The following is a 229,290-nucleotide window of genomic DNA, read 5'->3' as shown; positions in this document are numbered from 1 at the left end:
TACATGGAAGATCAGATCGCGCTCGACGTGCGCGACGACGGAGTCGGCTTCTCCCCCGGCGACGCCGGCGGCAAGGCCGGCGACGGCGGGTTCGGGCTGACCGGGATGCGGCGCCGGGTACAACGCCTGGCCGGAACGCTCAGCATCGAGTCCGAACCCGGCGCAGGGACGGCCATCTCGGCCAGCCTGCCGGCGCTGGAGACGACCGCTCCGTCCCGCGTGCTGCGCACCCCGGGCGGCGCTGACGTGGAGACGAAGGAGAAGGCCGAGTGACCATCTCGTTGGTGATCGCCGACGACCACCCGATCGTCCGGGACGGACTGCGCGGCATGTTCACCCCGGACGCCGGGTTCGACGTGGTCGGCGAGGCGGCCAACGGCGCGGAAGCGGTGGCCGTCGCGGAACGCCTGCGGCCCGACGTGGTGCTGATGGACCTGCGCATGCCCGGCACCGACGGCGTGTGGGCGATCGCCGAGCTGGCCAGGCTGGGCAACCCCGCCCGGGTACTGGTGCTGACCACCTACGACACCGACTCCGACGTGCTCCCGGCCATCGAGGCGGGCGCCACCGGGTACCTGCTCAAGGACGCGCCACGGGACGAGTTGTACCGCGCGGTGCGGGCGGCCGCCCGTGGCGAGACGGTCCTCTCGCCTGCCGTCGCGAGCAAGCTGATCGGTCAGATGCGCCGACCGGAAGCCGAGCCGCTGTCGCAGCGCGAGCTCGAGGTGCTGCGGCTGGTCGCTCGCGGCGCCACCAACAAACAGGCGGCCGCCCAGCTGTTCATCAGCGAGGCGACGGTCAAGACCCATCTGCTGCACGCCTACTCCAAGTTGGGCGTCAACGACCGCGCGGCCGCGGTCGCGGTGGCCTTCCAGCGCGGACTGCTGCAGCCGGAGTGACCTGCCCCCCCACGCGGCCCGTTTCACCGTTCCGCGGCGTCGGCCGCGCGAGCCAGGCGAACACCGGCCCGCACGCGGCCGATTTCACCGTCCGGCGTCCCGCGCCGACGTCGCACCGTTGTGGACCGGCCCTCACGCGGCCGGTTTCACCCACACTCTGGCGGGCCGCCCGGGATCGGCGCTGGCGAAGTGGTCGTTGGCGGGCGGGAAACCCGCTTCGGCCAGCGGTCCGGCCAGCGCCTCGGCGTCCTCGGGGGTACGAGCCGTCACCAGCATGTCGATCACCGCCGACGCGGCATCCCCGCTCGACGAAGCGGGCACCGGGTCCACGCGTTCGGCGCGTTCACCCGCCACGAACCGCAGCCGGTCGGCCAGCCTGCGCGCCTGAAACGGCTCGTGCGGGCTGGTTCGCCGTGGCGGCGGTGCCTCCGCCGCCGGCCGGCGCAGGCGGACGTTCGCCTCGTACGGGACCAGGCGCTCGGCCCACAGCTCGTCCACCACGGCCAGCACCTCGTCCTCCTGGCCGCTGTTGTCCAGCCAGACGTCCGCCACCTCGCGCCGTTCCTCGTCGGTGGCCTGCGCTGCGATCCGCGCCCGCGCGTCCTCCTCCGTCATCCCGCGATTGCGCATGATGCGTTCCACGCGCGTGGGCACGTCCGCGTGCACCACGACCACCAGGTGATACATCGGCGCCATGCCGTTCTCCACCAGCAGCGGCACGTCGTGCACGATGATCGCGTCCGGCGGAGCCGCCTCGATCAGCTCCTTGGTGCGCTGCCCGATCAACGGGTGCAGGATGCCGTTGAGGCGGGCGCGGGCGTCCGGGTCGGCGAAAGCGACCGCGGCCAGTGCGGGGCGGTTCAGCGAGCCGTCCTCGGCCAGCACCTCGTCACCGAACTCCCGCACCACCGCGGCCAGGCCGGGCGTCCCCGGTTCCACCACCTCGCGCGCCAGCCGGTCCGCGTCGATGATCACCGCGCCGTGCTCGGCCAGCCGGGCAGCGACCGTCGACTTGCCGGCCCCGATGCCCCCGGTCAACCCCACTCGCAGCATGGCGATCATCCAATCATGCGGTCGGTGCGCCGGTCGACAGCGTGCTGCTTTCAGGATTCAGATCAAGATGCTGTGACTATTGGGACTGAAGTGGGTGACACGCCGCGCGTCCACCCCGTGGTCGCGCCTACCGGCCAGTAGTGTCCGCCGTGAGAGATCGCCCAGATGGAGGACTCATGCGGAGGCACTACGTCGGGAAACACCGGCTGGGCACGCCGGGGTTGGTGCACTGCGTCGAGATTCGATCTGTGGCCGATGCTCTCGCGGAGTACCGGCGCGGCTGGCTGGCCGCCCTGCTGACCCCCGCCAAGCACAGCCTGGCCGGCCTGCGTCGCCGCGCCAGGACCGGACGGCTGGCGACGGCTCCCGCGAGAGCGTAGTGGCCCAGGCCGCGTGACGACGGCAAGCAGTCATCAGGCAACCACGACAACGGGGCTGACAAACGAAACGGGCCGGCATCCGTCGAGGAGCCGGCCCGTTTCGTCTTGCCGTCGTCAGTTGCCGCCGCCGGACAGCTTCTCGCGCAGCGCCGCCAGCTGCTCGTCCGAGGCCAGGGTGCCGGTGCCGGAGTCCGAGCTGCTGCTGTAGCTGCCGGACTCGACGTCGTCGTCCCCGGCGCCCGCAGCGGCCGCGGCTTCCGCGTTGGCCCTGGCCGCCTCGGCGACCTGCCGCATGTGCGCCTGGTAGCGGGCGTGCGCCTCGGCGTAGGCACGCTCCCACGCCTCGCGCTGCTCCTCGTAGCCCTCCTGCCACTCCTGGGTCTCGGGGTCGAAGCCCTCCGGGTAGATGTAGTTGCCGTGCTCGTCGTACTCGGCAACCATGCCGTACTGCGTCGGGTCGAACTCCGCGTCCGGGCTGAAGCCCTCGTTGGCCTGCTTCAGCGACAGCGAGATCCGGCGCCGCTCCAGGTCGATGTCGATGACCTTGACCATCACCTCGGTGCCGACCTGCACCACCTGGTCCGGCAGGTCCACGTGCCGCTCGGCCAGCTCGGAGATGTGCACCAGGCCCTCGATGCCGTCCTCGACACGGACGAACGCACCGAACGGCACCAGCTTGGTGACCTTGCCGGGGACGATCTGCCCGATCGCGTGGGTGCGGGCGAACTGGCGCCACGGGTCCTCCTGGGTCGCCTTCAGCGACAGCGAGACCCGCTCGCGCTCCATGTCGACGTCCAGCACCTCGACGGTGACCTCGTCGCCGACCTGGACGACCTCGCTCGGGTGGTCGATGTGCTTCCAGGACAGCTCGGAGACGTGCACCAGGCCGTCCACGCCACCCAGGTCCACAAAGGCACCGAAATTGACGATCGAGGACACCACGCCCTTGCGGACCTGCCCCTTGGCCAGGTTGTTGAGGAACTCGCTGCGGACCTCGGACTGGGTCTGCTCCAGGTAGGCCCGGCGGGACAGCACCACGTTGTTGCGGTTCTTGTCCAGCTCGATGATCTTGGCTTCCAGTGTGCGGCCCACGTACGGCTGCAGGTCCCGCACGCGGCGCATCTCGACCAGCGACGCGGGCAGGAAGCCACGCAGGCCGATGTCCAGGATCAGGCCGCCTTTGACGACCTCGATGACGGTGCCGGAGACGGCCTCGTCGCGCTCCTTGAGCTGCTCGATGGTGCCCCAGGCGCGCTCGTACTGAGCACGCTTCTTCGACAGGATCAGCCGGCCTTCCTTGTCCTCCTTCTGGAGAACGAGGGCCTCGACCCGGTCGCCGACCTTGACCACTTCGCTCGGGTCGACATCGTGCTTGATGGACAGTTCACGGGAGGGGATGACGCCCTCGGTCTTGTACCCGATGTCGAGAAGGACCTCGTCGCGATCGACCTTGACGATGGTGCCTTCGACGATGTCGCCGTCGTTGAAGTACTTGATCGTCTTGTCGACAGCGGCGAGAAAGTCTTCCTCCGACCCGATGTCGTTCACGGCGACCTGGGAGGTCTGCTCTTGGTCAGTCGGGGCGGCGGTCGTGTCGGTGGCCATTAGGTGGGTTGCTCCGGTTATTGGATTGAGTAGTCGTTGTCGGGTTTACAGGTTGTTCAGCGCAGCGGCCGAGCGCGGTTGATACTACGCCCGCAATTGACATGACGGCTGGCGGACCACCGCAATTCGGTACGCGGACCCGAACCCGGCGATGCCGGGTGGCAAGGCAGCGCGAACCCACTGCGCCTGGCCCATCGTACTTGGCCCTGCTGCGCGGGCACAAACAGGGTGGGCCATCGATACGATCACGGCGTGAGCGATCCGGATCAGGCCGCCTCGAGCCACTTCACCGCCGAGCAGCTGCTCGGGACCGCGGGCGTGACGAGGCGCCCGGTCGGCCAGGCGGAGGCGGTGGCCGCCAGCCGGGCGTGGTGGGACGCCGACGCCGACGACTACCTGGCCGAGCACGGCGAGTTCCTGGGTGACGCGGACTTCGTCTGGTGCCCGGAGGGCCTGCGCGAGGAGGAACAGCGGCTGCTCGGCGACGTGGCCGGGCGGCGCGTGCTGGAGGTCGGTTGCGGCGCGGCGATGTGCGCCAGGTGGCTGACCGCCGCGGGTGCCGACGCGGTGGCGGTCGACCTGTCCGGCGGCATGCTGCGCCACGCCAGGGCGGCCAACGCCCGCACCGGGCTCCGGCCCGGGCTGATCCAGGCCGATGCGGCGCACCTGCCGTTCGGCACGGCCGTCTTCGACGTGGCCTGCTCGGCGTTCGGCGCGATTCCGTTCACGCCCGACCTGGACGCCGTCTTCGGCGAAGTGGCGCGCGTGCTGCGGCCGCGCGGCCGCTGGGTGTTCGCGGTGACGCACCCGATGCGCTGGATCTTCCCGGACGATCCCGGCCCGGAGGGCCTGAAGGTCATCCAGTCCTACTTCGACCGCAGGCCGTACGTGGAGATCGACGCCCGGGGCCAAGCCACCTACGTGGAATACCACCGGACCCTCGGCGACTACGTGCGGGCGCTGCGCCGCGCCGGGTTCGTGCTGCAGGACCTGATCGAGCCGGAGTGGCCGGAGGGACACGAGCGCGTGTGGGGCCAGTGGGGCCCCGAGCGAGGCGTGCTGTTCCCCGGCACCGCCATCTTCTGCTGCGAGCTGGCCGGATGAGCATCCCGCAGCACAGCGCGGACATCACCGCCACCCTGCCCGACGGGCGCGTGGTGCGTGGCCAGGTGTACCGCCAGTTACACGGCGCCGACGACCTGCTCAGTGTGTGGCACCCACGCGTGGTGTGGGACTTCGTGCCCTCGCTCGGCGACACCGGCGGGCAAGGCATGGACGCGCTGCTCCGCGCCCTCCGTGGCTGGCTGGATCGCGAGGTCCCCGCCGCGGAGCGAACCGACGACAGCGCGGTGCAGATCACCTGGCCGAGCCACGACGTCGCGGTTTCGCCCGCACTGCTCGGGCACGGCATGGTCCCGACCACGGTGCTGGCGACACGGCCGCGCGGCATCCCTGCCCCGCCCGGCAATTCCGACGTGCGGGTGCGGGTGGCCACCATGAGCGACGTCGACGAGGCAGCGAAGCTGGCCGCCGAAGAGGCGCGGTTCTCCGGGCTGGTGCTGGGGGCCGCCCCGCGGAGCAACGCCGACCAGCTGATGCGCGAGCACGTCGAGCGCTCGGTGTACTTCAGCGGGCGGGTCTATCTGGCCGAGCTGGACGGCATCGCGGTGGGCGTGGCCATCTGCGGCGTCACCGATCCGGCGCACAGCCCCACGCTGCGCCGCTGGCTGCCGCCCGGCCAGTGGGGCTACCTCGGCCAGGTGGCCGTGCTGCCGGACCTGCGCGGGCAGGGTGTGGGGGCGGCGCTCGTCGCGGGATCACTCCGGCTGCTCGAGCCCTCGGTGCAGCACGGGACGTTCCTCTACTACGACGTGGCCAACCCGCTCTCCTCGGTCTTCTGGCCGCGCCGGGGCTACCGGCCGGTGCAGACGCGCTGGCTCTGCCGGCCCGCGGCCTGCCTGCGGTGACCGGGGATCACCGCGCCGACCAGGCGCGTGCCTGTCCCACGTAGTGCTCGGTGGTCGGCGCCCCGCTCATCGCCCGTTCGACTGCCATGAGCACCCCGTCGACCACCTCGGAATGGGTCAGCCAGCGCAACCGGTCGCCGTCCCGGACGTAGCCGAGCACGACCTGTTGCATCGGGTGATCGGGCAGCGTGGCGATGACGTCGCCGGCGAACTTGTCCTCCGGCGGCGCGTCGAACACCTCCACCACCGGGGCCCCCGGGGCCAACAGCGGCTCCACGGCGAACAGCACGGACCTGCGGTACTCGTTGTGCACCCAGGCGACCAGCAGGTCGGCCTTGCCGCCGAGCGCGTTCGCCGTGTCGCGCGCCAGTCGCTCCGGCCGTTCCCAGCGTGCCTGCACCCACAGCGCCCGGCCGCTGCCCGGCTCGGCGTAGTCCGGCAGCGGGCTGTACCGCCTGCTCGGCAGGACGACGAGCCATCCGTCGTCGACCAGGCGGCTGGCGACTCCGGCCAGCATCCCGGTACCACCCAGCACGACCGCGCGTCTCGGCATCTCCTACCCCCGCATCCGTCGAGCGAACGACAACATCGGCAGCAGCACCGAGTGCGGTGCCACCCGGCTCGCGTTGGCCAGTGTCTTCGGCACCATGCCCGGCACGACGACCCGCTTGCCCTGCTCCATGGCCGCGACCGCTTCCTCGGCCACCCGCTCCACACCGACCTTGGCGGCCGGAAGCACCGCCGTCTCCACCCCGGCGATCGTTGCCCACTCGGTGTCCACCGGACCGGGGCAGAGCGTCGTGCACGACACCCCGCTGCCCCGCAGCTCCTGGTGGACGGCCTCGGAGAAGGTGAGCACGAAGGCCTTCGTCGCCGAGTAGGTGGCCATGCCGGGCATCGGCTGGAACCCGGCGAGGGAAGCCACGTTGAGCACCGCGCCGCGCCCGGCCGCCACCATGCCGGGCAGGAACGCGTGGGTCAGTTCGAGCAGGGCCACGACGTTGACTTCGACTTCCTCCCGCTCCCGGGCCAGCGGGAGTCGGGCGAACGACCCCGACGTGCCGAACCCTGCGCAGTTGCACACCCCGCCGATCACGCGCGACCTGGACCGGATGCGGTCGACCAGCGCGACCCGGTCCGCCCGCGCGGCAAGGTCGCAACCGATCACCTCCGCGGCGACGTCGTGCGTGGTACGCAGCTGGTCCGCGAGTTTCCGCATCCGGTCTTCCCGGCGCGCGACCAGCACCAGGTTGTGCCCGCGCCGGGCGAGCACGCGCGCCAGCTCGGCGCCGATTCCGCTGGAAGCTCCGGTGACGACGACGTCGACGTCCTCGGCAGGCGCGGGCAGGCTCATCCGATCACCTCCGTGATCACGTCGGCGTCGCTGCGCCCGGACCGTCCGGCGCGCGCGGCGGTGGAGTCCGCTTCGGACGGCGTGCCCGTGGCAGCGGCGTCCGGGCCGCGGGGTGCCGTGGCGCCCGCGGCACCACCATCGCGCCGATTCTCACCCGGTTGACCGGGTCGCCACCGGTATGTCCGATCTGCGCACTTCCCTGCCATGTTGGCATCCCCCGCCCGGATTCGCAGCCCCCGCCGGATGGCCGAGCATCCATTCGGTGGACACGATCGGCGGTGCGTACCAGCCGGCAGCCCGGTCCGTGACGGCATCCGGCCGCCGCGGCCGGCCCGGTCACAGCGCCGGCACGCGCACGTCGTCGGCCGGGGCGAGCGGAGCGATCTCCAACGCGGTGATGAGTCCGTCGGCGATGGCGAACGTGATCCTGGCCAGCGGACGGCCGCCCGGGGCGAGCACCGCGGCCGGGATGCCGTCGACCAGCATCGGGATGGTGGCGGCGACCCGGTCGGCGAACAGCCGCGCCTCGCCGGCCACCGCATGATGCCCGCGGATCGTCACGGCCCCGCCCTTCGGCAGCAGCTCGGCAGCGGCGGTGCGGACCACGTCCGGTGCCAGCACCCGGACGAGCCGGTCGATGTCGCCGTCCCGCGCGGCCGCGAGGAACGCCTCCACGACACGCCAGTCCGATGCCCGCGCCGCGTCGGCCACCGGCGCCCCGGAAAGCCTCTGCCGAGCGCGGCTGGCCAGCTTCTTCGCGTTCGCCGGCGTCGTGTCCAGCACGTCCGCGATGTCGTGGAACGGCACACCGAACAGGTCGTGCAGGACATAGGCCACGCGCTGGGTGGCGGTGAGCTGGTCGAGCAGCACCATCAGCGCCCGCGACACCTGTTCGCGCTGCAGGAACTCCTCGTCGACGGCGAGCTGCGGGTCGGCCAGCGCGTCGGTCAGCAGGGGCCGTTCGCCGCGCCGCTGGGCCGCCCGGAGCTGGTCGAGACAGATGCGCGCGGTCACCGTGGTGAGCCAGCCCGCGGGGTTCTCGATCTCCTCCTGCACGGCGTGTGCGCGCAGCCAGGCGTTCTGTACCGCGTCCTCGGCGTCTTCGAGCGAGCCGAGTATCCGGTGCGCCAGCGACAGCAGTCGAGAGCGCTCCGCCTGGAAAGTGTCGGTCACGTTCACCGCAGTGGTCACCTTTCGGTCCTGCCAGACGTCATGACGGGCGACCAACACGCAATGACCGGTCTTGGCAGAACGGAGGCCACCATGAGCGTACAGATCAGCGTGCCACGGATCAGCGGGCGACACGGAGGGCGGCGCTCATGACCGCGGTGCTGCTCGCGCTGACGATCGGGTGCATCGCGGCCAACGCGTTCGTCATGGTGGCGGACCTGGCCCGCGCCAAGTTCGTACTCGCCAACTCGGCCGAAGTCGGCGTGAAGCCCGGTCTGCTGCCGTACCTCGGCCTGCTGAAAGGAGCGGGGACAGCCGGCCTGGTCATCGGGCTTGCCGGCGTCCCGCCGTTGGGCGTCGCCGCCGCGGTGGGACTGGTGTTGTTCTACGTGTGCGCAGTCGGAGCCCACGTCCGCGCATCCGTCTACTACAACATCGCGTTCCCACTGCTCTATCTGGCGTTGGCGGTGTGCGCGCTGATGTACTTCGTCGCCGGCTGACCAATCGTGCACCGTGGCCGGCGGCCCACCTGCCGCGGGCCACGGTGCCGGGCAGGTTCAGTGCGCGGCATCGTTCCAGGAGCGGCCGAACCCGACCGACACCTCCAGCGGGACGGCCAGCTGGTACGCCGCGCCCATCTGCTGACGGACCAGCGCCTCGACCCGCTCCCGCTCCCCCGGCGCGACCTCCAGCACCAGCTCGTCATGCACCTGCAGCAGCATGCGGCTGTGCAGCCCGGCATCCGCCAGCGCACGGTGCACGTTCAGCATCGCCACCTTGATGATGTCCGCCGCGCTGCCCTGGATCGGTGCGTTCAGCGCCATGCGCTGCGCCATCTCCCTGCGCTGCCGGTTGTCGCTGTTCAGATCCGGCAGGTAGCGGCGGCGGCCGAAGATCGTCTCGGTGTACCCGGCCTTGCTCGCCGCCTGCACCACCGACTGCAGGTAGTCCCGCACCCCGCCGAAGCTTTCGAAGTACTCGTCCATCAGCGCCCGCGCCTCCTCGGTGGAGATGCGCAGCTGCTGCGACAGCCCGTACGCCGACAGCCCGTAGGCCAGGCCGTAGTTCATCGCCTTGATCTTCGCCCGCTGCTCCGGGGTGACCTCGTCCGGCGGCACGTCGAACACCCGCGCCGCGGTCGCCGCGTGGAAGTCGAACCCGGACTGGAACGCCTCGATCAGCTTGGCGTCCTCGGACAGGTGCGCCATGATCCGCATCTCGATCTGGCTGTAGTCGGCGGTCATCAGCGCCTCGTAGCCCTCGCCGACCACGAACGTCTCGCGGATCCGCCTGCCTTCCTCGGTGCGCACCGGGATGTTCTGCAGGTTCGGCTCGGTGGACGACAACCTGCCGGTCGCCGCGATGGTCTGCTGCAGCGTGGTGTGGATCCGCCCGTCGTCGGCCACCGACCGGAGCAGCCCCTCCACCGTCACCTTCAGCTTGGTGGCGTCCCGGTGTTCGAGCAGGTATTGCAGGAACGGGTGCTCGGTCTTCTCGTACAGCGTCTGCAACGAGTCGGCGTCCGTGGTGTAGCCGGTCTTGGTGCGCTTGGTCTTCGGCATGCCCAGCTCGTCGAACAGCACCACCTGCAGCTGCTTCGGCGAGGACAGGTTGATCTGCTTGCCGATCACCTGATAGGCCGCCTCAGCGGCGTTCTTCACCCGCTCGCCGTAATGCGCCTCCAGTGCGGTCAGCTGCTCGACGTCGACCGCGATACCCGCGCACTCCATGTCGTCGATCACCGCGAGCAGCGGCATCTCGATCTCGTGCAGCAACCGGCTGCCGCCCAGCGACGCCACCTGGGACTGCAGCGCCTCGGCCAGCTCGGCGACCGCACGTGCCCGGACCAGCTCCGCCTGCACCAGCTCGTTGTCGCCGCCCGGACCCTCCTCGTCACCGTCCAGCAGCGACAGCTGACCCTGCTCGGCCGTCTCCGTGCGCAGCTCCCGCTTCAGGTAGCGCAGCACCAGGTCGTCCAGCGCGAACGACCGCTGCCCGGGACGCACCAGGTACGCGGCGAGCTCGGTGTCGATCTCCAGCCCGCGCAGCACCCACCCGCGCGAGCGCACCGCGTGCAGCATCGTCTTGGCCGCGTGGCTGACCTTGCGCACCGACTCGTCCGCCAGCCATTTTGCGAGCGCCTGCTCGTCGGACTCGGTCAGCTCCGCCGGGTCGATGTACAGGCCCTCCCCGTCCGGGGCGGCCAGGGCCAGCGAGACCAGATCCGCGCTGATCGACGACCCCGTGGTGCGCGCGGCCAGCGCCACCGGCCCCTTCGCGGCGTGCGCGGCCAGCCACTCGGCCACCGCGCCGGGCTCGGCCTTGCCGCCGCGCACCTCGAAGCCCGCCTCGGCTTCCGGCTCCGCCGAGCTGAGCGACTCGAACAGCCTCTCCCGCAGCACCCGGAACTCCAGCTCGTCGAACAGCTGGTGCACCGCGTCCCGGTTCCACGGCCGCACCGCCAGCTCCCGCGGCCCGACCTCCAGCGGCACGTCCCGTACCAGCTCGGTGAGCTGCCTGTTCAGCAGCACCGTGGACAAGTGGTCGCGCAGCGCCTGGCCCGCCTTGCCCTTGACCTCGTCGACCCGGTCCACCAGCTCGGCCAGCGAACCGAACTCCTGCAGCCACTTGGCGATGGTCTTCTCCCCCACCCCGGGGATCTTCGGCAGGTTGTCCGACGGGTCACCGCGCAGCGCCGCGAAATCCGGGTACTGAGCGGGCGTGACGCCGTACTTCTCCTTGACCTTCGCCGGGTCCAGCCGCCACATCTCCGACACGCCCCGGCTCGGGTAGAGCAGCGTGACCTGGTCGTCGACCAGCTGGATGACGTCCCGGTCGCCGGAGCAGATGAGCACCCGGAAGCCCTCGGCGGTCGCCTGCGTGGTCAGCGTGGCGATCACGTCGTCGGCCTCGTAACCCTCCTTGGCGAAAAACGGCACCGACAACGCGGTGAGCACGTCCTCGATCAGGCTGATCTGGCCCTTGAACTCGTCCGGTGTCGCGCTGCGATTGGCCTTGTAGTCGCTGTACCGCTCGCTGCGGAACGTCTTGCGGGACACGTCGAAGGCAACCGCCAGGTGCGTCGGCTGCTCGTCGCGCAGCAGGTTGATCAGCATCGAGGTGAAGCCGAACACCGCGTTGGTGTGCTGACCGGTCTGTGTGGCGAAATTCTCCTTCGGCAGCGCGTAGAACGCGCGATACGCCATGGAATGGCCGTCGATCAGCAGTAGTTTGGGCACGGAGGTGTCACTGTTCGCGGTGGCATCTGCGCGGGGACTCACCTTGGCGAGTCTAGGGTGCAGTACCGACAACGGTCCGAGGTGTCTCGGCGAGCCGAGTGGGAGTCAAGCGTTGAACGATCCAGACACGATCCGAGCCCTGTTCCGCGACACGATCGCGCCCCAGTACGCCGAGCAGCAACTCGACGACAAGCTGGGCATCAGCTACGTCGAGGTCAAACCGGAGCGCGTAGTCGCCACCATGCCGGTGAAAGGCAACCTGCAGCCGTACGGACTGCTGCACGGCGGGGCGAACGCCGCGCTCGCCGAGTCGCTCGGCTCGCTGTGCGCGGCCCTGAACGCCCGCGACGGGCAGATCTCGCTGGGGCTCGAGCTGTCCTGCACCCACCACCGGGCCGTGCGCGAAGGCACCGTCACCGGGGTGGCCACGCCGGTGCACGTGGGACGCAGCACGGTGACCGTGGCCATCGAGCTGACCGACGAGCAGGGCCGCCGCACCTGCACCGCCCGGCTGACCTGCGTGCTGCGGGACGCCCCGCCGCAGCAGAAGTGAGCACGAGGGCAACCGACGGCACCCAGTGAACCGCCGGCGGCCCTGGCGGCCGCCGGCGGTTCAAGTGCGCGGAGGAAGTGGGCTAGCCGACGCCCAGGTAGGCCTCCTTCACCGCAGGGTCGGCCAGCAGTTCCTTGCCGGTTCCGGACTTCACGATCGAGCCGGTCTCCAGCACGTAGGCCCGGTGCGCCCGGGCCAGCGCCTGCTGGGCGTTCTGCTCGACCAGCAGCACCGTGGTGCCCTGCTGGTTGATCTCGGTGATGATCCGGAAGATCTGCTGGATGTACTGCGGCGCCAGGCCCATGGACGGCTCGTCCAGCAGCAGCAGCTTCGGCCGCGCCATCAGCGCGCGCCCGATGGCCAGCATCTGCTGCTCACCGCCGGACATGGTGCCGCCGTACTGATCCTTGCGCTCGGCAAGGCGCGGGAACAGCTCGAACACCCGCTCCATGTCCTCGGCGATGCCTGCCTTGTCCTTGCGGGCGTAGGCACCCATGTCGAGGTTCTCCAGCACCGTCATGCCGGGGAAGATCCGCCTGCCTTCCGGCGACTGGGCGATACCGAGCTCGACGCGCTTCTCACCCTTCATACGGGTGATGTCCTGGCCGTCGAACAGGATCCGTCCGGACGACACCGGGCGAATCCCCGAGATGGCGCGCATCGTCGTGGTCTTGCCGGCGCCGTTGGCACCGATCAGCGCCACGACCTCACCCTCCTCGACGGTCAACGACAGGTTGTGCACCGCCCGGATCCGGCCGTAGTGGACGGAGACGGAGTCCAGCTCAAGCAACGTCATCGTCAGGCACCCCCAAGTACGCGGCGATGACCGCTTTGTTGTTCCGGATCTCCTCGGGCTTGCCCTCGGCGATCTTCTTGCCGAACTCCAGCACCACGATCCGGTCGGTGACACCCATGACCAGCCGCATGTCGTGCTCGATGAGCAGCACGGTGAAGCCGTCGTCCCGGATCTTGCGGATGAGCTCCATCAGCTCGTCCTTTTCCGCCGGGTTGAATCCCGCGGCGGGCTCGTCCAGGCAGAGCAGCTTCGGCTCGGTGGCCAGCGCCCTGGCGATCTCCAGCCGTCGCTGGTAGCCGTACGGCAGGTTCTTCGCCTTGTCACCGGCACGGTCGGCAATGCCGACGAACTCCAGCAGCGCCATTGCCTTCTCCACCGCCGCCTTCTCCTCTTTGAAGTGGCGGGGCAGCCGCAGCAGGGCGCCGAGGACCGACGTCTTGTGCCTGGCGTCGGTGCCGACGACCACGTTCTCCAACGCGGTCATCTCCTCGAACAGCCGGATGTTCTGGAACGTGCGGGCGATGCCCTTTCGGGTGATGCGGTACTTGGCCGTCCTGCCGAGGGGTTTGCCCTCCAGCAGGACCCGGCCGGACGTCGGCCGATACACGCCGGTCATGGCGTTGAAGCAGGTCGTCTTCCCGGCCCCGTTCGGGCCGATCAAGCCGAGGATCTCGCCCCGCTTGATGTGGAAGGAGACACTGTCGAGCGCCACCAGGCCGCCGAAGCGCACGGTGACGTTGTCCATCTCGAGCAGCGTCTCGCCCTCGCCGACCGCGAACTCGCGGTCGGTCGCCACCACGTCGGCGACCTCGGCCTCGTGCTCCCGCCGTTCGGCCTCCGTCATCTGGGCGACTTCGGCGACGATGCCGCCCGAGATGTGTCGGTGTTGATCCTTCTGGCTCACTTCGGTGCCCCGTTTCCGCCGTTCATCAGGCTCTTGCCGCCTGCCATCGCGGTGTCGCTGCTGACCACCTCGCCGCGGCCGACCAGGCGCTGGTAGGCCTGTCTGCCGTAGGTGAGCAGGCGCTGACGCGCGCCGAGCAGGCCCTGCGGCCGGAAGATCATCAGGATGGTCAGCGCCACCCCGAAGATCATGAACTTCCATTCGGCGATGGACAGGAAGCGCAGCGGCACGTAGGCCACCACGAACGCGCCGAGCATGACGCCGACCTTGTTGCCGGACCCGCCGAGAATCACCGCGGCGAGGAACAGCACCGAGGTCAGCACGTCGAACCTCTGGTTGTTCATGAAGCCCTGCTGCCCGGCGTACAGCGCACCCGACAGGCCGCCGATGGCCGCACCGATGACGAACGCCCAGATCTTGAACCGGAACGTGGGCACGCCCATCAGCTCGGCGGCGTCCTCGTCGTCCCGGATGGCCACCCAGGCACGGCCGACCCGCGACCGCTCCAGGTTGCCCGCCAGGATGAGGATCACGATGATCACCGCGACGCACAGCACGTACCACGGCTTGCCGTCGAAGTTGGCGAACAGCGGCTCGCCGTTCTCCCTGGTGCCCGGCGGGGCGCCGATGTTGGAGAACCCGCGGTTGCCGCGCAGCGCGTCCACGTTGTCGGCGAACAGCCGGACCATTTCCCCGAAGCCCAGCGTCACGATGGCCAGATAGTCACCGCGCAACCGGAGCGTCGGACTGCCCAGGATCACGCCGAACACCATGGTGATCGCCATCGCCAGCGGGATCGCCGCCAGGTACGGGATCTTCCACAGTGTCGAGTCCGGGCTGGTGAACAGCGCCGCGACGTACGCGCCGATGGCGAAGAACCCGACGTAGCCCAGGTCGAGCAGGCCCGCCTGTCCGACCACCACGTTCAGCCCGATCGCGATCAGGCAGTACCGGGCGACGTCGAACATCGCGATGGAGAAGTCGTACCCGGGCTCGGTGGTGATGAGCGGCGGATTCAGCCACGGCAGGGCGAAGATCAACGCCACCAGCGGCAGCAGGATGATCCATTGCTGGAACCGGCTCAGGTTGTTCCACCACTCGGAGATACTCCTCCGCCGTGGTGGCTCAGCGGGAGCCTTGGCCGGTGCCGGAGTCTTGGTCGTGGTCATACTCGCGCCTTCCCGAGCGATTCACCGAGGATCCCAGTCGGCCGGAACATCAACACCAGCACCAACACGACGAACGCCACGACGTCGCGCCATTCGCCGCCGAACAGCGCCTGCCCGTGGTTCTCGATGATGCCGAGCAGCAGCCCGCCGAGCAGCGCGCCGCGCAGGTTGCCGATGCCGCCGAGCACCGCTGCCGCGAACGCCTTCAGGCCGAGCAGGAACCCGCCGTTGTACTGGGCGCCCTGCGGGATCTTCATCATGTAGAACACCGCGGCCGCGCCTGCCAACAGGCCGCCGACCACGAACGTCAGCATGATGATCCGCTCTTTGTTGACGCCCATCAGCATGGCCGTGTCCGGGTCCTGGGCGACCGCGCGGATACCGCGGCCGAACCGGGTGCGGTTGACGAAGGTGTCCGCCACGATCCACATCAGGACCGACGCGACCACGATGATGACGGTCAGGTTCTGCACCGAAGCGCTGCCGACGTTGAACAGGGTCTCCGGCCGCAGCAGCCGGATGGCCTGCTCGGGGTTGCTGCCCCGCCACAGGAACAGGATCTGCTGCAGGATCAGCGATGCGCCGATGGCGGTGATCAGGAACGCCAGGCGCGGGGCGCCACGGTTCCGCAACGGCCGGTAGGCGACCCGTTCCAGCACCAGCGCGGTGGTGCCGGAGACGAGCATGGCCACGATCACTGCCAACACCAGGTAGGCGATCAATTCACCGACCGGGAGTTCTGGCGTCGGGCCGGGCCGGAAGCCCAGCAGGAAGAACGTGAACCAGGTGGCGTACGCGCCGTAGATGAAGACCTCGGAGTGCGCGAAGTTCAGCAGCTTCAGCACGCCGTACACCAAGGTGTAGCCCAGCGCGACGAGTGCGTAGATGCTGCCGTACTCAAGGCCACCGATCGTGTTCGCCCAGAACAGGTTGATGAACGTGTCGGTGTTGATCCACGGTTCCGAATCTTGCGCGAGGTATTGCGCAGAACTAATCACGTGGTGCACTCAAGTACTCATTTCTCGAGCCGGCTGACGACCGGGGTAGCGGTCCGATGCCGGGGACTTCCTACCAGAAACGGTGAGTGGATAGGCAGCGAGGGGGAGACGGAAGCTGTGCGACCCCATCTCCCCCTCGCCGATGTCCTACTTGATCTCGACGTTCCGGACGATCTTGCCGTTCTCCACCTTGTAGGTCCACACGGTGGGCGTCTCGGCAAGTTCACCGTTCTCGTCCCAGCCCAGCTTGTTGCTCAGGCCCTGGGCGTCGTAGTTCTTGATCCACTCCAGCATCTTCTTGCGGTCGGTGTTGCCCGCGTCGATACCGGTCAGCAGGACGGTCGCCGCGTCGTAACCCTCGACCGAGTAGGTGCCGGGGTCCTTGTCGAACATCTTCCGGTACTCGCCGGCGAACTTGGTGAAGCCCTCACCAGGCACGCACGGGCAGGTGAAGAACGTCTCGGCGGCGGCGTCACCGGCGCCCTTGACGTACTCGTCGTCCTTCACGCCGTCCGGCCCGACCAGCTGGGTCTCCACGCCCGCGTCGTACAGCTGCTGGGCGAACGGCGCGGCCTCCTGGTAGTAGCCCGAGTAGTAGACGGCGTCCGGCTGCGCAGCCTTGATGTTCTGCACGACCGCGCTGAATTCCTTCTGCTTGGTCTTGACCTTCTCGTCGCAGACGACCTTGTCGCCGAGCGCCTTCTTGACCTCGCTGGCCAGGCCGATGCCGTACTCGGAGTCGTCCTGGACCACGCAGACCTTCTCGGCACCCAGGTTGTCGGTCAGGAACTTCGCGGCAGCGGGACCCTGCGCGTTGTCGTTGCCCAGGCCGCGGAAGAACGTCTTCCAGCCGTTCTGGCTCAGCGTCGGGTTGGTCGCCGACGGGCTGATCTGCGGCAGGCCACCCTTGTCGAAGATGTTGCCCGCCGCCTTGGACTCACCGGAGAACGGCAGGCCGACGACACCGACGATCTGCTCGTCGTTGACCATCTGGGTCACGATGCCGGGCGCGCGCTCCGGAACACCCTCGGTGTCGTACTCCTTCAGCTCGACCTGGCAGTCCGGGTTGGCGTCGTTGTGCTTCTTCACCGCCAGCTTCACGCCGTTGAGGATGTTCTGCCCCAGCGCGGCGTTCTCACCGTTGATGGTGCCCGCGTAGGCGATGGCGACATTGCTGCACTTGGCGTTACCGTCGCCCTCGGGCTTGTGAGCGTTCTCCGGCTCGGCTGGCGCGTCGGACTGCGGTTGGTTGGCCGCGTTGTTGCCTGCGTCTTCACGCGGCGCACAAGCGCCCAGCACCAGCGACGCAGCCGTCGCCGCCAGCGCCAGGGCTGCGGTAATCCGTGCTCTTGCCACTTCGTTCCTCCATGTCTTGCCGGGGGTCGTCTCGTGGGGTCGTCGCCACACCGCACGACCCACCCGCTGGGATTCGGACCCGGTGGGTGAACCTAGCTCCCGCCACGCTGCTTGCCCAGTCACTGAGCGCGCCTGTATCCACATCGTGACGGTTTGCGAAGGACGTTAGATCCGGGCCGCACTCCGTAGGGCCAACATTCAACAACAACCTTGACTCAGCGCGACGACAATCCCTCAGGAAAACGCCGGTTAGGGCAGTGAACTAGCCCAATTGGCCGCATACGTGATGCGAAGGTATCGGCAAGTGTACGACCGGCGTTTGCGCGCCACGCAGTGACTCAGGTTACAGATCGTGAAAACCTCCGCCCGGCAAGACCGTTTGCCGGGGCGGCGCGGAAAGCAAAGGCGGCGGCTAGACCTTGATGCTCTCGATCACCGCTTGCGCGACCGACTTCATGGTGACCCGCCGGTCCATCGCGGTGCGCTGAATCCACCGGAACGCCTCCGGCTCGGTCAGCCCCTGGCTGGTCATCAGCAGGCCCTTGGCCCGGTCGATGAGCTTGCGCGTCTCCAGTCGGTCGGCCAGGTCGGCCATCTCGGACTCGAGCGCCTGCAGCTCGGCGAACCGGCTGACCGCCAGCTCGACCGCGGGCACCAGGTCCCGCTTGGCGAACGGCTTGACCAGGTACGCCATGGTGCCCGCGTCCCTGGCGCGCTCCACCAGTTCGCGCTGGCTGAACGCGGTCAGGATGACCACCGGGGCGATCCGCTCGCCGGTGATCTTCGACGCGGCCTCGATGCCGTCCATCTTCGGCATCTTCACGTCCAGGATGACCAGATCCGGTTTCAGCTGCGCGGCCAGCTCCACCGCCTGCTCGCCGTCGGCGGCCTCACCGACCACCTCGTACCCTTCTTCGCGCAGCATTTCCGCCAGATCGAGCCGGATCAACGCCTCGTCCTCGGCGATCAGGACGCGACGCTTCTGCTCGGCCTTGCCCTGGACGGTGGCCGTGTCGGTCACCGAAGCCTCCTGGGTGCTCGCATGATCTTCGCTGGTTGCGCGCACTCAGATTACCGAGAACGCCGCCTGGCCTGCAGCGGGAGCCCGGCAAGCGGGACGTTCGTCACCACCGCCGACCCCGAAGGGCAGTGCCGGACGGACGCCTGCCGCATCCCCGGGCCGAGCACCGCGGCACCACGCCCATCCCTTAAGATCGGGGCGGAGCCTGCCCCCGTAGCCCAATTGGCAGAGGCAACGGATTCAAAACCCGTCCAGTGTGAGTTCGAGTCTCACCGGGGGCACCACCGTCGCCGTCACCCGTCGCTCCGGCGAGCACACCTCAGCCTGCGCCTGGCACCTCGCCGTGCCCGGCCGGGGCTGGAAATGTTCACCTGCGCCCCGCCACGCTGATTCGTCGTACGTCCTTGATCGTCCATGATCGTCGTGGTGGGCAAGTAACGGAGGCGAACTGCCCTGCCAGGCCGTCGCCGGAAGGGCGAATTGGGAAGTTCGGCATAACGCGCCGGAAAATTGCGTCCACTATTGGTGCGACCAAGCCCCGTTGCCCGACACGGTTCCGCTCGCGCGGCACACGGCAGAACCCGCCACGCGGCAATGCGCCGTGGCGGCCCGTGCCGGCCGGGTTCACAGATTTTGCGCGATCATCCACAGATGGCCCCACGGGTCGGCGAATCGTCCGGCCCGCTGCCCGTAATCCCGATCCCGTATCGGGAACACCACGCTGCCACCGGCCTCGGTCATGCGCGCGCCGACCGCGTCCGCGTCGGTGACCTCGAGCGCCATCACCACCGGGCATCCGCCCGGCGACGCCGGTGACGGGTCGTGGTCGTCCTCGTCCTTCACCGCGACCAGCACGTCCCCGATGCGCAGCATGGCGTGGACGATCTTGCCGTCCTGGCCGCCGGTGTCGGTGTGCCGTTCCAGTTCCACCGCGCCGAAGGCCTTCGCATAGAAATCGATCGCCGCCGCTGCATCACCGACGACCAGCCGCGGATAGACCGCCGTCACGACGCTGCCCGCCGTGGTGCGAGGGTCGTTGCCGGATTCGCTCATGGGGCCATCCTGCACCCGCGCGCCCCCGATGTCTTGGACAAATCGGCGGTCGGCAGCGTCCGTCTGACGTCAGCCGGCGCCGGAGCCGGGTGCCGGGACCACGCCGTCGGCCACCAGCCCGCGCATCACCGCCTCACCGACCGCCTGCACCGCCGACAACGGCCGGATCATCACCGTGAACGTACCGATGCGGCCCGCTTCGTCCAGCTGGATCAGATCGATGCCGTCGACCTGTTTGCCGTCGACCGTGGTGCGGAAATGCAGAATGTGCGACTCGGCCCGCGGACCGTCGTGCCCCAGCACGTCGGAGCCGGAGTATTCCCCGACGTAGCGGAAGTTCTCGAAGGTGCGGCCCAGCACCCGGAACAAGGCGGACACCTGGCCGATCCCGCGGAACGGGGTGAACTTCACCGGGCTGTGGAAGGTGATGTCGGGCGCGAACTCGCGCACGGCGGCGGCGAAGTCACCGGACTCGACCGCTTGCCGGAACCGCTGCACGGCGTCCATGGCTTCTCCTCGTGGTGTCAAATGGTGGCGGCCAGCCTCGTCCCCTGGTCGATGGCCCGCTTCGCGTCCAGTTCCGCGGCGACGTCGGCGCCGCCGATGACGTGCGTGACCACCCCCTTGGCGATCAGGTCGTCGGCCACGTCGCGCCGGGATTCCTGGCCTGCGCAGATCACCACCGTGTCCACGTTCAACACCCGGGTCCGGCGGTGATCCTTGCCGTAGACGATGTGCAGTCCGTCGTCGTCGATGCGCCGGTAGGCCACCCCGGTGATCTGCTCGACCCCCTTGGCCTGCAGCGCGGCGCGGTGCACCCAGCCCGTGGTCTTGCCCAGGTCCTTGCCGATCTTCGAGGTCTTGCGCTGCAACAGGTACACCTTCCGCGGCGGCCGCTCCGGCGCCGGCTCCCCCACGCCGCCGCGAACGTCCGGAAGGTCGGCCACCCCCCACTCACGCTGCCACATGGAGATGTCCAGCGACGGCGACCGGGTGTGGGTCAGGAACTCGGCGACGTCGACGCCGATGCCCCCGGCCCCGATCACGGCGACCTTGTCGCCGACCTCCTTGCCGTGTCGCAGCACGTCCACGTAGGACAGCACCGACGGGTGGTCGATCCCCTCGATCTGCGGAACGCGCGGGACGACCCCGGTCGCCACCACGACCTCGTCGAACTCGCCGTCCACCAGCCGCTGGGCGGTGACCAGCTCGCCGAGGTGCAGCTTCACGCCGGTCACCTCGATCCGCCGGGTGAAGTACCGAATCGTCTCGGCGAACTCCTCCTTGCCCGGAATGCGCTTGGCCATGGCGAACTGGCCGCCGATCTCGTCTTCCGCCTCGAACAGCTCCACGTGATGCCCGCGTTCGGCGAGCGTGGTGGCCGCCGCCAGCCCGGCGGGCCCCGCGCCGACCACGGCGATCCGCTTCACCCGGCGAGCAGGCAGCAACCGCAGCGTGGTCTCGTTGCCCGCCCGCGGATTGACCAGGCAGGTCGCGGGCTTCATGGCGAACGTGTGGTCGAGGCACGCCTGGTTGCACGCGATGCAGGTGTTGATCTCGTCGGCGCGGCCTTGCTGCGCCTTGCGCACCCACTGTGGATCGGCCAGGAACGGCCGGGCCAGCGACACCAGGTCGGCGTCCCCGCGCGCGAGCACCTCCTCGGCAACCTGCGGCATGTTGATCCGGTTGGACGTGATCAGCGGAATCGACACGTGCGCCTTGAGCCTGGCCGTGACGTGCGTGAACGCCGCGCGCGGCACCGAGGTCACGATGGTCGGCACGCGGGCCTCGTGCCAGCCGATGCCGGTGTTGATCATGGTGGCCCCGGCCGCCTCGACGTCCTTGGCCAGCGCGACGATCTCGTCCCACGTCTGGCCCTCCGGCACCAGGTCCAGCATCGACATCCGGTACACGACGATGAAGTCCGCGCCCACCCGCTCGCGGACCCGGCGCACGATCTCGACGGCGAACCGCCTGCGGTTCTCCGCCGAGCCGCCCCACCGGTCGGTTCGCCGGTTGGTGCGCGGCGCGAGGAACTGATTGATCAGGTAGCCCTCGGAGCCCATGATCTCGACGCCGTCGTAGTCCGCCTCGCGGGCGAGCTCCGCGGCGCAGGCGAAGTCGTCGATCGTCCTGCGGATCGCGCGGTCACTCATCGCCCGTGGCGTGAACGGATTGATGGGCGCCTTGACCGCGGATGCGGACACCGAGAACGGGTGGTAGGCGTACCGGCCGGCGTGCAGCAGCTGCAGCGCGATTTTTCCGCCCTCGTCGTGCACCGCGCGGGTGACGATCCGGTGCTTGCGGGCCTCGGCGCGCGTGCTCATTTTCGACGCGAACGGATACAGCCAGCCCGTCCGGTTCGGCGCGAAACCGCCGGTGACGATCAGAGCGGCCCCACCCCGGGCGCGTTCTGCGAAGTACTCCGCCCACGCCGGGAACCGGCTGGCCCGGTCCTCGAGCCCGACGTGCATCGACCCCATCACCACGCGGTTGGGCAGCGTGGTGAAGCCCAGGTCGAGCGGGCGCAGCAGGTTCGGGTACTCGCCCCCGCCCGAGTCGGCACCGTCCGGACGATCGCCATCGGCCGTCGTCTCGGTCATCCCCGGCTCCCTTCCTCGTCCCGCCGCATGGCTTCCAGCACTTCGTCGCACCACTCGACGGCGCATTGCTCCGACCGGATGCCTGCCCGCAACACCAGGTACTGGTGCAGGCGCTGCCCGGTCAGCCGGCCGGCATCCGGGAAGTCGCGCTGCTCGATCGCGCGATACTCGTCGAGCCGTTCGGCGTGCCGGTCTCGGTGCCTGGCGACCTGCTCCATCACGTCGCGCACGTCGCCCATCGACGCCCCGCGCACCTTCACCGCCAGATCGTTGCGGACGGCCGCGGGACCGTCCGGCTCGGCCAGCCACCGGCGCAGCTCGGCCCGGCCCGCGTCGGACACCCGGTAGACCTTCTTGTCCGGCCTGCCCTGCTGGACCACCGCCTGCACGTCGACCCAGCCGAGCTCGACCATGCGTTTGAGCGTGCGGTAGATCTGCTGATGGCTGGCCGCCCAGAAGTACCCGATCGACCGGTCGAACCGGCGGGCCAGCTCGTAACCACTGCCCGACTTCTCCTGTAACGCGACCAGAATCGCGTGCTCCAGCGCCACACGAGAACGGTAATATGCAACTCGTCGCAGTGCAACATGTTGCATACGGCCGCGCGAGGATCCCTCATGCCGCGGTGAGGGCGGCCAGTGGCGCGGGAACCGGCGAGCCGAAGCCGCACCCCGATGCGAGCCGACGCCGCACCCCCATGGACGATCGAAGAACGCGAAACGGTCAGCGGGACAGCACGCCCAGCAGCCTGGCTACTTCGGCCGCGACCGCGTCCCGCGCCGGCCCGATGTACTTGCGGGTGTCCACCAGCTCCGGTTTCTCCGCCAGGCGTTCCCGCACCGTCCTGGTGAAGACGGCGTTCAGATGGGTGGCGATGTTGATCTTCCGCATACCTGCCCGGACGGCCTTGGCCAGATCGTCGTCGGGGACTCCCGACGAGCCGTGCAGCACCAGCGGCACGTCCACCGCCGCGTGCAACTGGGCGATCAGGTCGAAATCCAGCTTGGCGTCGCGAGTCGTCATCGCATGGCTGGAGCCGACGGCCACGGCGAGCGCGTCCACTCCGGTGGCGGCGACGAACGCAGCGGCTTCGCCGGGGTCGGTGCGTGCCCCGGGGGCGTGGACTCCGTCCTTTCCGCCCACTTCGCCGAGCTCGGCCTCGACCCACACGCCCCGCTCGTGACACCAGCGCGTGATCTCCGCGGTGACCGCCACGTTCTCCTCGTAGGGCAAGGCCGACGCGTCGAACATCACCGACCCGAAGCCCAACTCGACGGCCTCACGCACCAGCTGTTCGTTGGTCACATGGTCGGCATGGACCGCGACCGGGACCTCCGCTGCCCGCGCGACGGCCAGCGTGGCCGCACCGATCGGCGCCAGGCCGCCGTGGTACCGCACGCAGTTCTCGCTGATCTGCAGGATGACCGGCCTGCCCGCCCGTTCGGCCCCCGCCACGATGGCCTGCGCGTGTTCGAGCTGGATGACGTTGAACGCCCCGGTCGCCGCTCCTGCGGCCGACTCGGCGGCCACGATCTCGCCGGTGAGTGTCAATGGCATGACGTCTCCTCGACCTTGCGCACCGACACGGCGGCGCGCAGCCGGTGATAGGTGTCCTTGTCCACGTCGCCCGCCAGGGGCGCGGCAACGGCGGCACCGCCCATGGCCGCCGCTTCGGCCAGCCGCTCCGGCCACGGCCGACCGGTCGCCAGCCCGACGGCGAGCGCAGCCACCACGGCGTCGCCGGCACCGGTCGGATTGCCCTGCACCGGCTCGGCGACCGCACGCCAGACGCCTTCGCCGGTCACCGCCAGCAGGCCATCCGCCCCGAGAGACACCACCACGTCGCCCGCCCCGGCTTCCCGCATCGCGGCGGCCGCCGTCCGGGGATCGCCGGAAGCCACGGTCGCCAGTTCCGCGCTGTTCGGCTTGACGACGGCAGGGCGTCCGCGCAGGCCGTGCCGCAACGCGTCGCCCGACGAGTCGAGGACGACCGGGACACCGGCGTCCGCGGCGAGCCGGCCGAGCTCGGCATACCCGTCGGGCGGCACCCCCGGCGGCAGCGACCCGCTGAGCACCACCACCGCGGCGTCGGCAAGGTGCCGCCGATATCCCGTGACCAGCGCGCTCCACTCCTCCGCCGTCACCGTCGGACCCGGCTCCAGCAGCACGGTCGCGTCGGAATCCACCACCGTGACCGTCTTGCGGGACTCCCCGGCAATGGGCGTCATCGCCTCGGGCAGGCCCGCCGACCGGAGTTCGGCGCGGATCTGCTCCCCCGTCACCCCGCCCACGAATCCGCACGCCAGCACGTCATGACCGGCCGCATGCAGCACTCTGGCGACGTTCACTCCCTTGCCACCGGCGCGCGCGTCGATCGACCGCACCCGCGCCGACGCGTGCCTGACCAGCTCGTCCACCCAGTACGTGACGTCCCACGCGGTGTTGGGAGTGACCGTCAGAATCACTGCCACCGGCCTCCGCGGGCGACACGGCGCACCTGCAAGTCGTCGTCGAGCACCACGAGGTCGGCACGCTGCCCGGCGGCGATCTCACCCCGGTCCACGAGCCCGATGGCTCGCGCCGGGGTCCCGGAGGCCGCGCGGGAGGCGTCGACGACGGACACCCCCGCCGCCACGGCCGCTCGCACCGCGGCATCCATGGTCAGCGTGCTCCCGGCGATGGACCCGGTCGCCGCGATGCGCGCGACGCCGTTTGCCACCCGGACGCGCTGCCCGCCGAGCTCGTACTCGCCGTCGCCGGCCCCGGCAGCGGACATCGCATCGGTCACCAGGGCGACCCGCTCGCTGCCGACCTGCGCGAAGACCCCGGCCACCACCGCGGGATGCAGATGGACCCCGTCGTTGATCAACTCCACCACGGCGGCCGGGTGATGCAGCGCCGCGCCGACGACCCCCGGCTTGCGGTGATGCAGCGGCGGCATTCCGTTGAACAAGTGGGTGGCGACGGTGGCCCCCGCGCGGAAAGCCTCGGCGGCCACGTCGAACGTCGCATCGGAATGCCCAACCGCCGCCACCAGGTCCGCCGCGGCCAACTTCTTGATCAGATCCATGCCACCCGGCCGCTCGGGAGCGACGGTGACCATCCGCACGGTGCCGCAGCCGGCGCGCAGCAGGTCGTCCAGCAGCTCGCCGTCCGGCTCGAGCAGCAGCTCGGGGTCGTGGGCGCCGCAGCGCGCCTCGGCCAGGAACGGCCCTTCCAGGTGCACGCCGGCCAGCGTTCCGTCGGCCACCAAGGGCACCAGTTCGCGCACCGCCGCCAGCAGCTGCTCCGGGGGCGCGGTGACCAGGCTCGCCAGCATCGTGGTGGTGCCGTGCCGCCGATGGAACGCCGCCGCCCGCCGCGCCTGCTCGGGATCGCCGGTGGTGAAGCTGGCTCCCCCGCCGCCGTGCACGTGCATGTCGACGAATCCGGGCAGCACCCAGCCGTCCAGCCGCTCGGCGGTTTCCGCGGGCGACCCCGCACCGACCTCGGTGATCCGGTCGCCGTCCACCCGGAACCACCCGGGCGCGAGCACCTCGTGCGGGGTCACCAACCGTTCGGCCGCGTAAATGGTCATCAGTTCCGCTCCCGTACCGGCACCGGCCGGCCAACACGTTGCCACGCGAACAAGCCCGCCCCGAGACAGCCGGCCCGCTCCCCCAGCTCGGCCGGGACCAGCCGGGGCCGCTTCTGGAAACTCAGCCGCTCGGCCAGCCGCGCGCGCAGCGGCTCGAGCAGCCGCGGGCCGGCTTCGGCCAGCCCGCCGCCGACGACGATCAGCTCCGGGGCGAGCAGCGAGCAGTACATGCACAGCGCACCGGCCAGCGCGTCGACCATCTCGGCCCACAGCTGGCGCGCGTGCTCGTCTCCGGCGTCCACCCGGGCGGCCACCTCCGCCGCGGTGACCTGCTCCCCGGTGCGCTCGGCGTAGTGCTGCGCCAGCGCCCGGGCGGAGACCACCGTCTCCAGGCAGTTGCGGCCGCCGCAGCCGCACGGGCCCGCGGACGGCGAGTCCACCTCGATGTGGCCGATCTCGCCGGCGAACCCGGTACCCCGGTACGGCTCGCCGCCGACCATGATCGCGCCGGCCACCCCGGTGCCGATGGCCAGGAACAGGTGGTCACCGGCCCCGCGCCCGGCGCCGAGCACGGCCTCCGCCAGGCCACCGGCGCGCACGTCGTGGCCGAACGCCACCGGCAGCGCTGTCTTCTCCTGCAACAGTGCCCGAAAGGGCACGTCGCGCCAGCCCATGTTGGCCGACAGCACCGCGATGCCCGCTTCGTCGTCGGTCAGTCCGAGAACCGCCACACCGACCGCGACCGGGGTGTGGCCGGCGCGCCGCGCGCCGGTCTCCAGCTCCTGGATGCACGCGACGACCTGGCCCACCACGCCATCGGCGCCCGCCGCCCGGTCGGTCGGCACGCTGCGCGGGGCGTGCAGCGTGCCGGTGGGGTCGACCAGGCCCGCCTTGATCGCCGTGCCGCCGACGTCGACGGCGATGACGCACTCGCTCACTTGTTCAGGATGATTGAGTACGCCAGGTTGCGCGGCTGGTCCGGGTCGATGGCGGCACGCTCGGCCAGTGCCACTGCGAGCCGCTGCGCCCGGATCAGCTCGACCATCGCGTCCCGGTCCGCCTCGACCCACCGGCCACCGGTCCGCCGCACGTCGTCGGCCAGGCCCTCCGGCGCCTCCCCCAGCATCCACACCAGGCTGCGCTCGTCGGTCACGCTGATCGGGCCGTGCCGGTACTCCATCGCAGGGTAGGACTCGGCCCAGGACAGCGACGCCTCGCGCAGCTTCAGGCCCGCCTCGTTGGCGATGCCCACGGTCCAGCCGCGGCCCAGGAAGGTGAACTGGGTCGCCTCGACCGCGCCGTCCGGCAACGGCTCGGCCACCGCGCGCTCGGCGTCGGCGATCAACGGCTCGAGATCCTGGCCCAGGTGGGCACGCAACACCGCGAGCGCGGTGGTGGCGAACCGGGTCTGCACCACCGACTGCTCGTCGGCGAAGTCCAGCACCACTGCCTCGTCGGCGGCCTCGACCACCGGCGTGCTCGCGTCGGCGGTGATCACCGTGGTGGGCACCGTCCCGCGCAGCCGGCGCAGCAGGTCCACCACCTCGGTGGTGGTGCCGGACCGGGACAGCGCTAGTACCCGGTCGTACCGCCGGGTCCCCGGGAACTCCGACGCGGGCAGCGCGTCGGTCTCCCCGCCCAGCTCGCCGCCGTGCCGTTCGCGCAGCGCGGCGATGGTCTGCGACATGAACAGCGACGTCCCGCAGCCGGTCACCGCCACCCGCTCGCCGGGCCGCGGCAACGCGGCGGCGTGCGTGGCGGCCAGCTCGGCGGCCTTCCGCCAGCAGTCCGGCTGGCTGGCGATCTCCACCTCGACGTGACTCACCGTCCCCGCCCCCGTTCGCGCGCCGGGACATTCCGCCTCGATGTGGACATCTCGGACCCCTCTCGGATGGGTTGTCGATCTCGACCCTCGCGCCACGCTGCGCAATATTGCATGATAGTTGCAGAAATGAACATGATCACGCAACAGCCGGCCCGGACATGAAGGAGGCTCGGCCATGCGCAAGTACGCCCGGCTGAACGCCCTGCTGGAGCTGCTCGCCGAGCGCGGCGAGCTGAACGTCGACGAGGCGGCCGCCGAGCTGTCGGTGTCCCCCGCGACGATCCGGCGCGACCTGGACACCCTGGCCGAGCAGCAGCTGCTCACCCGCACGCACGGCGGCGCGGTGCCCAACGCCACCGCCTACGACCTGCCGCTGCGCTACAAGTCGGTGCGCAAGGCCGAGGAGAAGCAACGGATCGGGCGGGCGGCCGCGGCGCTGGTCAGCCCGGGCGCGATCGTCGGCAGCAACGGCGGGACCACCACCACCGAGGTCGCCCGCGCCATCGCCACCCGCGCCGACCTGCAGGAAGGCGCGCACGACGGCACGGGCGGGCAGTCCATCACGTTCGTCACCAACGCGCTCAACATCGCCAACGAGCTGACCGTGCGGCCGCACATCAAGGTGGTGGTCACCGGCGGGGTGGCGCGCACCCAGTCCTACGAGCTGATCGGCCCGCTGGCCGAGCACATCCTGGACAACCTGAGCCTGGACATCGTGTTCCTCGGCGTGGACGGGCTGGACGTCTCGCACGGCGCGTCGGCCCACCACGAGGGCGAGTCCAGGATCAACACGCTGATGGCCTCGCGCGCGCGTCAGGTTGTCATCGTGGCCGATGCGTCTAAGCTCGGTCGGCACGCGTTCAGCCGCATCTGCCCGATCGAGGACGTGGACGTCCTGGTCACCGACCGATCGGCGCCGAAAGATCTGCTCGATCGTTTCACCGCGGCGGGACTCAAGGTCATACGTGCCTAACGAATGGTCTAGACCTGTTGATTTCTGCTTGATATTAGGTAACACTGCACAAATTCACGCAGTCCGAGACACGCGCTAAGCCCGAGAACAGCAGAAAGGGGCGCGTCAGGATGAGGTTTTCACGCAGAGCATCCCGCGCGGCCATGCGCGTGGTCGCGCTGGGCGCGACCGCAACGCTGGCCCTCACCGCGGCCGCAGCCTGCGGGTCCGACGAGGCGGACGGCGACGGCAAGACGATCACCTTCGTCGCCGCCGAGTACAGCGACAAGACCGAGCCCTACTGGCAGGACCTGGTCTCCCGGTTCGAGAAGGCCAACCCCGGCTTGAAGGTGGACCTGCAGGTGATCAGCTGGGACGACATCGACGGGCACGTGCAGAACCTCGTGCTCAACGACAAGGCGCCCGACCTGCTCAACCTGAACAAGTTCGCCGACTTCGCCGAGGACGGCCTGCTGTACAAGGCCGGCGACGTGCTGCCGAAGGAGGTCCTCGACGACTTCATCCCGAGCTTCGCGGAGAGTTCGAAGTTCGAGGGTGAGCAGTACGGCCTGCCGTTCATCGCCAGTGCCCGGCTGCTGTTCTACAACAAGGACCTGTTCGCCAAGGCCAAGATCAGCGAGCCGCCGAAGACCTGGGACGAGCTGAAGGAAGCGGCCAAGAAGATCAGCGACCTGCCCGGCGACGCCATCGGCTACGGCCTGCCGCTCGGACCGGAGGAGGCGCAGGGCGAGTTCCAGATCTGGATCAACTCCAACGGCGGGCACTGGGTCGACGACCAGGGCAACTGGACCATCGACAGCCCGGAGAACCTGGAGACGCTGCAGTTCCTCAAGAGCATGGTGGACGAGGGGCTGACCCAGCCGAACCCGGCCAAGACCGACCGCGCCGACGTGATCGAGGCGTTCGCCGCCGGCCGGATCGGCATGATCCGCGGCCTGCCGCAGACCCACAACAACATCGCCGACCAGGGCAACAAGTTCGAGTACGGCATCGCGCCCAACCCGGTGGCCGAGGAGGGCATGGAGCCCAGCACGCTCGGCGTGCAGGACTATCTGATGGCGTTCGACAACGGCAAGGGCGCGCAGGAGACGCTGCGGAAGTTCCTCACCTTCTTCTACCAGGAGGAGAACTACAGCAAGTTCATCACCACCGAGGGCTTCCTGCCCACCACGCAGTCGGCGAGCGAGGCGCTGTCCGACGACGAGAAGATGAAGCCGTTCGTCGAGGCGCTGCCGCAGGCCAAGTTCTACCCGGTGACCGACCCGAAGTGGACCGCGGTGGACGGTGCGGTCAAGCAGCAGATCGGCAAGGCCGTGCAGGGCACCGACCCGAAGAAGGTGCTGGAGCAGCTGCAGAAGACCGCCGAGGGCTGAGAGGCTGACCGGTCGTGACCGCGACATCGAAGACGGTTCCGGCGTCCGCCGCGACCGGTGTGGGGAAAGCGGGCGGCCCGCCCACCGGGAAACCCGGTGCGGGTCGCCCCTCCCCCGGCCGGGGCAAGCGTCCGGGAACCGACCATCCGCTGACCCCGCTGCTGTGGCTCGGCCCTGCCCTGCTGTTGATCGCCGGCGTCGTGCTGTGGCCGGTGGTCGAGATGGTGCTGACGTCGGTGCGGGAGGTGTCCCGCGCCGGGGTCATCCGCGGCTGGGCTGGGCTGGAGAACTTCGAGGCGCTGTTCGACGAGCCGGACCTGGTGCCGGTGCTGATCCGCACGCTGATCTGGGTCGTCGGCGTCGTCGGGGTCACCCTGCTGATCTCGCTGGGGCTCGCCCAGCTGCTCAACGCCCGGTTCCCCGGCCGCAAGCTGGTGCGCTGGGCGATGATCGTGCCGTGGGCGGCGTCGGTGGTGATGACCGCCATCGTGTGGCGCTGGATCCTCGACTTCTTCCACGGCATGGGCAACACGATCCTGCTGGATCTCGGCCTGATCGACGCGCCGCGTGATTGGCTCGGTGAACCGGGTCTGGCCTGGCTGTGGCTGATGTGGGTGGCGGTGTTCGTGTCGCTTCCGTTCACCACCTACGTGCTGCTCGCCGGCCTGCAGACCATCCCGGGCGACGTGTACGAGGCGGCGCAGGTGGACGGCGCCTCGCGCTGGCGGACCTACCGCACCATCACGTTGCCGCTGCTCAAACCCGCCGTGCTGGTCGCGACGGTGATCAACGTGATCAACGTGTTCAACTCGTTCCCGATCATCTGGGCGATGACCCGCGGCGGCCCGGGGCACGACACCGACACCACCACCACGTTCATGTTCAAGCTGCTCCGGCTGGACAAGGAGGTCGGCCAGTCCGCGGCGATGGCGGTGCTGAACTTCCTGATGATCGTGGTGATGGTGCTGTTCTACCTCAAGGCGGTGCGGTGGAAGGAGGTCGACTGATGCGGGCCCACCCGATCCGCACGGCGGTGATCGCCGCGCTGGCCTGGCTGGTCGCCTTCTTCGTGCTGGCGCCCTACCTGTACATGTTCGTCACCGCGCTGAAACCGCGGTCGGAGGTGTTCACGTTCCCGCAGGGCTACCTGCCCGAGACGTGGCAGTGGTCGAACTTCGTCGAGGTGTGGGATCGCATCCCGCTGTTCGAGTACCTGCGCAACACGCTGATCATCGCCGGGCTGTCGACCGTGCTGGCCGTGGCGGTGGCGTTGCCTGCCGCCTACTACACCGCGCGGCGCCGGTTCCGGGGCCGCCGGGCGTTCCTGCTGCTGGTCCTGGTCACCCAGATGTTTGCCCCAACGGCCCTGGTGATCGGGATCTTCCGGGAAATGAAGGTGCTCGGGCTGACCGACACCTACCTGGCGCTGATCCTCACCAACGCCGGCTTCAACCTGGCATTCTCCATCTGGATCCTGCACGCCTACTTCTCCTCCATCCCGGTGGAGCTGGAGGAGGCGGCGCTGCTGGACGGGTGCGGGCGGCTGGCCGCGTTGGCCAAGGTCACGCTGCCACTGGCGGTGCCGGGGGTGATCACCGCGGTGATCTTCACGTTCATCGCGGCGTGGAACGAGTTCATCGTGGCTCTGACGCTGACGACCGACGCGGACACCCAGCCGCTGACCGTCGGCATCACCAGTTTCATCGGGGAATACCAGGTGCAGTGGCAGTACCTGTTCGCGGCCTCCCTTGTCGCCGTCGTCCCGGTGGTCGTACTGTTCGCATTCATCGAGCGCTACCTGGTCAGCGGGCTGACCGCGGGCAGCATCAAGGGTTAAAGGGGAGAGACACACAATGGCAGCTGTGCGCTATGAAGCGGCCACCCGCCGCTACCCGGGCTCGGAGCGAGCCGCAGTCGACGCTCTCGACCTCGAGATCGAAGACGGCGAATTCCTCGTGCTCATCGGGCCGTCCGGGTGCGGGAAGTCGACGTCGCTGCGCATGCTCGCTGGGCTGGAACCGCTGGACGAAGGCGCCATCCGGATCGGCGACCGGGACGTGACCAACCTGCCGCCCAAGCAGCGGGACATCGCGATGGTGTTCCAGAACTACGCGCTGTACCCGCACATGACGGTGGCGGAGAACATGGGCTTCGCGCTCAAGATCGCAGGCAAGCCGAAGTCGGAGATCAAACAGCGGGTCGCCGAGGCCGCCAAGCTGCTCGACCTGGAGCCGTACCTGGACCGCAAGCCGAAGGCGCTGTCCGGTGGCCAGCGGCAGCGCGTGGCCATGGGCCGCGCCATCGTGCGCGAGCCGCAGGTGTTCCTGATGGACGAGCCGCTGTCCAACCTGGACGCCAAGCTGCGCGTGTCCACCCGGACCCAGATCGCCGCGCTGCAGCGCAGGCTGGGCACCACCACCGTCTACGTCACCCACGACCAGGTGGAAGCGATGACCATGGGTGACCGGGTGGCCTTGCTCAAGGACGGCGTGCTGCAGCAGTGCGACACCCCGCGCGCGCTGTACGACAAGCCCGCGAACACGTTCGTCGCCGGGTTCATCGGCTCGCCCGCGATGAACCTGCACACCGCCAAGATCACCGATGGCGGGGTGAGCATCGCCGGGGTCACCATCCCGGTTTCGCGCACCACGCTGGACGCCGCGGCCGCCGAAGGCGCGGACAGCATCGTGCTGGGCTTCCGTCCGGAGTCGCTGGAGATCGTCTCCGCCGACACGCAGCCGCCCGGCTTCCCCGCCACCGTGCAGGTGGTCGAGGAGCTGGGATCGGACGCCTTCTGCTACACGACCCTGCCCGGGCACGACGCCGCGGAGGGCGCCGGAGGCGTCGACGTCATCGCCCGGGTCGACCCGCGGACGCCGCCGCGCAAGGGTGAAACGCTCTACCTGCGGATCCGCCCGGAGGAGGCGCACGCCTTCTCCACCGTCACCGGCAACCGGCTGCCGAGCTGACGTCGCGCTGGCCCGCTGACTTGTGATCGCGGCCGCCCACGCCTGGCGTGGGCGGCCGTCGTCGTGCCGGAACACTCGTGGTTGTCGGCTCGGCGGGCAACAATGGCGGCGTGCGGATCGTCGTCGCGGAGGACTCGGACGCCGGAGTCGGCCGCCGCTACTCCGTCCGCGGCCTGGACGACGCCCTGCCCGAGAAGCGCGGCCTGTCCGCCGAGGAACTTGCCACGATCGTCCGCGACGTCGAAGGCACAGCGAACTCTCCGCCCACGTGGGTCTTTCCCGCCACCGACCGGATCTACCCGGTACTGCTGTCCGCCGGTGTCCGGGTACGTCGCTGCCACGACCTGCGGACGACCGAGGGCCTGCTGCTCGCCTACGAGGGCAGGCACGGCGAACCTCGCGGCCTGGCTGCCGCGTACGCCAGGGCGCGCGGTGAGCCGCCGCCCCCGGAGGACGACACGCCGGCCGACGAGCCGTCCGCGCAAGGCGTGCTGTTCGAGCCGTCCGGTCCTGCCCTGCCGCACGGGGTGACCGCCACCGAGGCGGCCGCGGTGGTGCTCGCCGAGCAGGAGCGGTGGCTGGACCGCCTGCCCACCTCGGAGCGGATGCGCCTGCTGGTGGCTGCGGAGTCCGCGTCCACGCTGGTCGCGGCGGAGATGACGGCGGACGGCCTGCCGTGGGACGCCGGCGTGCACCGGCAGCTGCTCACCGACCTGCTCGGCCCGCGGGTGGCGGGCGGCCGGCCGGCGAAGCTCGCCGAGCTGGCCGAGCGGATCGCGGCGGCGTTCGGCGAACCGGTCAACCCGGATCATCCGCCGAGCGTGGTGCGTGCTTTCGCCCGCGCCGGGATCGAGGTTCCGTCGACCCGGGCCGCGGCCCTGGTGGGCGTCGACCACCCGGCGGTGGAGCCGCTGCTGAAGTACAAGGAACTCGCCAGGCTGCACTCCGCGCACGGCTGGACCTGGCTCGCCGAGTGGGTGCACGACGGCCGGTTCCGCCCGCATTTCGTCGTCGGCGGCGTGGTGTCCGGGCGCTGGGCGAGCCGGGGCGGCGGGGCACTGCAGATCCCGAAGACGTTGCGCCGCTGCGTCCGGGCCGACCCCGGCTGGAAGCTGGTGGTGGCCGACGCCGCCCAGCTGGAGCCACGGGTGCTCGCCGCCATCTCCGGGGACCAGCGGCTCGCGGCGGTGTCCACCGCGGAGGATTTGTACACCGGCCTGGCGGCCGAGGCGTTCGGCGGCGACCGGGCGCGCGCCAAGGTCGCCATGCTGTCCGCCATGTACGGCGGGACCGCCGGTGAAGCCGGTGCGCTGCTGGCGGTGCTGCGGCAACGATTCCCGGTGGCCGTCGGCTACGTGGAGCAAGCCGCGCTGACCGGGGAGCGTGGCGAGCTGGTGCGCTCCCGCCTGGGACGCACTTCTCCCCCGCCGCCGGAGGCGTGGCGCTCCCTGACGGGCAGCGCCGACGACTCCCAGCAGGCCGCGGCCCGGCGCGCGGCCAAGGACTGGGGCCGGTTCACCCGCAACTTCGTCGTGCAGGCCAGCGCCGCCGACTGGACGGCGGTGCTGCTGGCCCTGGTGCGCAGCAAGCTGCGCGATCGGGCGCCGGAGGCCCAGCTGGTCTTCTTCCAGCACGACGAAGTGATCGTGCACTGTCCAGCGGCGGTGGCCGCGCTGGTGTGCGACGTGCTCGAGGAGTGTGCCGCGGAGGCGGGACGCCTGGTGTTCGGCGAGCGGTGCCCGGTGTGTTTCCCGCTGATCGGCGAGGTCGTCGACAGCTACGCCGACGCCACGTGAGCCTTCCACCACGGGGCCGGCGGGGGCGGTGTGGCGACGTCGATCCGCTGTCCCGGGTTCGGCACCGCGATCGGGACCCCCGCAGCCTCGGCGGCGGCGACAGCGCGCTCCGCCGGCTCCGCCCACGGATGCGGGGCGAGAGTGAAGGTGCCCCAGTGCACCGGGATCAGCAAGCCGCCACGCAGGTCCCGGTGCGCGCGCACCCCTTCCTCCGGCGTCATGTGCACGTCCGGCCAGCTCGCGGCGTAGGCACCGACCTGGATCAAGCTCGCGTCGAACGGGCCGTGCTCGGCACCGATGGCCGCGTAACCGTCGAAGTAGCCGGAATCGCCGCTGTAGAAGACCCTGGCGTCGGCTCCGGCGATGACCCACGACGCCCACAGCGTGGGGTTGCGCCGCAGGCCGCGCCCGGAGAAGTGCCAAGCCGGGGTCGCGGTCAGGCGGACCCCGGCGACGTCGGCCGACTCCGTCCAGTCCAGCTCCACGATGCGCTCGGCCGGCACCTGCCAGAACCGCAGATGGGCGCCGACGCCCAGGGGCACGACGAACGGAGCGTCGGTGTTGTCGCGCAGCCAATCGACGGTCGGCATGTCGAGGTGGTCGTAGTGGTCGTGCGAAAGCACCACGGCGTCCACTCGGCCGACGTCGGCGAGCCGGTGCGGCACGGGATGCAGGCGCCGCGGCCCGATCGGCACCGGCGACACGCGCGGGCCCCACACCGGGTCGAGCAGCAACCGGACGCCGGAGATCTCCACCAGCGACGAGGCATGGCCGTACCAGGTGACGTGCAGTCCGCCGGGGGCGGGCGGCTGGGCGGGCGTCAGCGGAACCGGAACCGCCGGCTTGCGGCTGCCCCGGTTGCGCCACATCTCGCGCAGCGTCGAGCGCACGTCCTCGGCCGGCGGGACCACCGTGGTCCGGCCGAGGTTGTGGAACGCCCCGTTGCGATACACCGAGTTCCTCGCCCGGCGCGCCATCTCCTCCGGATCGGGAAGCGCCCCCATTGCGCGCACCGCCGACACCCTCGTCACCATGGCATTCCCCTCCACCGGCGCCGCCCGGGCACCGGCTCTCGACACGACCTTCCCTGTCTCACCCCTGGCTGTCCACGGGTACTCCCCGACTTCCTCCACGGTAGGTGTGCCCGTCCCGGCGCGCACTGCCGCCGGCAAGCTAGGCTCGATCGTGATGAACCGTCCGTCGAATCAGCCCCGATGGCCAGAACTGCGGTCGCTGCGGCCGGGCGTCATCCCGCTCGGCCCGCTGACCATGACCGAGATCTTCCTCGGCGCGGTGGACGTGCTGCGCAAGCACGCCGCGCTGCTGTTCGGCACGTCCCTGGTGACCTTGGCGGTGACCCGTGCCGTCGTGCACCTGTTGACCGCGCCCATGCTGGCCGAGCTGCCCCGGCTGCCCGCCCGGCCGACCCAGACTCAGCTCAACGACTACGTCGCCCGGCTGATGCCGATCAGCGGCATCGACACCGCGCTGAGCACCGTGGCGCTGGTGCTGGTCACCGGGATCGCCACGGTCGCGGTGGGCCGTGCCGTGCTCGGCAAGCCGCTCACGCTGGCCGAGGCCGCGCGCGAGATCGCACCCCTGGCGCTGCCGCTGCTCGGGCTGACCGTGCTGGTCAGCCTGATGGTCGCGGCCGGGCTGCTGGCGTTCCTGGTGCCCGGGGTGTGGCTGGCCGTGGTCTTCGGCCTGGCCGCGCCCGCGCTGGTGCTGGAACGCACCACGATCATGCGGGCGTTGCGCCGGTCGCGGGACCTGGTCTACGGGCACTGGTGGCAGGTGTTCGGCGTCCTTGCCCTGGCGTTCGTGATCATCCTCGGGGTGAACGCGCTGGCGGCGACCATCACCGGTCCGCTCACCCCGGCCGACGACGTGTTCAGCCTGCCCATGCTCGGATCCGTGGTCGCGGGCGCACTCACCGCGCCGTTCTTCGCCGCCGTGACCGCGCTGGTCTACGTCGACCGCCGGTTCCACACCGACGATCTGGCGCTGGAGCTGGCCAGGGCGGCGGGACTGCGCTGAGTCAGCTCCGCCGGCCGGCCAGCAGGGACACGATCCGCTGGTAGCCGGAGGCCAGTACGCGCGGTAGGAGGTCGATGACGTAGGCGTCCGGACCGACGAGAATGCGGGCCTGATCGCGTTGGACACCGCGCAGGATGCGGCGTGCGGCGCTGCGCGGCGAGGTCAGGGCGATGCGGTCGAATCCCGCCGCCAGCGCCTCGCGGTCCAGCCCGGCGGCGGCACGCCCGTTGCGGGCGATTGCGGTCCTGATGCCGCCTGGGTGGACGCAGCTGACGCCGACCGGGTGCCCGGCGATCTTCATCTCCTGACGCAGCGCCTCGGTGAACCCGCGCACGGCGAACTTGGTCGCGGTGTAGGCGCTCTGGTTCGGCACCGCGACGAGCCCGAACACGCTGGACATGGTGACCACATGGCCGTCGCCGGAGGCGATCAGCTGCGGCAGGAACGCCTTCGTGCCGTGCACGACGCCCCAGAAGTTGATCCCGACGATCCACTCCAGGTCGTCCCAGCCGAGCCGTTCCACCGGCCCGGTGAGCGCGACACCGGCATTGTTGATCACCAGGTTCGCGCCGCCCAGCTCCCGGCGCACGTCGTCGGCGTGGTGATGCACCGCGGCACGGTCGGACACGTCGAGCTCGGCCTGCTTGACCGTCGCCCCGAGGCACTCGCAGCGCCTTGCCGTCTCGGCGAGCCCGTCCGTGTCGATGTCGGACAGCGCGAGGACGGCGCCGCGTTCGGCCAGTTCGACAGCGAGCGCACGACCGATACCCGACGCGGCACCGGTGACCACCGCGACCTTGCCGGCGAACGATCTCATGCCGGCGAGGGTAACTTACCGGCGGTAAGGTGCCGCGCCCTCGATCACTTCGGATCGCTGGGGCCGGGCACGTTGTCGCCCTCGCCGTCGGCCACCGCGGTCGCGCCCACCTCCCCCAGCGACCGCTCGCGCCGCGGCCTGCCGGTCAGGCCGACGTGCCCCTCGGTGTGCATCCGCTCGACCATGTGCGGGTAGTGCAGCTCGAACGCGGGCCGCTCGGACCGGATCCGCGGCAGCTCGGTGAAGTTGTGCCGCGGCGGCGGGCAGCTGGTGGCCCACTCCAGCGAGTTGCCGTAGCCCCACGGGTCGTCCACCGTCACCCGCTCGCCGAACCGATAGCTGCGCACCACGTTGTAGACGAACACCAGCATCGACACGCCGAGGATGAACGACCCGATCGTCGAGACGATGTTCAACGAGGTGAAGCCGTCGGACTCCAGGTAGTCGGCGTAGCGGCGGGGCATCCCCTCGTTGCCCAGCCAGTGCTGCACCAGGAACGTGGTGTGGAACCCGATGAAGGTCAGCCAGAAATGCCACTTGCCGAGCGGTTCGTCCATCATCCGCCCGGTGAACTTCGGGAACCAGAAGTAGATGCCCGAGAACGTGGCGAACACGATCGTGCCGAACAGCACGTAGTGGAAGTGCGCGACCACGAAGTACGAGTCGTGCACGTGGAAGTCGAGCACCGGAGCGGCCAGGATGATGCCGGTCAGGCCGCCGAGCAGGAACGTGGCCATGAACCCGACGGCCCACAGCATCGGGGTCTCGAACGTGATCTTGCCGCGCCACATGGTGCCGATCCAGTTGAAGAACTTGATGCCGGTGGGCACGGCGATCAGGAACGTCAGGAAGCTGAAGAACGGCAGCAGCACCGCACCGGTGGCGAACATGTGGTGCGCCCACACGGTGAACGACAGGCCGGTGATCCCCATGGTGGCGAAGACCATCAGCTTGTAGCCGAACAACGGCTTACGGCTGAACACCGGAACGACTTCGGTGATGATGCCGAAGAACGGCAGGGCCACGATGTAGACCTCGGGGTGGCCGAAGAACCAGAACAGGTGCTGGTAGAGGATCACCCCGCCGTTGGCCGGGTCGAACACGTGCGCCCCCAGGTGCCGGTCGGCTGCCAGCCCGAACAGCGCCGCGGTGAGGATCGGGAACACGCCGAGCACCAGCACCGCGGTGAACAGGATGTTCCAGGTGAAGACCGGGACCCGCCACATGGTCATGCCGGGCGCGCGCAGGCAGACCACGGTGGTGATCATGTTGACCGAGCCGAGAATGGTGCCCAGGCCGGACAGGATCAGCCCGAAGATCCACAGATCGGCGCCGACCCCTGGCGCGTGCGCGGTGTCGGACAGCGGCGGATAGGCGGTCCAGCCGAAGTCGGGCGCGCCACCGGGGGTGACGAAGCCGGACAGCACGATCAGCCCGCCGAACAGGAACAACCAGTACGAGAACGCGTTCAGCCGCGGGAAGGCGACGTCCGGTGAGCCGATCTGCAGCGGCAGGACGAGGTTGGCGAAGGCGAACACGATCGGCGTCGCGTACAGCAGCAGCATGACCGTGCCGTGCATGGTGAACAGCTGGTTGTACTGCTCAGACGACAAGAACTGCAGCCCGGGCACGGCCAGCTCGCCACGCATCAGCAGGGCCATCAGCCCGCCGATCATGAAGAAGGCCATGGACGTGACCAGGTAAAGGATCCCGATCGTCTTGTGATCGGTGGTCCGCAGGATGCGCGCCATCGCGCTGCCGCGCGGTGGGCGTTCTGGTGTGATGCTCACCGGTGGACGCGGCTCGGCCGGGCGCGTGGTACGGACTGGTTCTGTCTGTGTCATTCGCCACACCTCGCCTGCCAGTGTGCGTCAAGAACGGGCACAACACCAGTGGAGATCCGCCTCGCTTGCTCCGTTCGCGGCGAGGACGATGGAGGTGTGAGCATGCGCTTTCGCAACCGGATGTCGGCAGGCCGCCGGCTGGGCATCGAACTGGCCAAGCACGGGTGGACCAGCCCAGTCGTGCTGGCGCTGCCTCGCGGCGGGGTGCCGGTCGCGGCCGGTGTCGCGGAAGAGCTGAACGCGCCGCTGGACGTGGTGGTGGCGGGCAAGATCGGCGCACCGGCACAGCCCGAGCTGGCCGTCGGCGCGGTCACCGCGGACGGGGCAGTGTTCTACGACGACAAGACATTGGCGGCGCTCGGCCTGACCAGGGAGGACGTGGTACGGCGCAGCGAGGCCGCGGTGGCCGAGGCGCGGCGCAAACAGCAGCGTTACCAGGTGAGGGCGCTCGACGTCACCGGGCGCGACGTGCTGATCGTCGACGACGGGCTGGCCACGGGCCTTACCGCGCTGGCGGCGGTGAACGCCGTGCTCGCCCGCCGCCCGCTCTCGGTGAGCGTGGCGGTGCCGGTCGGGTCCTACGCGGCGATCCGCCGGGTGGAAGAGGTGGCCGACGCCGTGTACTGCTTGCGGCGCCCGCCGCATTTCCGTGCCGTCGGGCAGTGGTACCAGGATTTCACCCAGGTCACCGACGACGAGGTCGAACAGCTGCTGCAGGTCCACTCCCGCTAGCCGTCACCCCTGGTGCGCCTGCTCGACCACGGCCGGGGCCACCCGCCCGGTGACCTCGCCGAACCGGACGTGCTCCCCACCCGGGCCCGGAGCCGTCGCGGCGATCGTGACGACGTCCTCGTCGAGCAGATACGAACGCTCGGTGCCGTCGCCGAGCAGCACCGGGTCCGTGCCGTCCCAGGACAGTTCCAGCAGGCTGCCCCGCTGATTCGGTTCCGGGCCGGACACCGCACCGGAAGCGATCACGTCACCGGTGCGCAGGGCGCCTCCGGTGACGGTCAGCTGCGCCAGCTGTTGCGCCGGTGTCCAGTACAGCGCGGCGAACGGTGGCTGGGCCACCACGTGCCCGTTGATCCGCACTTCGAGCTGGACGTCCAGCCCCCAGTCGCGGCCACCACGAAGATACGGCGCGGGCTCCGGCTCCTGCGCCGGGGCGGGAACCCTGGCGTGTTCCAGCGCCTGCAACGGGACGACCCATGGTGATATCGACATCGTGAACGGCGTGCCCGGCGCGCCTGCGAGCAGCTTCATGTCGAAATGCTCGATGTCGCGCGCCGACCAGGCGTTGACCAGGCACGCTCCGAAGACGTGCTGGGCGAACGCCTCTGCAGACACCCGCTCTCCGGGTTCGCTCGGTGCACCGACCACGAAACCGACCTCGGCCTGGAAATCCAGCTTGCGGATCGGCGACTTCGAACGGGACGTGCAGCTCGACGGCATCCAGTGGCGCGAGATGCGCCAGGACCGCAGGCCGGTACTCGGGATCGGTCAACCACGCGACGATCCGCTCCCGGACGGCCTGCCAGATCGGCCGCCCCGCCGCCATGAGCGGGTTGAGCACCTCCGCCTCCAGCAGCGGTGCGAACTCCTCCCCCAGCACGCCGGCCACCGCGCCGATGTCCAGCACGCTGTCGCCCACGGCGACACCGATCCGCCGCCTGCCTGCCAAGCCCCGCCGGTCCGGCTGCGTGAACACCCCGTAAGGCAGTGTCAGCAGTCCGAACCGGCTCCCCTCCGGCGCCTCGAACCACATCCGCCCGGTCACGCAGACCAGCCTGCCACGGTTCTCGCCCGCCGACGATCACGCTGGGGAAGCCCCCACGCCACGAGCGCGTCGGGTGAACCCGCCACCTCCGGCAGCAGGCGCTCGTCGTCCACCCCATGCCATGAACCCTCGGCCGATACCCCGAAGGCTCGTGCCAGGCCATGCGCTCGAGGTCACCCGCTGACCGCCGCGCACGACCCGCATCCGGACATCACTGCAGGTCGCCGCTCGCCTGGTCCCCCGCAGTGGCTTCGCGAGCGCCCGGCCGATGGCCCGCCGGTCACACGACGAGGCCATGCGCTCGGCCGCGAGCGCGGCGCGCCCTGCCATCGGCGCTCACCCGCACGGTGACCGCTGGCCGTCCGGTGATGACATACGGAGCTTTGGGCCTGTCTGCTCCTTCGTCGACGACGCCTGGCCGCCACGCACGCTTCATGCATCCACGCACGCTCATGCATCGAGGACAGCCAGCCACGCGGCTGCCTCCTCACCTCGGCGCGGCGGCGCCCCGGCGTCGTCCCCCGGTCGGACCGCTCGCATGACTCATGCTCCCCGGCCCTGGTGGCCTCGTCGTGCTCGAACGGAGCAGCGGCCCGCGCCGCTCGGAGCATCCTCGGCCGTGGCGGCCGGCCACTGCGGCGATCCGCAGTCGCGCCGCCATCGCGTCCGGTCCGGCGGCCACCCGCAGCCACGACGGCCCGCCGTCTCATGTACGGGTGAAGCGCCGAATTCCCTTCCCCGGACGCCAGCTGCGGATCACCAGCAGATTCCCCTCCGGCTTGGTCAGCACCGCCTCGGTCAGGTCGAGCCGGAACAGGTGGTAGTCCATCGGCTCGCCGTCGGGGGACTGCATCGGCTCCTTGGCGGCGGGATCGTCGACCTCCGTCGCGATCCCGCTGATCTTCGCGTCCGGTTCGGCCATCGACCCGTCGCCGGAGTTGGCGTGGATCGCGCACCGGCCGTCGCGCCGCAAGTCCTGCGCCTTGCGCGCACCGAGCATCGATCCGAACTGCACGTGACCGTGCTGGAAATCGACCTCGGTGCCGCTGACGCGCGGCGATCCGTCCGCCCGCAGTGTCGCCAGCACATGGTGCCTGGCCGCCGTGAAACGCTTCCGTACTTCCGCGGCGAACTCCGGTTCTTCCTGCTCGAACTGCGCCCACTGGACCATGCCGCGGAGTATGGCAGTGACCACCGACATCGCTGCACGGGCGGCGAACGGCACGACGCCCGGCAAATTCACGAAACGTCCGTTATGCGCAGCTTGCCGAATACCGGCCATCGAGCCGGCGGCACAGTTTCCGGATACCGCCATTGTGGATCATCCGGATGACCTAGACTCGCTCGCGCAATCGTCTCCGGCGCGTCTTGGTCTGCCCATGCCGCAGGGTGCACCAGGCGGCGCCGCCCCAGCTTTGACGCAAGGAGTGCGCATGTCACAACCACCCGGCCCAGGGCCGTACCCGCAGCAGCCTGGGCAGCCGCCTGGAGGCGGGTTTCCTGGTCAGGGGCAGCCGCCCAGCGGAGGGTTCCCCCAGCAGCCCGGTTACGGTCCCCCGCAGGGCCAGCAGCCCGGTTACGGTCCCCCGCAGGGCCAGCAGGCCGGTTTCGGTCCGCCGCAGGGCCCGCCGCCCGGCTACCCGCCCACCGGTGGCTTCCCGGCGGGCGGACCGGGACCGCAGAAGAAGAGCCCGCTGCCGTGGATCCTCGGTGGTGTCGGAGCGCTCGTCGTCGTCGGTGGTGTCATCCTGCTGATCGTGCTGCTCGGCGGTGGCGGCACCGGTGACCCCGAGTCGGCGGCGAACACCGCGCTCGACTACCTGAAGGACGGCGACGCCGAGGGCCTCGCCTCGGTGTCCTGCGAGAACATGAGGAAGGCCCTGGAGAAGGTCAAGGACACCTCCAACTCCGGGATCCCGGACGGCGTCACCGCCGAAGTCGGTGAGGTCAAGGAGGTCAGCGACACCAAGGCCGAAGTCGCCATCAACATCACCAAGGACGGCAAGGAACGCACGGAGACGTTGATCTTCGTCAAGGAAGGCGACGACTGGAAGTTCTGCGGCACCAAGACCCTCGACGCGTCGAACATGCCCGAGCTTCCCTCGGGTGGCGACATTCCGAGCCCGGGTGACATCCCGAGCCCGGGAGACATCCCGAGCCCGGGAGACATTCCGAGCCCGGGTGACATTCCGAGCCCGGGCGGCATCCCGAATCCGGGCATGCCGAACTGACCCGGCACACGGGCCGAACGATCTGGCGAAAGGGGCCGGAACCACCTGGTTTCCGGCCCTTTCGTCATGTCGCGCACGCCGTTGTCATGCTGCGGGAGTATGGGGCGATATGTCGGATGACCGCTCATGCGCCCGATGACGGCATTGATACCGTTGCGCTCACGCATCAGGCCCCGTCGGTGATGTGATCGTCGAGGAGACACATGACCCAGCCGCCCGGCCCTCAGGGCCCTTTCCCGCAGTATCCGCACGGCCAGCCACCCGGCGGCGGCTTCCCCCAGCAGCCGGACGCCTGGCAGGCGCAGCCGCCCGGCTCATCGGGCGGCTGGCAGCAGCCCGACCAGTGGCAGGCCCAGCCACCCGGTGACTGGCAGGGTCAGCAGACCGATGCCTGGCAGGGCCAGCAGCCCGGTGGCTGGCAGGGACAACAGCCCGGGTTCGGGCAGCCGGGGCAGCCGGCAGGCCAGGACCCGTTTTCCGACGACGAGGACGGCAGGAAGAGCAAGTGGCCGCGGATCCTCGGCGGGGTGGGCGCCCTCGTCGTCATCGGCGGTGTCGTGCTGCTGATCGTCCTGCTCGGCACCGGGCCGAGCAAGGGTGCGACAGCGCAGGAGACCGCGGACGCGTTCGCGTCGGCGTTCAACGACCGCGACGTCGACGGCGTGAAGGCGCTGCTGTGCGAGGCCAACCTCAAGGGCGAGATCGGCAAGGCCCTGGACAACGGTGACGTGTTCGCCGACCAGCCGGAGAACCTCACCATCGAGGTCGCCAAGGTCGAGCAGGCCGGTTCGGATTCCGCCACGGCGCACTACCGGCAGGTCGACGACGGCAAGCCGACCGAGGGCACCATTCCCGTGCCGCTGAAGAAGAACGGCGACGTGTGGGAGATCTGCGTCCAGCAGCCGGTCACCACGGGCGAGCCCGCCGGTTAGCCAGTCCGACGACGCGGGACCGATCGTGCGCAGGGCCCCTCACCGGCGCGGTGAGGGGCCCTGCCTTGTCGTCCCGGCCGGTCAGACGTTGCGCCGGTACTGGCCGCCGACCTCGAAGAACGCTTCGGTGATCTGTCCGAGCGTGCACACCCGCGCGGCGTCCATCAGGACGTCGAAGACGTTCTCGCCGTTGCGGGCCGCCTCCTGCAGGCGCCGCAAGGCGGCCGGCGCCTCGTCCCGGTGCCTGCGCTTGAAGTCGGCCACCCGCTGCAGCTGCGACTGCTTCTCCTCCTCGGTCGCCCGCGCCAGCTCCACGGTGACCTCGTCGTCCTGCGGATTCGGGTTGCGGAACGTGTTCACCCCGATGATCGGCAGCTCGCCGGTGTGCTTGAGCCGCTCGTACAGCATCGACTCGTCCTGGATACGGCCGCGCTGGTAGCCGGTCTCCATCGCGCCGAGCACCCCGCCGCGGGCCGAGATCTTCTCGAACTCGGCCAACACGGCCTCCTCCACCAGGTCGGTCAGCTCGTCCACGATGAACGAGCCCTGCAGCGGGTTCTCGTTCTTCGACAGGCCCCACTCCTGGTTGATGATCTTCTGGATTGCCATGGCGCGGCGCACCGACGCCTCGGTCGGCGTGGTGATGGCCTCGTCGTAGGCGTTGGTGTGCAGCGAATTGGCGTTGTCGTAGAGCGCGCACAGCGCTTGCAGCGTGGTGCGGATGTCGTTGAACGCCATCTCCTGGGCATGCAGCGACCGGCCGGAAGTCTGGATGTGGTACTTCAGCTTCTGCGACCGTTCGTTGGCGCCGTACCGCTCCTTCATGGCGATGGCCCAGATCCGCCTGGCCACCCGGCCGAGCACGGTGTACTCGGCGTCCATGCCGTTGGAGAAGAAGAACGACAGGTTGGGCGCGAAATCGTTCACGTCCATGCCGCGGGCCAGGTAGGCCTCGACGTAGGTGAACCCGTTGGCGAGGGTGAACGCCAGCTGGGAGATCGGGTTCGCACCCGCCTCGGCGATGTGGTAGCCAGAGATCGACACCGAGTAGAAGTTGCGCACGCCATGCTCGATGAACCACTCCTGGATGTCGGACATCATGCGCAGCGAGAACTCGGTGGAGAAGATGCAGGTGTTCTGCCCCTGGTCCTCCTTGAGGATGTCGGCCTGCACCGTGCCGCGGACGTTACGCAGCACCCACTCGCGCAGCTCGGCCGCTTCCTGCTCGGTCGGCTCCCTGCCGTGCTCGGCCCGGAACGCGTCGAGCTTCTGGTCGATGGCGGTGTTGAGGAAGAACGCCAGGATCGTCGGCGCAGGGCCGTTGATGGTCATCGACACCGACGTGTTCGGCGAGGTCAGGTCGAACCCGGCGTACAGCTCCTTCATGTCGTCGAGCGTGGCGACCGAGACACCGGAGGTGCCGATCTTGCCGTAGATGTCCGGCCTGGTGTCCGGGTCGTGCCCGTACAGCGTCACCGAGTCGAACGCGGTGGACAACCGCTTGGCCTTGGAGTCGGCGGACAGGTACTTGAACCGCCGGTTGGTGCGGAACGGGTCGCCCTCGCCTGCGAACATCCGGCCCGGCTCCTCTTCCTCCCGCTTGAACGGGAAGACCCCCGCGGTGAACGGGAAGTAGCCGGGCAGGTTCTCCCGCCGCAGGAACGACAACAGCTCACCGCGGTCGACGTAGCGCGGCAGCGCCACCCGCGGGATGCGGCTGCCCGACAGCGTGTCCCGCCACAGCCGGGTGTGCAGCTCCTTGTCGCGGACCCGCACCACGAGCTCTTCCCCGCGGTAGGCCTCGGCCCGCTTGGCGTGCTCGGCGAGCAGCTGCTTGGACTCGTCGGAGACCTCCGCGTCAGCGGCCTGGATCAGCTCCTCCACCGCGGAGGTGTCCTTGCCGGCCGCGGCCAGCGCGTCCCGGGCAGCGGTGAGCTGGTCGAGCTTGCGCACCGCCTCGGCCTGCTGCTCGGTCCGCCGGTGGTACGCGCGCACCGTCTCGGCGATCTCGGCGAGATACGACGCGCGGGTCGGCGGGATGATCGTGCTCGCCCCGGTGGACACCTTGGTGCTCACCCGCGGCAGCACCCCGGTGGAGACGGTCAGGCCACGCTCGGCCAGCAGGTCGCGCAGGAAGTGGTAGAGCGCGGTGACCCCGTCGTCGTTGAACTTCGCCGCGCTGGTGCCGAAGACCGGCATGTCCTCCGGCGACTTGCCGAACTCCTCCCGGTTGCGCAGCATCTGCCGGGACACGTCACGCCGCGCGTCCTCGGCGCCCCTGCGCTCGAACTTGTTGATGGCCACCGCGTCGGCGAAGTCGAGCATGTCGATCTTCTCCAGCTGCGACGCGGCGCCGAACTCCGGCGTCATCACGTACAGCGAGGCGTCCACGTGCTCGACGATGCCCGCGTCGCCCTGGCCGATGCCGGGGGTCTCGACGATGATCAAGTCGAAACCGGCCGCCTTGCAGGCCGTCACCGCGCCGTCCAGCGCCTCCGGGATCTCACCGGTGTGGGTGCGGGTGGCCATGGACCGGAACATGATCGGGCTGCCGCCCTGGTGGCCGCTGCCCGGCCACTCGCCGAGGCAGTTCATCCGGATGCGGTCGCCGAGCAGTGCCCCACCGCCCTTCCGGCGGGTCGGATCGATCGCCAGGACGGCGATGCGCAGCTTGTCCTCCTGGTCGACGCGGAACCGGCGGACCAGCTCGTCGGTCAGCGACGACTTCCCGGAGCCGCCGGTGCCGGTGATGCCCAGCACCGGGACGCTGCGCTGCGCCGCGGCCTCCGCGAGGGCCGACATCCAGTCGTCCGGCAGCACACCCGCCTCCAGCTGGGTGATCACCCGCGCCAGCGCCGCGGTGTCCCCTGCCAGCACCTGTTCGACCGATTCGGGTCCCCGTGCGGCCAGGTCGAAGTCGCATTCGCGGATCATCACGTTGACCATGCCGGGCAGGCCGAGCCGCTGGCCGTCCTCCGGGGAGAAGATGCGTGCCACGCCGCGGGAATGCAGCAGCTCGATCTCGTCCGGCACGATCACGCCGCCGCCACCGCCGTAGACCCGGATGTGGCTCGCCCCGCGCTCGGCGAGCAGCTCGACCAGGTAGGTGAAGTACTCCACGTGCCCGCCCTGGTAGGCCGACACCGCCACGCCCTGCACGTCCTCGGTGATGGCCGCGGTGACGACCTCGTCGACCGAGCGGTTGTGGCCGAGGTGGATCACTTCCGCGCCCTGCGACTGCAGGATGCGCCGCATGATGTTGATCGACGCGTCGTGGCCGTCGAACAGGCTCGACGCGGTGACGAACCGTACGGGATGCTTCGGCTGGTGCAGATCGGTTGTGCCGGTCATCGCTCGCCTTTCGGTGGCCGGGTCCTGCTGCCAGAATACTAGGACGTCCTACTGTTTTATCACCACAGTTCGGGCGTGGTGATGCGCACATCCCCTGCGCAGGGCCCGGCCACGTGGGCGCGCCGAGTCAGTGGAAAGGCACGAACGCGACCCGGCCGAGATCGTTCAGCGCGTTGGCCTGCGCACCGGCTTCGGACACCGTCCACAACGTCTCGCCGATGACCGCCGACCGCAGAACCTGGGCCTCGACCGGGGTGCCCGCCGAGTGCCGAACGGTGCCGACCCGCTCGATGTCGTCGTCGCTGACACGCAGCGCCAACGCGCCACCGCGGGCGCCGAGGCCGAGATCGATCGGCACGACGACCAGGTCGCGCGCCGGCCAGTAGAGGAAGGCATGGGCGTCGTTCTCCGCCGCCGAGTACGCACCGTCGATGTGCAAGTGCGCCACTCGCTGTGGATCGGCGCCGGAGGTGTCGAACAGGGACACCTGCGTGCCGGTCACCTGGCCTCGCGCGGTGGCACCCTGCCCGATGCCCAGCAGGCGCGCGGCACCCACCGGGTGCAGGTACGACGAGTACCCGGGGATCTTGAGTTCTCCGTCCAGTTCCGGGGCGGCCGGATCGCTGAGGTCGATGCGATACAGCGGGTCGACCTGCCGGAACGTCACCACGTATGCGGTACTGCCGAGGAACCGCACCGCGTAGATGCGCTCCCCCTTCCCCAGCCCGGTGATCGTGCCGACCTGCTTGAGCTGCTGTCCTTCCTTCCGCAAGACGGTCACTGCGCTTTCCGTGCGCCATCGGCCGGCCGGCCCGTCCGCGGTCTGGCTCTCCGTCGTCGTGGCCACCCGCAGGTATCCGTCGTGCTCGGACACCGAGTACTGGTTCAGCAACGCACCGTCGACCGTTCCGGAGGCCACGAACCGCGGGGGCCGGGAGCCGGAGACGTCGAACTGGTAGATCTTCGTGCGCCTGTCCTGAGACACCGGGGCGATGCGCTCGGCCGCGGGCATCGGGCCGAATCCGCTCCGCAGGCCGTCGATCACGTACAGGTTCTTGCCGGTGCCGTAGACCGTCGAACCGTTGCCCGCCACCGACACCGGGTCGCCCCGGCCCAGCTCACCGTCGATGTCCACGGTCAGCACGGTGAGCAGTTGCACTCCCGTGACCGGCTTCGGGTGATGCACTCGATGGCAGTCCACCAGGCGTCCGGACGATTCCGTGCCGTGGGACCGGATCGTGTAGCGCGGAAGCCAGTCGTCGATGGCCGACTCGCGGACGATCCGCTTCATGTGTCGTTCGTACGACGCCGGGGAGTCCGGTGACGACGGCGAGTGCGGGCGGTGCGGACTGCGCCAGTCCAGGCGCGGCCCGGAGCTGACCACCAGGCGGGCGATGCCGTCGGTGGCCCTGGCGTCGACGAAGTATCCGTCGACGGTCAGTTCGCCGGTCACCTTCCCGTAGGTGAGGTCGACCTGCACGAACCTGGTCGCCGGACCCTCACTGCCCTTGATCGCGACGTGGGCCAGCACCACCAGCGCACGGTCGCCGTCGATGAACAGACCGCTGGGGTAGCCCCCCTTCAGCGTCACGGAGACGGTCTGCTTCCGGGTGGCGACGTCGATCACGCGTAGTTTGTGGTCCACCACGGTGACCAGACGCTTGCCGTCGGTCTTGACGATGTCCGGCTCGTCCGCGGCCGATTCGTGCGTATTGGTCGGCGAGAACTGCTCGCCGCGTTCGGCAGCCGCGGCTGTGCCCGCCACGTCGAGTTCCCGACGGTACATGCCGAACCACTGCCAGCCCACCGCTTCGAGCTCCCGTGTCACCGCCTGCTGGAACGCCTTCAGGGCGGACGCGCAGGAATCGTGGGCGACCAGCTGCGCGCCCGCTGCGCCGATCGGCCTGCTGTCCGCGACGGGCCGCAGAGTCTCGGGCTCGGACTCGCATCCGGCGACGAACACCATGACCGCCGCCACCGCGGCCTCTCCCCAACGCTGTTTCATGCGCCAAGGACGGACATCACGCCCGGAGCGGTTGCATCGGCTGGGCGGTGGTCACGAGACGACATGGCACGCAGGGAGCACTGCCGACGTGGTCGTCGTGCTGCTGCTCGGGCGTGGAGACGACGTGACACGCAGGGAGCGCTGGCAGGCAACACGAGCCGGCCCTGCCCACCGGGGAGACGACGTGGCACGCAGGGAGCACTGCGCCTGCCGGCCTGGAGGGCCTGCTGCGGCGGAGAGACGACGTGGCACGCAGGGAGCACTGGCTGATCAGGCGAGCGCGGAAACCCGAACTGTCGCCGGACGACGTCACGCCGAGCCGTTGCGGGGGCTGGTCTCACCCCAGACCGGTGTGGCGAATTCCGTGCCCATGTGAGCACGACGTCCAATCGAGCCGGCACCGCACCATGTCGCTCCCCACAAGACCCGTGGAACACGCCCGAACCCGCTACCGAGACGTCGCACCTGGATCCGGTCACAGCGGCGCTGACACCCGAGACCGATTTGCGACCCCCGCCCACGTGGCAAGCCCGACTGGCAATCGAGCCGGCGCCATGACAAGCGGCACTCCACGCGACCCGCATGCCACAGACCACTGGCCCGACACCCAGACGCCTCACCGGGACCCCGCCACAACGGCTCTCACACCCTCGAGACCCGCACTGCGAGCCCGAGCCGCAATCAACCGATGCCACTACAAGCCGCACCCACGCGACCCACACGCTCGACCGAACCCGGCACCAGGCTCAACGACCCCGCCACAGCGGCTCTCACCCACTCGAACCCGCCCGGCGAGCCGTCACAACGGCTCGCTCGAGACCGGTCCGCCCCGCCCACGTGGCAAGCCCGACCGACCCGCAACCGGGCCCACGCCGTAACGGGAACCGCACCCATACGTCCCGCACCGAATCCGATGGCAGATGTCGTGCCGGGACTCCGTCCCAGGCGACCCCGGGGCTCGGGGCCACTGTCGTGATCCCACAGATCGCGGCTGGGGAGCCGCGCGCCTCAAGGTCGCCCTCCAGGCCGGCCGCTGTGTGCCGCCCATGCCGTGGTGGGGCGCGGCGCCCCCCCCCCGAGGTCGACCGCCGACGACTGACCTCACGCAGACGCGCCGAACGGTCTGGACGCCCGTAGTCACTCGGATCGAGAGCTCGGTTCAGCGCACCGAGACGGCGCGCCGCGCGATCCACTGCTGCATCGCGTACTCGACCAAGGTGATCAGCGTGTGCTTCACCGACTCGCGCTCGCGCGCGTCGCACAGCACCACCGGCACCTGCGGATCGACGTCCAACGCCTCACGAACGTCCTCCACCCGGTGCGGGTGGCGGCCGTTGAAGCCGTTGAGGCCGACCACGTACGGCAGACCGCGGTCCTCGAAGAAGTCGATCGGCGCGAACGAATCGGCCAGCCTGCGCGTGTCGGCCAGCACCACCGCTCCGATGGCGCCGCGGACCAGGTCGTCCCACATGAACCAGAACCGCTGCTGACCGGGCGTGCCGAACAGGTACAGCACCAGGTCGTCGTCCAGCGACACCCGGCCGAAGTCCATCGCCACCGTGGTGGTCGCCTTCAACGGCGTGGCGGCCAGGTCGTCGATGCCGATCGAGGCGTCGGTCATCATCGCTTCGGTGGTCAGCGGGACGATCTCCGAGACCGACCCGACGAACGTCGTCTTGCCCGCACCGAAGCCCCCGGAGACCACGATCTTCGCCGACGTCATGGTCTGCGCGCCGGAGCCCACCGCGGCCTCCGCTTCAGTCTTAAAGCCGACGGAGTCCACTCAGCACCCTTTCCATCAACAACAAGTGAGCCTCGGCGCCGTCCTCACCGGACAGCGTCTTGTGCACGTTGACCAGACCGGCGTCCGCGGCGTCGCTGACCAGCACCCGCGCCACGCCGAGCGGCATGCGCAGGGTAGCCGCCAGCTCGGCCACCGAGCGAGGCTGGGGCAGTGCCTCGACGAGGGTGCGCTGCTCCAGCTCCACCGGCTTGTCGTCGGTCAGCGCTCCTTCCTTGGCGGAGACCAGCGTCTCCAGTTCCAGCTGATAGCGCGCCTTCGTCCTGCCTTTGGTGCGTATGTACGGCCGCACCAGGGCCGTGCCGTCGTCCGATCTCACAACGCACTCCTCACCGTGGGTCCGTCACGCCGGGGCGAGCAAAGAACCCCCGGAACCTTGCAGCTGCGCGCGCAGCTCCGGCGTCAGAATCTGGCCGACCCGGTCGACCAGCAACGTCATCTCGTAGGCGACCTGCCCGATGTCGCAGTTCGGCGAGGCGAGCACGGCCAGGCACGACCCGTCGCTGATCGACATCAGGATCATCACGCCGAGCTCCATCTCCACGACGGTCTCGGTGACCGCACCGGCCTCGAAGCAGTGCGCAGCACCCTGGGTCAGGCTGACCAGGCCGCTGGCGACCGCGGCCAGCTGATCGGCGCGGTCCAGGGGCAGCCGGGCCGACGCGGTGAGCAGCAGCCCGTCGGCCGACACCACGACCGCGTGCGCCACACCGGGGACTCGCTCGGCGAAGTCGTTCACCAGCCAACCGAACTGGTTCTGCTGGGGACCAGAGGCGGTCATTCATCCTCCATGTTCTTGTCGTGCTTCGTCTGGCGCGCCGGCTGCGCTGCCGCCGCACTCACCGGCTCACCGCCGTTGCGTTCGCTGCGTGCCACCAGGCCCTGGTCCGCCGCCGCGGGTGCCGATCCCGCCGGTGCGGAAGCGGGCCCCGCCGGCGCGGGCGCCGATCCCGCCGCCGCGGTTCCGGCCCTGCCCCGGCGCACGCCGCGCTGGAAACTGTTCAGCCTGCCCCGCACCGTCGCCGGGTCACGTTCCGGCTGCGGCGTCTTCGCCACCGGCTTGCTCAGCGCGCTCGCCGAGCCGGGCAGCAGCTGCTCCCCACGCCGCCTGCGCGGCAACCCCGCCTGCGTGAACGACGAGGACGGCTTCGGCGTGGCCACCGCCGCCGCGTCCCGCCACGCGCCGTCCGTGGGGAACTCCCATTCGCTCCGCGACGGCGCGCCCTCGGGCCTCTCCCCCGCTCCGGTTGCCGCGGCCTGCCGCGCACCGGCGTGCTTCGCCGGCTTGTCCGCGCCGGTGCCGGTGCCCGCCGGAGCGGCGCCGCCCGCCGGTGAGCTCGCACCGTTCTGCGTCTCGGCCGGGTTCTCCGCCGGCGGCGTCATCGCCTGCTGCTCGGCCGCACGACGAGCCTGATACCGCCCGCGTTGCACGCCGCGCTGGAAGCCGCTGAGCCTGCTGCGCACCTTCGCGGCGTCGAGCTTGCGGTCCGCCGCGCCGAGCGCCGAGCGGCTCGGCGTCACCGGCTCCTGTGCCGGGGTGGCGCTGCCCGGCAGCAAATGCTCGCCGCGCTGCCGCTTGGGCAGCCCCGCCTTGGTGAGCGCGGACGGCTCGGATTTGCTGGCCGCCGCCTTGACCGCCTGCAGGTTCTCGTCGGCGGCGAACTCCCATGCCCGCTCGGCCGGGTCCTTCTCGCTGCGCTCTCCGGCGTCCGCCTGCTCCGCCGCCGGGCTCGAGCCGGACCGAAACCAGGCCGACAGCATCTCGTCGTAGATCGGGGTGGTCTCGGTCCTCGCCGCGCCGTCCTGATGCGCCGCGTCCTCGCCTGCCTCCTCCTTGGCGCCCTCCGGCGCCTTCGTCTCCTCAGCCGCCGTGGTGGCGTTCCACCAGTCGGACAACGGCGACGTGCCCGGTTTGAACAGCGCCTTGCCGGCGGGAAGTTCGGACGATCCGGCTCGGTGCCCGTTGGTGGCAGCCGCAGCGACCGGCACGCCGTTGGCCACCGTGGCGCCGTCCGGCGAATCGTTCCGCGATCCGGCAGCCGTTGTCACCGGACCCTCGTCGGTGATCACCGGCAGCTCGGAGGTCAGCGGTCCGCCGTCGGTGCCGAGCACCAGCTCGTCGGGAACGACGACCGTGGCGCGCACCCCCTGCACGTCGTTGCCGCCGTGCAACGTGACACCGATGCCGTGCTTGGCCGCCAGCCTGCCCACCACGAACAGGCCCATCCGGCGGGACGTCACCATGGCCAGCGACGACGCCTCGGCCATCCGCGCATTCGCCTCGGCCAGCTCGGCGTCCTTCATGCCGATGCCCTTGTCGACGATGTCGATCACCATCGAGCCGTTCGGCCCGAGATTGCTGGACACCGTCACCTGCGTCTCCGGCGGGGAGAACGCCGTGGCGTTGTCCAGCAGCTCGGCCAGCAGCCGCATCACGTCGCTGGCCGCGTGACCGACGATCTTGGTGGTCGGCGGGGTCTGCACCACCACCCGCTGGTACTGCTCGATCTCGCTGACCGCCGCGCGCAGCACGTCGGCCGTGCTCACTGGCCGGCCGGAGCGGCGGCCGATCTCCGCACCGGAGAGCATCATCAGGTTCTCGTTGTTGCGCCGCATCCGGGTGGCCAGGTGGTCCAGCTGGAACAACATCGCCAGCCGGTCGGCGTCCTCCTCGTCGCGCTCCAGCCGCTCGATCAGCTGCAGCTGCCGCTGCACCAGGCTCTGGCTGCGCCGCGACAGGTTCACGAACACCCCGGAGTACGCGCTGTGCATCTCCGCCTGCTCGGCGGCCAGCTTCAGCGCCTGGCTGTGCACCGCGTCGAACGCGCGCGCCACCTCACCGACTTCGTCCCTGGTCAGCACGGGCACCGGCTCGACCCGCCGGTCGGCTCCCTTGCCCTGCTGGATCGCGGCCACCGCCTCGGGCAGCCGCTCCTCGGCGACCGTCATGGCGCTGTTGCGCAGCTGCTTGAGCGACCGCAGCAGCTGCCGGGTGATGGCGAACACGGCGGCGGCGGCGACCAGCAGCGCGACGCCGAGCAGCCCGGCGATGATCAGCACACTGGTGCGCGCGTCGTCGGCGAGCTGACCGGACTTCCGCTGCACGTCGGCCGCAATCGCCTCCACCACGCGACCGACCTGGTCGAACACCCGGCCGGAGGCGTTCTGCCACTCGCGCTCGGACAGCTTGCCGATGGCCTCGTCGGGCGAGACGCCCAGCTCACCGAGCACCGACCTGGCCATCCGGGCACGCTCGTCGGCGCTCGACTCGCTGACGCTGGTCTCCAGCAGCGCGCGCTGGTCGGGGGTGGCCATGGCGAAGAAGTTGTTCAGCCGGTCCTCGATCCGGACCTCGGCCGTGCGCACCTCGGACAGCTCGGCGGGCGCCAGCGATCCGCGCGCGGCACCGAAAGCCACGAACGCGTGCTGCAGCGCGATCTCCTCCTTCGCCGCCAGCAGCTCACGCAGCGCCTGCGGCGTGGCACCGATCTCCGGGTCGCTCACCCGCGCGGTGGCCGCACCGTCCAGGGTCAGCAACGCCTTGGCGATCGCGGTGTACTCCTCGATCGCGGGGACCACGTCCAGCCGTCCGCGGGCCACGTCGGCACGCAGCGCGTCCAGCCTGCCCACCATCCGGCCGGCATTCGTCCCCGCGTTCCGCAGGCCGGGGTCGAGCTCCACGGCGTCCTCGATCGCCTCGGTCAGCGGCGCGATCCGCGCGTCCACCGCTTGCCGGGCCGCCCGCAACGAAGGCGACGTGCCCACGCCCTTGGTGAGCTGGGCGGCGGTCTCGGTGCGTTCCCGCTGCACGGCGTCCAGCAGGCTCCCGGACGCCGCGCTGAGCCGGATCAGCGCGTCGATCCGCCGGTAGCTGGCCGAGCTCTCGCTGGTGCTGGTCAGCACGGACACGCCGAGTGCGATCGCCAGCACGATCGGGACCAGCGTCACGGCCGCCAGCTTCACCGGCAGCTTCCAGTCCCGCCACGCCAGCACCGCGCCCACCCGGCGCCGCCACGACCGCTGCCGGTGCGGCTCGTGCCCGATCAGCTCCTCGACCGGCACCTGCCTGGCGACCTCTCGCCGTCCTTCTGCCGTCACGCTATGTGACTCCCTGTCCAACCACGACGTACCCCAGCTGCACCGTCACCGCCGGCGAGCAGCAGCAGGCCGCACTACCCGGCACTCCGCATCGAGCTCGCCGGCGCGCGGCGAGGTCCGGCGTCCTGTCCCGTCCCCAGCCGCGCTGCGCGTGCCCGCGATCGCCGGCCGGGCCCGGGATCCCGCGACCGCCTGCGCCCCCGGAACCCGGCCGAGACGGCCACAGTCGGCCACAGCGAGCCGAACCTCCTGACAACTCTGGCACGCGATAACAACTTTGTGACGAATCAGCGTAGAGCCTACACCTATCGAGTGATCCCGCGCGTGCTCCGAAAAATGACACCTGACCTGGGATTTTGCGCCCGAGAGCGGGTGTCGGCGTGATCGCAGCGCTTGTTGATCGTTACCTGAATCCGCACGGTGACCGCCACTCGCGACAGCCCGACGACGATCTTCGCCCATTCGGCCTAACCGAGCCGTGATGGGACCGATCTGACGACACGCAAAGTACTTGTGTCCACACTCGGTCCGGAAATGTTTCCCCGATGATGTGGTCTGCCCGCCCGCCCCTCAAGTCAGCCCGACGGCGAGCCGACTATAGGGCGGCGCACCGTAACCAGTTCACCCGAAGAGGGGTCGACCGGTGAGGAAATGTCCGTCAGATCGAGCGACCGGCCATGGTGCGGTGCGTGACCTTGCGCTCGGCGACGAAGGACACGAACGGCACGCACCCGGCGAGCAGCACCAGCAGGACCCCGGTGACCGACCAGCGGGCTTTGATGCCCAGATCGACCGCAAGGACCAGGTAGATCATGTAGAGCGCGCCGTGAATGGGCGACCAGATCTGCGACGGCGTCGGGTTGTCCCAGACGTACCGGACGAGCATCACGGTCACCAGGACGAGCAGGCCGAACCCCGTGACCACGGCGGCCACCCGGAAACGCTTCAGTGCGCTGAGGACTCTCGGCTCGACCGGCTCCTGCGCGGCGGCGTCCGTGGATGTGGCGCTACCAGGCGTCCGAGACGACGTCATGCCGGGCCCTCCTAGCGTGCCTGCTGATCGCGTGCGTGTAGTTCAGCAAGGTACCGGTTGTACGCCGCGAGCTCGTCGTCGGCTTCGCCGGATGCAGGCTGGGTCACCTCGGCGGGACGCTCGCGACGTGCCGCCGGCTCCTCCTCCCGGTCCGCAGGCGACGCCGGTGGGGCCGGTTGCGTCCGCACCTGCGCGCGCTCCTCCACCGCCTCGGCCTGCTCGGCGAGCTCGGCCTGCTGCCGCAGCCTCCGCATCCGCCAGAAGGCGAACGCCGGGAACAGCCCGAACAGCGGCCACTGCAGCACGTACCCGAGGTTCTGCCAGGTGCCGGAGACCGACTCGTACCGCTGCCACTGCCACCAAGCCAGGGCAAGGCACACCGCCAGGCTCATCACGGACACAGCGACCGCGGCCAGCCGTCGCGCCAGCTTGGATTCCACACCTCGACGCTACCGCAGCCGCACCGCACCGCGGTCCTCCACCTGCGGGTTCCGCGGCTCGATCACACCGGACGACCACCGGACCGGGTGCGCAGACCGCAGCCTGCGCACCCGGTCGCTCACTGCTTCACAGCGCGGGCGTAGCCGTCGGCGATGGCGAAGACCTTCTGGGCGTACTCGACGGACCGGTTGTACGACCACAGGCCTTCCCACCAGCCCTTCGCGCTGGCCATGTCCCGCCCGCCCGCGCACAGGTACCTGGCGGCGGCCAGCGCCGCGTCGTCGATCTGCTGCGGGTCGGCGCGACCGTCACCGTTGCCGTCCGACGCCCAGCGCTGCCACGTGCTGGGGATGAACTGCATCGGGCCGACCGCCCGGTCGACCTCGGTGTCGCCGTCGTACCGGCCGCCGTCGGTGTCCTTGATCGCGCGCACCCCGCCCGAACCGTTCAGCGGCACGCCGATGATGAGCTTGGACGGCCACCCGGCCTCGGTCAGCACCGCGCCGCCGAACTGCCCGTGGTTGGACTCGACACGGCCGATGCCCGCCAGCGTCGCCCACGACAACCGGCATCCCGGTTGCGCTTCGCGGATGGCGATCTCGGCCCGCCCGTAGGCCAGCAGTGCCCGCGGCGGAACACCGATGATCTTGCCGGTGCGTTCGGCCCATGCCCGCAAACCGCCGGCGCCGCCGTCGTTCGTCCTGGCCTTGTCGGCGCTCTTCGCGCTCGTCGCGCTCTTGGCGCCCGGACGCGGCTTGTCCTTGACCGAGATGCTCACCGGGGCGACCGTGCCGGGCTCGACGTCGGCGGCTTGCACCGACAGCGCCGGGATCTCCATGGTGGTCGGGCCGGGCTCGGGCTCGGACACCCGCGTCAGCCCCCAGACCCCGCCGCCGAGTGCCGCCAGCACGGCCAGCGCGACCCCCGACCGCAGCGCTATCCCGCGGACGTGGCACTTGCCGCCATCGCGGTCACTGGGCGTGGCGTCATCTGGCGACTCACGTACCAAAGATCGTCTCCGGAATCCCTCGGCTGCACAGGTACAACGCGTGAGAACGTGTCGGCGTTACTGCCGGTATACCAGGCAGCGGATGAAGATCCGGTCAGATCGACGAAAATTACGCGTCGCTACGACGCGACGTCCTTGCGCGCGCAGGACGTGGAGTCCTTCCGCACGCGGGAGAGCCTGGCGACGCACCACGCGGCCGCGCTCCCCCTGCGCAGGTGCTCGAGCACCGTGTACGGCCCGAGGTGCACGCTCAGGTCGGCGGGGGTCAGGCCGGCCGCCCGATACTCCAGGGCACGCTGGTCCAGCGGGCTGATCCCCGCGTCCCACCACTCCTCGGCCTCCGCCAGGCCGCCGACCATCTGCCACCAGCGTGCGGCCGCGGCCAACAGTTCGTCCGGCACCCCGGGCAGGCGCTTGCGCATCGCCTGCATGTAGTCGTAGTCGGCGGACTCGACGATCGCCCACTCCGCCGTGCCAGTGCTGGTGCGCTGGCCTGGGATTCCTGGCTCGTGGCTGGAGGCCTCGGCGAGCCACTCGGACTTGATGCGCGCTATCTCGGCGTCTTCCTCGGACTCGTCGCGCTCCTGTGACCACTGTCTGATCAATGCCTCGACGCCAGGATCGTGGGTCATATCCCTCTCCTCATGGATATGGCGGCTCGTCGTGCGAGCTCGCACCCTCACTGGTCCCTTTTCCGGTGCTCGCCGCGTGGAATGTGTCCACTGACCGTACAGAGCCAACCGGCTACGTACTGTGAGCACGGTAGGGGCAGACCACCGAATTCCGCCAGAGACAAATCGGAATGATCATCGTGACCTGGGCCGATGCGGTGACATTCCACCCGGACGGCGCAATGGGTGCCCGGAATGTGGGACAACGCACATGCGCATGCACGTGCAGATGCCCGTGAGCAGGCCCTTTGGCCCTCCGAAATTGCCCAGGGCGACGAGCCACCCGGGCCGAACTCGGTCACAAAACGCGCATGACAACGACCGGGACGTGACCTCGCCCCGGTCCACGGCTTGGCACAAATGAGTGGTTACCGCCGGCTCACCGCGTCAGTTGAAAAGTTCTTTGAAGAACGTGATGATGGCCTCCGCACCGTCCTGGAGCCATCCCAAGAATTCCTTGACGGCATCGGCGGACTGGTGGGGCTGCGAGATCAGGAAGAACAACACGAGCGCAACCACGCCGACGATGAGGACCTTTTTGGCCTTGGGCGACATAGCTCCATCCGATCGTGTCTTGCGGCAGGCATCCGCCCTGCCTGTGACCGCCGTCCGTATCCGGCTATGAGCTTACGGTAATCAGGCACCCCTGACGACCCCATGACGCGCGCGTCACCGTGTGGGTGGCCCCGCGCGGGGCCTGAACGAAGATTACGCGATCGCTCCCGCGGCCCGCAGACGCTCGATGTCGGCCTGGCTCATGCCCAGCTCTGCCAGCACGTCCTCGGTGTCCGCACCGGCCTCGTGCGGCGGGGACGGGTCCGCCGTCGGCGTCCGGTCGAATCGCGGGGCGGGCGCAGGGAGGATCGTCTCCCCCACCGGGACGAACGTGCGCCGCGCGGCGTTGTGCGGGTGGGTCGGCGCCTCCTCGGGCGTCAGCACCGGAGTCAGGCAAGCGTCCGTCTCTTCGGCCATGGCGGACAGCTCGTCCCTGGTGTACTTGCCGATCTCCTCGGCCAGGATCTTGCGCAGTTCGGGCCAATTACGCTTGTCGAACCGCGGCGGCAGCTCACGGTCGGTGAGCTTCAGGACGCGGAGCAGGTCTTGCCAGAAGCGTTCCTCGAGCGCCCCGACGGCCACGTACTTGCCGTCCGCCGTCTCGTAAGTGTCGTAGAACGGCGCGCCGCCGTCGAGCAGGTTCTCGCCGCGCTTGTCCGACAACACGCCCGTGGCACGCAGGCCGAAGAGGCTGGTGGCCAGCAACGCCGAGCCGTCCACCATCGCCGCGTCGACCACCTGACCCTTGCCCGACTTCTCCCGCTCGACCAGCGCCGCGAGGATGCCCACGGCAAGCAGCATGCCCCCGCCGCCGAAGTCGGCGACCAGGTTCAGCGGCGGCACCGGCCGCTCACCCGCCCGGCCGATCGGTTCCAGCGCCCCGGCCAGCCCGAGGTAGTTGATGTCGTGACCGGCCCGCTGGGCCAGCGGCCCGTCCTGCCCCCACCCGGTGATCCGGCCGTAGATCAGCCGTGGGTTGCGGGCGAGGCAGTCGGCGGGGCCGAGGCCCATGCGCTCGGTCACCCCGGGGCGGAAGCCCTCCACGAGCACGTCGGACCGTTCGACCAGGGACAGCACCACCTCCACCCCCTCCGGGGTCTTGGTGTTGATCCCGATGGAGCGGCGGCTGCGGCGCAGCGGGTCGTTGTCGAAGCTGAGCACATCCGCGCCCGGCGTCGCCCGGTCGACCCGGATGACGTCGGCCCCCAGATCCGCCAACACCGTACAAGCGAACGGCCCCGGAGCCAGCCCGGCCAGCTCCACCACGCGCACCCCGGCCAGGGGTCCGGCCATCGTCACTGCCCTCCTCGTCGGTTCCGTGTCGTCGCACGCCGCCCGTGCTCACAAGGCGCGGGAGATGATGTCCTTCATGATCTCGTTGGTGCCGCCGAAGATCCGGGACACGCGCATGTCGGCCCACGCGCGCGAGATCGGGTACTCGGTCATGTAGCCGTAGCCGCCGAACAGCTGCAGGCACTCGTCGAGCACCCGGTTCACCCGGTCGGTGGTCCAGTACTTCACCATGGCGGCGGACTGCACGTCCAGCTCACCCGCCAGGTGCCGCTCGATGCACTGGTCCAGGAACGCCCTGGCCACAGCGGCCTCCGTGGCGCACTCGGCCAGCGTGAACTTGGTGTTCTGGAACGCGAAGATCGGCCTGCCGAACGCCTCGCGCTCCTTGGTGTACTCCAGCGTCATGTTCACCGCGGCCTCCATGGCGGCCACCGCGGTCACCGCGATGATCAGCCGCTCCTGCGGCAGCTGCTGCATGAGCTGGATGAAGCCCTGGCCCTCGGCCTCGCCGAGCAGGTTCTCTGCAGGAACCCGCACGTCGTCGAAGAACAGCTCGGCGGTGTCCTGTCCCTTGAGGCCGATCTTGTCCAGCACCCGGTTGCGCCGGAATCCCGGCCGGTCGGTTTCCACCACGATCAGCGACACGCCCCTGGCCCCGGCGGACGGGTCGGTCTTGACCGCGACCACCACCAGGTCGGCGTGGTAGCCGTTGGTGATGAACGTCTTGGCGCCGTTGATGACGTACTCGTCGCCGTCCCGCACCGCCCTGGTCTTGATGTTCTGCAGGTCGGACCCGGTGCCGGGCTCGGTCATCGCGATCGCACCGACCCACTCCCCGCTGGCCAGCTTCGGCAGCCACTCCTTCTTCTTCGACTCCGAGGCGTAGGCGAGCAGGTAGTGCGCCACGATCCCGCTGTGCACGCTGACTCCCCACGCGCTGTCGCCGGCGCGCGCCTGCTCCTCGTACAGCACTGCTTCGTGCGCGAAGGTTCCCCCGCCCCCGCCGTACTCCTCGGGAACGGACACGCACAGCAGGCCGACCTCGCCCGCCTTGGTCCACAAGTCGCGGTCGACATGCTTCTGCTCGGCCCATCGTTGCTGGTGCGGGACGAGCTCGCGCTGGCAGAAGTCGCGAGCGAGCTCGCGGAAGTCCTGCAGGTCGGCACTCCACTTGCTGGGCGGCAGCTGCAACGGCATCGGTGCTCCTTCGGACTCGGCCCCCGTCAGCCCCGCCGGTCCGCCCGGCGAGCTGGAAAACATTCCAATCAGAATGTAAGTTCTGTTCGGAATGTAGCGGGTGGCGCCGAGCCGAAGCAAGGAGGCACGGGTGAGGACACTCAACCACCACACCGCCGGACGCAGCGTGCCGCGCGGCCATCGCACCCAGGCGGAACGCAGCGAGCAGACCCGCACCGCGCTGCTGGACGCCACCGTGGAGTGCCTGGTCGAGCTCGGCTATTCCCGTACCTCGGTGCAGGAGATCTGCGCACGGGCGGGCGTGTCCAAGGGCGCACAACAGCACCACTTCAGCACCAAGGCCGAACTGATGGCCTCCGCGGTGGAACACCTGACCCACCGCATCGCCACCGAACTGGTCGTCTCCACCGACGCGCTGCGCCGCGACGATCCGGTGGACGCGGCCGTCGAGGTCATCCGCCGCGGGTTCTCCGGCCGGCTGGCCGCGGCGTTCATCGAGCTGTGGGTCGCCTCCCGCACCGACAAGGAACTGGCGGAGGCCATGCTGCCGGTCGACCGGGCCCTCGGCCGGGCCACCCTGGAGACGTTCCGCGAGCTGATCGGCCGTGACGACTCGCCGTTGGTGGACAACCTGTACTGGATGACGGTCAACCTGATCCGCGGTCTGGCAGTGGACGAGTCGCTCGGCGGGGATCCGGCCCGCCGCGAACGTCTGGTCGGCCAATGGAAGCAGATGGTGCGGGCAGCGCTGGCGGACTCCCCCGGGGCAGACCGCGACGGTGACCCGGCTCGGCCGTGATGCTGACCCCGCCGCGCATACGGCTCACCCGTCGCCGGTGCGGGAAATCTCCTGCTCACCGGCCGGACGGTTGGCCACGGTGTCGTGCGTGAGTAGTGTCGAGGCGAGAGCTACTGCCCAGTAACCGGAGGGCCCGATGACGAGTACGGCGAAGGGCGTCGCCGACGGTGCGGCGCCGAGCCCCGCAGGGGTGGAGCAGGATCCGGCACGGCCGATCGGCGGCGTGCCGGGTGCCCCGTCGATCGCCCGGGCGCGCACGCTGGCGGCCAGAGCCACCGGCGGCAACCACCCCGATTCCCCGCCGGTGACCATGACAGCGCCGTTCACCGGCCAGCCGATCGTCTCGTTGCCGCAGGCCACGGACGCCGAGGCCAGGGTCGCGTTCGACGTGGCGCGGAAGGCACAACGGGACTGGGCGGCCACGCCGGTCGCGGAACGGCAACGGTTCCTGGCCCGGCTGATGCGGTTGATCCTGGATCGGCAGGACGAAGCACTCGACCTCATCCAGGTCGAGTCGGGCAAGAGCCGGGTGGATGCCTACGACGAGGTGGCCGGGTCCGCGCTGGCCGCTTCGTACTATGGGCGCACCGCGGCCAAGCACCTGGGCGCGAAACGCCGGGCCGGGGTGTTCCCGCTGCTGACCAGGACGACCGAACGGCGCCATCCTCGCGGGGTCGTCGGGATCATCACGCCGTGGAACTACCCGCTGGTGCTGACCGCCATGGACGTCCTGCCCGCGCTGGCGGCGGGTAACGCGGTCGTGCACAAGCCGGACAATCAGACCGCACTGTCGGCGCTGTGGCTGCACGAGCTCGCCGAACAAGCAGGCCTCCCGGACGGGCTGTGGCAGGTGGTGCTCGGCCGGGGTTCGGTCATCGGCCAGGCGCTGATCGACGAATCGGACTACTTCGCGTTCACCGGCTCCACCGCGACCGGCAAGCAGCTGGCCGGCCAGGTGGCCCGGCGGCTGCGCGGGTTCTCCATGGAGCTCGGCGGCAAGAACCCGATGATCGTGCTGCCGGACGCGAAGGTCGACGCCGCGGCTGCCGGTGCGGTGACCGCGTGCTTCGCCAACGCGGGCCAGATCTGCGTCGGGGTGGAGCGGATCTACGTCCACGAGTCGATCCACGACGACTTCGTCCGAGCCTTCGTGGCCAAGACCGCGGCACTGCGGCTGGGCGCGTCGTTGGACTACGCCGCCGACGTCGGCTCGCTGACCTCGGCCGCCCAGCTGGCCACCACCAGCGACCACGTCGAGGACGCGCGCAGGAAAGGCGCCGAGGTGCTGACCGGTGGCAGGCCGCGGCCGGACATCGGCCCGTTGTTCTACGAGCCGACCATCCTGGCCAACGTCACCCCCGGCATGAAGGTGTTCGCCGAGGAGACGTTCGGGCCGGTCGTCTCGGTCTACTCGTATTCCGACCTGGACGATGCGATCGCGCGCGCGAACGACACCGAGTACGGCCTCAATGCCAGCGTCTGGACCGGCAACCCCCGGCTCGGCCGCGAGGTCGCCGCGCGCATCCAGGCGGGAACGGTGAACGTCAACGAGGGCTTCGCCGCCAGCTTCGGTTCGATCGACGCGCCGATGGGCGGGTTCGGCGACTCCGGCGTCGGCCGACGCAACGGCGCGGAAGGCATCCGGCGGTTCACCGAGGTGCAGACGATCGCCGTCCAGCGCGGGTTGAGGCTCCGGCCGGTTCGTGGCAAGGCTGTGCGATGGTGGGCAGCGTTGCTCAACCGCGGTGTCAAGGTGCTGCACCGGCTGCCTCGATAGCCGGCATGTGCCGCCGTCTGTGCGGAGGCGTGCGCACCGCGGGCTGACCGCCGCGAGCCGGTTCGGCCGCCCAGCCCGCGCGCCGACGACGGCTCCGCGACCAAGGCGGCTGCCGACATACCCGCGCTGCCAACGACACCACCACGGCAGAAGCAGCGGCACACCCGGCACGCCGCCAACGACACCACCCGCCACCGCGGAGAGGGCCAGATCGCTCGGCGCGTCACCGCCAGCATCGTCGACCGACCGAGACGCGGCACGCCCCGCACGTCGCCGGCACACCGTCGCAGCCGAGGCGGCTGGCACCCCGAACGTCGTTCACGGCCGAAACCAGCCCCCCGGCCCTCGGCCGGGCGGGCCCGGCCTACTGGGGCGCGCCGTGCCGCGGCCGCTGGAGCAGGCCACGCTCGTAAGCCAGCCTGACCGCCTCCGTCCGGCGACGGGCGCCCAGCTTGGCCATCGCACGGGACAGGTGCACGCTGACCGTCTTCTCGCTGATGAACAGCGCCTCGCCGATCTGCTTGTTGGTGCGTCCGAGAGCGACCTGCTCGAGCACGGCACGCTCGCGCGCGGTCAGCGGATCCTCGGGCACGCGAGCCGGCGCCTGCGCGACCGCCTCGCCGTCCAGCGACACGCGCGCCCGCCGGGCAAGTCCCTCGATCGCCTCCAGCAGCGGCCGCGCCTTCAACGTGCGGGCCGTCTCGTGCGCCTGGCGCAGCTCCTTCTCCGCCTGCCGGGCATCGCCGCCGGTCAGCAGCGCCTCCGCCAGCCGCCAGCGGCAGCTGGCCTGCTGATACACCGCGCCGTAGCCGAACGCCTCGACCGCCTTGGCCCACAGCTTCGGGTCCGTCCTGCCGAGCAGCCTGCTGCGCTCGGCCTCCGCGCGGGCCAGCCACGCCACCGCTTCCGGACCGAGCGTGTTGCCGCGCGGGACCCCGTTCTGTGCCGCCTCGGCCACCCGCTTGAACATCTCCTCGCCCTCGGCGACCGCCGCTGCGACCGTGTCGGCGTCGGAGATCAGGCGAGCCGCCTCGGCACGATCCGCCGCCGCGGCCAGGCCGAGCGCGCCGATCCTGATCCCGGCGAGCACCAGCAGCGGCAGCTGCCTGATCCACTCGAAGGCTTCCCGCACGCGCTCCAGCGCCTTCTCCGGCTCGCCCTTCCACATGGCCAGCGCGGCGCCGGCGGCCGCGGCCGCCACCGCCAGCTGGCCGTCGACCTGCCACTGGGCCCGCAGGTCCTCCACCTGCCGCTCCGCCTCGGCGAAATCGCCCTTGGCCACCGCGACCAGCGCCGTGGTGGCCCGCATTCGTGCCGCGCCGATCGACGGCGGACCGGAGAACCGGGCCACCTCGGCGGCCACTTCGTCCCACCGGCCGAGCGTGTACATCACCTGCAGGCGGTGCGCATGCAGTTCGAGCCCGGAATCGCTCCAGGTCAGGCCGGTTTCGGTGGCGCGGGCCGCCCCCGCGGTGTACTCGGCCAGCGCCTCGTCCAGCTCGCCCTTGTCGTAGTAGCTGAGCGCCAGGTAGAACCGTGCGCGCAGCTCCACCCCGAGCGCCCCGGCCCGCTCGGCGATGCGCAGCGCTTCCCGCAGGCGCTCGCGCGAACCCGCGGTGTCGCCTTTGCCTTCGATCAACACGGCCAAGGCGACCAGCGCATCCGCTTCGGCGGCCACCGCACCGACGGCCTTCGCATCGGCGATCGCGTTGCGCGCGCTGGCCAACGCCAGCTCCTTGTCGCCCAGCGAGCGCTGGATCGCCGACCGCGTCACCTGCACCCATGCCTTGGTTTCGCTCGGCTCGTCGTCGGCCACCAGCCGCCACGCCTTCTCGATGACGTCCGGGGCCTCCCAGACGGTGCCGTCGTTGCTGTACAGCGCCTGCGCCAGGCGCCGGTAGATGCGCGCCCGCCGCCGGTGGTCGGACACCTCGATGCGCCCGGACTCCAGCGCCCGCACCATCGACCGCGCGTAGGAGATCGCCCGCTCCACCTCACCGGACCGGCCGGCCAACACCGCCGCCATGTCCAGCAGCCGCAGCTCGTCGACGCCGTCCGGCCGCTTGTCCGGCGGAACCGAGTCCCACAGCCGCAGGGCCAGCTCGACACTGCGCAACGCCGACGCCGGCGCGCCACGGGCCTCGGCCTCGTCGGCGGCCGCCACGGACGCGGACAGCGCCGTCGGCAGGTCGTTGCTTTCCAGGCTGTGGTACGCCAGCAGCCGGTACTTCGCCGGATTCCCCTGCTGCACCTTCTGCACCAACCGCTGCGCATAAGCGGCATGCGTCCGGATGCGCTCGCCCGGGAGCAGGTCCTCGTACACCGCTTCGCGCAGCAGGGCATGCCGGAATGCGTAGTGGTTGTCGTCGTCGACCACGAGGATGTTGTGCTGCACCGCTTCCCGCAGGGCCGCGTCGAGCTCGTCGTCGCTCAGACCGGTCACCTCGGCCAACGCCTGGTGACGCGCGCCGCGCTCGGCGACGGACAGGATTCGCACCACCTGCTGGGCCCGCTGCGACAACCGCTCGACACGGGACAGGAGCACATCGGCCAGCGCCGCCGGAACCCCCTCGCATTCCAGGCACGACGCGGTCAGCTCCTCCATGAAGAACGGGTTGCCTTCGGCCCGCTCCACGATGCCCGCCGCCACCTCGTCGGTCAGCGGCTGCTCGGCCAGCTGGTGCACGAACTGCAGGGCGTCCGCGTCCTCCAACGGGGCCAGATCGACGCGCTGCACCGCGGGCAGCCGGGCGAACTCGGCGGTCAGCCGCCGCAGCGGATGCCTGCGGTGCACGTCGTCGGCGCGATAGCTGGCCACGATCAGCAGCCGCTGCTCGCGCAGCCGGGGCAGCAAGAACGACAGCAGGTCCCTGGTCGAGCTGTCCGCCCAGTGCAAGTCCTCGATCACCAGCACCACGGGGCGTTCCCTGGACAGCTCGCCCAGCGCGCCGAGCACGGCCTCGAACAGTTGCAACTGGCCGAGGTCTTGCGCGGAGAACAGGCCACGCCGCATCTCGTGCTCGACCGCACCCTTGCCGCCGTCGTCCTGCTGGGGCAGCAACCGGCGCAGCGCCGGATACGCCTGCACCACCGCGCGCACCGCCGGATCGTCGGACCTCGCCAACGGCAGAAGGGCGTCTGCGAACGGCAGGTACGGCAGGCTGTCCTCGGCGATGTCGATACACCCGCCGGACAGCACCAGCGCACCGCGCTGCTCGGCGTGCTCCCGCAGTTCCCCGATCAACCGGGTCTTGCCGACTCCGGCGTCCCCGGCCAGCAGCACGCAGCCCGCCGCACCACTGTCGGCGCGATCGAGCGCAGCACGCAGCAACGCAAGCTCTGCACGGCGGCCGACGAGCGGCACGCCTGGTCCCAATCGCGGCATCGTCCTCCTCGTCACCGCCGGTCTCGTCCACATTGTCCCCGATGCCACCGACAATCCACGGCCCTTTTTCCTGCCGCCACCGTCACCGCCCGCTCGAGGCGGCACCTGGGCTGTGCCGCCCTCCCGGCGGCGATCCCCGCACCACGGCCCCTGCCGAAGTGGTCACGAATCGCCGGAGAGTGTCGAAGCACGGGGATGCACCCACCATTCGTGTACACTCTCCGCAGTCACCTGGACACAGAGTGGTACCGTGCGTGCTGCTCGGTTTCGTCACGACGGCGTCCCTCCCCAGCTCCCCCACCGTCGTGGCCCAGGTGGCGGCGAAGTCCGGGGCCGCCCCCGACCGGCCTCGGACTTCGCTCCCGCCCGTGGCCGCTGGCGGACCCCGTCCCGGCTGCCATGCATCCGGACGCAGGGCAACCGTCCTTGCCCGGGTGTTTCCGCGCCCGAAGAGGCGCCCTCAGCGCAGCACGCGCACCAGGCCTTCCTGCACCACCGTGGCGATCAGCCGGCCGTCGTGGGAGAAGAACCGGCCGGTGGCCAGCCCACGCGCACCGGACGCGGTGGGCGACTCGGTGTCGTAGAGGAACCACTCGTCGGCACGGAACGGCCGGTGGAACCACAGCGCGTGGTCCAGGCTGGCGCCCAGCACGCGGTCCATCCCCCAGTACACCCCGTGCTTGGCAAGCACCGAGTCCAGCAACGTCATGTCCGAGGCGTAGGTCAGCACGCAGACATGCAGCAGCTGATCGTCCGGCAGCGTGCCGTCGGCGCGCATCCACACCTGGTTGCGGTGGGGGTGCGCGCCGCTGGACCGGGTCACCCACGGCGGGTCGTGCACGTAGCGCAGGTCCAACGGCCTGCGGCGGGCGAACCAACCCAGCTCGTCGGAGTAGTCGGCCAGCCGCTCGGGCAGCGTCGGCAGCGATTCCGGGTCGGGCACGTCCGGCATCGGCGTGGTGTGCTCCACGCCGTCCTCGACGATCTGGAACGACGCGGACAGCGCGAAGATCGCTTTGCCGTGCTGCACGGCGACGACCCGGCGAGTGGTGAACGAGCGGCCGTCCCGGATGCGATCCACCTGGTAGATGATCGGGGCCTTGCTGTCGCCTGCCCGGATGAAGTACGCGTGCAGCGAATGCACGAACCGATCCGCGGGCACGGTCCGCCCGGCGGCGACCAGCGCCTGTCCCGCGACCTGCCCGCCGAACACGCGGAGATTCTGCGGCTGCGGCGGGGAGAACCCGCGGAAGATGTTGTCGTCGATGCGCTCCAGGTCGAGCAGGGTGACGAGCTCGTCCAGGACCGATCGCCCGTCCGGTGCTTGCGCGGTCATGCCGAACCTTAACCCGTGACACGGGCCGCCGACGGCGGGCGGCGCGCCGGCGCCCCGGTCACTGTCGTCCCGTCAGGAGAGATCGTCTTCCTCGCCCAGCCGGTGCACCCGGATGAGGTTGGTCGACCCGACCGTGCCCGGAGGCGAGCCCGCGACCACCACGACCAGGTCGCCGCGCTGGTAGCGGTCCATCTGCAGCATCGCGGTGTCCACCTGGCGGACCATGGCGTCGGTCGAGTTCACCGCGGGCACCAGATGGGCCGTGGTGCCCCAGGTGAGCGCCAGCTGACGCCGCACGCTGTCCACCGGGGTGAACGCCAGCAGCGGCAACCGGGTGTGCAGCCTGGCAAGGCGCCGCACCGTGTCACCGGACTGAGTGAAGGCCACCAGCGCCTTGGCGTTGAGCCGCTCACCGATGTCGCGGGCCGCGTAGGAAATGACCCCCCGCTTGGTGCGCGGCACGTGGCTCAGCGGCGGCACGGCCGTCGACTGCGACTCGACCGCGGTGATGATGCGGCTCATCGTCTGCACCGCCTCGACCGGGTACCGGCCCACCGACGTCTCCCCGGACAACATCACCGCGTCCGCCCCGTCCAGCACCGCGTTGGCGACGTCGGAGGCCTCGGCGCGGGTCGGCCGGGAGTTGTTGATCATCGAGTCGAGCATCTGGGTCGCCACGATGACCGGCTTGGCGTTCTCCCTGGCGATCTGGATGGCCCGCTTCTGCACCAGCGGCACTTCCTCCAGCGGCAGCTCCACGCCCAGGTCGCCGCGGGCGACCATGATGCCGTCGAAGGCCAGCACGATCGCCTCGAGGTTGGCCACCGCCTCCGGCTTCTCCAGCTTGGCGATCACCGGGATGCGGTCCAGCCCGGTGCGGTCCATCACCTGGTGCACCAGGTCGATGTCGGCGGGCGAGCGCACGAACGACAGCGCGATGAAGTCGACGCCCAGCCGCATCGCGAACTCGAGGTCCTCGACGTCCTTCTCGGACAACGCGGGCACCGACACGTCCATGTTCGGCAGCGAGACGCCCTTGTTGTTGCTGACCTCGCCGCCTTCGATCACCTCGCAGACCACGTCCGGCCCGTCGACCTCGCGCACCACGAGCGAGACCTTGCCGTCGTCGACCAGCAGCCGGTCGCCCGGCTTGGCGTCGTCGGCGAGCCCCTTGTAGGTGGTGGACACCCTGTCGTGGGTGCCGGGAACGTCCTCGACGGTGATGCGGACCACGTCGTGCTTACGCCACTGCACCGGCCCTGCGGCGAACGTGCCGAGACGGATCTTCGGCCCCTGCAGGTCGGCCAGGATGCCCACGGGACGGCCGATCTCGTCCGCGGCCGCCCGGATCATGTCGTAAGTCTGCTTGTGGTCGCTGTGCGTTCCGTGACTGAAGTTCAGCCTCGCCACGTTCATGCCCGCGGCGAGCAGGTCACGCACCTTCTCCGGGCTCGCGGTGGCCGGTCCCATGGTGCACACGATCTTCGCGCGTCGACTCACAGGGAGTCAGCCTAGCCTGCCCGGGCCCTGCACTGAACCGATACCGATGAACCCTGCCTGGAAGTAACGCACTCGATACCCGTTTGCCCGGATCGATTCATCACCCGGACACCAGCTGGCACCGGCAGCAACGGGACCTGCTCAACCACGTCCCACGGTCGTCACCCGGACACCAGCGGGCACAGGTGCAGCCCTGCTTCGTTGCCGTGGCGGGCGCTGACCGTTCCGGCAGGCCGGACGATCGATCCACGCGTGGCCACCCGGCCTAGCCCTGGGCAGCGGCCGGGCGGTCCGCCGGTGCTCCGCCCGGCGGCCGGCGCCCGGCGACAGCTGACGCCGCGCCGCGGTCAGTCCACCACCAACGGCACGACCGGCGCTTCCCGCTCGCTGAGCGGAATCTGGTACCGCTGCGTCAGGTACGACGCGATGTCGTGGAACAGCGGTGCCGCCGAAGCCCCCTGCGGCAACGTGGTGTCCGGCGCGTCCAGCATGATGCCCACGACGAAGCGCGGCTCGTCGGCCGGGACGATGCCGGCGAACGTGATGTTGTACTTCGACTGCGAATAGGCGCCGGTGGCCGGGTCGACCTGCTGGCCCGTCCCGGTCTTGCCGGAGATCTGGTAACCGGCCAGCGCCGCCTGGGGCGCGGTCCCCGTGTTCTGCCCCTCGCCCTTCTGCGTCGTCGCCCGCAGCATGCGCAGCACGGTGTCCGCCGTCCGCTTGCTCACCACGCGGACCTTGCCCGGCGGCGGCTCGGGAACGCGGGTGCCGTCCGGCCTGATCGTGGCCCGCACGATCCGCGGCTCGACCCGCACCCCGCCGTTGGCGATGGCCTGGTACATCCCGGCCATCTGCACCACGGTCACCGACAGCCCCTGGCCGATCGGCAGGTTGCCGAACGTGGAGCCGGACCACTGGCTGCGCGGTGGCACCCTGCCCGGGCTCTCCCCCGGCAGCCCGATTCCGGTGCGCTTGCCGAGGCCGAACCGCCTGGCGATCTCCAGCCAGCGTTCCTCCCCCACCTGCCGAGCCAGCATCAGCGTGCCCACGTTGGACGACTTCGCGAAGATGCCGGTGGTGGTGAACCCCTGCGTCGGGTGCGGCCACGCGTCGCGCACCACGCGGTCGGCGACCTGGATCTGCCCGGGCACCTGGTGCACGGACTTCGGGGTGGTGATGCCGTACTCGATGGCGGCCGCCGCGGTGACCACCTTGTTGACCGAGCCCGGCTCGAACGGCGTGGTCACCGCCCGGTTGTTCAGTTCCTCCTCGGTCGCGGCGCTGAGGTTGTCCGGGTCGAAGGTCTTGTCGTTGGCCAGCGCGTAGACCTCGCCGGTCCTGGCGTCCATGATCACCGCGGAGCCGCCCTTGGCCCTGCTCTGCTCGACGTAGTCCCGCAGGCGCCGCTGCAGGTCGTACTGCAGGTCGCTGTCCAGCGTCAGCTCCAGGTCCGACCCGGGGACGGCAGGCTGGATGTCGCGCTCGGTGCCCGGGATGACGACGTTGTCACCCTCTCCGGTGTCCACCAGCCTGCGCCCCGGCTTCCCCGCCAGGTCGTTGTCCCGCGCGCTCTCCAGCCCGATCAGCCCGTGCAGGTTGTGCTTGGACACGTCGGGGTCGTCCATGCGCCAGTTGGCGTAGCCGACGACGTTCGACGCCAGCTCGCCACCCGGGTACTCGCGCAAGGCACGTTCCTCGGCGGCGATCTCCGGGTAGCGCGACGTGATCTGCTCCGCCACCGACGGCTCGACGTTGTCCACCAGGAACGTGAACGGCGCGTCCTTGTGGAAGCGCTTGAGCAGCTCCTGCTTGGTGGTCTTGCCGGGCAGCATGGCCGCCATGTACTCGGCGATCTCGTCCACTCGGTCGGCGTAAGTCTGCTCGTTCTTCGTCCTGCCTGCGACCTCGGCCCAGGTCTTGCGCATCTGCCGCAGATTGACCTGGAGCGTGTAGGTCTTGACGCTGAACGCCAGCTCGGTGCCGTTGCGGTCCAGGATCGCGCCGCGCTGCGCCGGGATCTCGATCACCGTGGCACGCTGCCGCTCGGCCCGCGCGGACAACGCCTCGGCCTGGAACGCCTGCACGTAGATCAGCTTCACCGAGGCGACGAACAAGACCAGCACCAGCACCACGCACGCGCTGCCGTACCGGTTGCCGGGCAGCGCACGCAGCATGTTGCCCGCGCGCGTGCGCAAGCTCGCCTTGGTGCGCTTCTTCCGCCGGGACGCACTGCCCCTCCGGCTCGATGCCTGCCGACCGTCGACCACGCTCAGCCTCCCGCCGATCGGGTGGAGGTGCGGCGGTCGCCGTCTTCCGCGGTGCGCTGGTCGCTCTCCGACCGTTGCGTGCGGCTGCGATCACCGCCCCCGCGCCTGCCGGAATCGTCGTCGCTCCGGCTTCTCGTGCGCTGCGTCCGCGTGTCGTCGCCCTGATCGGACCGCGCGTTCTGCCGGCTGTCGCCACGCCGCTCGTCCCGCGTTCCGCCCGACGACCGCTCGCGCTCGTCCGCGCGGTCACCGCCACTGCTGGACTGGGTGCGCGCGGGCGGCTTCTGCGGCTGGGCCGGCGTCGGCTCGCCGATCAGCTTCTTCCGCCCCATCGGCGTGACCAGGATGCGTGCCGGGTCGCCGGAGGGGACCATGCCGAGCTCGCGGGCCTTGCGATCCAGCGCCGCCACCGTCTGCTCACGGGACACCTCGCGCTGCAGCCGCTCCGCCTTCTCCGACAGCGCCGCCGTCTCCGCCCGCACCCGGTCCAGCCGGTAGGAATCGGCGATGGCCTGCGTGGTCAGCCACAGCGTCAGCCCGACACCCGCCGCCAGCAGCGACATCATCAGCAGCACGAACGAGGCGCGCGACTTGGGCAGCCGCAGCCGCACCGGGCTGAGCAGGCCGGCGGGGGCTTGCGCCTGCCCACCGGCGTGCTCGATCGAGGCCGTGCGCTGCGCGCGCCGCGCGTAGGCCTTCTCGGCGGCCGTCGTGCGGCCGCTCCGGTTGCGCCGAGCAGGCAGCTCTCGTGTGCGGGACGCGCTCCGGCGCGTGGTCCGCGCGGACTTCGTGCTCCGGCGCTTCGTTCCGGTCGTCACCATCGTCATGCCGCGTTCCCCCCGTTCGCAATCCGCTCGGCGGCGCGCAACTTCACGGACTTCGCCCGCGGATTGCGCCGCGCCTCCTGCTCCGATGCCTGTTCCGCTCCCCTGGTGAGCAGCCGCAGTTCGGGGCCGTGCCCGGCCAGTTCCACCGGCAGCCCCTGCGGCGTGCGCGACCTGGCCCGCTCGGCCAGCGCCCGTTTCACCATCCGGTCCTCCAGCGAGTGGTACGACTCCACGACGATCCGGCCGCCCACCGCCAGCGCGTCCAGCGCCGCGGGCAGCGCCGCGCGGAGCGCGTCCAGCTCACCGTTGACCTCGATGCGCAAGGCCTGGAAGGTCCGCTTCGCGGGATGACCGCCGGTGCGCCTGGCCGCTGCCGGGACGGCGTCGTAGATCACCTCGACCAGACGTGCGCTGGTGCGGAACGGTTCACGTTCCCGTTCAGCAACCACCGCTCGGGCGATCCGATGCGCGAACCGTTCCTCTCCGTAGTCACGCAGCACCCGGGTCAGTTCACCGACCGAGTAGGTGTTGACCACTTCCGCGGCCGTGACCGGCGAACCGGGGTCCATGCGCATGTCCAGCGGCACGTCGGCGGAATAGGCGAAGCCGCGCTCGGGCACGTCCAGCTGCATCGAGGACACCCCGAGGTCGAACAGCACCCCGTCGACCCTCGGTACTCCCAGATCGGCGAGCACGTCGGGAAGCCGGTCGTAGACGGCATGCACCAGGTGCACCCGGCCGCCGTGCGGGGCCAGCCGTTCGCGCGAGCGGGCCAGCGCCTCGGGGTCGCGGTCCAGCCCGATCAACCGCAGCGCCGGGTGCCTGCGCAGCAACGCGTCGGCGTGCCCGCCGAGGCCGACCGTGGCGTCGACCAGCACCGCCTCCCGGTCGTCGAGTGCGGGAGCGAACAGCTCCAGGACCCGGTCCAGCATCACCGGTTCGTGCATCCCGCGCCCCCTGTGTCCCCCGTGCGACTGTCCCCCGTGTGCCGGGATGCGGTCAGGTCTCCGCCCGCTGCCCGCGACCTGATGCCGGGGAAGGTGCACCAGGGCACGTGCGGACAGAGGCCTGACCACATCCCGTTCCTGCCTTTCGCTCACCGTGTGCCGCTCGGGTGGGCCGGCACAGCACGGCTAGAAGACCCCCGGCAAGACCTCCTCCTGTGCCTTCGCGTAGCTGTCCTCGTGTTCCTCCAGGTAGTCGTGCCACGCCTGGGCGTCCCAGATCTCCAGCCGGGTGATCGCCCCGATCACCACACACTCCTTGGTCAGCCCGGCGTACCGGCGCAGTTCCGGGGCGATGGCGATGCGCCCCTGGGCGTCCGGGCGCTGCTCGTCGGTCCCGGCGAACAAGTACCGCTGGTAGGCCCGTACCGCCTCGTTGGTGAACGGCGCTTCGGCCACCTTGCGCGCCAGCTTCTCGAATTCCGCGCGAGGGAAGACGTAGAGGCAGTGGTCTTGCCCCTTCGTCACCATCAGCCCTCCAGCCAGCGCGTCCCGGTACTTCTTGGGCAGGGTCAACCGCCCCTTGTCGTCGAGCTTCGGTGTGTGGGTGCCCAGAAACATGGCTCCCACCTCCCGAGGAGGGCCCGCTGCCTCCCTACGGACCCGACCACGGAGCTCCCTTTCGCCCCACTTGCCACCACCGTACCCCACTTCTCCCCACAGTCAACGCGGTTTGACCGGATTCGTTGCCGGGTGTCGCGCCGTTTGCGCAGGTCAACAGGGAGATCGCGGTGGTGGGGCGTGGTGGGGGAACTTCGCCGCGCCCCTCCGCCCTCCCCCCAGCGGGTCACGTGCTTCGCCTCCCGGACGCGGCACCTGTGGCGGCTGCCGGGGCCGATACCGGCACGGAGTGGGGAGAAGTGGGGAACGGCGGGTTCGGCGCGCGCCGGTGCACAGAACTTTCACACCGTTGCTGAGAACATGTGATTCGGCTTCGGCCGCAGCCACCGTGTGGTGCTCGCGCACGCGCTATCGTGGAAAAACCTGCTATCCGGGAGGCCGAGTGACGTCCAGGATCCACCACACGTCGGCGGTCGGTGGACACGATCTGTCCTATCCGACGACGGACACGGATTTTTCCGCGAACGGCGCGCGTGGCGCGCATTCCGACCACCCGGGCTCGGCGGCACTGTCCGAACTGCACGCCACCATGTCGGCGATCGCGGCGAACATCGAGCGGGTGCTGGTGGGCAAGCCGGAGGTCGTCCGGGTGGCGCTGGTGACGCTGCTGGCCGAGGGACACTTGCTGGTCGAGGACGTTCCCGGCGTCGGCAAGACGTCGCTGGCCAAGGCACTCGCCCGCAGCATCGACTGCTCGGTCAGCCGGATCCAGTTCACCCCGGACCTGCTGCCCAGCGACATCACCGGGGTGTCCATCTACAACCGGCAGAACGGCGGTTTCGAGTTCCGGCCGGGGCCGGTGTTCGCCAACATCGTGGTCGGCGACGAAATCAACCGCGCGTCGCCGAAAACGCAGTCGGCGCTGCTGGAGTGCATGGAGGAGCGCCAGGTCACCGTGGACCGCACCACCTACCAGCTGGAGCGGCCGTTCATGGTGATCGCCACCCAGAACCCGATCGAGATGGAGGGCACCTACGCGCTGCCGGAGGCGCAGCGCGACCGGTTCACCGCCCGGGTCTCCATCGGCTACCCCGACCCGGCGGCCGAGCTGGCCATGGTCGACGAGCACGCCGGCCACGATCCGCTGGCCGAGCTGCAACCGGTGTCCGATGCCGAGACGGTCCGGCGGATGATCGAGCTGGTGCGCTCCGTGCACCTGTCCCGTGAACTGCGCAAGTACGCGGTCGACCTGGTGACCGCGACCAGGTCGTCGAACGAGGTACGGCTCGGCGCCTCGCCCCGCGCCACGCTGCAGCTGATCCGCACGGCGCGTGCCCAGGCGGCACTGTCCGGCCGCGAATACGTGATTCCGGACGACGTGCACGCGGTGGCCATCCCGGTCCTGACGCACCGGCTGGTGCTGACCACGGAGGCGCATGCCGCGCGCCGGTCCGCTGCGGACATCGTGCGCATGGTGTTGCAGCGAGTCCCGGTGCCGCGTGCCCTGCAGCACTAGGAGGGCGTCGTGCTGTCCGGCCTGACGACCCGCGGCAGATGCTTGCTGGCCGCCGGGATCGCGGCCGCACTCTGCGCCTGGGTGCTCAACGAACGCGACCTGCTGCGGGTCGCCGTGTTCGTCATCGCCCTGCCCTTGCTGGTGGTCGTCTTCCTCTCGGCCTCGCGGGTGCGTATCGGCGCGACGCGGACGTTGACCCCGCACCGGGTGCCTGCCGGCGACGAGGTCGACGTGCGGCTCGACCTGTGGCGGACCGGTGTGCTGCCGGCCGGCGAAGTGCTGCTGGAGGACCGGGTGGCCTACTCGCTCGGTACCCGGCCACGGTTCATCGTGGAGCGGCTGCCGCAGCACCACCGCGTCCCGCTGCACTACACCATGCGGCCGGCGCTTCGTGGTTTCCATCAGATCGGCCCGCTGCGCGCCAAGGTGACCGACCCGTTCGGCATCTGCGAGTTCGAGCGCGAGCTGGTCAAGCCGTCCCGGCTGATGGTGGTACCGCGCACCGAGCCGCTCACCGGGATGCTGTCCGGGTCCGGGGTCGGCGCCGGCGACGAGGGTGCCGCACGCCGGGGTACCGGGCCGGGCGAACCGGACGCGGTGGTGCGGCAGTACCGGCAGGGTGACGACCTGCGCATGGTGCACTGGCCCTCCACGGCGCGCCGGGACGAGCTGATGGTGCGGCTGGAGCAGCAGCCGGGGCACGGCGGGACCACGGTGTTGCTCGACCGCCGCGCCGCGGCGCACCACGGCACCGGACCGGGCGCGAGCATCGAGTGGGCGATCTCGTTCGCCGCCAGCGTGTGCCTTCACCTGCGCCGTGCGGGCCATCGAGTGCGGCTGGTCACCGAGCACGGACAGCTGCTGGCGGACATCCCTGCCGACAGTGGCGCCGCCTACGACGACCTGGCCCTGGAGGCGCTGGCGATGGTGCAACCGGGACACCAGCGGGACATCACCCTGGGCGGGGACCCGGCGGCCGGGCAGGAACTGGTCGCGGTGCTCGGCAGCGTCAGCAACCAGGCCATCAACGAGCTCAGCCGGTTCCGCCCGCGCGGCATCCGCAGCATGGCGGTATTGCTGGACACCGCGGCGTGGTCGGCTGGGGTGTCCGCCTCCGCCGAACGAGCCGGGGCGGCGCGCGAGTCGGCGCGGCTGCTGGAGGCCGCCGGCTGGGGCGTGGTCGTCGCCGACCCGGCGGCCTCCTGGCAGCAGGTGTGGTCCCGGTTGTGCCGGGCCAGCATGCGCCGGCCGACGGAAGCGGGGTACGGATCGCGATGACCACCTACGCTCCCCCGCCGGCCAGGCCGTCCGGCCCGCCGCCCCCACGCGACACCCGCCCGCCGTCGCGCGAGCCGACGCACGGCCTGCCCGGGCACGCGGCGTGGACCGGCTCGATCGTCGCCCCGGTGGCCGCCGGGGCGGCCACGTTGTGCGCGGCCACCGCGCTGACCGGGGTGATCCGTGGCGCGGAGTGGTTCGGCCACGCGATGGTGGCGGTGGTGCTGGTCGGCTGCACCGGCTTGGCCATGCGCTCGATCCGCGCGCCGGCGCTCGCGGTGTCCTTCGCCCAGCTGGTGGCGCTGCTGTTGCTGATCACCGGGCTGTACACCAGCCACGGCATCCTGGGCATCATCCCCGGCCGCAGCGCCTTCGCCGACCTCAACCGGGTGCTCACCGACGCCGGCGAGCTGATCAGGGAAAGCGCGCCGCCGGTGCACGGGACGGTCGGCATCCTGTGTCTGGTCACCATCGGCATCGGGCTGGTGGCCGTGGTGGTGGAGGCGCTCGCGGTGTCGCTGGCCGCTCCCGCGGCCGCGGGCCTGGTGCTGCTGTGCCTGTACGCGGTGCCGGCGTCGCTGGCCGACGAGATGCTGCCCTGGTGGTCGTTCGTGCTGGGCGCGGCCGCCTTCGCGGTGCTCATCGCGGTGGAAGGCAACCATCGGCACCGGCAGTGGCGGGGCCGCGGCACCACCCAGCAGCGATCCGCGGCCAGGTCGGCGCTGCCCGCCGCCGTGGTCGCGGCGGCGCTCTCGCTCGGACTGCTCGCCGGCGCCACCCTGACCGGGATCGGCACCGTCGGACAGCTGCCGTTCATGCACGGCGGCGGGTCCAGCTCCTACTCCGGCGGGCTCGGCCTGCGCCCGATGACCGAGCTGCAGGGCCTGCTCACCGACCAGGGCAGCACGGAGATCTTCCGGGTGGAGGGCCTGGGTGACGACGAACGCCTGATGCGCGCGTTCACGCTGGATACCTACGAGCCGAACCTCGGCTGGAAACTGCACGACGGCGAGATGCCGCACGGCGTGCCCGCCAACGCACCACTGCCCAGGGCGCCCGGTGATTCCGCCAAGACACTCCGCACGGTGCACATCAACCCGGTGAACTGGCGCGACGTGTGGCTGCCGATCATCGGGCATCCGCGCCGGATCACCGGAATCGGCGACCAATGGATCTACGACGAGATCAGCGGCGCGGTCTACGCCGAGCGGGCGCAGCGCCCCAAGCCGTACGTGCTGATGACGTCGCTGCATCAACCGACGGCCGAGGAGCTGCGGACCGCGCAGCTGGCAGCGGACGAGGTCGCACCGATCTACACCGAGCTGCCCGAGCTGGACCCGCGGGTGCGGGATCTGACCAGGCGGCTGGTGGCGGGCAAGTACCGGCCGTTCGACAAGGCCAAGGCGATCTGGAGCTACTTCATCGAGTCCGGTGAGTTCACCTACGACGTGCAGACCGACGACGCCACCGGATCCGATGCGCTGACGCATTTCCTGCTGGTCGGCAAGCGGGGCTTCTGCGCCCAGTTCGCCTCCGCGATGGCGGTGATGGTGCGCAGCGAAGGCATCCCGGCACGGGTGGCGGTCGGCTTCACCCCCGGCACCAAGCAGGGGTCCTACCGCTCGATCACCACGCGGGACGCGCACGCCTGGGTCGAGGTGTACCTGGGCAAGGAGTTCGGCTGGGTGGTGTTCGACCCGACCCCGCTGGCGGGCGGCCGGGGCATCACGCCGGAATACCTGCAGCAGCAGACGTCGTCCAGCAGCTCGAACGTCGATCCGACCACCGAGCCGTCGCCGGAGCCGAGCGCCGCGCCGACGTCCGCCCCGCTGCCGGAGGACGAACAGCCCGACCAGCCGGACACCGTGCAGGACCAGCAGGTCGGCCTGGCCACGGCTCCGGGCTGGGCCCGCTGGTCGACCGTGGTCGTGGTGCTGCTGGCCGCGGCGGCGACCGGGCTGGGAGTGATGGTGGCGCGGCGGACGAGCCAGCTGCGCAAGGAGATCACCCGGCGGGAGCTGGACGAGGCGGACCAGCGGTTGTCCGCAGTGGGCCGCTGGCTGCCGCTGGCCGCGGCCGGGGGCTGGCTGGTGTCGCTGGGCTTGCTCGGCTGGATCGTGTCGTGGTGGCTGGCGCTGCTGCTGATGCTGGTGGCCGGGGTGGCGAGCGCACCGCTGGTGTGGCGGACGGTGAGCCGCAACCACAGGCTGCACGAGCTCACGGTGAACCGTGCGCAGGCGCCGCATGCCGCCTGGCGCGAACTGCTGGACGAGTGCGCCGACCGGGGATACCCGGTCGGCCGTGCCGAGACGGTGCGGGAGACGGCTCGGAAGCTGGCGGACCGGTTCAACCTCGACACCGAGGGGCGGGCTCACCTCCGCGTGGTGGTCAGCACGCTGGAGCGCTCGTGGTACGGCCCGCAACCGGAGGTGGATGCCGAGTTCGTGGCGGCATTCGAAGGCTTGCGGGAAGCGATTCACCGGAATGCGCCGTTGGCGCTGAAGGACCGGATCATGCCCGGCTCGGTGGTCAAACGCTGACCTGCTCGCGATGCTCGACGACGGCGAGCCGCGGCAGGTCGTCCACCGTCGACGGCCGCCGGAAGGCGCACCACGACGCCGACTTCGAGCCGAAGGGGCCGAACCCGAACGGGTGGGGCTGCGCCGGTCGCGTGCGCTCGGGAAAGCGGACAGCGAGAGCGGTTCCGCACCGGCCGGGGCACGTCGTCACCCGCCTGCCCACGGGGCGAACGTGGTATCGACCGCAGTCGACCGCCGAGACGTCGTCCCCTCCGCCCGACCACTGACGACCGCCCGTCGGGACCGCCCAGCCGCCACTCACCGCAGCGCCGACCGTCCGTGCGCTCACCGGATCAAGCGCCGTGGCACCTGGACACCGGGTGCTGACGACCGCCCTCCGCGCGCTCACGGGATCAAGACCGATGCACGACGGAGCTTGCAACACTCGCCGCGCTCAGCGGCCGTCCTCTTCGAACCGCTGGCGGAAGCGCTCCTCCATCCGCTGGGCGAAGCTGCTGCGCTTGGTCTTGGCCGGGCCCTTGCCCGCCTTGCCGCCGACCGCGTCGCCGTCGGGCTCGCCGCGGAAGGACACCACGACCAGCAGCGCCCCGAAGAACATCAGCAGGAACCCCAGCACGCTGACGATCGGAATCTCGGCCAGCCGGACCGGCATCATCACACCCAGCGGCAACAGCGCCATTCCGACCAGGAACAGCAGGGCGCCCTGCAGCTTGCGAGCGCGCGAGGGCCTGCCCAGCCGCGTGCCCCGCACGCTGGACGCGAACTTCGGGTCCTCCGCGTACAGAGCCTGCTCGATCTCATCCAGCAGCCGCTGCTCATGCTCGGAGAGTGGCATCGGTCCTCCTCTCGCAGCATGTCGGCGGCTCAGCGCACGACCTGTTCCACACCATCATCGCCCCGGCGTCTTGCGGTCTCCTGGTTCCAGGATACGAGCACGGGCACTTCAGGACTACCCGATCCACCACTTCTTCGCACATCTTCTCGGTCACGTCCCCGCCCCGCTGTCCCCGGGCCTTCCTGCGGCCTTGCCGCCGGGTGATCGTGCACGTGAACGGCCATGCGGAGCCAGCAACGAGGCCGGCCGGACGGCGGTTTCGCCGAACTTGCCGCGGGCCGCGTCCGCGGCCACTTCGACGTCCCGCCACCGCACTCCGTCGTCGCCCAACCGGAGCTGCTCGGCTACCGCCGATTCGGTCAATCCCTCCACCCGCACGCCCACCAGCCGGACCGCGTCCGAGGCGGGCACGTTGTCCCGCAGCAGGCCGGACGCCGCAGCGTGGATCTCCCGCGCCACGTCGGTGGGTGCGGGCAACGTCCTGGCCCTGGTGATCGTGGTGAAGTCGGCGAACCGGAGCTTGATCGACACCGTCCGACCCTTCAGCCCCTTCGCCCGCATGCCTGCCGCCACCCGCTCGGCCAGCCTGAGCAGCTCCCGCACCACCACCTCGACGTCGTCCTGGTCGACGTCGAACGTGTGCTCGGCACCCAGCGACTTGTCGGGAGAGCCCACCTCCACCCGACGCGGATCCCTACCGTGTGCCAGCTCGTGCAGGTGCTCGCCGAGCGCGGATCCGACCGCCTTCTTCAGCCTGGCGACGGGCGCGTCGGCGACATCAGCGACGGTGTGCAGCCCGGCGCGCTCCAGCGCTCGCGCCGTCTTGTCCCCCACGCCCCACAGTGCCGTCACCGGGAGCGGGCGCAAGAACGACACCACCTCGGCGGCCGGAACCACGACCATGCCGTCGGGCTTGGCCATCCCGGAGGCGAGCTTGGCCACGAACTTCACCGGGGCGACACCGACGGAGCAGGTGATGCCGTGGTCGGCGGCCACCCGCGCCCGGATCTGCGCACCGATCCTGGCCGGCGTGGTGCGCAGCCGCCGCAGCGCCCCGCTGACGTCCAGGAACGCCTCGTCCACGCTGACCTGCTCCACCAGCGGCGTGAACTCGTGGAACAGCGCCATCACGGCACGGGAGATCTCCCGGTACGCCTCCCGCGACGGCGGAAGATACACCGCGTGCGGGCACAGCCTGCGTGCCTGCGCCACCGGCATGGCCGACCGCACCCCGAATTTGCGCGCCGGATAGTTGGCGGACAACACCACCGACCGGGCCCCGCTGCCTGCCACGATCACCGGCCTGCCGGCCAGCTCGGGCCTGCTGCGCAGCTCCACCGCGGCGAAGAACGCGTCCATGTCGATGTGCAGCACGCCGCAGCCGGTGTCGTCCGGCCAGTCCGCCGGGTCGGTTCCGGCCGCCACCCGGAAGCGGGCGCGGTCGGCGGGAAGATCGGTGTTACGCCCCATGCTTGCGCGCGAGCACGTGCAGCCGCGCCGCGATCTCCCGCAGCGGGGACCGCCCGGCCGCGGCCTGTTCGAATGCCGTCAGCTCACCGTCACCGGCGTCGGCCACCGCGTCGGACACCACACCGTGGCCCTGCAGCACCTCGATCCGCAGCCCGGCCGCCTCGATCAGCCGGGTCAGGCCGCCGACGTCGAACCGCCGCAGCAGCTCCCCGCCCGGCTCGGCGCTGGGCACCACCCCGTCGGCCGACTCGAGCAGTTCCCGCGCCTCCGTCAGGCGCCCGGCCATGGCTCGGCTGAGCACCGCCGCATACCGGTTGGCCACCAGCACCGACACCGCGCCGCCGTCGGCCGCCACGGCCGCGATCGCGGCCAGCGCCGCCGCCGGATCGTCGACCACTTCCAGCAGCCCGTGCGCCAGCACCAGGTCGGCGGACCGTTCCGCGATCGCCGACGGCAACGCCTCGACGTCCTCGGCGACGACCGTGATCCGGGACGCCACACCCTCGTCCGCAGCGCGCCGATGCAGCGTGGCGACCGCGTTCGGATTCGGCTCCACCACGGTGACCGCGCATCCGGCCCTGGCCAGCGGCACGGCCCAGCCGCCGCTGCCACCGCCGACGTCGACCACCACGGGCTGCCCGCGGCCGCGCTGCCGCGCGGCCGTCAGCTCGGCGTCCAGCACTCGGTGGACCACGTCAGCCCCGCGCACACCGCTCGCGCTCTCCAACCGCATGGGCAAAGCCTAGGCCGGTCGGGGGTTGCCTCGCTCGTCTGGGCGGTTAGTCTCGTGCCGTGCAAACCGTCGCCGTGCTGAGCCTCAAGGGTGGTGTCGGCAAGACGACCGTGACCCTCGGTCTCGCGTCCGCCGCCCTCCGCCGTGGCATCAAGACCTTGGTGATCGACCTCGATCCGCAAGGCAACGCCACCGCCACGCTCGACCCTCAGCCGGCCCAGTTCGGCCTGGCCGAGGTGCTCACCACCCCGCGCCCGCCGGTGCTCAGCCAGGCCGTGTCTCGCTCGGCGTGGGACGAGCAGGTGCATGTGCTGACCGGCAACCACGCGCTGGAAGAGCTCAACGAGGGTCCGGACGAGGGCACGCTGCCCAATCTGGCCAGGGCCATCGCGTGGTACGCCGACCCGGCCAACGGGCCGCGCTACGAGCTGATCCTGCTGGACTGCCCGCCGTCGCTGGGCCGCCTGACCCGCTCCGCGCTGCTCGCCGCCACCGGCGCCCTGGTGGTGACCGAGCCGACCATGTACGCGGTGTCCGGCGCCCAGCGGGCGTTCGCCGCCATCGAGCGCACCCGCAAGGAGCACAACCCGCGCCTGCGCGCGCTCGGCGTGGTGGTGAACAAGTTCCGCAGCCGGTCGCACGAGCACATGTACCGGATCGCGGAACTGCGGGAGAGCTTCGGGCAGCTGGTCATGCCGGTGGCGCTGCCGGACCGGCTGGCCGTGCAGCAGGCCGCCGGTTCGTGCACGCCGATCCACGAATGGTCGACCCCGGGGGGCCGGGAGATCGCGCTGGCGTTCAACCTGGTCCTGGCGCGCATGCTGCGCTCGTCCCGGCGCGGCAGGCACCACCTGGAGCCGCCCGAGGCGGACGAGGAGGAGACCTCGGGCGACGCCGAGCGGAACGGCTCGGCCAACGGCTCCGCGCTGCAGGCGCCGGTGCGCAGGCCACCCGCGAACGCGCCACGGCGCCCGGACGAACCGCAGCCGGCCAAGCGCTGACATGGCGGGACAGCTGTTCGAACGCGTCGTCCGCCCGGCGCTGTACCGGGTGGGCCGGGGCGACCCCGAGCTGGTGCACGAGCGGACGATGGCGGCGCTCCGCCGGGTCGCCAAGCGGCCCTTGCTGCTGTCCGCGCTGCGCCGCCGGTACGCGGTGCACGCTCCCGTGACGGTGTTCGGGGTGCGGTTCCCCAACCGGGTCGGGCTCGCCGCGGGGATGGACAAGGACGGGCTGGCACTGCCGGTGTGGCCCGCGCTCGGTTTCGGGTTCGTCGAGGTCGGGACGGTGACCAGGTACGCCCAGCCGGGCAATCCGCGGCCACGGCTGTTCGCGCTGCCGCGCAGCCGGGCGCTGGTCAACCGGATGGGGTTCAACAACGCGGGGGCCGACGTGCTCGCCCAGCGGCTGGCGGCCACCGGCCCGTTGCCCGTCCCGCTCGGGGTGAGCATCGGCAAGTCCAAGGTCACCGAGCTGGCCGACGCGGTCTCCGACTATCAGCACTCACTGCACGCGCTGTATCCGTACGCGGACTACTTCGCGATCAACGTCAGCTCCCCGAACACGCCCGGCCTGCGCAGGCTGCAGGACCGGGCGGCGCTCAACGACCTGCTCGCCGCGCTGCAGCACCTGTCCGGTGAGCTGGCCGGTGCCCGGCCCAGGACACCGTTGCTGGTCAAGGTGGCCCCCGATCTCACCGAGGACGCGCTGGCCGAGCTGCTGGAGGTGGCCGCCGAGCACGACGTCGCCGGGATCATCGCCACCAACACCACGCTCGCCCGCGACGGCCTGCACCCGGACGAACAGCACATCGGCAGGCAGAGCGGCGGGCTGTCCGGCAAGCCGTTGACCGAACGCGCGCTGCACGTGGTGCGGTTCGTCGCCAAGCAGACCGGCGGAACGGTGCCGATCATCGGCGTCGGCGGCATCAGCGGCCCGGACGACGCGCTGCGCATGCTGGACGCCGGAGCCAGCCTGGTGCAGCTGTACACCGCGTTCATCTACTCAGGGCCGGCGCTGGTGCGGCAGATCGCCCGCACACTGCCGCGGGCCTGAGGCCGGCGCTGCGGTGGGCGGACCGGGCCTCAGGTGCCGTTGAGCTCGCGCAGCGCCGAGGCCATTCCGGCGAGCCGGTCGGTGGCGTCGGTCAACGCCGCCTGGGCACCGGCCACGCCGCTGTCCCTGGCCGCCACCGCCTTGCCGGCCGCGGCGATCAACCCGCCGTAGGATTCGATCCCTTCGTCCAGCTGGGCGCGCAGCTGCCGGATGGCTTCGGTCAGCTCCTGCCGCTGGCCTGCCGGAGCGGCATCACGCGCCCGCTCGACCGCCACGATGCGCTGACCGAGCTGGTGCAGCGCGGAAGCCGCCTGTGCCGCCGTTTGCCTGGCCTGCGCCACCGACACCTCGTCGACGGTCACCCCGCTGCCCCGGGCGGACAGCTGCTCGAGCAAGTCGTGCAACGACGCTTCGGCACGCTGCAAGCGGTGCAACGGCTCCCGCGCCACGGACGTCTTGGCGGGGAGCAGGCGGCGCGGCGGGGGCGGCGTCATGGCATTCAGCCTGCGCAGCTTCACCGCCGAACGCACCGCCAGGGCACCCGTGACCAGCAAAGCGGTGAGGAAGACCCAGTTGCCGTAGGCGATGGCCACCGTGCTCAGCACGGCCAGCACCGACCAGACGAACACCCCGCGCCTGGCGCGCTCCGTGCGCCGCCGGTGACGCGCCGCGGGATCGGTGAAATCCAGCCACTGCCGCGCCGCTTCCGCGGCGATCGCCCGCAGATCCGGACGCCGGACCAGGTCCATCGGCCCGCTCACGCCTTGTTCTGCTCAGCCTGCACGCGCTTGGCGATCTCGGCCTGGATCTCCGCGCTCGGCGTGGGCTTGTCGGCCACGGCGCCGGCGGCGCCCGCCTTGGCGGTGCCCTCGCTCCCGTCGGTCACCTGGGCCACCGACTCACCCTTCAGCGAGGCGCGGATCTGCTCCAGGCGGTTGTGCCCGGCCAACTGCGTGGTGGAGTACTGCACCTCGAGCATGCGGCCCTGCACCGAGTTCTGTGCCAGCTCCGCCGACCCGACCGCGGTGGCGTACCGCCGCTCGATCTTCTCCCGCACCTCTTCCAGCGACGGGGTGTTCTTCGGCGCCGCCAGCTCGGTCATCTGGGTCAGCGACTTGGCGATCTGCTCCTGCATCCTGGCCTGTTCCAGCTGCGACAGCAGCTTGGTCCGCTCGGCCAGCTTGGCCTGCAGCATCTGCGAGTTGCGTTCCACCGCCCGCTTGGCCTGCTCGGCCGCCTGCAATGCCTGGTCGTGCAGCGTCTTGAGGTCCTCGACGCTCTGCTCGGCCGTCACCAGCTGGGCGGCGAAACCCTCGGCCGCCACCTCGTACTCGGCCGCCTTCTTCTCGTCGCCTTTGGCCCGCGCTTCCTCCGCCAGCACCAGCGCCTGCCGCGCCGACGCCTGCAGCTTCTCCACCTCACCGAGCTGCCGGTTCAGCTTCATCTCCAGCTGCCGCTGGTTGCCGATCACCTGAGCGGCCTGCTGCGACAGCTCCTGGTGGTTGCGCTGCGCCTCCTCGATGGCCTGCTGGATCTGCACCTTCGGGTCGGCGTGCTCGTCGATCTTGCTGGAGAACGCCGCCATCAGGTACTTCCAGAACTTCACGAACGGATTGGGCTTGGCCATCGTCTCTGCCTGCCTTCTCGCTTCCCGGTTGTCTGTGCTCGCACTCCGCGCCGATCACCGCAGTCGGCGGAACGGCCGTTCTTCCCCTCCGGTGTGCGGCTGGTTCCATCGTGTCAGGTTCCCACCGCACCGACCAGGTGACCCACGGAAAATCAGGGATCCCCCGGAAGGGACCCCGGGCGGACCCGTCGACGCCGTCGCGTCCTCGTGCCGAGGTAACCGACGGTGACCGCGCATGCGTGGTCGACGTCCACGCTACCTGCACGTTCGCGGGCGCGTGGCATTCTTCGGCAGATGAGGCGGATGCGCTCGGCAGAAGCCGCCGCCTTGTCCGCATTCGTCCGCGCTCACGGGCGCGGCGAACCGCACGGACTGCGGAAACTCCGGCGTCGATCAGGCGACGAAGACCTGCATACCGGGCGAACTGATCGTGGTGCGCAGCGCCACGTTCTCCCCGGACTTGACGACCTCGCCCTTGTTCTCCGGCTGCCGCGAGCCTTCCTGGGACTCCAGCTCCATGGCGTCCATCGCGGCCACGTCGCTGGCCACGTTGTACAGCAGCTCGGACAACGGCAGCTCGAGCGCTTCGCAGATCGCGGCGAGGAGTTCGCTGGAGGCTTCCTTCTGCCCTCGTTCGACCTCGGAGAGGTAGCCCAGGCTCACCCGCGCCGACCGGGACACTTCCCGCAGCGTGCGCCGCTTGTTGGTGCGGGCATGACGTAGCCGGTCACCGATCGCCTCGCGCAACAGCACGGCCATCGCGAGCCTCCTCTCCGCTCGGTCCGGGTGGTTCCACACTACCCAGGGAGATCACCGGACCGCAGATTCGCGTGTGAACTTTCCGCCGAGGGCGAACGTCACGCGCCGGTGGGTGACGTCATCGTCATCAACGCCCCTAGCGAGAGAGATGTTCCCCGAGCAGGCGCAACGCATGCTCGATGGTGGCACGCCGCACAGCGGCCCGGTCCCCGGACAACTGCAGCCGCCACGACGAGCTGGTTTCGGCGTCGGCGATGCCCACGTACACCGTCCCCGCGGGAACACCGTCGGCGGGCCCCGGCCCGGCCACGCCGGTCAACCCGATCCCCCAGTCCGCGTGGCATCGTGCCCTGGCTCCCGCGGCCAGGTAGGCCGCCACGTCGGCGTCCACCGCGCCTGCGCGGGTGAGCAGATCGCGCGGAACGCCGGCAAGTTCGATCTTCAGCTGGTCGGTGTAGACGATGAGCCCACCACGGACCACGTCGCTGGCCCCGGGGACGGCGGTCAACTCGGCGCACAGGCCACCGCCGGTGAGCGACTCGGCGGTGGCCACCGTCTCACCACGCGCGCGCAGCCGCGCGACGATCCCCTCGGCCAGCTCGCTCACCGTTCTCCCCTACTGGGCAACTCGCCTCCCCACCGCACGCAGCCGCAGGGCACGGATCACGTAGTCGATCCCGGTGACCACGGTGAGGATCACCGCCAGCCCCATCAGCACCCAGCGCACCGGGTCGACCGCGTCCGGCAACGGCAGCAGGTACACCCCGATGGCCACGATCTGGGCCATGGTCTTGGCCTTGCCGCCCCGGCTGGCCGGGATGACGCCGTACCGGATGACCCAGAACCGCAGCAGGGTCACGCCGATCTCCCTGGCGGCAATGGTCAGCGTCACCCACCACGGCAGCTCGCCGAGCAGGCTCAAGCCCACCAGCGCGGACCCGGTCAGCGCCTTGTCCGCGATCGGGTCGGCGATCTTGCCGAAGTCGGTGATCAGGCCGTACTTGCGGGCCACCCACCCGTCAACCTGGTCGGTCAGCGAGGCGACCGCGAACAGCACGGCCGCTGCCAGTCGCCATCCGAGGTGGTACTCGCCGTCCGGCTCGCTGCCGAGGAACAGCGCGACCAGGAACACCGGAACCATCACCAGGCGGGAGACGGTCAGCAGGTTGGCCACGTTCAGCAGCGGCACCCGCGCCGGCTTCGCCTGCGGCTGCTCCTGGGGTGTCGCCGCGGTGGCCGACCCCGCCGTGTCCTTGCGCTCCGGTCGTTCTGCTCGCGGTGCCTCGCCGGCCTTGCTCACCCGTCGCTCACGACCTCTCGGCTGGTGGTTGCGGTCCGATCACCCTGACCCGCAGGTCGACCCCCTCGGCCTCGAAGACCTCGCCGAGCACCAGCGCTCCCGGCCGGATGTCGGCGAGCTCCGGCCCGCCGTGCAGCAGGCACTCCCCGTCCTCGGGTCCCTGGTGGGCCGCACGGCCCACCGGGATCCCGTCCTCGATCCGGTCGACGAGCACCTCGACGGTGCCGCCCACGCGCTCTTCCGCACGCTCCGCGGTGAGGTGCTCGACCAGGTCCAGGATGCGCTGCACCCGCTCGTCGATCACGTGCCGCTCGAGTTTGCCGTCGAAGCGCTCCGCCTCCGTACCGTCCTCGTCGGAGTAGCCGAACACGCCGACCACGTCCAGGCGCGCCTCGCTGAGGAACCGCTCCAGCTCGTCCACGTCCTCCTCGGTCTCCCCGGGGAAACCGACGATCACGTTCGTCCGGATGCCTGCCTCCGGCTCGTAGGCGCGGATCTGCTCGATGAGCGCCAGGAACGTCTCGGTCGAACCGAACCGGCGCATCCGCCGCAGGATCGCCGGGCTGGCGTGCTGGAAGGACAGGTCGAAGTACGGCGCCACGCCCGCGGTGGACGCGATCACCTTCACCAGGTCGGGCCTGGTCTCGGCGGGCTGCAGGTACGACACCCGCACCCGGCGGATCCCGTCGATGCCGGCCAGCCTGGGCAGCAGCTCCTCCAGCGCCCGGCCGGCGCCCTGCCCGAGGTCCTTGCCGTAGGACGTGGAGTTCTCGCTGACCAGATACAGCTCCCGCGCCCCTTGCTCGGCCAGCCAGGTGGCTTCCGCGACCAGCTCGTCCGGATGCCGGGAGACGAACGAGCCGCGGAACGACGGGATGGCGCAGAACGAGCAGCGCCGGTCGCAGCCCGAGGCGATCTTCAGCGCCGCCGTCGGCGACGACGTCAGCCGCTTGCGCGCGGTTGGCACCCACCCGTGCCCGGGGAGGGCCACCGACGTGCTCGCCTGCGGGCGCGCCACCGGCGACAGCGGCAGCAGCTTCCGCCGGTCGGACGGCGTGTGCGCGGGAATCGCGCGCCCAGCCAGCACGTCCGCGAGCCGTTCGGACAACCGCGGGTAGTGATCGAAGCCGAGGACCGCGTGCGCCTCCGGCAGGCTCTCGGCCAGCTCGGCCCCGTACCGCTCCGCCATGCAGCCGACCGCGACGACCTTCTTGCCGGTGTCCGCGGCGGCCAGCAGCGTGTCGATCGAGTCCTTCTTCGCCGACTCCACGAAACCGCAGGTGTTCACCACCACCACGTCGGCTTGCTCGGCGTCGTCGGACAGCTCCCAGCCGTCGGCACGCAGCCGCCCGGCCAGCTCCTCGGAGTCGACCTCGTTGCGCGCGCACCCCAGGGTCACGAGCGTGACGCGGCGCGGCCGGGCGCGGTCGGCTGGTGTGGTGGGATTCGACACAGGCTTCAGGGTAGCCGGGCGCTAGATTGGGCGCGTGCAGGATTCCTCCCCAGCCAATCCATCCTCGGATTCCCCGGCGAAACAGCAGCCGGAAGTCGTGGTGGTGCGCAAGGCCCGCATCGCGGACGTCCCCCAGATCAAGGCGCTGATCGACTCCTATGCGGGCCGCGTGCTGCTGGAGCGCGAGCTGGTCACGTTGTACGAGGACGTCCAGGAGTTCCACGTGGCCGAGCAGGCCTCCGACGGCAGACTGCTCGGCTGCGGGGCGCTGCACGTGTTGTGGGAAGACTTGGCCGAGATCCGCTCGGTCGCGGTGCACCGGTCCGCGCGCGGCCGCGGCATCGGGGACGCGCTGGTCACCGAGCTGATCAAGACGGCACGGGAGCTCGGGCTGCGGCGGATCTTCGTGCTGACCTTCGAGACGCGCTTCTTCGGCAAGCACGGCTTCAAGGTGATCGAGGGAACGCCGGTCTCACCCGAGGTCTACGAGGAGATGCGTCGCTCCCCCGACCCCGGTGTGGCCGAGTTCCTCGACCTGCCGTACGTCAAGCCCAACACGTTGGGCAACACCCGCATGCTGCTGGAGCTGTAGCGGCGCGAGCTGCTGGAGCTGTCGTGGCGAGGTGGCGGAGCTGCCGGTGCCCGCGGAGGCAAAGCGACCGGCACCGGCACCCACCCGGCGCTAGGTCGGCCCGGTCGCCGACGATCGTGCACACTGCCCGTATCCACCGGCGACGGCGCGACACTGCCCTTGCTCCGACGCTGCGCAGGGGCCAGGCCAACAATTCCTCCGGCTATTCCTCCGGCGGGGCGTCGCCGCGGATCAACGCCAGGGCCTGCTGCAGATCCTCCGGCTTCACCAGCACCTCGCGCGCCTTCGACCCCTCCGACGGGCCGACGATGTTGCGGGACTCCAGCAGGTCCATCAGCCTGCCCGCCTTGGCGAAGCCGACCCGCAGTTTGCGCTGCAGCATCGACGTCGACCCGAACTGCGAGGTGATGACCAGCTCGGCCGCCTGCAGCAGCAGGTCGAGGTCGTCGCCGATGTCGGCGTCCACCTCGCGCTTCTCCGCCGCCTTGGCCTGGGTGACCCCCTCGGTGTAGTTCGGCTCGGCCTGCTCCTTGGTGAAGTTGACGACCGCGGCGATCTCGTCGTCGTCGACGTAGGCGCCCTGCAGCCGGATCGGTTTGCTGGCGCCCATGGGCAGGTACAGCGCGTCGCCCATGCCGATCAGCTTCTCGGCGCCGGGCTGGTCGAGGATGACCCGCGAGTCGGTCAGCGACGACGTGGCGAACGCCAGCCGGGACGGCACGTTCGTCTTGATCAGCCCGGTGACCACGTCGACCGACGGCCGCTGGGTGGCCAGCACCAGGTGGATGCCCGCGGCCCGCGCCTTCTGGGTGATCCGCACGATCGCGTCCTCGACGTCGCGCGGCGCCGTCATCATCAGGTCCGCCAACTCGTCGACAATGGCCAGGATGTACGGGTACGGCCGGTACTCGCGCTCGCTGCCCGGCGGCGCGGTGATCTCGCCCGCCTTCACCTTCCGGTTGAAGTCGTCGATGTGCCGGACCCGGGACGCCTGCATGTCTTGGTAGCGCTGCTCCATCTCCTCCACCAGCCAGGCCAGCGCGGCCGCGGCCTTCTTTGGCTGGGTGATGATCGGCGTGATCAGGTGCGGGATGCCCTCGTACGGGGTCAGCTCGACCATCTTCGGGTCGATCAGGATCATTCGCACCTCGTCCGGTGTGGCCCTGGTCAGCAGCGAGACCAGCAGCGAGTTGACGAAGCTGGACTTGCCCGAGCCGGTGGAGCCGGCCACCAGCAGGTGCGGCATCTTGGTCAGGTTGGCCGTCACCATGTGGCCTTCGATGTCCTTGCCCAGCCCCATCACCATCGGGTGCGGGTCCTTGGCGGCGATCGGCGACCGGAGCACGTCGCCCAGCCGTACCAGCTCGCGGTCGGCGTTGGGCACCTCGATGCCCACCGCGGACTTGCCCGGGATCGGCGCGAGCAACCGCACGTTCTCGGTGGCCGCCGCGTACGCAATGTTCTTGGTCAGCGCGGTGATCTTCTCCACCTTCACGCCAGGACCGAGCTCCACCTCGTAGCGGGTCACCGTCGGTCCCCTGGTGAACCCGGTGACCTGGGCGTCCACCGCGAACTGCTCCAGCACCCCGGAGATCGCCTCGATCATCGCGTCGTTGGCCCTGCTGCGTGCCTTCGGCGGGTCCCCGACCCGCAGCAGCGTGGGCGGCGGCAGCTGGTAGTCGCCCTCGACCGTGCGGATGACCGACAGCAGCGGTTCCTGCTTGGCGGGCTTGCGCTCGCGCGGTTGCCGGCGCGCGGCCCGCGCCGGTGCCTGCTGGACATCGGGCTGCTCGTCGTCGGCGCCGGCCTCCGCCTGGGCGGCTTGCCGCCGGCGCGCAGGCCTGCGCAGCCGCACGTCGCCCTGCGCGACCGCCTCCCCGTCGCGCTCGCCGGCGGCCTGCTCGGCCCGCTGCCGTTCGGCGAACTGCCGCTCTTCCTCGGTCATTCCCCAGGTGCGCAACCGCTCGGGGATCTGCCGCACCGACGTGCCGGTGAACACCAGCAGGCCCCAGATGCCCGCGATCATCAGCAGCGGCACGGCCACCCACGACGTGACGCCCCTGGCCAGCAGGTCGCCGGAGAACCAGCCCAGCCACCCGCCCGCGTACTGCACGTCCTCCATCTGCTGCGGGCGGCCGGTGAAGATGTGCAGCAGCCCGAGCAGCGCCAGCGCCATCATGAGCGTGCCGATGACCATCCGGGGGCGGGTCTCCGGCCGCGGCTCGCTGCGCATCAGCGCGATCCCGGTGACGATCAGCGCCAGCGGGACGAGCACCGCGCCTGCGCCGACGACGGTGCGGAAGCCGTACTCCACCCACGTGCCGACCGGCCCGGCGGCCCGCGCCCACACGCCGACCGCGGCGACCAGGGCGATCGCGATCAGACCGAGCGCCAGCCCGTCACGGCGGTGCTCGGGATCCAGGTCGCGGCTCCGCCCGACCGCGCGCGCGGCCGCGCCCACGGTGCGCGCGATGACCATCCAGGTGCCCCTGACGAGCGCGCCGAACGCACCGGACGACTGCTTGCGGGCCGGTGCCCGGCGGCCGGACGACGAGCGCGCGGCGGGTCTGCGGCCGGCACTCCGTGTGCGTGCCGCCGTGTTCCGCCCGGTCCTGCGGCCTTTGGTCGGCGTGGCCATACCCCCACCGTAGCCCGAACGGCACTTCAGCCCCAGGCGCCACTCGCGTACCAGGCCGCAGTTTTCTCAGACCGCGCGTCGACCTCGCGGATGCCCCGTGTCATGCTTTGCGCCCATGGTGGGTACTCGCAGAGTCGGCATCGGACGCGGACGCAGGTCGTGGGCGTACCAGGACACTCCGCACCTGTGGCAGAGCCTGCTCACCGCGTCCATCCCCGCGGTGGGGCTGATGGGAAGGCTCCAGGTCACCGGGAACGTCCCGGCCCAGCTGCGCGGCCGGTCGCTGTTGCTGGCCGCCAACCACATCGGCGTCTTCGACGCGATCGTGCTCATGGCCGCATGCCGGCGGATCGGGATCGCGCCGAGGTTCATGCTGGCAGGCGGCCTGCTGGACGCCCCGGTTCTCGGCCCGGTGCTACGCGCGACCGGCCATCTGCGCGTCGACCGCAAGGACAGCATGAGCGCCATCGAGCAGTTCGCAATCGCCGCCAAGCAGCTGCGCGAGTCCGACGTGCCGCTGCTCGTCTACCCCGAGGGCCGGATCAGCCACGACCCGGGCCTGTGGCCGGAACGCGGCAAGACCGGGGCGGCCAGGCTGGCGCTCTCCGCCGGTGTTCCGGTGGTGCCGATCAGCCAGTGGGGCGCGCACGAGGCGGTCTACTGGGGCACCGAGACCGTCAGCGGCGTGGCGGACGTCGTGCCGCTGCTGCGCTCCGGCATCACCTCGCCGTTCCGCCGCCCGACGTTCAAGGTGCACTTCGGCGAGCCGATCGACCTCGGCGACCTGGACCCGGCCAAACCGGGTTCCGGACGCAAGGCGCACGAGCGCATCATGCGCGCCATCACGCAGAACCTGATCCCGTTGCGGGCGGACGAGCCGGTGCGGCCGCGGTTCCACGATCCCACGCGTCCGACCGACAGCGTCAGCCCCTGGAAGCCGGACTTCGCGCGCTGAGCGGTCGCCGGCCGGCAGCCGCGACCCGACGGCCCGCGCGACGGCGGCTCGGCCGGTGACCTCGACCAGCCGAGCCGCCGCGCGTCATCGTCAGGAGTGTGCCGTCACGTCCGCCGCGACCGCCTGAGCACCACCAGCCCGAGCACGACGGCCAGCACCGCCAGGACCGGGGCGAGCCGCTTGAGCATCGGCCCGCCCGCGACCTGCAGCAGGTTGATGGCCTCCGGCTCGGCCTGCGACGGCTGGGACCGCCCGGACGATCCGGCACTCGGCTCGTCCGCCGACGGCGCTTGCGCCTGACCGCTGGCGGCCGTGCCGCTTTCCGGCGTCCGCTGCCCGGCCGCCTGCGTCGCGGAGGCCGTGTCACCGTCCTGGCCGCCGGCGTGCCCGGAGTTCCCGGACAGCTCCTGGCCCAGGTTCTTGGCGAACTCGCCGAGCAGCCGTCCGCCGACCTCGGCGATCAGCCCCCGCCCGAACTGGGCAGGACGGCCGGTGACCTTGAGCTCGCTGACCACCTCGCCGTGCGTGGCACCGCCTGCGTCGGTCAGCGTCACGGTGGCCGACCCGGACGCCGTCCCGGCACCCCGCACGTCCTTGCCGGAGGCCTTGATCACCAGCCGCTTGGCCTGCTCGTCCTTGTCGACGTAGGCGCCCTTGCCCTTGTACTTGAGGTTGACCGGGCCCAGCTTGACCTGGACGGTCGCGGCGAACTCGTCGCCGTTCACCTCGTCCAGGGTGGCGCCGGGCATGCACGGCGCCACCCGGTGCGGGTCGAGCAGGGCCTGCCACACCTCGTCCAGCGGGGCGTCGACGGTGAACTCGTGGTTCAGCTGCATGCCGCGGTCACCGCACGTTCGGTCAGGACCTTCGCCAGGTGCTCCCGGTACTCGGCGTCCGCGTTGCCGTCCGCGGTCGGCAGGGTGCCGTCCACGGCCCGGGCGGCCGCGGCCTTGATCACCTCCGGGCTGGCCTGCTGGCCGACCAGCGCCTCCTCCACGCCCCGGGCCCGGACCGGGACCGACGACATGTTGGTCAGCCCGACCCGTGCCTCGGCGATGGTGCCGTTGTCCACCCGCACCGCGGCGGCCACACCGCAGATCGACCACGCCTGGGCGACGCGGTTGAACTTCTCGTAGTGCGCCCGCCAGCCGGTGTACTTCGGCACCCGGACCTCGAGCAGCAGCTCTCCGGGCCGCAGCGCGGTGGTGAAGTAGTCGACGAAGAACTCGCTCGCCGGTACCTCGTGCCTGCCGTCCATGCCCGCCACCACGAACGTGCAGTCCAGCGCCAGCGCCGGGGCGAGCAGGTCACCGGCCGGGTCGGCGTGCGCCAGCGCGCCGCCGAAGGTGCCGAGGTGACGCACCTGCGGGTCGGCCACCGTCTCGGTGGCCAGCGCCAGCAGCAGCGCGTGCTCGCGGACCAGCTGGTTGTGCTGCACTTCGTGGTGCGGCGTGGTGGCGCCGATGACGATGTGGTCGCCGGCGTCCCGGACACCACGGAGTTCCGTGATCCGGCCGATGTCGACGATCTTCGACGGTGCGGCCAGCCGCATGCGCAGTACCGGCAGCAGGCTCTGCCCGCCCGCCAGCACCTTGGCTTCGTCGCCCGCGTCGTGCAGCTCGCGGACCGCGTCGTCCACCGTGGCCGGAACCACGTAGTCGAATGCCGCGGGGATCACTGGGCACCTCCAGACGCATCGATCGAACCGAGGCCGCCGCCTGCTTCGCCGCCGGGGCCGCCTTCGGCACGGGTTCCGCTGTGCACGGCCCGCCACACCCGCATCGGGGTGCAGGGCATCTCGATGTCGTCGACGCCCAGGTGGCGCACCGCGTCGACGATGGCGTTCACCACCGCGGGCGTGGCGGCGATGGTGCCCGCTTCCCCGACGCCCTTGGCACCCAGCGGGTTGGTGGTCGCCGGTGTCTCGGTACGGTCGGTGACGAACGACGGCAGGTCCGCCGCCGACGGCAGCAGGTAGTCGGCGAACGTGCCGGTGGTCAACGTGCCGGACTCGTCGTGCACCGCGTCCTCGAACAGCGCCTGCGCGATGCCCTGCGCCACGCCGCCGTGCACCTGGCCCTCCACGATCAGCGGGTTGACCACGGTGCCGACGTCGTCGACGCAGACGTAGGACCGGATCTTCACCTGCCCCGTCTCGGTGTCGACCTCCACCGCACACAGATGCGTGCCGTGCGGGTAGGAGAAGTTCTCCGGGTCGAACGTCGCCTCGGAGTCCAGGCTCGCCTCCATGCCCTCCGGCAGGTCGTGCGCCACGTGCGCGTGCAGCGCGACCGACTGGATGTCGGTGGCCTTGTCGGTGCCGCGCACCGTGAGCTTGCCGCCGGAGAACTCGATGTCGTCCTCGCTGCACTCCAGCATGTGCGCGGCCAGCTTCTTGGCCTTCTCGATCACCCGGTCCGCGGCCATGACCAGCGCGGTGCCGCCGACCGCCAGCGAACGGGAGCCGTAGGAGTCCATGCCCTTGTGCGACGCCGCGGTGTCCCCGTGCAGGACCTCCACGTCCTCGAACGGCACCCCGAGCCGGTCGGCCACGATCTGGCTCCACGCCGTCTCGTGCCCCTGGCCGTGCGGCGACGTCCCGGTGATCACCTCGACCTTGCCGGTGGGCAGCATCCGGATCGACGCGTGCTCCCACCCGCCTGCGGCGTACCGCAGCGCACCGAGCACTCGCGACGGCGCCAGGCCGCACATCTCCGTGTAGGTGGACACCCCGATGCCCAGCTGGACGGTGTCGCCACGCTCGCGCCGCTCCCGCTGCTCCTGGCGCAGCGCGTCGTAGCCGAACAGCTCCAGCGCCTTGGCGGTGGCCGCCTCGTAGTTGCCCGAGTCGTAGGTCAGGCCCGCCACCGTGGTGAACGGGAACTCCTCGTGCTTGATCCAGTTCTGCCTGCGCAGGTCGATCGGATCGCGGCCGAGTTCGGCGGCCAGCTCGTCCATCATCCGCTCGATGGCGAACGTGGCCTCGGGACGCCCGGCACCCCGGTAGGCGTCGGTCGGGGTCTTGTTGGTGAACACGTTGGTGCACTCGAACCGGTAGGCGTCCATCTTGTAGATGGCGTTGAACATGAACGCCCCGAGGATCGGCACACCGGGCGTGACCAGCCGCAGGTAGGCGCCCATGTCCGCGAGCAGCTCGACCTTCAGGCCCTTGAGCGTGCCGTCGGACGCCGCCGCCAGGGTGATCTTCTGGATCTGGTCGCGGCCGTGGTGGGCCGACTGCATCGACTCCGAGCGCGTCTCGGTCCACTTCACCGGACGTCCCAGCCTGCGCGCCATGAGGAACGTGATGATCTCCTCCGGCGTCACCTGCAGCTTGCCGCCGAATCCGCCGCCGACGTCCGGCGCGATGACCCGCACCTTGGTCTCCGGCACCCCGGTGACCGCGGAAATCATCCACTTCAGGATGTGCGGGATCTGGGTGGCCGACCACACCGTGATCTGCTCACCGGTCGGGTCGACCAGCACCGACCGCGGCTCCATGAACGACGGGATCAGCCGCTGCTGCCGGAACGTGCGCTCCAGCACCACGTCCGCCTGGGCGATCGCGTCGTCGATCGCGCCGCCGCTGCCCGCTTCCGCCGAGTCGAACACCCAGGTGGCGCACTTGTTGGTGCCCAGCTCCGGGTGCACCAGGTCGGCACCCTCGGCGAGCGCCTCGTTCATGTCCAGCACGACGGGCAGCTCGTCGTACTCCACGTCGATGGCCTCCAGCGCGTCGACCGCTTCCGCCGCCGACCGCGCGACCACCGCGGCCACCGCCTCGCCGGCGAAGTTCACCTCGTCGACCGCCAGTGAGGGCGCGTTGGGGATCTTGATGTCCTCGGTGATCGGCCAGGCGCACGGCAGGCTGCCCTGTTCCTCGGCCACGTCGGCACCGGTCACCACGGCGATCACGCCGGGCTTCTGCTTGGCCGCGCTGGTGTCGATCTTGCTGATCCTGGCGTGGGCCACCGGGCTGCGCAAGAACGCCAGGTGCAGCATGCCCGGCAGGGACAGGTTGTCCGTCCACCTGGTCCGCCCGGTGATCAGCCGCGCGTCTTCCTTGCGCAGGCGGGCGCGACCCACCTCCGGTTCGGCAACAGCGGTCATGACTGCGCCACCTCCGAAGGCATGCTCGCGCCGACCGGTTCACGCGACGTCTCGGCTTCCGGCGCCGCGGACGGCTGCATCTTGTCGGCCGCCGCCCGGACCGCCCGGACGATGTTCTGGTAACCGGTGCACCGGCACAGGTTGCCCTCCAGCCCGGCGCGGATCTCCTCCTCGTCCGGGTCCGGGTTCTCCTTCAGCAGGTCGACCGCCTGCATGATCATTCCGGGCGTGCAGAAGCCGCACTGCAACGCGTGGCTGTCGTGGAACGCCTGCTGCACCGGATGCAGCTGCCCGTCCGCGGACAGGCCTTCGATCGTGGTGATCTCGCGGCCGTCGGCCTGGACCGCCAGCACGGAGCAGGACTTCACGCTCTGCCCGTCCATGTGCACCGTGCAGGCGCCGCAGTTGCTGGTGTCGCAGCCGACGACGGTGCCGACCTTGCCCAGCTTCTCGCGCAGGTACTGCACGAGCAGCATGCGTGGTTCGACATCGTCGGTGTAGGAGGTTCCGTCGACTGTGGTGGTGATGCGCATGGGGCCTCCAGCTCGGTCGTGGATGCACCCGGCGGGACTCGATCGTCGGGAGCCGACGACGGTTCACCCGTGCCCGGTGATCGCCGTCACACAACTGAGGATGGCCGCTCAGCGGGTTCACCGCAAGGTCACATTTCGGTTACCGCAGCGCGTCGCCGTGGATGGGCCCGGACACCTCGGTGAGCCGCCGGCCGTCGCCTCCCCAGCGCAAAGCGATGATCTCCGCGGCGATCGAGACCGCGGTCTCCTCCGGGGTGCGGGCACCGAGATTCAGCCCGATCGGTGATGCCAGATTGCTCAGCTCGTCGTCGGTCATCCCGGCCTCGCGCAGCCGCTGCAGGCGGTCCTCGTGGGTGCGCCGCGACCCCATCGCACCGACGTAGCCGAGCTTGGCGCGCAGTGCCACCTGCAGCACCGGCACGTCGAACTTGGGATCGTGGGTCAGCACGGTGACCGCGGTGCGCTCGTCCACCCGCCCGGCGTCCACCTCGGCCTGCAGGTACCGGTGCGGCCACTCGACGATCACTTCGTCCGCGTCCGGGAAGCGCGCCTTGGTGGCGAACACCGGGCGCGCGTCGCACACCGTCACCCGATAGCCGAGCAGCGCGCCCACCTGCACCATCGCCCGCGCGAAGTCGATCGCACCGAACACCAACAGCCGCGGCGGCGGCTCGAACGCGTTGACGAACACCGACAGGCCTTCGCCCCGCCGCTGCCCGTCCGGGCCGTAGTGCAGCGTGTCGCTGCGCCCGGCGGCGAGCAGGCCGCGTGCGTCGTCGGTGACCGCGTCGTTGACCCGGTCGCTGCCCAGGTCGCCGACCGCGCGATCGGGCCAGATCACCCGCCGGGCACCCACCCGCTGCGGATCCGGGTGCTCGATGACGGTGGCGATGGCGACCGGATGCTGTGCCCGCACCGACTCGACGACCTCGCCCAGCTCCGGGAAGTCCTCCCTGGAGTACCGGTCGACGTAGACGTCGATGATGCCGCCGCAGGTCAGGCCGACCGCGAACGCGTCGTCGTCGGAAACCCCGTACCGCTGCAGCACCGGCGTGCCGTCGGTGATCACCTGCTGGGCCAGGTCGTAGACGGCTCCTTCCACGCAGCCGCCCGAGACGCTGCCCGCCACGGTGCCGTCCTCGGCGACCAGCATCGCCGCGCCCGGCGGGCGAGGTGCGGACGAGAACGTCGCCACGACCGTGCCGACCCCGACCTTCTCACCTCGCTGCCAGCGCTGGAAGAGATCATCCAAAACGTCGCGCATCGCGCATCACCTGCATCAGTCGTTCCAACGTGGCCAGGCTGTGCCCGGCCAGAAGCTTGTCCACGTGCGGCAATGCGGCCGCGATGCCGGATTGCACCGGTACGTAGCCGTCTTTCCCCGCATGGGGATTCACCCAGAATACGGCGAATGCGAGCCTTTTCAGCCTGGCGACTTGTTCGCCCAGCAGGCCGGGATCGCCGCGCTCCCAGCCGTCGGAGAAGACCACCACGATCGCCGACCGCGCCGTGCCGCGCTGCCCCCAGCGGTCGAGGAACGCCTGCAGCGTCTCGCCCAGCCGGGTCCCGCCCGCGAAGTCCGGGACGGCCTTCGCCGCGGCAGCCAGGGCGTGCTCGGGGTCGCGCAGCCGCAGCTGGCGGGTGATGCGGGTGAGCCGGGTGCCGATGGTGAACACCTCCACCCCGCCGGGAATCCGGCAGCACAGCGCATGGGCGAACCTGATGAGCGCGTCGGCGTACGGCTCCATCGATCCGGAGACGTCCACGAGCAGGACCACCCGGCGCGGTTTGACACTGCGCGACCGGTGCAACAGCACCGTCGGCTCACCGCCAGCCGCCAGCATGGCCCGCACGGTCCGCCGCGTGTCCAGTCCCCCGCGGCGCGCCGGTCGTTGCCGGATGGCGCGGCGCAACGGCGGCCGAGGCCGCAGCAGCGCGATCAGCTCACGCAGGTGAGCCCGTTCCTCGGCGGTCAGCTCGCCGAGGTCGCGATGTCGCAACCGCTCGGCCTCACTGGCCCCGACCCGGTGCAGGTCGCCCGGCGAGCCTTCGTCGCCGCCGTCCCCGGCCGGTTGCGGGGTCAGGCTCGCGATGGTCGGTTGCCTGGGCCGGACCCCGCCGGGCCGCTCCGGCTGCTGGTGCAGAAACCACTGGCGGAAGACACCGTCGTACAGCGCGATGTCGTCCGGGTCGCCGCACAGCGTGAGCCTGCCTGCCCAGTACAGCGCGTCCGGCTGGGCGAGATCGACCGACCGCACCGCTTCCAGGTAGGCGGTGACCCGGTCCATGCTCACCGGCAGCCCGGCGGCCGACAGTGCCCTGGTGAAGGCGACCAATCCGGACAGGACGTCCGGCCGGCCGGACCGGGTGCTCGGCGTGCCGACGGTCGTCATGATCACTCCGCCAGCAGCTCGGCCAGACCGGCCGCGCGGGCCCGCTCGATGTCCTCCCGGAACTTCAGCACCGCGCCCAGCGTGCGGTCGGCGGTCTCGGCGTCCAGCGTTTCCCCGTCCAGGCACAGCAACGCCCGCGCCCAGTCCAGCGACTCGGCCACCCCGGGCGGCTTGAGCAGCTCCAGGTCGCGCAGCCGCCGTACCGCCGTGGCCACCTGCTCGGCCAGCCGTTCCGAGATGCCCGGCAGCCTGCTGCGCAGGATGGCGACCTCGCGCTCCACGCTCGGGTGCCCGAGCCAGTGGTACAGGCAGCGGCGTTTCAGCGCGTCGTGCAGCTCGCGGGTGCGGTTGGAGGTCAGCACCACGATCGGGGGCTGCTCGGCACGGACTTCGCCGAGCTCGGGGATGCTCACCGCGCTCTCGTCGAGCAGCTGCAGCAGGAAAGCCTCGAACTCGTCGTCGGCCCGGTCGATCTCGTCCACCAGCAGCACGCAGCGCTCCTGCAGGGCACGCAGCAACGGGCGGGCGAGCAGGAACCTCGGCGTGTACAGCGAACGCTCGGCTTCCTCCGCGTCGAGCGCACCGTCGGAAGCGGCCTCCAGGGCGCGCAGATGCAACAACTGGCGCGGAAAATCCCATTCGTACAGCGCCTGTGCCGCGTCGATGCCTTCGTGGCACTGCAGTCGCACCAGCGGCAGGCCAAGCGCTTGCGCCAGCGCCACCGCCAGCGACGTCTTCCCGGCGCCCGGCTCGCCCTCGCACAGCAGCGGGCGGCGCATGCGAATGGCCAGGAAAGCAGCCGTCGCCACGCCGTCGTCGGCCAGGTAGCCGGTGGTCGCCAGGCGCTCGGCCACCGCCTGGGGGCTGGTCAGGTCGGCAACATCGGCTGGGTGAGCGGCGTCGGTCACACCTCGAGGCTACCGCCTGGCCGCCGCGGGACAGTCGATCGAACGGGTCACGCTTCCATCGGCCGGGTGGGCACCGCGCACCCGGTCTTGACCGGGTCCAGCACGAACAGCGTGGTCAGCTTGCGGACGTTCTCGTCGGCTTCGAACAGCCGCTCGGCCAGCTCACGCACCTCCGGCAGGCCGTGCGCCGCCAGGATCACCACGTAGTCCCACACCCCGGAGACGTCGTACACCTGCTGCACCTGGGGCGTGCGCTTGAGCAGATCGCAGAACGCGCGGCGGTGTTCGGGGGTCTGGCGCTCGACCGTCACCAGGCACACGGCGAGCACCAGGTCGGGCACCTGGCTGGTGTCCAGCACGGCGACCTTCCGTTCCAGCAGCCCGCCCGCCTTGTAGCCCTCCACCCGGCGCAGCACGGCACTGGGCGACAGCCCGACCAGCTCGCCGAGATCGCGCAACGTCCGGTCGGCATCGGCCTGCAGTTCGGCCAGCAGCCGGTGATCGATGTCGTCCAGCGCCAACGGCTTCCCGGGCATGCAATAATTTTGCGCTCGCAGCACACATCTTTCAATCGGGGACGCACGGCGTTGCCCTAAGCTCGAACGCGATACCGACAAATCGCGCGCAAGGAGGTCAAACCGGGCATGGCAGCTCCGTCCGCCGAGCAGCATGTCGTCCGGCCCGCAGGCGCCGGTGCCCGTCCGTTCACCCCGCACCCGGGACGCGGCTTGCTGTTCGTGTTGCTGTCCGCGGTGTCGTTCAGCAGTTCCGGTGTGCTCGCCAAGCCCGTGATGCTCGCCGGCATGACCCCGCAGCAGGTGGCGGCGGCACGCATCGGCCTGGCGGCGGCCATCCTCCTCGCCGGAGTCGCCCTGGTCCGGCCGTCGCTGCTCAAGGTCCGGCGGGGTGACTGGCCGCTGCTCGTCGGATTCGGCCTGCTGGGGGTGGCGGGCGCGCAACTGATGTACTTCGTCGCAGCCTCCCGCATCCCGGTGGGGGTGGCGATCTTGCTGGAGTTCACCTCGCCGGTGCTGGTGGCGCTGTGGGTGCGGTTCGTCCGCCGCGTGCACATGCCACGCGCGCTCTACGGCGGCGTCGCGCTGGCCATGCTCGGGCTCGCGCTCGTCGCCCAGGTCTGGCAGGGCCTCCGGCTCGACCTGCTCGGCATGGGAGCGGGCCTGCTCGCGGCGGTGTGCGCCTCGGCGTACTTCCTGCTCGGCGAGCGGGGCATGACCGCGCAGCACCCGCTCGGCATGGTGACGTGGGGGCTGACCTTCGGCGCGCTCACCGTCTGCGCTGCCGCGCCGCCGTGGACCTGGCCCGCCGAGAAGCTGACCATGACGGTGCCGTTCGGCCCGTGGACGCCACCGGCGTGGCTGCTGCTCGTCGCGGTGGCCGTGGTCTCCACCGTGCTGGCCTATCTGACCGGGCTGTTCGCCCTGCGTCACCTGCCCGCCGCGGTGGCCAGCGCGCTCGGGCTGGTCGAACCGCTGGCGGCCACCGCGCTCGCCTGGGTGCTGATCGACGAAGCGCTCACCCTCGTGCAGCTGGTGGGTGCGGTCGCGGTGCTGGCAGGGGCCACCATCGTGCAGCTCAACTCCCCCGGCAAGACGCAGCCGGGCACACCGGCCGAACCGCTGCCGGATCCCGATCATTGCCGGGAACCGGACGGCCTGCCCGGCCGGTAGCCGGCTCGGACCGCGGGCCCGCCACAGCAGGCCGCCGGCAGGCTGCCGCCGGGCCGGCGGAAGCTCAGACCGACAGCACGGTCGGCACGATCATCGGCCGCCGCCGGTAGGTCTGCGCCACCCACCGGCCCACCACTCGTCGCACGGCCTGGGCCACGCGATGCGTGTCGGTGATGCCCTCCGCCTCCGTCCGGGACAACTCCATCTCCACCAGCGGCACCACGGCGTCGAGCGCCTTCGGGTCGTCGGAGAAGCCGCGGCCGGAGATGGTCGGCGGGGAGACGGCCCGGCCGGTGTTGTGGTCGATGGCCACGGTGATCGCGATGAATCCGCCTTCGCCGAGGATCAGCCGGTCCGACAGCGTCGACTCGCCCACGTCACCGACCGACAGGCCGTCGACGTAGACGTGACCGACCTCGACCCGGCCGGTGCGCTGGGCCTTGCCGTCCACCAGGTCCACCACGACACCGTTCTCGGCGATGACCACGTTCTCCGGCGCCACCCCGGTCTTGACCGCGAGCTCGCCGTTGGCCACCAGGTGCTTCCACTCGCCGTGCACCGGCATGACGTTGGACGGGCGCAGTGCGTTGTACAAAAACAGCAGCTCACCGGCCGAGGCGTGCCCGGAGACGTGCACCTTCGCGTTGCCCTGGTGCACGACGTTGGCGCCCAGCCGGGTCAGCGCGTTGATCACGCTGAAGATGGCCGTCTCGTTGCCCGGGACCAGGCTGCTGGCCAGCACGACCGTGTCGCCGGGCCGCAGCGTGATGCTCCGGTGGTCACCGCGGGCCATCCTGGACAGCGCCGACAGCGGCTCGCCCTGCGATCCGGTGGACACGAACACCACCTCGGTGGGCGGCAGGTCGATCGCCTCGTCGACGTCGATCAGCAGCCCGTCCGGCACGGACAAAAAGCCCAGCTCGGCGGCGATGCCCATGTTGCGCACCATGGACCGGCCGACGAACGCCACCCGGCGGCCGTGCTTGGCGGCGGCGTCGATCACCTGCTGCACGCGATGCACGTGCGAGGCGAAGCAGGCCACGATGACCCGCTGCTGCACCTCGGCGAGCACCCGTTCGATCACCGGCCCGATCTCCCGCTCCGGCGTGACGAAGCCGGGCACCTCGGCGTTGGTGGAGTCGATGCACAGCAGGTCGACGCCTTCCTCGCCGAGCCGGGAGAACCCGGCCAGGTCGGTCAGCCTGCCGTCCAGCGGCAGCTGGTCCAGCTTCACGTCGCCGGTGTGCAGCACCAAGCCCGCCGGGGTGCGGATGGCGACCGCCAACGCGTCCGGGATCGAGTGGTTGACCGCGAAGAACTCGCACTCGAACGGTCCGATGGTGCGCCTGCCGCCCTCGGCGACCTGGATCAGCGTCGGCCGCTGCTTGTGCTCGCGGCACTTGGCCTCGACCAGGGCCAGGGTGAACCGCGAGCCGTACACCGGCAGGTCCGGCCGCTGGCGCAGCAGGAACGGGACCGCGCCGATGTGGTCCTCGTGCCCGTGGGTCAGCACCAGCCCGTCGACGTCGCCGAGCCGGTCCTCGATCGCGCGGAAGTCGGGCAGGATCAGGTCGACGCCCGGCTGCTCGTCCTCCGGGAACAGCACCCCGCAGTCGACGATCAGCAGCCTGCCGTCGAACTCGAACACCGTCATGTTCCGGCCGACCTCGCCGATGCCCCCGAGGGCGACGACGCGCAACGCGCCGTCCGGCAAGGGCGGCGGAGGATTGTCGGGCCCAGGCCCGGTTACCAGCGCTTGGGTCACTCCGGAAGCGTACCGAGAGACGTGTGCGTGGTCGGTGCGACATACGCGGCCGCCGAGTCGGCCTGGGCCGCGCGGGAGGCGTGGAAGTCCGCCGGGCCTTCCTCCAGCGGCACTCCTGCCTGGGCGAGATCGGACGCGATCGCCTGCACCTGCTCGTCGGTGGCCGGCACCAGCGGCAGCCGCGGGTCGCCGACGTTCATGCCGCGCAGCCGCAGCGCGGTCTTGGCGAACACCACGCCGCCGACCCGGGCGAACGCCCGCAGCACCGGCAGCATGCCGCGGTGGTTGGTGCGCGCCGTCGACGTGTCGCCTGCCTCGTAGGCGTCGATCATCGCGCGGATCCGACCGGCCACCACGTGCCCGATGACGCTGACGCAGCCGACCGCGCCCACCGACAGCCACGGCAGGTTCAGCGCGTCGTCGCCCGAGTAGTACGCCAGGTGCGTGTTGGCGATGACCTCCGAGCCCGCCAGCAGATCGCCCTTGGCGTCCTTGACCGCCAGGATCCGCGGGTGCTCGGCGAGCCTGCGCAGCGTGTCCACCTCGATCGGCACGATCGAGCGCGGCGGGATGTCGTAGAGCATCACCGGCAGGTCGGTGGCGTCGGCCACCGCGGTGAAGTGCGCGTGCAGGCCGGCCTGCGACGGCCGCGAGTAGTACGGGGTGACCACCAGCAGGCCGTGCGCGCCCGCCTTCTCGGCGGCCTGGGCCAGGGCGATGCTGTGCTTGGTGTCGTAGGTGCCCGCGCCCGCGATCACGGTCGCGCGGTCCCCCACCGCCTCGACCACCGCGCGCACCAGGTCGGCCTTCTCGGCGTCGGTGGTCGTCGGGCTCTCCCCCGTGGTGCCGTTGATCACCAGGCCGTCGTTGCCCAGCTCCAGCAGGTGGGCCGCGAGTTCCTGCGCCTTGTCGTAGTCCACCGCACCGTCGGCGGTGAACGGGGTAACCATCGCTGTCAGTACACGGCCGAACGGCCGTCCCGGGGCGGCAGTCGGGCCAACGGTCATGGAGGGCATGCTCAGACGGTACTACTGTTCCGCCAGCACGGTCTCCCTCAGCTGCTTGCCTTCCGCGTCATATGCGACACAGTGCACGGTGCGGTCGTGGTTGCCGTTGTCGTCGGTGGCCTCCCATTGCTCCGCCGACGGCACCAGGGCGCGGAACCGCAGCTGCTCCCGCCGCTCGGCGTCGATCAGCTCGGACTGGAAGCTCAGCGCGCAGCGCGCCCGTGCCCAGTCGATCAGCGCCTGGCCGGGATAGCGGTAGTCGGGATCGTCGCCGAAGCCCGGCGAGAACGCCGACGCGGCTGCGAAGACCTGCAGATCGTGAACCTCGGAGCAGTCCACGGTGGTGGTCACCGACCGGTTCTCGGCCAGTGGCCCCCCGCTGGCGCATTTGCCTTCGCCGATGGTGAACTCGGGGATCTGGCCGCCCTTGCCCCACGTCCACGTCTCGTCCTGCGCGCCGGGATCGGGCGTGGCGACCCACTGGCCGAGCAGGAATCCGCCGATCAGCGCCGCCACCACCAGCACGCCGCCGGCGATCAGCATTCCGCGGCCGATCCGCCGCGGGGCGGCCGGCTCCGCGGCGAGCGCGGTCGGCGGGTTGTGCGGCCCACCCGCATACCGCGCCGTCTGTCCCTGGGCCGTGGGCTGATCGGCCTGCCCCGGCACGGTGGGCCCGCCGGACGCCTGTCTGGCCATGCCCAGCAGCGCCCTGGCCTGCTCGGCGGTCGCGCGCGCCTCCGGCGCGGTGACCAGCAGGGCCATGATCGCCGACGCCAGTGCGCCGTGCGTGCGGGTCAACGGCGGGACCTCGGTCATGATCGCGTGCAGCGTCGCCGCCGTGCTGCCCCGGTCGAAGGCCACCGTGCCCTCGGCCGCGTAGTACAACGTCGCGCCCAGCGACCACAGGTCCGACGCGGGCGTGGCGTCCTGGCCGGAGATCCGCTCCGGCGCCATGAACGCCGGGGAGCCGACCAAGAAGCCGCTCGCGGTCAGCCGGGGGTCGTCGACGGCCTGGGCGATGCCGAAGTCGGTGAGCTTCACCCGGCCGTCGGCACCCACCATGATGTTGCTCGGCTTGACGTCCCGGTGGACGATCCCCGCGCGGTGCGCGACGGTCAGCGCGGACAGCACCTGCTCACCGATGGCGGCCACCGCGCCCGGGCTGAGCGGCCCGCGCTCGGCCACCAGATCGGCCAGGGTCGGCGCCTCCACCAGCTCCATGACGATGTAGGTCGCGCCGCCGTCGGTGATCACGTCGTAGACGGTGACGATAGCCGGGTCGTTGAGCCTGCCACTGGTGCGGACCTCCCGCAGGACCCGCTCGGCGAAGACGGTGGTGTCCTGCCCCTCTCCGGAGGGCAGCCGGACCTCCTTGATGGCGACGTGCCTGCCGATGACGGTGTCCTCGGCACGCCACACCACGCCCATGCCGCCCCGGCCCAGCTCGCCGAGCAGCCGGTAGCGGCCGGCCAGGACACGCCCGGATGCCGGCTGGGTGGCGGTCACCGTGTCGGCCGCCGGGTGCCCGGCGGACGGGGTGTTCGGCGGGACGGGCGGAGTGGGCGGGTTGGGGGCTGCCACGATCCTCCTCGTTGCACGATTCTGGGTGCACCATATCGTGTGCCGATCGGCCGCACGCCCGGATTGTCCACTTCGACATCCGGCCGCACGGCTCGGGACGGCGCTCAGCCGAATTCGGTGTGCACCTCGTGACCGGAAGCACGCAACGCCTGCACGGCACGTTCCAGATCCGTCTGCTTCACCAGCAGGTGATCGGTGTCGTAGGTGGACAGCGCGAACAGGCCGACCCCCGCCGCGGCCAGCTCGCTGGACAGCACGGCCAGGATGCCGGTGAGGGTGAACTCCAGCGGCCCGCGCACCGACAGCAACCTCCAGCCGTGCTCGGCGCGCCCGTCCTCGCGCGACCACAGCCCGCTCGGGCACACCACCGACAGCTCGGTACCGGTACGGGTGATCGACACCAGGGCATCGCCGGCACTCAGCAGGTCCACGGGTGGCTCGGCCTCCGGTGACAGCCGGGCGACGGTGTACTCGCCCGGCCGCACGTCCAGGGTGAGCCGCCGCACGTCAGCCCTCGGTGACCAGCGGGCTGGAGGCCACCTCGGTGCCGTCGGGCAGCGTGGAGATGGTGAAGTCGGCGAACACGTTGGGCGCGGCCTTCTGCAGCTGGCGCAGGCACTCCACGGCCAGCGCCCGGATCTCGACGTCGGCGTGCTCGGTGGCGCGCATGGCGATGAAGTGCCGCCACGCCCGGTAGTTGCCGGTCACCACGATGCGCGTCTCGGTCGCGTTCGGCAGCACCGCGCGTGCCGCCTGCCTGGCCTGCTTGCGCCGCAGCGTCTTGCTGGGCGCGTCGGCGAACTTGTCCTCCAGGCCGGCCAGCAGCTCGTTGTAGGCATCCTGGCTGGCCTGCACGGCCTTGAGGAACTTCTCGTGCAGCTCGGGGTCGTTGGCGATGACGTCCGGCTCGACGAACGCCGCGTCCCGCTCCGGGACGTACCGCTGGGACAGCTGCGAGTAGGAGAAGTGCCGGTGCCGGATCAGCTCGTGCGTCAGCGACCGGGAGATGCCGGTGATGTAGAAGCTGACCGTGCCGTGCTCGAGCACCGACAGGTGACCGACCTCGATGATGTGCCGGAGGTAACCGGCGTTGGTGGCCGTCTTCGGGTTCGGCTTGTGCCACGACTGGTAGCAGGCGCGGCCGGCGAACTCGGCCAGCGCCTCTCCCCCGTCGGCGTCGGTCGACCACGGGACGTCCTCCGGCGGGAAGAACTCCGTCTTGGCGATGAGCTGAACCTTCGGCGAGACCGTCTCTGCCACCTGCACGCACCCCTAACCGGCAACCGCTGACTCCTCTTGCCGAAGCCTAACCGCCGGCACCGCCGATCTCGTGCGGACCCGCGGGCCGGAAGCCACATCGCCGCGGACACCGATCCGCGACATCACCCATGATGTCATCTGACGTTGAAGTGATGTCAGAATGGTGGCACCATGACACCATGGATCTGTCACCGTACTTGACCAGCCTGCGCGAGGACCTCAATGCCGCGGCCTCCGCCGGCGACGAGAACACGAAACGGGCCGCCGCGGTCCTGTCGGCGGCGCTCGAGCCCGCGGCCCGGCTCGCCATCATGAACGCGTTGTCCGACCTGGCCGACGAGATCACCGCCCAGCTGGACGACACCGTGGTCGACGTGCGTCTCGCCGGGCGGGACGTCCGGGTGGTCGTGGACACCAGGGCATCCCGCGAGCAGGACGACGCTCAGCAGGCGCCACCGCCGCCACCGCCGCCGTCCGGCGGCAGCGAGAACATCACCCGGATGACGTTGCGCCTGTTCGAGGAGCTGAAGAGCAAGGCCGAGCAGGCGGCGGCCGAGCAAGGTGTCTCGCTCAACACGTTCGTCCAGCAGGCCCTGCAGGGCGCACTGCAGGGCAAGCACGGCTGGACCGGCCCGTGGGGCGGCCAGCGACGAGACGATCGCGACGACGAAGGCAACGAGATGCACGGGTGGGTGCAGTCATGACCGCTCCGGAAGACGCCATCCGGACGACCGCCTTCACCACCGAAGGGCCGGTCCGGATCGAAGTACAGCTCTCCGCAGGCAGCGTCGACGTGGAACTTGCCGACAGCGGCAGCACCGGCGGCGAGGACGGGGTGCAGGTCGACGTGCGGCACGCCCCGGAGGAGGGCATGCCGTGGGCGCAGATGATGGCCAGCGCACTGACCTGGGTGAACGAACAGTTCGGTGAGCACATCACCGCCGACGTGATGGGCACCGCGACCGCCGCGGTGGACCAGACCAGGGTGGAGCTGGTGGGCGACCGGCTGATCGTGCAGTCGCCGAAGACGCTGCCCATGCGGCACCAGCCGCTGGCCGTGACGGTGCGCGCACCAGCCGGATCCGAGCTGGACATCCGTACCTCGTCGGCCTCGGTCACGGTGACCGGGACCGCCGCGAGCGCGGTGGTCACCACCTCCTCGGGGGACATCTCGGTGGACCGGGTCAGCGGGTCGGCGAACATCCGCACCGCGTCGGGAACGGCGACCGTGGGCGCCGTGAGCGGCACCTCGTCGATCGTCACCGGCTCCGGTTCGGTTCACGTGGGCGAACTCGACGATGCGTCCGGGAAACTCACCCTGCGCAGCGGAAGCGGCGACCTCACCGTCTCCGGCGCAGCGGCGGGCGCGCTCACCGCGAAGACCGGCTCGGGTGACGTCCGCCTGGAGCTCGCCGACGGAGTGCTGGCCGAGATCCACCTGTCCTCCGGCAGCGGCCGGGTGAGCTCCGAGCTGGACGTGCAGCACGACCCACCCGAGCAGACCGCCCCGTTGCGGATCAACGCACGCAGCGGGCACGGCTCGGTGACGGTGGCCGGGCCGCGCAAGTAGACCGCCATGGTGGCCGCGTCGGCGGCGCGTTCGGTCTCTCGCCCCGGGTACGACGCGTGCGGGTTCGCCCGCCGGCGCGGCCCGGCGGCCCCGGCTATTCCACGCTCGCGGCCACGGCCGCGCGCAGGGCAGCCGCCAGGTCGCCGCGCTCGCCGACCACGACGCCTGCCAGGCCGAGCCATCCGGCCATGGACCACAGCTCCCCGGCCAGCTCGTGGGCGACCCTGGCCTGCGGCACTCCCGGCTCGGCGAAGACACCCTGGGCCCGCAGCACGCCCGCGGCCCGGTCCGCCTTCAGGTCCACCCTGGCGACCAGTTCGCCGTCGAGCAGGAACGGGAACACGTAGTAGCCGTAGACGCGCTTGGGCGCAGGCACGTAGATCTCGATGCGGTAGTGGAAGCCGAACAGCCGGTGGGTCCGGGAACGCTCCCAGATCAGCGGGTCGAACGGGCACAGCAGCGCCCGGCCGGTGACCTTTCTGGGCGCTCGCGCCTCCGGATGCAGGTACGCGGTCTGCCGCCAGCCGCGCACCCGGACGGGCTCGAGCCGCCCGTCCTCCACCAGCTCCCCGATCGCCCGCCGGGCAGGCGCGGGCTTGATTCGGTAGTAGTCCCGTAGATCGGTCTCGGTGGCCACGCCCAGCGCCTCGGCGGCACGGGCGATCAACTCACGGATCGCGTCGGTGTGCGGGATCTCCGGCGCGTTCAGCACCTCCGGCGGCAGCACCCGCTCCGGCAGGTCGTAGTGCCGCTCGAATCCCCTGCGGGTGCCGGTGGTCAGCTCGCCGACCGCGAACAGGTATTCGCAGGCGACCTTGGCGGCCGACCGGTTCCACCAGCCGCCCTTGGCCGCACTCTGCAGACCGAGCGCCTTCTCCACCCCGCCTGCGCTGATCGGCCCCTGTTCCTTGACCACGGCGAGCACGTCGGAGATCAGCCCCGGCTGGGCATGCGCCACTTTCCAGTACCGGCCGCGCAGCGATTCGTAGTGGCGCATCCGCCAGCGCAGCAACGGCCAATCGGCCAGCGGCAGCAGGCACGCCTCGTGCGCCCAGTACTCGGCCAGCAAACGCGGCTTCCGCGCGCTGTGCGACCAAGCGGCGGTGTCCACCAGCTCGGCCGGGTACGGCCCGAGCCGGGAGAACAGCGGCATGTAGTGCGCCCGCACCGCCACATTGACCGAATCCAGCTGCAACAGCTTGGTACGCCGCAGTGTGCGGAGCAGGTGCCGCCTGCCTGCCTGCCCGGCCGGACGAGGGTCGGTGAAACCCTGGGCAGCGAGAGCCATCCGCCGTGCGACGGCGTCGGAGATCGACCGCATGCGCGCATGCTGCCATGCCCGGCCGACAGCGACCGGTCCGCCAGGTAGGTTCGCAAGCATGGCCGTAGCTGACGTTCGCCTGGCTCGCACAGCCGACGCCGCGGAAATCGCCCGGATCCAGCACATCACGTGGCAAACCGCGTTCGGCGAACTGCTCGACGAAGCGTCGCTGGCCGCGCTGACCGGGCAGGAGGCCCAGCAGCGGTGGACGGAGGCCATCGCCTACCCGGACACCGACGTGTTCGTGGCCACCGAGGGCGACTACACCGTCGGCTTCTGCGTGTCCGGCCCCGCGCCTCGGGAGGAGATCGAAGGCCCGGACGGCACCGTGCCCCCGGACGCCGCGCACACCGGGCTGATCGCCACGCTGCTGGTCGAGCCGCGCTGGGGGCGGCGCGGGCACGGTGGACGGCTGCTGGCCGCTGCGGCGCGGGCGTTGCGTTCCCGCGGTGCCCACCGCGCGGTCGCCTGGGTCAACGAGTCCGACTCCGCGACACTGAACTTCTACCGGACGGTGGGCTGGGAAGCCACCCGCCTGGTGCGCACGCTGGACACCGGGCGACGGCATGTCCGGCAACTGTGCGTCACCGGCGGGCTGGACCTGCAGCTGGTCGAGTAACGCCGGGCGGGCTCCGGTGCGACCATCAGGGGCCTGGGCCCGGCCTTGCCCAACTCGCACCAACGGCCGGATCGCACCAGGTACCGTGTGCGTGATCTTCACTTTTTCTGTCCGAGGGGGGTGCTCGCCGGTGACCTGGCTGCTGCTGAGCTTCGGCATCGCCGTCAGCTCGGCATTGCTGCCACTGGTGAGCATCGAAGTGTTCGTGGTGACGGTCGCCTCCAGCCAGCCCGGCCTGCATTGGGCCGCGCTGGCCGCGGTGGTGGCCGTCGGCCAGGTGCTCGGCAAGGTGCCGTACTTCCTGGCCGCGCGCGGGTCCATCCACCTGCCCGCATTCCTGCATCGCGACCAGAAGGAACGGCCGCCGTCCGCGCGGCGGGAACGGTGGCGGCTACGGACCAAGCGCCTGCACGACGCCCTGGACGCGGTCCGCGACCGATGCCACAAGCACCGCCGGTGGATGATCGGCACCTACGGCGTCAGCTCGGTCATGGGCATGCCGCCGTACATGGCGCTGGTGGTGCTGAGCGGGTTGGCCAAGATGCGCATGTCGCTGTTCATCGGCATGGGCCTTGCCGGCCGGTTCGTCCGTTTCGCGCTGCTGGCATCCGCGCCCGCGGCGTTCATCGGGTGGTTCGGGCACTGACCACGGTCCCCTGCCGCCCGGTGAGCGATCGGACGGCCTCGACGAAGTACGGCCCGATGGCGGTGAGCCTGCCGGGATACTCGTCGACCAACCCGTCGGTGTGGTTGCCGCCCTCGACACGCCAGTAGGTGTGCAGCGCACCCCGGCCGGCCTTGCGCACCATGTCCGCGTACACGTCCGAGTCCACGCCGATCGGCAACAGCGTGTCCAGGGTGCCGTGCAGGGTGATCAGCGGTTTGCCGATGCGCCCGGTCAAGGCAATCCGGCGCACGGCCCGTTGCGCCTGCGGCCGGCTGGCGTAGTCGTAGTCGGCGTCGCACGCGGGCGTGCCGCTGCGGCAGAACGGCACACCGGCGTCCAGCGGACCGTCGTACGACGGGTCGAGGGCTTCACGGTAGATACGCTGGGTCAGGTCCCAGTAGACCCGGTAGTGGTAGTCCCACAGGAACTCCGAGCCGGGGGCGAATCCGGCGTCGAGCATCCTCTGCCGCGCGGCCTCCGCCTCTTCGCCACCCTCGGCGTAGGCGGGGTAGTTCCGCAACGCGACCGGCAGGAAGGTGAACAGGTTCGGGCCGTTCGTGGTCCACAGCGTGCCTTCCCAGTCCACACCGCCGTCGTACAGTGACGGCCGGTTCTCCAGCTGCCAGCGGACCAGGTAGCCACCGTTGGAGATGCCCGCGGCGAGCGTGGTGGACGGCGGCCTGCCGTAACGCTGCCGGACCACGTGCTTGGCCGCGACGGTGAGCTCGGTCAATCGTTGGTGCCACTCGGCGATGGCTTCGCCCGGGTAGCGCTGCCCGTGATAAAAGGCCACGCCGGTGTTGCCCTTGTCGGTGGCCGCGAACGCGTATCCCATGGCCAGCACCTGGTCGGCGATCGCCCGGTCGTTGGCGTACTGCCTGCGATTGCCCGGGGTGCCGGAGACGACCAGTCCGCCGTTCCACCTGTCCGGCAGGCGCAGCACGAACTGGGCGTCGTGGTTCCAGCCGTGGTTGGTGTTCGACCGCGAATCGTCCGGGAAGTAGCCGTCGATCTGGATGCCGGGAACACCGGCCGGGCGCGGCATGTCCGCGGCCGTCAGGCCCACGTAGTCCTCGGGGTTGGTGTGCCCGGACTTCTCCGTCGAGACGGTGGTGAGACCCGCCAGGCAGGACACCTTCTGGTGTGCCGCGCCGGGAACGCGGAGTTGCCCGATCCGGGCGCAGTGCCCGGACACGACCGGCTCAGCGGAATGCGCGACGGCTTCCACTGGCGGCAGCGCGATGCCAAGGACGACCGCGGCCGACAGTACCCAAATGCGACGAGACATGAGGTGCGGCATGCACGTCACCGTGCCCTGTCGCCTGTCGTAGCGCGATGGCGACGAGAGCCACATTCGTGGCGACCTTGTGGGGACCCACCACATCCGGCACTGCGACCAGGTGCCTTCCGGCCCACCTACCTTCCGGCCCGCTCCTCCGCTTCCAGGGCCACAGCGCGTTTCATGGCCTCCCGGGCACGGCGCCGGTCGCCGGCCAGGTCGTAGGCATGCGCCACCCGGTACCACGCCCGCCAGTCCCGCGGCGAGGCTTCCACCTCCGCTTTGCGCTCGGCGAAGTAGGCGTCGGCCGCATCGGGTTCGACCCGCCCGCTCGGCCGCCGAGGAAGGTCCGAGACGTCGGGCAAGCCGCCCTCGGCGGCCAGCCGCTGCGTCAACCGGGCGACTCGGATGCCGGACAGCCACGTGCTGACCACCATCCATGCGCCGAGCACCGGCAGGATCAGCACGCCTGCCCCGAGCGCCACGCCCACCGGCTCGCCGCTGCGCAGCAACGCCACGGCCCGTCCGGCCAGCAGCACCAGATGCAGCGCGACACCCGCGGTCAGGACGGCCGCGAGCACAAGCGTCTTCCGCGCGGAGGATTGCACCGTCGTCACAGCTGCATGTACTTGTCGAGCCCCACGGTCAGCCCGGGATGCTGCCGCACCTTGCGCACACCCAGCAGCACACCCGGCATGAACGACGACCGGTTCAACGAGTCGTGCCGGATCGTCAACGTCTCGCCGTCGCCGCCGAACAGGACCTCCTGGTGGGCCACCAGCCCGGCCAGCCGCACGGAGTGCACCGTGATGCCGTCCACCTTCGCGCCGCGCGCCCCGTCCAGCTCCGACGTGGTCGCATCGGGCACGTCACCGAGGCCCGCGCCGGCACGCGCGGCCGCCACCAGCCGCGCGGTGTGCGCCGCGGTCCCGGACGGCGCGTCCGCCTTGCGGTTGTGGTGCAGCTCGACGATCTCGACCGTGTCGTAGTACCGCGCGGCCATTTCGGCGAACCGCATCAGCAGCACCGCACCCAGCGCGAAGTTCGGCGCGATCAGCACCCCCACCTCTTCGCGCCCGGCCAGCATCTCGCGCACCGCCGCCAGCTTGGCCTCGTCGAACCCACTGGTGCCGACGACGACGCTGATCCCGGCCTCGATGCAGAACCGAAGGTTGTCCAGCACCGCGTCCGGGTGCGTGAAGTCCACGGCCACCTGGGCGCCCGCGTCGGTCAGCGTGGTCAACGGATCGTCGACGTCGACGCGCGCGACCAGCTCCATGTCGGCCGCGCCCTCGACGGCCTCGCACACCGTCGCTCCCATGCGGCCGGCCGCACCGAGAACGCCGACCTTCGTCACGTCGTCCGTCGCCGAGCTCACAGCACCTCCAGCAGCTCACCGGGAAGATCGTCCAGGTGAGCATACGGGCCGACCACGGCGGCCGCGCGCACCCGTCGCAGGTAGCGACCGGCCACCGCGGCCACCTCCTCCGGGGTGACCGCGGCGATGCGGGCCAACGTCTCGTCGATGGTGAACGCCCTGCCGTAGTGCAGCTCGTTCTTGCCGATCCGGCTCATCCGCGAACCGGTGTCCTCCAGGCTCAGCACCAGCTCGCCGCGCAACTGCCCTTGGGCCCGCACCACCTCTTCCGGGGTCAGCCCGTCGGCGGCGACCTCCCCGATGACGTCCCGCAGCACGCGCACGAGCTCACCCAGCCGCTCCGGCTGGCAGCCCGCTTCGATCGCCAGGTTGCCGGTGTCGGAGTAGAAGACCGGCGACGAGCACACCTGGTAGGCCAGCCCACGCCGCTCCCGCACCTCCTGGAACAGCCGCGAGCTGGTGCCCCCGCCCAGTGCCGCGTTCAGCACCGACAGCGCGAACCTGTCCTCGTCGTGCCTGCTCATCACCGGCATGCCGAGCATCACCTTGGCCTGCTCGACGGTGTCGGACCGCAGCAGCACCTCGTCGGCCGAGGTGAACTCGGCGCGCCCGCCGCGCGGCGGCTCGGGTTCCGCCCGGCCGTCGCTGACCCGGGGATAACGGGCCGTCGCCTCCTCGACCAGCCGCAGCACGTCCTCGTGCCGCACATTGCCCGCGACGGCGAACACCATGCGCTGCGGCAGGTAGCGGGTCCGGTGGAACTCCCGCAGCAATCCCGCCGTCATGCCGGTGATCGACTTCTCCGTGCCGAGGATGGGGCGGGCCAGCGGATGATCGCCCATCAACGCCACGGAGAACAGCTCGTGCAGCCAGTCGTCCGGGTCGTCGTCCCGCATCGCGATCTCGTCCAGGACGACGGTGCGCTCGATCTCGGTGTCGGCCTCCGAGCACCGGCCGTCGAACACCACGTCGGCGACCAGGTCGACCGCCAGCGGCACGTCCGTGTCGAGCACGTGCGCGTAGAAGCAGGTGCTCTCCCGGGTGGTGAACGCGTTCAGCTCCCCGCCGACCGCGTCGATCTCTTCGGCGATCTGCCGCGCCGTCCGGCGCGTGGTGCCCTTGAACAGCAGATGCTCGAGGAAGTGCGCGGCGCCGGCTTCCTCCGGCTGCTCGTCCCGCGTGCCGACCGCCACCCAGATTCCCACCGAAGCCGACCGCACCCCCGGCATGGTCTCGGTGACCACTCGCAGCCCGTTGGGCAACACGGTGCACGCGAAATCCGTCATCACGTCCTCAGCTCATCACGGCTTGTCCGAACGCGCCAGAGCGGCCGCGCCAACCGGCGCGGCCGCTCCGACGTCGGTCTCACGATCACCGGCTGCGGCTTCTGCTCCTGCTCCTGCCCGCCGGCGCGTCCTTCTTGGCGTTGCCCGCACCGGCGTCCTTGGCGTCGTCCTTGTCGTCCCGGACGATCTCCAGGCTGATCTTGCCGCGCTGGTCGATGTCGGCGATCTCCACGCGGATCTTGTCGCCGACGTTCAGCACGTCCTCGACCTTGTCGATGCGCTTGCCGTTGCCCAGCTTGGAGATGTGCAGCAGGCCGTCCTTGCCCGGCAGCAGCGACACGAACGCACCGAACGCGGCCGTCTTGACCACCGTGCCCAGGTACCGCTCGCCCACCTTGGGCAGCTGCGGGTTGGCGATCGCGTTGATCTTGTCGATCGCCGCCTGGGCGGCGGCACCGTCGTTGGCGCCGACGTAGATGGTGCCGTCGTCCTCGATGGTGATCTCCGCGCCGGTCTCCTCGGTGATCGAGTTGATCATCTTGCCCTTCGGGCCGATGACCTCGCCGATCTTGTCCACCGGGATCTTCATCGTGGTGATGCGCGGCGCGTACGGGGACATCTCGTCCGGGCCGTCGATCGCCTCGGCCATCACGTCCAGGATGGTCAACCGCGCGTCCCTGGCCTGCTTCAGCGCCGCGGCCAGCACGTCCGACGGCAGGCCGTCCAGCTTGGTGTCCAGCTGCAGCGCGGTGATGAAGTCCCTGGTGCCCGCGACCTTGAAGTCCATGTCGCCGAACGCGTCCTCGGCACCCAGGATGTCGGTCAGCGCGACGTACTCGGTCCTGCCGTCCACCTCGCCGGAGACCAGGCCCATGGCGATACCGGCGACCGGGGCCTTCAGCGGGACGCCCGCGTTGAGCAGGCCCATGGTGGACGCGCACACCGACCCCATCGAGGTCGAGCCGTTGGAGCCCAGCGCCTCCGACACCTGCCGGATGGCGTACGGGAACTCGTCCCGCTTCGGCAACACCGGCACCAGCGCGCGCTCGGCCAGCATGCCGTGCCCGATCTCGCGCCGCTTCGGCGCACCGACCCGGCCGGTCTCTCCGGTGGAGAACGGCGGGAAGTTGTAGTGGTGCAGGTACCGCTTGGTGGTCTCCGGGGACAGCGAGTCGATCTGCTGCTCCAGGCTGAGCATGTTCAGCGTGGTGATGCCCAGGATCTGGGTCTCGCCGCGCTCGAACAGCGCCGAGCCGTGCGCCCGCGGCACCACGCCGACCTCGGCCGACAGCGACCGGATGTCGGTCGGGCCGCGGCCGTCGATGCGCACCTTGTCCCGCAGGATGCGCTCCCGGACCAGCTTCTTGGTCACCGCGCGGAACGCCGCGCCGACCTCCTTGTCGCGGCCCTCGAAGCGCTCGCCCTCACCGACGCCGATCTTCTCCAGCACCGCGGCCTTGATCTCGTCGATGGTGTTGTCGCGCTCCTGCTTGCCCGCGATGGTCAGCGCCCTGGCCAGATCCTCGGCGGCCAGCTCCTCCACCGCCTGGTAGACGTCGTCCTGGTAGGCCGGGTACAGCGGGAACTCGCTGGTCGGCTTGGCGGCCACGGCGGCGAGCGCCTGCTGCGCCTCGCACAGCACCCGGATGAACGGCTTGGCCGCGTCCAGGCCCTGCGCCACCACCTGCTCGGTCGGCGCGGTGGCGCCTTCGGCGATCAGGTCCAGCGTGTTGTCGGTGGCCTCGGCCTCGACCATCATGATCGCGACGTCCTCCGGCCCGTCACCGACGATGCGGCCGGCGACGACCATGTTGAACGTCGCCCGCTCCAGCTGGCTCCAGGTCGGGAAGGCCACCCACTGGTTGTCGATCAGCGCGACCCGGACGCCGCCGATCGGGCCGGAGAACGGCAGGCCTGCGATCTGGGTGGACGCCGACGCGGCGTTGATGGCCAGCACGTCGTACGGGTCGTCCGGGTGCAGGCTGGTCACCGTGACGATGATCTGGATCTCGTTGCGCAGCCCGTCGGCGAACGACGGGCGCAGCGGCCGGTCGATCAGCCGGCAGGTCAGGATCGCGTCGGTGGACGGCCTGCCCTCGCGGCGGAAGAACGCGCCGGGGATGCGGCCGACCGAGTACATCCGCTCCTCGACGTCGACGGTGAGCGGGAAGAAGTCGAAGTGTTCCTTGGGTTGCTTGGATGCCGTCGTCGCCGACAGCACCATGGTCTCGTCGTCCAGGTAGGCGACGACGGAACCGCCCGCCTGCTTGGCCAGCCGGCCGGTCTCGAACCGCACGCGGCGGGTTCCGAAAGAGCCGTTGTCGATGACGGCTTCCGTCTCGTGTACGACGGATTCGCTCATGGGGTTTGTCTCCTTGTCGATGTTCACGGCGGAGCCCGGGTGGGAATGCCGCCGCCGGGGTCCGCGCCGTCCACCTCCCACGGCGGTCCGCGCGCTCGAGTGACCCCTTCCGACAAGGCCGGTCTTCGATCGAAGTTCCCGGGCGTCTCCCGGCAACCACTACCGAGGACCGGCGACCGACGAGTCCTCGAACGCTGTGCGCTTCTCCCTTGTTGTGTGCTGAAGGGGAGCTCCGGGCTCCTCCGGCGCTCCCCTTCAGTGTCTCATCGGCGCAGGCCGAGACGTTGGATCAACGTCCGGTAGCGCTCGATGTCAACTCTCTTGAGGTAGTCAAGCAGCCGACGGCGGCGGCCGACCAGCAGCAGCAGGCCGCGCCGTGAGTGGTGGTCGTGCTTGTGCTCCTTCAGGTGCTCCGTGAGGTCGGTGATGCGCTTGGTCAGCAGCGCCACCTGTGCCTCCGGGGAGCCGGTGTCCTTCTCGTGCAGGCCGTACTCGGCCAGGATGGTCTTCTTCTCCTCGGTGGTCAGCGCCACGCGTCTTCTCCTCTGATGACGTACCGTGCCTGAATCTGCTGTCAGCGGGCGCAGTGCCCGCCGGTTCAGCCACCACGGACCGCAGCCAAACCAGCCATCAGCGTATCAGGCACCGCTGCCGACCACGCTGGGTAGCCCCGAATTGTCCTCGTGTTTCCGGTCACCGGCCGCTCGGGCGGTTTCCGTCACGGCTCACCCGCCGCTCTCCGATCACGCCCCGTCGACCAGCCTCCGGTACAGCCGCTCCAGCTCGCCGTCGCCGAAGCCGTGCCGGGCGAGCCAGCCGGCGGCGCCGCCGTAGTGCCGGTCGAGATGGTCGAGGAACGCTTCCATGGTCTCGCCGCGCGGCGTGTGCGCATCCACCGGCAGCCGGTCGATGTCGTGCGCGTACGTCGGGGTGGTACGCAGCCGGTCCAGCACCAGCTCGATGCGCTCGGCGGTCCGGGCGTAGTCCTGCACCACCGCCTCGGGCTCCACGCCCACCGCGGACAGGGTCAGCGCCACGACCGTGCCCGTGCGGTCCTTGCCCGCGGCGCAGTGCACCAGGGCGGCCCCGTCGGTATAGGCGATCTCCCGCACCGCCTGCACCACGTTCTCCGCCCGGTCCTCCAGGTAGCCCAGGTAGAGCCCGGTCATGAAGTTCGCGGGGTAGCGCGCGCGATTGCGTTCCCGGCGTCGCGCGGCCAGCGCCTCGGCGGCGACGTCGGTGTTGTCGCCCGCTTCCAGCAGCACGGACAGGTCCGCGTGGCGTACGCGGCCGTCGGCACGCAGCGGACCCGGCCCTTCCGAGGCGCGCTCGAAGTCGGTGCGCAGGTCCACCACCGTCCGCAGACCGTGCGTACCGACCAGCACCTTGATGTCGTTCTCGGTCAGGTCCTGCAGGTTGTCCGAGCGCAAGAGCCGGCGATACGCCACCTTCCGGCCGTCCGTGGTGGGCAAGCCGCCGACGTCTCGCGCGTTCACCGCGCCTTCCAGTTCGATCCACGTCACAGCATCCATTCTGCCGATCGCCGCCGAGAACAGCCGAGCGGCGTCGATCAGTCGATCGGCGGGCGGGAACTGGTCAGCGGACAGCGCGCCTGTGCGGTGTACCGGGCCCCGGCCGGGTGCAGTTCGCTGTTCAGCAGGACGACCTCCTCGGCCACCCATTCCGGGCCGCGATAGTCCGCCAATCCGTCCACCACCCGGCTCACCACACGCGGCAACCGGGATGCGCGCCAACGCGCCAGCGTCAAGTGCGGATGCCAGCGCCGCGCCTCCTTCACCACGCGTTCGTCCTCGGCTCCGGCTGCCCGGGCGATGGCGTGCAAGGCGTCCGCATCGCCGTCGACACCTGCCCACAGCACTCCGCGGAACCGGCCGGCACCGGCGAGCCGCAGCCGCACCGGGCCGTGCCCCCGCAGCCGCTCACGCAGCCACGCGCCGCGTTCCTCGGCTTGCGCCTCGGTGCAGGACCCGTAGAACGCCAGGGTGAGATGCCACGACTCGACACGCGTCCATCGCAGGGACGTGTCGCCCGACCGGTAGCGGTCGAGCGCCGCGGCAAGATGCTCCGCCACCCGCGGCGGCGGCACCACGGCGGCGAACAGCCTCACGCCGCCTGGCCACCGTCGTACTGTCCGGCGCGGCGCAGCAGATCGGCGATGGCCGGGAAGTCCTTCTCCAGCAGCTCGGCGGCCTTGACCAGGTTCTCGTCCTCGGCCACGTCCCGGATCGCGGCCAGCAGCGACGTGTCGTCCACCTCACCGGCGTAGACCGGCAGGTTGTCCCTGCCCACCGTCGGGTTGGAGTCGCGCACGTCGCGCATCGCTTCCTCGATCGCCTTCCGATCCCCGGAGGCGACACCCGGGGTGAGCACCTTCCGCTCCAGCATGATCATTCTGGCCAGCACCGCCGGATTGCCGATCTTGGCCCGGCGGCCGCTCATCACCTGGCTCAGCATCGGTGCGCTGATCCCCAGCACCTCGGCCAGATACGCCTGTGACACGTCGAAGGCGACGACCAGCCTGCGCAACCGGTCCCCCAGCGGCTCGCCGTACCACTTGCGCTGCCACTCGACGTTGCGCTGGATGATCTTCTGTTCGTCCATTACCCCTGTCCGCTCCCCTCGTTCGCGGCTGCAGGCACCGGATCGCGGCCACCGTGTTGCATCTTGCCGCATCCGCGGCGGCCGTGCGGCGTGTGCGGCCAGGTCACCCCCCATGCCGTCAGGCGCGACGGAGCACATCGCGAGTCCGCTCGACGTCGGCAGCCATCTGCGCCCGCAACGCGTCGATCGTGTCGAAGCGTTCCATGTCCCGCAGCCGGGCGACGAAGTCGAGCGACACGTGTTGTCCGTAGAAGTCCTCGTCGACGTCCAGCACGTAGGCCTCGACCCGGCGTTCCCTCCCGGAGAACGTCGGGTTGCTTCCCACGGACACGGCCGCGGGCAGCACCCTGTCCGGCCGCGACGTGGTGGTGAACCAGCACGAGTACACGCCGTCCGCGGGCACCGCGGCGTACCGCGGCGTCGACAGGTTCGCGGTCGGATACCCCAGCTCCCGGCCGCGGCCGTCGCCACGTACGACGATGCCGTCGATCCGGTGCGGGCGGCCCAGCGCCACCGCCGCGGCTTCGACGTCGCCGGCGTCGATGCAGGAACGCACGTAGGTCGACGAGAACGTGATCTCCCCGGTGACGTCCTTGCCGTCGGACTCGCCCAGCGATGCCCCCTGCAGCTCGGCGCTCTGCACCACGTAACCGAAGCGTTTGCCGAGCTGACGGAGCAGATCCACGTCACCTGCCGCCTTGGCGCCGAACCGGAAGTTCTCCCCCACCAGCACGACGGCGACGTGCAGCCGGTCCACCAGCACCTCGTGCACGAAGTCGGCGGCGGGCATGCGGGACAGCTCGAGCGTGAACGGCAGGACGCAGAACACGTCCACGCCCAGCTGCTCCATCAACTCCGCCTTGCGGCGCAGGGTGGTCAGCTGGGCCGGATGGCTGCCCGGCCGCAGGACCTCGGACGGATGCGGGTCGAACGTCAGCACCACCGACGGCAACCCGCGCTTGTGCGCCACGTCGACCGTGCGCCGGATCAGTTCCTGGTGGCCGCGGTGCACGCCGTCGAACACGCCGATGGTGACCACGCAGCGGCCCCAGTTGCCTGGCAGATCGTCCAGTCCTCGCCAACGCAGCACGAGTGCAGGTTAGCCGACGACCGCACGAGCGGTCCGGCGCTCCCCGCCTGCCTATGCCGGAGCCAGCACCACCAGGTACTTGGCGTGCCTGCCCCGATCCACGGCCAGCGCCAGCGCACGCCCCTGCTGGTCGACGATGCCGTAGGTGCCCTCGACTCCGGCGGCCGGGATCCGCTGGCCGTAGCGGACGGCCTTGGCCGCTGCGGCGCCGGCCTGCCGGATCGGGAACGCCGCGCGAACCGCCGCGTCCAGCGACAACGACAGCGTCGGGTGCTCCTCGAGCTCTTCCAGGGTGCGCGCGGCCGCCAGCCCGAACGGCCCGGCCTTGGTGCGCCGCAGCGCGGTCAGATGACCGCCCACGCCGAGCGCGGCACCGAGGTCGCGGGCCAGCGCACGCACGTAGGTGCCCGCTGAGCAGTCGACCTCGACATCGAGCTCCAGTCCGGTGCGCGAGCCGGGGCGGCGGGTACGGAGCAGGTCGAACCGGTGCACGGTGACCGGGCGGGCAGGCAGCTCGACCTGTTCGCCCGCACGTACCCGGGCGTAGGCGCGCTTGCCGTCCACCTTGACCGCGCTGACCGCCGACGGGACCTGCATGATCTCGCCGGTCAGGGCGGCGATGCCTGCGCCGATCTGCTCGTCGGTGATCTTGCGCACCGCGGCGGGATCCGCGGCCGAGACGATCTCCCCCTCGGCGTCCTCGGTGGTCGTGGCCGCCCCGAGCGCGATGGTCGCGCGGTAGGTCTTGCGGTCCAGCGACAAATGGCCGAGCAGCTTGGTCGCCCGCTCGATGCCGACGACCAGCACGCCGGTCGCCATCGGGTCCAGCGTCCCGGCGTGCCCGACTTTCCGGGTGCCGAAAATGCGCCGCATCCTGGCCACGACGTCGTGCGACGTCATGCCGGCGGGTTTGTCGACGATCACCAGGCCGGGGTCCATGACGCCGACTCTAGCCACGGGCGCCTGCCCGTGGCGCGGCAGCCGCCTACCGCAGCCCCGTCATCGAGCTCACGGCACGGAACCGCGCCTGCGCGCCGTGCGTGATCATCGTCAGCGACGGATCCTCGTCGCGCCGGGGCTTGATGCGCCGGGTGACGTCGTCCACGCGCCGGGTGATCGCCTCGTCGAGCTGCTCCCGCGGCAGCTCCACCGTGGCCAGCTCGCTGCCCACCGGGCGCAGCGAGCGCGCCGCCATCTGCCGGGCAGGCCGCACGGGCTCGCGCACCGGCGGGCGGTCGTGACGGGCGGGAAACTCGTGGCGGGCCGGTTCGCGGACGGGCCGGGCGGGCAGTTCCCGGCGCTGCGGCCGGCGCGCGGCCGGGGAGGGCTCGCGCCGACGCGACGGCCCGCTGGCCCTCTCGCCGGTGCCGACAGTGGCAGGAGCGGAAACCTTCCCGGACATGGCGGGCTTGCGGGTAGCCCCGGACGTAGCGGGCTTGCGGGCGGCAACCTGCTTCCGGCCGGGCTTGCCTGCCTCGGCAACCTTCCGGTCGGCCTTGCCGACCTTGACCGTCTTCCGGCCGGCCTTGCCGGCCTCGACCGGCCTCAGGTCGGCCCTGCTGGCCTCGCAGGCCTGCAGGTAGCTGGTCATCTTGGCGCGCGCCGCCGCCTTGCGCCGTTCTTCCTGCCTACTGCGCTGCCACCACCACACGCATGCGGCGATGGGCGCCAGCGCCATCACCATGACCAGCGGCACGAGCCAGTTCATGACCTCTCACCAGTGTTTGCCACGATCCCCCAGCGTTACCCTTTCGAGACCGAAAAGCTATGCGATCGCACCCGCCTGGTCAATGCCCGCGAGCGGCCGATCCGGCCGAAAAGCCTCCTCCGTTACCCCGAAGCACGCAACCTCCGAGCGTAGGCCGCCGGAGTCATGCCCTTCCAGCGGCGGAACGCGGCGATGAAGCTGGTCGCTTCGGCGTATCCCAGCCGGATCGCCACGTCGGAGACCGACAGCGCCCCGGTGGCCAGCAGCTCCTCGGCCAATGCCTCACGGACCTCGTCGCGTAGCTCACGATAGCTGGTGCCGTCCTCGGCGAGGCGCCGGCGCAGGGTACGCACGCTGATGTGCAGGTCGCGGGCCACCGCTTCCATGCCCGCGTCGATTCCCGCCTCGAGCGCGCCGAGCCGCAGCAGACGGGCCCGCACCTGCTGGGACAACCCGGTGCGGGCACGCTTGCGCGCGACCAGCTCGCGGCACACCGCCTCGCACTCGGCGACGGTCCGTGGGTCTGCCTTCGGCAGCGGACGGTCCAGCAGCGCGCCGTCCAGGTAGCCGACGTTGTCCCTGGCGCCGAACTCCGGCCGCACCCCGAGCACGTCGCGATACGCCGCCAGCTCCCCCTCCGGTGGCGCCGGGAACCGGAAGCGCTGACTGAGCAGGCCGACCGGTTCGGTCAGCAGTTCGCGCAGCACCGTGAAGATGGCCGCGATGTCCCGTTCCACGGCGAAGCGCCGGACGTCCTCCGGCACGTCGTCGTCACGCAGCTCCAGGCGCAGCCGCCCGTCGGTGATCTCCACGACCGGGATGGCGAAGGCGAAGCTCAAGTCCCAGTAGCGCAGCGCGAAGCTGATCACGTCGCGCAGGGTCTGGCTGCTCAGGCAGGCGAATCCGAAGATGCCGAACGTGCTCAGCCGGTACCGCCTGCCCACCTCGATGCCCAGCGCCTGCCGGTGGCCGAGCCGGCGCACCAGGTTGCGCACCACGGCCAGCTCCTGGTGGGCGTCGATCTGGGTGCCCGGGTCGGTCGCCGCGGCAGGGGTGATGCCGCTGCCGTGCAGCACGTCCTCCATCGGCACGCCGTGCTCGGCGGCGAACCGCGCCATCAGCGCGACGCTCGCCGCCCCGCGCGGGAAGGTCCACGCGGTCACGGCAGGCCTGGTCGCGACACCGGGCGTCAGGCCGGCATCCGGCTGAGTGACCATGGCCGGAATTATGGATCGGTTCGCCGGGCGGCGACATACCGTGCTGCCATGACCACACCCGGGGTGACGAGCACAACACCCGATCCGCGTACCGGCCCGGGCCACCACGAACGCACCACGGTGGCCATCGTGGGCACCGGGTTCGGAGGATTGGCGATGGCGCTGGAACTGCAGCGGCACGGATTCACCGACTTCCTGCTGCTGGAGAAGGGCGACGACGTCGGTGGCGTGTGGCGCGAGAACACCTACCCGGGGGCGGCCTGCGACATCCCCTCCCCCTACTACTCGCTGTCGTACGAGCCGAACCCGGAATGGTCGTCCCGGTTCTCCCCGCAGGCGGAAATCCAGCAGTACATGCGGCGCCTGGTGGACAAGTACCGGCTGTGGCCGAAAATCCGCTTCGGCTGCGAGGTCACCAGCGCCTCGTTCGACGAGTCCAGTGGCACCTGGCGAATCGAGGCCGGCGACCGGACGGTCGTGGCGAACGTTTTCGTGCCCGCCACCGGCCAGCTGTCCCGGCCGAAACTGCCGGACATCCCCGGCCTGACCGACTTCGCCGGTACCTGGTTCCACTCCGCGCAGTGGAACCACGACGCCGACCTGACCGGCAAGCGCGTGGCCGTGGTGGGCACGGGTGCGAGCGCGGTCCAGTTCGTGCCCGCCATCCAGCCGAAGGTCGCGCACCTGACGGTGTTCCAGCGTTCGGCGCCGTGGATCCTGCCCCGGCCGGAGGTGCAGTACCGGCGGTGGCACCACAAGCTGTTCAAGCGGGTGCCGCCGATCCGGCTGGCCGAACGGTTCGGATTCTGGCTGCTGTGCGAGGTGATCTCCCTCGGCCTGGTGGACGCACCGTGGATGCGCCCGCTGATCAGCCAGATTTCGCTGCACAAGCTGCGCAAGGAGGTCCCGGATCCGCATCTGCGGGCCAAGCTCACCCCGGACTACGCGGTGGGCTGCAAACGCGGCCTGTTCTCCAACGACTACCTGCCCACGTTCAGCAAGCCGAACGTCGACCTGGTCACCACCCGGATCGAGCGGGTGGAGCCGAACGGCGTGCGCACGTCCGACGGCCGGCTGCACGAAGCGGACGTGATCATCTACGGCACCGGGTTCCGCGCGTCGGAGTTCCTCGGCCCGATGTCCGTGCGGGGCGTGGCAGGCCGTGATCTCGCCGAGGTCTGGCGCGACGGCGCCTTCGCGTACAAGGGCATGACCGTGCCCGGCTTTCCGAACATGTTCCTGATGTACGGCCCGAACACCAACCTCGGCTGCGGCTCGATCATCTACATGCTGGAGACCCAGGCCCGCTACATCGCCCAGGCGATCCGGGAGGTGGCCAGGCAGCCGGGCGTCGCCTTCGACGTGCGCGAGGACGTCTGCGACGAGTACAACCGCGCGCTGCAGCGCAGGCTGGACCGCTCGGTGTGGACGCTGTGTTCCAGCTGGTACCGCAACGCCTCCGGGCGTGTCACCAACAACTGGCCGGGCACGGTGAGCGCCTACCGGCTGACCGCTCGCCGCTGGCATCCCGAGGACTACCGCACGTTGCTGCCCACTCGATCCACAGAAGGGGTGACGGTATGACGTTCGACTACGACGTGCTGGTCATCGGCTCAGGCTTCGGCGGCAGCGTGGCGGCGTTGCGGCTGACCGAGAAGGGCTACCGGGTCGGCGTGCTCGAGGCGGGCAAGCGCTGGGAACCGGAGGACCTGCCGAAGTCGAACTGGAACCTGCGCAAGTCGATCTGGGCGCCGAAGCTGGGCCTGTTCGGCCCGCAGCGCATCAGCATTCTGGGCAAGTGCCTGGTGTTCAGCGGCGCGGGCGTCGGCGGCGGCTCGCTGATCTACGGCAACACACTCTACGAGCCGCTGGAACCGTTCTTCCGGGACAAGCAGTGGGCGCACATCACCGACTGGCGCGCCGAGCTCAAGCCGTACTACGACCAGGCCAAGCGCATGCTGGGGGTGACCACCAACCCGAAGCTGACCCCCGCCGACGAGGTCGTGCGCGAAGTGGCCGAGGACATCGGCGTGGGCGACACGTTCCACCCCACCGACGTCGGTGTGTTCTTCAACGAGGACAAGCCCGGCGTGGAGGTCGACGACCCCTATTTCGGCGGGGCAGGCCCGCGCCGCGCCGGGTGCATCCACTGCGCGCGGTGCCTGACCGGCTGCCCGCACAACGCCAAGAACACCCTCACCCGGAACTACCTCTACCTCGCCGAGGCCAATGGGGCGGTGGTCCATCCGCTCACCACCGCGACCGCGGTCCGGCCGCTGCCCGGCGGGGGATACGAGGTACACACCAGAAGATCCAACGGCAAGCTGCGCAAGGGCAAGCGGGTGTTCACCGCCGAGCAGGTGGTGTTCGCCGCCGCCGCGCTCGGCACCCAGCAGCTGCTGCTGCAGATGAAGAGCAACGGCATGCTGCCCAACCTCTCCCCGCGGCTGGGGCACCTGACGCGCAGCAACTCCGAGGCGATCATCAACGTGGCGTCCCGTAAGCGGCACGACTTCGCCGAGGGCATCGCGATCACCTCGTCGATCCACCCGGAACCGAACACGCACCTGGAGGTGTGCCACTACGGCAAGGGGCAGAATGCGCTGTTCCCGATGACCGTGCCGATGGTCGACGGCGGGGCGTTCCGGTTCCTGCGGTTCCTGCTCGCGATCGTCCGCAAACCGGGCGCGTTCCTGCGCAGCCTGAACGCCCGGCGGGCGTCCGAGCGGTCGGTGATCCTGCTGTTCATGCAGTCGCTGGACAACTCGCTGCAGGCCTACCTCAAGCGCGGGCGGCTGCGCACCCGGCAGGGCACTGGCGAGCCGAACCCGACGTGGATCCCGCTGGCCCACGACATCGCCCGGCGCTTCGCGGAGAAGGTGGACGGTGATCCGCAGGGGTTGTTCACCGACGTGGTCAACATCCCGGCGACGGCGCACTACATCGGCGGCTGCCCGATCGGCGCCACCCCGGAGGAAGGCGTGGTCGACCCCTACCAGCGCGTCTTCGGCCATCCCGGCTTGCACGTGGTGGACGGGTCGGCGATCTCCGCCAACCTCGGGGTCAATCCGTCGCTGACCATCACCGCGCAGGCCGAGCGGGCGATGGCGTTCTGGCCGAACAAGGGCGAGCAGGATCCTCGGCCGCCCCTGGGTGCCGGGTACCGGAAGATCGAGCCGGTGGCCCCGAAGAACCCGGTGGTGCCGGAGGAAGCCCCGGGCGCCTTGCGGCTGCCGCTGCAGAAGGCGTGAGCGGCCCGGTCGCGGCGCCGGGCCCGTTCAGCGCTCGGCGCCGACGACCGCCCAACGCCCGGACCGCCAGCGCGCCGTCACCGCGATCAGCCGCAGCAGCATGAACGCCGCCAGCCCGGTCCAGATGCCTGCCAGCCCCCAGCCGAAGCGCAGCGACAGCCAGATCAGTGGCAGGAACCCGAGCAGCGCGCTGCCCAGCGTGGCGTTCCGCAGGAACTTCGCGTCACCGGCGCCGAGCAGTACCCCGTCCAGCGCGAACACCACCCCGGCGACCGGTTGCAGCAGCACGAAGAACCACCATGCCCCTGGCACCTCGGCCAGCACCCCGGCGTCGGATGTGAACACCTTCGGCAGGACGCCGTGCACGGACGCGAACACCACCAGCAGGACGCACCCGAACACCAGGCCGTAGCCGGTGATCTGCCTGGACAGCTGGCGCGCCCGGTCGGCGGCGTGCGCACCGAGCGCGGCCCCGACGAGCGACTGGGCGGCGATGGCCAGCGAGTCGAGCACCAGCCCCAGGAACGTCCACAGCTGCAGGACGATCTGGTGCGCACCCACTGCTTCGGCGGACGCTCGCGCCGCGACCGCCGCGGCCGACAGGAAGCACGCCTGGAACGACAAGCTGCGCAGCACCAGGTCACGGCCGAGCACCAGCTGCGCTCGCATGACCTTCGGCTGCGGCCGAAGCGGCACGCGTTCCCTGATCAGCGCGCGCAGGAACAACCCGGCACTGATGATCTGGGCGATCACGTTCGCCACCGCCGAGCCCTCCAGGCCCCAGCCCACGCCGTACACCAGCACCGGGCAGAGCACGGCGGAGATCCCGTTGCCCGCGAGCACGTAGTACAGGGGGCGTTTGGCGTCCTGCACGCCGCGCATCCAGCCGTTGCCCGCCATGGTCACCAAGATCAGCGGAGCGCCGAACAGCGCGATGCGCAGCCAGGACACCGCGTTGCGGGCGATGTCGTCGTCACCGGCCAGCGCGTGCGCGATGGGTTCGGCGAGCAGCTGGCCCAGGACGAGAACCACGGCGCCGACGGCAAGCGCCAGCCACGTCGCCTGGACGCCTTCGGCCACCGCGTCGGCCCGGCGGCCGGCACCGTGCAGCCGCGCGGTCCGGGCCGTCGTCCCGTACGACAGGAACGTCAGCTGTGCGGACACCTGGGCCAGCACCACTCCGCCGACCGCCAGTCCGGCCAGCGGGAGCGCGCCCAGGTGCCCCACCACCGCGGTGTCGACCAGCACGTAAAGCGGCTCGGCGGTCAGGACGCCAAAGGCGGGGACGGCGAGCCGGAAGACTTCGCGCGCGCTCACCGGCTCTCCAACAGCGGAGCGTCGGACAGCGCGGCCAGCAGCGTCTCGATGCATTGCTCCGGCTCACCCTCCAGCCGGCAGCCCGCGGCCAGGTGATGGCCTCCCCCGCCGAGCGTGCGCGCCACGGCCGCGACGTTCACCGCACGCTTCGCTCGCAGCGACACCGACCACTGCCGCACACCGGCATGCGGCCGCCGCTCCTTGAGGACGAACGCGACCTCGGCCTCCGACGTCGACCGGAGAACGTCGATGACGCTTTCCACCTCCTCCACACGCACATCGCGTGCCACATCCAGGTCTACGACCGCATGCACGACGCCGAGGCCGCGTGCCGCCGCGGCCTCCAGCCGGGCGCCAGCCAGTACCCGGGACAGCATCGGCAGCCATGCGAACGGGCGGTCGTCCAGCAGGACACGGCCCTGTTCGTCCGGGTCGGCCCCGGCCGCGACCAGCCGCGCCGCGATGCGGTGGGTCTGCGGCGTCGCCCGCCGGAACGACGACGTGTCGGTCAGCAAGCCCGCGTACAAGCCGCGCGCCACCGGCTCGGTCAGCGGAAGATTCATGGCGTCGAGCACGCGCAGCGCGACGACCGCGCTCGCCTCGGCACCGGGGTCCACCACGTTGTGCGTGCCGTAGAACATATTGGAAGCGTGGTGGTCGATCACCACGACGGCTCCTCCCGAGGAGGCGGTGCGCTCCACCCGGGCGCCCAGCCAGCCGAGCCTGGCGATGCTCGGGGTGTCGACCGCGACCAGCACACGATCGGTCGGCGGCAGATCGTCCGGCCGGACCAGCAACCCGGCGACATCCAGCCCGCGCAACGTCTCCGGCACGTCGTCCGGCTCCGCGAAGCTGACCCGCACCGACACCCCGGCATCATGCAGCGCATGGCCGAGCGCCAGCGCCGTGCCCAACGCATCGGCATCCGGGTCGATGTGGCCGAGCAGAGTCACCTCGCCCGACGGCACTTGCTCCGCCAGCACCCGCGCGGCCGCGGCAACACTCCGGTCGTGTGCGGCCGATTCCGCCTCCGGTGGCTCCCCTTCACTGTTGCTGGAGTGACTGAGGTTCACACGAGCAAGCTACGTGGTCGCCCCGACGATCAGCGCGGGCACTACCATCGAACAGTGCCGTCGGACTCACCCGCATCGTCTGATCATCGCCGGCAACCCATGTCCACCGACCCGTCTGCTGAGTCGACCGTGTCCGAGTACTTGATCTTGCAGCTGCCATCGGCGAACCGCGTCTACGCCGACGACGCGCCACGGTTGATGCGCGCCGAGCTCGCGGTCTTCGGCGAAGCCGTGGGCGGGATCGCGGACACCGACGAAGTGGAGCTCGCCGGGCTGCACTACGTGCGGTTCACCGCGCCCGAGCTGACCGGCGACCGGCTGGCCTTGCTGTCCAACGCCTCGTCGCTGTACGCGCTGTTCCAGCGGGTGGACGAGGACCTGCTGCGCCCGGTGCCGATCCGGCCGCTCGACCGGTTCGACTCCGACCTGCTGACCATCCAGAAGTACGCGGGCAAGACCAACGAGCAGTTCACCCGGCTGCTGCTCAACGTGACGTGCCTGGCCATGGCCGAGCCGCTGGCCATGCTGCGCCGCCCGTTGCGCGTCCTGGACCCGCTGTGCGGCCGGGGCACCACGCTCAACCAGGCGATGATGTACGGCTTCGACGCGGCAGGGGTGGAGCTGGCCGACCGTGACTTCGAGGCGTACGAGCGGTTCATCAAGACGTGGCTGCGCACCAAGAAGTTCAAGCACACCGCGGAGTCCGGCCCGCTGCGGTGGCAGCGGCGCCGGTTGGGGCGGCGGCTGGACATCACCTACGCGCCCACCAAGGAGGAGTTCAAGGCGGGCAGGACCCGGACGCTGTCGTTCCGCGCGACCGACACGCTGCACACCGCCAAGATCTTCGGGCGCAACGCGTTCGACGCGATCGTCACCGACGCGCCGTACGGCGTGCAGCACGGCAGCAGGCAGGCCGGCGAGCTGCAGCGCAGCCCGCGGGACCTGCTGTCGGCTGCCGTGCCCGTCTGGGTCACGGCGCTCAAGCCGGGCGGAGCGATCGGGATCTCCTTCAACGACCTGACGCTGCCCCGCGGTGAGCTGCTGGACCTGCTGACCCGGGCCGGGCTGAAGCCGCGTGAGGGCGCGCACTACGAGCAGTTCGCCCACCGAGTGGACAACGCGATCGTGCGTGACCTGGTGGTGGCGACGAAACCCTAGCCGCGAGCGGCTCCGTAGCGGGACGTCTGCGGGCTGTGCCGGTTCGTGGCATGCCCCGGCACTCGGCTGGAGCGGGGCCGGCCCGGAAGGCGAGACGACAGGCAAGGGCCGGCGCAGCCGACCTGGCGCCGCGGGTCCCGCTGGCCGCACGAACGTCAGCGCCCTTGCGGGCCTCGAGTACGAGACACCGAGGTCCGCGGCAGGCATGGACCACCTTCGTGGGCCACGACCGGGATCATGACGCACCACCGCAATCCACAGCGGGGCACGGACCACCTGGCGTCGTGACAGCGAGCCGGACAGCCCGAAGGCCCCCAGCGGGCGGTGCCGCGGCTCCAACGGGGCAGGCTGCCGGGCCAGGCAGCCCGGCCTACCGTGCGTCGGCCTCGTCCGTCTCGTCGGCGTCGATCGGCTTGCGATACGGATCCGGGTCGCCCGCAGGCTTGGCGTTGGTGGCCCGCCGCGCCAGCTCGGCGTCCGCTGCGCGCGCCTTGGCCAGCAGCTCGTCGATGTGCCGCGCGGACTCCGGCACATGGTCGGGGACGAACGTCAGCGTCGGCGTGAACCGCACCCCGGTCCCCGCACCGACCTTGCTGCGCAGCAACCCGCGGGCGGACTCCAGCGCGGCCGCGGCCGCGGCCATGTCCGGCTCGGCGTCCACGGTCTCACCCAGCACCGTGTAGTACACCGTCGCGTCGCGCAGGTCGCCGGTCAACCGGGTCTCGGTGATCGTGACGTTCTTCAGCCGCGGATCCTTGATCTCGTGCTCGATGGCCGAGGCCACGATCTGCCCGATCCGCTTGGCCAGCCTGCGCGCCCGGGCGTGATCCACCACCGCGCACCCCTCCTTGACTCGCTGTGCCTAGTCCCCGGGACCGAGCCAACGTCGGCGGGCCGACACCAGCTCCAGCTCCGGGCGCCCCGCGACCTGCCGTTCGCAGGCGTCGAGGACCTCGCCGACGTGACCGGCGTCCACCGACAGCGCGGCGACGCCGATCAACGTGCGGCGATACAGGTCCAGGTGGCCGGCCTCGGCGACCGCCACGTCGAACCGCTTGCGCAGCTCGGCGATCACCGGCCGGACCACGGACCGCTTCTCCTTCAAGGAGCGGACATCGCCCAGGACGATGTCCAGCTCCAGGACACCGACGTACACCTCACCTACTCACGGGGCTTTTCCCGCTGCTCGTAGGTCTCCACGACGTCGCCCACCTTGATGTCGCTGAACTTGCCCAAGGTGAGACCGCACTCGAAGCCCTCGCGGACTTCGGTGGCGTCGTCCTTGAACCGGCGCAGCGAGGCGATCTGCAGGTCGTCGGCGACCACCACGTTGTCCCGCAGCAGCCGCGCCTTGGCGTTGCGACGGATCAGGCCCGAGGTGACCAGGCAACCGGCGATGGTGCCGACCTTGGACGACTTGAACACCTCGCGGACCTCGGCCCGGCCCAGTTCGACTTCCTCGAACTCGGGCTTGAGCATGCCCTTGAGCGCGTTCTCGATCTCCTCGATCGCCTGGTAGATCACCGTGTAGTAGCGCACGTCCACGCCTTCCCGGGTGGCGATCTCGGTCGCCTTCCCCTCGGCACGGACGTTGAAGCCGAGCACGATGACGTTGTCGGCGATCGCCAGGTTGATGTCGCCCTCGGTGATCGCACCGACGCCGCGGTGGATGACCCGCAGCTCCACCTCGTCGCCGACGTCCAGCTTCATCAGGGCGTCTTCCAGTGCCTCGACGGTACCGGCGTTGTCGCCCTTGATGATCAGGTTCAGCTGCTTGGTCTCCTTCAGCGCCGAGTCCAGGTCCTCCAGGCTGATGCGCTTGCGCTTCTGCGCGTTCTGCGCCGCCCTCGCCCTGGCCTGGCGCCGCTCGGCGATCTGGCGAGCCGTGCGGTCCTCGTCCACCACCAGGAACGTGTCACCCGCGCCCGGCACCGACGTGAAGCCGATGACCTGCACCGGCCGCGACGGCAGCGCCTCGGTGACGTCCTCGTTGTGCTCGTCGACCATGCGCCGGACACGCCCGTAGGCCTCGCCCGCCACGATCGAGTCGCCGACCCGCAGCGTGCCGCGCTGCACCAGCACGGTGGCCACCGGGCCACGGCCGCGGTCCAGGTGCGCCTCGATGGCCACCCCCTGCGCGGGCATGTTCGGGTTGGCCCGCAGGTCCAGCGTGGCGTCCGCGGTCAGCAGGATCGCCTCCAGCAGCTGGTCGATGTTGGTGCCCTGCTTGGCCGAGATGTCGACGAACATCGTGTCGCCGCCGTACTCCTCGGCCACCAGTCCGTACTCGGTCAGCTGCTGGCGCACCTTGGCCGGGTTGGCGTCCGGCTTGTCGATCTTGTTGACCGCCACCACGATCGGCGCCTTGGCCGCCTGGGCGTGGTTGATCGCCTCGACCGTCTGCGGCATCACGCCGTCGTCGGCCGCCACCACGATCACCGCGATGTCGGTCGCGCTGGCACCACGGGCACGCATGGCGGTGAACGCCTCGTGACCCGGGGTGTCGATGAAGGTGATCAGCCGCTGCTCGCCGTCCAGCTCGGTGGACACCTGGTAGGCGCCGATGTGCTGGGTGATGCCACCGGCCTCGTGCTCCCGCACCGACGTCTTGCGGATGGTGTCCAGCAGGCGCGTCTTCCCGTGGTCGACGTGGCCCATCACGGTCACCACCGGCGGCCGGTACTCGAGGTCCTCCTCGTCGCCGATGTCCTCGCCGTAGGTGATGTCGAACGACTCCAGCAGCTCGCGGTCCTCTTCCTCCGGCGAGACGACCTGGACCTTGTAGTTCATCTCCGAGCCGAGCAGCTCGAGGATGTCGTCGGAGACCGACTGGGTCGCGGTCACCATCTCGCCGAGGTGGAACAGCACCTGCACCAGCGAGGCCGGGTTCGCGTCGATCTTCTCGGCGAAGTCGGTCAGCGAAGCGCCCCTGGGCAGCCGGATGGTCTCGCCGTTGCCCTTCGGCAGGCGCACGCCGCCGACGGTCGGCGCCTGCATGTTCTCCATGTACTCCTGGCGCTTCTGGCGCTTCGACTTGCGCCCCTTGCGGCTCGGGCCGCCGGGCCTGCCGAACGCGCCTGCCGCGCCGCCACGCCCCCGACCGCGGAAACCACCGCCGGGAGGCGCCGAGGGGCCGGAGCGGAAGCCACCGCCACCACCGCCGCGGAAACCGCCGCCGCCACCGCCGCGCGGGCCACCCGGCCCGCCACGGCCACGGCCACCGGGACCCCCGGGGCCCCCGCGGCCACCGGTACCCGCCGCGGGACGCTGCGGGCGCGGCGGCATCATGCCCGGGTTCGGCCTGGGCGGCATGTTGCCGGGGCTGGGCCTGCCACCGGCCGCCGGACGCTGTCCCGGACGCGGCCGCTCACCACCGGGACCCGGCCGAGGCGGCGCGGGACGCGGCGCGGAACCGGCGCCGACGCCGAACGGGTTGTTGCCGACCCGCGGCGGCCGCGGCCCCGGCTTCGGGCCCGGCTTGGGGCCCTGGGGGCGTGGCGGGATGACGCTCGGCGTGGGGGCCGGACCCGGCTTCGGTCCCGGCTTGATGTCGCCGGGCTTGGGCACCGGCGGCTTGGCCTGCTGCGGCTGGGCAGCGGGCTGCTCGGTGGTGCCGCCGGGCTTGGGCGGCACAGGCTTGGGCGCCGCATCGGACGTGGCCGCCCCCGACTTGGCCTGTCCCGCCGACGACTTGGCGGACGCGCCCTTCTTGTCGTCCTTCTTCTCGTCGGCCTTCTTGCCCCCGCCGAACGCATCGCGCAACCGCCGGGCGACCGGCGCCTCGACCGTCGACGATGCCGACTTCACAAACTCGCCTTGTTCCTTCAGCTTGGCGAGTACTTCCTTGCTCGTTACGCCGAGCTCTTTCGCGAGCTCGTGTACGCGGGCTCTGCCTGCCACTGCTCTCCTCATCTGCAGAGGCCGGCGGCGCTACCCGCTGACCTCGTCCTTACTGTCGCGCGTTCATGGCTTCAGCTTCACGGCTGACTCATGACGGGTCGACCTGCTTTCGTTACCTCGGCGTGGCACGGGCCTGCCGTACCCCTCCTCGTCCTGCGTGCCGGAGACAAGTCCGCTCGCGAAGCTGTCTTCCAGCTCGCCGGTGTCCAGCTGCCCAGAGACCCGTAACGCCCTGGGCAGAGCCTTCCGCCGGATCGCCTGCGTCAGGCACCGCTGATCGGGGTGCAGCCAGGCACCCCGGCCAGGCAACCGCCGACGGTGATCGACGACGGCGCGCCCACGCAGCGCGACAACTCGCACCAGCTCGCTACGCAACCCCCGCTTCCGACATCCCACACACGTGCGAACCGGTTGGTGACCGGATGCACCGTGCGAGGAGGTCGTCAGCTGGTGTTGCGCCACAGTCGAGTCTATCGTTCCGGTCCACTCCGTACCGAAGGTGGTTACTGCTCCGGTGTGCCGCCCGCCGCCGAGGCCGCTTGCGGGCCCGCGGGCGCGGGCTCCGGCTGCCCGGCGGTCTCCGCATCGCTGCGGATGTCGATCCGCCATCCGGTCAGCCGCGCGGCCAGCCGAGCGTTCTGCCCTTCCTTGCCGATGGCCAGCGACAGCTGGAAGTCCGGCACGATCACCCGCGCCGTCCTCGTGCGCTCGTCGACCACCTGGACCGAGACCACCTTCGCAGGCGACAGCGCGTTCCCGACGAACGTGGCCGGGTCGTCGGAGTGATCGATGATGTCGATCTTCTCCCCGCCCAGCTCGCTCATCACGTTCCGCACCCGGGCGCCGACCGGGCCGATGCACGCACCCTTGGCGTTCACCCCGGGCACCGTCGACCGCACGGCGATCTTGGTGCGGTGGCCCGCCTCCCTGGCCACCGACGTGATCTCCACGGTTCCGTCGGCGATCTCCGGCACCTCGAGCTCGAACAGCTTGCGCACCAGGTTCGGGTGGGTGCGCGACAGCGTGATCTGCGGCCCGCGCACCGTGCGCGCCACGCCGCACACGTAGGCCCGCAACCGGGTGCCGTGCTCGTACCGCTCCCCCGGCACCTGTTCGGCGGCCGGGATGACGCCCTCGGTCTCCCCGAACGCGACCACGACCATGCCGCGCGCGTTGGCCCGCGCGTCTCGCTGGACGACACCGGCGATGACCTGGCCTTCTTTGGCGGCGAACTCGCCGTAGGTCTTCTCGTGCTCGGCGTCTCGCAGCCGCTGCACGATGACCTGGCGCGCGGTGGTCGCGGCGATCCTGCCGAATCCCTCCGGAGTGTCGTCCCACTCCTCGACCGGCTCGCCGCGCTCGTTCAGCCGGTACGCGATCACCCGCACGTACCCGGTCTTGCGGTCGATGTCGATCTTGGCGTGCGGCTGGTGCCCCTCGGTGTGCTTGTACGCGGTCAGCAGAGCCGACTCGATGGCCTCCAGCACCGTCTCGAACGGGATGTCCTTGTCCCGCTCGATCGCCCGCAGCGCGGCAATGTCCACGTTCATCGGGCGTCATCCTCCTTGGTCGCCGAGCACCGGGAGGCAGGCTTGCCGGTGCCTGCTGCTTTCCTCCCAGTGTGCCGCCCGGAGCCGGGGTCAGGCGAATCGGCGCCGTGCAGGGCGGCCTGTTCCGCCTCGTCCTCCTCGATCATCCGCAGTTCGTCGGCCGGCGGCTGCTTGAACTCCACCTCCACCACCGCGGTGGCGACGTCGGCGTAGGCGACGTCGACGAACTGCTTGCCGACCAGGACCCGCACCGACTTCTCGCCCGCATACCCCACCCGGCCGACGAACGGCTCCCCCTCGGCCGGTGTGATCTTCACCAACCGGTAGCGGGCCCGGCGCCAGTGGCGGCGCTGCGTCAGCGGCCGGTTCAGGCCCGGTGAGGTGACCTCGAGGGTGTAGGCGCCCGCGATCAGGTGATCGTGCTCGTCGAGTTTGCGGGACAGTGCACGGCTGGTATCGGCGATTTCGTCGAGACCGATCCCGTCGTCGGCGTCGACCACGACCTTCACCAGCTTCTTCCGGCCCGCTTGCTGGACCTCCAGCGAGTCCAGGTCGAACCCGAGCCCGTCGACCACGTCGACCACGATGGGCTCCAACCGCTTGGCGAGATCGTTGGTCATGGGCATCTCCCCTATTCGGCTGGGCTGGCGGTTGTGGGTGTCGGTCCAGCTTAAGGTACGCACCTGGCAGGATGCTGGGTGTGCAGGTGGGTCGTCGTGATGTGCTCCGGTGGAGTGGTACAGCCCTGCTGACCATGCCGTTCGCCCTGTCCGCGGTGTCGGCGTGCTCGGGTGGATACGACGACTCACCCGACCCGCTGGCGCCCGTGGCCGCCGCGGCGCGCGCCGACGCGGAGGCCGCACGCGAGATGGGCGGCAAGCTGGCCGAGCAGATCGCCGAGCTGCGCGCCGCACAGGCCGATGCGGTCCAGCGGGAGGTCGACCGGGCCAACCGGCCGCCCGCCCCGGCCGGTGACCGTCCGCCTGCGACGTCGCCGAAAGCGCTCGGCAAGCGGCTGCGCTCGGCCGCCGAACAGGCGGTGGGGCTCATCCCGCGGGAGAGCAGGCCGCGGGCCGGCCTGCTGGCCTCGGTCGCCGCTGGCTGCAGTGCCGGGCTCGCGCTCGACGGCAGCTTGGGATCGCCACCCGCACCGCGGTTCGCGGCCCCGGACCCGGGCGACCAGCTCGACGAGGCGGCCGTCCAGACGCTGCAGGACGCGCTCGCCGCCGAGCACGCGACGCTGTGGGTCTTCGGGCTGGTCACCGCGTTCCTGCCGGGCAGCTACGACAAAGGCCTCCGCGCGGCCACCGTCGAACACCGGCAGCGGCGAGACGCGGCGCAAGCAGCGTTGATCTCTGCGGGAGCCACGCCTGTGCTGGCGGAGACCGCGTACGCCACACCCAAGCCAGTGAAGGACGACAAGTCGGCTCGCGCGGCGGTCGTCGCGGCGGAAACGGATGCCGTGGCTGCCTGGCGTGTGGTGATCGAACACTGCGACGTTGCCCAGGTGCGCTCGCTGGCGGTGGCCGCGATGCAGGCATCCGCCGCCCGCCTGACCCGATGGCGGCTGGAGGCGGGGATGCGGCCGGCGGCACTCGCCATGCCAGGAGCCAGGTCCTGATCGTCCGGCGGAAGGTTCACCACCGAAGCCGGAGGGCCGGCATCGCCACGGCCAGGCCTGCGACGACAACGGAGCGACCCGGCCCGGTCATCGCCGGGCGCGCATCTTCGGTTCGAGCCGCAACGCCTGAGTGGTGATCTGGTCCAGTAGTGCGGCATTGCGGGTGTCGCCGAAGAAGGCAGCCTCCACGATCGTCAGCCTGGGCCCGCTGGTCTTCGACGCGTACTTGCCGCCGGCCACCTGGGGCAGCCCTGGCCGCGAGACGGTGCCGTCCCTGATCAGATCGGAGACGTTGCCGGTGCCGTCGGTGTCGGTCAGCTTCTTCAGTGCGCGCGCCTGCGACCGGCTCGGCATCGTCACCACCGACACCGCGACCGCCGCCCTGGCGCCGTCCGCGCGGACGTCGAACAGCCCACGGATCACTTCGCGGCAGGGACGCTCGGCGAACCACTCGCGCACCTTGCCGTAGGAGACGTCGTCGCAGCGCTGCCGGACGTCCAGCGGCGCCAGTGCCCGGTAGGTGAACCGGCCCGCGCGCAGGACCGGCGGGCGGCCGGGGCCGCCGCCGCTGTCGTCGGCAGCGCCGCCGGAAGAGGAGGGCCGGTCGGCGGAGGAGAAGCGCGTCTCGTCCGGGTCGCTGCGGATCGACCACCACACCAAGCTGGACAGCGCGGCCACGATCACCAGGCCGAGCACGAAGAGCACCCGCGCGGTGCGTACTCGGCCGGGTGAGGCGGATGCCACGGGCCTGTCCGGCGCCATGGGGTATCTCGGCGTCGCGGTCATGACCCCGCCACCGTAGCGGCTCGCGGTGGCTCGGACGAAGCCCCGAACGAGACGGACTGCACCTTGTGCACCGGACGTCGGCCCGATGCCGAACCGGGTACGCGTGGCAAAGGCCGCGAACCAAGAGAACGCCGCGGCGACTTCGTGATGTGCGTCACCGACGACGAGAAGCGCGGAGGGACCGCACCGGAGTACTGCCGCGCGGCGGCACCCGACCTTGCCGGGAATTCGCCCGGAAACCCCGTCCACCTGGCGTGCCGCGCCGGCAGGCTTTCGCCGGCCAGACTCGGTCACCGCCCGAACCTCAGTGGTCGTCCGAACCGCGAATCGGGTCGTCCTCCGGACCGCCCGCCCGGTCGGCGTTGTCCGCAGGCACGTCACGCACCCGCGGCAGCTCCTCGACACGGCCCTGAAGGACCTCGTCGTCGCCGAGACGGCCCGCGTCGGCGATGTCGTCCGGCCCGATGTCGGGTCGCTCCTGTCGCAACCGCTCGTCCAGCGGCTCGCCTTCGGCCTGCTCGGCCTGGGTCATGCCGTAGCGGTCCGCGCCTGCCCAGCCTTCCGGCAGTTCGGCGCCCCCTTCCAGCGGGTCGGCCTGAAGGTCGTCCTGGTCGAGCTGCTCGCTCGGCGACAACGGCGCCTGCTCGTCCGATGCCTCGGTCATCCGTCCTCACCTCGTCCGCGAGTACCCGGCTGGCAGCGCGGCGAATCGCGCCGCCCGACGGCGCCTCCGGCCCGCGCCGAAGCGGCACCGGAAGCGGACCCGGTCAGAAGTAGTGCCGCCTGCCGAGCACCGGCCGGTTGAGCGAGCCGAGCAGGAACAGCACCGCGCCCACCACCAGGAGCACCACGCCGATGGTCCACAGCACGCCGACGTCCAGCACCAACCCCAGCACCAGCAGGATCAAGCCCAAGATGATCATCAGTTGCTCCTCGTCGATTCCGCGTTGCTCGCCCCACCGGTCGCGGGACACCGGCGGTTGCCCCCGATCGGGTTAGCGCAAACGCGTCAGTCGGGCCGACGGCCGCATTGGCGGCACAAATGGGCCGGATGGACCTGAAGGCGCACCGTCGCTTGGCGCAACCCGCCCCGGAAGGACCCGGAAGCACGATGCGACCCGTCGGCCGGAGATCCGCCCGGTGGCCTGCTCCACGCGCGTTCCGGGTTGCCCGTTCGACCGGCACGGACGACTCTTCGGTCAAAGTTCGTCGCCCAGTTGGAGCACCGTGACAACACCGCGCGGCACGTTGATCACTACGCGTACCAGCGTTCGCTCCGAACGGCACACCCGATCTGGTGGCGTTCGCCGGGATCTCCGGCGCGATGCCGACCGATCGTGGTGACCTGCTGCTTCCCGCCGTACCGGGCATCGAGGATGCCGCGCACGGCGCGTACCGGCCGACCACGCGGTTCCCGCAGCGATGCGCCGCGCCGTTCCCCGGCCGCCGCATCGGCCGGTGGAGGGAGCGGAAGCGGGCGACCGGCGCTCAGCGCGCCGAATCGGACGGCGGGGGCGCGGTCGTCTCCCGCTGGATCACCTTCGGGTGCAGCAGATGCCGCACCGGTTCGGTCCTGCCGTCGCGGACCCGCTCCAGAACGGCCTGCGCGGCCAGCCTGCCCATCACTTCTCGAGGCTGGTCGACGGTGCTGAGGCCGACGTGCGCCAGCGTGGACAGCGACGTGTTGTCGTAGCCGATCACGGACACGTCGTCCGGAACCCGCAGCCCGGCCTCCTCCAGGGCGGAGATCGCCCCGATGGCGTTCACGTCGTTCGCCGCGACGATCGCCGTCGGCAACGGTTCGTCCTGCTCGAGCAGCGTTCGCACGGCTTTGGCGCCGGCCACGTCGGTGTACTCGCTGCGGATGACCGACGGCTGGAGGCCGTGCTTCTTCATGCCGTCGACGTACCCGCGGCGGCGCAGCGCCGACTGGGATCCGCGCCCGCCGTCGAAGTGCACGATCCGGCGATGGCCCAGGCCGACCAGGTGATCCACGGCCAGCTCGGAGCCCGCCCTGCCGTCGTCGTTGACCGTGTCGGCCGAGCGCAGGCGAGTCGACCTGGCCACCAGCACCACCGGGACCTGCTCGGCCGCCGCCTTGATCTCCGCGGTCTCCACCGCGGGCCCGAGCAGCACCATTCCCGCCGGACGGAACGACAGCAGGCTGCGCACCGCCTGCCGCTCGCCGGCTGGCGTGCGCCTGCCGGTGTTGATGATCAGCTCGAAGCCCGCCTTGCGGGTGACCGCCTCCAGCCCGTCCACCACTTCCGCGAAGAACGGGTTGTGCAGGTCGGACACCATGACGCCGAGCACCGTCGACGTGCGGGACGCCAGCGACCGGGCCATCACGTGCGGCGAGTAGCCGAGCTCTCGAGCGGCCTTGAAGACCGCGTCCCGGCGGGCTTGGCTGACGTTCGGCGCCCCCCGCATGACCAGGGACACCAACGCGCGCGACACCCCCGCCCGCGCAGCCACGTCCTCCATCGTCGGCCGGCTTGCCACCGCGCACCTCCATCCGCTTTGTTACCGCCGGGTGTCGCCGCGTTGACACCAGGGTTGACACTCCGCGCGAAACGCTACAACATGAGAGCCCCATCACTATTAGAGCGCTCTAATCGGACTCCGGAAGTCACCCGAAAGGTTTTGCGAGGACACATGGACATTGGAGTCGCCGGAGTCGGCCGCATCGGCGAGATGCACGCCACGCATCTCGCCGAGCTGGACGGGCGAGAAGCGCCGGACAAGATCCTGCTGTTCGACCCCGTGCCAGAACGCGCCGAGGCGGTTGCCGATTCGTTGCCGGAGCACGTCACCGCGGTGGCGTCGTTCGACGAGCTGCTGGCCGCGGACGGCGTGGTGATCGCGACGCCCACGGACACCCATGCCGATCTGGTGCGACGTGCGGTGCAGGCCAAGACGCCGGTGCTGTGCGAGAAACCGCTGGGGCCGGACATGCCCACCATGACGGACCTGGTCAAGGAGATCGACGCGTCCGGCGTGGAGGTCGTGGTGGGGTTCCAGCGCCGCTTCGACCCGGCCACGGTCGCGGTTCGCCGCAGGCTGCGGTCCGGCGAAGCGGGCTCGGTCTACCTGGTCCGGGCCGCGATCATCGACCACGTCCCGCCGCCGAAGGAGTACATCCCGACCTCGGGCGGGCTGTTCAAGGACTGCCTGATCCACGACCTGGACATGGTTCCGTGGCTGATCGGCGAGCCGGTCGTGGAGGTGTGGGCGTCCGGGTCGGTGCTGGTCGACCAGGCATTCGCCGACGCCGGTGACGTGGACAACGCCGTGGTCACGTTGCGCTTCGCCTCCGGGGCGCACGCGCAGCTGACCGCGGGCCGCCACCAGCCGGTCGGCTACGACTGCCGGCTGGAGGTCTACGCCAGCAAGCAGACGCTGGCGGTCGGCTGGGACGAGCACGCCCCGCTGGTGCGGGTCGAGCCGGACCCGATCGAACCGAAGCAGCCCTGGGACTCGTTCATGCAGCGGTACAAGAACGCCTACCTGAACGAGCTGCGCGTGTTCGCGGACGTCATCGCCGGCCGGGCGGAGAATCCGTCGCCTGCACGCGAGAGCTTGAACAGCTTGCGGCTGGCCGAAGCGTGCGAGGAGTCGATGCGCAACGGCAGGCCGGTCCGACTGGAGGCGCAGTGATGACCCAGACGTTCGCGGATCCGGCTGCGTCGATCCGCCTGGCCGCGGCGCCCATCTCCTGGGGCGTGTGCGAGGTGCCCGGCTGGGGCCGGGTGCTCGAGCCGCCGAAGGTGCTCGGCGAGATGGCCGAACTTGGCCTGTCGGCGACCGAACTCGGCCCGCCGGGGTACCTGCCGGACGACCCGTCGGCGCTGCTGCGCCAGTTCGGCCTGTCCCTGGTCGGCGGCTTCCTGGCGACCCCGCTGCACGTGTCGGTCGACGAGGCGGTTGCGGCGGCCGAGCGCTCCGCCAAGCAACTGTCCGCCGGTGGCGCGGAAGTGCTCGTGCTGGCCGCCGCCACCGGGCTGACCGGCTACGACGAGCGACCCGAACTGACCGACGAGCAGTGGAACACGTTGATCCGGTCCGCGGACGCCGTCGCCGAGGTGGCCGCGGGCTACGGCCTGCGCACGGTGCTGCACCCGCACGTGGGCACCTACGTGGAGACCGAACCCGAGGTGGAACGGTTCCTGCGCGACTCGTCGCTGCCACTGTGCGTGGACTCCGGTCACCTGATGATCGGCGGCACCGACCCGGTCCGGCTGGTGCAGCAGCACGCCGACCGCGTCGGTCACGTGCACCTGAAGGACGTGCGCGCCGCCGTGGCCGAGCGGGTGCGGGCAGGCGAACTGACCTACACCGCGGCGATTTCGCAAGGCTTGTACGCGCCCTTGGGCGACGGTGACGTCGACATCGCGGAGATGATCCGCGTGCTGTGCTCGGCGGACTACCGGGGCTGGTACGTCCTGGAGCAGGACACCGCATTGCCCGAGGACGAAACGGGCGACGTCGACCGCCCGAAGGTGGACACGGAACGGTCCATGCGCTACCTCAAGTCGATCATCGGTACGTCCCACCGATGACTTACACCGTGGAGGTTGACAATGAGGTCGAAGCACTCATCCCGCCGTCGGCGGCTGTTCTCCGGACTTGCTGTCGCAGCGAGTGCAGCGCTGCTGGTGGCGTGCACGCCACCGAGCGGGTCCAGCGGCGGCACCAACGACACCGGCGGCGGTGGTGGCGGCGACGGTGACCTGAACTTCGCGGTCATCACCCACGGCACCCCGGGTGACGCGTTCTGGAACGTGGTCAAGAACGGCGCAGAGCAAGCCGGTGAGGACCTCGGCGTCGGGGTCGAGTACACCTCGGACGGCGACGCGGGTGCCCAAGCCAGGTTGATCGACAACGCCGTGACGCAGAAGGTCGACGGCATCGTGGTGTCGATGGCCAACCCGGACGCGCTCAAGGGTGCGATCGAGAACGCGGTCAAGGCAGGCATCCCGGTCATCACCATCAACTCCGGCTCGGCCAAGAGCAGGGAGTTCGGCGCCATCGCCCACGTCGGACAAGAGGAGGACATCGCAGGCGAGGAAGCCGGCAAGCGGCTGAAGGAAGACGGCAAGAAGAAGCTGCTGTGCGTGATCCACGAAGCGGGCAACATCGGCTTGAACCAGCGGTGCGACGGCGCCAAGCGCGGGTTCGGCGGTGAGGTCAAGAACCTGCAGGTGGACATCAACAACCCCACCGACATCGAGTCGCGTATCCGCGGCGCGCTGCAGGCCGACAAGTCGGTCGACGCGGTGCTGACGCTCAACCCGCAGGTGGCGGTGAACGCCACCGCGGCGGCCAAGGGCGCCAGCTCCTCCCCCACGATCGCCACGTTCGACCTGAACGCCGACGTGGTGGAGAAGATCAAGTCCGGTGAGATCGAGTTCGCCGTGGACCAGCAGCAGTATCAGCAGGGTTACCTGCCGATCGTGATGCTCAAGCTTTACGTGGAGAACGCCAACACGCTCGGTGGCGGGCAGCCGGTGCTCACCGGCCCCGGCTTCGTCGACGAGTCGAACATCGACGACGTCGCCAAGTACGCCGAGCGCGGCACGCGGTAGGGAGGAGCATGTCCGTAACAACCTCGACGTCGGGGTCGGGCCAGGAAGCCGACAAAGGCACCGTCCGATCGTCGACGCAAGACGAACGGCTGGCCCAGGTCGGGCTGGCCCAGCGGCTGATCGTGCGCCCCGAGATCGGGGCGGCGCTCGGCGCGCTGGTGGTGTTCGTGTTCTTCTCGGTGATCACCGAGCAGTTCCTCACCCTCGGCGGCGTGGCGACGTGGCTCGACGACGCCTCGACACTGGGCATCATGGCCATCGCCGTCGCCCTGCTGATGATCGGCGGCGAGTTCGACCTGTCGGCGGGGGTGATGACCGCCTCCACCGCGCTGGTCACGGCGCTGCTGGCCACTCAGGCCGGTCTCAACGTGTGGCTGGCCCTGCTGGTGTCGCTGATCTTCGCCTTGGGCGTGGGAGCGTTCAACGGCTGGCTGGTCATGCGCACCGGGCTGCCCAGCTTCATCGTGACGCTGGGTACGTTCCTGGCGCTGCAGGGCCTGAACCTGGGTGTCACCAGGCTGGCCACCGGCACCGTGCAGGTGTCCGGCATGCGTGCCACCGAAGGCTACGAGTCGGCGGGCCTGTTCTTCGCCTCCACCATCGACATCTTCGGGCAGCCGTTCCGGATCTCGGTGGTGTGGTGGATCCTGCTCACCGCGCTTGCCGCCTTCGTGCTGGTCCGTACCCGGTTCGGCAACTGGATCTTCGCGGTCGGCGGTGCGCCCACCAGCGCACGCGCCGTCGGTGTGCCGCTGGTCCGCACCAAGATCCTGTTGTTCATGACCACGGCGTTCGCCGGGTGGCTGGTCGGATCGATCAACATCCTGCGGTTCGCCAGCGTCCAGGCCAACCAGGGCATCGGGTTGGAGCTGCAGTTCATCATCGCCGCGGTGGTCGGCGGCTGCCTGCTGACCGGTGGTTTCGGTTCCGCGGTCGGTGCCGCGATCGGCGCGCTGATCTTCGGCATGGCCCGGCAGGGAATCATCTACGCCCAGTGGGACAGCGACTGGTTCATGCTCTTCCTGGGTGTGCTGCTGCTGGCCGCGGTGCTGGTGAACAACTCGTTGCGGCGGCGCGCGGAAAGGGTCAGACGATGAGCACCCCATTGATCGAGGTTCGCAACGTCGGCAAGACCTACGGCAACGTCATCGCGCTGCGGGACGTCTCCACCGAGGTCAGGGCGGGTGAGGTCACCTGCGTGCTGGGTGACAACGGCGCCGGCAAGTCCACGCTGATCAAGATCTTCGCCGGCGTGCACCAGCACGACCGGGGCGAGTTCCTCTTCGAGGGCAAGCCGGTGAAGTTCAACTCGCCGCGGGAAGCGCTGGACATGGGAATCGCCACCGTGTACCAGGACCTGGCGGTGGTGCCCCTGATGAGCGTGTGGCGCAACTTCTTCCTGGGTGCCGAGCCCAGGAAGTACGGCTTCGTGCTCGACCGGCGCAAGGCCCAGCAGACCACCAAGCGCGCGCTCGCCGAGATGGGCATCGACCTGCGCGACGTGGAGCAGCCGGTGGGCACGCTCTCCGGTGGTGAGCGGCAGTGCGTGGCGATCGCCCGCGCGGTGCACTTCGGCGCCAAGGTGCTCATTCTCGACGAGCCGACCGCGGCGCTGGGCGTCAAGCAGACCGGTGTCGTGCTGAGGTTCGTCGCCCAGGCCCGTGACCGCGGGCTGGGCGTGGTGCTGATCACCCACAATCCGCACCATGCGTACCCGGTCGGCGACCGGTTCCTGTTGCTCAAGCGCGGCGCGCCGCTCGGCAACTACACCAAGTCGGAGATCACCCTGGCCGAGCTGACCCAGCAGATGGCCGGTGGTGCCGAGCTGGAGGCACTGGAACACGAACTACGCGGAGTCAAAGCCTCGTGACCGTCGAAGTGCTGACAGTTGGCAGGGTCGGCGTCGACCTCTACCCGGAGCAGAGCCGGGTGGGCTTGGCGGACGTGCAGACGTTCGCCAAGTCCCTGGGAGGTACGGCGACGAACGTGGCGGTCGCTGCGGCCCGGCTGGGCCGCAGCGCCGCCGTCCTCACCAAGGTCGGCCCGGACCCGTTCGGCGACTACGTCCGCAAGGCGCTGCGGTCCTTCGGGGTGTCGCCGGACTACGTGGGCACCGCGCCCGACCTGCAGACCCCGGTGGTGTTCTGCGCGCTCGACCCGCCGGAGGATCCCCCGCTGCTGTTCTACCGGCTGCCTACCGCCCCGGACCTGACGCTGACCACCGACGACGTGCCGTGGGAGGTGGTCGAGCAGGTCCCGTTGCTGTGGGTGACCGGCACCGGGGTGAGCGCCGAGCCGGCCAGGAGCACGCAGCGCGAGCTGCTGCAACGGCGCCGGCGGCGGCAGCACACCGTGCTCGACCTCGACTACCGGCCGATGTTCTGGCCGGACGTCGACACCGCCCGCCGGGAGATCGGCTGGATGCTGCAGCACGTCACCGTGGCGGTGGGCAACCGGACCGAGGTCGAGGTGGCCACCGGGACGGCGGATCCGGACGAGGCGGCCAAGCGGATGTTCGACCAGGGCGTGGAGCTGGCGATCATCAAGCTCGGCGGCGACGGCGTCCGGCTGTACACCCAGGACGGCTCGTGGACGGTGCCGCCGCAGCGGGTCGAGGTGGTGTGCGGCCTCGGCGCCGGTGACGCGTTCGGCGGCGCGCTGGTGCACGGCCTGCTGTCCGGGTGGGAGCCGGAGCGGATCGGCCGGTACGCCAACGCGGCGGGTGCGCTGGTGGCCGCCAGGCTCGCGTGCGCCGACGCGATGCCGACCATCGCCGAGATCGAGGAGTTGTTGTGCGACTGACCGATGCTCAGTGGGCCGAGCTGCTGCGGGTGCGGGCGACCGACCCCGCGGCGATCGCCCACGCCTACGCCACCAGGCGGCGTCGGCCGTTGCTGCGGCCCGGGCAGCACACGTTGTTCCTGGTCGCCGCCGACCATCCGGCGCGTGGCGCGCTGGCGGTCGGCGGTGACCCCACCGCGATGGCCAACCGCCGTTCGCTGCTGGAGCGGCTGCTGACCGCTCTGGAGAACCCCGACGTGGACGGCGTGCTGGCCTCGCCGGACGTGGTGGAAGAACTGCTGTTGCTGGACGCGCTGCACGACAAGGTCGTCATCGGCTCGATGAACCGGGGCGGCCTGGCGGGCGCCACCTGGGAGATCGACGACCGGTTCACCGGCTACGACGCCGAGTCGATCGCCCGGCTCCGGCTGGACGGCGGCAAGCTGCTGCTGCGGCTGGTGGACGACGACCCGGGGACGATCCCCACGCTGGAGGCCTCCGCGAAGGCCGTCACCGCGCTGGCCGCCAACGGCCTGATGGCGATGGTGGAACCGCTCCCCTACCGGCGTGTTCCGCCTGCCGACGGCGCATCCGGCCCCGGCAGGCTGGAGCTGCTGAAGGACCCGGCATCGCTGGCGCGGGCCATCACCGTGGCGTCGGCGCTGGGCACCACCTCGGCCTACACGTGGCTGAAACTGCCCGCTCCCGCCTCGCCGGAGCCGCTGGACGCGACCACCCTGCCGGTGCTGGTGCTCGGCGGGGTGCCGTCGAAGGACCCGGCGCAGGACCTGGCGTCGTGGGGCAAGGCGCTGCGCCACCCGGTGGTGCGCGGCCTGGTGGTCGGCCGTGCCCTGCTGTACCCGCCCGATGGAGATGTCGCGGCCGCCGTGGCTGCTGCCGCGAAGACGTTGCAGTCGGTGGAGGCTGACGAAGATGTCTGATCTGTTGCGCCCGCACGGCAGTCTGGCCGACGGCGACGACCCGGTCCGGCTCACCCCGGAGTCGGCGGGGTGGACCTACACGGGTCTGCGCGTGCTGCGGCTGCAACCAGGGGTGGAGCGGGTCGTCCGGACCGGCGGGTACGAGGCGTTCGTGCTGCCGCTGTCCGGCGGCTGCACCGTGTCGGTCGACGGGGAGACGTTCACGCTGGAGGGCCGGGAGTCGGTGTTCACCAAGGTGACCGACTTCGCCTACGTCCCGCGGGACGCCGAAGTGGCGCTGCGCGCCCCGGCGGAGCAGAGCGAGCCGACCGAGGTCGCGCTGCCCATGGCGCGGTGCGAGCGGCGGCTGGAGCCGCGCTACGGCCCGGCCGAGGACGTTCCGGTGGAAGTGCGCGGGGCGGGCAACGCCACGCGCCAGGTGAACAACTTCGGCGTGCCCGGGGTGTGGGACCACGCCGACAAGCTGAACGCCTGCGAACTACTCACCCCGGACGGCAACTGGTCGTCGTACCCGCCGCACAAGCACGACGAGGCGACCGAGTGCGAAGTCGTCAACGAGGAGATCTACTACTTCCGCATCGCCGGCCGGGACGGGCGCAAGCCGAGCAGGGAAGGGTTCGGCATGCACCGCACCTACACCCACGACGGGGCGATCAACGCGTCCGTCACGGTGCGGGACGGTGACGTGTTCCTGATCCCGCGCGGCTACCACGGTCCGTGCATCGCCGCACCCGGCTACACCATGTACTACCTGAACGTGCTGGCCGGGCCGGCGGAGGAACGTTCGATGGCCTTCTGCGACGACCCGGCCCATGCCTGGGTCCGCGATTCGTGGGGTGACCAGAAGCCCGATCCACGCTGTCCGATGACCGACGCCCGAGGACTGGTGCGATGACCACGCTGAAGCTGACAACCTCGCAGGCGCTCGTCCGCTGGCTGGTGGCCCAGCAGGTCGAGCTGCCGGACAACTCGACTGGGCCGCTGTTCGGCGGCGTGTTCGCGATCTTCGGCCACGGCAACGTGCTGGGGCTGGGAGCGGCGCTGGAAGAGTACAAGGACCAGCTGCCGGTGTGGCGCGGGCACCACGAAGGCGGCATGGCGCTGGCCGCCGCCGGGTTCGCCAGGGCGACGCAGCGGCGGCAGGTCGCCGTGGCCACGTCGTCGATCGGCCCCGGCGCGCTGAACATGGTCACCGCCGCCGGTGTCGCGCACGCCAACCGGCTGCCGCTGCTGCTGCTGCCCGGCGACACGTTCGTCGGGCGGGCGCCGGACCCGGTGCTGCAGCAGGTGGAGCACTTCGGCGAGCCGACCGTGACGGTCAACGACGCGTTCCGCGCGGTGTCCCGCTACTTCGACCGGATCACCCGGCCGGAGCAGCTCATCGCGACGCTGCCGCAGGTGGCCAGGACGCTGACCGACCCGGAGACGGCGGGCCCGGTGACGATCGCGCTGCCGCAGGACGTGCAGGCCGAGGCGTTCGACTTCCCGGAGTCGCTGTTCGAGCCGGTGGTGCACCGCATCCCGCGGCCGCGGCCGGACACCCGCGAGGTGGCCGAGGCGGCCGAGGTGCTGCGCCGGGCCGAGCGGCCGCTGATGATCCTCGGCGGCGGCGTGCGCTACTCGCTGGCGGGCAAGCAGGCCGCCGAGTTCGCCACCAAGCACGGCATCCCGCTGGCGGAGACCACCGCGGGACGCACGCTGGTGCCGCACGATCACCCGAACCACGCGGGCCCGATCGGCATCACCGGGTCGTCGTCGGCCAACACGCTGGCCGCGGAGGCGGACGTGGTGCTGGCCGTCGGTACCCGGCTGCAGGACTTCACCACGGCGTCGTGGACCGTGTTCGCGCCCGAGATGCGCATGGTGTCGATCAACGTGGCGCGGTTCGACGCGGTCAAGCACGGCGCGGTGGCCGTGGTGGGCGACGCCGCCGAGACGCTGACCGAGCTGACCGCGGCGCTCGGCGACTGGCGCGCGCCCGAGGCCTGGACCGGCCGGGCCGCCGAGGAGCGGGCCAAGTGGGACGCGCACGTCGACAAGCTGCGCAACCCGGTCGACGGCGTGGCCACCTACGCCCAGGTGGTCGGCGAGGTGAACGAGGCAAGCGGCCCGGACGACTACGTGCTGACCGCTTCCGGCGGGCTGCCCGGGGAGCTGATCGGTGGCTGGCGCACCGTGCCGGACGCCACCGAGCCGACCATGGACGTCGAGTACGGCTTCTCCTGCATGGGCTACGAGCTGTGCGGCGCGTGGGGTGCCGCCATCGCCCGCATGGACCGGCTGGAGCGCGGCGGCCTGGTGACCGCGCTGGTCGGGGACGGCTCGTACCTGATGCTGAACTCCGAGCTGTACTCCGCGGCGTTCGCCGGCCATCCGTTCGTCGCGGTGGTGTGCGACAACGGCGGTTACGCCGTCATCGACCGGTTGCAGCGCGGTCAGGGGAACGCGGCGTTCAACAACATGTACTCCGACTGCCGCACGTCGCACGACACTCCCCCGCAGACCGATTTCGCCGCACACGCGGCGTCGCTCGGCTGCTCGGTGCTGTCGGTGGACGAGCCCGGCGAGTTCGCCGACGCCTACGCGGAGGCCAGGAAGCTGGCCATCAGCGAGCGGCGGCCCGCGGTGGTGGTGCTGCGGACCCATCCCACGACGTGGACCGAGTCGGGTGCCTGGTGGGAAGTCGGCGTCCCCGAGACGTCGTCCCGCTCGGCGGTCCAGGCGGCCAGGGCCGACTTCGAGGCCGCCAAATCCCGGCAACTGCGGTATCTCGCCCGGTGATCGGCCGTGGCCGCGGGGCCTACCCGGCGCCGCGGCCACGGCGCCCCCACACCGCGATCGCTTCGGCGATCGCGGTTTCCATTGTGACGACCGCGATCGCTGCTTTCGGCAAGCGAAGTGGCCGCCGTCATGCCCGATGACTGAGCCTCGGCCCCGTGGCGTGCGTGCCGGCGGTCGCGGCGCCCGTGGCCAATCCCACACCTCGCGTGGCCGCCTCCGCAGGCGCATCGATTGTTAGCATCGGTAAGTAATTTCTTTGCGCACTGGGAAAGTTTTGCGGAGGACCACCACATGAGTGCTGAGCCACGCCTGCTCGACGCGGTACGCGGACAACCCAAGCAGGTGTGGATCACCGCGTTCGCCGCGGTGATCGCGTTCATGGGCATCGGACTGGTCGACCCGATCCTGCTGTCCATCGCCGAAGGGCTGCACGCCACGCCCTCCGAGGTCACCGCCCTGTTCTCCGCCTATCTCGGCGTCCAGGTGGTGGCCATGCTGCTCACCGGCATCGCCACCGCGCGCTTCGGCGCCAAGCGCACCGTGGTGATCGGCCTGACCCTGATCGTGATCACCACCGCACTGTGCGCGGCGGCCGGGTCGATCCAGCAACTCATCGCGCTGCGCGCCGGCTGGGGCCTGGGCAACGCGCTGTTCATCGCGACCGCGCTGTCGGTGATCGTCGGCGCAGCCTCCGGCGGCCAGCGCGGCGCCATCCTGCTGTACGAGGCCGCGCTCGGCCTGGGGTTGTCGGTGGGCCCGCTGCTGGGTGCCGCGCTCGGCCACCTGTCGTGGCGCGGCCCGTTCCTCGGCACGTCCGTGCTGATGGCCGTGGCGCTGGTGCTCAGCATCTTCCTGCTGCAGTCCGACGCCGGCCTGCCACGACAGCACATCCGGTTGCTCGATCCGCTGCGCGCCCTGCGCCATCGGGCATTGCTGCGCACCTCGGTGGCCTCCGCCCTCTACACGGCCGCCTTCTTCACCGTGCTCGCCTGGTCGCCCTTCGTGCTGCAGTGGGACGCCATCGAGGTCGGCCTGGTGTTCTTCGGCTGGGGCGTGAGCGTGGCGGTGGCCGGTGTGGTGCTGGCGCCCCGGCTGGCCGCACGCATCGGCGACGAGCTCGCCACCGTGCTGTCCATCTGCGGCTACGCCGTCCTCATGGTCGTGCTGGCGCTCGGCGACAAGACGCTGGTGGCCGTGGGGGTGATCGTCAGCGGGCTGATCTCCGGGCTGCTGAACACCCTGCTGACCGGGGCCGCCATGAGCGTCAGCGACGCGCCGCGGCCGGTGGCCAGCGCCGGTTACAACGTGCTGCGCTGGGCGGGCGGCGCACTGGCCGCCACTTTCGTCGGACCGATCGCCGAGTGGTTCGGCGCCGCGCACGCCCCGTTCGTGGTGGCGATCGTGCTGTGCGTGCTGGCCGCCGGCGTGCTCGGCATCGGCTTGGTCCGCATGCGCACCCCGCGGACCGCGCTGGCCGCTACCGACTAACGGGCGTCCGCACGGGCCAACCGGCGTTCACCGTCCCGCATCGGCTCCCTGGGCTCGGGGATCTGCACGTCCCATGCCCGCCTGCGCAGCTGGACCGGGACGTCCTCGCCACGAGCCTGCGCCTGGAACACCGCGGCGCGAGCCCGGCGCCACCAGACGGCCACCCGCCAGCTGCCGAGCACCAACAGCGCCACGACGCCGAGCAGGGCGATGCGGAAGCTGTCCCCGGTGAGTTCGAGCAGCACGCCGACCAGCCACATCGACACGGCGATCGCGGTGAAGCCGCCGACGTTGACCACGCCGGTGGCCGTGCCCACCCTGGACAGCGGGTTGTAGTCCCTGGCCAGGGCGAAGGCGATCATCGACGCGGGCCCGCCGAGCGACACCCACACCAGCGCGGGCACCAGCACCAGCAGCGGAAGCCTGCCGGGCCAGCCGAGCAGCAACCCCCACCACACCGCGGAGCCTGCCAGGTAGGTGATCACCAGCGGCATCCGCATCTCCGGGCGCCTGCCGATGTAGGCGCCCACCGCCGGACCGCCGAGCATCGAGCCGAACACCAGCACCATGAGCAGCCCGCTGGCCTGCGTCTCGGTGTAGCCCTGACTGCGCACCAGGTAGGGCATGCCCCACATCAGGCTCAGCACGCTCGGGCTGAACGACGTGGTGAAGTGCACCCAGAAGCCCAGCCGGGTGCCGGGCACCCGCCACGCCTCGGTGACCTGACGGCCCAGCTGCCGGACGGCCACCTGCTTCGGCCGACCGGCCGCTTCGTGCGGCGCTTCCCGCACGGCGAACTGCACGACCAGCACGTACGAGACCGTGGCCAGTCCGACCGTCAGGAACGTGGGCAGCCAGCCGAATCCGGCCAGCGCCAGGGTCAACGGCATCGTCGCCGCCAGGTTGCCGACGAAGCCGAGGGCTCCGGTCAGTGCGGCCACCAGCGTGTACCGGCGGGCCGGGAAGTGGCTGGCCGCGATGCGCAGCACCGCGATGAAGGTGAGGGAGTCACCGACGCCGAGCACGCCGCGGGCGAGCAGTCCCTGCCAGTACTGGTCGGCGACCGCGATCAGCATCTGGCCGCTGCCGAGGAAGATCAGCGCGGCGGTGAGGACGGCCCGCGGACCGAACCGGTCGACCAGCACCCCGGTGGGGATCTGCATCGCGGCGTAGACGGCGATCTGCAGCACGGTGAACGTGCTCAGCGCGGCCGCTCCCACCCCGAAGCGTTCCGCGGCTTCCAGACCGGCGACGCCGAACGTCGTGCGATGAAACACCGCCAGCACGTACACCATGACGGCGGCGGACCAGATCAACCAGGTACGGGCACTGACTCGGTCGGAGCTGGTGAGCGACAAAGATCAAGATCCTCCGGGTTCTCCAGATGGCACTCCGCTGACACCAGGTCCATCGCTTAGCGCGGCTAAATACTTACCGGTGGAACGGGTGCGATCGACCACATCGGGCCGGCCCGCGCCGACGTGCCGTACGGTGGGGGGAGGTGTCCAGCAACGTGGTGCTTCCTTCGTCCGCCACGGCAAGGAGTTCCACGTATGCCGTCAGCAGGCCTCCGTGTTCGCATCACGGAGCTTTCCCCCACCATCCTCCTGATCACGTTCGTCGGCGATCTCGGTGCCGCGTCCGCCGCGGTGATCCGGCAGGTCCTGTCCGATTACGGCCGGCCCGGACGGCATCTGCTCGTCGACGTCTCCCACGCCGAGCGACCGGAGCGCACCGCACCCGTCCTCCCGGCGGCGGAGGGCGACTGTGTGGTGATCACCGGCGGGCGACCGCTGACCAGCCCGGTCCCCACCGTGGCCACGGTGGCCGAAGCGCGCGCCATGCTGGCCACCGAAGGCCTCGAGCCGCCGTCCGCGACCACCGACCGGCCCACCACCGAGCTCGACCTCCGCGCGCTGCGGAACCGAGCGCTCGTCGCCGAGGCCATCGACGTCGTGCGGCACCGCTACGACCTGCCCGGGCCCGAATCGGCTTTCACGGCACTCGCCCGGGCCTCGCAACAGCACAACGTGCCGGTGCGCATCCTGGCCGCCGCGGTGCTCCGGGCACCCGCGCCGACCGGGCCGACGTGGTTTCCCGGCCGCCGCAAGACCCCGCAGCCGCCGCTGAGCTTCCCCGCGGGCCCGCAAGCGGCCCACACCGTCCGGAGCGTGCTGCGCTCGCTGCTGGCTGTGGTGATACGTGCTACCGACGCGGCAGGCGGCAGTGCGCAAAGCATCGCTCCGCTGGACGACGGCCTGGCGCTGGAATGCCAGCACGGCATGCCGGAAACACCGGTCCGCGACTTCGCCTGGATCGCACTGACCGATCCCACGCCGTGCGCACGCGCCCATCGGGCCCGGGTCAGGGTCGATGCGGACTTGTCGACCGGAACCGAGATCAGTCCCGTCGTCCAGCATGCCCTGCTGGCCCACGGCGTCCGCCGCATCTGCAGCACGCCGTTGTGCGCGTCGTCCGGACGGTCTCTCGGTGTGGTGTCGACGCATCATGCCGACACCGCCGATCTCGACGACGACGTCGTCCGCATGGTGGACGGGTTGGCGGGCGAAACCGGGCACTGGCTGGACTGGCATCGCAGGACCGTGGTCTTCGATGCGCTCGAACGGCTGCATCAGCTGGCCGGGGCGCCGGCAGGCGCTTGATCACCGTCGCGCCCGATGGTGACTACTGTAGGGGCGTGCCGGCTTCCGGGCGGGTGCTCGATCCGGCCACGGTGACCGAGGGAAGGAGCGCCGGTGACGATCAAGGTGGGATACAAGGCGTCCGCGGAGCAGTTCGCGCCCCGTGAGCTGGTGGAATACGCGGTCCGGGCCGAGGAGCTCGGGCTGGACACGGTGATGATCTCCGATCACTTCCTGCCGTGGCGGAACAACGGCGGGCACGCCCCGTTCGCGCTGGTGTGGCTCGGCGCGGTGGCCGAGCGCACCAGCCGGATCACCATCGGCACCAGCGTGCTGACCCCGACCTTCCGCTACAACCCCGCGGTCGTCGCCCAGGCCTTCGCCACGCTGTCGCTGCTGTCCGAGGGCCGGGTGATCCTCGGGGTCGGCACGGGCGAAGCGCTCAACGAGATCGCCGTGTCCGGCCGCACGTGGCCGGAGTTCAAGGAGCGGTTCGCCCGGCTGCGGGAGGCCGTGCGGCTCATTCGGGCGCTGTGGACCAGCGACGACGTCACCTTCGACGGCGAGTACTACAAGCTGGTCGACGCCAAGATCTACGACCGGCCGGAGCAGCCGGTGCCGATCTACGTCGCCGCGGGCGGCCCGGTGGTGGCCAAGTACGCCGGGCGGGCCGGTGACGGCTTCATCTGCACGTCGGGCAAGGGCATGGAGCTGTACACCGAGAAGCTGCTGCCCGCGGTCGCCGACGGCGCTGCCGCCGCGGAGCGCGACCCGGCGGACATCGACCGGATGATCGAGATCAAGCTCTCCTACGACCGTGACCCGGAGCGCGCCCTGGAGAACACCCGCTTCTGGGCCCCGTTGTCGCTGACACCGGAGCAGAAGCACAGCGTGGCCTCGGCGGAGGAGATGGAGCGGCTGGCCGACGAGCTCCCGATCGAGCAGGTGGCCCGCCGGTGGATCGTCGCCTCCCACCCGGACGAGGCGATGGCGCAGCTCAAGCCGTATCTCGACGCCGGCTTCAACCACCTGGTCTTCCACGGTCCGGGCCACGACCAGGAGCGGTTCCTCAGCCAGCTGACCGAGGACATCGTGCCGCTGCTGCGGCAGTCGTGACAGCCGGGCCCGGGTGCGGCGCCCCCGATCACCGGGACCCGGGGCGCCGCACCACTGCCGCGCCACCTCAGCCGGCCTGATCGGAGTCCAGTCGTTGCCCGGTGCCCGCCCAGTAGTTGCAGATGGTGGGCGCCATCACTTCCGCCGGGCTGCCCCAGCCCGCGCACTGGTAGTTCGAGTGGCCGTACCAGTCGTGACCGAATTCGTGCGCAGCCAGCAGCGCGACGTCGTTCACACCGCCGGGATAGAGCGCGATGCGCTCGCCCATGCCCCAGTTGCAACCGACGACGTTGCTGCCGCCCCCGCAGTCGGTGATGTAGTTGTTGCGGCACTCCACCGGGGTGCCTCCGCCCTCGGTCAGGCCTTCCCAGGCCGCCGCACCCTGCCGGATGGCCGATGCATACGGCGCGCACGACGAAGTGATGTGGTAGCTGCGCGGTTCGGGCACCGGCCAGCCGGCCACCGTCGTGGCGCCGGGCTGCTGCGCGGCCTCGGCCAGCTGCTCGAACTCCTCCGCGGTGATGGGATGCGCTTGGTGCGCGCCGGGCGGGGCGTCGGCCACGGCGGCAGCGGCATCGGTACCGGACACCGGCGCGGCGGCGAACGCCAGCGCGGCCGCTGCGCCCGCCAAACCGGTGATCCAGGTGAATTTCCTCGACATGGAATCGCCTTTCGTAGCAGGGGGTTCCGACGTGTCGGCGAGCACGCCGGAACGCGAAGATAGAAAGTTCTTCATGTCTTGAGTACCGACTTTCGTCGGATGTCCCGCGAATTCACGGACAAACCCGGATCGGACGGCTGGAAATTTGCCCAGATGCGCCCAGGATGACTGTTTGCTCCCGCAGGCGTGCTGGTCAGCGGCGGCAAGCCAGCGCTAGGGCCGCTGAAAATACTGGTAAGAAGTGAACGCCGCTAACTGTGGAAAATCCGTTCCGGGATGCCCCCGAACGGACCTAGGGACATACCGTGCGCGATTCTATTCTGCCCAGTGGAGCGCGTTCTTTTCGAGCCGACCACACTCCAGGCAATTCACCGTGCCCGGCATCGAAAAGGACGTGATCCGGATCGTTCATGGTGATTGCAGACGGTGGTGGTGACTCGGCGAACGCCGCTCATCCCGCCGTAGCGAGGGACGGAGAGATCACATGCGGACACATCTTCTGCGCGCGTTCGTCGTGGGTGCCGCCGCCGCGAGCACGGTGGCGTTCACCGGTGCCGTCGCGCACGCGACCGAAGCGGATACGGCATCCAGCGGCGCGGGCCAGCCGACCGCCCAGGTGACCAAGCTCAGCCACGCCGAGGCCACCAAGATGCTGCGCGCGGCGGGCATCACGTGGTCGTCCAGCGGCAACTGCAGCGACCGCAACAAGCCGAACTGCACGTCGTTCGAGCAGGTCAACCTGACCACGATCCAAGGGATCCAGACGCTCAAACGGGCCAGCGGGTGCGCGATCAACATCACCGGAGGCACCGAGACCGGGCACGCCAGCGGCACCTACAGCCACTGGAACGGTTACAAGCTCGACACCAGCCTGAGCACGTGTCTGAACAACTACATCCAGCGCTCGTTCACGTCGATCGGCGGCAACAAGTGGCGGTCCGCCTCCGGCAACATCTACTACAAGGAAGGCAACCACTGGGACATCACCTACTACAACTGCGGCGGATGCTGATCACCGGCCTCCGGTGATGACGTCGTCCGGCGGCTGACGCATCCGCTCGCGGCAACCGAACAAGCACCACCCCAGCGGCCCACGCCGACCTCCCGGCGTGGGCCGCTGGTCACCACTGAGCCCACCAACCTCCCGACGTGAGCCACCAGTCACCACCGAGCCCACCAACCTCCCGACGTGAGCCACCAGTCACCACCGAGCCCACCAACCTCCCGACGTGAGCCACCAGTCACCACCGAGCCCAGCGACCCCGCCACCGTCTCCGGCGTTGGGTAACGTCGGGCGCCATGGAGGCTGGTCAGTGGTCGGAGGAACAACGCAAGCAGTGGCGCCGCCCACCACCCGACCGGCGCCAGCAGCGGCGCGACGTGATCACCGGCCTGGTGGTGCTTGCCGGGTCGCTGCTGGCCACCGTGCTGGTCAACAGCGCGGGCATGCTGGCGCTCGGCGAACCACCCGGCCTGCCGGAACAGTTCCTGTGGAACACCGCCCTGTCGCTGCCGTTGGTGCTCCGCACCCGCTTCCCGGTGACCGTCCTCCTTGTCGTGGGCGCGGTGTTCATCGCCGCCCAGTTCCGTCAGGTCCCGGAGACGATCGCGCCGTCGATCGCACTGTTCCTGGCGATCTACACCGTGGGTGCGTGGGCACCGGACCGGACCGTGGCGCGCCTGTCCCGCATCGGCGTGATCGTCGCTATGTTCGTGTGGCTGGGCTACTCGATGATCGTCGCGGCCACCACGTCGGACAACACGTTCGACCACGCCGCGGGCCCGATGGACCCGCTCATCGCCGCGTTGCTCTACAACATCCTGTTCAACGTGGTGTTCTTCGCCGCGGCCTACCACTTCGGCAATGTGGCCTGGCTGTCCGCGCGCAGACAGGCCGAGCTGGTCGACCGCGCCGAGCAGCTCCGGTTGTCCCAGCAGCGCAACATCCGCGGTGCCGTCGTCGACGAGCGGGTGCGCATCGCGCGTGACCTGCACGACGTGGTCGCGCACCACGTGGCGGTGATGGGCGTGCAGGCCGCGGCCGCCCGCCGCGTGCTGGACCGTGACCCTTCGGTGGCAAGCGAAGCGCTGCGCGCGGTGGAGGAAACGGCGCGCAGCGCGGTCGGTGAGCTGCGCGGCTTGCTGTGGGTGCTGCGGTCGGACACTCCGGACGACGACAGGATCACCGCCGCGGCCGAAACGACGCCGGACGGCGCCTCGGACGAGGCCCGCCGGTCCGCCCCGGGCATGGCCGAGCTCCCGGAGTTGATCGCCTCCGCCCGTAACGCGGGCTTGGAGGTGACCCATGGTGTCTACGGGGACGAACAACCGGTCCCGGACGGTGTCGCGGTGTCGGCCTACCGCGTGGTGCAGGAGGCGCTGACCAACGTGATCAAGCATGCCGGGCCGTGCCGGGTGGACGTGCGGGTGCGCTACCGGGCAACGTCACTGGAGATCGAGGTGACCGACGACGGGACCGGCACCACCACCGGCGGCAGGCAAGGGTTCGGCCTGCTCGGCATGCGCGAGCGCGTCGCGGTGCACGACGGCGAGCTGGAAGCGGGCCCACGACCGGGCGGCGGATTCCGGGTCCGCGCCACCTTCCCCCTCACCACAGTCGCAGCCCCTGGCGGAGGATCGTCGTGACCGAGCATGTCCGTGTCGTCCTCGCGGACGACCAAGAACTGGTGCGCGCCGGCTTCCGGGTCATCCTCGGGACGGAGCCCGGCATCGAGGTGGTCGGCGAAGCCGCCGACGGTGCCGAGGCCGTCCGGCAGGTACGGCAGCTGCGGCCCGACATCGTGTTGATGGACGTGCAGATGCCCGGCACCGACGGGATCGCGGCCACCCGGCAGATCCTCGCCGACCCGACGTGCCCGACCAAGCTCATCATCCTGACCACGTTCGACCGCGACGACTACCTGTTCGCGGCGCTGCGCGCCGGGGCGAGCGGCTTCCTGCTGAAGAACGCCTCGCCGGAGGACCTGATCAGCGCGGTCCGGGTGGTGGCCAGGGGTGACGCGCTGCTCTCCCCCGAGGTCACCCGCCGCGTGCTGGCCGAGTTCACCCGGGAACAGCAGCGGCAGCCGGACGACGAGCGGCCCGCCGTGCGGCCCCCGGAACTGACCGACCGGGAGTACGAAGTCCTGGTGGAGCTGGCGCGCGGGGCGAGCAACGCCGAGATCGCCGAGCGACTGGTGCTCGGGGAGACCACGGTGAAGACGCACGTGTCGCGCATCCTGGCCAAGCTGGGGCTGCGCGACCGCACCCATGCCGTCGTCTACGCCTACGAGCACGGGATCGTCTCCCCTCGGCGCTGACGGCATCGGGCCAGGTCGCGATGTGCGACCCGGGATCGGCCGGTGCGGCCCGCCGCTTGAGGCCGAGCGGCCCCGCACTGGCCGCTCACCTGCGTATCCTTCGCGCGAACGACCCGCAAAGTGGATCTCCAGCAGGACGCGCCCGGCCACCCGTCCGCCCTAGTGTCGGGGCATGCTGACCGTGAGGGGAATCAACCGGAGCTTCGGCGAGCGCCGGGCGCTGCAGGACGTGTCGTTCGACGTGCGCCCCGGCCGCTTGACCGGCTTCCTCGGCGCCAACGGCGCTGGCAAGACCACCACCATGCGCATCATCCTGGGCGTGCTGGCCGCGCACGGCGGTGAAGTCAGCTGGAACGGCAAGCCGCTCACCGCGCAGCGGCGCCGCCGGTTCGGCTACATGCCGGAGGAACGCGGCCTGTACCCGAAGATGAAGGTCGCCGAGCAGATCGAGTGGCTGGGCAGGCTGCACGGACTGTCCCGGCAGCGCGCCAGGGACAACACCGCGGAGCTGCTGGACGCGCTGGGGCTGACCGAGCGCGCCGACGACACGGTCGAACAGCTGTCGCTGGGCAACCAGCAGCGCGTGCAGGTCGCCGCCGCCCTGGTGCACGAGCCGGAGATGCTGATCCTGGACGAGCCGTTCTCCGGCCTGGACCCGCTCGCCGTCGAGGTGGTGCTCGGCGTGCTGCGCAAGCGGGCGCGGTCCGGCGTCCCGGTGCTGTTCTCCAGCCACCAGCTGGCGCTGGTCGAGCAGCTGTGCGACGACCTGGTGATCATCGCGGGCGGCCGCATCGCCGCCACGGGCAGCCGCGACGAGCTGCGCGAGCGCTACGGCCCGAACCGCTTCGAGCTGGTGGTCGATCAGGACGCAGGCTGGCTGCGCGACCACCCCGGCGTGCGGGTGGTGGACGTCGACGGCCCGCGCGCCGTGTTCGACCTGGATCGCAAGGGCACCGAGATCGAGCAGGAGGTCCTGCGTGCGGCGATGAGCCGCGGTGCGGTGCGCTCGTTCCGCCCGATCGTGCCCTCCCTCGACACGATCTTCAAGGAGGTCGTCCGATGACCACCACCACCGAGATCGCCGAGCAGGCAGGCACGGACGCACCCGGACCCGCAGCCGTGTCCGGATGGACGGCCACCAGGCTGGTCGCCGAGCGCGAGATCCGCACCTACGTACGGATGAAGGGCTTCTGGATCGGGCTGGTCCTCGTCCTGATCGGCATTTTCGCCGCGGCGATCCTCCCCGGGGTGATCGGCGGCGGCCCCACCTCGATCGCCGTGGTGGGCCAGGCCGCCGACGCGCTGCAGGAGCAGGCCGGATTCGAGGTGCGGACGGTCGCCGACGCGGACGCCGCGCGCGAGCTGGTCCGCAACGAGGAGGTCGAGGCCGCGGTCGTGCCCGACGCGCAAGGCAACCCGGCGGGGGTCCGCATCATCGCGTTGTCCGAACCACCGATGGACGTCATCGCGGCGCTGACCACCGCTCCCCCGGTCGACCTGCTGGAGCAGGGCGACGTCAGTGCCGGGCAGCGCCAGCTGGTGATCATGGTGTTCGCGCTGGTCTTCCTGATGTTCGGCATGGGCGGCCTGGCCATCGCGCAGTCGACCGTGACGGAGAAGCAGACCAGGATCGTGGAGATCTTGGTGGCCGCGGTTCCGGTGCGCTCCCTGCTGGCGGGCAAGCTGCTCGGTCACACCGTGCTGGCGCTCGGCCAGGTCGTGCTGTTCGCCGCCGCCGCGCCGATCGCGTTGCGCCTCGGCGAGCTGGACGGGCTGCTCACCGCGATCACGCCTGCGCTCGGCTGGTTCGTGCCGTTCCTCGTGGCCGGGTTCGTCCTGCTCGGGTCGCTGTGGGCGATCGCGGGGGCGCTGGTCAGCCGCCAGGAGGACCTCGGCTCGACCACCGGATCGGTCACCATGCTGGTGATGCTGCCCTACTTCCTGGTGATGTTCTTCTCCGACGATCCGCTGGTGATGACGGTGCTGTCCTACGTGCCGTTCTCCGCGTCGGTGGCCATGCCGGTCCGGCTGTTCACCGGTGAGGCCGCGGCGTGGGAGGCGCTGCTGGCGTTGGCCGTCGTCGCCGCCACGGCAGCCGCGGTCCTGCTGCTGGCCAGCAGGATCTACGCCGGATCCTTGCTGCAGACTCGGGGCAGGGTCGGGTTGGCCCAGGCCTGGGCAGGCCGGAACTGAGCGCGGCCGTCGGCGACTCCGGCACCGGTTCGCCCGCTACGGCGAGCCGGTGCCGGCGTGTGCCGGACGAGTCGATCAGCCGGCGACGTTCGCCTGGAAGCCGCGCAGCTTGTCCGCCAGCTCGCGCAGCTTGGGCGCGTAGATCGCCCACGACGGCGGTGTCTCCAGGTTCCACGGCACCAGCTGCTTGGCCTTGACCGCGGGCAGATTCGCCAACGTGGGGTACTTGTCCAGGTTCTCGGTGAAGAACTGGGCGTTGCGCGAGTCGTAGAGCAGAACGTCCGCGTCGTACCTGGCGACCTGTTCCCACGACACGGCGTCCCAGTGCGGGTCCTGCTCGTCTGACACGTCCGGCTGCACCAGGTTGATGCCCGCGTCGCGGAGCAACAGCGCATCCGAGAACACGTCCGGGTTGGCCCAGTAGAAGAACTCCTCGGCCGCCGACACGAACGCGACCTTGAGATCTTTGCGTTCCTCCGCCACCGCGCGCAGCTCGTCGACCGCTGCGGTGAAGGCCTTGCGCGCATCGGCGATGGCGGGCCCGTCCAGGTCGGCCCCGAGCGAGGCGGCGAGGTCGGCGTACCGCTGGATGACCTTGTCCACGGGGGTCGAGAGCTGCTTGATGCCGACCGTCGGGCACCGCTTGGCCACCTTGTCGGCCATCTCCTCCGGCACGTACCACAGCTGGTCGGGCGTGTTCATCGGGGCGACGAGCAGGTGCGGGCGCAGGTCGAGGAACTTCTCCATGTCGAACTCGCCCCACGACTTGCCGACCCACGTCACCGCATCCAGGTCGACGTTGCCGTACAGGTCGTCCGGGCCGTTGGCCTCACCGAACACGCCGACCGGCTTGATGCCCAGGTCCCACAGCGCGGCGGCGGCGCTGATCTGGGCCACGATGTTCGTCGGCGTGCTTTTCGCGGTGGCCTCGCGCTTGCGGTCGTCGACGAAGGACCACGGACCGCCTGTGCCGGAGTCCTGCCGGTCCTCCACCTTGCCGCACGCGCCGACCGCGAACAACGCGGCGAGCCCGGCACCGCCGAGCAAGATCCCGCGCCTGTTCACCGCCAAGTCGCCACGCTGCGCCCCAGCCCGCCGTGTGCTCATGCGCACTGCTCCTTACCTCCGCAATTAAGTAAGGCTAAGCTAACCCCTGATAGTGGGACGGTCTAGCCGGGAGTGACGCGTGATACGCACGGCTGCGACGGCGAGGAGAGAGCGTGACGGCTGACCTGCTCACTGCTCCGGCGAGCCGCGCACGGCCGGCCCGGCGATCACGCCGCTTCCGTCTCGCGACGGGGCTGGTCCTTGCCTGCGCAGGCCTGCTGTGCGCCGTCGTCCTCTCGGTCTTCCTGGGCGCGCGGCCGATCGACCTCGGTGTCGTCCTGGATGCGTTGCGCCACTACGACCCGGCCGTCGACGATCACATCGTGGTGCGCGACCTGCGCATTCCGCGCACGCTGACCGGCCTGGCCGCGGGCGCGGCACTCGGGCTCGCCGGCGCGCTGACCCAGGCCCTCGCCCGCAACCCGCTCGCCGACCCCGGCCTGCTCGGCATCAACCAGGGGGCGGCGCTCGGTCTCGTGGTGGCCGTCGCGGTGGCCGGGACGACGCATCCGTTGTCGGTGGTGTGGTTCGCCTTCGTCAGTGCGTCCGCGGCTGCGCTGCTGGTGTTCGGCATCGTGGTGCGCGGCAGGGGCGGCGCCGACCCGGTGCGACTGATCCTTGCCGGGATGGCCGTCACCTATGTGCTCAGCGGGATCGTCTACGCGATCGTCCTGCAGGACTACCAGACGTATCAGTCGTACCGAAGCTGGGTCATCGGATCGTTGGCCAGCCCCGATCCCGACCAGCTCGCCGCGATGACGCCGTTCCTGGCACTCGGCACCGCGCTGGCCGTGCTGCTGGCTCGGCCGCTGAACGTGCTGGCGCTCGGGGACGAAACCGGGCACGCGCTCGGGGTACGGCGGGCGCGCGTGCGCGGGCTCGCCGGGGTGGTGATGGTCATGCTGTGCGGGGCGGCCACTGTGCTCGCCGGGCCGATCGTGTTCGTCGGCCTGGTCGTGCCGTACCTGGCGCGCATGATCACCGGCCCCGACTACCGCTGGCTGCTCCCCTACTCGACGGTGCTGGCGGCGACGCTGCTGCTGGTCGCCGACGTCGTCGGCCGGGTGATCGTGCGGCCGAGCGAAGTCGCCGTCGGCGTGACCATGGCTTTCGTCGGCGCCCCGGTGCTGATCGCGATGATCCGCCGGCGCGGGAGGCTGCCGCGGCTATGACGGTCACCCACTCCCCCGCCCCCGGCGCGGTCTGGCGCCGCGGCCGCTGGTCGCTGCTGGTGCACCGGCGCAGTGTCGCCGTCGGCCTGACCCTGTTCGGGCTGGTGGTCGCGGTGGGGCTGATCTCGCTCGCCGTCGGCGACTACCCGATCTCCGTCCCGGACACGGTGCGGACCCTGCTCGGCAACGGCAGCGTCGACACCGACTACGTGATCTTCGAGGAGCGCCTGCCCCGCCTGCTCACCGCGCTGGCCGCCGGGGCCGCGTTCGGCGCCAGTGGGGCGCTGTTCCAGAGCCTGACGCGCAATCCGCTGGGCAGTCCGGACATCATCGGGTTCACCGCGGGCGCCAGCACCGGCGCCCTGGCCGCGTTCCTGCTGGTCGGAACGACCCTGCAATTCGTCGCCACGGGCGCGATCATCGGCGGGCTGGCCAGCGCCGTCGTCGTCTACGGTCTGGCCTACCGCCGGGGAACGACCAGCTACCGGCTGGTGCTGATCGGGGTCGCGGTCCAGCTGCTGCTGCTGTCGACCAATACGTTTCTGCTGATGCGCGCCGACGTGCTGGACGCGCAGTCGGCGTCGTGGTGGCTGGTCGGCAGCCTCAACGGGCGCGACTACGGGTACGCGGCGATTGCCGGCGCGGCGGTGGTCCTGCTGCTGCCGATCGCACTGCTGCTGCACCGACGATGCCTGATGCTCGAGCTCGGCGACACCTCGGCCCGCACCCTCGGCGTGCCGGTCGAGCGCTCCCGGCTGGCAGTGGCGACGGTGGGCGTCGGGCTGGCCGCGGGGGCCACGGCGTCGGTCGGCCCCATCGCGTTCGTGGCGCTGGCCGCCCCGCAGCTGGCGCGCAGGCTGACCACCGCGACCGGACCCGGCGTGCTGCCCGCGGCGCTGATGGGCGCGCTGCTGCTGTCGGTCAGCGACCTGATCGCCCAGCACGGCCTGGGCGAGGACCAGGCTCCGGTCGGCGTGGTGTCGAGCTGCCTGGGCGGCGCCTACTTGATCTGGATGCTCAGCCGCACGCGGCAGGGAGGATGAACGATGACCAACGGCCACACCGACCTCAGCGGGTCGGGGCTCACCCTGGGCTACGACCGCCGGATCGTCAGCCGCGATCTGGACGTGTCCATCCCGCCCGGCTCGTTCACCGTGATCATCGGCCCGAACGCCTGCGGCAAGTCGACCCTGCTCAAGGCGCTGAGCGGCATCCTGACCCCGGAGGCGGGCACCGTGGTGCTGGACGGCAAGGAATTGTCGTCCTATCCGGCCAAGGCGCTGGCCCGCAGGCTGGGCCTGCTGCCGCAAACCGCCGTCGCACCGGACGCGATCACCGTGGTCGATCTGGTCTCCCGCGGGCGGTACCCGTACCAGCGGATGCTGCGGCAGTGGTCGGCCGAGGACGAGCAGGCGGTCGCCGAGGCGATGGCGGCCACGGGCGTGACGGACCTGGCTGATCGCCCGGTCGACGAGCTGTCCGGGGGTCAGCGGCAGCGCGTGTGGCTGGCGATGGTGCTGGCGCAGCAGACGCCGCTGCTGTTGCTGGACGAACCGACCACCTTCCTGGACATCGCGCATCAGATCGACGTGCTCGACCTGTGCGCCGAGCTGCACGAGCAGGGCGGGCGGACGCTGGTGGCCGTGCTGCACGACCTCAACCACGCGGCGCGGTACGCCACCCACCTGATCGTGATGTCCAAGGGGGCGATCGTGGCCGAGGGCAACCCGTCCGACGTGCTCACCGAGCAGCTGGTCACCGACGTCTTCGGATTGCAGTGCCAGGTGATCGACGATCCGGAGACCGGGACACCGATGGTGATCCCGGCACGTCGCCGGGCCCGCTCGCGGGAGCTGGCGCTCGACACGCGGGTCGCTTCCTGACAAAGGCCTCCGTAGCTCCGCACAAGGCCGCCGTAGCTCATCGTGAGGTCAGGCCCCCGACCGCCACAGGCGACGGGTCAAGCTGTCGGGGGCCGGAGTGCCGGCGCGGCCGGCCAGTCCCTGCCCACCATCGGGCCGACGCCGCAGGCGTGAAGGTGACCATGCCCTGCCCGGCCGCCCGTGCACACCGGCGGGCAGGCCAGAGCGCACCGCGCTGCGATGCAGTCCGTGACGAGCGCGGCCGGGGCAGCATCCGGAGTGATCCGGCGCGGATGTGCCCAGACCGTGCCGATGCGGGTGAACGCCGGGAGGGACGCGTCCCATCGCCGTCCGGCGCCCGAGGCCGGGGCGCCGCGCCGCGTCGCCCTCCCCTCGTCCGTCCGCGAGACGAAAATCAAGACCTTGGGCCCGTGACGATGGCACGAACGGGACACGAAAAGCCAGCCCACCCACCCCGTCGGCGGGGACGGCCAGAAACTGAAGAAATTTCACCGGTGGCCCGATCTTCCGAGTCGTGCTCGAAAGGTTTCCTTTTCGCGACGAAGCCCACGATCGCGCCGTTTTCGATCATGCTCCGCCGGACGGGCGGCAGGTCGGGCCACCTTTTTGTCGACATCGCCCGATTCCGGACACGTAGCGGCAACGCAACGGCAACGTCACATCCTCGTCACGTGGATTCTGTCCCCCGCTGGCGCTACTGTGCCGCCTTGACCTTGCCGAAAAAGAGTTCAGGATGGCGGTATGCCCTACGTTGTGCAACTCCTTCCCCTGCTCGGCGTTGCCATCGGTGCAGTCGTGACCTACGCGGTCATCGCCCAGGTCATTCGTGCTCGCTGGCTCCGGGAACGTGACGCACGCTGGGATCAAGCCCGTTTGGACGCATACGCGGCGTACGCGAACATCATCAAGCAGTACACGCAGATCGCCATTCGGATCGCGGCGACCCGGGGGTTCGGCGCATCGGACAAGCCGTTGTCCCCTGAGGAGGGCCTGCCGATGCTGGCCGAGCTCGACGCGGAGCGCAACAACCGGTGGGAGGCCGTTCTGCTGTTGGGCGACCCGGACACCATCGCCGCGGCCCGGCGCTGGCACGAGGTGGTCTGGAAGCTGGAGTGGTTCGCCAACGGCAGCCTGCGCAGTCGGGCGATGTGGGACGAGATGTGGCAGCAGGCGGCCCGCGACCGCGCTCGCTTCTACGAGTGCGCACGACGCAGCCTGGGTATCGGCGGCGGCGACGCCATGCCGGAATCGGGCTGGGAGCGCAAATCGGTGGTGTGGCAGCAGCTGCGCGAGCGTGACCGCGCCGCGCAGGCCGAAGAAGCCGCGGAGGGTGACCCGGCGCCCGAGGTGCCCGCTCCGCAGTCCCGGCCGCAGTCGCAAGCCCCGGCGCAGCGCAAGTAGCGCGTCCCGCGCTGCGGCGAGCCGCGGCACGATCAGCACAGCGGTGCGGTGGCCACGCCTTCCGGCAGCATGGCGCGCTCTTCGCTGGTGAACTCCCGGTGATCGATGACGCGGCACAGCGTGCGCACCCATTCCGAAACATCGACCGGGACGGCCACCGCCGTCGACCCGAGGTCGACCGCGAGGACTCGTCCGTCGCGCGAGACCGAGATCGTGTCGGTGCGCTGCCTTGTCCGTCCCCGCAGGTCGAGCACGCGCTCCGGCCGTGACGACCCGAACCGGTAGTAGCTCACCTTGCCGCTCTCGGCCAGCGCGATCCTGCCGGGCTCGTCGAGGAACGTCACCACGGGCGGGCGGTTGGCCGGTGACTTCCGGATGTTCACCATCGGCAACGGGCCCAGCACCTGCTTCGCCTCGCGCAAGTCCCACACCGCCAGGCCCGCCCCGGCGGTCACCACGGCCGCATACCTGCCGGACTGATCGAACCCGACCCAGGTCGGCTGGCTCCCGACGCGCAATGAGCCGACGGTGCGGCCGCCGCGGTCCACGATGACGACTTCGTCGGAGTCCGGCTGGATGACGGCCACCCGGTCGCCCTTCGGATACGGCAGGATGCGGACCTCACCGGCGACGTCCGGCTCGATGCCGTGCTTGGTCAGGTCGAGCGAGGCGACCTTTTCCCCGGTCCGGGGATTCCACCAGTCGGCCCGCGCCCCGGCGGTGGTCAGCAGGTACTCGCCGACGAACTGCGGAGGATCGTCGTACGTGGCGACGTCCTGCCCGTCCCGGGGAACGGTCGCCAACCGCTTCAGGTCGGGGAGCTGGTGGACGGCGACTTCATCCTTGTCGCCGACCGCCACCAGGGTCCCGTCCTGATCGACACTGACGAACTCCGCATAAGCCTCGGCCGTCCCGACGTTGCGATTGTCCTCGGTCCTGGTCACCAGCACGGTCCATCGCCGAGCGTCCTCCGCTTGTCCAGCCGATCCGGCCGTGATCAGGTATTTGCCGTCCGGCGTCATCGCGGCCGTCGCCGGGCCTGTGACGGACCCGAGGACTTCGGAACCGACGCTGTCCGCATCGGCCGGCAGCGGCTCGATCAGGACCCGCCTGCTGTCGTGCCGCAGCATGTAGTACCGGTCCCGGTCGCGGATCAACGGCCCGAACAACTTCAGGTCCAAGTCTCGGCCCGCCCGGACGGGAAGGGGTACCGAGGTGCCGGAGCGGAAGTCGGCAACGACTCCGAGCACCACGGCGACCGAATCGCCGTAGTGGGCGTCGAAACCGAGCGGGCAGTTGCCCGGCACCGTGACCGCCTTCCTGGTTTCGCTCACGGACCCGTCCCGCAAGGAGATCGGCGCCAGTGTGGCCGAGTTGGTGGTCCCGTCGTAGCGGCACGCCACGGCGTGGTCTTGCGAGATGGTCCCGTTCACGACGGTGCTGCCGTCCAGCGACGTCTGCTTCACGATCAACTGGCGACCGATCTGCCGCACCCCGTCGGTGTCGCCGTCCCACAGCACCAGCGACCGGGTGTGCCGCTCACCGTCGGCAAGCGCGACTTTCCCGGCGGACGTGAAGCCCAGGGCGGTGAGCCCGTCCGGGGACTTGCGCTCGCCGATGCGGACCGGTTCCCCATCGTCTGCACGCCACCACTGAACGGTGTCCGCCGTCGGCATGCCTGCGAAGCCGATCGCCCCGAAGCTCAGCACGACATCGGTGCCGTGCACGAGCCCGCTGACGACTCGATCGTCGAAACCGACCGGGATCGACCACTTCTTACGCCGCTTTTCGACGTCGTAGAACGACGTCGCTGTCGCCTCCACCAGGAGAACGCCACTGCCGTCGTCGGCGACGTCGACGGCGAGTGCCTGAGCGCCGAGGATGTGCCACACACGGGGGGCCTTGCCCGGTCTACGCACCCACACCGTGATCAGGCCGCCCACGCTACGCGCCGCGATGACGCGACCGTCGGCACTGGCGTCGGCGTTTTCGATGACTCCCGAGGCGCCGGACAGGACGGTGGCGACGTGACGGTAGGCCAGATAGTGCTGCACCAGCGCCGACTCGGTGTGCTCGCCGGCTTCGCAGCGGTACGCGGCGAGCGCGAGCATGATGGCCCACGCCGGGTCGGATCGGGCCGTGGTTTCCGACAGGGCGGACATCGAATGGGCCGCGGCACTGGCCCGCCGCTCCTCGGACACCGCGCTCTGATAACTGGCCAGCATCCCGAAGACGATCGCGGCCACGACCACGACGGCCAGCGACGCGAGCACACTCCGGCGCACCCGGCGGTCCCTCTTGCTGCGCGCGGATGCGGCGGCAACGTAGGCGTGCACCCACGACGGCACTGATTCTCCGCGTGCATGCACCCAGTGCTGCGCGTATGCCAGTGCGCGGCCACGCAGCAGCATGCCGTGGTCGCGGCCCGCCTGGTCCCATTCGGCTGCGTGGCGCTCCGTCTCGTGCAGCCAGTGCAAGAACTCCCGATCGGCGGCCAGCCAGTCCCGCAAACGAGGCCAGTGGTCGATCAGCGCCTGGTGGGCGAACTCGATGACGTGGGTCCCGTCCTGCGCACGGTCGTGCACCAGCAGCCGGTGCGCGACGAGATGATCCGCGATCCGCCGCTCGTTCGGCGGCAACTGGCCGTACGGGACCGGGGTCCGCACGAAGCCGCCACCGTCCGTGGGCGTGGTCAGCCGGGTGAGCAGGCTGCGGATTGCGGACATTTCCGCCGGCGGGATCGTCCTGATCGCCGCCTCCGCCTGCTCGGCCACCGCACCATGCACGCCGCCCACCTGCTGATAGGCGGCATGGGTGAGCATTCCGCCCTGTCGCTGCTGCCACAGCTGCGCCAGCAGCGACTCCACCAGTGGCAGCTGTCCCGGTTCCGCCGCGGCGTCGTCGAGGATCCGGTCCACCAAGCCGTCCTCGAAATACAGGCCGGGAGCTCGGCGGGCCGGGAGCACGATCGCATCGCGCAGCTGCTCGCGGGTCATGTGACCGATCGGCACCAGGCCGCGCTCGACCTCCGCACGGTTGTCGTCGGTGAGCACGTGCGCGAGCGACTCCCAGCGGAGCGTGAGGACGACGCGCAGCGACCGGGCCATCTCGCCCGCCGCACGCGTGAGACCCAGCAGCAGCCGCAACACCGAGGCCGCCTGCGGTGGTGGCAGTTCCTCGAACTGATCGGCGAACAAGACGACGCCCGAGTCACCGCCTTGCTCGGCGATCTTGGTGGCGACCGCACGCAGCACCGCCGGGCCGGCGTCGAGCACGGCCTGCATCCGCTCCGGCGGCTTCAGCGGGTCGTCGTCCGGCAGCAGCGACGACAACGCGTGCGCGACAGCCGCGGTCGGCGACTGGGCTCCCATCATCCGCAGAACAGCGACCCGGGCCCCCTCGGCGCGCAGCCTGGGCAGCACTCCGGCGCGCATCACCGACGACTTGCCGACACCGGACCGGCCGACGACCCCGACGAGTGGCCGCTCCGCCACGGCTGCGGTGATCCGGCCGATCTCGTCGTCCCGAACAGGTAGTCGGTGTGCTGCTCGTCGAACGGCTCCAGGCCGCGATAGGGGTTGGGCAGCAATCGCGGGTCGACACCGAGGACATCGGCGACGGAAATGAGCCGGGCGTCGGCGTCGTCGATCGCGATGATCCCGACGACCGCGCCGACCTGCTCGTCCCAGACCGGAGCCCCGTCGTAGCCGTCGAACAGCTGCTGGCCGTGGGCATCGGCAGCCACGACAGGACCGCTCGGCGACATGCGGACCGTGCCGGCCGCCCACACGCCGTCGTGCATGCCCTGCGGGAAGCCGAGGCTGCGGAACCGGTGGCCGTCGAGGTCGTCGGCCCGGAACATCGGTGGCGGGCCGGTCTGCTCGACCGCCGTCGCCAGTTCCAAGATGACGGCCTGAGGACCCCCGCCGTGGCCCGGCCCCCAGGACTCCACCCGCGCCTTGATGCGCACGTCGCCCAGCAGCGGAAAGTCCACCAGACATTCGGCGGTTTGCCCCGAGGCGCCGCCGAATGCACGCTGCACCACGCTTGCCGAGGTGGCCACCCTTCGATCGGCGACGAGGAAACCGGCACCCACGATGCGGCCGGACAACGTGTGGATGCGGGCGACGGCTGACCCGAGCGACGCGGTGCTCATCGTGGGCACAACCTTTCCTCCCCCACGCCCTCGGGGAGGGCGCGCCGCTCCTCCGGCGTGAAGTCCTGTCCGTCCAGGGCCGCGCAGACCTCGGCGTACCACACGTGTGGATCAAGCCGAGCCTCACCGGGAGGTCTTGGCCCCGTGTCGTCGACTTCGCGATAGAGCAATCGTCCGCTCTCCACAGACAACGACAGCGGTTGGCGGGCGAAGGTCGACGCACCGAGCCGCAGTGTGCGGTACGGCACCGCGCTGCCCGGCCGATACCAGCGCACTCCGCTGTCGTCCGCGACCACGAAGGCTCCCGGCTCGGCGAGGAATTCCACGACCAATCCGCCGATCGTCGATGTGACCGCGTCCTCGTCGCTCTGCCCCACACCGGTGAGCGGACGGCCCACCTGCCGTTTGGCGCGGACGTCCCACAGCTCCAGCGTCTGCCCCTTCTTCAGCACGAGCGCATACGGGGTGGACTGTTGGAACTCGACCGCCGTGGCGTCCAGTCCGACTGGCACTTCGTCGATCTTCTTCCCGTCCAGGCCGGCGACGACCAGCCCGGACCGGTCGGCGACGGCCGCCAGCCGGTCCTCTCCCAGCGGGACGATGTCCCGCACTTCCTCCGTCGGGCCGACCAGCTTCTCGCCCACGACGTCGTAGTCCCTGATCCGCTTTCCCGTGCGAACGTCCCACCAGGTGACGGTCGTCCCGGCCACGGTCACGAACCGCTGCTCGTCGAACCTGGTCTGGCCCTCCGGCGGAACCTCGATGGTGGCCAGCGGCTCGAGGGCGGGCAGGGTCCAGATCTGCACGGTGGTGGGTGAGACTCGATCGGCCACGTACTTGCCGTCCGGGGAGAGGTCGAACGGGCGCGGCTGGCCCACGTCGATGCTCGAGACGTGTGTGCTGTCGCGCTCGGCCTCGGTGACCTTGCCGGTCGCGGTCTCGCGAACACGCACCTTGGAGCCGTCCTCCGAATACGTCACGACGTACCGTCCGTCGGTGGTGACCACCGCGGCCGCGGCGTTGTCGGGCTGGTCACCGGCTGTCGGTACCTCCGTCAGCACGATGCGTCGCCCGATAGTTTGCACGGCGTACACGCGCTCCCCGGCACGCACCAAGTCCTCGAGACCGGCGTGATCCTCCGTGCCCAGGTCGTACTCGGTCGATTCGCTGGGCAGCAGCGACCACCTGGTGGTCTTCCCGGTCTCCACGGACACGACGAGGCTGTCCGACACGACTGTGGTACCCGCGTCGTCGATGGCAACCGCCGAGCAGACCGCGGCTTCGTCGGCTGCGGGACTCGTCATCTCCCTCGCCTTGCCGTCACGCTCGACGACCACACCGGCGCCGCCGCAGTACGCGACTGTTCCGGTACGGCTCACCACGAAATCCGATGCAGGGATTCGCCCGAGGTCGCTCTGCTCGCCGGTGCGCAGATCGACGCGCGACACCGGGGATTGGTCCGACGTGTATGGCTCACCACGCACGATCGCCTGGCTGCCGTCCGGAGCCACCCAGAACGGGAAAGCCTTGATCTCCGGCAAACCGGCAAGCTGGTACTTCCCCTCTTTCTGACGCCAGACCTTGAGTCCCTTCTCGCTGGTGTACAGCAGCACCGTTCCGTCGTCGGCCACCCGGCCCCAGCCGTGCTTCTCCGTCTCGTCGATCGGGAAGGTGTGGCGCACCTTGCCGCTTCGCGGATCGACCAGCCACGACTGCCGACGTCCGACCGCGAGGACCGCGCTGCCGTCAGAAGCGACCGCGACGTCGCGGACCCCGTCGGTGCCCGGCAGCCTGTGCCGGACCGTGCGTCCCTTCTCCCGATGCCACACCACCGCGACGACCTCGCCGCTGGCGGCGATCACCCGGCCGTCGGCACTGGCCTCGGCCTTGTTCACCTTCGCCCCGAGCCAGAGCACCGCCTCGGCGTCCTTGCTCCAGATACCGGTGGAACAAGGCCTGCTCGGCCTCCGCCGTGGGGTGCCGCTGGTAAGCCGCCAAGGCCAGCTTCATCGACAGCACCCGGTCGCTCTCCGACGTCTGCTGCGACCGTGCCGCCAGCTCGCGCGACTCGGCCAGCGCGGCCTGCTCCGCGGACACCCGGCGCTGATAGACGAAGAACGACGCGAGGACGACGGACACGGCGAGCAGCAGGCACAGCCCGGTCGTGACCAGTTGCCTGCGCCGCTTGGACCGTCTGCTGCGCCGCGAGGCGAGCTCGACGAACTCCCACTCCGCCGGGGACAAGTCGTGCCGCCGCTCGTCGTACCAGCGCTGGGCGGTCGCGAGCAGCTGCCCGGACGGCAGCATGTTCTCGTCGCGGCCGGCGCGCAGCCACGCGCGACGCCGACGCTCCAGGCTCGACCGCCACTGCAGGAACTCCCGGTCGCTGTCCACCCACTGCCGCAGCCGCGGCCGGTGCTGGATCAACGCATCGTGCGCCAGGTCGACGGTCGTCTCGCCGTCCACGGTGCGATCGATCACCAGCATGCGGGCGGACGCCAGGGCGACCGCCAGCCGCTGCTGGTATTCGTCCAGGTCCGCCTAGCGTGCCGCCTTGCGGACGAAGCCGACGGTGTCGGTCGGCCGCACCAGCGCCCGGAACAGCCGCGCGACCTCGGCTTCGTGGGCGCCCTGGTGGACGACGGCCGCCATCGCCGCCTCGGCGCGCTGCGCCACCGCACCGCGCACCCCGCCGAGCTGTCGGTACGCCTGCCAGGTCAGCGTGGTCCCGGAGCGCGCGTACCACAGCTGCTCCAGCAACGACGCCACCAGCGGCAGCTGGCCGGGCTCGGCCGACGCCTCGTCGAGGATGCGTTCGACCAGCCCGTCCTCGAAGCGCAAACCCGGCGCGTGTGCGGCCGGCCCCAGGATGGCCGAGCGCAGCTGGCTGCGCCCCAGTGGCGTGACGGCGATCATGCCGTCGGTGAGTGCTGCTGCCGTCTGCCCCGAGGACAACTCGTCGACGCAGTCCCATCGCAACGTCAGCAGGACCCGTTTGTTCGGCTGACGGGCGAACTCCACCAGCTGCGCGAACCGCTGACGTGCCGTGTCCGGGTCGTGGTGCACCAGTTCCTCGAACTGATCCACCGCCACAACGACGTCGGCGGCCGAGCCGGCAGGCGGGGCGGTCCCGTCCTTGTCCTCCAGGACGGCCATTCCCGCCCGCCGCAGCGCAGGCACGACACCGGCGCGCAGCAGGGACGACTTCCCCACCCCGGACGGGCCGACGATCGCCACCAGATCCTTGGCCCGGACGGCCTCGACGACGCGGGCGATGTCCTCGTTGCGTCCGTAGAACAGCTGCGCGTCTGCCTCGCCGAGCGGAGCAAGCCCGCGGTACGGATTCGGCAGCAGCGACTCGTCGGCCGCGATCAGGTCCTCGGCCGGGATGAGGTACGCCGTGGTGGTCTCCGGGTTCACGTCGGCGGCGACCGTCATCCCGACCACGGCGCCGACCTGGTCGTCCCACACCGGGCTGCCGCTGAAGCCCTCGACGATCGGCGGGGTGTCGGCATCGCCCTGCAGCTGCAGCCACCTGGTCCCCTGCTTGGCCAGCAGCTCCCCGCCGCACCAGGCGCCGGAGCGATTGCCGTGCGGGAAGCCCCACACCTGGAACCGATGCCCCCACAGCTGCTCACCGGAGTACAACGGCACCGGAGGCGGCAGCTGCACCGGCTGCGGGAACGCCAGGATGGCGATGTCTCCGCTGCCGTCGGCGGCGATGGGCTGCCACCGTTTCACCCTGGCCGCCACCGCCGGGAGCCCGGCGAACGGGAAGTCGAGCGTCACCTCGCGGTCGGGCGGGCGGGGGTCCGACGGGTCAGTGCTCAGCGCGGCCACCTGGCCACGTGCGCGCACGTGGCCAGGTGGCCGGGAGCGACGACGAAACCGGCCCCGACGACGGCTCCGGACGACGCGAAGATCCGCGCCAAGCCAGGTGCACCACGGCGTGCAGGCTTGGTCGGCACGGAGGCGACCCCCTATCGACGACGACGACGACGGACGTTTCCAGACGGCTGGCGAGGCGATCCGGCCGGTCAGCCCGCCGCGACCGCCCGCTGGGTCCGCAGCGCCGCCTGGATCTTCTTCACCGCATCGGCCCGGTACCGCTTCACCGCGCCCACCTGGACGTTCAGCCGTGCCGCCGTGTCCTTCTCGCTGACGTCCTCCAGGTGCCGCAACGCGATGACCTGCTGCTCACGCGGCGACAGCAGCTGGATGGCCAGGCCGACGGTGATCTCGTCGGTCACCCGGTCCTCCAGCGGCTTGCTCCGGTCGCGCAGCGTGGCCTCCAGGTCGGCCGGGTCGCCGGTGGCCTGCTCGAGCCGTTCCCTGGAGTTCTGACTGCCCCTGCGGTTGATCTCGTTGTGCACCGCGGAGCGGACGTAACCGGCCAGCGCCTCCGGCACGTCCAGGTCGGGGTTGGCCCGCAACACCCTGGCGAACGCCTCGTTCACCACGTCCTCGGCGTCCTGCTTGCTGCCCAGCTTGCTCATGGCGTAGGCGAGGAACGAGGAGTACTTGGACTCGTAGATGTCCGACAGCCTGCGGCGCAGCTCACCGTGCGGGAGCCGGGCGACCCGGGTGATCCCGGAGCGCGCGCCGAAATCGGCGCCGAGATCGGGCCCGAGACCCGCCGCCACGAGGTCCTGCAGTACCGCGCGGAACGTGGCGAAGTCGTCCGAGTGTCGCTGCTGATCCGTCATCCGACCACGGCCCCCTCTGTGCGCACCCAGTTCGTTCGGTCCGAGCGCCGGGCGCCCTCGTCTCCGGCGGCCGATACGGCCGTATTGTGCCGCACAGCCGGGACACGTGAACCGGTTTTCGGCAAAGACCGTGATCGGGCGACGGGGCGCCGACCGCGGCGGCCGGCGCCCCGGAACGAGGCGACAGGGGGAGCATGAGGGGCACCAGCGGGACGGTCACTGCGTGACCGGAACACCGCCGCTGCGCAGGATCTGCTCCAGCCGCGGCCCGACCTGGTCGTTCTCGCCGCCCGCTTCGATGGCGATCTTCTTGCCGTCGCGCCTGCGCACCACGTAGGACAGCACCGCGCCCGCCAGCACGCCGTCCTTGTCCGCCTTGTTGACCTTCAGTTCGGCAACCTCCGCCCAGGCGGCGTCCTTGACGAACACCCCCTTGGCGACCACCATGCCGCGTTCGAACAAGTAGGTCCGCTCCGTCCCGGTGAAGACGACATACAGGACGTACAGCGGTGCCGCGATCAGGATGCAGATCGCGACGCCCCGCAGCATCGGCATCCGCATGTGCAAGGCGTTCAGCGCTGCGATCACGCCGATCGCAGCAGCGAAGGCCACCACAGCCACCGTGATCAGCAGCAGCGGACTGGTGCCCTTGCGGTAGGCAAGCAGCGCACCCATGCCCTTCTGTGCCGCGCGCTGCGCGACCCGCTGCGGCACCTGCCGGCCGCCGTCCTTCCCTGCTGGTTCATCACTGTCAACCTTTCCTCGGTCTTCTTGTCGGGCCGTGTCGCAGACGTGGACCGGCAGGGCCGTGGAAAGGCTGGGGCGCTACCCGGCGCCGATCTCGGCGGCGCCGGGACGATCGATGGACCACCCCGGACCGGGACGGGCTCGAGCGGACCGGTGACCACGGACGGCTCGACGCCCTCGCGCCGATCCGGCTAGGCACGCCGGACGCGGGCCGGGGAACGCCGCTGCCGCCCGTTCCTGCGGGACCAGCCGGCGGCCCGGACCGAGCGCGGCGGGTTGTAGACGCCCAGCACGCTGAACGAGTCCGCGCGCGCGGCGCGGCTGCTCACGAAGAAGGCGATGTCGCAGTTCGGCCTGAGCCTTCTGACCATGAAGTCCCGTGTGATGGCTTCCCGGAGTTCGGCGTCGCTGTGATCGCGGTACCGGTATTGCAAGGCCGCAAGGTCCCAGTCGACGATCGCTTGGCGATGGCCGGTGCAGCGGTCCGAAGGGCACCGGTACCGGTAGCGAACTTGAAAGCGCGGTGCCCGCAGTGGTCCGGCCACACGCCCGTCCGGGGCGGTCCTGCCGGCAGCACCGGCGACCTGTGCCCGCTGCCGGGGCATCCACCGCGGGTTCCGCGTGATCTCCAGGTCCTCGACACCGGCAACGGGAACGACCGCCAACGAGCGTGCGGCCGGGTTGGCCCGCACGTCGCGCAGCAGCTCGCACATGGTCCGGGTGAGGTGCGGGTCGATCAGGCTCCGGCGCCGCGACCAGCCGAGCACCCACGTCTCCCGGCGCATGGCGGCCAGGTTCGGCACCCAGCTTTCCGGCCGCCGGTCGGTACGCGACGGCTTGGCGTGCAGCAGCACGATCTCGTATTTGCGGAACCGGTCCTCGGCGGCAAGACCGCGGACATCGATCGGGCAGAGCCGGATCCAGGATTCTTCGGCCGGATCGTCCAACCGGAGCCCGGCCACGCAGACGACCTCGGAGTCGTGCGCCGTGGGCAGCGGCGCGGTTTTCGCCGTGATCAGCACCCGTATGCGCCGATACGACCCGTTCTCCGGTTTGGCGGGCGGAGCCGAGTCCGGATTCCACAGGGACAGCTGAACCTGGCGCATGACCGTTCCTCTCAGCGGACGTCACTGAGAGCATCAAATCGACTCCGCTCCGTCAACAATCCGCTGCCCGGGTGAATATCGCAACCGTTTCGGTGATAGCGCGGCCACAATGCCCGAATCGTCGTGCGTGGGAGCCCGATTGCCGCGGAACGCAACAAAGCGAATCGCGACGCAGTTCCACTGTCACGTGGCTCGGCGTTGGAGCACGACCACCGCGGTTTCGGTGTCGCGCAATGCCGCGTAATCGTCGAGTTTCGGTTCGTACTTCCGCCATTCGGCCCACAACCGCTCGCGTTCCTCTTCGGTGGCGGCGTACGCGTGAATCCTCCCACTGCCGCCCACCAGCTCGACCGTGGCGTCCGGGTTCTCCTGCAGGTTCAGCCACCATGCCGGTTCCGGGTTCGCCCACCCGTTCATCGCCAACGTGACCAGGTCGTCGCCGTCCTCGACGTAACCGACGATCACCGCGCGCGGCTGTCCGTGCGCCTGCCGATGGTCGTCAGCCGCATGGTGCCCCACCGCTTTCCGCGCTGCCGCCACAATGCGCGCCTGCCCGGCAGGATCCGATACAGGCCACGATGCACCGACCAGGCCGCGCGGACGAACCAGCGCGGCGGCAATTTCGGGGATTTCGGCGGCCCTGTGACGGACATGGCGTCCTCCCAACTCGGCGGCGACCGGATCTGTCCCGACGGTAGGCAAAAGCGGACAATCCGAGAAGGGCCGAACGTCCCCGTCGCTGCTGCGCCCGCTTTTCCGGGACAACGCGGTGGCGACAACGCGGTGGCGCCGACCACCGGTCACCGAACGGAACCCCGCCGGAGGCCCCGCACGGGACAAAAGTCCCCGAAACGGAGTTCCTGCGGACGCGGTGAATCGGATGCCCGACGCCCTAGCGTCGACGTGGGAGGAGGCGTCATGCGTGTGCGGGACATCATGTCGCATCCGGTTTTGACGGTGCGGGAATCGACCACGGTCAAAGCGGCGGCGGATCTGTTGTCCAGAAAGGGTTACACCGCCATGCCGGTGGTCGACGAAAACGACCGGGTCGTCGGTGTGGTGACCGAGGCCGACCTGGTACGCGAGCAGTTCCCGCGCGATCCCCGGTACCGGACCAGTGCGGACGACGAGCGCGAATCCCCGCCGAAAAAGGTCGGCGAGGTGATGACCACCCCGGCACAGGTGTGCCCGTCGACCATGGACGTCGCCCAGCTCGCCGAGGTCATGGTCACCGAGCACCGGCGCTGCATGCCCGTCGTGGACGCCGGTCGCCTGGTCGGCATCGTGACCCGGCGGGACCTGCTGCGGGTGCTCCGCCGCACGGACCGGGAGATCGCCGCCGACGTGCGCCGTCACCTGGCGATGCTGGGTGACGCCGGCCGGTTCACCGTCTCGGTGCGGGAAGGCGAAGCGATCGTGATCGACCAGTTCGACGACCCACAGGAGCGGCACATCGCGCAGGTGGTCGCAGAGGCCGTCCCCGGGGTGACGAAGGCCAGGGTCGTCCCTGCCCCGCGCTGGTCTGGGACGGAGTGACCCGCGCCGATCCCCCGCCCGCGCCACTCCGTTGCGTACGCGGTCCAGGAACCGGTCAGAGCGCGATCCAGGAGACCGTGAGGAAGTAGATCAGCACGGACAGCAGGTCCTGCACCACCGTCGCCAGCGGGCCGGATCCGTAGGCCGGATCCACGCCGAACCGGTCGAACAGCCACGGCAGGGCCATCGCAACGGTCGTGGCGGTGGCGCTGGCGGCGAACACGGCGACGGCAACCGCCAGCGCGAGATCGGCCAGCCCCCACACGCCCCAGATCACCGGTAACGTCAGGAGGGCGAGCAAGGCCCCCAGTGCCAGCCCGGTGACGGTTTCCCGCAGTGCCACTCGCGCGACTCCGGCGCCGACGGACAGTCCGCGGATGATCAACGCCTCGGTCTGCGTGCCGACCGCGTCGGCGATGTAGACGACCCCGGGGACGAACAGCGCGATCAGCACCTGTTGCTGCAGCTGCGCCTCGAACGCGCCGACCAGGCCCGCGGACAGCAACGCCCCGGCAAGGCCCATGAGCAGCCAGGGCAGCCGATGCCACAACCGGCGCCGCACCGGCTCGGTGATCGCCAGCCGTGCCCTCCTGGTGGACGCCAGGAACCCGCCGAGCCTGGCCATGTCCTCGTCGTGCTCGGCCAGCAGCACCCCCAGCAGCCGCTGCGGCGGCACCAGCCCGGCGAAACGACCGGCCTCGTCGATCACGGCGAGCCCTGCTTGCCCGTGCTGGACCGCCACCCACGCCGCCTGCTCCTGGTCGGCGCCCGGTGCGACCCGTGGCGGATCGGTGTCCATCACGTCGGCCAGCCGTGCGCCGGGCCGAGCGGCCAGCAGCCGTTCGATCGTCACCACGCCGGCCAGCCGCTCCCCGGCACAGACCGCGATCACGCCGGCGCTGTCGAACCGCTGCCCGCGCATCCCCGCCAGCAGGTCCGCCACCCGATCGTCCGGGGCAGCAATGGGCACGCTGCCGGTGGCGTGTGCGGCCGCGGTCTCCACCGCTGCGGCGAGCCCAGGCGGCCGACCGTGGCCGGCCGTACCGGGCCGCCCGCTCAATCCGCTGCCTTCTCCGGCCGGACCACCATCACCGGGCACGCCGCGTGGTAGATCAGCTTCTGGCTGGTCGACCCCAGCAGCAGGCCGCGGAAACCGCCCAGCCCGCGGCTGCCCACCACGACCAGCTGCGCATTCCTGCTGAACTCGATCAACGCCGGTCCCGGGCTCTGGTGCACCAGCTCCCGGCGCACCTGCACGCTCGGATACTTCTCCGACCAGGCGGCGAGGCGCTCGGCGAGGATCTCCCGCTCGAGCCGGTCCAGCGGCGGCCAGTCCGGGATCGGCTCGGCCAGGACTGCTTCGGCGAAGGCGCCGCTGAAGGCGTGCACGGCCGTCAGCGGCGCGCGCCGTCTCAGTGCTTCCTCGAACGCGAGGGCGAGCGCCCGCTCTGACAGTGGTGATCCGTCGACGCCCACGACCACCGGCGCGGTGGCCGGGTCTGTCTGGTCGCCGTGCACGACCACCACCGGGCACGGCGCATGCGCCGACAGCTGCGGCGCCAGCGGCCCGAGTACCACGATGTCGGTGAGCCGGTGGTGCTCGGGAGCGCCGAGAACCAGCATCTGCGCTCCGCGCGCCACGTCGAGCAGCACCGCGTTCGGGCTGTCTTCCCGGATCTCCGTGCGCACGTCGCCGGCACCGAGGCTTTCCGCGTACCGGACCGCGTCGTTGAGCAAGGCGTTGCCGCGCGCCCAAACGGCATCGACCACCTTCGGCGTGGGCGGAAGTACGCCTGCGTAGTGGTCCGGCACCCCGAGCGCATGGGTCAGCAGCAGCGGCGCGTCGTACAGGGCGGCCGTCCGCACCGCCCACCGGATGGCTTGCCGTGCCCCGGCGGAGCCGTCGACCCCGACGACGAGCGGCTTGGTGTCAGTGGAACTCATGCTTCGACGCTAGGTCACCGGCCGCTCGTCCGGCCCTTGCCGCAAGTCCTCAATCGCAGGGACTTGCGCACCGTCGACGCAGGTGACGGCGCCGGAATGGGCCGTGTCCGGCCAGTGGGTTCACCGGGCCGCCGCCCACCCACCGGTCCGACGCGGGCGCGGCGGGGTCAGCATCGGCGCGGGATGCCCCAGCCGCATCAGCACGTGCGGGAAGCCCGCCAGGCCGAGGTGCTCGATCAGCCCGGCACGGACCTCTCGCAGATGCAGCGACTGGGTGTGCACGGAACCCACCATGCCCCGCACCACGGCCGCCAGCCACACGCGCTGGGTCGCCACACCAGCGCGCAAGTGGTCGATGCGGGTGTCGCTGGAGGTGATCACCAGCAATGTCGTCTGCCGGCGCAAGCGCTCCACCAAGGTCGGCTGGTCCGGCAGGCGAGTACTGGTCCGGATCAACGCCCACGGCATGGTGTCGAAATCGCCGAGCGACTCCTGCTGCGACCATGCGGCGAGGTCACGCTGATATCCGGCGTCGGCACGCAGCGCGGCCGCGGCGTAGCCGAGGAGCCGCGCGGTCGCGGCAATGCCCGCGTCGTCGTCGATGCGGATCACCTGGGTTTCCTCGACACCGTGCCCGTCCGGCCCGTGCTCGCTGATGATGCGCGCGCAGGTGTCGTGGTTCACCGGCTGCTCGCCGAACGGGCGCCGATAGCTGTGCCGGAGGAACACCGCAGCGAACAGGTGCCGCTCCCGTTCGGTGACCAGCAGCCCGCCGTCGACGGTGACCCGGGCCAGCACCTCGGTTCCGTGGTCCGGGTCCAGCCGCAGCGTGGTGCGCAAGCCGCGGCCGCGGAGTGCGATCTCGAGCGTGGCGGCAGCCGCGCCGCAGGACACCAGCCGGTCACGCCGCACGGCTTCGGGGAGGCTTTCCTGCCCCCGGTCGTTGCGGCACAGCTCCACGGCGCCGTCCACGAACCGCAACGACCACGGACGTGGCCCGCACACCGCGGGCGAACAGTTCACCGCCTCGGTGATCTCGCGGCGCTGCGCTGCCGTCCACCTGCTCATCTCTCCCACCCGTTCCGCAGAACGCGGGCGGATCGTCCGCCCTGGCGTCACGCCTGTCCGAGCCGCCGAGGCACGTTTCGCCACACCGTGCCCGTCGCGCCCGGATCAGACGTACTTGCAGCCTGCTGGACACCGACAGCGCCCGGCAGCTCGCAAAGTCCCCGGCCGATGGGACTTTCTGCCCGCGCATCCGGACCCGGCCGGGCGACTTCCCGCACTTCTTTCCGGCCACCCGGGCCGGGCACGCTGGCAGGATGCACGCACTTGTGGTCTACGAATCGATGTACGGCAACACCAAGGCGATCGCCGAGGCGATCGCCCGCGGCCTCGCATCGGCCGCGCAAGTCGATCTCGTCGAGGTGGGCTCGGCACCCAGCACCGTCGACGCCGACGTGCTGGTCGTCGGCGGCCCGACCCACGCGTTCGGCATGTCCCGTTCCATGACCCGGCGAGACGCGCGGGAGGAGCAGGAGACGGTGTCGCCGGGTGACGGCATTCGCGAGTGGCTGTCCGGGCTCGGATCGGTCACGGTGCAGGCAGCCACCTTCGACACCAAGATCTCCCGGCCACGGCTGCCCGGTTCGGCGGCCCGGAGCGCGGCACGGGCACTCAGACGTGCCGGATGCCGGCTCGTCGCCCGACCGGAGACGTTCTACGTCGAGGACAAGGCAGGTCCGTTGCTCGACGGTGAAATCGACCGGGCGAAGGAGTGGGGCAACCGGCTTGCCTCAGTCGTCGCCGGCCGCACTCCCGGCCGTTGATTCCGACGCCACGTGGTACGGCTGCACGATCCGCGTGCGGGCGGTGGACGCGTCGTCCGGGTCCGGTGGGCTGAGGTAGACCTCCCAGGCGTCACCCTCCGGGATGCCGCCGTGGTCCTCGACCCATTGGGCGACCGCCGCGTAGGCGGGCGCCATCTCGTCGTACGCCCCGGCATGCTCCAGCGTCGCCCGCTCCCCGGCGGGGAGGACCGACGAGCGGACCTGGCCGACCGTCCAGATGTAACTGGACACGGGAAAGCCGGCCTCGACGTCGAAGCGGCCGTCGCCGCGACGCCGGTACCTGGCGAATGGTGGCCCGACAATCGCCACGCCCTGCTCGGACACCACATCGCTGACCGCCTGATACGCGCGCTCGAGGAACTGGCCGATGTCGGTGTCGGACACCGTCGCACTCACCACCGCGGTGCGTTCGGGATGCGGCACGGTCACCGCCACCACGGGCGCGCCGTCGTCAGCCATCGGAGTCGAACCCTTCCCTGGCTTTGCGCCAGTTCCGCCTGGCTTCGGCCATCTCCTGCTCGACGTCGCGGTCGTCGATCCGGTACGTCAGCTCGTTGCGCACGTCCACCACGCCGGGTGTGCGTGCGGTCATCGACTCGGCCAGGGCGACCTCGCTGCGCCGTTCCACCGTTCCGCGGAGCGTGACGACTCCGTCCCGGACCGACACCTCGATCGTGTCCGGATCCAGCCACAGACCGTCGCGCAGGACCTCCGTGCGGATCGTCTCGCGCAGGTCCTCGTCGTCGGCCAGGAAGGCGCGCACGGCGTCCCGCCGGGCGATGACGCCGACCAGCTTGCCGTCCTCGACCACGAACAGACGGCGCAGCCGCTCCTCGGTCAGCCGGCGAGCCGCCTCGGACAGCGACGCGGTCGGCTCGATCGACTTCACCGCCGGCGTCATCGCCTCCGCGGCCGTGGTGGCGCGTGCCTTCGCCCACTTCCGCCAGCGCTTGGCGCCTGCGATCATCGCGGGCCGCTTCCACCCGGTGGAACCGCTCTCCTTCACCAGCAGGTCGGCTTCGGACACCACCCCGAGCAGCCTCGATTCCTCGTCCACCACCGGCACCGCGCTGATGCCCCGGCTGACCAGCACCCGCGCGACCTCCTTGAACGGCGCCGTCGGCGGCACCGTGACCACATCGGTCGTCATCACGTCGGCAACGGTGACCTTGCTGTTCATGTCAGACCTCCACACCAGCGACGCTACACCGCATCGGGTCGTCCGGCCGCGCCGGAAAGTCCCGGAACGACGGGACCATGGGACCGTCTCAGCCGCTGCGGCTCGGCGACCGCGCCGACGCCTGACTGATCGCCACCGCGACGAGCGCCCCGCCGACCACCAGCAGGAACACGCTGAACACCAGCAGTCCCGCTCCCACCAGCGGCAACGCGGGCAGCTCCGCACCGACGCCGACGATCGCGCTCACCCCTGGCGAGCCGTCGGCGTTGGCCACGACCACCACCCAGTCACCCGGTTGCGCCGTCCACGTCACCTGCTGCGGACCGGGGCCGGACGCCTGAACCGCCCAGAAGCCGTTGTCCGCGGGCGGGGTCAGCACGGCGGACCCGGGACGGGCCACCGGTGCGCTGTCGAAGTCGTCCACCTCGATGTGGCTGACACCCTGCAGATAGCGAGCCGCGTCGTCGGCGGGCGCGATGCCGACGAACACCGGCCGGTTGCCGACCGGCTGCACCTCCACGCGCACGTCGCCGACGAACGTGCGCAGTGCGGCCAGCTCACCTTCCGCGATCCCGCCGGCCTCGATCTGGTCGCTGGCGATCGCGGAGCCGCTAGTGGCGAACGAGCGCGACGTGGACACGAATCCGTCGTCCCGCTGCGTCTGGTCCAGCCACAGCAGGGTGACCCCACCGGTCACCGTGCCTGCGGACAGCAGTGCGGCGAGCGCGCCGATCACCACCATCGTGATCTTGCCCGCGGTCCATCGGTGCGGGACGGGTTCGGGCGGCGGATCGTCGTGCGGGGCGGTTGGGGCCTCCGGTTCGGTTTCGCCCAGATCCAGCCGGAACGGCGGGTACTCGTCGGTCATCAGCGCGGTGTAGGCGCCGGTGCGCACCACCCACCGGTCCATGCCCATGACGAAGTCGAAGATGGGCCGCGGATAGCGGCCGGTGAACAGCAGCGCGATGGCGGCGAACAGCACCAGCACGCCGATCAGGCCGCCCGCGGCCCACTGGAAGCCGCGCGGGCCGGTGTCGGTGGTGGTGGTCAGCCAGATGCCCCCGCCGGCGAACACGCCGACGATGATCAGGTGCGGGATGGCCAGCAGCCACTTGACCAGCACCAGCCAGCGGTTCAGCCGCTCGGGATAGTCGACGGTCAGCCGCGCCGGGTAGTCCGGCACGTCGGCCAGCGTGAACGGTGGATACCGGTCGGTGCCCAGCGCGGCGTAGGTGTAGTAGTGCACCCGCCACGACCAGCGCATCACCCCGACGGTGAAGTCCCAGATCGGCCGCGGGTACCTGGTGGTGAACAGGATCGCCACGCCCGCCACCAGGGTGAGCACGACGAAGCCGATCCACAGGAAGGCGAGCACCAGGTAGTGCGGGATGGCCAGGATCCACTTCACCAGCCACAGACCGCGGGACAACGGCTCGTCCAGCCTGCCGGTCACCCGCACCGGGTAGGCCGTGACCGCGTCCCGGCCGCCGGCGGTGGTGGTCATGGGAACTGTCCTGCCGGTCGCACGACGAGGACCGGGCATGCGGCGTGGTGGATCAGCTTCTGGCTGGTCGACCCGAACAGCAGGCCCCGGAAGCCGCCGCGGCCGCGGCTGCCCACCACGACCAGCTGGGCGCAATCGCTTTCCGCCAGCAGGGCGTGGGCAGGCCGGTCCCGCGCGACCCGCCGCCGCACCGGCACGTCCGGGTACTTCTCCCCCCAGCCCGCCAGCTGCTCGGCGAGCAGCCGCTCCGCAGAGCGCTCGATCGGCTCCCAGTCGAACGCCATCCGGCTCTCGCCGAACACCTGGCTGGTGTCGGCGTCGCTCCAGGCGTGCACGGCGATCAGCGGCGCCGAGCGCAACGCCGCTTCCTCGAACGCCACGGCGATCGCATCCGTCGACAGCCTGCTGCCGTCCACGCCGACCACCACCGGGTCGCGTTCCGGCCGCCGGTCGGCATCCGCGCCGCGGACGACCGCCACCGGCGCCCGCGCGTGGGCGGCCAGCTGGGTGGCGAGTGAGCCGACCAGCAGGCCCTTGACCGCCCCGGGGTGGCCCGAGCCGCCGACCACGAGCATGCGGCTGTCCTGCGCGGCCTTCAGCAGCGCCCGGGCCGGCGGGTCGTCCACCAGCACCTTCTCGACTTGCACGTCGGCGACCTCGCGAACGGCGCGGAACGCCAGCTCCAGTGCGTCGTCACCGGTGCGCTGCAGCTGCTCCCAAAGGCGCTGCGCGGGCGGAAGCGTACCCGCGACCGCTTCGGTGTAGCCGGTGGCGTGCAGCAGACGCATCGGCGCGTGCCGATGAGCGGCGGCGGATGCCGCCCATCGGGCGGCCACGATGGCCCGGTCGGAACCGTCGATCCCCACGGTGACGGGTTTGCCACCCAGCAGTGTGCTCACGATGCCTCCCTCGGGGTGGTCGCCCGGGCGCGCTCGGCGATGCCGCGCAGCATCGCCCGGTGCATGACGAAACTGACGACTTCGATCCGCGTGACCACGACCGCCCGCCAACGGCGTCGATAGCGGTGTCGCTCCCGCACCGGCTCACGGCTGCCGGACGCGTTCGGGGTGACGGCGAAATTCCGGGTGAAGCCGAACGATGCCGACCGGTGCTGGTCGCGGGGTGCCCGCAGGACCAGGTACTCCGGCGGCTCGATCTCCGCCACGATCGGCGCGACCTCGGGATGCAGGTGCAGCTCGTCACCCGGCCCGGACAGCCGCCGTTGCGGGTCGAGATGCCGGGCGCTGTGGATGCGGCAGCCGGCCAGGTCGGCCACCGTGTCGTGGCTGTCGAAGCCGCCGCGGTCCTGGCCGGTCTGCGCGATCCACGGCCAGACGTCCTGGGCCCGGGCAGGCATGCTGGTCGCGCGGGTGGCCGTGGCGTCCGCGTCCGGCATCAGCTCGTCCCCGGGAAGCCTGCAGCGAGCTTCCTCGGCGGTGGCTCCCCAGGTCCTCGTCCGTGCCAGCGGTCCCATGCCTCGACGCTGCCCCAGCGCCAGGCGCCCGGCCAGGGCCACAAGTCCGCAGCCCGGTGACCAACGGGCCCCCTTCACCTCGCGCATGTCACACCCCGTGCTCGGCGACGACGCACCCGCGGGCAGATCAGGCAGGCTCGGTGTCGAGCACCGCGTCGGCCGGCCTGCGCGGAGTCTTCGGCAGCGGATGACCGGCCAGGGTCGGCCAGCCGATCCGGATCACCATGTGCGGCACGAGATCACCGCCGAGCACGTCGGTGACCATGGCCCGGGTGCTGCCGACCTCCAACGGCTGGGTCAACGGGCAGCTGGCCAGGCCGTCGGTGGTGGCGGCGAGCATCACCGCGCTGGCCGCTTCGCCGGCTTTCAGCTGTGCCGTCCGGTCGTCCGATGCGGTACCCAGGACCAGCAGGTCGCCCGCCCCGTCGGGCGGCGGCGGGGTGTCCGGTGTCCCGGCGAACGTGCGCAGCGTCAGGTCGCCGTAGCCGGCCGCCTCGGCCACACTCGCCGCAAGCACCCCGTCCTCGGCGAGCCGGCCCCGGCCGCTCCAGCTGGCCAGCTCGCCGACGGTCCGCGGATCGCTGCGCTGCAGCCGGTCCGCTTCCGCGATCGCGGCGACCAGCGCCTGCCGCTCGGCACCGTCCGGCACCGCCCGGAGCACCACGCCTTCGGCGGCCGCCAGCTCGGCGTACTCCAGGTACCGCGCGTCGGGCACCGGCCACGACGCATACCGACGCCGGTCGGACCGGCGATGCGGGATCGCCGTCGCCAACGCCAGAACCTCGCGGGACGGTTCCTCGCGGTGCAGTTCGATGGCGGCGAGGTGATCCGGGTCGGCGGGGTTGGGCAGCCGGTGCACTGTGCCCGCCCAGCCGAGCGCGGCCAGCGCGATCCGCGCGTGATGCAGGGCAGCGCCACAGCTCATCACCATGTCGCGCCCGGCGGGATCGGTCGCGGGCAGCCAGCGTTGCGGATCGGCATACAGGTGCACGCTGCGCTGGCCGAACCGCCACCGCCAGGGCTGGGTGTTGTGCACCGACGGCGCATGCACGGCCAGCGCCAGAGCCGTCCACAGCGTCTGCCGGTCGGGAACGGGCTCGGCCATCGTCATTCCCGGTCGCTTTCCCCCGCGGCAGGCCCGGTGGTGATCTTCACCCGCTTCACCGGCTCCGCCGCCTCCTCCAGCGCCACGGTGACGGTGAGGATGCCGTTGTCGTAGGACGCCTCGACCTCGTCCTCGCGTGCCCCTGGCGGAAGCGCGATCGAGCGGGTGAACCGGCCGTAGCGGAACTCGGACCGGGTCTTGCCCGTGGTGCGTTCGGTGCGCTCGGCCTCGATGGACAGCACGCCGTTGCGCACGGACACGGTGATGTCCTTCTCCGGGTCCATGCCCGGCAGTTCGGCTCGCACCGTGTACCGGCCGTCCGCGAGCTCGTCCTCGATGAGCGGCACATGCGCGTCGAACAGCGCGGGCAGGCCGGACAGCGACGGGAAGGTGTCGAACAGCTCGGACAGCGCCGGCAGCAGCGGCTGCGGGCGACGGGGGGACAGCAAGCCCATGGCGAACTCCTTTCCGAATCGTGAACCGGGCATCGGCTCGATGCTTCTGCCTCGATTCCACGCGGCGGCGACGGCGGAGCGCAGTGCCAGACGTCCCGACTCGATGGGGCCGGTCGAACGGTTCACAAGACCCTGCCCCCGCCGACCAATGGCAGAGGCGGCGGGTGCGGCCGCGACATACCGTCGCGATATCACGAGCCGAAGAAGGTGAACGCCATGCGAGCCGCCGAGATCATGACCAGGCCGGTCGTCACCGTCAGCCCGGACACCCCGGTACGCGAAGCGATCCACGAGCTGGTGGAGAACGGTTTCGCGGGCCTTCCGGTGGTGGACGACCGCGGACAGGTGGTCGGCGTGATCACCGAACAGGACGCGCTGGCCGCAAGCATCCGCGACGACGGCATGACCGGCACCGTCGCCGACGTGATGAAGCACCCGGTGGAGGTCACCACGCCGGACGCCGACATGCACGAGCTCGTACACCTGATGATCGACAACCGCCTGCGCTGCCTGCCGGTGGTCCGCGACGGCGAACTCGTCGGGATCATCAGCAGGCGTGACCTGCTCAGGCCGCTGGTGCGGCCGGACGACGCGATCCAGGCCGGTGTCGCCCGGCTGCTGACCGAGTACACCAATCTGCGCCTGCCGTGGCGGGTGAGGTCGGTGGCAGGAGCGGTCACCATCTCCGGGAAGTTCCGGGACCACGCCGAACGGCTCGTCGTGGAAGCGATCGCGCGCACGGTGCCCGGCGTGGTGAGCGTCGAGCTCACCGACGCCGCCCCGGAGCCCAGCACGGACGGGCGCACCACGGTCGGTACCGGCTGAGGATCGCCCGGTTCGCTACTCGACGAGCGAGGTGGGCCGATGCGTCACGGCCTCGATGTCGGCCGAGGCCTGCTCGACGAGCTGGTGCGACAGGTCCGCCAGGGCGCGCGCCACCGCCAGCTCGTCGCCGATCGCCGGAACGTCCTCGTCGTGCGGGTTCCGCCTGGCGAGGCCGGTGCCGACCGTGGCCGCGTCCGTGGTGCGCAGTTCGGCCCGTGCCCTGGTCTGCCGCTCGTGCTCGTCGATGACGATCTCCACGGTCCAGGTCTTCGCCTCCGGCATGGCAACCACCCTCCTGGCCGGCCGCGCCGACCGGCCCGATGTGCCGGTGCAACCGTGCGGGACCGCCCTGATGCGCCTGACAGCGACGCTAGGCGGCGGCACGCAGGGCCTGCTGCGGCAGAAAGTCGGCAGCGCACAGGACCTGCGACCGGGGACTTTCCGCCCCGCCTACCGCAGCGGGTGGTAGTCGTCGAAGTCGTCGATGCCGTCGTCGTCTTCCGGCTCGTCGCGCCGCGGCGGCCGGGCCGGGCCCGAGCTCGCCTGACCCCGCGCCCCCGGCGGAGCAGGCGGCGCCCCGGGTCCGTCACCCTCGACTTCGCGCCGGGCCTCTTCCAGCTCCGGGTCGTCGGCGAGCGCCTCGGCGACCGCATCCCGGTTCTGCGCCATCATCCGGTCCAGGTGAGCGTGCAGCAGGTCCCGGTTCGGCGACTCGCCGGAGAACACCGCCTGCCAGGAGTCCTCACCGGCGTCGACCAGGCGGGCCAGCTCCCGCATGTCCTCGCCCAGCTCGCCGCTGCGAGCCAGCCGGTGCAGCTCGCTGATCTCCTCGTCGGTCGGCTTGTTGCGCTCCTTGAAGCGCTCCAGCTCGCGCCGCGCCTCGGCGATGGTGGCGTTCAGCTCGCGGAAGGCGTTCCGGATCGCGTCGTCGTAGGCGGAGAAGTCGGTGGCCATGTCATGCCGCCTTCGGGGCCGGGGGCAGCGACTCGAGCGTGATCTGGTTCGCGATCATCTTGATCGAGTCGATGATCATCTTCAGCGCGTCCCAGAACACCTTGATCACCTTGATGGCCTTCCAGATCATCTGCACCGCCTCCTTGGCGGACTTGATCAGCTTCCACTGCCCGTAACCGGGAATGGCGGCGTTGGACAGCGCCGCGGACGCCAGGTCCACGACCGTCTTGACGATGTCCACCACCACCTGGGCCATCTGCAGCGCCTGCTTGGTCGAGTCGAGCAGGTGCTCGCTCATCTTGCGCATGCCGGAAGCCTGGTCGCCCAGCGCCTCGAGCCACTTCTGGATCTGCTTCCTGGCCGCGGTCGCTCCGTCGCCGGACCAGGTGCCGTCGATCACCTGCTGGCCTTTCGCCAAGTTCTCCTTGCTGACGTCGGTGCAGGCGGCGAGCTTGTTCCACGCGTCGGCCTGACGGGCCGCCTTCTCCGTGTCACCGGTGATCCACTTGGCGACTTCCTCCCGGATGTCCGGCCCGCCGACGTAGCTGACCAGCTCGCAGACCTTGTCCAGCGCGAAGCCGAAGGAGACCTCGGGCGGCGGCCCGACCTCGGAGCTGGGCGCGGTCAGCTCCGCGGAGCCGTCCTGGTGGCTGAACGACTTCGACTCGCCGTCGTCCTCCACCCGGCCGGGATCGCCCTTGTCCAGCTTGGTGAAGTCGTTGCGCGCCGCGTCCTCCATGTCCTTGTAGGTCCGTTCGGCGGCGGCGAGCGCCTTGCTGGTCTTCTGCAGGCGGGTGTGGTCCTCCCGCAGCACCTCGTGGAACTTCGGGATCATCTGCTCGTACGGATCGGTGATCAGTTCGAGAATCCGCCCGAAGTCGCCGTCGGCGATGTTGCTCTGCGCGTAGTCGTGTGCGCTTCCCATGTCGGAGGCGACGTTCCCGACTTCCTTCGCCCAGCCGCGGAGATCGGCTCGCTCGACCGTGTAACCCACCTGCTTCTCCCCTTCGCTCGTGCCTGCGGACCTCGCCTCGCGGTCAGCCCGTCGCCTGCTCCATGAGGACGACGAGCCCGACGTCGACCGCCACGACGGCCAGGTAGGTGACCCACTGAGCCCAGGGACGCCAGCGCCGAAGCTTCGCCACCAGCGCCACGACGACGCCGGCGACTCCGGCCGCGACGAGCCCGGCCTTCCAGCCGGAACTCGATGCGGTCAAGCCGGCGAACACGGCAACGACACCGGCCAGCAGAGCGCCGTACAGCGCGATGTCACGCAGCCACTCCACGACGATCACGGCCAGCGCGGAAGGAACGAGGCGGCCGAGCGCTTTCCGCCGCTCCGCCTGATCCGACGCGTTGTCGTAGGCCTCGGCGTGCCGCATGGCCGCCTCGTGGAGATGTCCTTCGTGCTCTGCCCCCGTCGGCCTGTCGGGTTCGTGAGTCAACTCGCCAGCCTTCCCCAGCACTTCCGGCTCTCGCAGTGCTGAGACAGTACATCGGGCCACCTACACCAGCAATTCGTCCGACGCGGCAGGGGGAATTCCGGTTCCGGAAAATTCGCGGCGACCGGCAAGATCCTTTTCGGCAGGCATCCGCAGCCCTGTGTGCCAGCAGACATCCGCAGCCCGACGTGGGCCGTGAAAAGTCGCTGTCCTCCGGGGTGCGACCAGCCAGGCGGCACCTGGCGAGCACCGTGCGGGCACACGGCACGCGCCCGTTCGGCGCCCTCGACCTCGCCTGCCTCGGTCACCTCAGCTGACCGGGGCTGCCTCGGCTCGCTCGGCCAGTGACTCCCCGAGCAGTGCGGTGACGTAGGCGATGTGACCCGCCATCTTGGCGCTGGCCATCCGTTCGTCCCCTGCCTCGATGGCGTCGGCGATCGCGCGGTACTGGTCGACGACGATGTGCACGTCTTCCGCACGCCTGATCACGTGCTGAATTCTGCCGTCGAGCAGGTTCATGACGGCGTGGAACACCGATTGCAGTGGCGCGTTGTGACTCGCCGCGGCGATGGCGGCGTGGAACTCACCTTCGGCTTTCGCGAATTCGTCGGCCGAATCCGGGGTGGCCATCCGGTCGAGGCAACGGTCGATGGCTGCGATGTCGTCTTCGGTGCGCCGCTGGGCAGCCAGCCGGGCGAGGGCCACCTCCACGAAGTGCCGCGCCTCGACGAGTTCCCATGCCTGGCGGCCACCGAGCAACAGGCCCCACGAGACCGTCCGGGACAGCAGCGTCGCTCCAGCCTCGGCCAGGTACGTCCCGTCACCTTGGCGGACCTCCACGAACCCCAGCACGTTCAGGCACTTCATGGCGTCGCGCAAGACCGTGCGTCCCACGCCGAGTTGTTCGACCAGCTGCCGCTCCGGGGGAAATCGGTCGCCCGGTTCCATCCGGTTGGCCACGGTCTGCTGCACGATGTGCTGGACGATGTCCGCGACGGTGTGCTGTCGGGCAGTCGGGGCGGCTTGGAAGACGACGTCGGTCACGTCACAACCTTGCCATGGCGCGATACCGACAGTGTGCGCCCCACCAGCCGAGAGTAGCCACCTGCCAGTGCCCGGTCCTTCGTCGCACCGGTTCGCCCGGAGCGCGGGCGCGCTGGCGCTTGTGAACCTCTGACCACCCTTGCCGTCGGCGGGTCAGGCGGTGACCGGTCTCACCACGCGGAACGGAAATACCCGCCATTGCCCGGGCGATGAAACGGGTGGGGGTATCACACTCGCAAGGAGGGCACGAATTGACCGAGTCCCTGGTGACGATGCTGGCGGCGGAGATCGGCATTCTGTTCGCCTTGGCATCGGGCCTGGCGTGGTGGGCCAAGCGCGGGTTCCGGCTGCCCAAGCGCAATTGCCGCACTCACTGAAAGAAGCAGCGCCGCAGCGCGGCCACGACCATGGAAAACGGGCTTTCCGCCGCGACGGAAAGCCCGTTTTCGCCGAGCCAGGGGTGTGCGGCCACTACGCAGGCGCGGGAACCACCCGCGCACGCTTGGACCGCTTGGCATCAGGAATCTCGGTGCCCCGCAGCGACGCGCCCGCCGTCTCCGGTGCGAAGTAGACCGCGACGATGCCGATGATGCTGGCCCCCATCATGTAGAACGCCGGGAAGTAGTCCGTCCACGACGTCGTCAACGCTTCGTTGATCGCCGGGGTGGGCCCGCCTGCGACCGCCGTCGCCACGTTGTAGGTCAACGCGAAGGCGGTGAATCGCACGTGGGTCGGGAACAGCGCCGGGAACGTCGCCGAAATGGTCGACAGCTGCGGCACATAGCAGATGCCGAGCACCAGCAAGGCGATGATCTTGACGAGCAGATTCCCGTGCAGCAGGAAGTAGAAGGCGGGCAGCGCCAGCAGGAAAAGGCTGATCCCGGACAAGTACCAGGACGGTTTCCGGCCGAAGCGGTCGGATGCGGCGCCGCCGAGCGGCATCAGGATCATCATCACCGCGTACATGATCGCGGTCAGGCCCAGGCTCCAGCTGCCGGACAAGCCGCCGCGCTCCGGGTCGGCCAGGTATTCGACCATGTAGACGAACAACGTGTAGTTGTGCACGTTCAGCATGAACACCATGCCCGCGCAGATCGCTATCGGGCGCCAGTGTTTCACCAGGTCGCGCAGCTGCGTCTTGGTTTCGTGCTCCTGCTTGCCCTCGGCCACCAGCTCGGTGAACACCGGGCTCTCCTCCAGCTTGGCCCGCATGTACAGGCCGAACAGGCCGATCGGCGCCGCCAGCAGGAACGGAATGCGCCACCCCCACGCAAGAAACGCCTCGGCCGACATGAACGCCTGCAGCGCGGAACCGAGCAGCGAACCGGCCAGGAAGCCGGAAAGCGTGCCGAATTCCAGGAAGCTTCCGTAGAAGCCGCGTTTGTTGTCCGGCGCGTGCTCGGCCATGAACGTCGCGGCCCCGCCGTACTCCCCGCCGGCGGCCAGTCCCTGCACCACGCGCAGCAGCACCAGAATGAACGGCGCGAGCCAGCCGAGCACGCTGAATCCGGGCAGGACGCCGATCAGGAACGTTCCCCCGGAAATCAGCAGGACGGTCAGCGCCAGGATCTTCTGCCTGCCGACACGATCACCCAGTGCACCGAAGATGGCGCCGCCCAGCGGACGGAACAGGAACGGCACCGCGAAGATCACGAACGTGATGATCGTCCCGGTGGTGGACCGATCCATGGGGGCGGGCAGGAAGTTGGCCTGGATGGCCGTGGCCAGGAAGCCGTAGATCGCGTAGTCGTACCACTCGATCCCGTTTCCGATGGCCGATCCCCCGATGACTTTGCGCAGGCCCCGTCGATCCGTCGCGATACTGCCCTCGCCGCGGTGCCCGGTCGCGGAATCCTGTTCTGACATCCGTTCCCCTTCCGCCGGTTCCATTCGCGTCGGGCCACGCTACGCGCGGCAGCGCGCTCGGCCAAACACCACGCATACGTACCCAGAACGGGCCACCGTCATGTGGCTGCAGCAGCACACCATTTCCCCCGAAAGAGCGAAATCCCGACAACCGGACATTCCGCCCAATTTCCTGGACCGCGGTCGGCGGGCGCTCAGAACGCATTTCCGGCGACGGGCGGGCGGCAATATCGCAGGTCAGCCCAGCGTCGCCGAGCCAGGGTCCGGCACGCCGCGCGAGGACCGTGATCGCGGCCCGCGGGCGGGGAAGCACCCTCCGGGCCGCTCCCGTCGGCATCCGTGCGGCCGGGCAAAGATCACCTGAGTGGTGGTCGTCACATCTCCCGGCCGCAAGGCTCGAGGCACGAGCGACAACGGCGTCCCGGGCACCAGGAAGTGCCCGGGACGCGAAGCTGACCGCGACCACGGCCCGCCACCGCAACCACCGGTCCCTTGACCTCCACGGGAAGCCGGCGCCGGCGAAGCGCCACCGCGAGCGCGATCGGCACAGGACGCGGCATGACGGAACGCGGCGGCCGTCAGCTGCGGGCCGTAGCGCGGAACACCCAGCCACGCAGCAGAAGAAAGCGGGCGATGCCACCCGCGACCGCGGCGAGAACGATCACCGCGGTTTGCTGAGTTGCGGTGGGATCGACCACGAACGCCGCAAGGAGGAGCAGTGCTGAGGAACTGTATGTGGCGTCGTAGAACACGGTCGCCACGACCGCGACAAGCCTTCGCCCCCGCTCGCTGCGCCGGGAGCGGAACGTGACCCGGTGATGGAACTCGACGTTCGCAGTCGCCGTGACGGAGATGGCGACGACGTTGGCAGCGAACGGCCCGAGTGCCCCACGGAGCAGGAGGAACAAGACGGCATGCGCCGCAGTGACAGACGCACCCGCGGCAATGTACAGGAGGGCTTGCGCGGTGAAGGCTCTCCGCGGGCCGGGGTTCCGCATCGTGGTGATCACTCGAGACCACCGGCCGCGACTGTTGCCGCCCTCCCGCAAGCACCGGCAGCAAGCACGACACCAAGCCGAGCTACCGGCGGCACGGCGCGCCCTCCCACAAGCACAGGGAACGAGGGCACCGACTCGCCCGCTTCAGCTCGGCCACACCTCCACCCTGAGACGAGCTCGGGCCTCGTCGCGAGTGCCGGTAGTCCCTTCGCAGCAAGCGAAGTCCGGCACCGCGCCGGGGGTGGTCGCGGCGACCCGGCCAGTAGGGAACAAAGCCACAGGTGCCGGTGGGCCTGGCGGCCCTGGCCGTCCACCGGCCGACTCCAGCAGGCTGATCCGATGAGCAACAATGCGGGCAGCGCGACCGGCGGCGCCGTCTACTTCTTCGGCATCTTCGGCGCCTGGGTGTTCTTCTGGCAGCAGGCGGATCAGTTCTGGGACTATGCCCTGGCCGTCCTGCAGGGACTGGTGTGGCCGGCGTTCCTGGTCTACGACGCGTTCGTCGCGCTGCGCTGACCGGCCCGCAGCGGCGGCACTGCACTCGTACCGTGGAGAAATCATGCAAGCCAAGAAGACGTGGCGGGAACTGTCGCCCGCTCAGCGCGGCGCGGTCGTGGCCGTCGGTTGTGTCCAGCTCGGGCTCGCAGCGGCCGCGTGGCGAGACCTCGCGCGCCGCCCGGCCGGGGAGATCCGTGGTGCCAAGGCGCTGTGGGTGGCCGTCATCGCGGTCAACTTCGTCGGACCGATCGCCTACTTCCGCTGGGGCCGGAAGCCTGGAAAGGCGACGTCCGCGCAGTAGCGCCCTGCACCACGTCATCGCCGCCATCGCCGATCAGCATGGGCTGGTCCCGCACACAAAGGCCCGCCCGGGGCTCGGCCGTTCGTCTCTCGACGACGCTGCAGATCGAACCCTTGAGTTCGATCCGGCTCCGATCCTCGGGCGGGTCACCGGTCTCCCGGCACATTCATGGTGCTCCGCGCATCAGGCCGGGCGCGTGAGCCGAAAGTCCTCGCTTCGGCCGCCATCGGGCCCACGACCGATCCTGGACCGGTCAAGCAGGCGATTCGCCTGACCCGCGGCCGCACGCTCGGTACCGTCCGTGTCCATGTGGTGGGGCAGGCGGAAGCGGGCCGAGCGCATCACCCTCGTCGAGGAAACCAGGGGCGAGATCCACGAAGCCTGGGTCGAGGTCTTCACGCTTCAGGAGCAGTCGTCCGAGGGACCGGACCTCGATGCCGCCTTGTCCGGCATCATGGCGAGGCTGCGTGCCCGTCTGTCGCCGCGCATGGCGGCATTGTCGGAGCTCGCCTCGTCGGGGCGACTGGAGTCGTTCCATGTGCGGATGGCCCTGGAACAACTGGACGATGCCGCCGTGGTCGCGAGAAGCGCGCCCTGTGGCAGCACGACGACGATCGACCAGCTTCTCATGTCGGCCAGCGGCCACCTGGTCGAGGCTGCCTGCCGCATCGAGTTCCCGAGGATGTACCGGAAAGCTGCCGGTGACCGACCGGTGTCCGCCGGGCCGGCCTCCCCCGGCCCGGCCATGACGAGCGTGCTCGGGCCACAAGCACCGCCCTCGGACCCCGACCGACGGCATGGCGAGCCGCTGTCCCGATCGGCGTCGCCGGAAGCGACGCCCATCCGGAACGAGCTACGCGACGCCTTTCTTCCGGTGTGTGATGCCCTCTACTGGGCGATGATCGATGCCGACAACCTGGAGGGCGAAGAACCGGAGGAGACGCGTCGGGAGCTCGCGCGCATCATGGCGGAGCCGAAAGCCGAACTGGAGCCGGCCATGGCGCAGTGGACCGAGCTGGCTTCCGGTGACCGGCCCGAGTCACCCGCCCTGCGGACGGCGCTTGCCGCTCTGCGAGCCGCCGACGAGGCTGTCCGGCATCCCGATCTCGCGCACGCGGGCCTGCTCGGCACGACCAGCCAGATGCAGGTCTGGAGATGGTTGGAGCTGGCCGAAGCAAACGTGGGCTGGCTCGTCGTGGCTGCCGACGAGGGACCTGCGCCTCAGGCGCCGGTGGTCGACCCGCGCCACGACCGTGGTGAGCCACCACGGACGACTGCCCAGGCAACTGCCGCCCCCGACCGCCACCCGGCACTGCCACAGCCTTACCGGGACCTGCGCGTGCCGTGGTATCGACGGCTTTTCCGCCGGTAGCCGCCGCACGAGGGACCCCACCTGGGATGCCGCATCACCGCGACGAGAGTTCGCCGAACTCCCGCCACTCGCGCTCCCACATGGCGTACCGCTGCCGATCGAGTGCTCTGCGCGCCAGCACGACCGTTCCCGCCAGCAGACCGGCCACGCCGAGCCAGGTCAGCAACGCCAGGCAGGCGGCATCCCATGCAGCGTCCGGCACGGGCAGCGGCGGCGGCACCCGGTGACCGTTCTCGTCGACCCAGATGTCGATCCGGTCGCCTTGCCGTGCCCCCGGATTGGCCGGGACCTTCTCCACCATGCGCCTGCCGTCCCAGTGCCATGCGGCAGGCACCATCGGTGTGATGAGCAACCTCGGCTCCATGGGCGGTGCGTCCGCCAGCAGTGTCGCGGTGATCTGCGTCCGGCTCGCCTGCTGCTCCTCGGCGGTGTCCACCACTTCGGCGTGCACCAACGACCCCACGACCCCCGCGAGCGGCATCGCGGCCAGCGCCAGCAGCACGGCCAGCGCCACGATCACCGCCTCGATGCGATCGCATCGGCGCACCAGCGGGTTTCGCCGTACGCCGCTGCGCAACAGGAGCCACCAACGACCCGTGTCAGCCACGTCTCCACCGTGGCCCGATCCCACCATCTCGCGCGAGTGCCGGTAGTCCTGCCGGGTGGAGCCTTTTCGGCTGAACGACCGCCGGTGGTGCAGACGCCGACACCGGCATGCCCGGTCGCCGGGCACGGCGCCGCCGCTCCGGCTGGGCACGTTGCTCCCGGATCGCGACACCTCGCCTGGCAGAGGACTTCCGGCTGCGGCCGACAGTGGCGTCGAATCCCGTGCCCGTGAAGCGGCGTGCTCGCCACCATCACAGCGTTTCCGCAGGTCGTGGGCCGGGCGGGACTTGAACCCGCGGCCAAGGGATTATGAGTCCCCTGCTCTAACCAACTGAGCTACCGGCCCGGAACGCGACTACCTTGCAGACTACGAGGTCACCGGTGGAGCTCGTCACCCAGGCGTCCCCTGCTCCCCCCAACCCGGCTCGACTGACCAGGCATTTTCACCGCGAAGACGCCATCGCACCTCCACGTGGAGCTCACCCGAACGGACTTTGAGACAAAAAGTTGGCCCAGATGGAACGAACCCGTGTCGCGGGTCACTCCGTGGGGTGAGCGACGAGCCATTCGGAAGGACGACGATGTCTGCCGCAACCCTGCCGAGTCTCCTCACGAGCCACCGCGCCATGGCGTTGCTGCGTGCAGTCGCCGAGGGGCGCGCCGAGATCACCGCCAGTTGCGAGCCGGATCTGTTCATCGACGGCCTGAGCTGCGGTGACCAGTACACCGCGCACCTGCTGGCGCACGCCGGACTCATCCGGCCCGCCCGCCCCACCGAGATCGGCGAACGGGTCCGGGCCGAACTCACCAGCACCGGCCACGCCGTGTTCGCGCGGGCAGGCACGCACCGGGCAGCCTGACCCGGACGACCGGGTTCCCGTGCGACCGCACCTTTGGCACCGATCGTGAGCAGCGCGCACCGTGCCACTGCCGCCTTCTCACGGACAAGCGCCGAAGCCGCACCCACCCCGCGGCAGCTCAGGCACGGTGGCACGTTCTCGGCGCACGGACGACACGATCGCGTCGATTGCGCGGTCGGTGCGCTCGACCAGGTCCGGTCGCTGCACGCTACGGCATTCCCCTACCGACCGGACAGCGTGCCGGTTACCGGCACAGCCGCCTCCGATGTCACCGGCCGTGCACCGATGGTGCCCCGCGGGACGTTCGTCGTTCGGATTCGGCATTCCGTTCGTGGCCCGGCGACCTGTTGCCGAGCCGCCGCACCTCGGCCGGCGACGCCTCTGCCGCACACGACGGCGAATCCGGGCGAGTCCTCGAGTTCATCCGCACCGCCGGGTCCGTCGAGTTCATCGCACCGAGGGCGGACGACACAGCGCCGCGCGCCTCCGACACGACGGGCACGGATGCGTAGTCCATCCCGTCCCGGCTGACGGCCTCGTGCCAATCGGTGGATCCCGGACACCACCAAGCCGCGTCCCTCCGCCGGAGCAAATGACCACCCGGTAGGAGACGGAGATGGCTTGATGGTGTGACGACTACCACAGAAACCGGCCAGCACCATACCGCTGAGCAGAGGCAGCGCACCCGGATTGCGTTTTTCATTCCACCCTTGTCGTGTCTTGCACGTCAGGCGCATGCACGTACGATCACCGGCACCTCGGGCTCCGCGCAATCGCCGCATTGACCGCCTGGTGCACGGGATTACTCTGCCGAGCGCCCCATTACCCACGAGTTGCTTCAACTGCAGCCGGACTCCATCGCGTCATACTGGAGGCGAATGATGACGACTGCTCTGACTTCGCGTTCGTTCGTCGAAAAATATTACGAGCTCATCGACAACGGTCATGTCGACGACGCCATGGAACTGACGACAGAAGATATCAAATTCAAGTTCGCCAATGCCGCCCCCGCCGTCGGCCGGTCCGCCACCAGAGCCGGTATCGACCGAGTGCTGGACCAGTGCAACAAAATCAAGCACGACGTCCTCACATTCTTCGACATTCCCCGCGGTGACGGCCTGCGCGACGTGATTTTCGAGCTGCGCATCACGTACGACCTGAAAAACGGCAAGCACGTGAGCATCCCGGGTTGTGCGGTGACCACGGTGAATTCCGACGGCCGCTTCGTCGAGCAGCGCCTGTACGGGGATCTGACCGACGTCTTCGCCGAATGACTCCCCCTGCCCGGCCGGCACGACCGAGCCGGGCAGGGGACTGCTTCCCGTCCCCCTGACGGCCGTCGCGGTCGGCCGGAACTGTCGATCGGAGTGCCCATGGTGCCTGACGTGAACGTTCCCGTTCTCATCGTTGGCGGCGGCGGATGCGGCTTGACCTCGTCGATCCTGCTGTCCGAGCTCGGCGTCGAAACGCTGCTCGTCGAACGACACGACAGCACGTCGCCGGTCCCGAAGGCGCACTACCTGAACCAGCGCACGATGGAGATCTTCCGCCAGTTCGGGATCGCCGAACCGATCGTCGCGGCCGGCGCACCTCTGGAAGCGTTCGGCAAGGCGACGTGGCGAACGTCGCTCGGGGGCGACGGGCCGCTCGACGGCAAGGTCATCCACGCCATGGACGCCTTCGGCGGCGGCCAGCTGCGCGAGCGCTACCTCCGAGACAGTCCCAGCCTGCCGACCAATCTGCCGCAAGTCCGATTGGAGCCGATCCTGCGGCGCATGGCCGAGGATCGCGCTCCCGGCCGAATTCGATTCGGCCACGAGCTGGTGGATTTCACGCAGGACGACACCGGCGTGACCGCCACGATCGAACCGAAGAACGGAACCGCCTACCGAGTCCGCTGCCAATACCTGATCGGCGCGGACGGCGGAAGATTCGTCGGCCAGAAACTCGGTGTCGTGCTGGCCGGTTCCGGTCGCCTGATCGACATCATCGGATGTCACTTCAAGGCGGACTTGTCCGCCCATTTCTCCGGCGACAGCGTCATCACCTGGCTGATCGACCCCGACGGCGGCGGCCCGTTCGGCAGCGGAGCGCTCCTCCCGATGGGGCCGACCTGGGGCAGGAACTCCGAGGAATGGGTCCTGCATTTCACTTTCCCGCCGGACGATCCGCAGCGGATGTTCGATCACGACGTGCTCGTCGCGCATCTGCGACGGTTGCTGAAAATTCCCGACCTCGACGTCGAGGTGCTGAACGTGAGCCGTTGGGGTCCGGAGGGCGCCCTGGCCGAGCGATTCCGTGCGGGCCGGGTGTTCCTGGCCGGTGACGCCGCGCACCGCACTCCGCCGACGACCGCGCTCGGCCTCAACAGCGCGATTCACGACGTCCACAACCTCGCCTGGAAACTCGCCGCCGTACTCGACGGCACCGCCTCCCCCGCCCTGCTCGACAGTTACGAAACCGAACGCCGCCCCGTCGACGCCGGTTACGTGGATTGGGCGATGTTCACCTTCGTCAACCACACGGTGATCAACGCCGGTCTGGGCTTGAGCCCGAACCAGACACCGGAGCAACGCCACCAGGCGATCGCGGCACTGCTCGCCGACACACCGATGGGGGCCACACCGGGCACGTGCCGTTCAGGTGATCGAAACCCAGCGCACGGAGTTCCACTCGCACGACATCGAGCTCGGATACCGATACGACGACGGTGCCGTCGTACCCGACGGCACCGCTCCCCCACCGCGGGATCCGATGGGATTCGAGTACCGCCCGACGACCCGGCCAGGCCACCGTCTGCCACACGTGTGGCTGAACCATGGCGGCCGACGGGTGTCCACCCACGATCTCGTGGACAAACGCGGATTCGTGCTGATGACCGATCCCAGCGGCACGGCCTGGACGGCAGCCGCCTCGGCCGTCGCGGAAGGGCTGAGAATTCCGCTGCGAACTGTGACGATCGGCGAGAACGGCGAATACACCGACCCCGACGGGGCCTGGGCCCGGTTGAGTCAGCTGGACCGCGGAGGAGCGGTTCTCGTGCGCCCGGATCATCATGTCGCCTACCGATCGACGAGCCCCGTGCCCGATGCCGAGAACGCCCTGCTTCGGGCCCTGAGCGCAGTGCTCGCGCGGCTGCCGGAGCCGGTGGGGTGACCCGGAGCCTGCCCGGCACCATGCTCGGGGCACGGGGCTCTGCCGGGCCGGCCGGGTATCGATTCTCGCTGTCGACCGCACACGTCCTGTCCGGGCCGAATCCGAGGGCGCGCCGGCCGTCCTGCCGACGACGGCGGTCCGTGACCGCGCCGCGAACCTCCGTTCAGCGACCACCAAGCGAGCGGTGGGGCGATCACTGCGTCCAACACTGACAGGGTGGGCATGCCTGCCCGTCCAGCCGGTTTCGGGCAGCGCGACGTCCCGGCGCGCCCTCGCCGAATCCTGGCGCCGGAAGCCCTGACCGGTCGGCGTGCCCGAACGCGCTCGAGGTGGTCGATGCCGTCGCGGCAGCAGGCGCGCCGACCGCACGTCGCGTCCGTACACATGACGTCCTGCGGCGGTGCGGACCGATCGACGGACGTCGGCGGCCGGGCTTATGGGCCGCAGGCGTGCGACTCGAGTACGCGACACCGTGCGCCGGGTTTCAGGATCGCGACGGTCTCGGTTGAGGTGGGACCGCCGACGACGACCGCCGATCGGCTCGGCGACTCAGTGGCCAAGCTCAACGCGAGCACACGGACTGCGACTGGCCGGACAGCACTGCCGACGCCCGAGCAGGGGCCGACGCGATCAGTGCGCAGCTGCTCGAAGAGATGGTCGATGTCAGCTCGAACGGTTGATGTTTGTGGGGGGTCTTGGCGGGTTCGCTGGATCGGCGAGCCTTGATGATCGGAGACCCTCTGACGTGAGGTTTTGCTCCCCCGGTTGGACTCGAACCAACAACCTACCGGTTAACAGCCGGTTGCTCTGCCAATTGAGCTACAGGGGAAAGTCGTCCCGTGCCCCTCGCGGCGCGGCACGAGCAAACTTTATCCCATGGCTTCCGGGGCCCCAGCAGCGGGGTGCACCTTGCGAAGCCGATGAGTGACGGCGCGCCGAAGCGGGAATCCAGCCCGCACGTTCCTACGAGGAGGAGGCCATGGTGCGCATACTTCTTGCCGCCGCAGTCGGTTACGTGCTGGGGACCCGCGCCGGTCGCAGCCGCTACGAGCAGATGGTGCGTGGCTACCGGAAGCTGGCCGAGCATCCCGCTGTGCAGAGCGCTGCCGGCGTCGCCAGGGCGAAGGTCTCGGAGAAGGTGCCGTTCGTCACCGAGCCCGGGAAATCCAAGCCCGCCGCAGCCACGGCGAGCGCGAGCAACCCCCAGCCCGGGGAGGCCCAGCACTAGCGGGCTCAAGCAGCCGACGGTGCACCGCAGCGCTACGCCGCCTGACGAGTCCGGGCCACGAAGAAGACCCGCCGGAAAGGGAACCACGTGGTGCCGTCCGGACGCATCGGGTACGCCTCGCGTAGCCGCGCGCCGAGCTGCGCGCAGAAGTCCGCCCACCGTTCGTCGTTCAACGCTGCGCGGATCGGCCGCAGCGTCGTCCCGGTGAGCCATTCCAGCACCGCATCCGGCCCGTGGAGCCGCTGCAGGTAGGTGGTTTCCCATGCGTCGACGGTGCAGCCGGCCTTCTCCAACAGTTCGGCGTAACCCATCGGGTCGAGAACGTCACGAACCTGGGCCTCGCCGTCCAGGCCCCAGCGCGGGTCGGCGACGAACTCCCTGACCAGCTGATGCGACGGCGATCGCTGATGACCGGGCACCTGCACCGCCAGCCACGCGCCCGGCGGCAGGGCCTCGGCCCACCGCGGCAGCAACTCCTCGTGCCCGGGGACCCACTGCAGCACCGCGTTGCAGACCACCACGTCGGCATCGGCGGGCGGCACCCAGTCCCGGACGTCCTGCACCCGGGCGTCGATCCCGTTCGCGCGGGCGGCCGCGACCATCTCCGGCGAGCTGTCCAGCGCCTTGACCTGGGCGTCCGGCCAGCGCTCGATCAACCGCACGGTGAGATGACCGGGGCCGCAGCCGAGGTCTACGCCCCGGCGTGGCTTGTCCGCATCCACCCGGTTGAGCAGTTCGGCGAACGGCCTGGCCCGCTCGTCGGCGTACCGCAGATACTTCCCGGGATCCCACATGCTCAGCGGCCCACCAGCTTGTCCGCCGCCTCCCTGGCGATGGCGGCGACCACGTCCACGTCGGTGCCCGGATCGGGCCGTGCCTGCAGCACCGGACCGTCCGGAGTCTTGCGCTGCACGAACCACACGCCGCCGCCGTCCGGCAACTCCTTGCGGTAGCGCGAGGTGATCGACCCCTCGACTCGCTTGTGCACGACCGCGGGCAGTTTGCCCGGCTGGGTGAGTTCGAACGTGCGTGGCGGCAGATCCGCGATCAGCACCGCCTTGCCCGCCGTCTGCGTCTGCTGCGCCCACACCACGGTGAGCTTGCCGTCGCCCCACGTCGCCTTCGTCACGAAATGCCATGCGACGTGCCGGTAGCCGTCGCCTTCCGGCAGCCACAGACCACGGTTGGTCGCCACCACGCCGTCGGCCTGAGCCAGCACGTGCTCGTTCGGGTCGAGCGACCCGGTGAAACCATCCGGCAGATCGTCGCCCAGCAGCCGTCGCAGCCACTTCATCAGGTCAAGCCTCCGACCGCGCGCTCGAGCAGCGCCTTGCGGTACTGCTCCAGCGCCACCAGATCACCGAACAGCGCGTGGTACTCCTCGGGCTGATCCACCGGCGACAGCCGTTGCAGCTTCGACTTCACGTCGGCGATCTGCCGGCCGACGAGGCTCTGCTGGACCGCGGCGAGCACCGTGTCGACGTAATGCGCGTCGGCCTCACCGTCCTTGGTGCGCAGCGGCTCGACCGCCAGCTCGGACAGCACGACCTTCGCCGTCTCGTCCGAGCAGTGCTTGCCGGCCGCCTCCAGCAGCTCCGGACCCCGCAGCCCCGATGCCGCGCCGCCCGCGGCCAGCACGGCCTTGTGGATCGCGACATAGACCGGGTGGGTGAAAGCCTCCTCCGGCAGCGCGTCGTAGGTCGGCCCGGCCAGCGCCGGTTCCTGCAGTGCGGCCTTCAGCACCTCGCGCTGCGCCTCCAGGGACGGGTCGCGCGGATCCGGCCGGGGCAGGCTTCCTTGCGCCTTGCGCGGCGACCCGTTGCGGGCCGCCCTGCGGCGGACCACGACCTCGGCCCCCGCCGTCTCGCGTACCCGCCGCACGACCATCGCCTCGTCCTGCCACCCGGTCCAGAACGCCAGCTTCGCCGCGTAGCCGTCCCGCTTCGCCTCGTCCTTGATCCTGGCCACCAGCGGCACGGTCCGCTGCAGGGCCGCGACCTGCCCGTCCACCGAGTCCAGGTCGTACTCGCGCAGGATCGACTTGATCGCGAACTCGAACAGGGGGATGCGCCGGGCCACCAGGTCCCGGACCGCCGCGTCGCCCTTGGCCAGGCGCAGCTCGCACGGATCCATGCCGTCCGGCGCGATCGCGATGTAGGTCTGCCCGGCGAAGGTCTGGTCGCCCTCGAACGCCTTCAGCGCGGCCTTCTGGCCGGCTTCGTCGCCGTCGAAGGTGAAGATCACCTCACCACGGAAGGTGTCGTCGTCCATCATCAGCCGACGCAGCACCGTCATGTGATCGGCACCGAACGCCGTCCCCGACGTGGCCACCGCGGTCGGCACCCCGGCGGCGTGCATGGCCATCACGTCGGTGTAGCCCTCCACGACGACGACCTGGTGCCGCTTGGCGATCTCCCGCTTGGCCAGGTCCAGCCCGAACAGCACCTGGGACTTCCGGTAGATCGGGCTCTCCCCGGTGTTGAGGTACTTCGCCTCGATCTTGTCGTCGTCGAACAGCCTGCGCGCGCCGAACCCGACCACGTCCCCGGCCAGGTCGCGGATCGGCCACAGCAGCCTGCGGTGGAACCGGTCCAGCGGCTTGCCGCGTGAGCCCTGCTTGGCCAGCTGCGCCTTGTACAGCTCCTCGACCTCGAAGCCCTTGGACAGCAGGTACCGGGTCAGCTGGTCCCAGCCGCTCGGCGCGTACCCGCAGCCGAACCGCCGGACGTCCGCGGCGTCGAAGCCGCGCTCGGCCAGGAACTGCCGCGCGGGCTGCGCCTCGGGGGTGTTCAGCTGCTCGGCGTAGAACTCCTGCGCGGCGCGATGCGCCTCGATCAACCGAGCCCGGGTTCCCCGGTCGCGCTGCACGGCCGCACCGCCGCCGGTGTAGGTCAGTGTGTAGCCGACCCGGTCCGCCAGCCGTTGCACCGCCTCGACGAACCCGATGTGCTCGATCTGCATGATGAACTTGATCACATCGCCGCCTTCGCCGCAGCCGAAGCAGTGGAAGGTGCCGTGCGACGGACGCACGTTGAACGACGGGGTCTTCTCGTCGTGGAACGGGCACAGGCCCTTCAACGAGCCGCCACCTGCGCGGCGTAGCGCGACGTAATCGGAGACCACCTCGTCGATCCGGTTGCGCTCGCGAACTTCCGCGATGTCGCTCTCCCGGATCAGCCGTGGCACGCCATTAGTCTAGGACTTCCATCCCAGCCGTGACCCGCTACCGTGCACGGTGGAAGGCGAGATCCCCAGTTCCCGTGAAGGGAGACCAGCACATGCGCATCAGCGTCGAGTCCGATCAGTGCGCCGGCATCGGGCAGTGCCACGAGGTCGACCCCGAGCTGTTCCCGCTCGACGACGACGGCTACAGCGCGGTCGGCAAGGACCGCGACGTACCCGCGGACAAGGAGGAGAAGGCGCGGATCGGTGTCGACAGCTGCCCGATGGCCGCGTTGTTCATCACCGAGTAGTCCCACCGGGGCGCCATGACCTCGCTCGACGTCCTCGCTGAGCAGTTCACTGCGCTGCGCGGCAGGCTGCTCGCCCTCGCCTACCGGCTGACCGGCACGCGCGCGGACGCCGAGGACGCGGTGCAAGAGGCATGGCTGCGCGTGCAAGGGCTGGACGCGGCCGAACGCGACGGCATCCGGGAACTGGCCGCGTGGTCGACCACCGTGGTCAGCCGTATCTGCCTGGACCGCCTGCGTTCGGCCGCTGTGCGCCGGGAGTCCTATGCCGGGCCGTGGCTGCCCGAGCCCGTCGTCACCCCGCTGGACGGGCCGCGCCAGGACGATCCGCTGCAGCTCGCCGTCCAGGGCGAGGAGGTCCGCCTGGCGGCGATGGTCGTGCTGGACAAGCTGACTCCGGAACAGCGTGTGGCGTTCGTGCTGCACGACGCTTTCGGCGTGCCGTTCGCCGAGATCGCCGAGGTGCTCGGGTGCAGCGAAACGACGGCACGGCAGCACGCCAGCCGGGGAAGGCGCGTGCTGGCGGAAGCCGACGTGCCACCGCGGATCGACCTGGCCGAGCAGCGTCAGGTGGTCGAACAGTTCATCGCCGCTCTGCTGGCGCGGGACACGGAACGGCTGACCGCACTGCTGCACCCGGACGCGGTGCTGATCGGCGACTCCGACGGCAAGGCTCGCACGGCCCGGCGTGTCATGCAGGGTGCGGACAAGATCGTCCGGTTCTACCTCGGGCTGTTGCGGCTCTACGCGCCCGAGGCCATCTCGGCTGCCCAGCCGATGCTGGTCAACGGCGACCTCGGGGTGTTCCTGCCGCACCACCCCGGCGACGACCAGTACCGTCCGTTGGATCCGCGGCTGACCGTCGCCGTGGTTCGCGACGGCCGCATCGTCGCTTTCTACGACCACTGCAACCCGGACAAGCTGCGCACCGCAGGTGTGCTCTGAATCACCCCTTCGGGCTGTCACACGCGCAGCCGCCGCCTCGTCAGGGCGGTGTCAGCGCAAACGTTCAGCGAAGGGAGTGCGGCATGCCGCGCATCGCAGCCGTGGACATGAAGAATTCGGGCCTGGCCAACCGGATGATGGCCCGGTTCGCCGAGAAGAGGTACGGCAAGACCCTCGACCCGCTGGCCGTCACCGCGCACCACAAAGGCCTGCTGCGCGCCACCGTAGTGCACGAACTCATGGTGGAGCGGGCAGGCAGCGTACTGCCCGAGGCAGTCCGTGAGCTGGTGGTGTACCGGGCCGCGGTGCGGCTCGGCTGCTCGTGGTGCGTCGACTTCGGCACCATGCTGCAGATCCACCAGGGCCTGGACGTCGAGCGGCTCGAGCACATCGACGAGTACCCGACGTCCGACCTGTTCAGCAGGCAGGAGCGGTTGGCGCTCGCCTACGCCGACGCGATGACCGCGACCCCGGTGGAGGTCACCGACGCCCAGGTGGCCGAACTCGAGGCCGAGTTCGGCCCCGCGGGCGTGGTGGAGCTGACCTATCACATCGCGCTGGAGAACATGCGGGCTCGCAGCAACAGCGCGCTCGGCATCCCCGCGCAGGGGTTCACCGAGTCCTGTCAGGTGCCGGTCGGCGACTGACGGTCAGGCGACGCGCAGCTCGACGTCGATGTTGCCCCGGGTGGCCCGGGAGTACGGACAGACCTGGTGCGCGGCCTCGGCCAGCTCGCGGGCGACATCGGCGTCCACGCCGGGGACGCCGACGGTCAGGGTGACGGCCAGTCCGTAGCCCTCGCCGTCCGGGCCTATGCCCACCTCGGCGGTCACCGAGGAGCCCTCGATCCTCACCTTGCGCCGGCGCGCCACCAGCTGCAGCGCACCGTGGAAGCAGGCCGCGTAGCCCGCTGCGAACAGCTGCTCCGGGTTGGTGCCCTCGCCGCCACCGCCGCCGAGCTCCTTCGGCACGCTGAGGTCGACCTTCAGCCGGTAGTCCGAGGTGCTGACCGCGCCGTCTCGGCCGGCGCCGGTTGCGGTGGCTTGTGCGGTGTAGACGGGTTCCATCGGGTGATCTCCTCATCGGTGTCCTGCCCTGCCCCACCCTCGAGGTGGGACGGGGTGATTCCGCGCGGGCGCGCGGTGTGCCGCCCGGCAGACACACACCTACCGGGACGCTTGCGTGGGAACGGCCGAGCTGGCCGGCGCGGACGGCGGCGGTCAGCCAGCCCGTCTCGCGGCGGCGGGCGGCGCTGTCATCGCGCGGCCGCCATGGCGGTGTGACTTTCGGCGAGGGAGTCCGCCAGCTCCCCCAGTGCGGTACGCAAGGCGACGATGTCCTCCAGCTGCATCTGGGTTGCGCAGCCGATCTTCGCCGGGATGTCGCGGGCACGCTCACGCAGCGAGCGCCCCTTGCCGGTCAACGCGATCTCCACCGAACGCTCGTCCTCGGCACGTCTGCCGGTGGTCACGAGCCCGGCGGCCTTGAGCCGCTTGACCAGCGGGGACAAGGTGCCGGAGTCGAGGTCCAGCTCGGCACCGAGCTCCTTGAGGGTGACCGTGCCCCGCTCCCACAGCACCAGCATCACCAGGTACTGCGGGTAGGTCAGGCCCAGCTCGTCCAGCAGCGGACGGTAGATCTGCTGGATCAGCCGCGTCGCGCGGTACAGCGCGAAGCAGAGCTGGTTGCGAAGGTGCAGATCGCTGTCGCTCACGGCTGAAGCATTGCACACAATTTAATTGCGCGCAATTGAATGGCGCGCAATGAGACTCGTGGCTGGGCGTATGACGACACGTCACCGGCAGCGGCCGACGGGCACGCCGCGAGGACCTGACCAGCCGCGGCCCGGCCATCGACGACAAGACGGCTCATCGACCTTGCCTGGGCTGCACCCGGCGCCGGTGGCCGCACCAGCTCGGCCGGACTCGCCGGCCGCGTCGTCCACCGACGCCATGGAACTCAGCGGCCTGCATCCACCTGCGCTGTGCCGCCTGCCCACACCGCCGGACTCGACGGGCCGGGACCCGCATTCACGTGGACCGAGCAGCCAGCCGCCCACGTCCGCCCGAAGCACGCCGGACGGCGACTGGGCGCCCATGGGCCGGGCTCCCGCCGATACCCGCTCTGGCGCCGGTCAGCACGCCGGAGCGCGACCTGACAGGCGCGAGCCGGGGCCGTCAGCCGGGGTCGGCCACCCGCGCAACGAAGTACACCGCCCCGGAGGCCGCGTGGCGAACGAGCAGCAAGAACGGCCGATCGAAACGGACCTCGACCGGGCTTTCGACGATCACCGAGGTCATCCGGACCATCATGGCGGTCGCGGCGGCACCCTCCAGGCCCTTCTCGTCGACCCGCAGCACCGATTCGTGCAGAGCGTCCGACACCGTCAACCGGGGATCGCTGGACAGCCCGCTGAGGTCGGCCTGCGGCGTGAACAGCGTCCGCACCCCGAGGGTGCTCAACACGTCGGTCAACCCGACGTTGGTCTTCACCCGCAGCCGCGGAAGCCACAGCGAGACCCGTCGCGCGCGAAGCTCGCTCAGCACGGCGGCCAGGGTCGCCGCATCGGTGTGGGCTTCCGCTTCCGTCAGCTCCCCGTCGGGCAACAACGCCACCGCCTCGACGCCGCCGGCCGCGGGCAGGCTCACCGCGGTCCAGCCCGCCGCGCTGGCGTAGCCGAATCTGTCCACCTGGTGCATCATCGGCACCCGGCGCTCCCCGGACGGCGTGGCGAACGGTTCCTCGGCGGTCTCGTGCTCGGCGAACGGATGCCGCCACCCCACCTTGAGATACAGCGCGTTGACCAGGCTGGCCACGGTGGAGGAGTCCACCGCGCCTTCCGGCACCAGATCGGTGATCAGGTTCCTGGTGGTTCTCGCGACGTCGTCGTTGATCGCGCGGCGAGCCGCTTCCGGGTCGGTCACGAACGGCGCGGTGGCGACCTTCGCCCCCGGCCATCCGGCCAGCTCCACGGTGAACGACTCGTTGAGCGGCAGCTGCTCCCACGCCCAGAGCGTGTTGGACACCTCGAGCACGGGCTGGTCGCCGCCCCGACCCGAGGACAGCACCGCCGCCGTGCGCAGCAACTCCACCTGCTTGCCGATGTCGGTGGCGTCCGGGTCCAGCAGACCTTGCAGCTCTTCCGCGGTCGCGCCGCGCGCCGCCTGGTAGACCATGCCGAGCGCGCTCTCCACCGAGTACGGCGAGAAGCACACGGTGCCGCCACCGGCACCGATGACCCGATGCAGATCCAGGGTGAACTGCAGATGCCTGCGCTCGGCGGGTGGGTCAGCCATGCCGCCCAGTGTGCCAGGCGTGCCACGCCACGGCTTGCGAATCGGTCAAAGTGGCCACCTGGTCGACCACCACGCGCAGCCGGGCGGCATCGTCACCAGCCGCCTGCCAGTCCGGCACGAACAAGGCGTCCAGCGACTCGGGCGCGCGTTCGGCCAGCACCGTGGCCAGCTCCATGAGCAGTTCCCGCTGTCCCTCCTGCACCGCGAGACGGCGCCGGTCGCTCATCACGTACCGCAGCGCCAGCGACTTCAACAGCGCGACCTCCGCGGCGACCTGGTCCGGCACCTCCAGCCGTGCGGCGTACCGGCACAGCGGCCCGTCGCCGTGGGCCGCCCGCGTCGGAGCCACCACGGCGGTGGCGAAGCGGCCGACCAGCTCGGACGTCATCCGTTTGAGCGCCACCATGGCCCGGGGCGAGAAGTCGCACCCGGACCTGGCCAGTTCGGCGACCGCGGGCAGCTCGAGCAGCCCGACCGCGGCGGCCTCCAAAGTGGCGACGTCCAGGTGGGAGAAGTGCTTGGCGGCCAGCTCCGCGATGGCTGCCCGCTCGTCCCGGCTGGCCAGCACGGCCATGGAAATGCGCCCGGCGAGCACGCCGTCCTCGACGTCGTGCACCGAGTAGGCGACGTCGTCGGCCCAGTCCATGATCTGGGCCTCCATGCAGCGCTCACCCTCCGGGGCGCCTTCGCGGACCCAACGGAAGGTGTCCAGGTCGTCCGGATACACCCCGAACTTGCGCTCGCCCGACCTGCGCGGCCACGGGTACTTGCTGGTGGCGTCCAGGCTCGCCCTGGTCAGGTTCAACCCGACCGGCGTGTCGTCGCGCAGGTGCTTCGGTTCGAGGCGGACCAGGATGCGCAGCGTCTGCGCATTGCTCTCGTAGCCGCCGATGTCGGCCGCGACCTCGTCCAGTGCCTTCTCGCCGTTGTGGCCGAACGGCGGATGCCCGATGTCGTGCGCCAAGCCGGCCAGGTCCACCAGATCGGGATCACAGCCCAGGTCGGTGGCGATCCCGCGGCCGATCTGCGCGACTTCCAGCGAGTGGGTCAGCCGGGTGCGCGGGACACCGGACACCTCGGCCCCCTCCCCCGGCCCGACCACCTGCGTCTTGCCGGCCAGCCGCCGCAACGCCGCGCTGTGCAGCACACGGGCCCGGTCGCGGGCGAACGGCCCTCGCGTGTCCTGCGCCCCCTCCGGTACCGCGCCCTTGGGCGGCTCGGGATACCGCCTGGCCCGGTCGTGCTCGGTGTACATGCGACCAGACTAGGAGCGCGCCGCGTGATCAGTCCAAGCTGGAGCCGCTGACGACGTCCGTCGGCGACGTGACGAAGCGGTAGAACAGCAACGCCCTGGTCTCACGCCAGATGTAGCGCAGTTCCGTCCGACGGGTCTGCACGATCGGGCCGCTGCGCGTCGGCGAGGTCCAGGCGTCGATGCCGAGGTCGCGCATCATGGTGCGGGCCCGCAGCGAGTGCCACGGGTCACTGACGATCACCGCGGACCGGATGCCGGTCTCACGCGCCGACGCGACGAACGACTGCACGCTGCCCAGCGTGTCCGTGCCTTCGCCGAGCGCCGAGACCGCGTCCCGCGGTACGCCGTGGTCGACCAGCCACTGGGCACCGGCTTCCGCCTCGGTCGTGGCATCCCCTGCCTGACCGCCGCCGAGCGTCACGATGCGGCCGGCGACGCCCTGCTCGTACAGCTGCTGGGCGTGCGCCAGGCGCGCGGCGAAGATCGGTGACGGGCGGCCGTTGTACTGGGCCGCCCCGAGCACCACGATGGCGTCCGCCGGGGTGCGGTCGTCGATGCGGGCGACCTGCCACACCCGGAACGCGGTGCCGCCCAGCACCAGCAGGCCGACCAGGAGCGCCCCCACGACGCCCCGGACGATCCAGCGTCGCACTCGTGTCACGAATCAGCAGCCGACCAGGCGCGCGGCCAAGTAGGACTCGACCTGGTCGATGGAGACCCGCTCCTGCTCCAGGGTGTCCCGGTCCCGCACCGTGACGGCCTGGTCCTCGAGCGTGTCGAAGTCCACCGTCACGCAGAACGGGGTGCCGATCTCGTCCTGCCTGCGGTAGCGCTTGCCGATCGACGCCGCGTCGTCGAACTGCACGTTCCAGTGCTTGCGCAGCACCGCAGCCAGGTCGCGCGCCTTCGGGCTGAGGTCGGCGTTCCTGGACAGCGGCAGCACCGCGACCTTCACCGGAGCGAGCCTGCGGTCGAGCTTGAGCACGACGCGCTTGTCCACCCCGCCCTTGGCGTTCGGGGCCTCGTCCTCGGTGTAGGCGTCCAGCAGGAACGCCACCATCGACCGGTTCACACCGGCCGCGGGCTCGATGACGAACGGGCGGTACCGCTCCTTGGACGCCTGGTCGAAGAACGACAGGTCCACCCCGGAGTGGTTGGAGTGCGTGGTCAGGTCGAAGTCGGTGCGGTTGGCGATGCCCTCCAGCTCACCCCACTCCTGGCCGGAGAACTGGAAGCGGTACTCGATGTCGACGGTGCGCTTGGAGTAGTGGGACAGCTTCTCCTTCGGGTGCTCGTACAGCCGCAGGTTGTCCTTGCTGATGCCCAGGTCGGTGTACCAGCGCATCCGCTCGTCGATCCAGTACTGGTGCCACTTCTCGTCCTCGCCGGGCTCGACGAAGTACTCCATCTCCATCTGTTCGAACTCGCGGGTGCGGAAGATGAAGTTGCCCGGCGTGATCTCGTTACGGAACGACTTGCCGATCTGGCCGATACCGAACGGCGGCTTCATCCTGGCCGTGGTCAGCACGTTGGAGAAGTTGATGAAGATGCCCTGCGCGGTCTCCGGGCGCAGGTAGTGCAGGCCTTCCTCGGACTCCACCGGCCCCACGGTGGTGCGCAACAGGCCGTTGAACTCGCGCGGCTCGGTGTACTGGCCGCGCGTGCCGCAGTTCGGGCACGGGACGTCCGAGACGTCGTTGGGGGCGATCTCCTTGCCGCTGCGCTCGGCGTACTCCTCCGCAAGCTGGTCGGCACGCCAGCGCCGGTGGCAGGACAGGCACTCGATGAGCGGGTCGACGAACGCCGCCACGTGGCCGGACGCCTCCCACACCTGGCGCGGCAGGATCACCGACGAGTCCAGGCCGACGACGTCCTCGCGGCCCTGCACCATGGCCTTCCACCACTGGCGCTTGACGTTCTCCTTCAGCTCCACCCCCAGCGGGCCGTAGTCCCACGCCGACCGGGTGCCGCCGTAGATCTCACCGCACGGGTAGACGAACCCCCGGCGCTTGCACAGGCTGACGATGGTCTCGAGGCGATCGGTGGCCACTGGATCTCCGCATGTGTCGAACTGGTCGTGGAGTAAAGCCCAGGGTATCCATTCCCCGAACGGATGAAGCCAGCCGGGGCCGCAGACGTGCCCAGCGGCATGGGCACGCGGGACCCGGACGACCACGTGCGGCGCATGGCACCGGCGCGGTACTCCCCGCCGGGCCGTATGCGGGCACCCAGCAGGCCGCGCGCACCGCCGCCACCACGTCGGCCCCCGCCCGGCCGTATGCGGGCACCCGGCACCGGCTGCCGGACCAGTGTGCGGCACGCGTGGCGTCGGCTCGGCGCTTCCGCCGCCGGGCCGCTTCCCGCGCGCGTCCGCCGCTTCCTGCCGGAGCCGGGAGCCGGTCACCAAGTGGCATCGGCCGGCGGCGCCGGGGCCGCCCGGCAGCCACGGCCACCTTCGTCGCGCGGCGTCTACCATGGGGTGCATGCAGACGCTCACCCACGCGGCCGACCGCCCGTCGGCGTCCGCGGAATCGCCGCTGCCTGCGGAGACGCTGGCCGCCGCCGGTGAGCTGCTGCGCGCGCTCGCCGCGCCGGTGCGGATCGCGATCGTCCTGCAGCTGCGGGCCGGCGAGCGCTGCGTGCACGAACTCGTCGACGCGCTCGGTGTCGCGCAACCGTTGATCAGCCAACACCTCCGCGTCCTGAAGGCCGCGCGCGTGGTGCGTGGCGAGCGGCGTGGGCGCGAGGTGCTGTACCGGCTGGCCGACGACCACCTGGCCCACATCGTCGTGGACGCCGTGGCGCACGTGCAGGAGGAGGGTCGATGACCAAGGCGAGCCCGGTGCCCGGCAGGCGGGCGACGCGGCAGCGTGCTGCCGTGGTGGAGCTGCTGGAGAACATCGACGACTTCCGCTCCGCGCAAGAACTGCACGACGAGCTGCGGCGGCGCGGCGACACCATCGGGCTGACCACCGTCTACCGCACCCTGCAGTCGCTGTCCGACGCCGGGCTGGTGGACACCATGCGCACCGAGTCCGGCGAGGTCATTTACCGCCGCTGCTCCGACCACCATCACCACCACCTGGTGTGCCGGGAGTGCGGCTACACGGTGGAGGTCGAGGAGCCCGTGGTGGAGCGCTGGGCGGAGTCGGTCGCGGCCAGCAACGGCTTCGTGAACCTGCGGCACACCGTGGAGATCGTCGGCACCTGTGCGGACTGCAACGCCGCCAAGTCGTAGCGCCCCGGGAGGGCATTCGGCACCGGCATCCCTGCCCGAACGTCGCTGGCAGGAACCCGGGCAATGACTCGCCGCGGACGCGGCAGCCTGGGTGCGCTGGTTGGAGAGGCGCGGAACCGGCGGTAATCGCGGACGGCACGGCGGGCGCACGGCCTGCCCTGAGCGGTCCGGGTAGCACCCCGGCCGGAATCGGCAGCGCGATGCCCGACCCGATGAGCAGTGCCAGCCGCGTACGTGATCGCAGCGGCCGGGACACGTCGCCGCGGCAGCCGCAATGCGTGGAAGTCACGCCGCCCGGGCACTGTCCGCCATGTCCGCCGCAAGGCGTCGACATCGCGCCGATGGAAAGTCATCCGCCTCTGGGGCCCCTCCCCTCCCTCCCCTCCCCGCCGGACTGCTGGCAGTGTCGCCGACCCGGGGCGCACGCTTCCGGTCCGCGGCGCACGCTTCAGTACTCGTACGGATCGGCAGGTTCCGGTATTCGCCTGAGCTCCTCCACCGTCAGGTCCGGGGTGGTCACCGACGACGGACGCGACGGCGGGCGATACCGCCCGACCACCTCGATCCACTCGTCCTGCCCCAATCCCCGCAGCATCTCCGAATCGCCGACCAGGCGGACCGGCACCGGATAGCCGTCGGCCGCGCAGCACCTGATCACCACCCGCGCGATGTAGGTGCGCCCGCGTTCGCGCACGACGAAGCCGCTCAATCGCACTCGCCGGTCGATGAGCGTCTTCCCCTCGCCCCAGACCGCCCTGGCATGGAACTGCGACAGCGGCAGCGTGGTGACTTCGTCCGCCGGCAACGCCGAGAACGCCTCGACCTGCGCCGGGTCGACCTGCCTTCCGCCCGCTTCCAGCGACCGGGACACCGAGTCGGCACCCAGCGCAGGCGGAGCGACCAGAAGCCCGGCGAGCACCGGCGCCAACAGCAGCCATGCGCTCCGGCCACCGCCATGAGCATGGCCGTGGTCATCCACCGAGGAGTCGGCACGGGCGTGGTGGTCTGCTCCTGCCGGGGCACCGGAATGGCCATCGCCCTCCATCCGCGCCGAACCAACAGCGCCTGCACCACCGCCCCCTCCGCCGGCCGGGCGGGCGGCGCGCATGTCACGCCAGATCGCCACCGCGGCCAACACCACCACGACCAGGCCGGCGCCCACCAGCCACCAGCGATGCTGCGGCTTGACGTACCGCAGGTAGTCGCCGGTCCAGGCCAGCTTCAGCAAGCAGCCACCGAGCAACAGCAACAGGACATTGGCCGTCTCCCGCCTCATCGGCTGCCTCCCAGGACCACCCACCACGCGGCGACCGCACAGGCAATGGCCACCACGAACGTCAGCGGAGCGAACCGCAGCGCGAACGGGCGCCCGAACGTCCCCGCCTGGAGACTGATCAGCTTGACGTCCACCGCCGGGCCGACCACCAGGAACACCAACTTCGGCAGCAGTGGCAAGCCGGCGAGGGAAGCCACGACGAACGCATCGGCCTCGCTGCACAGCGCCAGCAACACCGCGAGCACCGCCATCACGAGCACGCCGAGCACCACCTGCTCGCCCAGGAACGCGAACCAGCCCGGTGGGATCAGCACGTTCATCGCCGCGGCGATCGCCGCGCCCAGCACCAGGAAGCCGCCCGCGTCCACCAGGTCGGCACGCGCCGTCTCGGTGAACGCCCGCCAGCGCCGCCCCGCTACCACATCGGCCACGCGCTGCCGGGCTCGCTCGACGATCCAGTCGAGCTTGCCGAACCGGGCCCACAGCAGCCCGACCAGCACCGCGGTCCCCAGCGACGCCACCAAACGCGCCAGCATCATCAGCGGCTCCCCCGGGAATGCCACCGCGGTCGCCACCATCACGACCGGGTTCACCGCCGGCGCGGCAAGCAGAAAGGTCAACGCCGCCGCCGGCACGACCCCGCGCGCGATGAGCCTGCGGGCAATCGGCACCGCCGCGCACTCACACGTCGGCAACGCCACCCCCGCGACCCCCGCGACCCCCACGGACCCGACGCTGCTGCGTGGCAGCGCCCGCTGCAGCACGCGAGCCGGGACGAACGCGGCGATCGCACCGGACAGCAGCACCCCGAGCACCAGGAACGGCAGCGCCTGCACGCAGATGGCGACGAACACGGTGGCGGCCGTGCTCAGCCGCGGATAGCCGGCCAGCCCGTCACGCAGCAGCGGCCGCACCAGCAGCGCCGCCACCAACAGCACGCACAGCACTTCCATCGACGTGATGCGCAGGCGCCGCGGCGGCCGAACCTCGCGGCCACCCGGCCCCCGCCGATCAGCGACGCCCGAGGGCGCGGCAGGCCGCGCCGGCCGCTCGGCACGCTCGAGCCCCCGGCCGGGCTCCGCACCGGAAACATGTGCGCGTTCTGCGTTCACGGTCGACGATCGTGCCAGCCCACCTAGTCGAAATCGACAATCAGTGTCACGAGTGGCGCGAATTCTCCCCTTCTGTGCAGCCGGACGACACGTCCGTCGCCACTCGCGCCGCCACGGCTTGCGCCCGGCCCGCCACGATGCCTTCTGCGCTCAGCGATTCTCGACCAGCGCGAGCAAGTCGGCGCGCAGCCGCGAGGCTGTCGACACCACCAGCATCAACAGCGTCCCCAGCGGCGTGGGCTCCAGCCCGTCGGCCGGGAACGCGTAGCGCAGCGTGACGTCCAACCCGGTGTCGGTGTGCACCACGCCGAGCGTGCCGAACAAGCCCTGGCCCGCCCGCTCGGCCGCCGCCACCGCCAACGCAGGGTCGTCCGGCAGGTCCCAGGCCACCACACACGTCAGGCTCAACACCGTCAAGCCCTCAGCCAGCCGCACCGCCTGCACCGCGCACGGCACATCGGAGTGCTGGAAGGTCAACGCGCCGTCGTCGTCGACCTTGACCTCCAGGTAGCGCTCCAGCGCCGTCTTGGCGTTGGTCAGCAGTTCTGCGGTGTCAACGGCCTCGGTGCTCATGGTTCTCCGGTCTGTCGGGCTGGCTCCGCAACGGCATCCCGCGCTGCCCCGAACCGCCGATCACGCCGGGCATACTCCAGGCACGCCTGCCACAGGTGGGTGCGGTCAAAATCAGGGAACAGGGTGTCTTGGAACACCATCTCGGCATACACCGACTGCCACGGCAAGAAGTTCGACGTGCGCTGCTCGCCGGACGGTCGGAGGAAAAGGTCCACGTCGGGCATCTCCGGCTGGTAGAGGTACTTCGCCACGGTACGCTCGGTGACCTTCCTCGGGTCGATCCGGCCCGCCGCGGCCTCCTCCGCGATGCGGCGCACCGCATCGACGATCTCCGCCCGCCCACCGTAGTTGACGCACATGGTCATGTTCATCCTGGTGTTGAACCGGGTCCGCTCCTCGGCGATCCGCAGCTCCTTGATGACGCTGCGCCACAGCCGCGGCGCCCGGCCCGCCCAGCGGATGCGCACCCCGATCGAACCGAGGTAATCCACCTGCCTGCGGATGGTGTCCCGGTTGAAACCCATCAGGAAGCGCACTTCCTCCGGGCTGCGCTTCCAGTTCTCGGTGGAGAACGCATACACCGTCAGCCACTTGATGCCCAGCTCCACCGCGCCGCTGGCCACGTCGATCATCACGGCCTCGCCGCGCTTGTGCCCCTCGATGCGGGGCAGGCCGCGCTTGTTGGCCCACCGGCCGTTGCCGTCCATCACCAGCGCGACATGGCGGGGGATCAACTCCGGCGGGATCTCCGGCGGCCGGGCGCCGGACGGATGCGGATCCGGCTTCCGCGTTTCGCGAATGGGCTCCAACCGTGCCTTACCCCGCACGTTCTCAGCCTCCCGCTCTGCGTTCCACCAGCGGAAGCGAGCGTAGCTGACGTTCCAGATGCCACTGCAGGTGCGCGGCGACCAGGCCGCTCACGTCACGCCGGGCCGACGGCTGACAGCGTTCGGCGACCTCCCAGTCGCCGTGCAACAACGCACCGAGCAGCCGGATCACCTCCGGTGACGGCGACACGGCCCCCGCTGGGCGGCACCCGGCGCACACCACCCCGCCGACCGGGACACTGAACGCACGATGCGGCCCCGGCTCCCCGCACCGGGCGCACTCGGTGATGGCGGGCGCCCAGCCGGCATACGCCATGGCACGCAGCAAGAACGCGTCGAGCACCAGCGACGGATCCCGCTCCCCCGCCGACAACGCCCGCAGCGCACCCGCCACCAGCAGATACAACCGGGTGGCAGGCTCGCGTTCCTCCGCCGCCAGCCGGTCGGCCGTCTCCACCACCGCGGCGGCCGCGGTGTAGCGCGGATAATCCGAGACGATGCCCTGCGCGAACGCGTCGACGGTCTGCACCTGGGTGATGACGTCGAGCGAGCGCCCGGGATAGAACTGCACGTCGACGTGACAGAACGGCTCCAGCCGTGCACCGAACCGCGACGTGGTACGCCGCACCCCGCGGGCGACCGCCCGAACCTTGCCGTTCCTGCGGGTCAGCAGCGTGATGATCCGGTCGGCCTCCCCCAGCTTGTGCACGCGCAGGACCACGCCGGTGTCACGGTAGAGGTTGGCCACCCCGTCATCATCCCACCACCCGCCGACGAGCCCGCCCGCCGACGCGCAGCATGCCACCCGCCGGTCAGAACCCGAGCTTGCGCAGCTGCTTCGGGTCGCGCTGCCAGTCCTTGGCCACCTTCACGTGCAGGTCGAGGTAGATCTTGGTGCCCAGCAGGCGCTCGATCTGCTTGCGCGCGGTGCTGCCGACCTCCCGCAGCCTGCTGCCGCCCCGGCCCAGGATGATCCCCTTCTGGCTCGGCCGCTCGACGTACAGCGCCGCGTAGACGTCGATCAGGTCGTCACGGCCTTCGCGCGGCAGCATCTCCTCGACCACCACCGCGATCGAGTGCGGCAGCTCGTCCCGCACCCCCTCCAGGGCCGCTTCCCGGATCAGCTCGGCCACCAGCGTCTGCTCCGGCTCGTCGGTCAGGTCGCCGTCCGGGTACAGCTGCGGCCCCTCCGGCAACCGTTCGATCAGCAGGTCGGCGAGCAGGTCCACCTGGAAGCCCTCGTGCGCCGACACCGGGATCAGCTCGGCGAAGTCCATCAGCTCCGCCATCGCCGCCAGCTGCTTGGCGATCTGCGGCGGCTTGACCAGGTCGGTCTTGGTGACGATGCCGATCACCGGGGTGTGCTTGGCCACCTTGCGCAGTTCCGCGGCGATGAACCGGTCACCGGGCCCGATCTTCTCGTTGGCCGGGATGCAGAACCCGACCACGTCCACCTCCGACCAGGTGGCGCGCACCACGTCGTTGAGCCGCTGGCCGAGCAGCGTGCGCGGCCGGTGCAGCCCCGGCGTGTCCACCACGACCAGCTGGGCGTCCGGGCGGTGCACGATGCCGCGAATGGCGTGGCGGGTGGTCTGCGGCTTGGTGGAGGTGATCGCCACCTTCTCGCCGACCAGCGCGTTCGTCAGGGTCGACTTGCCCGCGTTCGGCCTGCCGACGAAGCAGGCGAAACCCGACCGGTGCGGCTCGCTCATGGCGTCTTGTCCACCACGGTGCCGGACGGGTCGACCAGGTAGATCGGCGCGTCGGGGGTCAGATCGCGCACCGCGGACGCGGACGCGGCGGTGATCTCCGCGGACTCCCCCACGATCACCGCGGCTTCGATGCCGTCCGCGCCGCTGGACACCGCCGCGACGACCGCCGCCTGCAGCGCGGTGACCGACAGCGACGGCAGCTCGACGGTGGCCGCGGCGTAGGTGCGGCCGATGGTGTCCCGGACCGCCGCGCCCTCCGCGGCGCCGGTGCGCGCCCGCGCAGAGCGGGCCAGCGTCACCAGCTTGGCGTCCTCGGAATCCAGGTCGTCGATCGTGGTCGTCATGCACGCTCCGTTTCCGCCGGGGCCGTCGTGGCCGAGGATTCCCGCGCGGTCGGCTGGACCACGACGGTGGTGATACGCATCCTGCCACGATGGTCCTTGCCGCCTTCGGCGTGCAGCCGCAGGCCGTCGACTTCCGCTTCGGCCCCGGGCAACGGCACTCTCCCCAGCCGTTCGGCCAGCAGCCCGACCACGGTGTCCACGTCGTGGTCGGACAGGTCGATCCCGTACAGCTCCCCCAGGTCGTCCACGCCCAGTCTGGCGGACACCCGCACCGCGCCGTCCGCCAGGTGCTCGACCGGCGGCCGCTCGTCGGTGTCGGACTCGTCGGTGATCTCGCCGACGATCTCCTCCACGATGTCCTCCAACGTGACCAGACCCGCGGTGCCGCCGTACTCGTCGACCGCGATGGCCACGTGGTTGCGCGAGACCTGCATCTCCCGCAACAGGTCGTCCAGCGGTTTGGAGTCGGGGATGAACGACGCCGGGTTCATCACCTCCGACACCGGGCGGGAGCTGCCGCCCTCGGTCATGCTCGCCCGCACCAGGTCCTTGATGTTCACCACGCCGACCACGTCGTCGACGTTCTCCCCGATCACCGGAATCCGGCTGTAGCCGGTGCGCAGCGACAACGCCAGCGCCTGCCGCACGGTCTTGGTCCGCTCGATCCACACGATCTCGGTGCGCGGCACCATCACCTCACGGGCCAGCGTGTCCCCCAGCTCGAACACCGAGTGGATCATCGCCCGCTCGGAGTCCTCCACCACGCCGCGTTCCCTGGCCAGGTCGACGATCTCGCGCACCTCGATCTCGCTGGTGAACGGCCCCTCCCGGAATCCGCCGCCGGGCACGATCGCGTTGCCCAGCCAGATGAGCAGCCTGCTCAGCGGGCCGAGCAGGAAGCCAAGCAGCCGCACCAGGCCGGCCAGCGCGGAGCCCACCCCGTACGGGTGCTGACGGGCGATGGTGCGCGGCCCGACACCGACCAGCACGTAGCTGATCACCAGCATCACCGCCGCGGCGACCAGCACGGCCAGCCACTCCGACTCGATCCAGCGCAGCAGCACCACAGTGACCAGCACCGTGGCGGTCAGCTCACAGCCGAGCCGGAGCAACAGCAGCAGGTTGATGTGCCTGGTCCGGTCCTCGACCACCGCGGCGAGCTGACGGGCGCCGCTGCGCCCGGCCCGGACCATGCCCGCGACCCTGGCCTTGGAGACCACACTGACGGCCGAGTCCGCGGCGGCGAACACGCCTGCGAGCAGGATCAGCGCGCCTGCCACGACGAGCAACGCCGCTGACGAGGCCATCAGGGCTCCTGACGGCCCGATTCGTCGTCCAGCCCCACCACGCCGAGCAGCTTCTCGTCGGCGTCCCGCTGCACGCTGCGCCGCTTCGCCTCGGCCACTGCCCGCCGGTAGTCGGCCAGGATCTGGTTCTGCAGGCCGAACATCTCCCGCTCCTCGTCCGGCTCCGCGTGGTCGTAACCCAGCAGGTGCAGCACGCCGTGCACGGTCAGCAAGTGCAGTTCGTCGGACAACGAGTGCCCGGCCTTGCGGGCCTGCTCCTTGGCGAACTCCGGGCACAACACGACGTCACCCAGCAGGGCGGGTGCCTCCGCCGGGGACGGCTCCGGGGCGTCCGGCCGCCGCGTGTCCAGCTCGTCCATCGGGAAGGCCATCACGTCGGTCGGCCCCGGCAGGTCCATCCACCTCCGGTGCAGGTCCTCCATCACCTCGAGGGTGACCAGCTGCACCGACAGTTCGGCCAGCGGGCTGACGCGCATGCGGTCCAGCGTGTAACGCGCGATGGAGACGATCGACTCCTCGTCCACCGCGATACCCGACTCGTTGGCCAGCTCGATACTCATGGTTCGTCCGTGTCTCCCACCGTCGGCACCGTCAGCGCCGACGGCGCCGCTCCGCCTGCTGCCGGCGGCCGACCTGCCACTTCTCGTAGGCGTCCACGATGCGGCCGACCAGCTGGTGCCGCACCACGTCGTCGCTGGTCAGCACCGAGAAGTGAACGTCATCGACGTCTTCCAGGATCTCCCGCACCACGCGCAGCCCGGACTCCTGGCCCCCCGGCAGGTCGGTCTGCGTGACGTCGCCGGTCACCACGATCTTCGAGCCGAAGCCCAGCCGGGTGAGGAACATCTTCATCTGTTCCGGCGTGGTGTTCTGCGCCTCGTCCAGGATGATGAACGCGTCGTTGAGCGTGCGGCCGCGCATGTAGGCCAGCGGCGCGATCTCGATCGTGCCCGCCTGGATCAGCCCGGGGATGGAATCCGGGTCGACCATGTCGTGCAACGCGTCGTACAGCGGCCGCAGGTACGGGTCGATCTTCTCGTAGAGCGTGCCGGGCAGGAAGCCGAGCCGCTCCCCCGCCTCCACCGCGGGCCTGGTCAGGATGATCCGGTTGACGTCCTTGGCCTGCAGCGCCTGCACCGCCTTGGCCATCGCCAGATACGTCTTGCCGGTCCCCGCCGGGCCGATGCCGAACACCACCGTGTGCGCGTCGATGGCGTCGACGTAACGCTTCTGGTTCAGCGTCTTCGGTCGGATGGTGCGGCCGCGCCGAGACAGGATGTTGATGCTGAGCACCTCGGCGGGCGACTCGTCCTCGGACACGCCGTTGGCCAGCATGCCCACGGTGCGACGCACCACGTCCGGCCCGACCTGCTGACCTTTGCCTGCCAGCTCGACCAGCTCACTGAACACTCGCTCGGCGAACGCCACGTCCGCCGCGCTGCCAGTGAGGGTGACCTCGTTGCCGCGCACGTGCACGTCCGCGGCAAGGTACTCCTCCATGGCGATGAGGTTCTCGTCGGCGGAACCAAGCAGGTTGAGAGCGATCGCAGCGGGTATCGGGAACCGGGACTGCGCTGGTGACGAGGATCTGGGAACGCCTTCTGCGGTTTCGGCCACGTGGCCTCTGGCCTGCCTTCTTCTGCTGCTCGACGGACGGGTTGGTGGCACCGATGCTAACGAATTTCTCCCCGGGTGCGCAGCTCACTTTCCCCCGGGACGTCCGAACAGGCCCAGCGGCTCGCCTCCCAGCACGTGCGCGTGCACGTGGAAAACCGTCTGGCCGGCGTCCGGGCCGGTGTTGAAAACGACCCGGTAGCCGCTGTCGGCGATGCCCTCCAGCTCGGCGACCTTGCGGGCGGTGGCCAGCACGTCGGCCAGCAGCTGCGGCTCGGCGGCCAGCTCGCCGACGTTGCGGTAGCGCTTCTTCGGCACCACCAGCACGTGCACCCGGGCCTGCGGATTGATGTCGCGGAAGGCCAGCGTGGTGTCCGTCTCGTGC

At 70.5% G+C, this 229,290-nt stretch carries 215 protein-coding genes, 3 tRNA genes and 4 pseudogenes (2 of these 222 only partly in view); 74 read left to right on the top strand and 148 right to left on the bottom strand.

From position 1 onward, the window contains the following. On the top strand, positions 1–273 hold the 3' end of the coding sequence (locus tag YWY_RS20200) for a sensor histidine kinase (RefSeq protein ID WP_051309666.1). The gene continues 1,080 nt to the left of window position 1, outside the view; the window shows 273 of its 1,353 coding nt (coding positions 1,081–1,353); the start codon falls outside the window, past its left edge; it ends in the stop codon at positions 271–273. Beyond that, complete coding sequence (locus YWY_RS0104080) at positions 270–899, top strand: response regulator (RefSeq protein ID WP_028846571.1); 630 nt, start codon at positions 270–272, stop codon at positions 897–899. Before YWY_RS20200 ends, YWY_RS0104080 begins: the two co-directional genes overlap by 4 nt. A gap of 144 nt (positions 900–1,043) precedes the next feature. Here YWY_RS0104080 and coaE read toward each other — a convergent pair. Then, positions 1,044–1,952, bottom strand: a pseudogene (gene coaE, locus YWY_RS20195) (dephospho-CoA kinase); the annotation flags it as partial. Between the two features lie 176 nt (positions 1,953–2,128). On the opposite strand from coaE, the gene YWY_RS23580 reads away from it, so the two are divergent. Then, positions 2,129–2,332: a hypothetical protein gene (locus tag YWY_RS23580; RefSeq protein WP_084608891.1), complete on the top strand. Its 204-nt coding sequence runs from the start codon at positions 2,129–2,131 to the stop codon at positions 2,330–2,332. Between the two features lie 114 nt (positions 2,333–2,446). On the opposite strand, the gene rpsA is transcribed toward YWY_RS23580, so the two are convergent. Then, complete coding sequence (rpsA, locus tag YWY_RS0104070; protein ID WP_028846570.1) at positions 2,447–3,937, bottom strand: 30S ribosomal protein S1; 1,491 nt, start codon at positions 3,935–3,937, stop codon at positions 2,447–2,449. A gap of 252 nt (positions 3,938–4,189) precedes the next feature. Between rpsA and YWY_RS0104065 the strand changes: the two genes are divergently transcribed. Together YWY_RS0104065 and YWY_RS20190 are read left to right on the top strand one after the other, a co-directional pair. Further along, on the top strand, positions 4,190–5,041 hold the full coding sequence (locus YWY_RS0104065; RefSeq protein WP_028846569.1) for a class I SAM-dependent methyltransferase: 852 nt from the start codon (positions 4,190–4,192) through the stop codon (positions 5,039–5,041). Further along, positions 5,038–5,904, top strand: coding sequence for a GNAT family N-acetyltransferase (locus tag YWY_RS20190; RefSeq protein ID WP_051309662.1), 867 nt, complete (start codon positions 5,038–5,040; stop codon positions 5,902–5,904). Before YWY_RS0104065 ends, YWY_RS20190 begins: the two co-directional genes overlap by 4 nt. 7 nt (positions 5,905–5,911) lie before the next feature. On the opposite strand, the gene YWY_RS20185 is transcribed toward YWY_RS20190, so the two are convergent. From YWY_RS20185 to YWY_RS0104045, 3 genes are all read right to left on the bottom strand, one after another. Beyond that, the gene (locus YWY_RS20185) at positions 5,912–6,457 is read right to left on the bottom strand and encodes a Rossmann-fold NAD(P)-binding domain-containing protein (RefSeq protein WP_051309660.1); all 546 of its coding nucleotides are present in this window, start codon (positions 6,455–6,457) and stop codon (positions 5,912–5,914) included. 3 nt (positions 6,458–6,460) lie between these two features. Next, complete coding sequence (locus YWY_RS0104050; RefSeq protein ID WP_028846568.1) at positions 6,461–7,258, bottom strand: SDR family NAD(P)-dependent oxidoreductase; 798 nt, start codon at positions 7,256–7,258, stop codon at positions 6,461–6,463. A gap of 336 nt (positions 7,259–7,594) precedes the next feature. Continuing rightward, positions 7,595–8,449, bottom strand: a complete 855-nt coding sequence (locus YWY_RS0104045) for a sigma-70 family RNA polymerase sigma factor (protein ID WP_245566537.1) — start codon at positions 8,447–8,449, stop codon at positions 7,595–7,597. Between the two features lie 128 nt (positions 8,450–8,577). Here YWY_RS0104045 and YWY_RS0104040 point away from each other — a divergent pair, with 128 nt between their 5' ends. Then, entirely contained in the window at positions 8,578–8,928 is a 351-nt protein-coding gene (locus tag YWY_RS0104040; RefSeq protein ID WP_028846566.1) for a DoxX family protein, read from the top strand. A gap of 57 nt (positions 8,929–8,985) precedes the next feature. On the opposite strand, the gene polA is transcribed toward YWY_RS0104040, so the two are convergent. Further along, positions 8,986–11,667 carry a DNA polymerase I gene (gene polA, locus YWY_RS0104035; RefSeq protein ID WP_425426106.1) on the bottom strand — a complete coding sequence of 894 codons (2,682 nt, stop codon included), beginning with the start codon at positions 11,665–11,667 and terminating at the stop codon, positions 8,986–8,988. A 112-nt stretch (positions 11,668–11,779) separates the two neighbouring features. Here polA and YWY_RS0104030 point away from each other — a divergent pair, with 112 nt between their 5' ends. Further along, positions 11,780–12,220 carry a hotdog fold thioesterase gene (locus YWY_RS0104030; RefSeq protein WP_051309658.1) on the top strand — a complete coding sequence of 147 codons (441 nt, stop codon included), beginning with the start codon at positions 11,780–11,782 and terminating at the stop codon, positions 12,218–12,220. 82 nt (positions 12,221–12,302) lie between these two features. Here YWY_RS0104030 and YWY_RS0104025 read toward each other — a convergent pair whose 3' ends face one another. The 6 genes from YWY_RS0104025 to YWY_RS0104000 all read right to left on the bottom strand — a co-directional run bounded on the left by YWY_RS0104025 (position 12,303) and on the right by YWY_RS0104000 (position 18,464). After that, positions 12,303–13,016, bottom strand: coding sequence for an ABC transporter ATP-binding protein (locus tag YWY_RS0104025; RefSeq protein ID WP_028846563.1), 714 nt, complete (start codon positions 13,014–13,016; stop codon positions 12,303–12,305). Next, complete coding sequence (locus YWY_RS0104020; RefSeq protein ID WP_084608923.1) at positions 13,003–13,860, bottom strand: ABC transporter ATP-binding protein; 858 nt, start codon at positions 13,858–13,860, stop codon at positions 13,003–13,005. The genes YWY_RS0104025 and YWY_RS0104020 overlap by 14 nt, the downstream gene beginning before the upstream one ends. Positions 13,861–13,916: 56 nt before the next feature. Beyond that, positions 13,917–15,089: a branched-chain amino acid ABC transporter permease gene (locus YWY_RS20180; RefSeq protein ID WP_051309656.1), complete on the bottom strand. Its 1,173-nt coding sequence runs from the start codon at positions 15,087–15,089 to the stop codon at positions 13,917–13,919. Then, positions 15,086–16,096: a branched-chain amino acid ABC transporter permease gene (locus YWY_RS0104010; RefSeq protein WP_028846561.1), complete on the bottom strand. Its 1,011-nt coding sequence runs from the start codon at positions 16,094–16,096 to the stop codon at positions 15,086–15,088. The genes YWY_RS20180 and YWY_RS0104010 overlap by 4 nt, the downstream gene beginning before the upstream one ends. 138 nt (positions 16,097–16,234) lie before the next feature. Further along, complete coding sequence (locus YWY_RS0104005) at positions 16,235–17,410, bottom strand: branched-chain amino acid ABC transporter substrate-binding protein (RefSeq protein ID WP_038044477.1); 1,176 nt, start codon at positions 17,408–17,410, stop codon at positions 16,235–16,237. A gap of 445 nt (positions 17,411–17,855) precedes the next feature. Continuing rightward, positions 17,856–18,464 carry an ANTAR domain-containing response regulator gene (locus tag YWY_RS0104000; RefSeq protein WP_028846559.1) on the bottom strand — a complete coding sequence of 203 codons (609 nt, stop codon included), beginning with the start codon at positions 18,462–18,464 and terminating at the stop codon, positions 17,856–17,858. A gap of 207 nt (positions 18,465–18,671) precedes the next feature. Between YWY_RS0104000 and YWY_RS0103995 the strand changes: the two genes are divergently transcribed. Next, a tRNA-Leu gene (locus YWY_RS0103995) sits at positions 18,672–18,748 on the top strand. Between the two features lie 340 nt (positions 18,749–19,088). On the opposite strand, the gene YWY_RS20175 is transcribed toward YWY_RS0103995, so the two are convergent. The 9 genes from YWY_RS20175 to YWY_RS24530 all read right to left on the bottom strand — a co-directional run bounded on the left by YWY_RS20175 (position 19,089) and on the right by YWY_RS24530 (position 27,522). Next, positions 19,089–19,517, bottom strand: a complete 429-nt coding sequence (locus tag YWY_RS20175; protein ID WP_051309654.1) for a VOC family protein — start codon at positions 19,515–19,517, stop codon at positions 19,089–19,091. A 69-nt stretch (positions 19,518–19,586) separates the two neighbouring features. Beyond that, the gene (locus tag YWY_RS0103985) at positions 19,587–20,024 is read right to left on the bottom strand and encodes a nuclear transport factor 2 family protein (RefSeq protein ID WP_028846558.1); all 438 of its coding nucleotides are present in this window, start codon (positions 20,022–20,024) and stop codon (positions 19,587–19,589) included. A 17-nt stretch (positions 20,025–20,041) separates the two neighbouring features. Continuing rightward, positions 20,042–22,120 (bottom strand): NADPH-dependent 2,4-dienoyl-CoA reductase, encoded by a 2,079-nt coding sequence (locus YWY_RS0103980; RefSeq protein WP_051309652.1) that lies wholly within the window; start codon positions 22,118–22,120, stop codon positions 20,042–20,044. Then, a complete protein-coding gene (locus YWY_RS0103975; protein WP_028846556.1) occupies positions 22,117–22,671 on the bottom strand; it encodes a PadR family transcriptional regulator in 555 nt (184 codons plus the stop codon). The genes YWY_RS0103980 and YWY_RS0103975 overlap by 4 nt, the downstream gene beginning before the upstream one ends. 172 nt (positions 22,672–22,843) lie before the next feature. Next, complete coding sequence (locus tag YWY_RS0103970) at positions 22,844–23,677, bottom strand: class II fructose-bisphosphate aldolase (RefSeq protein WP_028846555.1); 834 nt, start codon at positions 23,675–23,677, stop codon at positions 22,844–22,846. Beyond that, entirely contained in the window at positions 23,668–24,591 is a 924-nt protein-coding gene (locus YWY_RS0103965) for a 1-phosphofructokinase family hexose kinase (protein ID WP_342665090.1), read from the bottom strand. Before YWY_RS0103965 ends, YWY_RS0103970 begins: the two co-directional genes overlap by 10 nt. Further along, positions 24,582–25,697, bottom strand: coding sequence for an N-acetylglucosamine-6-phosphate deacetylase (gene nagA / locus YWY_RS0103960; protein WP_028846553.1), 1,116 nt, complete (start codon positions 25,695–25,697; stop codon positions 24,582–24,584). Before nagA ends, YWY_RS0103965 begins: the two co-directional genes overlap by 10 nt. Beyond that, positions 25,697–26,635: an ROK family protein gene (locus YWY_RS24535; protein ID WP_038044365.1), complete on the bottom strand. Its 939-nt coding sequence runs from the start codon at positions 26,633–26,635 to the stop codon at positions 25,697–25,699. The genes nagA and YWY_RS24535 overlap by 1 nt, the downstream gene beginning before the upstream one ends. Further along, positions 26,632–27,522 carry an SIS domain-containing protein gene (locus tag YWY_RS24530; protein WP_028846552.1) on the bottom strand — a complete coding sequence of 297 codons (891 nt, stop codon included), beginning with the start codon at positions 27,520–27,522 and terminating at the stop codon, positions 26,632–26,634. The genes YWY_RS24535 and YWY_RS24530 overlap by 4 nt, the downstream gene beginning before the upstream one ends. A gap of 175 nt (positions 27,523–27,697) precedes the next feature. Here YWY_RS24530 and YWY_RS0103945 point away from each other — a divergent pair, with 175 nt between their 5' ends. The 6 genes from YWY_RS0103945 (at position 27,698) to YWY_RS0103920 (ending at position 34,633) form a co-directional block, all read left to right on the top strand. Beyond that, positions 27,698–28,495 carry a DeoR/GlpR family DNA-binding transcription regulator gene (locus YWY_RS0103945; protein ID WP_028846551.1) on the top strand — a complete coding sequence of 266 codons (798 nt, stop codon included), beginning with the start codon at positions 27,698–27,700 and terminating at the stop codon, positions 28,493–28,495. Between the two features lie 143 nt (positions 28,496–28,638). Next, positions 28,639–29,868 (top strand): extracellular solute-binding protein, encoded by a 1,230-nt coding sequence (locus tag YWY_RS0103940; RefSeq protein WP_028846550.1) that lies wholly within the window; start codon positions 28,639–28,641, stop codon positions 29,866–29,868. A gap of 14 nt (positions 29,869–29,882) precedes the next feature. Then, positions 29,883–30,875, top strand: coding sequence for a carbohydrate ABC transporter permease (locus YWY_RS0103935; RefSeq protein ID WP_245566536.1), 993 nt, complete (start codon positions 29,883–29,885; stop codon positions 30,873–30,875). After that, entirely contained in the window at positions 30,875–31,705 is an 831-nt protein-coding gene (locus YWY_RS0103930) for a carbohydrate ABC transporter permease (RefSeq protein ID WP_028846548.1), read from the top strand. The genes YWY_RS0103935 and YWY_RS0103930 overlap by 1 nt, the downstream gene beginning before the upstream one ends. A gap of 16 nt (positions 31,706–31,721) precedes the next feature. Further along, the gene (locus YWY_RS0103925) at positions 31,722–32,837 is read left to right on the top strand and encodes an ABC transporter ATP-binding protein (protein ID WP_028846547.1); all 1,116 of its coding nucleotides are present in this window, start codon (positions 31,722–31,724) and stop codon (positions 32,835–32,837) included. Between the two features lie 110 nt (positions 32,838–32,947). Further along, entirely contained in the window at positions 32,948–34,633 is a 1,686-nt protein-coding gene (locus YWY_RS0103920) for a bifunctional 3'-5' exonuclease/DNA polymerase (protein WP_038044471.1), read from the top strand. Here the strand turns inward: YWY_RS0103920 and YWY_RS20165 are convergent. After that, the gene (locus YWY_RS20165; protein WP_051309650.1) at positions 34,615–35,637 is read right to left on the bottom strand and encodes an MBL fold metallo-hydrolase; all 1,023 of its coding nucleotides are present in this window, start codon (positions 35,635–35,637) and stop codon (positions 34,615–34,617) included. The two genes, YWY_RS0103920 and YWY_RS20165, sit on opposite strands and share 19 nt — an antisense overlap. 184 nt (positions 35,638–35,821) lie before the next feature. On the opposite strand from YWY_RS20165, the gene YWY_RS0103910 reads away from it, so the two are divergent. Beyond that, positions 35,822–36,670, top strand: coding sequence for a hypothetical protein (locus YWY_RS0103910; RefSeq protein ID WP_156899093.1), 849 nt, complete (start codon positions 35,822–35,824; stop codon positions 36,668–36,670). A gap of 1 nt (position 36,671) precedes the next feature. Here YWY_RS0103910 and YWY_RS0103905 read toward each other — a convergent pair whose 3' ends face one another. Together YWY_RS0103905 and ctaD are read right to left on the bottom strand one after the other, a co-directional pair. Then, entirely contained in the window at positions 36,672–37,487 is an 816-nt protein-coding gene (locus tag YWY_RS0103905; protein ID WP_028846544.1) for an SDR family NAD(P)-dependent oxidoreductase, read from the bottom strand. A 44-nt stretch (positions 37,488–37,531) separates the two neighbouring features. Continuing rightward, positions 37,532–39,331, bottom strand: coding sequence for an aa3-type cytochrome oxidase subunit I (gene ctaD, locus YWY_RS20160; RefSeq protein ID WP_084608885.1), 1,800 nt, complete (start codon positions 39,329–39,331; stop codon positions 37,532–37,534). Between the two features lie 102 nt (positions 39,332–39,433). Between ctaD and YWY_RS0103895 the strand changes: the two genes are divergently transcribed. Further along, entirely contained in the window at positions 39,434–40,063 is a 630-nt protein-coding gene (locus YWY_RS0103895; protein ID WP_028846543.1) for a phosphoribosyltransferase, read from the top strand. Positions 40,064–40,066: 3 nt separating this feature from the next. Here the strand turns inward: YWY_RS0103895 and YWY_RS20155 are convergent, their stop codons facing one another. From YWY_RS20155 to YWY_RS0103885, 3 genes and pseudogenes are all read right to left on the bottom strand, one after another. Continuing rightward, a complete protein-coding gene (locus tag YWY_RS20155) occupies positions 40,067–40,783 on the bottom strand; it encodes a fumarylacetoacetate hydrolase family protein (protein ID WP_051309644.1) in 717 nt (238 codons plus the stop codon). Between the two features lie 37 nt (positions 40,784–40,820). Then, a pseudogene (locus YWY_RS24870) lies at positions 40,821–41,096 on the bottom strand (fumarylacetoacetase); the annotation flags it as partial. Positions 41,097–41,814: 718 nt separating this feature from the next. Beyond that, positions 41,815–42,279 carry a pyridoxamine 5'-phosphate oxidase family protein gene (locus YWY_RS0103885; RefSeq protein ID WP_028846542.1) on the bottom strand — a complete coding sequence of 155 codons (465 nt, stop codon included), beginning with the start codon at positions 42,277–42,279 and terminating at the stop codon, positions 41,815–41,817. A 262-nt stretch (positions 42,280–42,541) separates the two neighbouring features. Between YWY_RS0103885 and YWY_RS23570 the strand changes: the two genes are divergently transcribed. Together YWY_RS23570 and YWY_RS0103875 are read left to right on the top strand one after the other, a co-directional pair. After that, positions 42,542–43,339, top strand: coding sequence for an Rv0361 family membrane protein (locus tag YWY_RS23570; protein ID WP_084608883.1), 798 nt, complete (start codon positions 42,542–42,544; stop codon positions 43,337–43,339). A 203-nt stretch (positions 43,340–43,542) separates the two neighbouring features. Continuing rightward, a complete protein-coding gene (locus YWY_RS0103875; protein WP_028846540.1) occupies positions 43,543–44,271 on the top strand; it encodes an Rv0361 family membrane protein in 729 nt (242 codons plus the stop codon). An 81-nt stretch (positions 44,272–44,352) separates the two neighbouring features. On the opposite strand, the gene icmF is transcribed toward YWY_RS0103875, so the two are convergent. The 13 genes from icmF to YWY_RS0103805 form a co-directional block, all read right to left on the bottom strand. Further along, a complete protein-coding gene (gene icmF, locus YWY_RS0103870) occupies positions 44,353–47,622 on the bottom strand; it encodes a fused isobutyryl-CoA mutase/GTPase IcmF (protein WP_028846539.1) in 3,270 nt (1,089 codons plus the stop codon). A gap of 127 nt (positions 47,623–47,749) precedes the next feature. Beyond that, positions 47,750–49,627: a beta-propeller domain-containing protein gene (locus tag YWY_RS20150; protein WP_051309642.1), complete on the bottom strand. Its 1,878-nt coding sequence runs from the start codon at positions 49,625–49,627 to the stop codon at positions 47,750–47,752. Between the two features lie 1,159 nt (positions 49,628–50,786). Further along, positions 50,787–51,350 carry a GTP-binding protein gene (locus tag YWY_RS0103860; protein WP_051309712.1) on the bottom strand — a complete coding sequence of 188 codons (564 nt, stop codon included), beginning with the start codon at positions 51,348–51,350 and terminating at the stop codon, positions 50,787–50,789. Between the two features lie 40 nt (positions 51,351–51,390). Continuing rightward, the gene (locus YWY_RS0103855) at positions 51,391–51,747 is read right to left on the bottom strand and encodes a DUF742 domain-containing protein (RefSeq protein ID WP_028846537.1); all 357 of its coding nucleotides are present in this window, start codon (positions 51,745–51,747) and stop codon (positions 51,391–51,393) included. A 24-nt stretch (positions 51,748–51,771) separates the two neighbouring features. Then, the gene (locus YWY_RS0103850; protein ID WP_028846536.1) at positions 51,772–52,209 is read right to left on the bottom strand and encodes a roadblock/LC7 domain-containing protein; all 438 of its coding nucleotides are present in this window, start codon (positions 52,207–52,209) and stop codon (positions 51,772–51,774) included. Continuing rightward, positions 52,206–55,526, bottom strand: a complete 3,321-nt coding sequence (locus YWY_RS20145) for a sensor histidine kinase (RefSeq protein ID WP_245566535.1) — start codon at positions 55,524–55,526, stop codon at positions 52,206–52,208. Before YWY_RS20145 ends, YWY_RS0103850 begins: the two co-directional genes overlap by 4 nt. 658 nt (positions 55,527–56,184) lie before the next feature. Then, positions 56,185–56,559, bottom strand: a complete 375-nt coding sequence (locus YWY_RS0103840) for a DUF3817 domain-containing protein (protein WP_028846535.1) — start codon at positions 56,557–56,559, stop codon at positions 56,185–56,187. Positions 56,560–56,570: 11 nt separating this feature from the next. Next, on the bottom strand, positions 56,571–56,951 hold the full coding sequence (locus YWY_RS0103835) for a hypothetical protein (RefSeq protein ID WP_038044459.1): 381 nt from the start codon (positions 56,949–56,951) through the stop codon (positions 56,571–56,573). 167 nt (positions 56,952–57,118) lie between these two features. Continuing rightward, the gene (locus YWY_RS0103825) at positions 57,119–58,009 is read right to left on the bottom strand and encodes a lytic transglycosylase domain-containing protein (protein WP_028846533.1); all 891 of its coding nucleotides are present in this window, start codon (positions 58,007–58,009) and stop codon (positions 57,119–57,121) included. Positions 58,010–58,128: 119 nt separating this feature from the next. After that, positions 58,129–58,641, bottom strand: coding sequence for a hypothetical protein (locus YWY_RS0103820; protein WP_028846532.1), 513 nt, complete (start codon positions 58,639–58,641; stop codon positions 58,129–58,131). Between the two features lie 426 nt (positions 58,642–59,067). Next, positions 59,068–59,235, bottom strand: coding sequence for a hypothetical protein (locus YWY_RS24285; protein ID WP_169725210.1), 168 nt, complete (start codon positions 59,233–59,235; stop codon positions 59,068–59,070). Between the two features lie 153 nt (positions 59,236–59,388). Then, complete coding sequence (locus YWY_RS0103810; RefSeq protein WP_028846531.1) at positions 59,389–60,528, bottom strand: CaiB/BaiF CoA transferase family protein; 1,140 nt, start codon at positions 60,526–60,528, stop codon at positions 59,389–59,391. 48 nt (positions 60,529–60,576) lie between these two features. After that, on the bottom strand, positions 60,577–61,725 hold the full coding sequence (locus tag YWY_RS0103805) for an acyl-CoA dehydrogenase family protein (RefSeq protein WP_028846530.1): 1,149 nt from the start codon (positions 61,723–61,725) through the stop codon (positions 60,577–60,579). Between the two features lie 130 nt (positions 61,726–61,855). Between YWY_RS0103805 and YWY_RS20140 the strand changes: the two genes are divergently transcribed. Continuing rightward, positions 61,856–62,524 (top strand): TetR/AcrR family transcriptional regulator, encoded by a 669-nt coding sequence (locus YWY_RS20140; RefSeq protein WP_245566534.1) that lies wholly within the window; start codon positions 61,856–61,858, stop codon positions 62,522–62,524. Between the two features lie 136 nt (positions 62,525–62,660). Beyond that, positions 62,661–64,301, top strand: coding sequence for a succinic semialdehyde dehydrogenase (locus YWY_RS0103795; protein ID WP_028846529.1), 1,641 nt, complete (start codon positions 62,661–62,663; stop codon positions 64,299–64,301). Positions 64,302–64,665: 364 nt separating this feature from the next. Here YWY_RS0103795 and YWY_RS0103790 read toward each other — a convergent pair whose 3' ends face one another. The 7 genes from YWY_RS0103790 to mraZ all read right to left on the bottom strand — a co-directional run bounded on the left by YWY_RS0103790 (position 64,666) and on the right by mraZ (position 75,181). Beyond that, on the bottom strand, positions 64,666–67,686 hold the full coding sequence (locus tag YWY_RS0103790; protein WP_028846528.1) for a helix-turn-helix transcriptional regulator: 3,021 nt from the start codon (positions 67,684–67,686) through the stop codon (positions 64,666–64,668). Positions 67,687–68,146: 460 nt separating this feature from the next. Then, positions 68,147–69,022, bottom strand: a complete 876-nt coding sequence (tesB, locus tag YWY_RS0103785) for an acyl-CoA thioesterase II (RefSeq protein WP_028846527.1) — start codon at positions 69,020–69,022, stop codon at positions 68,147–68,149. 72 nt (positions 69,023–69,094) lie between these two features. After that, entirely contained in the window at positions 69,095–70,522 is a 1,428-nt protein-coding gene (gene pyk, locus YWY_RS0103780) for a pyruvate kinase (RefSeq protein WP_028846526.1), read from the bottom strand. A 347-nt stretch (positions 70,523–70,869) separates the two neighbouring features. Continuing rightward, the gene (locus tag YWY_RS0103775; RefSeq protein WP_084608881.1) at positions 70,870–72,795 is read right to left on the bottom strand and encodes a peptidoglycan D,D-transpeptidase FtsI family protein; all 1,926 of its coding nucleotides are present in this window, start codon (positions 72,793–72,795) and stop codon (positions 70,870–70,872) included. Then, complete coding sequence (gene ftsL / locus YWY_RS20135) at positions 72,792–73,616, bottom strand: cell division protein FtsL (protein ID WP_156899092.1); 825 nt, start codon at positions 73,614–73,616, stop codon at positions 72,792–72,794. The genes YWY_RS0103775 and ftsL overlap by 4 nt, the downstream gene beginning before the upstream one ends. Then, positions 73,613–74,563 carry a 16S rRNA (cytosine(1402)-N(4))-methyltransferase RsmH gene (gene rsmH, locus YWY_RS0103765; protein ID WP_028846524.1) on the bottom strand — a complete coding sequence of 317 codons (951 nt, stop codon included), beginning with the start codon at positions 74,561–74,563 and terminating at the stop codon, positions 73,613–73,615. Before rsmH ends, ftsL begins: the two co-directional genes overlap by 4 nt. 186 nt (positions 74,564–74,749) lie before the next feature. Then, positions 74,750–75,181 (bottom strand): division/cell wall cluster transcriptional repressor MraZ, encoded by a 432-nt coding sequence (gene mraZ, locus YWY_RS0103760; protein WP_028846523.1) that lies wholly within the window; start codon positions 75,179–75,181, stop codon positions 74,750–74,752. Between the two features lie 589 nt (positions 75,182–75,770). Here mraZ and YWY_RS0103755 point away from each other — a divergent pair. Genes YWY_RS0103755 through YWY_RS0103745 form a run of 3 tightly spaced genes read left to right on the top strand, consistent with a single transcriptional unit; the run spans position 75,771 to position 80,515 of the window. Beyond that, on the top strand, positions 75,771–76,697 hold the full coding sequence (locus tag YWY_RS0103755) for an AAA family ATPase (RefSeq protein ID WP_038044452.1): 927 nt from the start codon (positions 75,771–75,773) through the stop codon (positions 76,695–76,697). 9 nt (positions 76,698–76,706) lie between these two features. Beyond that, a complete protein-coding gene (locus YWY_RS0103750) occupies positions 76,707–77,975 on the top strand; it encodes a DUF58 domain-containing protein (protein WP_028846521.1) in 1,269 nt (422 codons plus the stop codon). After that, positions 77,972–80,515, top strand: a complete 2,544-nt coding sequence (locus tag YWY_RS0103745; RefSeq protein ID WP_028846520.1) for a transglutaminase TgpA family protein — start codon at positions 77,972–77,974, stop codon at positions 80,513–80,515. The genes YWY_RS0103750 and YWY_RS0103745 overlap by 4 nt, the downstream gene beginning before the upstream one ends. A gap of 433 nt (positions 80,516–80,948) precedes the next feature. Here the strand turns inward: YWY_RS0103745 and YWY_RS0103735 are convergent, their stop codons facing one another. From YWY_RS0103735 to YWY_RS0103725, 3 genes are all read right to left on the bottom strand, one after another. Further along, positions 80,949–81,350, bottom strand: a complete 402-nt coding sequence (locus tag YWY_RS0103735; RefSeq protein ID WP_028846518.1) for a DUF3040 domain-containing protein — start codon at positions 81,348–81,350, stop codon at positions 80,949–80,951. Between the two features lie 150 nt (positions 81,351–81,500). Next, on the bottom strand, positions 81,501–82,820 hold the full coding sequence (gene dinB / locus YWY_RS20130) for a DNA polymerase IV (protein ID WP_084608879.1): 1,320 nt from the start codon (positions 82,818–82,820) through the stop codon (positions 81,501–81,503). Beyond that, complete coding sequence (locus YWY_RS0103725) at positions 82,810–83,553, bottom strand: methyltransferase domain-containing protein (RefSeq protein ID WP_028846517.1); 744 nt, start codon at positions 83,551–83,553, stop codon at positions 82,810–82,812. The genes dinB and YWY_RS0103725 overlap by 11 nt, the downstream gene beginning before the upstream one ends. Positions 83,554–83,612: 59 nt before the next feature. Here YWY_RS0103725 and YWY_RS20125 point away from each other — a divergent pair, with 59 nt between their 5' ends. Both YWY_RS20125 and YWY_RS0103715 read left to right on the top strand, forming a co-directional pair. After that, on the top strand, positions 83,613–84,554 hold the full coding sequence (locus YWY_RS20125; RefSeq protein WP_084608878.1) for a ParA family protein: 942 nt from the start codon (positions 83,613–83,615) through the stop codon (positions 84,552–84,554). Position 84,555: 1 nt separating this feature from the next. Beyond that, positions 84,556–85,608 carry a quinone-dependent dihydroorotate dehydrogenase gene (locus tag YWY_RS0103715; protein ID WP_028846516.1) on the top strand — a complete coding sequence of 351 codons (1,053 nt, stop codon included), beginning with the start codon at positions 84,556–84,558 and terminating at the stop codon, positions 85,606–85,608. A 29-nt stretch (positions 85,609–85,637) separates the two neighbouring features. On the opposite strand, the gene pspM is transcribed toward YWY_RS0103715, so the two are convergent. The 6 genes from pspM to rimO all read right to left on the bottom strand — a co-directional run bounded on the left by pspM (position 85,638) and on the right by rimO (position 90,747). Further along, entirely contained in the window at positions 85,638–86,369 is a 732-nt protein-coding gene (pspM, locus tag YWY_RS20120; RefSeq protein WP_156899091.1) for a phage shock envelope stress response protein PspM, read from the bottom strand. After that, positions 86,366–87,235: a PspA/IM30 family protein gene (locus YWY_RS0103705; RefSeq protein WP_028846515.1), complete on the bottom strand. Its 870-nt coding sequence runs from the start codon at positions 87,233–87,235 to the stop codon at positions 86,366–86,368. Before YWY_RS0103705 ends, pspM begins: the two co-directional genes overlap by 4 nt. A gap of 393 nt (positions 87,236–87,628) precedes the next feature. Then, entirely contained in the window at positions 87,629–87,994 is a 366-nt protein-coding gene (locus YWY_RS0103700) for a helix-turn-helix domain-containing protein (protein ID WP_028846514.1), read from the bottom strand. A gap of 136 nt (positions 87,995–88,130) precedes the next feature. Then, positions 88,131–88,601, bottom strand: a complete 471-nt coding sequence (locus YWY_RS0103695) for a CinA family protein (protein WP_028846513.1) — start codon at positions 88,599–88,601, stop codon at positions 88,131–88,133. Positions 88,602–88,610: 9 nt separating this feature from the next. Then, positions 88,611–89,183, bottom strand: a complete 573-nt coding sequence (gene pgsA, locus YWY_RS20115) for a CDP-diacylglycerol--glycerol-3-phosphate 3-phosphatidyltransferase (RefSeq protein ID WP_038044445.1) — start codon at positions 89,181–89,183, stop codon at positions 88,611–88,613. 118 nt (positions 89,184–89,301) lie between these two features. Then, a complete protein-coding gene (gene rimO / locus YWY_RS0103685; RefSeq protein ID WP_038044362.1) occupies positions 89,302–90,747 on the bottom strand; it encodes a 30S ribosomal protein S12 methylthiotransferase RimO in 1,446 nt (481 codons plus the stop codon). A 97-nt stretch (positions 90,748–90,844) separates the two neighbouring features. Between rimO and YWY_RS0103680 the strand changes: the two genes are divergently transcribed. Then, positions 90,845–91,339 (top strand): amino-acid N-acetyltransferase, encoded by a 495-nt coding sequence (locus YWY_RS0103680; RefSeq protein WP_028846511.1) that lies wholly within the window; start codon positions 90,845–90,847, stop codon positions 91,337–91,339. Positions 91,340–91,541: 202 nt separating this feature from the next. Here YWY_RS0103680 and YWY_RS0103675 read toward each other — a convergent pair whose 3' ends face one another. After that, the gene (locus YWY_RS0103675; protein WP_028846510.1) at positions 91,542–93,977 is read right to left on the bottom strand and encodes an FtsK/SpoIIIE family DNA translocase; all 2,436 of its coding nucleotides are present in this window, start codon (positions 93,975–93,977) and stop codon (positions 91,542–91,544) included. Between the two features lie 229 nt (positions 93,978–94,206). On the opposite strand from YWY_RS0103675, the gene YWY_RS20110 reads away from it, so the two are divergent. After that, positions 94,207–94,932, top strand: coding sequence for a lysophospholipid acyltransferase family protein (locus YWY_RS20110; protein ID WP_245566544.1), 726 nt, complete (start codon positions 94,207–94,209; stop codon positions 94,930–94,932). 104 nt (positions 94,933–95,036) lie between these two features. Here the strand turns inward: YWY_RS20110 and YWY_RS0103665 are convergent, their stop codons facing one another. The 8 genes from YWY_RS0103665 to YWY_RS0103630 form a co-directional block, all read right to left on the bottom strand. Next, entirely contained in the window at positions 95,037–95,768 is a 732-nt protein-coding gene (locus YWY_RS0103665) for an SRPBCC family protein (protein ID WP_028846509.1), read from the bottom strand. Beyond that, positions 95,759–96,610: an FAD binding domain-containing protein gene (locus YWY_RS0103660; protein WP_028846508.1), complete on the bottom strand. Its 852-nt coding sequence runs from the start codon at positions 96,608–96,610 to the stop codon at positions 95,759–95,761. Before YWY_RS0103660 ends, YWY_RS0103665 begins: the two co-directional genes overlap by 10 nt. Continuing rightward, positions 96,607–99,042, bottom strand: coding sequence for a xanthine dehydrogenase family protein molybdopterin-binding subunit (locus YWY_RS0103655; RefSeq protein ID WP_028846507.1), 2,436 nt, complete (start codon positions 99,040–99,042; stop codon positions 96,607–96,609). The genes YWY_RS0103660 and YWY_RS0103655 overlap by 4 nt, the downstream gene beginning before the upstream one ends. Then, the gene (locus tag YWY_RS0103650; RefSeq protein WP_028846506.1) at positions 99,039–99,575 is read right to left on the bottom strand and encodes a (2Fe-2S)-binding protein; all 537 of its coding nucleotides are present in this window, start codon (positions 99,573–99,575) and stop codon (positions 99,039–99,041) included. The genes YWY_RS0103655 and YWY_RS0103650 overlap by 4 nt, the downstream gene beginning before the upstream one ends. Before the next feature lie 139 nt (positions 99,576–99,714). Continuing rightward, positions 99,715–100,839, bottom strand: coding sequence for an XdhC family protein (locus YWY_RS0103645; protein WP_028846505.1), 1,125 nt, complete (start codon positions 100,837–100,839; stop codon positions 99,715–99,717). Beyond that, on the bottom strand, positions 100,820–101,968 hold the full coding sequence (locus YWY_RS0103640; RefSeq protein ID WP_051309700.1) for a vWA domain-containing protein: 1,149 nt from the start codon (positions 101,966–101,968) through the stop codon (positions 100,820–100,822). The genes YWY_RS0103645 and YWY_RS0103640 overlap by 20 nt, the downstream gene beginning before the upstream one ends. Positions 101,969–101,970: 2 nt before the next feature. Beyond that, positions 101,971–102,840, bottom strand: a complete 870-nt coding sequence (locus YWY_RS0103635) for an AAA family ATPase (protein ID WP_028846503.1) — start codon at positions 102,838–102,840, stop codon at positions 101,971–101,973. Between the two features lie 83 nt (positions 102,841–102,923). Further along, on the bottom strand, positions 102,924–103,412 hold the full coding sequence (locus tag YWY_RS0103630) for an Lrp/AsnC family transcriptional regulator (RefSeq protein WP_028846502.1): 489 nt from the start codon (positions 103,410–103,412) through the stop codon (positions 102,924–102,926). Between the two features lie 108 nt (positions 103,413–103,520). On the opposite strand from YWY_RS0103630, the gene YWY_RS20105 reads away from it, so the two are divergent. Then, positions 103,521–104,564: an EamA family transporter gene (locus YWY_RS20105; protein WP_051309633.1), complete on the top strand. Its 1,044-nt coding sequence runs from the start codon at positions 103,521–103,523 to the stop codon at positions 104,562–104,564. A 64-nt stretch (positions 104,565–104,628) separates the two neighbouring features. On the opposite strand, the gene YWY_RS0103620 is transcribed toward YWY_RS20105, so the two are convergent. The 5 genes from YWY_RS0103620 to thyX form a co-directional block, all read right to left on the bottom strand. Beyond that, positions 104,629–106,317 (bottom strand): ribonuclease J, encoded by a 1,689-nt coding sequence (locus tag YWY_RS0103620; RefSeq protein ID WP_028846501.1) that lies wholly within the window; start codon positions 106,315–106,317, stop codon positions 104,629–104,631. Between the two features lie 8 nt (positions 106,318–106,325). Then, on the bottom strand, positions 106,326–107,336 hold the full coding sequence (gene dapA / locus YWY_RS0103615; RefSeq protein ID WP_211227469.1) for a 4-hydroxy-tetrahydrodipicolinate synthase: 1,011 nt from the start codon (positions 107,334–107,336) through the stop codon (positions 106,326–106,328). 21 nt (positions 107,337–107,357) lie between these two features. Beyond that, positions 107,358–108,842, bottom strand: a complete 1,485-nt coding sequence (locus tag YWY_RS0103610; protein ID WP_028846499.1) for a serine/threonine-protein kinase — start codon at positions 108,840–108,842, stop codon at positions 107,358–107,360. 179 nt (positions 108,843–109,021) lie between these two features. After that, positions 109,022–109,423, bottom strand: coding sequence for an ACT domain-containing protein (locus YWY_RS0103605; RefSeq protein ID WP_028846498.1), 402 nt, complete (start codon positions 109,421–109,423; stop codon positions 109,022–109,024). 1 nt (position 109,424) lies between these two features. Beyond that, positions 109,425–110,177: an FAD-dependent thymidylate synthase gene (gene thyX / locus YWY_RS0103600; RefSeq protein ID WP_028846497.1), complete on the bottom strand. Its 753-nt coding sequence runs from the start codon at positions 110,175–110,177 to the stop codon at positions 109,425–109,427. A gap of 179 nt (positions 110,178–110,356) precedes the next feature. Here thyX and YWY_RS0103595 point away from each other — a divergent pair, with 179 nt between their 5' ends. Both YWY_RS0103595 and YWY_RS0103590 read left to right on the top strand, forming a co-directional pair. After that, positions 110,357–110,881: a toxin-antitoxin system HicB family antitoxin gene (locus YWY_RS0103595; RefSeq protein ID WP_028846496.1), complete on the top strand. Its 525-nt coding sequence runs from the start codon at positions 110,357–110,359 to the stop codon at positions 110,879–110,881. After that, positions 110,878–111,747: a DUF4097 family beta strand repeat-containing protein gene (locus tag YWY_RS0103590; protein ID WP_028846495.1), complete on the top strand. Its 870-nt coding sequence runs from the start codon at positions 110,878–110,880 to the stop codon at positions 111,745–111,747. Before YWY_RS0103595 ends, YWY_RS0103590 begins: the two co-directional genes overlap by 4 nt. A 94-nt stretch (positions 111,748–111,841) precedes the next feature. On the opposite strand, the gene YWY_RS0103585 is transcribed toward YWY_RS0103590, so the two are convergent. Continuing rightward, positions 111,842–113,068 (bottom strand): winged helix-turn-helix domain-containing protein, encoded by a 1,227-nt coding sequence (locus YWY_RS0103585; protein WP_028846494.1) that lies wholly within the window; start codon positions 113,066–113,068, stop codon positions 111,842–111,844. 58 nt (positions 113,069–113,126) lie between these two features. On the opposite strand from YWY_RS0103585, the gene YWY_RS0103580 reads away from it, so the two are divergent. Further along, the gene (locus YWY_RS0103580; RefSeq protein WP_028846493.1) at positions 113,127–113,687 is read left to right on the top strand and encodes a GNAT family N-acetyltransferase; all 561 of its coding nucleotides are present in this window, start codon (positions 113,127–113,129) and stop codon (positions 113,685–113,687) included. A 130-nt stretch (positions 113,688–113,817) separates the two neighbouring features. Continuing rightward, positions 113,818–114,333: a hypothetical protein gene (locus YWY_RS0103575; RefSeq protein WP_028846492.1), complete on the top strand. Its 516-nt coding sequence runs from the start codon at positions 113,818–113,820 to the stop codon at positions 114,331–114,333. Here the strand turns inward: YWY_RS0103575 and YWY_RS20100 are convergent. The 13 genes from YWY_RS20100 to YWY_RS0103510 form a co-directional block, all read right to left on the bottom strand. Beyond that, entirely contained in the window at positions 114,311–115,642 is a 1,332-nt protein-coding gene (locus YWY_RS20100; RefSeq protein ID WP_156899089.1) for a tannase/feruloyl esterase family alpha/beta hydrolase, read from the bottom strand. The genes YWY_RS0103575 and YWY_RS20100 overlap by 23 nt on opposite strands. Positions 115,643–115,770: 128 nt before the next feature. Then, positions 115,771–116,250 carry a hypothetical protein gene (locus tag YWY_RS0103565; protein ID WP_425426103.1) on the bottom strand — a complete coding sequence of 160 codons (480 nt, stop codon included), beginning with the start codon at positions 116,248–116,250 and terminating at the stop codon, positions 115,771–115,773. Continuing rightward, a complete protein-coding gene (gene dapB, locus YWY_RS0103560) occupies positions 116,247–117,011 on the bottom strand; it encodes a 4-hydroxy-tetrahydrodipicolinate reductase (protein ID WP_038044359.1) in 765 nt (254 codons plus the stop codon). The genes YWY_RS0103565 and dapB overlap by 4 nt, the downstream gene beginning before the upstream one ends. After that, entirely contained in the window at positions 117,008–118,297 is a 1,290-nt protein-coding gene (locus YWY_RS20095) for a M16 family metallopeptidase (RefSeq protein WP_051309629.1), read from the bottom strand. The genes dapB and YWY_RS20095 overlap by 4 nt, the downstream gene beginning before the upstream one ends. Before the next feature lie 85 nt (positions 118,298–118,382). Then, positions 118,383–120,659, bottom strand: a complete 2,277-nt coding sequence (locus YWY_RS0103550; protein WP_028846489.1) for a polyribonucleotide nucleotidyltransferase — start codon at positions 120,657–120,659, stop codon at positions 118,383–118,385. Between the two features lie 263 nt (positions 120,660–120,922). Next, positions 120,923–121,192, bottom strand: coding sequence for a 30S ribosomal protein S15 (rpsO, locus tag YWY_RS0103545; RefSeq protein WP_028846488.1), 270 nt, complete (start codon positions 121,190–121,192; stop codon positions 120,923–120,925). 210 nt (positions 121,193–121,402) lie between these two features. Further along, positions 121,403–122,191, bottom strand: coding sequence for a tyrosine-protein phosphatase (locus YWY_RS0103540; RefSeq protein ID WP_342665088.1), 789 nt, complete (start codon positions 122,189–122,191; stop codon positions 121,403–121,405). Between the two features lie 38 nt (positions 122,192–122,229). Beyond that, positions 122,230–122,787, bottom strand: coding sequence for an RNA 2',3'-cyclic phosphodiesterase (gene thpR, locus YWY_RS20090; RefSeq protein WP_051309627.1), 558 nt, complete (start codon positions 122,785–122,787; stop codon positions 122,230–122,232). Continuing rightward, a complete protein-coding gene (locus YWY_RS0103530; protein ID WP_028846486.1) occupies positions 122,784–123,281 on the bottom strand; it encodes a helix-turn-helix domain-containing protein in 498 nt (165 codons plus the stop codon). The genes thpR and YWY_RS0103530 overlap by 4 nt, the downstream gene beginning before the upstream one ends. 118 nt (positions 123,282–123,399) lie before the next feature. After that, positions 123,400–124,371, bottom strand: coding sequence for a bifunctional riboflavin kinase/FAD synthetase (locus tag YWY_RS0103525; RefSeq protein WP_084608875.1), 972 nt, complete (start codon positions 124,369–124,371; stop codon positions 123,400–123,402). Between the two features lie 51 nt (positions 124,372–124,422). Beyond that, positions 124,423–125,310, bottom strand: a complete 888-nt coding sequence (truB, locus tag YWY_RS0103520) for a tRNA pseudouridine(55) synthase TruB (RefSeq protein WP_051309626.1) — start codon at positions 125,308–125,310, stop codon at positions 124,423–124,425. Between the two features lie 46 nt (positions 125,311–125,356). Beyond that, positions 125,357–126,079 (bottom strand): hypothetical protein, encoded by a 723-nt coding sequence (locus YWY_RS0103515; protein WP_028846483.1) that lies wholly within the window; start codon positions 126,077–126,079, stop codon positions 125,357–125,359. Between the two features lie 122 nt (positions 126,080–126,201). Continuing rightward, positions 126,202–127,296, bottom strand: a complete 1,095-nt coding sequence (locus YWY_RS0103510; protein ID WP_051309623.1) for an AraC family transcriptional regulator — start codon at positions 127,294–127,296, stop codon at positions 126,202–126,204. 48 nt (positions 127,297–127,344) lie between these two features. Between YWY_RS0103510 and YWY_RS0103505 the strand changes: the two genes are divergently transcribed. Continuing rightward, positions 127,345–128,880: a flavin-containing monooxygenase gene (locus YWY_RS0103505; RefSeq protein WP_084608874.1), complete on the top strand. Its 1,536-nt coding sequence runs from the start codon at positions 127,345–127,347 to the stop codon at positions 128,878–128,880. Further along, on the top strand, positions 128,877–130,547 hold the full coding sequence (locus YWY_RS0103500; protein WP_028846480.1) for a GMC oxidoreductase: 1,671 nt from the start codon (positions 128,877–128,879) through the stop codon (positions 130,545–130,547). Before YWY_RS0103505 ends, YWY_RS0103500 begins: the two co-directional genes overlap by 4 nt. A 27-nt stretch (positions 130,548–130,574) precedes the next feature. Here YWY_RS0103500 and YWY_RS0103495 read toward each other — a convergent pair whose 3' ends face one another. Then, a complete protein-coding gene (locus YWY_RS0103495) occupies positions 130,575–131,918 on the bottom strand; it encodes an MATE family efflux transporter (protein WP_038044357.1) in 1,344 nt (447 codons plus the stop codon). Beyond that, positions 131,861–132,847 carry a DHH family phosphoesterase gene (locus YWY_RS0103490; protein WP_028846478.1) on the bottom strand — a complete coding sequence of 329 codons (987 nt, stop codon included), beginning with the start codon at positions 132,845–132,847 and terminating at the stop codon, positions 131,861–131,863. Before YWY_RS0103490 ends, YWY_RS0103495 begins: the two co-directional genes overlap by 58 nt. A gap of 219 nt (positions 132,848–133,066) precedes the next feature. Between YWY_RS0103490 and YWY_RS0103485 the strand changes: the two genes are divergently transcribed. After that, positions 133,067–134,095 (top strand): TRM11 family SAM-dependent methyltransferase, encoded by a 1,029-nt coding sequence (locus YWY_RS0103485; protein ID WP_028846477.1) that lies wholly within the window; start codon positions 133,067–133,069, stop codon positions 134,093–134,095. Positions 134,096–134,465: 370 nt separating this feature from the next. Here the strand turns inward: YWY_RS0103485 and rbfA are convergent, their stop codons facing one another. The 6 genes from rbfA to rimP form a co-directional block, all read right to left on the bottom strand. Then, the gene (gene rbfA, locus YWY_RS0103480; protein WP_028846476.1) at positions 134,466–134,930 is read right to left on the bottom strand and encodes a 30S ribosome-binding factor RbfA; all 465 of its coding nucleotides are present in this window, start codon (positions 134,928–134,930) and stop codon (positions 134,466–134,468) included. Positions 134,931–134,957: 27 nt separating this feature from the next. Then, a complete protein-coding gene (locus YWY_RS0103475) occupies positions 134,958–135,251 on the bottom strand; it encodes a DUF503 domain-containing protein (protein ID WP_028846475.1) in 294 nt (97 codons plus the stop codon). 5 nt (positions 135,252–135,256) lie between these two features. Beyond that, positions 135,257–137,995 (bottom strand): translation initiation factor IF-2, encoded by a 2,739-nt coding sequence (infB, locus tag YWY_RS0103470; RefSeq protein WP_028846474.1) that lies wholly within the window; start codon positions 137,993–137,995, stop codon positions 135,257–135,259. Between the two features lie 63 nt (positions 137,996–138,058). Continuing rightward, the gene (locus YWY_RS23565) at positions 138,059–138,604 is read right to left on the bottom strand and encodes a YlxR family protein (protein ID WP_156899088.1); all 546 of its coding nucleotides are present in this window, start codon (positions 138,602–138,604) and stop codon (positions 138,059–138,061) included. Next, positions 138,499–139,545, bottom strand: a complete 1,047-nt coding sequence (gene nusA / locus YWY_RS0103465) for a transcription termination factor NusA (RefSeq protein WP_028846473.1) — start codon at positions 139,543–139,545, stop codon at positions 138,499–138,501. Before nusA ends, YWY_RS23565 begins: the two co-directional genes overlap by 106 nt. Continuing rightward, on the bottom strand, positions 139,542–140,165 hold the full coding sequence (gene rimP, locus YWY_RS20085; protein ID WP_084608915.1) for a ribosome maturation factor RimP: 624 nt from the start codon (positions 140,163–140,165) through the stop codon (positions 139,542–139,544). Before rimP ends, nusA begins: the two co-directional genes overlap by 4 nt. A 134-nt stretch (positions 140,166–140,299) precedes the next feature. On the opposite strand from rimP, the gene YWY_RS0103455 reads away from it, so the two are divergent. Then, on the top strand, positions 140,300–141,166 hold the full coding sequence (locus YWY_RS0103455; protein ID WP_169725209.1) for a ferritin-like domain-containing protein: 867 nt from the start codon (positions 140,300–140,302) through the stop codon (positions 141,164–141,166). An 87-nt stretch (positions 141,167–141,253) separates the two neighbouring features. Here YWY_RS0103455 and YWY_RS0103450 read toward each other — a convergent pair whose 3' ends face one another. The 4 genes from YWY_RS0103450 to YWY_RS0103430 form a co-directional block, all read right to left on the bottom strand. Beyond that, on the bottom strand, positions 141,254–141,910 hold the full coding sequence (locus tag YWY_RS0103450) for a hypothetical protein (protein ID WP_156899087.1): 657 nt from the start codon (positions 141,908–141,910) through the stop codon (positions 141,254–141,256). A 346-nt stretch (positions 141,911–142,256) separates the two neighbouring features. Next, positions 142,257–142,616, bottom strand: a complete 360-nt coding sequence (locus YWY_RS20080; protein ID WP_051309621.1) for a hypothetical protein — start codon at positions 142,614–142,616, stop codon at positions 142,257–142,259. Positions 142,617–142,719: 103 nt separating this feature from the next. Beyond that, on the bottom strand, positions 142,720–142,875 hold the full coding sequence (locus YWY_RS24280; RefSeq protein ID WP_169725208.1) for a DUF6131 family protein: 156 nt from the start codon (positions 142,873–142,875) through the stop codon (positions 142,720–142,722). Positions 142,876–143,440: 565 nt separating this feature from the next. Further along, complete coding sequence (locus YWY_RS0103430; RefSeq protein WP_028846470.1) at positions 143,441–144,436, bottom strand: LacI family DNA-binding transcriptional regulator; 996 nt, start codon at positions 144,434–144,436, stop codon at positions 143,441–143,443. A 171-nt stretch (positions 144,437–144,607) separates the two neighbouring features. On the opposite strand from YWY_RS0103430, the gene YWY_RS0103425 reads away from it, so the two are divergent. The 10 genes from YWY_RS0103425 to YWY_RS0103380 all read left to right on the top strand — a co-directional run bounded on the left by YWY_RS0103425 (position 144,608) and on the right by YWY_RS0103380 (position 155,528). After that, on the top strand, positions 144,608–145,609 hold the full coding sequence (locus tag YWY_RS0103425; RefSeq protein ID WP_028846469.1) for a Gfo/Idh/MocA family protein: 1,002 nt from the start codon (positions 144,608–144,610) through the stop codon (positions 145,607–145,609). Beyond that, positions 145,609–146,511 carry a TIM barrel protein gene (locus tag YWY_RS0103420; RefSeq protein ID WP_051309692.1) on the top strand — a complete coding sequence of 301 codons (903 nt, stop codon included), beginning with the start codon at positions 145,609–145,611 and terminating at the stop codon, positions 146,509–146,511. Before YWY_RS0103425 ends, YWY_RS0103420 begins: the two co-directional genes overlap by 1 nt. Positions 146,512–146,532: 21 nt before the next feature. Continuing rightward, on the top strand, positions 146,533–147,537 hold the full coding sequence (locus YWY_RS0103415) for a sugar ABC transporter substrate-binding protein (RefSeq protein WP_028846467.1): 1,005 nt from the start codon (positions 146,533–146,535) through the stop codon (positions 147,535–147,537). A gap of 8 nt (positions 147,538–147,545) precedes the next feature. Continuing rightward, positions 147,546–148,634 (top strand): ABC transporter permease, encoded by a 1,089-nt coding sequence (locus YWY_RS0103410; RefSeq protein WP_084608871.1) that lies wholly within the window; start codon positions 147,546–147,548, stop codon positions 148,632–148,634. Then, entirely contained in the window at positions 148,631–149,407 is a 777-nt protein-coding gene (locus tag YWY_RS0103405; protein WP_028846465.1) for an ATP-binding cassette domain-containing protein, read from the top strand. Before YWY_RS0103410 ends, YWY_RS0103405 begins: the two co-directional genes overlap by 4 nt. After that, a complete protein-coding gene (iolC, locus tag YWY_RS0103400; RefSeq protein WP_028846464.1) occupies positions 149,404–150,339 on the top strand; it encodes a 5-dehydro-2-deoxygluconokinase in 936 nt (311 codons plus the stop codon). The genes YWY_RS0103405 and iolC overlap by 4 nt, the downstream gene beginning before the upstream one ends. Further along, the gene (locus YWY_RS0103395) at positions 150,330–151,259 is read left to right on the top strand and encodes a Cgl0159 family (beta/alpha)8-fold protein (RefSeq protein WP_028846463.1); all 930 of its coding nucleotides are present in this window, start codon (positions 150,330–150,332) and stop codon (positions 151,257–151,259) included. The genes iolC and YWY_RS0103395 overlap by 10 nt, the downstream gene beginning before the upstream one ends. Next, positions 151,252–152,154, top strand: a complete 903-nt coding sequence (iolB, locus tag YWY_RS0103390) for a 5-deoxy-glucuronate isomerase (protein WP_028846462.1) — start codon at positions 151,252–151,254, stop codon at positions 152,152–152,154. Before YWY_RS0103395 ends, iolB begins: the two co-directional genes overlap by 8 nt. A gap of 5 nt (positions 152,155–152,159) precedes the next feature. Beyond that, a complete protein-coding gene (iolD, locus tag YWY_RS0103385) occupies positions 152,160–154,040 on the top strand; it encodes a 3D-(3,5/4)-trihydroxycyclohexane-1,2-dione acylhydrolase (decyclizing) (protein ID WP_028846461.1) in 1,881 nt (626 codons plus the stop codon). Positions 154,041–154,331: 291 nt separating this feature from the next. Continuing rightward, entirely contained in the window at positions 154,332–155,528 is a 1,197-nt protein-coding gene (locus tag YWY_RS0103380) for an MFS transporter (protein ID WP_028846460.1), read from the top strand. Here the strand turns inward: YWY_RS0103380 and YWY_RS20070 are convergent. Then, the gene (locus YWY_RS20070; protein ID WP_051309619.1) at positions 155,525–156,823 is read right to left on the bottom strand and encodes an MFS transporter; all 1,299 of its coding nucleotides are present in this window, start codon (positions 156,821–156,823) and stop codon (positions 155,525–155,527) included. The genes YWY_RS0103380 and YWY_RS20070 overlap by 4 nt on opposite strands. Before the next feature lie 258 nt (positions 156,824–157,081). On the opposite strand from YWY_RS20070, the gene YWY_RS20065 reads away from it, so the two are divergent. Both YWY_RS20065 and fgd read left to right on the top strand, forming a co-directional pair. Beyond that, the gene (locus YWY_RS20065) at positions 157,082–158,191 is read left to right on the top strand and encodes an ANTAR domain-containing protein (RefSeq protein WP_038044354.1); all 1,110 of its coding nucleotides are present in this window, start codon (positions 157,082–157,084) and stop codon (positions 158,189–158,191) included. A gap of 93 nt (positions 158,192–158,284) precedes the next feature. Continuing rightward, positions 158,285–159,286: a glucose-6-phosphate dehydrogenase (coenzyme-F420) gene (gene fgd / locus YWY_RS0103365; RefSeq protein ID WP_028846459.1), complete on the top strand. Its 1,002-nt coding sequence runs from the start codon at positions 158,285–158,287 to the stop codon at positions 159,284–159,286. Positions 159,287–159,353: 67 nt separating this feature from the next. On the opposite strand, the gene YWY_RS24525 is transcribed toward fgd, so the two are convergent. Further along, positions 159,354–159,947 carry a hypothetical protein gene (locus YWY_RS24525; RefSeq protein WP_028846458.1) on the bottom strand — a complete coding sequence of 198 codons (594 nt, stop codon included), beginning with the start codon at positions 159,945–159,947 and terminating at the stop codon, positions 159,354–159,356. A gap of 484 nt (positions 159,948–160,431) precedes the next feature. On the opposite strand from YWY_RS24525, the gene YWY_RS0103355 reads away from it, so the two are divergent. The 5 genes from YWY_RS0103355 (at position 160,432) to YWY_RS0103335 (ending at position 165,460) form a co-directional block, all read left to right on the top strand. Next, on the top strand, positions 160,432–160,959 hold the full coding sequence (locus YWY_RS0103355) for a hypothetical protein (RefSeq protein WP_028846457.1): 528 nt from the start codon (positions 160,432–160,434) through the stop codon (positions 160,957–160,959). A 287-nt stretch (positions 160,960–161,246) separates the two neighbouring features. Next, positions 161,247–162,593 (top strand): sensor histidine kinase, encoded by a 1,347-nt coding sequence (locus tag YWY_RS0103350; RefSeq protein WP_051309617.1) that lies wholly within the window; start codon positions 161,247–161,249, stop codon positions 162,591–162,593. Further along, complete coding sequence (locus YWY_RS0103345) at positions 162,590–163,267, top strand: response regulator (protein WP_038044353.1); 678 nt, start codon at positions 162,590–162,592, stop codon at positions 163,265–163,267. Before YWY_RS0103350 ends, YWY_RS0103345 begins: the two co-directional genes overlap by 4 nt. A gap of 172 nt (positions 163,268–163,439) precedes the next feature. Then, complete coding sequence (locus YWY_RS0103340) at positions 163,440–164,330, top strand: ABC transporter ATP-binding protein (protein WP_028846454.1); 891 nt, start codon at positions 163,440–163,442, stop codon at positions 164,328–164,330. Next, positions 164,327–165,460: an ABC transporter permease gene (locus YWY_RS0103335; protein ID WP_028846453.1), complete on the top strand. Its 1,134-nt coding sequence runs from the start codon at positions 164,327–164,329 to the stop codon at positions 165,458–165,460. The genes YWY_RS0103340 and YWY_RS0103335 overlap by 4 nt, the downstream gene beginning before the upstream one ends. Before the next feature lie 75 nt (positions 165,461–165,535). On the opposite strand, the gene YWY_RS0103330 is transcribed toward YWY_RS0103335, so the two are convergent. After that, positions 165,536–166,567, bottom strand: coding sequence for an ABC transporter substrate-binding protein (locus YWY_RS0103330; RefSeq protein WP_084608870.1), 1,032 nt, complete (start codon positions 166,565–166,567; stop codon positions 165,536–165,538). 113 nt (positions 166,568–166,680) lie between these two features. Here YWY_RS0103330 and YWY_RS0103325 point away from each other — a divergent pair, with 113 nt between their 5' ends. From YWY_RS0103325 to YWY_RS20060, 4 genes are all read left to right on the top strand, one after another. Next, positions 166,681–167,739 (top strand): FecCD family ABC transporter permease, encoded by a 1,059-nt coding sequence (locus YWY_RS0103325; protein ID WP_038044352.1) that lies wholly within the window; start codon positions 166,681–166,683, stop codon positions 167,737–167,739. Further along, positions 167,736–168,782, top strand: coding sequence for a FecCD family ABC transporter permease (locus YWY_RS0103320; protein WP_028846450.1), 1,047 nt, complete (start codon positions 167,736–167,738; stop codon positions 168,780–168,782). The genes YWY_RS0103325 and YWY_RS0103320 overlap by 4 nt, the downstream gene beginning before the upstream one ends. A gap of 3 nt (positions 168,783–168,785) precedes the next feature. Then, complete coding sequence (locus YWY_RS0103315) at positions 168,786–169,622, top strand: ABC transporter ATP-binding protein (RefSeq protein ID WP_028846449.1); 837 nt, start codon at positions 168,786–168,788, stop codon at positions 169,620–169,622. Positions 169,623–170,363: 741 nt separating this feature from the next. Further along, positions 170,364–171,023 carry a hypothetical protein gene (locus YWY_RS20060; RefSeq protein WP_051309611.1) on the top strand — a complete coding sequence of 220 codons (660 nt, stop codon included), beginning with the start codon at positions 170,364–170,366 and terminating at the stop codon, positions 171,021–171,023. 32 nt (positions 171,024–171,055) lie between these two features. On the opposite strand, the gene YWY_RS0103305 is transcribed toward YWY_RS20060, so the two are convergent. From YWY_RS0103305 to YWY_RS24345, 9 genes and pseudogenes are all read right to left on the bottom strand, one after another. Beyond that, entirely contained in the window at positions 171,056–174,517 is a 3,462-nt protein-coding gene (locus YWY_RS0103305) for an nSTAND1 domain-containing NTPase (protein ID WP_028846448.1), read from the bottom strand. Beyond that, entirely contained in the window at positions 174,457–175,179 is a 723-nt protein-coding gene (locus YWY_RS0103300) for a S1 family peptidase (protein ID WP_028846447.1), read from the bottom strand. The genes YWY_RS0103305 and YWY_RS0103300 overlap by 61 nt, the downstream gene beginning before the upstream one ends. After that, complete coding sequence (locus YWY_RS0103295; protein ID WP_156899086.1) at positions 175,176–177,095, bottom strand: WD40 repeat domain-containing protein; 1,920 nt, start codon at positions 177,093–177,095, stop codon at positions 175,176–175,178. Before YWY_RS0103295 ends, YWY_RS0103300 begins: the two co-directional genes overlap by 4 nt. A 406-nt stretch (positions 177,096–177,501) precedes the next feature. Continuing rightward, positions 177,502–178,920, bottom strand: a pseudogene (locus YWY_RS0103285) (nSTAND1 domain-containing NTPase); the annotation flags it as partial. A gap of 296 nt (positions 178,921–179,216) precedes the next feature. Next, positions 179,217–179,885 carry an RNA polymerase sigma factor gene (locus YWY_RS23045; RefSeq protein ID WP_028846443.1) on the bottom strand — a complete coding sequence of 223 codons (669 nt, stop codon included), beginning with the start codon at positions 179,883–179,885 and terminating at the stop codon, positions 179,217–179,219. 216 nt (positions 179,886–180,101) lie between these two features. After that, a complete protein-coding gene (locus tag YWY_RS0103275; RefSeq protein WP_028846442.1) occupies positions 180,102–180,599 on the bottom strand; it encodes a DUF6585 family protein in 498 nt (165 codons plus the stop codon). 224 nt (positions 180,600–180,823) lie between these two features. Further along, positions 180,824–181,738, bottom strand: a complete 915-nt coding sequence (locus tag YWY_RS20050) for a hypothetical protein (protein ID WP_051309610.1) — start codon at positions 181,736–181,738, stop codon at positions 180,824–180,826. 183 nt (positions 181,739–181,921) lie between these two features. Continuing rightward, the gene (locus tag YWY_RS24350; protein WP_211227468.1) at positions 181,922–182,203 is read right to left on the bottom strand and encodes a nitroreductase/quinone reductase family protein; all 282 of its coding nucleotides are present in this window, start codon (positions 182,201–182,203) and stop codon (positions 181,922–181,924) included. Continuing rightward, positions 182,200–182,391: a hypothetical protein gene (locus YWY_RS24345; RefSeq protein WP_211227467.1), complete on the bottom strand. Its 192-nt coding sequence runs from the start codon at positions 182,389–182,391 to the stop codon at positions 182,200–182,202. The genes YWY_RS24350 and YWY_RS24345 overlap by 4 nt, the downstream gene beginning before the upstream one ends. A 265-nt stretch (positions 182,392–182,656) precedes the next feature. Between YWY_RS24345 and YWY_RS0103260 the strand changes: the two genes are divergently transcribed. After that, a complete protein-coding gene (locus tag YWY_RS0103260; RefSeq protein ID WP_028846441.1) occupies positions 182,657–183,274 on the top strand; it encodes a CBS domain-containing protein in 618 nt (205 codons plus the stop codon). Between the two features lie 55 nt (positions 183,275–183,329). Here YWY_RS0103260 and YWY_RS20040 read toward each other — a convergent pair whose 3' ends face one another. The 3 genes from YWY_RS20040 to YWY_RS0103245 form a co-directional block, all read right to left on the bottom strand. After that, positions 183,330–184,277, bottom strand: a complete 948-nt coding sequence (locus YWY_RS20040; RefSeq protein WP_038044351.1) for a magnesium transporter — start codon at positions 184,275–184,277, stop codon at positions 183,330–183,332. 53 nt (positions 184,278–184,330) lie between these two features. Further along, positions 184,331–185,218: a universal stress protein gene (locus YWY_RS0103250; protein ID WP_028846440.1), complete on the bottom strand. Its 888-nt coding sequence runs from the start codon at positions 185,216–185,218 to the stop codon at positions 184,331–184,333. Between the two features lie 120 nt (positions 185,219–185,338). Further along, positions 185,339–186,286: a nitroreductase family protein gene (locus tag YWY_RS0103245; RefSeq protein ID WP_038044350.1), complete on the bottom strand. Its 948-nt coding sequence runs from the start codon at positions 186,284–186,286 to the stop codon at positions 185,339–185,341. 254 nt (positions 186,287–186,540) lie between these two features. On the opposite strand from YWY_RS0103245, the gene YWY_RS0103240 reads away from it, so the two are divergent. Further along, on the top strand, positions 186,541–187,047 hold the full coding sequence (locus tag YWY_RS0103240; protein WP_028846438.1) for a flavodoxin family protein: 507 nt from the start codon (positions 186,541–186,543) through the stop codon (positions 187,045–187,047). On the opposite strand, the gene YWY_RS20035 is transcribed toward YWY_RS0103240, so the two are convergent. The 7 genes from YWY_RS20035 to YWY_RS0103205 all read right to left on the bottom strand — a co-directional run bounded on the left by YWY_RS20035 (position 187,015) and on the right by YWY_RS0103205 (position 192,786). Continuing rightward, on the bottom strand, positions 187,015–187,527 hold the full coding sequence (locus YWY_RS20035) for a GyrI-like domain-containing protein (protein ID WP_051309608.1): 513 nt from the start codon (positions 187,525–187,527) through the stop codon (positions 187,015–187,017). The two genes, YWY_RS0103240 and YWY_RS20035, sit on opposite strands and share 33 nt — an antisense overlap. Beyond that, positions 187,520–188,248, bottom strand: coding sequence for a CBS domain-containing protein (locus YWY_RS20030; protein ID WP_084608869.1), 729 nt, complete (start codon positions 188,246–188,248; stop codon positions 187,520–187,522). The genes YWY_RS20035 and YWY_RS20030 overlap by 8 nt, the downstream gene beginning before the upstream one ends. Before the next feature lie 88 nt (positions 188,249–188,336). Next, positions 188,337–189,752 (bottom strand): DUF4389 domain-containing protein, encoded by a 1,416-nt coding sequence (locus tag YWY_RS0103225; protein WP_028846437.1) that lies wholly within the window; start codon positions 189,750–189,752, stop codon positions 188,337–188,339. Beyond that, positions 189,749–190,651, bottom strand: coding sequence for a universal stress protein (locus YWY_RS0103220; protein WP_245566533.1), 903 nt, complete (start codon positions 190,649–190,651; stop codon positions 189,749–189,751). The genes YWY_RS0103225 and YWY_RS0103220 overlap by 4 nt, the downstream gene beginning before the upstream one ends. After that, entirely contained in the window at positions 190,648–191,226 is a 579-nt protein-coding gene (locus YWY_RS0103215; RefSeq protein ID WP_051309606.1) for a hypothetical protein, read from the bottom strand. The genes YWY_RS0103220 and YWY_RS0103215 overlap by 4 nt, the downstream gene beginning before the upstream one ends. A 127-nt stretch (positions 191,227–191,353) precedes the next feature. After that, positions 191,354–192,331, bottom strand: coding sequence for an Acg family FMN-binding oxidoreductase (locus YWY_RS0103210; RefSeq protein WP_028846434.1), 978 nt, complete (start codon positions 192,329–192,331; stop codon positions 191,354–191,356). A 2-nt stretch (positions 192,332–192,333) separates the two neighbouring features. Further along, positions 192,334–192,786, bottom strand: coding sequence for an Hsp20/alpha crystallin family protein (locus tag YWY_RS0103205; RefSeq protein ID WP_028846433.1), 453 nt, complete (start codon positions 192,784–192,786; stop codon positions 192,334–192,336). A gap of 216 nt (positions 192,787–193,002) precedes the next feature. On the opposite strand from YWY_RS0103205, the gene YWY_RS20025 reads away from it, so the two are divergent. After that, complete coding sequence (locus tag YWY_RS20025) at positions 193,003–193,611, top strand: CBS domain-containing protein (protein ID WP_051309690.1); 609 nt, start codon at positions 193,003–193,005, stop codon at positions 193,609–193,611. 15 nt (positions 193,612–193,626) lie between these two features. On the opposite strand, the gene YWY_RS0103195 is transcribed toward YWY_RS20025, so the two are convergent. From YWY_RS0103195 to YWY_RS0103170, 5 genes are all read right to left on the bottom strand, one after another. Then, entirely contained in the window at positions 193,627–193,893 is a 267-nt protein-coding gene (locus tag YWY_RS0103195; RefSeq protein ID WP_028846432.1) for a DUF1876 domain-containing protein, read from the bottom strand. A gap of 168 nt (positions 193,894–194,061) precedes the next feature. Next, on the bottom strand, positions 194,062–194,565 hold the full coding sequence (locus YWY_RS0103185) for a hypothetical protein (protein WP_028846430.1): 504 nt from the start codon (positions 194,563–194,565) through the stop codon (positions 194,062–194,064). 1 nt (position 194,566) lies between these two features. Continuing rightward, positions 194,567–195,559: a WXG100 family type VII secretion target gene (locus YWY_RS0103180; RefSeq protein ID WP_028846429.1), complete on the bottom strand. Its 993-nt coding sequence runs from the start codon at positions 195,557–195,559 to the stop codon at positions 194,567–194,569. Between the two features lie 43 nt (positions 195,560–195,602). After that, positions 195,603–195,947, bottom strand: coding sequence for a hypothetical protein (locus YWY_RS0103175; RefSeq protein WP_028846428.1), 345 nt, complete (start codon positions 195,945–195,947; stop codon positions 195,603–195,605). A 369-nt stretch (positions 195,948–196,316) separates the two neighbouring features. Continuing rightward, positions 196,317–197,051 carry a FadR/GntR family transcriptional regulator gene (locus YWY_RS0103170; protein ID WP_028846427.1) on the bottom strand — a complete coding sequence of 245 codons (735 nt, stop codon included), beginning with the start codon at positions 197,049–197,051 and terminating at the stop codon, positions 196,317–196,319. A gap of 251 nt (positions 197,052–197,302) precedes the next feature. Between YWY_RS0103170 and YWY_RS24765 the strand changes: the two genes are divergently transcribed. Beyond that, the gene (locus YWY_RS24765) at positions 197,303–197,428 is read left to right on the top strand and encodes a hypothetical protein (RefSeq protein ID WP_281168968.1); all 126 of its coding nucleotides are present in this window, start codon (positions 197,303–197,305) and stop codon (positions 197,426–197,428) included. A gap of 94 nt (positions 197,429–197,522) precedes the next feature. On the opposite strand, the gene YWY_RS20020 is transcribed toward YWY_RS24765, so the two are convergent. Both YWY_RS20020 and YWY_RS0103155 read right to left on the bottom strand, forming a co-directional pair. Then, positions 197,523–198,917 (bottom strand): MFS transporter, encoded by a 1,395-nt coding sequence (locus tag YWY_RS20020; protein ID WP_084608911.1) that lies wholly within the window; start codon positions 198,915–198,917, stop codon positions 197,523–197,525. A 578-nt stretch (positions 198,918–199,495) separates the two neighbouring features. Beyond that, entirely contained in the window at positions 199,496–199,927 is a 432-nt protein-coding gene (locus tag YWY_RS0103155) for a GtrA family protein (RefSeq protein WP_051309604.1), read from the bottom strand. A 327-nt stretch (positions 199,928–200,254) separates the two neighbouring features. Here YWY_RS0103155 and YWY_RS24275 point away from each other — a divergent pair, with 327 nt between their 5' ends. The 3 genes from YWY_RS24275 (at position 200,255) to YWY_RS0103140 (ending at position 202,086) form a co-directional block, all read left to right on the top strand. After that, positions 200,255–200,431: a hypothetical protein gene (locus tag YWY_RS24275; RefSeq protein WP_028846425.1), complete on the top strand. Its 177-nt coding sequence runs from the start codon at positions 200,255–200,257 to the stop codon at positions 200,429–200,431. A 43-nt stretch (positions 200,432–200,474) separates the two neighbouring features. Then, positions 200,475–200,714, top strand: a complete 240-nt coding sequence (locus YWY_RS0103145) for a PLD nuclease N-terminal domain-containing protein (protein WP_028846424.1) — start codon at positions 200,475–200,477, stop codon at positions 200,712–200,714. 307 nt (positions 200,715–201,021) lie between these two features. Beyond that, on the top strand, positions 201,022–202,086 hold the full coding sequence (locus YWY_RS0103140) for a hypothetical protein (RefSeq protein ID WP_156899084.1): 1,065 nt from the start codon (positions 201,022–201,024) through the stop codon (positions 202,084–202,086). Between the two features lie 34 nt (positions 202,087–202,120). Here the strand turns inward: YWY_RS0103140 and YWY_RS0103135 are convergent, their stop codons facing one another. Continuing rightward, entirely contained in the window at positions 202,121–202,693 is a 573-nt protein-coding gene (locus YWY_RS0103135; RefSeq protein ID WP_028846422.1) for an Rv1733c family protein, read from the bottom strand. Positions 202,694–202,964: 271 nt separating this feature from the next. Continuing rightward, a tRNA-Ile gene (locus tag YWY_RS0103130) sits at positions 202,965–203,038 on the bottom strand. A gap of 235 nt (positions 203,039–203,273) precedes the next feature. Between YWY_RS0103130 and YWY_RS0103125 the strand changes: the two genes are divergently transcribed. The 4 genes and pseudogenes from YWY_RS0103125 (at position 203,274) to YWY_RS24995 (ending at position 206,708) form a co-directional block, all read left to right on the top strand. Further along, complete coding sequence (locus YWY_RS0103125) at positions 203,274–203,552, top strand: hypothetical protein (RefSeq protein ID WP_028846421.1); 279 nt, start codon at positions 203,274–203,276, stop codon at positions 203,550–203,552. 878 nt (positions 203,553–204,430) lie between these two features. Continuing rightward, complete coding sequence (locus YWY_RS0103115) at positions 204,431–204,826, top strand: nuclear transport factor 2 family protein (RefSeq protein ID WP_028846419.1); 396 nt, start codon at positions 204,431–204,433, stop codon at positions 204,824–204,826. Positions 204,827–204,925: 99 nt separating this feature from the next. Next, positions 204,926–206,038: pseudogene (locus YWY_RS25000) on the top strand (FAD-dependent monooxygenase); the annotation flags it as partial. Positions 206,039–206,306: 268 nt separating this feature from the next. Next, positions 206,307–206,708, top strand: a complete 402-nt coding sequence (locus YWY_RS24995; RefSeq protein WP_353744555.1) for an aromatic-ring hydroxylase C-terminal domain-containing protein — start codon at positions 206,307–206,309, stop codon at positions 206,706–206,708. A 756-nt stretch (positions 206,709–207,464) separates the two neighbouring features. On the opposite strand, the gene YWY_RS0103090 is transcribed toward YWY_RS24995, so the two are convergent. Continuing rightward, positions 207,465–207,537 (bottom strand) — tRNA-Asn (locus YWY_RS0103090). Between the two features lie 150 nt (positions 207,538–207,687). Between YWY_RS0103090 and YWY_RS0103085 the strand changes: the two genes are divergently transcribed. Continuing rightward, positions 207,688–207,936 carry a hypothetical protein gene (locus tag YWY_RS0103085; RefSeq protein ID WP_028846417.1) on the top strand — a complete coding sequence of 83 codons (249 nt, stop codon included), beginning with the start codon at positions 207,688–207,690 and terminating at the stop codon, positions 207,934–207,936. Between the two features lie 32 nt (positions 207,937–207,968). Here the strand turns inward: YWY_RS0103085 and YWY_RS0103080 are convergent, their stop codons facing one another. From YWY_RS0103080 to dnaG, 3 genes are read right to left on the bottom strand one after another with little or no spacing between them, the layout of a single operon-like run. Beyond that, the gene (locus YWY_RS0103080; protein WP_028846416.1) at positions 207,969–208,730 is read right to left on the bottom strand and encodes a trans-aconitate 2-methyltransferase; all 762 of its coding nucleotides are present in this window, start codon (positions 208,728–208,730) and stop codon (positions 207,969–207,971) included. Between the two features lie 2 nt (positions 208,731–208,732). Continuing rightward, a complete protein-coding gene (locus YWY_RS0103075; protein ID WP_028846415.1) occupies positions 208,733–209,230 on the bottom strand; it encodes a hypothetical protein in 498 nt (165 codons plus the stop codon). Then, positions 209,230–211,122: a DNA primase gene (gene dnaG / locus YWY_RS0103070; protein ID WP_028846414.1), complete on the bottom strand. Its 1,893-nt coding sequence runs from the start codon at positions 211,120–211,122 to the stop codon at positions 209,230–209,232. Before dnaG ends, YWY_RS0103075 begins: the two co-directional genes overlap by 1 nt. Positions 211,123–211,214: 92 nt before the next feature. Between dnaG and YWY_RS0103065 the strand changes: the two genes are divergently transcribed. The 3 genes from YWY_RS0103065 to YWY_RS0103055 all read left to right on the top strand — a co-directional run bounded on the left by YWY_RS0103065 (position 211,215) and on the right by YWY_RS0103055 (position 212,998). After that, complete coding sequence (locus YWY_RS0103065) at positions 211,215–211,409, top strand: ferredoxin (protein WP_028846413.1); 195 nt, start codon at positions 211,215–211,217, stop codon at positions 211,407–211,409. Positions 211,410–211,424: 15 nt separating this feature from the next. Next, positions 211,425–212,351 (top strand): RNA polymerase sigma factor SigJ, encoded by a 927-nt coding sequence (sigJ, locus tag YWY_RS0103060; protein WP_028846412.1) that lies wholly within the window; start codon positions 211,425–211,427, stop codon positions 212,349–212,351. An 83-nt stretch (positions 212,352–212,434) separates the two neighbouring features. Further along, positions 212,435–212,998: a carboxymuconolactone decarboxylase family protein gene (locus tag YWY_RS0103055; protein WP_028846411.1), complete on the top strand. Its 564-nt coding sequence runs from the start codon at positions 212,435–212,437 to the stop codon at positions 212,996–212,998. Positions 212,999–213,001: 3 nt separating this feature from the next. Here the strand turns inward: YWY_RS0103055 and YWY_RS0103050 are convergent, their stop codons facing one another. From YWY_RS0103050 to YWY_RS0103025, 6 genes are all read right to left on the bottom strand, one after another. Further along, positions 213,002–213,418 carry an organic hydroperoxide resistance protein gene (locus YWY_RS0103050; RefSeq protein ID WP_028846410.1) on the bottom strand — a complete coding sequence of 139 codons (417 nt, stop codon included), beginning with the start codon at positions 213,416–213,418 and terminating at the stop codon, positions 213,002–213,004. Between the two features lie 188 nt (positions 213,419–213,606). Then, entirely contained in the window at positions 213,607–214,065 is a 459-nt protein-coding gene (locus YWY_RS0103045; RefSeq protein ID WP_028846409.1) for a MarR family winged helix-turn-helix transcriptional regulator, read from the bottom strand. A gap of 463 nt (positions 214,066–214,528) precedes the next feature. Continuing rightward, a complete protein-coding gene (locus YWY_RS0103040) occupies positions 214,529–215,647 on the bottom strand; it encodes a serpin family protein (RefSeq protein WP_028846408.1) in 1,119 nt (372 codons plus the stop codon). Beyond that, complete coding sequence (locus YWY_RS0103035) at positions 215,640–216,902, bottom strand: deoxyguanosinetriphosphate triphosphohydrolase (RefSeq protein ID WP_028846407.1); 1,263 nt, start codon at positions 216,900–216,902, stop codon at positions 215,640–215,642. Before YWY_RS0103035 ends, YWY_RS0103040 begins: the two co-directional genes overlap by 8 nt. Before the next feature lie 28 nt (positions 216,903–216,930). After that, positions 216,931–217,554 (bottom strand): YdcF family protein, encoded by a 624-nt coding sequence (locus YWY_RS0103030; RefSeq protein ID WP_028846406.1) that lies wholly within the window; start codon positions 217,552–217,554, stop codon positions 216,931–216,933. 12 nt (positions 217,555–217,566) lie between these two features. Then, positions 217,567–218,952, bottom strand: a complete 1,386-nt coding sequence (locus YWY_RS0103025) for a glycine--tRNA ligase (RefSeq protein ID WP_028846405.1) — start codon at positions 218,950–218,952, stop codon at positions 217,567–217,569. A gap of 433 nt (positions 218,953–219,385) precedes the next feature. Here YWY_RS0103025 and YWY_RS20010 point away from each other — a divergent pair, with 433 nt between their 5' ends. Then, positions 219,386–219,730, top strand: coding sequence for an ArsR/SmtB family transcription factor (locus YWY_RS20010; protein ID WP_038044347.1), 345 nt, complete (start codon positions 219,386–219,388; stop codon positions 219,728–219,730). Then, positions 219,727–220,140: a Fur family transcriptional regulator gene (locus YWY_RS0103015; protein WP_038044346.1), complete on the top strand. Its 414-nt coding sequence runs from the start codon at positions 219,727–219,729 to the stop codon at positions 220,138–220,140. Before YWY_RS20010 ends, YWY_RS0103015 begins: the two co-directional genes overlap by 4 nt. A 448-nt stretch (positions 220,141–220,588) precedes the next feature. On the opposite strand, the gene YWY_RS0103010 is transcribed toward YWY_RS0103015, so the two are convergent. The 11 genes from YWY_RS0103010 to YWY_RS0102960 form a co-directional block, all read right to left on the bottom strand. Beyond that, positions 220,589–221,416, bottom strand: a complete 828-nt coding sequence (locus YWY_RS0103010) for a TIGR03943 family putative permease subunit (RefSeq protein WP_028846403.1) — start codon at positions 221,414–221,416, stop codon at positions 220,589–220,591. Then, positions 221,413–222,369: a permease gene (locus tag YWY_RS20005; protein WP_084608868.1), complete on the bottom strand. Its 957-nt coding sequence runs from the start codon at positions 222,367–222,369 to the stop codon at positions 221,413–221,415. Before YWY_RS20005 ends, YWY_RS0103010 begins: the two co-directional genes overlap by 4 nt. A 309-nt stretch (positions 222,370–222,678) precedes the next feature. Further along, positions 222,679–223,101, bottom strand: a complete 423-nt coding sequence (locus tag YWY_RS0103000) for a hypothetical protein (protein WP_028846402.1) — start codon at positions 223,099–223,101, stop codon at positions 222,679–222,681. After that, positions 223,098–223,928 (bottom strand): isoprenyl transferase, encoded by an 831-nt coding sequence (locus YWY_RS0102995; protein ID WP_028846401.1) that lies wholly within the window; start codon positions 223,926–223,928, stop codon positions 223,098–223,100. The genes YWY_RS0103000 and YWY_RS0102995 overlap by 4 nt, the downstream gene beginning before the upstream one ends. 4 nt (positions 223,929–223,932) lie before the next feature. Then, positions 223,933–224,676: a DNA repair protein RecO gene (gene recO, locus YWY_RS0102990; protein ID WP_028846400.1), complete on the bottom strand. Its 744-nt coding sequence runs from the start codon at positions 224,674–224,676 to the stop codon at positions 223,933–223,935. Between the two features lie 64 nt (positions 224,677–224,740). Next, positions 224,741–225,640, bottom strand: coding sequence for a GTPase Era (gene era / locus YWY_RS0102985; protein ID WP_028846399.1), 900 nt, complete (start codon positions 225,638–225,640; stop codon positions 224,741–224,743). Beyond that, the gene (locus YWY_RS0102980) at positions 225,637–225,972 is read right to left on the bottom strand and encodes a hypothetical protein (RefSeq protein ID WP_028846398.1); all 336 of its coding nucleotides are present in this window, start codon (positions 225,970–225,972) and stop codon (positions 225,637–225,639) included. The genes era and YWY_RS0102980 overlap by 4 nt, the downstream gene beginning before the upstream one ends. A gap of 8 nt (positions 225,973–225,980) precedes the next feature. Next, positions 225,981–227,291, bottom strand: coding sequence for a hemolysin family protein (locus YWY_RS20000; RefSeq protein WP_051309596.1), 1,311 nt, complete (start codon positions 227,289–227,291; stop codon positions 225,981–225,983). After that, positions 227,291–227,851, bottom strand: a complete 561-nt coding sequence (gene ybeY / locus YWY_RS0102970; RefSeq protein ID WP_028846397.1) for an rRNA maturation RNase YbeY — start codon at positions 227,849–227,851, stop codon at positions 227,291–227,293. Before ybeY ends, YWY_RS20000 begins: the two co-directional genes overlap by 1 nt. A 31-nt stretch (positions 227,852–227,882) precedes the next feature. Next, a complete protein-coding gene (locus tag YWY_RS0102965) occupies positions 227,883–228,908 on the bottom strand; it encodes a PhoH family protein (protein WP_169725207.1) in 1,026 nt (341 codons plus the stop codon). An 84-nt stretch (positions 228,909–228,992) separates the two neighbouring features. Beyond that, positions 228,993–229,290 carry the 3' portion of a histidine triad nucleotide-binding protein gene (locus tag YWY_RS0102960; RefSeq protein ID WP_028846395.1) on the bottom strand. It continues 62 nt past the right edge of the window, so the window shows 298 of its 360 coding nt (coding positions 63–360); its start codon lies off the right edge, out of view — the gene reads right to left on this strand; its stop codon occupies positions 228,993–228,995.

It is taken from the genome of Thermocrispum agreste DSM 44070 (assembly GCF_000427905.1).
In the GTDB taxonomy this organism is placed as follows: Bacteria; Actinomycetota; Actinomycetes; order Mycobacteriales; family Pseudonocardiaceae; genus Thermocrispum; species Thermocrispum agreste.
The sequence above is the reverse complement of the archived record's forward strand: the minus strand, read 5'-3'. Positions and strand labels throughout refer to the sequence as shown.

Bases quoted from the DNA above. Each gene is read 5' to 3' on its own strand.
- YWY_RS23580 (WP_084608891.1), top strand. From the start codon at position 2,129: ATGCGGAGGCACTACGTCGGGAAACACCGGCTGGGCACGCCGGGGTTG.
- rpsA (WP_028846570.1), bottom strand. From the start codon at position 3,937: ATGGCCACCGACACGACCGCCGCCCCGACTGACCAAGAGCAGACCTCC.
- YWY_RS20190 (WP_051309662.1), top strand. From the start codon at position 5,038: ATGAGCATCCCGCAGCACAGCGCGGACATCACCGCCACCCTGCCCGAC.
- YWY_RS20185 (WP_051309660.1), bottom strand. From the start codon at position 6,457: ATGCCGAGACGCGCGGTCGTGCTGGGTGGTACCGGGATGCTGGCCGGA.
- YWY_RS0104050 (WP_028846568.1), bottom strand. From the start codon at position 7,258: ATGAGCCTGCCCGCGCCTGCCGAGGACGTCGACGTCGTCGTCACCGGA.
- YWY_RS0104040 (WP_028846566.1), top strand. From the start codon at position 8,578: ATGACCGCGGTGCTGCTCGCGCTGACGATCGGGTGCATCGCGGCCAAC.
- YWY_RS0104025 (WP_028846563.1), bottom strand. From the start codon at position 13,016: ATGACGTTGCTTGAGCTGGACTCCGTCTCCGTCCACTACGGCCGGATC.
- YWY_RS0104020 (WP_084608923.1), bottom strand. From the start codon at position 13,860: ATGACGGAGGCCGAACGGCGGGAGCACGAGGCCGAGGTCGCCGACGTG.
- YWY_RS20180 (WP_051309656.1), bottom strand. From the start codon at position 15,089: ATGACCACGACCAAGACTCCGGCACCGGCCAAGGCTCCCGCTGAGCCA.
- YWY_RS20175 (WP_051309654.1), bottom strand. From the start codon at position 19,517: ATGAGCGAATCCGGCAACGACCCTCGCACCACGGCGGGCAGCGTCGTG.
- YWY_RS0103985 (WP_028846558.1), bottom strand. From the start codon at position 20,024: ATGGACGCCGTGCAGCGGTTCCGGCAAGCGGTCGAGTCCGGTGACTTC.
- YWY_RS0103980 (WP_051309652.1), bottom strand. From the start codon at position 22,120: ATGACCGAGACGACGGCCGATGGCGATCGTCCGGACGGTGCCGACTCG.
- YWY_RS0103970 (WP_028846555.1), bottom strand. From the start codon at position 23,677: ATGCCATTGACACTCACCGGCGAGATCGTGGCCGCCGAGTCGGCCGCA.
- nagA (WP_028846553.1), bottom strand. From the start codon at position 25,697: ATGACCATTTACGCGGCCGAACGGTTGGTGACCCCGCACGAGGTGCTC.
- YWY_RS0103945 (WP_028846551.1), top strand. From the start codon at position 27,698: ATGCGCAAGTACGCCCGGCTGAACGCCCTGCTGGAGCTGCTCGCCGAG.
- YWY_RS0103940 (WP_028846550.1), top strand. From the start codon at position 28,639: ATGCGCGTGGTCGCGCTGGGCGCGACCGCAACGCTGGCCCTCACCGCG.
- YWY_RS0103930 (WP_028846548.1), top strand. From the start codon at position 30,875: ATGCGGGCCCACCCGATCCGCACGGCGGTGATCGCCGCGCTGGCCTGG.
- YWY_RS0103925 (WP_028846547.1), top strand. From the start codon at position 31,722: ATGGCAGCTGTGCGCTATGAAGCGGCCACCCGCCGCTACCCGGGCTCG.
- YWY_RS20165 (WP_051309650.1), bottom strand. From the start codon at position 35,637: ATGGGGGCGCTTCCCGATCCGGAGGAGATGGCGCGCCGGGCGAGGAAC.
- YWY_RS0103910 (WP_156899093.1), top strand. From the start codon at position 35,822: ATGAACCGTCCGTCGAATCAGCCCCGATGGCCAGAACTGCGGTCGCTG.
- YWY_RS0103905 (WP_028846544.1), bottom strand. From the start codon at position 37,487: ATGAGATCGTTCGCCGGCAAGGTCGCGGTGGTCACCGGTGCCGCGTCG.
- ctaD (WP_084608885.1), bottom strand. From the start codon at position 39,331: ATGACACAGACAGAACCAGTCCGTACCACGCGCCCGGCCGAGCCGCGT.
- YWY_RS0103895 (WP_028846543.1), top strand. From the start codon at position 39,434: ATGCGCTTTCGCAACCGGATGTCGGCAGGCCGCCGGCTGGGCATCGAA.
- YWY_RS20155 (WP_051309644.1), bottom strand. From the start codon at position 40,783: ATGCCGTCGAGCTGCACGTCCCGTTCGAAGTCGCCGATCCGCAAGCTG.
- YWY_RS0103885 (WP_028846542.1), bottom strand. From the start codon at position 42,279: ATGGTCCAGTGGGCGCAGTTCGAGCAGGAAGAACCGGAGTTCGCCGCG.
- YWY_RS23570 (WP_084608883.1), top strand. From the start codon at position 42,542: ATGTCACAACCACCCGGCCCAGGGCCGTACCCGCAGCAGCCTGGGCAG.
- YWY_RS0103875 (WP_028846540.1), top strand. From the start codon at position 43,543: ATGACCCAGCCGCCCGGCCCTCAGGGCCCTTTCCCGCAGTATCCGCAC.
- icmF (WP_028846539.1), bottom strand. From the start codon at position 47,622: ATGACCGGCACAACCGATCTGCACCAGCCGAAGCATCCCGTACGGTTC.
- YWY_RS20150 (WP_051309642.1), bottom strand. From the start codon at position 49,627: ATGAAACAGCGTTGGGGAGAGGCCGCGGTGGCGGCGGTCATGGTGTTC.
- YWY_RS0103860 (WP_051309712.1), bottom strand. From the start codon at position 51,350: ATGACGTCGGCGAAGATCGTGGTCTCCGGGGGCTTCGGTGCGGGCAAG.
- YWY_RS0103850 (WP_028846536.1), bottom strand. From the start codon at position 52,209: ATGACCGCCTCTGGTCCCCAGCAGAACCAGTTCGGTTGGCTGGTGAAC.
- YWY_RS0103840 (WP_028846535.1), bottom strand. From the start codon at position 56,559: ATGACGTCGTCTCGGACGCCTGGTAGCGCCACATCCACGGACGCCGCC.
- YWY_RS0103835 (WP_038044459.1), bottom strand. From the start codon at position 56,951: ATGAGCCTGGCGGTGTGCCTTGCCCTGGCTTGGTGGCAGTGGCAGCGG.
- YWY_RS0103820 (WP_028846532.1), bottom strand. From the start codon at position 58,641: ATGACCCACGATCCTGGCGTCGAGGCATTGATCAGACAGTGGTCACAG.
- YWY_RS24285 (WP_169725210.1), bottom strand. From the start codon at position 59,235: ATGTCGCCCAAGGCCAAAAAGGTCCTCATCGTCGGCGTGGTTGCGCTC.
- YWY_RS0103810 (WP_028846531.1), bottom strand. From the start codon at position 60,528: ATGGCCGGACCCCTGGCCGGGGTGCGCGTGGTGGAGCTGGCCGGGCTG.
- YWY_RS0103805 (WP_028846530.1), bottom strand. From the start codon at position 61,725: ATGCCGTTGCAGCTGCCGCCCAGCAAGTGGAGTGCCGACCTGCAGGAC.
- YWY_RS0103795 (WP_028846529.1), top strand. From the start codon at position 62,661: ATGACGAGTACGGCGAAGGGCGTCGCCGACGGTGCGGCGCCGAGCCCC.
- YWY_RS0103790 (WP_028846528.1), bottom strand. From the start codon at position 67,686: ATGCCGCGATTGGGACCAGGCGTGCCGCTCGTCGGCCGCCGTGCAGAG.
- tesB (WP_028846527.1), bottom strand. From the start codon at position 69,022: ATGACCGCGCAAGCACCGGACGGGCGATCGGTCCTGGACGAGCTCGTC.
- ftsL (WP_156899092.1), bottom strand. From the start codon at position 73,616: ATGACGATGGTGACGACCGGAACGAAGCGCCGGAGCACGAAGTCCGCG.
- rsmH (WP_028846524.1), bottom strand. From the start codon at position 74,563: ATGCACGAACCGGTGATGCTGGACCGGGTCCTGGAGCTGTTCGCTCCC.
- mraZ (WP_028846523.1), bottom strand. From the start codon at position 75,181: ATGTTTCTGGGCACCCACACACCGAAGCTCGACGACAAGGGGCGGTTG.
- YWY_RS0103755 (WP_038044452.1), top strand. From the start codon at position 75,771: ATGTCGGCGATCGCGGCGAACATCGAGCGGGTGCTGGTGGGCAAGCCG.
- YWY_RS0103745 (WP_028846520.1), top strand. From the start codon at position 77,972: ATGACCACCTACGCTCCCCCGCCGGCCAGGCCGTCCGGCCCGCCGCCC.
- YWY_RS0103735 (WP_028846518.1), bottom strand. From the start codon at position 81,350: ATGCCACTCTCCGAGCATGAGCAGCGGCTGCTGGATGAGATCGAGCAG.
- dinB (WP_084608879.1), bottom strand. From the start codon at position 82,820: ATGGGGCGTAACACCGATCTTCCCGCCGACCGCGCCCGCTTCCGGGTG.
- YWY_RS0103725 (WP_028846517.1), bottom strand. From the start codon at position 83,553: ATGCGGTTGGAGAGCGCGAGCGGTGTGCGCGGGGCTGACGTGGTCCAC.
- YWY_RS0103715 (WP_028846516.1), top strand. From the start codon at position 84,556: ATGGCGGGACAGCTGTTCGAACGCGTCGTCCGCCCGGCGCTGTACCGG.
- YWY_RS0103705 (WP_028846515.1), bottom strand. From the start codon at position 87,235: ATGGCCAAGCCCAATCCGTTCGTGAAGTTCTGGAAGTACCTGATGGCG.
- YWY_RS0103700 (WP_028846514.1), bottom strand. From the start codon at position 87,994: ATGGCCGTGCTGTTGCGCGAGGCGATCGGTGACCGGCTACGTCATGCC.
- YWY_RS0103675 (WP_028846510.1), bottom strand. From the start codon at position 93,977: ATGGCCACGCCGACCAAAGGCCGCAGGACCGGGCGGAACACGGCGGCA.
- YWY_RS20110 (WP_245566544.1), top strand. From the start codon at position 94,207: ATGGGAAGGCTCCAGGTCACCGGGAACGTCCCGGCCCAGCTGCGCGGC.
- YWY_RS0103665 (WP_028846509.1), bottom strand. From the start codon at position 95,768: ATGCAGCTGAACCACGAGTTCACCGTCGACGCCCCGCTGGACGAGGTG.
- YWY_RS0103655 (WP_028846507.1), bottom strand. From the start codon at position 99,042: ATGACCGCTGTTGCCGAACCGGAGGTGGGTCGCGCCCGCCTGCGCAAG.
- YWY_RS0103650 (WP_028846506.1), bottom strand. From the start codon at position 99,575: ATGCGCATCACCACCACAGTCGACGGAACCTCCTACACCGACGATGTC.
- YWY_RS0103645 (WP_028846505.1), bottom strand. From the start codon at position 100,839: ATGCGCGACGTTTTGGATGATCTCTTCCAGCGCTGGCAGCGAGGTGAG.
- YWY_RS0103640 (WP_051309700.1), bottom strand. From the start codon at position 101,968: ATGACGACCGTCGGCACGCCGAGCACCCGGTCCGGCCGGCCGGACGTC.
- YWY_RS0103630 (WP_028846502.1), bottom strand. From the start codon at position 103,412: ATGCCCGGGAAGCCGTTGGCGCTGGACGACATCGATCACCGGCTGCTG.
- YWY_RS20105 (WP_051309633.1), top strand. From the start codon at position 103,521: ATGGCAGCTCCGTCCGCCGAGCAGCATGTCGTCCGGCCCGCAGGCGCC.
- dapA (WP_211227469.1), bottom strand. From the start codon at position 107,336: ATGACCGTTGGCCCGACTGCCGCCCCGGGACGGCCGTTCGGCCGTGTA.
- YWY_RS0103595 (WP_028846496.1), top strand. From the start codon at position 110,357: ATGGATCTGTCACCGTACTTGACCAGCCTGCGCGAGGACCTCAATGCC.
- YWY_RS0103590 (WP_028846495.1), top strand. From the start codon at position 110,878: ATGACCGCTCCGGAAGACGCCATCCGGACGACCGCCTTCACCACCGAA.
- YWY_RS0103585 (WP_028846494.1), bottom strand. From the start codon at position 113,068: ATGCGGTCGATCTCCGACGCCGTCGCACGGCGGATGGCTCTCGCTGCC.
- YWY_RS0103580 (WP_028846493.1), top strand. From the start codon at position 113,127: ATGGCCGTAGCTGACGTTCGCCTGGCTCGCACAGCCGACGCCGCGGAA.
- YWY_RS20100 (WP_156899089.1), bottom strand. From the start codon at position 115,642: ATGTCTCGTCGCATTTGGGTACTGTCGGCCGCGGTCGTCCTTGGCATC.
- YWY_RS20095 (WP_051309629.1), bottom strand. From the start codon at position 118,297: ATGACGGATTTCGCGTGCACCGTGTTGCCCAACGGGCTGCGAGTGGTC.
- YWY_RS0103550 (WP_028846489.1), bottom strand. From the start codon at position 120,659: ATGAGCGAATCCGTCGTACACGAGACGGAAGCCGTCATCGACAACGGC.
- YWY_RS0103540 (WP_342665088.1), bottom strand. From the start codon at position 122,191: ATGGATGCTGTGACGTGGATCGAACTGGAAGGCGCGGTGAACGCGCGA.
- YWY_RS0103530 (WP_028846486.1), bottom strand. From the start codon at position 123,281: ATGGACGAACAGAAGATCATCCAGCGCAACGTCGAGTGGCAGCGCAAG.
- truB (WP_051309626.1), bottom strand. From the start codon at position 125,310: ATGGACCCCGGCCTGGTGATCGTCGACAAACCCGCCGGCATGACGTCG.
- YWY_RS0103515 (WP_028846483.1), bottom strand. From the start codon at position 126,079: ATGAACTGGCTCGTGCCGCTGGTCATGGTGATGGCGCTGGCGCCCATC.
- YWY_RS0103510 (WP_051309623.1), bottom strand. From the start codon at position 127,296: ATGGTCACTCAGCCGGATGCCGGCCTGACGCCCGGTGTCGCGACCAGG.
- YWY_RS0103505 (WP_084608874.1), top strand. From the start codon at position 127,345: ATGACCACACCCGGGGTGACGAGCACAACACCCGATCCGCGTACCGGC.
- YWY_RS0103500 (WP_028846480.1), top strand. From the start codon at position 128,877: ATGACGTTCGACTACGACGTGCTGGTCATCGGCTCAGGCTTCGGCGGC.
- YWY_RS0103495 (WP_038044357.1), bottom strand. From the start codon at position 131,918: ATGCATCGAGACGCTGCTGGCCGCGCTGTCCGACGCTCCGCTGTTGGA.
- YWY_RS23565 (WP_156899088.1), bottom strand. From the start codon at position 138,604: ATGGCGGATCGACATCCGCAGCGATGCGGAGACCGCCGGGCAGCCGGA.
- nusA (WP_028846473.1), bottom strand. From the start codon at position 139,545: ATGAACGTGGACATTGCCGCGCTGCGGGCGATCGAGCGGGACAAGGAC.
- rimP (WP_084608915.1), bottom strand. From the start codon at position 140,165: ATGACCAACGATCTCGCCAAGCGGTTGGAGCCCATCGTGGTCGACGTG.
- YWY_RS0103455 (WP_169725209.1), top strand. From the start codon at position 140,300: ATGCCGTTCGCCCTGTCCGCGGTGTCGGCGTGCTCGGGTGGATACGAC.
- YWY_RS20080 (WP_051309621.1), bottom strand. From the start codon at position 142,616: ATGACCGAGGCATCGGACGAGCAGGCGCCGTTGTCGCCGAGCGAGCAG.
- YWY_RS24280 (WP_169725208.1), bottom strand. From the start codon at position 142,875: ATGATCATCTTGGGCTTGATCCTGCTGGTGCTGGGGTTGGTGCTGGAC.
- YWY_RS0103430 (WP_028846470.1), bottom strand. From the start codon at position 144,436: ATGGAGGACGTGGCTGCGCGGGCGGGGGTGTCGCGCGCGTTGGTGTCC.
- YWY_RS0103425 (WP_028846469.1), top strand. From the start codon at position 144,608: ATGGACATTGGAGTCGCCGGAGTCGGCCGCATCGGCGAGATGCACGCC.
- YWY_RS0103420 (WP_051309692.1), top strand. From the start codon at position 145,609: ATGACCCAGACGTTCGCGGATCCGGCTGCGTCGATCCGCCTGGCCGCG.
- YWY_RS0103415 (WP_028846467.1), top strand. From the start codon at position 146,533: ATGAGGTCGAAGCACTCATCCCGCCGTCGGCGGCTGTTCTCCGGACTT.
- YWY_RS0103410 (WP_084608871.1), top strand. From the start codon at position 147,546: ATGTCCGTAACAACCTCGACGTCGGGGTCGGGCCAGGAAGCCGACAAA.
- YWY_RS0103405 (WP_028846465.1), top strand. From the start codon at position 148,631: ATGAGCACCCCATTGATCGAGGTTCGCAACGTCGGCAAGACCTACGGC.
- iolB (WP_028846462.1), top strand. From the start codon at position 151,252: ATGTCTGATCTGTTGCGCCCGCACGGCAGTCTGGCCGACGGCGACGAC.
- YWY_RS0103380 (WP_028846460.1), top strand. From the start codon at position 154,332: ATGAGTGCTGAGCCACGCCTGCTCGACGCGGTACGCGGACAACCCAAG.
- YWY_RS20070 (WP_051309619.1), bottom strand. From the start codon at position 156,823: ATGGTGTACGTGCTGGCGGTGTTTCATCGCACGACGTTCGGCGTCGCC.
- YWY_RS20065 (WP_038044354.1), top strand. From the start codon at position 157,082: ATGCCGTCAGCAGGCCTCCGTGTTCGCATCACGGAGCTTTCCCCCACC.
- YWY_RS24525 (WP_028846458.1), bottom strand. From the start codon at position 159,947: ATGTCGAGGAAATTCACCTGGATCACCGGTTTGGCGGGCGCAGCGGCC.
- YWY_RS0103355 (WP_028846457.1), top strand. From the start codon at position 160,432: ATGCGGACACATCTTCTGCGCGCGTTCGTCGTGGGTGCCGCCGCCGCG.
- YWY_RS0103350 (WP_051309617.1), top strand. From the start codon at position 161,247: ATGGAGGCTGGTCAGTGGTCGGAGGAACAACGCAAGCAGTGGCGCCGC.
- YWY_RS0103340 (WP_028846454.1), top strand. From the start codon at position 163,440: ATGCTGACCGTGAGGGGAATCAACCGGAGCTTCGGCGAGCGCCGGGCG.
- YWY_RS0103335 (WP_028846453.1), top strand. From the start codon at position 164,327: ATGACCACCACCACCGAGATCGCCGAGCAGGCAGGCACGGACGCACCC.
- YWY_RS0103330 (WP_084608870.1), bottom strand. From the start codon at position 166,567: ATGAGCACACGGCGGGCTGGGGCGCAGCGTGGCGACTTGGCGGTGAAC.
- YWY_RS0103320 (WP_028846450.1), top strand. From the start codon at position 167,736: ATGACGGTCACCCACTCCCCCGCCCCCGGCGCGGTCTGGCGCCGCGGC.
- YWY_RS0103315 (WP_028846449.1), top strand. From the start codon at position 168,786: ATGACCAACGGCCACACCGACCTCAGCGGGTCGGGGCTCACCCTGGGC.
- YWY_RS20060 (WP_051309611.1), top strand. From the start codon at position 170,364: ATGCCCTACGTTGTGCAACTCCTTCCCCTGCTCGGCGTTGCCATCGGT.
- YWY_RS0103300 (WP_028846447.1), bottom strand. From the start codon at position 175,179: ATGAGCACCGCGTCGCTCGGGTCAGCCGTCGCCCGCATCCACACGTTG.
- YWY_RS23045 (WP_028846443.1), bottom strand. From the start codon at position 179,885: ATGACGGATCAGCAGCGACACTCGGACGACTTCGCCACGTTCCGCGCG.
- YWY_RS20050 (WP_051309610.1), bottom strand. From the start codon at position 181,738: ATGCGCCAGGTTCAGCTGTCCCTGTGGAATCCGGACTCGGCTCCGCCC.
- YWY_RS24345 (WP_211227467.1), bottom strand. From the start codon at position 182,391: ATGTCCGTCACAGGGCCGCCGAAATCCCCGAAATTGCCGCCGCGCTGG.
- YWY_RS0103260 (WP_028846441.1), top strand. From the start codon at position 182,657: ATGCGTGTGCGGGACATCATGTCGCATCCGGTTTTGACGGTGCGGGAA.
- YWY_RS0103250 (WP_028846440.1), bottom strand. From the start codon at position 185,218: ATGAGTTCCACTGACACCAAGCCGCTCGTCGTCGGGGTCGACGGCTCC.
- YWY_RS0103245 (WP_038044350.1), bottom strand. From the start codon at position 186,286: ATGAGCAGGTGGACGGCAGCGCAGCGCCGCGAGATCACCGAGGCGGTG.
- YWY_RS0103240 (WP_028846438.1), top strand. From the start codon at position 186,541: ATGCACGCACTTGTGGTCTACGAATCGATGTACGGCAACACCAAGGCG.
- YWY_RS20035 (WP_051309608.1), bottom strand. From the start codon at position 187,527: ATGGCTGACGACGGCGCGCCCGTGGTGGCGGTGACCGTGCCGCATCCC.
- YWY_RS20030 (WP_084608869.1), bottom strand. From the start codon at position 188,248: ATGAACAGCAAGGTCACCGTTGCCGACGTGATGACGACCGATGTGGTC.
- YWY_RS0103225 (WP_028846437.1), bottom strand. From the start codon at position 189,752: ATGACCACCACCGCCGGCGGCCGGGACGCGGTCACGGCCTACCCGGTG.
- YWY_RS0103215 (WP_051309606.1), bottom strand. From the start codon at position 191,226: ATGGGACCGCTGGCACGGACGAGGACCTGGGGAGCCACCGCCGAGGAA.
- YWY_RS0103210 (WP_028846434.1), bottom strand. From the start codon at position 192,331: ATGGCCGAGCCCGTTCCCGACCGGCAGACGCTGTGGACGGCTCTGGCG.
- YWY_RS0103205 (WP_028846433.1), bottom strand. From the start codon at position 192,786: ATGGGCTTGCTGTCCCCCCGTCGCCCGCAGCCGCTGCTGCCGGCGCTG.
- YWY_RS20025 (WP_051309690.1), top strand. From the start codon at position 193,003: ATGCGAGCCGCCGAGATCATGACCAGGCCGGTCGTCACCGTCAGCCCG.
- YWY_RS0103195 (WP_028846432.1), bottom strand. From the start codon at position 193,893: ATGCCGGAGGCGAAGACCTGGACCGTGGAGATCGTCATCGACGAGCAC.
- YWY_RS0103185 (WP_028846430.1), bottom strand. From the start codon at position 194,565: ATGGCCACCGACTTCTCCGCCTACGACGACGCGATCCGGAACGCCTTC.
- YWY_RS0103175 (WP_028846428.1), bottom strand. From the start codon at position 195,947: ATGCGGCACGCCGAGGCCTACGACAACGCGTCGGATCAGGCGGAGCGG.
- YWY_RS20020 (WP_084608911.1), bottom strand. From the start codon at position 198,917: ATGTCAGAACAGGATTCCGCGACCGGGCACCGCGGCGAGGGCAGTATC.
- YWY_RS24275 (WP_028846425.1), top strand. From the start codon at position 200,255: ATGAGCAACAATGCGGGCAGCGCGACCGGCGGCGCCGTCTACTTCTTC.
- YWY_RS0103145 (WP_028846424.1), top strand. From the start codon at position 200,475: ATGCAAGCCAAGAAGACGTGGCGGGAACTGTCGCCCGCTCAGCGCGGC.
- YWY_RS0103140 (WP_156899084.1), top strand. From the start codon at position 201,022: ATGTGGTGGGGCAGGCGGAAGCGGGCCGAGCGCATCACCCTCGTCGAG.
- YWY_RS0103125 (WP_028846421.1), top strand. From the start codon at position 203,274: ATGTCTGCCGCAACCCTGCCGAGTCTCCTCACGAGCCACCGCGCCATG.
- YWY_RS0103115 (WP_028846419.1), top strand. From the start codon at position 204,431: ATGATGACGACTGCTCTGACTTCGCGTTCGTTCGTCGAAAAATATTAC.
- YWY_RS24995 (WP_353744555.1), top strand. From the start codon at position 206,307: ATGGGATTCGAGTACCGCCCGACGACCCGGCCAGGCCACCGTCTGCCA.
- YWY_RS0103085 (WP_028846417.1), top strand. From the start codon at position 207,688: ATGGTGCGCATACTTCTTGCCGCCGCAGTCGGTTACGTGCTGGGGACC.
- YWY_RS0103080 (WP_028846416.1), bottom strand. From the start codon at position 208,730: ATGTGGGATCCCGGGAAGTATCTGCGGTACGCCGACGAGCGGGCCAGG.
- YWY_RS0103075 (WP_028846415.1), bottom strand. From the start codon at position 209,230: ATGAAGTGGCTGCGACGGCTGCTGGGCGACGATCTGCCGGATGGTTTC.
- YWY_RS0103065 (WP_028846413.1), top strand. From the start codon at position 211,215: ATGCGCATCAGCGTCGAGTCCGATCAGTGCGCCGGCATCGGGCAGTGC.
- sigJ (WP_028846412.1), top strand. From the start codon at position 211,425: ATGACCTCGCTCGACGTCCTCGCTGAGCAGTTCACTGCGCTGCGCGGC.
- YWY_RS0103055 (WP_028846411.1), top strand. From the start codon at position 212,435: ATGCCGCGCATCGCAGCCGTGGACATGAAGAATTCGGGCCTGGCCAAC.
- YWY_RS0103050 (WP_028846410.1), bottom strand. From the start codon at position 213,418: ATGGAACCCGTCTACACCGCACAAGCCACCGCAACCGGCGCCGGCCGA.
- YWY_RS0103040 (WP_028846408.1), bottom strand. From the start codon at position 215,647: ATGGCTGACCCACCCGCCGAGCGCAGGCATCTGCAGTTCACCCTGGAT.
- YWY_RS0103035 (WP_028846407.1), bottom strand. From the start codon at position 216,902: ATGTACACCGAGCACGACCGGGCCAGGCGGTATCCCGAGCCGCCCAAG.
- YWY_RS20010 (WP_038044347.1), top strand. From the start codon at position 219,386: ATGCAGACGCTCACCCACGCGGCCGACCGCCCGTCGGCGTCCGCGGAA.
- YWY_RS0103015 (WP_038044346.1), top strand. From the start codon at position 219,727: ATGACCAAGGCGAGCCCGGTGCCCGGCAGGCGGGCGACGCGGCAGCGT.
- YWY_RS0103010 (WP_028846403.1), bottom strand. From the start codon at position 221,416: ATGAGGCGGGAGACGGCCAATGTCCTGTTGCTGTTGCTCGGTGGCTGC.
- YWY_RS20005 (WP_084608868.1), bottom strand. From the start codon at position 222,369: ATGGAAGTGCTGTGCGTGCTGTTGGTGGCGGCGCTGCTGGTGCGGCCG.
- YWY_RS0103000 (WP_028846402.1), bottom strand. From the start codon at position 223,101: ATGAGCACCGAGGCCGTTGACACCGCAGAACTGCTGACCAACGCCAAG.
- era (WP_028846399.1), bottom strand. From the start codon at position 225,640: ATGAGCGAGCCGCACCGGTCGGGTTTCGCCTGCTTCGTCGGCAGGCCG.
- YWY_RS20000 (WP_051309596.1), bottom strand. From the start codon at position 227,291: ATGGCCTCGTCAGCGGCGTTGCTCGTCGTGGCAGGCGCGCTGATCCTG.
- ybeY (WP_028846397.1), bottom strand. From the start codon at position 227,851: ATGAGTATCGAGCTGGCCAACGAGTCGGGTATCGCGGTGGACGAGGAG.